The sequence below is a fragment of the Azospirillum sp. TSH100 genome (assembly GCF_004923295.1).
Lineage (GTDB): Bacteria > Pseudomonadota > Alphaproteobacteria > Azospirillales > Azospirillaceae > Azospirillum.
In genome coordinates, this window is sequence record NZ_CP039634.1 from 2,289,598 (window position 1) to 2,511,076 (window position 221,479).

Genomic DNA, 221,479 nt, shown 5'->3' on the forward strand with positions numbered 1-221,479 from the left:
CGGCACTCGCCCTTCTTCTCGCCGGTGCGGTCCTGTTCCGTCACGGTGCAGGTCACCTCCTCGCCCTTCACCATGTTTGCCAGCACGGCAGTGGCGATCTTGAAGCAGTCCAGTTCGTGCCCGTAGCGGTTCTTGCACTTCTGCCCCGGATCCGGCGCGTCGATGCCCATCAGCCGCACCGCCGTGCCGTTGACGGTCAGCAGGTCCCCCTCCACCGCCATGGCGGAACCCTTGATGGTCTGGTCCGGGGTATTGACGATCGGGCCGCGGCTCTTGGCGGACTGGTTGGTCTGCGCCAGGGCCGCGGCGGTCGGGGCGGCAAGGATGAGCGCCGCAAGGACTGGAACCACCCTCAGCTTGGTTTCAGAACAGGCTCGGCTGGTCATCGCCCCTGTCTTTCGCCTTGGTCGCCTCGATCTCCTGCGGCGGATCGAGGCAGGAACTGTCGTCGTTGCGGACGCTGTTTACCTTCGGCCCGACCGGAACCACGTCCAGCCACTCCTCCGGCGCGGAGCGGATCAGCCGCTCGACCACCGGCAGAGGGGGCGCCGGATCCAGCCACGTGTCCCAATCGGCGGGGTCGAGCACCACCGGCATGCGGTCATGCAGGAAGGAGAGCGTGGCGTTGGTCGCCGTCGTCACCACCGTCGCCGTCTCCAGCGGCGGGTCGAGCGGCGGCGCCCCCTTCGGCCCGCGCCAGCGCTCCCACAGTCCGGCCAGCGCGAACAGGCCGCGGTCGCGGCGGCGGATGACGTGGCCCTGCTTGCGCGGCTTCGCCCCCTCTCCGACACTGGTCCATTCATAGAAGCCGTCGAGCGGGATCAGGCAACGGCGCCTGCGGAAGGCATCGCGGAAGGCGGGCTTGTCGGCAACCGATTCACCGCGCGCGTTGATCATCCGTCCGCCGATCGCCGGATCGTCAGCCCAGGGCGGCACCAGCCCCCATCGGACCATCGCCAGATGGCGGCCGTCCTCCTCGCGGCGGATGACGGGGATCTCCTGGGTCGGCGCGACGTTCCACCGCGGCATCAGGTTCGGCCGCTCCCGAACGCCGAACGCGCGCTCGATCTCGTTGATCGGGGTGGTGAGAAGCATGCGTCCACACATGTCGTGCAATATGGTCCTTGCCGACCCCATGCGCCAGCCGCATTCCCCGACTTCGGTGCGTTCGGCCAACAATCCTTGCAGCGGACAACCGTCACCCATGCCACCCGTCGGGGTTTCCCTGACGCTTAAGCCGGCCTATCTTCGCCATGCACAACAATCGCATCGAACCGGAAGGCGGGAGTTAACCCATGAAGTTCGGCATCGGACAGGCGGTTCCGCGCACCGAAGACGCCCGGTTGCTGACCGGCGGCGGCCGCTACACCGACGACGTGTCTCTTCCCGGCCAGGCCTATGCGGCCTTCGTCCGCTCGCCCCACGCCTTCGCCGCCATCGGCGCCATCGATGCGTCGGACGCGCTGGCCCAGCCCGGCGTGCTGGCCGTCTACACCATCGCAGACCTCGACGCCGAGAGGATCGGCATGATTCCCTGCCAGGCGGCGCTGAAGCAGCGCGACGGCTCCAACTACGTCCAGACGCCGCGCCCGGCGCTGGCCCGCGGCTTCGCCCGCCATGTCGGCGATCCGGTCGCCATGGTGGTGGCGGAAACGCTGGAGGCCGCCCGCGAGGCGGCCGAACTGGTGATGGTCGATTACGAGGACCGCCAACCCGTCACCGGAACGCTGGAGGCGCTGGAGCCCGGCCGTCCGCTGGTGTGGGACGAGGCGCCGAACAACCTCTGTTTCGACTGGGACACCGGTGACGAGGCCGCGGTGGAGGCCGCGCTGGCAGGTGCCCATCGCGTCGTCGAACTGGAACTGGTCAACAACCGTGTCGTCGCCAACCCGATGGAAGGCCGCGCCTGCGTCGCCGGTGTGGAATCGGGTGCCGACGGCGGTCCCGGCCGACTTCTGATCTACGTCACCAGCCAGGGCGTTCACGGCCTGCAGAAGCAGTTCGCCAAGATCCTGAACGAACCGGACTCGCGCATCCGCGTGCTGACCACCGATGTCGGCGGCGGCTTCGGCATGAAGCTGTTCAACTATCCGGAATATGTCGCCTGCCTGTTTGCCGCCCGCCGGCTGAACCGCGCGGTGAAGTGGGCGGCCGATCGCATCGAGGGCTTCATCAGCGACGACCATGGCCGCGACCATGTCAGCAGGGCGCGGCTGGCGCTGGATGCCGACGGGCATTTCCTGGGCCTGCGGGTCGACACCGTCGCCAATCTTGGCGCGTACCTCTCCAACTACGGTCCCTTCATCCCGACCGATGCCGGGTCGGCGATGCTGGTCGGCTCCTACAGGACGCCTGCCGTCTATGTCCGGGTGAAGGGCGTCTTCACCAACACCCAGCCGGTGGACGCCTATCGCGGCGCCGGCCGGCCGGAAGCGGCCTATCTGCTGGAACGGCTGATCGACCATGCCGGCCGGGTGACCGGCCTCGGCCCGGCGGAGATCCGGCGGCGCAACTTCATCCCGGCCAGCGCCATGCCCTACGCCACGCCGATGGGGCAGGTCTATGACACCGGCGAATTCGTCCAGAATCTGGAGGACGGCCTGATTCTCGCCGACATGGCAGGACTGCCTGCCCGCAAGGCCGAGGCGAAGGCCCGCGGCAAGCTGCGTGGCGCCGGCCTCGCCACCTACATCGAGGCCTGCTCGGGCGGCGGGCCGGAGCAGGCGACCGTCCAGGTAAACGGTGACGGCAAGGTGGTGCTGATGATCGGTACCCAGACCAACGGCCAGGGCCACGAGACCGCCTACAAGCAGATCCTCGCCGACCGGCTGGGCGTTCCGCCTGAAGATGTCGAGGTGGTGCAGGGCGACACCGACCGCGTCAGTTGGGGCTCCGGCACCGGCGGTTCCCGCTCCGTCCCGGTCGGTGGTTCGGCATTGGCGGAGGGAGCAGCCAAGGTGGTGAAGGCAGCGACCAGCGTCGCCGCCGACCTGCTGGAGACAGCCGAGGTGGATGTCGAGTTCACCGATGGCCGCTTCACCATCGTCGGTACCGACCGCTCGGTGTCGCTGAAGGAGGTCGCTGCCAAGGCGGCGACGGACGGCGGCGTCGCCTTCTCCGAGATGGCGCGCTGGACCCCGCCGGCCAGCACCTTCCCCAACGGCTGCCATATCGCGGAGGTGGAGATAGACCCCGCCACCGGGATCGTCGAGGTGCTGCGCTACAGCGTCGTCGACGATTTCGGCACCGTTATCAACCCCATGCTTGTGATCGGCCAGATCCATGGCGGCGTCGCCCAGGGTCTGGGCCAAGCCTTGCAGGAGCGGGTCGTGTTCGATCCCGACAGCGGCCAGCTGCTGTCCGGCTCATTCATGGACTATCAGATGCCGCGCGCGGTCGACATGCCGCCGATCGAGGTGAAGCTGAACAGCGTGCCCAGCACCACCAACATGCTTGGCATGAAGGGTGCCGGCGAAGCCGGAGCGATCGGCGCACCACCAGCCATCATCAACGCGGTGGTCGATGCGCTGTCCGATCTCGGCATCACCCACATCGACATGCCGGCGACGCCGGAAGCGGTGTGGTTGGCGATTCGCAATGCCGAAACCCGGATGGCCGCGGAATAAGGGAAAGTCCTAGTCGGAAGGTGTGGCTCTTGCCACACCTCCGGCGGATGAAATCCATGGCAATATCGATTACCTAAAGGTGGAGCTTCTTGATCTGACGGGGGTATGGCGATGGCGTTTGGCGACGGTGGATGCGGCGGTCAATGTGCGGACCGTCTCGAACTGGACTTCACGATGGCATTCCAGCCGATCGTCGATGTCGCCAACGGCGGCGTCTGGGCGCATGAGGCCCTGGTGCGCGGGACGCAGGGCCAAGGAGCCGGCTGGGTTTTGGGTCAGGTTACCGACGCCACCCGCTATGCCTTCGACCAGTCCTGCCGCATCAAGGCCATCGAACTGGCTTCATCCCTGCCGATGAACGGCGCCCGCCTGTCGATCAACTTCCTGCCGAACGCCGTCTACAAGGCGGAGGCCTGCATCCGCGCGACGCTGGCCGCCGCCGGTCGCACCGGATTTCCCACCGACCGCATCATCTTCGAGGTGACGGAGAACGAGCGGGTGGTGGACCACGACCACCTGAAAAGCATCTTCAACGAGTACAAGCGCCAGGGCTTCCTGACCGCCATCGACGATTTCGGCTCCGGCTATTCCGGATTGAACCTGCTGGCCGAATTCCAGCCCGACATCATCAAGCTGGACATGGAACTGACCCGCAACATCGACACCGAGCGGGCACGGCGCAGCATCGTCAAGGCCATCCTGCTGGTTTGCGAGGATCTCGGCATCACTCCCATCGCCGAAGGGATCGAGACGGCCGAGGAAGCCAAGACTCTGCGCGATCTGGGTGTGAACCTGATGCAGGGCTACCTGTTCGCCAAGCCGGCCTTTGAAGCGGTGGTGACCAATCCGGAACTGACGATGCTGGCGGCCTGAGCCCGCACTGGCGCGGTCATGTAGCTCATCCCCCCGCCATAGCTCGCCAGCTTGGCCTCCAGCGCCGGCCCGCCGTCCAGATAGGGCGTGAAGCCGACCCGGTCCCAGTAGCTCCGCGCCGTCGGGGTCGAGGTCAGCGCCAGCCATCGCCAGCCCTCCCGCGCCGCCAGCCCATGCGCATAGCCCAGCACCGCAGTCCCAAGACCTGTGCCGCGGGAGTCCGGCAGCAGGGCGATGTCATGCAGATAGAGGCAGTCGGCATTGGCCGGCAGGCCGCCCAGCGGCGTGTCGAGCGGCGGCGGAACGCCCATCCTGCCCGGATGCATGACGCCGTAACCGATGACTTTGCCGCGGCATTCCGCCACACGGCAGCCGGCAGGGTAGAGCGCCAGCCTCTCCTCGAAAACACTGCGCTCCTCTGGGTAGGCCGGATGCACGATGTCCGCGATGGCAAGAATCCGGTTGAGATCGGCTGCGGTCATAGCACGCCATACGGCCGATGCGCCGCCGCCCTCCACCCGCTCACCCTCCGGCTGTAACCCGGCCGTCATCCGCCTTCTCCGTTCCGCACCCGTTCAAGAGCTTCCGGCCCGCCATCGGGCACGGTATGCTGACTCTTCATACCATAGGGAGAGCACCCCATGCCCGATGCCGCTGTGGCGAGCCTGCTGCCGACGGTCCGCACGATCGCCCACGAGGCCGGTCAGGTCATCCTGCGCTTCTACAACGACGGCATCGACGTCGCCACCAAAGTCGACGGCAGCCCGGTGACGCAGGCCGATCAGGCGGCGGAAGCGGTGATCGTCCCGGCGCTGCACCATCTGCTGCCCGGCGTCCCGGTGGTTGCGGAAGAGGCGATGGCCGCGGGCCACAAGCCCGATATCTCCGGCGGCCGCTTCTGGCTGGTCGATCCGCTCGACGGCACGAAGGAGTTCATCTCCCGCAACGGTGAATTCACGGTCAACATCGCACTGATCGAGAATGGTGCACCGGTGCTGGGCGTCGTCTATGCCCCCGCGACCGGCGACATGTACGCGGCGGCCGGTCCCGGCACCGCCGTCCATTGCGCGGAAGGGCGGCACGACCATCCCATCGCCGTCCGCAATCCGCCGGCCGACGGGCTGACCGTCGTCGCCAGCCGCTCCCACGGCAGCGGCTCGGTGCTGGAGGATTTCCTCGGCAGCTATGCGGTCAAGGACCGTGTGTCCTGCGGCAGTTCACTGAAGTTCTGCACGGTGGCGAGCGGCAAGGCCGACCTCTACCCGCGCTTTGGACCGACCAGCGAGTGGGACACCGCTGCCGGGCATGCCGTGCTGATCGGCGCCGGCGGCCGGGTGGAGCAGCCGGACGGCTCGCCGCTGGTCTATGGCAAGGACGACATCCTGAACCCCCACTTCGTCGCCTACGGCTGGAAATGACCGCGTCCGTATCGTGCCTGGGTGACGCGGCGACCGCGGTGCTGACCACCGCGGTGCCGCTGGAGAAAGTGCGCCTGACCCGCCTTCACGCCGCCGCGTGGCGCGACGGTCTTCTGTCGCCCGACGTGCCGAAACCCCCGCCCGACCGCCCTGCCCGTCCCGACCGGCCGGAACTGAAGCTGCCCCGCGACATGCCCAAGCGCGGGCGTGGCGGCAGCGCCCAGAACCGCATCGCCCTGCTGCATGCGCTGGCGCACATCGAACTGAACGCCATCGACCTCGCCTGGGACATCGTCGCCCGATTCGCGCCTCTCGGTCTTCCGAAGGGCTTCACCGATGACTGGATCCAGGTCGCCGATGACGAAGCGCGGCATTTCCAGATGCTGGAGACCCGGCTGAACGCTCTGGGCTCCAGCTACGGCGACCTGCCGGCCCATGATGGGCTGTGGCAGGCGGCGACGGAGACCGCTCACGACCTCGCCGCCCGGCTGGCGGTGGTGCCGATGGTGCTGGAGGCGCGCGGCCTGGACGTGACGCCGGAGACCGTGCGCCGTCTGCGTGATTTCGGCGACGGCGAGAGCGCCGACCTGCTCCAGATCATCCATGACGAGGAGATCGGCCACGTCGCCGCCGGCCGCCGCTGGTTCGTCCATCTCTGCGCCGAGCGCGGGGCTGAGCCGGTCACTCTCTGGCAGGATCTGGTGGGGCGTCATTTCCGCGGCGGGTTGAAGCGTCCCTTCAACACCGCCAGCCGGCAGCTGGCCGGCTTCGGCCCGGAATATTACGAGCCGATCACTCCCGAAATTGACCGCAGGCCGGAAACCCGGTAAGGCGCTGGACATCATGGCCGTATACACCGAAGTCACCGACGAGGATCTCAGCACCTTCGCCGCCCAGTACGATCTGGGCGCGGTGCTGTCGTGCAAGGGCATCGCGGAGGGGGTGGAGAATTCCAACTTCCTTTTGGTGACCGAACGCGGACCCTACATCCTGACGCTCTATGAGAAGCGCACGCGGAAGGAGGATCTGCCCTTCTTCCTTGGCCTGATGGAGCATCTGGCGGACAAGGGCATCGCCTGCCCGCTGCCGGTGGCGGGACGCGACGGCGTGGCCCTGCGCGAGCTGTGCGGCCGTCCGGCGGTGATCGTCACCTTCCTTGCCGGCATGTGGCCGCGCCGGATCATGCCGCAGCATTGCGCCCAGCTGGGCGAGGCTCTGGCCCGCCTGCATCTGGCGGTCGGCGACTTCCGCATGGAACGGCCGAACGCCCTGGCCCTGCCGGGCTGGAAGGACCTGTTCGCCAAATCCGCCGAGCGTGCCGATGAGGTGGCGCCCGGCCTGCGCGCGACGCTGGAAACGGAACTGGCGGCGTTGGAGGCCAACTGGCCGGTCGGCCTGCCGGCGGGCGTCATCCATGCCGACCTGTTCCCGGACAATGTGTTCTTCCGCGGCGACAGCCTGTCCGGCCTGATCGACTTCTATTTCGCCTGCAATGACTTCTTCATCTACGACGTGGCGATCTGCATCAACGCCTGGTGCTTCGAGATCGACGGCTCGTTCAATGCCACCAAGGCGCGGCTGCTGCTGTCGAACTACCGCAAGGTCCGGTCACTGTCCCGCGAAGAACTGGACGCCCTGCCCTGGCTCTGTCGCGGCAGCGCCGTGCGCTTCCTGCTTACCCGCCTGTATGACTGGCTGAACCATCCGCCGGGCGCCTTCGTGCGGCCGAAGGATCCGCTGGAATATCTGCGCAAGCTGCGTTTCCACCAGTCGGTCCGCGGCCTGGGCGACTATTTCCTTGACGATTCGGACCTCGACGACTCCAGGACGGGCGGGCAATGACCGACGAGCCCAGCCCGACCGATGCCGGCCGCAAGACCGTCGACATCTTCACCGACGGTGCCTGCAGCGGCAACCCAGGCCCCGGCGGCTGGGGCGCCATCCTGCGCTATGGCGAGGTGGAAAAGGAACTTTATGGCGGAGAGCCGGCGACCACCAACAACCGCATGGAGCTGATGGCCGCCATCATGGCGCTGGAGGCCCTGAAGAAGCCGGTGACCGTCCGCCTCTTCACCGACAGCGAATATGTCAAGAACGGTATCACCAAGTGGATCCATGGCTGGAAGGCCAAGGGCTGGGTGACCGCCGACCGGAAGCCGGTGAAGAATGTCGACCTGTGGCAGCGCCTGGAAGAGGCGAAGCGCCAGCACCAGATCGAGTTCCACTGGGTCCGCGGCCACGCCGGCCATCCCGAGAACGAACGCGCCGACGAACTGGCCCGGCGCGGTGTCGCCGACGTGCGGGCGCGGGGATGAAGGTTGCCCTCTCCCGGCTTGGGAGAGGGCAACGCACACTCAAAGCTTTTCCAGCACCGCTTCGGCCGAAGACACCTCGAACTTGCCGGGGGCTTCGACAGCGACGTGCGTGACCTTGCCGTCTTCCGCCACCAGGGCGAAACGCTGGCCGCGGGTGCCGAGGCCGTAGCCGGAACCGTCCATGGTCAGGCCAAGGGCAGTGGTGAAGGTGGCGTTGCCGTCCGGCAGCATCGCAACCTTGTCGCCGACAGCGCCCTTTTCACCCCAGGCGCGCATCACGAACGGATCGTTGACCGCCAGGCAGATGATGCAGTCGACGCCCTTCGCCTTCAGTGCGTCGGCCTGTTGGACGAAGCCCGGTAGATGCTTGGCGGAGCAGGTCGGGGTGAAGGCGCCGGGGACCGAGAACAGGACGACCTTCTTGCCCTTGAACAGCTCGTCCGTCGTGACTTCCTGCATGCCGTTGTCGGTCAGCCACTTCAGCGTGACGGACGGAATGGTATCGCCAACCTGGATGCTCATGGTCTCTAACCCTTCCGGTTTTTCGGTTTTGCCCGATTCTGGGTTTGGCCCGTTTTCGGGTCCGGCCGGACCCTCGTTGCGGAGTCCGGCCCTGCATCCCTTCTATCCCTCGCTGCGGGCAGCCGCAAGGCGTGGCTGACCGGACGGCACAACCGGAATCACGCCTTCTTGACGAATTCCGACTTGAGGTTCATCGCACCGATGCCGTCGATCTTGCAGGCGATGTTGTGCCCGTCGGCGCCATCGACCAGACGGATGTTCTTCACCTTGGTCCCGCCCTTGACCACAAGCGACGATCCCTTGACCTTCAGGTCCTTGATGACGGTGACGCTGTCGCCGTCGGCCAGCGGGTTGCCGTTGGCGTCGCGCACGCCCTGACCGGCTTCGGCATCGGTGGCGGCCGCTGCCGTGTCGGGGTTCCATTCATGCCCGCAGTCGGGGCAGTTCCACAGGCTGCCGTCATTGTAGGCGTTTTCGGAGTTGCACTGCGGGCAGTTGATCTGATCGTCCATCATCGTCCTCATGGCGCGGGAGAAACTCCCGGAAACGCCCTGTTACCGCAGAATAGCCGCAACAGCCATAGGCCTTTTCCGGAAACCCGGTCAGGACGCCTTGTCCGTTCCCTTGCCCGCCGCCTTTTCCAATGCCTCCAGCACAGCGCCTTCGCTCAGCAGTTCAGGCAGGGCGATGCCCTCCGGCGCGCCGGGACCGTAGACGATGTTGAAAGGAATGCCGTAGCGGCCGTGATCGGACAGGAATTTGGCGATCGCCGCGTCCGGCCGGGTCCAGTCGGCGCGCATTGCCACGATGTTCGGATCGTCCATCCGCTGGGCGGCCCCGCCGCGATTCAGCACCAGCTTCTTGTTCGCCTGACAGGTGATGCACCAATCGGCGGTGACATCGACGAAGACGGTCCGGCCGGATGCGACATGGTCACGGATCGCCGCTTCGGCGAAGGGAACCCAGCGCGCCTTGGATTCCCCAACCACCGGTGCCGCGCCGGCAGATGGACCGACCGCCGCCGGCATGGCGAAGGCGGCAACCGCCAGCACGCCCGCCAGCGCAGGCCCGGCGGTTCGTGCCGCGCCCCGCCCGCTGCGCCCCACCCACAGCGCCAGAACCAGCGCAGCCATCAGCAGCCCGACCGTGGCAGCGGCAACCTCGCCGATCTGCACGGTCAGCACCGACAGCAGCCAAAGCGCGGTCAGCATGAGCGCGAAACCCAGCACCATCTTCAGTGTCGCCATCCAGCGCCCCGGACGCGGCAGCCATCCGGCCACCTGCGGCCACGCCGCCACCGCCAGATAGGGCAGCGCCAGTCCGACGCCCAGCGTCGCGAAGATCGCATAGATCTCCACCGGTCCCTTGGACAGCGCGAATCCCACCGCCGTGCCCAGGAAGGGCGCCGAACAGGGGGTCGCCAGCAAGGTGGCGAACATGCCGGTGGCGAATGGCCCGGCCAGCCCGTTGCCGCCCAGCCGGTCGGCCAGGATGCGCGGTAGCGGCACCTCGAACAATCCCCACAGATTGGCGGAGAACAGGGTGACCAGCACGACCATGAAGACCAGGAACAGCGGCTGCTGGAACTGGATGCCCCAGCCGACCGCCCCGCCCGCCGCCTTGATGCCGACCAGCACCGACGCCATCAGCAGGAAGGAGGTGAGGATGCCGGCCGCACTCGCCAGGAAGCCGGCGCGCACAGCGGCCGGCGCCCGACCACCATGCTTGACCACAGACATCAGCTTCAGGGACAGCACCGGCAGCACGCAGGGCATCAGGTTCAGGATCAGCCCGCCCAGCAGCGCCGCCCCCAGCATCGCCACCAGCCCGGCGCCACCGGAAACCGACGCCGCGCCCCCGACCGCCGCCGTGGCAGGAGCCTCCACCGCCTTGTCGCCGTCGACCAGGGTCAACGTCAAAGCCCGCCCGGTCAGGTCGAGGCCCGGCGGCGGATCGGTTACCGCCAGGGTCATGCGGACATGGCGGTCATTGTCGGAGAAGACCGTCTTGGGGGCCGAGAAGGTCAGCGGCGGATCTGTTTCCACGAACAGGTCGGGGGAGACGAAGCCGTCGGCGGCGGTCGCCTCGACCTCCAGCGCCGCCCCGTTTCCGTGAACGGAGTCGATCCGCAGCAGGCCGTTCGGTCCCCTCGGAACCAACGCCAGCGCCCGCGCAACGTCGTTGGCAACCTCGCTGGGTCCGGCCGGTCCGGCCGGCAACGCCAGAGCGAGTTCCAGCGTCTGCGGCACACAGATCTCCGAACAGACCAGCAGTTCGGCGGTCAGTGCCAGATCAACCGGCTTGCCGAGCGTTGCCGGCCTGCCCTGGATCGGGAACAGAACGGCGGTGTCGTAGCCGGCCGTCTCGAATCCCAGCACGGAGAATCGGTGCGGCGCCGGATAGGACAGCGTCGCCTCGCCCAGGTTGGCCGACCGGCTCCAATCCAGGCGCGGCGCGAATCCGGCATCGCCGGGGGAGCGCCAATAGGTCTTCCACCCAGGCTCCAGCCGCAGTTCCAGCCCGAGCGGCAGCGCCGTCAGATCGCCGGTGCCGCGCACCGCCGACACCAGCCGCGCCTCCACCGGCCCCGCCTTCGACCAGGATCCAACCGCATCCTGGGCGAAAACGGGAGCAGCACCGCCGGCCAGCACAGCCAGAAGCAGCAGGAGGGTGAGGGCATGTCTTTTCATCGCGCGCACTGTTCTCTATCCCGGGAAGGGGCGCACACGCGTCCCCGACACCCTATATGATAGCCCATATAATGGTGACAAAGCTCGGCCGGTGCTGTCACACTCCGGTGAAAAGCGTCGCCAGAGCGCCAACCACAACCGACCGTACGGACGGAGGCGGTCTTCCGCACCGGACCGACGACAAGGATTATCGCCCATGCCGCGCCTGACCAAGTCTCCGGACTCCAAGACCACGGAATCGCTGACCGGCCAGCTGCTGATCGCCATGCCCGGAATGGAGGACCCACGTTTCCAGCGTACGGTCATCTATGTCTGCGCCCACAATGAGGATGGCGCAATGGGTCTGGTGGTGAACCGGCTGTTCGGGTCGATCACCTTCGAGGATCTGCTGGAACAGCTCGACATGGACATCGCACAGCCGATTCACAACCTGCCAGTGCATTACGGCGGCCCGGTCGAGTCGGGCCGCGGCTTCGTCCTGCATTCGACCGACTATGTCCGCGACGGCACGCTGGTGGTGAACGACGACGTGGCGCTGACCGCCACCATCGACATCCTGCGCGCCATCTCCGAAGATCGCGGACCGCGCCGCAACCTGCTGCTGCTGGGTTATGCCGGCTGGGGGCCGGGCCAGCTGGACGCCGAGTTCCAGGCCAATGGCTGGCTCAACGTACCCTGCGACGAGAAGTTGCTGTTCGACACCGACCTCGACGCGAAGTGGGAGCGCGCCATCGGCAAGCTGGGCGTCAGCGTCTCCATGCTGTCTGGCGAAGCCGGGCACGCCTGAACGCTCCCGACATCGCCCGACCTTTCACTCCGCCCAGCGCGCCGCCGCTGCGTCGTCGCTGTCCTTTGCCTCGACCCAGCGCTCTCCCTCCGGCGTGGCTTCGAGCTTCCAGAAGGGCGCCTTCGTCTTCAGCCAATCCATCAGGAAACGGCAGGAGTCGAAGGCCGCATCGCGATGGGCCGAGGCGGTGGCAACCATCACGATGCGGTCGCCCGGCTCCAGCCGGCCATGGCGGTGGATCACCAACACGTCATCCAGCGGCCAGCGGCGGCGCGCCTCATCTTCGATCGCTTCAAGCTGCTTTTCGGTCATGCCGGGGTAGTGTTCCAGGGTCATGGCGCTGACCGACGCACCACCGGCGATGTCACGCACCAACCCGACGAACATCGCCACCCCACCGACACTGGTGCGGCCGGCGGTGAAGGCGGCATATTCGGCGCCGACGTCGAAATCCCCGGCCTGGACGCGGATCGCCATGCCGTCAGCCCCCCGTAACCGGCGGGAACAGCGCCACCTCGTCCGTCGCGGAGATCGGGTGGTCGTAGGGCACATGCTCCTGGTTCACCGCGACCTTCACCACCTTGCTGTTGGCCAGGGCCTCCGCGTGGCGGGGGCTGCGGCTCTTCAGCCATTCGACGAGATCGCCGGCCGTGGTCACCTCCGCCGGCAGGTCCACCGTCTCGGTCGGCATCCCGATCTTGCTGCGCAGCCAGGCGAAATAGAGAATCTTCATCACGCGCCCTCTAAAGAAATTCCTTGAACGGCAGGAAATCGACGGTCATGCCGGGTTCGACCCGCGCCAGATCCTCCGGCAACTCGATCAACCCTTCGGATTCGACCAGCGACGACAGCACGCCGGCCCCGTCACGCAGGTATTTGGTCGCCACCAGCGCGCCATCCTCCGCACGGATCAGTGACCCGCGCAGAAACTCGCGCCGGCCGGGCTTTTTTTTGTGAGCGAATCCAGCGCGCACCGGAATCGGCCGCGGCGTCTCGTCCGACGCCCCCATCAGCCGCAGCAGGATCGGCCGGGCGATGCGCAGGAAGGTCACCACCACGGCGACCGGATTTCCGGGCAGTCCGACGAACACGGAATTGCGCACGCGGCCCAGCGCCACCGGCCGCCCCGGCTTGATCGCCAGCCGCCAGAAGTCGAGCCGCCCGTTCGCTTCCACCGCCGGCTTGACATGATCCTCTTCACCGGTGGACATGCCGCCGGAGGTGATCAGAGCATCATGGCTCATGGCGGCGTCCGCCAGGGCATCGCGGATGGTCTCGAACCGGTCTGGCAGGATGCCGAGATCGGTGACGGCACAGCCCAGCCGGGTCAGCAGCGCGATCAGGGCAAAGCGGTTGGCATCGTAGACGGCGCCGGGCTCCAGCGCTTGCCCCGGCTGCCGCAGTTCGTCACCGGTGGAAAAAACCGCCACTTTCAGCCTGCAGCGCACCTCAAATGCCGGAAAACCGAGCGAGGCGGCAAGCGCGATGTCCTCCGGCCGCAGGCGGCGCCCAGCCGCCAGCACCACGGAGCCTTCGCGCACATCCTCTCCCGCCAGCCGCCGGTTCACGCCACGGCGGATGCCCGCCGGCAGGGTTACGGAGGTTCCGTCACTGCGGCAATCCTCCTGCATGAAGACGGTGTCCATGCCTGCCGGCATCGGCGCGCCGGTGAAGATGCGCACCGCCTCCCCACGGACGGCCGGCCGGCCGAGCCACTGCCCGGCGGCAACCCGCGCCGTCACCGGCAGCACGGTCGGGGCATCAGCGGCGAGGTCGTCGAAGAACACGGCATAGCCGTCCACCGCGGCATTGTCGTGCGGCGGCACGTTGAAGGGCGCCACCAGATCGGCGGCGAGCACCCGGCCAAGCGCATCCGCAAGCGGCACGGCCTCGGTCGCCGTCACCGGCCACACCCGGCCAGCCAGCAGCGCCAGCGCCGGCTCCACCGCCATCATCGGCCCGCCGAAGGCGAAGCAATCATTGTCGAGTTGCACCATGGCCGCCACTCTAGTCCGTCGCGGCATCGGGTGCGAAGAGGGAAAAGGCGTGAATTCCGGGACGTGACACTCAGCCGCCGAACAGGCCAGGGATTTCCTCCACCCGCGTCAGCAGCCGGTCCGGCCGCGACGCCGCCAGGGCATCGCCACGTGTATAGCCCCAGGCAACGGCGGCGCAGTCCATGCCCACCTTCCGCGCCGCCTCGATGTCGCGCACCTCGTCACCGATGCCGACGGCATGTTCCGCCACAATCCCGGTCTTCCGCAGCATCTTGCGGAATTTGGCCGCCTTGCCGAACAGCGAGGCACCACAGCCATAATGGGCCACCAGTCCGGTGGTCTCCGCGCCCAGGATGCGGCGGATGTTCCCGACCGAGTTGGAACTGACGACGGCGACGGTCACGCCCCGGCCGTTCAACGTCCGCAACATGTCCGGGACACCGTCGAACAGCCGGATGCCGTCGATGTCGCGTGCCATCAGTTGGCGCATATGGTTGGCGATGAAGGGAAGCTTCCAGTTCGGCACCCGCAGGTGCCGCATGATCCGCCGCGCGTCATAGCCGCGAAGCTGTTCGACCTCGTCCGCCCGCACCCGATTGAAGCCATAGCGGTCGGCCACGCCGTTCAGAACATCGACGAACCAGGGGAAGGAGTCGGCCAGCGTGCCGTCGAAATCGAAGATGGCGAGACGGTAGCCGCTGCGATCGGGCGCCGGCGGCGTTGGGGAGGTTGCGATGTCCATGTCGTCTCTTGCGGCATTGGAGGGGCCAAGGCTTCGCCTCACCCCAACCCGCACCGCTCCACCACGAACGCCGCAACCGCTTCCGCGTCGTTCAGGTCCAGCACCGGCACCGGGCATCCAGGCACCGCGCCGTCGCTGGCGACCGCGACGATGGTGGGATCCTCCGGTGCGATCAGCGGCTTGTCCACATCGGCCCGCCAGATCTCGATCTTCTCGTGGCGATCCCGCTTGAAGCCCTCGATCAGCAACAGATCAACCGGACTAACCTTGCTGATCAGCTGGTCCAGCGTCAGTTCCGGCTCACCATCGCGCAACTCGTGCATCAGGGCCCAGCGGCGGGGAGAGCTGACCAGCACCTCGGTGGCCCCCGCCAGGCGATGGTTGTGGCTGTCCTTGCCGGGATGGTCGATGTCAAAGCCCTTGTGGGCATGCTTGACCGTGGAAACCCGCAAGCCCCGCCCGGTCAGCGCCGGGATCAGGCGCACCATCAGCGAGGTCTTGCCGCTGCCGCTCCAGCCGGTCAGCCCAAAGATCTTCATGTCGGAAACTCTCAACCGGCGCTGCGGGCGGAACGGGCGGCGGCGGACTTCGCCGGCTGCTCGGCCATCATGTGGGTAAGTCCGGCGCGCATGTAATCCCAGCCGGTGTAGAAAGTCAGCGCCGCGGCGATCCACAGACCAACCGTACCTATGAAGGTCACAGGCAGCTCCACCGGACCATAGTCACCGACGATCAGGAAGCCCAGCGCGATCATCTGGATCGTCGTCTTCCATTTCGCCAGCCAGGTCACCGGCACACCGACATGCAGGCCGGCCAGATACTCGCGCAGGCCCGACACCAGGACTTCGCGCAGCAGGATCACCACCGCCGGCAGGATCGACAGGCCGGTGAGCCGATGGAACCCCGCCAGCATGATCAGCGTAGCCGCGACCAGCAGCTTGTCGGCGATCGGGTCGAGGAATTTGCCGATGACGCTTTCCTGCGCCCAGGCGCGCGCCAGATAGCCATCGAACCAGTCGGTGATGCAGGCAGCGGCATAGAGCGAGCAGGCGGTATAGGCGGCCCACGCCTCCGGCACATAGAACAGCCCGACCACCAGCGGGATCACGGCAATGCGCGACAGGGTCAGCAGGTTGGGCAGGCTGGTCAGCATGACGGAAAACTCGAACCGCTGGAGGATGTCGCCGCACGGCACCCGTGGGAGGGCCGGCAGTTTGCAGATGCCCGCATTCTAACCATCGGGATGGAAGTGATCGTATATCTTTTTCGCAACAGTTCGATTGATCCCTTCCACCGCCTCCAAATCGGCAAGCCCGGCACGCGCCACCGCCGCACCGCTGCCGAAATGGTGCAGCAGAGCCTTCTTGCGGGCGGGTCCGATGCCGACGATCTCGTCGATGGGCGACTTGCCGATGGCCTTGGCCCGCTTGGCCCGATGGGTACCGATTGCGAAACGGTGAGCCTCGTCGCGAAGCCGTTGCAGGAAGTACAGCACCGGGTCGCGCGGCTCCATCTGGAAGGGCGGACGGTTCTCCATGAAGAAATGCTCGCGCCCGGCATCGCGGTCTGGCCCCTTGGCGATGCCGACCAGCGTCACATCGTCGATTCCCAGCTCGGCGAACACCTCCAGCGCGACGTTCACCTGCCCCAGGCCGCCGTCGATCAGCACCAGATCGGGCCAGCTTCCCAGGCTGCGTTCCGGATCCTCCTTGACCGCCCGGCCGAATCGGCGGGTCAGCACCTCGCGCATCATGGCGAAGTCGTCGCCCGCAGCCCCCTGCTCCCGGATGTTGAACTTGCGGTAGGCATTCTTGATGAAGCCCTCCGGACCGGCGACGATCATCGCGCCGATGGCGTGCGCGCCCTGGATGTGGGAGTTGTCGTAGACCTCCACCCGCTCCGGGGCCGAATCCATGCCGAAGGCGGCGGCAACCCCATCCAGCAACCGCGCCTGGCTGGAGCTTTCGGCCAGCCGACGCCCGTGCGCCTCCCGCGCGTTGGTCAGCGCATGCTCGACGAGGCGGCGCTTCTCGCCGCGCTTGGGCTCCACCAGCTCGACCTTGTGCCCGGCGCGGACGGCAAGCGCCTCGGTCAGCAGCTCGAGTTCCGGCAGGGGATGGCTGACCAGCACCAACGGCGGTGCCGCCTTGTTCTCATAGAACTGGGCGATGAAGGCAGCCAACACCTCCTCGGTTTCCGCCGCCTTGTCGTGGCTGGGGAAATAGGCGCGGTTGCCGTAGTTGCGCCCGCCGCGGAAGAAGAAGACCTGGATGCAGGTCACCCCACCCTCGGCATAGGCGGCGATGACGTCGGCATCCTCCACCACGCCTTCGACATTGATGTCCTGGTGGGCCTGGATCGCCGTCAGAGCGCGGATACGGTCGCGATAGCGCGCCGCCGTCTCGAAATCCATCGCGTCGGAGGCGGCCATCATCCGGTCCGCGAACTCCGTCTGGATGTCGCGGCTCTTGCCCGACAGGAAGGCGCGGGCCTGATCGACCTGGGCCTGATACTCCGCCGGGCTCACCCGCTCGACACAGGGCGCGGTGCAGCGCTTGATCTGATATTGCAGACAGGGCCGTGTGCGGGCGGCGAACACCGTGTCGGCGCAGTTGCGCAGCAGGAAGGCGCGCTGCAAGGCCGTGATGGTGCGGTTGACCGCTCCCGCCGAGGCGAAGGGACCGAAATAGTCGGCATCGCGCCCGCGGGCGCCACGATGCTTGGTCAGCTGCGGATAGTCATGGTCCTTGGTGATCATGATGTGCGGAAAGGTCTTGTCGTCCCGCAACAACACGTTGTATCGCGGCATCAGCTTCTTGATCAGGTTCGATTCGAGAAGCAGCGCCTCCACCTCTGTGTGGGTGTTGACGAACTCCATCGTCTCGGTCTCCGCGACCATGCGCTGGAGCCTGACGGGCAGCTTTCCGACCTGGGTGTAATTGGTCACCCGGCGCTTCAGATTGCGCGCCTTGCCGACATACAGCACGGCTCCATCGCCCGCCAGCATGCGATAGACGCCCGGCGTCTGCGGCAGGGTCTTCAGATGCTCACGAATGATCTCGACGCCCCGGTTGATGTCGGCCGGCCGCCGCTTTGGACGCGCGGCCGCAACGTCCCCAACCGGCCGGTCGACGGCAGCAGCGGTCAAGCTGTCTTCGGCAGCGTCGGCCGACAGGGAATCGGGAGTGTCTGAGGAATGCGTTTCGGACATGACCAGAATGTCGTCGAGCGGCCGTCGCGGGTCAACCGTTGGGCACATGGAGGGCGCATGTGGGGCGACTCACCCCTCCGGAAGAATATCCACGGAACCTGTGGATAAGTTTGTCGATAACGGAGTGAGTAGCCCGTCCGGAGCTAGGCGCCACAAGGGGTCGCATGCATCTGCCTGTTTTTTGAGCAAATTTTCCAAGTCATTGATTTCGTTAGGACAGGGCCAAGTCAAGGGCGGGAATTGACGCGTCGACACAAAATTGTCGCGGCGGTGCAGGCGCCTCTTGCGCGGGGTGGGACACCTGTGTAAAACGCGCGGTCATTTTCAGCGCCCCTGCCCCGCTCCATCCGACCCCGCCCTGTCGTCGGGTCATGGATTGGCATGTCTTCCCATGTTGCGGCGCTGTAATACGCTGTCATTCGCTGGGCACGAAGCCATGCGTGGGCTGCGCCCATCCCAGATGCTCCCCACCATCCAGTGCGATCATCTGGCCGGTCATCGCCGGGGCGGCGATCAGGAAACGGATCGCCGCGCAGATCTCATCCGGCGTGGTGCCGCGCTTCAAAGGCGTCGAGTCCCACTGATCGGAGAACTCCGCTTCCGTCTGGCGGTCGTTGCGCAGAGTGGGGCCGGGACCGATGCCGTTGACGCGGATGCGCGGCGCCAGCGCCAGCGCCATCGTCCGGGTCAGCGCCCACAGCCCCATCTTCGACAGCGTGTAGGAGACGAAATGCGGCGTTGGGTTCCAGACACGCTGATCGATGATGTTGACGATCAGCCCGCTCTCGTTCTCCGGCAACCGTGACGCGAAATCCTGCGACAGCACGAAGGGCGCCCGCAGGTTCGCCTCCATATGGGCGTCCCACGATCCGCGGGTGACGTCGGCGACCTCGTCGCGTTCAAAGCGCGAGGCATTGTTGACCAGCAGGGTCAGTGGACCGAGTTGCTCCGTCACCGCGGGCACCAGGGTCTTCATCTCCGCCTCCCGGTCCAGATCGGCGGCGAAGGCCATGGCACGGCCACCCGCCCGTTCGATCTCTGCGACGACGGCATCTGCCTCCGCGCGGGAACTGCGGTAATGGACGGCCACGTCCCACCCCTGCCCCGCCAGATCGAGCGCGATGGCCCGCCCGATGCGCTTGCCGGCCCCGGTTACCAGGGCCGTTTTCCTCTTGATCTCGACCATGTCGCCATAGGTACCTTGCCACCATCGCGGGTCAAGGGCTGAGAAGGCCGAAAGGTGAAGCGATAAGGGGATTTGGCCGACGATGTTGCGCGAAGCCTTCGAGTATCTCACCACGCCCTGCCCACCGCTGGCCCGGCGGTTCGGTTACCTGTCGGAAATGGTGGCGCTGGGCGCCCGCCATCGGCGGCAGAGACGGGCCTGGGCGCCGCATGTCGCCGCCTGCTACCGCTTCGTCGATCAGGCGATGGAATGGGCCGCACCCGGCGGACGGGCACTGGTCGCCGGATCGGGGCTGCTGATCGAAATCCCGCTGCAAAGGCTGGCCGCCCGCTTCGACGAGCTGGTGCTGGTCGACATTCTGCACAGCCGGACCGTCCGCCGCCGGGTGGCGGACATGCCGAATGTCCGCCTCGTGGAACTGGACGTCAGCGGCGCGCTGGCCCCGCTTGCCGCCGCGCTCGACGGTGGTCGGTCACTGCCCACCGACTTCAAAGCGCCGATTCCGGAGGACGGTCCTTTCCGCTTCGCCCTGTCCTGCAACCTGCTGTCCCAGCTGCCCCTGCTTCCGCTGGAGGCGGTTGAGCGCCGCGCCCCGGCAACCCCGGCCGCCGACCGGATGGCCTTTGCCCTGCGCATGGTCCACGGCCACCTGTGCTGGCTTTCCGCCATCGCCGAGCACGCGGCCCTGTTCACCGACATCGACGCCTCCTGGATCCATGGCGGCACGGTGACCGAGGTGGAGGATTCGACCTGGGGCCTCACCCTGCCCGCCCCCGACATGTCCTGGCTGTGGGACATCGCTCCGGCGCCGGAGCAGGACCGGCGGCACGATCTGCGCCACAGCGTCGGCGGCTGGTTCGATGTGCGGTCGGTGACGAGTGCGCTTCCGCCCTGTTGAGGACTCTGCGAAACCTCGACACAGCAAGTGGGAGAGTCTCCATGGCCGCCAATGACCGCAATCTCGACAGCCGCAAGACCGGCGACGCCACCGGTCCCGACGACAGCGGCGGCATCGACGAGCGGAAGTTGCCGCTGGATATTCCGCAAACGCGCGATCACGTGGATGTGGACGAGCAGATCGAGGGCTTCCAGCGCGTCATCGGCCCCGGGGCCGGCGGACCGACCGACCAGCCCGAAGAGGATTTCGGCATCCCCGGCAGCGAGGAGGCCGGCGGTCTCGGCACCGGTCCGCTGCCGCCGCGCCAGCCCGACCGTCCGCAGGGGCAGGCGGCAGAACAGGGCAACGACCGCATCGTCTCCGATCGCAACGTCGCGGTGGATGGCGCCCGGGACCGCAAGTGAACGGGACGGCGACCCGTTGCCTGACCGGTGACCGACCATATCCTGCGGCAATAGTTCGCACCTCTATTGATTGAGGAAGCTGATACGGAAAACGTCAGGCGGCATTGCGCGGACTGCGCTTCATGGGGCAGTGGCCCTGTCCTATCTTGAGCACGACACGGCGAACAGGCCGGCAATGAACGCAAGGGAGTGGACGTCTCTCACCTTCCGTGGAGATTCCCAGAGCCATGAACAAGCAATTCAACGAAGTCCGCGATCCCCGCAGCCACGACGAGATCATGCTGGCCGCCCGCCAGATGCGGGCCGAATATCTGCGCGAGCTGTTCGGCAAGCTGCGCGCCAGCCTGACCGGCGCCCGCTCCGGCCATGGCACCGCCCTGCCGAGCGCTCGCTGACGGCGAATTCAGAGGTCTGTAAAGAAACGGCACCGCGCTTGATCTTGCGGTGCCGTTTTACTGTCTGGTGAATCCGAAACCGTTCAGAGCCGGCTGAAACTGTCGAATCTGCGCCTCCAGTCCCTCCATCCGTTCAGCGCCCCGCAAGATGCCGCGATAGCAAGCATCGGGAACCCTGGATACCAATACCAGTGGCTGCCCTGCGGAAGTCCGGCATGGGCGAACGCCCAAAGGAATGCCAAAGTGACGGCCGCGCAGATGGTGCCACAAGCCGCTGCCAAACCGACTGGGCCGACCTTCTCGGCCCATGTCGGGTCCATACTGATCAGGAGATTGCCCAGCCTATAAGGTTTGCGCGCGATCGACATTCGGCCGCTCTCCACCACAATGATGGGTGGCAAGCTTGAACCCGTCCGGAAATGTCGTCAACCAACTCCCTCGCCGCGTTCCGACCCTGGCGCCCCGGTGCTCCACAGCAGGCCCAGCACCAGACCCTTGCAGCGCGGTAGCAGAAGCAGCGTCAACAGCAGCGTCAACAGCGGCCAGACCGTCAGATGCACCCAGGTCGGCGGCTCATAGGTCTGCTCGACCGACAGCAGGGCGGGAATGACGATGTGGCCGACGATCAGGATCGTCATCCAGGGCGGCGCATCGTCGGCACGCAAATGGCCGTAGGCCTCGCCGCAGGCCGAACAATGATCGACCGGCTTCAGGAAGTTCCGCAGCAGCCGGCCGCGCCCGCAATTGGGGCAGTTGCCGATCAGGCCGCGGAAGGAGGCGAGAAACTTCGACGGAGCCGTTCCGGTTCCTGCGATCATGGCCACTCCTTCCGTGTTGCCCACAATATAGGCTCTTCCCCGGTGGACCGCACCCCCGATTGCGGACAGGTTGGACATGCGGAGTCGGGATCGCAGCGGCCGGCCGGATTTCCGGGCTGTCCTTATCCCGTCCGCCGCCCCGTGCTATGAAGAGGGTGGCCTGTTTGCCGCCGCGTAAGGGATATGGGAGGGGACATGATGGATGATCGTACGCCGGATGAAACAATGGAACATCTCCCGGAATCCGTTTCATGGCGTTTCAAATGTTCAACTCCGGCCTCCCCGGCCTTGCTGCCGAGTTGACGGCGACGCCCGCCCGGTCTAGGGGAAGACCTCAGCATTGGGGAGATCCGCAAGCCATGTCCTTCACCCGTCTGTTGTGCGCCGCGGCGGCTCTCGCCGCCTTCGTCGGTCCGATCGCCGCGCCGGTTTCGGCCATGGCGCAGGGCAAGACCGTCGCCATCACCGCCATCGTCCAGCACCCGGCGCTCGACGCCACCCGCGACGGCGTCGTGGAGGCGCTGAAGGACGCCGGCTTCGTCCAGGGCCAGACCCTGAAGGTCGAATACCAGAGCGCGCAGGGCAACCCGGCCACCGCCGCCCAGATCGCCCGCCAGTTCGCAGGATCCCGCCCCGACGTGATCGTGCCGATCTCGACCCCCTCGGCCCAGGCGGTGGCGGCGGCGACCCGCGATATCCCGGTGGTCTTCACTGCGGTGACCGATCCGGTGTCGGCCCAGATGGTCAAGTCGATGGACAAGCCCGGCGCCAACATCACCGGTCTGTCCGACATGGCCCCGGTTGCCGAGCATGTCGCGCTGATCCGCGAAATCCTGCCGCAGGCCAAGCGCATCGGCGTGCTCTACAACCCGGGTGAGCCGAACTCCGTCGTTCTGGTCAAGGCGCTGAAGGACGAGGCAGCCAAGGCCGGGCTGAGTGTCGTCGAAGCCTCCGTTCCGAAATCGTCGGACGCCCAGCCGGCGGTGCGCAGCCTCGTCGGCAAGGCCGATGCCGTCTACATCCCGCTCGACAACACCGTTGTTTCGGCCCTGGAAAGCGTGATCGCCGTCGGCCAGCAGGCCAAGTTGCCGATCTTCTCCGCCGACACCGACAGCGTCGCCCGCGGCACGGTCGCCTCCATCGGCTTCGACTATTTCCAGGTCGGCAAGCAGACGGGTGCCATCGTCGCCCGCGTCCTGAAGGGCGAGAAGCCGGGCGACATCCCGGTGGCGCTCGCCAAGGGCACCGACCTGTTCGTCAACCCGAAGTCGGCTGCCGCCATGGGCGTCAGCCTGCCCGACGCGGTGGTGAAGCGCGCGACCAAGGTGGTCGGGCAGTAAGAGCCCGCACCCAGCAGAAGCACCGCAATGACCGAAATCGCCCTCTTCGGCGCCATCGAGATCGGCCTCGTCTATGCGCTGGTCGCCATCGGCGTCTATCTGTCCTTCCGCATCCTGGACTTCCCCGACCTGACGGTGGACGGAAGCTTTCCGCTGGGGGCGGCCGTCTGCGCTGTGCTGCTGATCGCCGGGGTCAATCCGTGGATCGCCAGCCTCGCCGCGGCGCTGGGGGGTGCTGGCGCCGGACTGGTGACGGCGACGCTGAACGTGCGCTTCAAGATCCTGCATCTGCTCGCCAGCATCCTGACGATGATCGCGCTGTTCTCGGTCAACCTGCGGGTCATGGGCCGGCCGAACGTCGCGCTGCTGATGCAGGATACGGTGCTGACACCCTTCTATGGCCTCGGCATCCCCGACCACATCGTCCGCCCGCTGGTGGTCGGTGTCATCGTCGCGGTGGTCGTGCTGCTGCTCGCCCGCTTCCTGGCCAGCGAGTTCGGGCTGGCGATGCGGGCGACCGGTGTGAATGCCCGCATGGCGCGGGCGCAGGGCGTCAACACCGATGCCCATGTCTATGCCGGCATTGCCCTGTCGAACGGCCTGACCGGTTTGGCCGGCGCGCTGTTCGCTCAGACCAATGGCTTCGCCGACGTCACCACCGGGATCGGCACCATCGTCGTCGGGCTTGCCGCCGTGATTGTCGGCGAGACGGTGCTGCCCGCCCGGGCGCTGGCTCTGGCGCTGGTCGGCTGTGTCGCCGGATCGATCCTCTATCGGCTGGCTGTGCAGTTGGCGCTGTCGGCCGACGCCATCGGTCTGCAGGCCTCCGACCTCAATCTGGTGACCGCGGTACTGGTCGCCGTCGCCCTGATCCTGCCCCGCCTGAAGGCGAAGGCCAGCCGCAGCACGAGAGCCGCCCGATGATCGTCGTCGAGGACATCCACGTCACCTTCGGTCGCGGCACGCCGCTGGAGAAGCACGCCCTGCGTGGTGTCGACCTGACCATTCCGGAAGGCGAGTTCGTTACCGTCATCGGTTCCAACGGTGCCGGCAAGTCGACCTTCCTCGGCTCGCTGGCCGGCGACGTGCTGGCAGAGCAGGGGCGCATCTCCATCGATGGTACCGACGTCACCCGCTGGGACACCCCGCGCCGCGCCGGCCTGGTCGCCCGCGTCTTCCAGGATCCGATGGCCGGCAGCTGCGCCGCTCTGACCATCGAGGAGAACATGGCGCTCGCCGCCGCCCGTGGACGCCGCCGCGGTCTGGGTCTGGCGCTGGGCGGCGACCGCCGCAAGGGTTTCCGCGATCACATCGCGGCGCTGGGTCTCGGTCTGGAGAACCGGCTGCACGACCGCATGGGCCTGCTGTCCGGCGGACAACGTCAGGCGGTCAGCCTGCTGATGGCGACGCTCGCAGGCTCCAAGATCCTGCTGCTGGACGAGCACACCGCCGCCCTCGACCCCGCCACCGCCGATTTCGTGCTGGAACTGACCCGTCGCATCGTCCGCGACAACGGGCTGACCACGCTGATGGTCACCCATTCGATGCGGCAGGCTCTGGACTATGGTGACCGCACGCTGATGCTGCACGAGGGCCGTGTTGTCCTAGATGTGGCGGGCAAGGAGCGCGCCGGGCTGGACGTACCGCATCTGCTCGCCCTGTTCGCCAGGCAGCGCGGCGGGGTGGAGATCAGCGACGACAGTTTGCTGATCGGTTAAGCCCTGGCGGTTCTCGGCTCCGCCTCTCCCTGCACGGCATCCTCCCGGTCCGCCTCGAACAGCGACAGAAGCTCCGCGGCGGCATCGCGGGAGGTTTGGATCAGCTTGGTCTCGTCATTGTGGACGGCGTGCTGGCGGATCAGGGTGCGCTCGTCATGGGCGCGGAAGGTGTCAAGCGTCCTTACCACCTCGCCTTCGGCCAGCCCCATCTGCCGCAGAACGTCGCCGGTCAGGCGGATGCTGCTGTCGAAGGTCTCGCGCACGATGTGGGTGACGCCACGGTCCATCAGATGATGGACATGGCGTCGGTTGCGGGCGCGGGCAAAGATGGTCAGGTTGGGGAAATGGCGGGTCGCCATCTCCACCACCCGCAGCGACTGCTCCATGTCGTCCAGCGCCACCACCAGCACCTTGGCCTTGTCCGCGCCGGCGGCACGCAGAAGCTCGACGCGGGTCGGGTCGCCGTAATAGGCCTTGCTTCCGAACTTGCGGACGAAATCGACCTGGGCCGCACTGCTCTCCAACGCGGTGAAGGCGATGCCGCGCATGCGCAGCACGCGGCCGACCACCTGCCCCACCCGGCCGAAACCGCAGATGATCACTGGCGGGTTCTCATCGGGCGGGGTGTCGAAGGGACGCTTGGGCTTGCCGGCCATCAGTCGTGGTGCGAACCAGCGCTCCTCCGCCGCAAACAGGAAGGGGGTCGCCAGCATCGACAGGGTGACGACAAGCATCGCCGCCGACGCCTGCTCGCCAGCCATCGCACCACCGCCAACCGCCAGCCCGAACAGCACGAAGCCGAACTCGCCGCCCTGGCTCAGCACCGTCGCCATGCGCGTCGCTCCGGCCCAGGGCACCCCGGCGACGCGGGCCAGGACCAGCATCACCAGCCCCTTCACCAGCAGCAGCGCCACGGCGAGACCAAGGAAACGGATCGGATGCGCCAGCAGGGTCGGCACATCCGCCCCCATCCCGACCGAGACGAAGAACAGACCGAGAAGCAACCCCTCGAACGGCTCGATATCAGCCTGGACCTCGTGCCGGTACTCCGAATCCGACAGCAGGACGCCGGCCATGAAGGCGCCGAGCGACATCGACAGCCCAGCCTCCTGGATCAGCACGGCGGTGCCGATGACGACCAGCAAGGTGGTGGCGGTGAAAATCTCCGGTGCGCCGGCACGGTCGACGGCATTGAAGATCGGGCGCAGCAGATAGCGCCCGCCGATCAGCACCAGGACCACTGCCACCACCGCCTTGGCGACGGCCAGCCACGCGCCGTCGGCCTGCGGAACGCTGCCATTGCCCAGCAACGGCAGCAGAGCCACCGCCGGAATAATAGCTAAGTCCTGGAACAGGAGGATGGAAAAGGCGTTGCGCCCCGACTGGTTGGCGAGCAGCCCGCGCTCCGCCATCATCGGCAGCGCCATGGCGGTGGAGGACAGCGCGAAGCCGAAGCCCAGCACCACCGAGGTCGGCCAGGGCAGCCCCAGCCCCAGGCCGCACAGCCCGGCGATCACCGCACCGGTGACGGCGACCTGCGCACCACCCAACCCCAGCACCGATTTCCGCATGACCCACAGGCGGGCGGGCCTCAGCTCCAACCCGATCAGGAACAGCAGCATAACGACGCCGAGTTCCGAGGCGTGGGCGATCGCCCCCACATTGGTGACAAGCCCAAGGCCCGCAGGCCCCACCGCCAGCCCGGCGGCAAGATAGCCGAGCGGGGCGCCGAACCCGAACCTCTTCGCCACCGGCACGGCGACCACCATCGCCGCCAGCAGCACAACCAATGTCACAAGCTCCGCCATAATGCCCCACCGCTCGACTGTCGCCGCGGCACTATGACGCGATTTCAACGGGTAAGGCCAGACGCTTGACCGTCAGCCCGGCCATACACCTTGATGCTATTGATTACTCGGCCGGCGACGCAACGCGCGAGCGGTTCGACGGCGGATTACCGGCCGCCCAGCGGGTCAGCAGCAGGATGCCGACGACCACCCCGACATAGGCGATCAGCTGCGCCTCGGTCGGACGGTCGGTATAGCCGACGAGAACATGCAGCGCCTGTCCGATCAGGCTGTTGTCGCGCAGAAGGCCCGAACTGTCCCACAGCACCGCACCGCCGACGTTCAGCACGCCGCCCTGCGCCAGGAAATTGACTGCGGTGGCGGCCATGCCGGCCGCCAGCAGCGTCAGCAGCCAGGTGGTGGTGGCGAACAGGTGGCGCGTCGGGATCTGTACAAGCCCGACATAGAGCAGCACGGAGACCAGCGCGCCCAGCGCCATGCCGCCCAGGCCGCCGGCAGCCACGGTGGCGATGCCGCCTTCCTCCGATGCAAGGATACCGGTCAGGAACAGCACGACCTCCGACCCTTCGCGGAGAACGGCAACGCCGATGACGACGGCCAGCGCCGCGAGAGACTTCTCGCCGCTCTGCACCGCATGGCCGACAGCCTTCATGTCACGCGCCAGTTCGCGGCCATGCTGCGCCATCCAGGCATTGTGCCAGGCCAGCATGGCGACGGCGATCAGCAGGACGGTTGCGTTGAACAGTTCCTGTCCGGTGTCGGCGAACAGCGAACTGATGCCGTCGGCGAAGGCGGCGACGACGCAGGAGCCGATGATACCGCCGATGATGCCGAACGCGATCCAGCGACCGCGCCCAACCACCCCCTGGGTGGCGGCCAGCACGATGCCAACGATGAGGCCCGCTTCGAGGACCTCGCGAAAGACGATGATCAGACTGGCGAGCATGGTCGTCTCCGGTACAGGGCGGTCCGTCTCAAGACTGCGTCATGCGATCTTGTGATGGTGTCACTCGGCGATCACGGCGCCCTGCGCCGTCGCTTCGTGGAATTCGCCGAAGAAGGGATAGCGCCCCGGTTTCAGCGGACCGACCATGACCTTGATCTGCTTGCGGCCGCCGACGATCTTCTCGACCTTCATCTCGCCGCTTTCAAACTCTTCCGACGTGGCGTCCTGGTTGTCGACCAGCAGGGTCACCCGCTTGTTGGCGGGCACCTTGACCTCGGCCGGCTCGAACTTGTGGTCCTTGATGACGATGGTGATCACATCGTCGGCGCGAACCGGTGCCGCCTGGAGAAAAGCGGCGCCGGAGAGGGCGATGGCGCAGGCGGCGGAAAGCAGGGAGACACGGCGCATTCGCGGAAAACCTCGGGGGCTGGTGGGCCTTTTGCTTGTGAAAATCATTCTCACCCTGATCCCCCAGGGTCAAATGAAAACACCCTCTCGGCCACCGCAATGCACCTGCGACGGAATCGCACACCCCAATCAACCGCCCGTTCCCGGCTACTCCTGCTCCGACGAGCCGGGAAATTGCTCCAACCCGTCGGCAATCTCATAGTAATCGGCCTTGTCGGCCACATAGCCATGGCACAGGGTCGTCAGACCCGTCGGCTGATCCAGGCTGCCCGCGGCGATCTCGATCTCGCTCTTGCCGTCGCCCTTCCAGAACAGCGACGACCCGCATCGCCCGCAGAAGCCGCGTTCCGCGAAATGCGATGAGCGGTACCAGGACAACGTGGTGTCCGCATCGAAGGTGACGGTATCGCGCGGAACGGTGATGTAGGCGCCAAAATGGCCATGGAAGCGGCGGCACTGGCTGCAATGGCAGGTCACCACCCCGTCCGGCCGTTCGGCCAGCAGGAAGCGCACACCACCGCACAGACAGCCTCCGGAAAGTGCCCTGTCCTGTTCGGTCATTCCACCACCTCCCCCATGCTGGTCCGACGCTCGACGCCATCGTCGCCGATGTCGTAATAGGCCCCCTTGTGGTCGACGAAGATGTGGCGGTCGACCCGCAACCCCGACGCATCGTCCAGGCTGCCGGCGGTCACGGTGATGCGCGGCCGATTCCCGGCATCGGACTGGTCCAGCGCCTCCCAGAACAGCCCGGCACCGCAACGTCTGCAGAAGCCGCGGCGGGCCCGGTCTGAGGCGGCATACCAGGTCAGCGTCTCATCGTTCAGCAGACGCAACGCCGACCGCGGCAGGCCAGTGTAGGCGCCGACATGGCTGTGCTGGCGCCTGCACTGGGAACAGTGGCAGAAGGAGATTGGCTCCGGATGCGTGTCGATGGCATAGCGCACGCCACTGCACAGGCAACCGCCGCTCCAGATCCGCTCCCCTTCCGACTTCGCGTCGGTCATCACTCACCCCCGCCAGAACGGCTTTTCGGCCTCATAGTCCGCGTCAGCGCGGGAGATACCGATATCCGACAGCAGATGATCGGGCAAAGCCTCCAGCGCGCGGCGCTGACGACGGCGCTCGTTCCAAGTGGCGAGCCGGTCGAACAGCGATACCACGCGCTCGCCCAAACCAGGGCCGGTCTGCACCGGCTTGCGGACGAACAGCTCTGCGGCGGAAAACTGCGACTGCGTTCCCTTTGCCATGATCCGGTTTCCTTCGCTGGATGGGGAGCGGGGCTTCCGCCTCGCCGCTCCGTTCAGTGCGTGATCTCATGTGGAACTGAGAATGGGGCAGAGGGCGCTTGCCGACAAACGACGCTTTCTCATAGAATCGATTAGCTTTGCTAATCCGAATCCAGCCACGGATCCCTCCTCCGTCATGTCCCGCCGCCTGCCCCCGCTGAACGCGCTGCGTGCCTTCGAGGCCGCCGCCCGCCATCTTTCCTTCACAAAGGCGGCCGACGAGCTGCATGTGACGCAGGCCGCCGTCAGCCACCAGATCAAGGCGCTGGAGGAATGGCTCGGATTACCGCTGTTTCGCCGAATGAATCGGGCGCTGGCGCTGACCGAGGCCGGGCAGAGCTATCTGCCGCCGGTGCGCGAGGCGATGGACACGCTGTCCCAGGCGACCGACCGGCTGATCCGCGCCGACAGCAGCGGCACGCTTACCATCTCCACCATGCCCAGCTTCGCTTCCAAATGGCTGGTGCCCCGGCTGGTCCGTTTCCAGAAGCGCCATCCCGAGATGGACGTCCGGGTGCACAGCACCGCGCAGGTGGTCGATTTCGCCCGCCACGACGTCGATCTGGCGATCCGCTTCGGCAACGGCCTGTGGCCGGATCTGCGGGTGGAGCGGCTGTTGACCGAGGACATCTTCCCGGTCGGTCATCCCTCTCTGCTGTCCGGCAAGCGTCCGCTGGTGAACCCGGAGGATCTGCGCCACCACACGCTGCTGCACGACGACTACAACATCTCGTGGGCGGTGTGGTGCCGGGCGGCGGGCATCGAGGGGGTGGACACCGAGCGCGGCCTGCGGTTCGACGATTCGTCCTTCACCCTTCAGGCGGCGATCAATGGCCACGGCATCGCGCTGGCCCGCGGCGTTCTGGTGGCCGACGACATCGCCGCCGGACGGCTGGTTCGCCTGTTCGAGGTGCGGCTGCCGGGGAGCCTCGCCTATTACGTCGTGGCGCCGCAGCATTACTTTTCCAGGCCCAAGGTGAAGGCCTTCCACGACTGGTTGTTCGAGGAGGCGGGAGCGGTGTGAAAACTGCCGTATAGAGCGGCTTGCGGGCGTAACGGACCGCTCCTATAGTCCGCGCCCATGAGCGCGAACCCGTCCCCCGACACGGTCTTCCCGCACCGCCATCTCCTCGGAATCGAGGGGCTGCGGGCCGGCGAGATCACCCAGATTCTCGACCTCGCCGATGGCTACGTCGAGCAGAACCGCCGACCCGTGAAGAAGTCCAACCTGTTGGACGGCCGCACGCAGGTGAACCTGTTCTTCGAGAACTCCACCCGCACCCGCACCAGCTTCGAGCTGGCCGGAAAGCGGCTGGGGGCCGACGTCATCAACATGTCGACCGACAGCAGTTCGGTGAAGAAGGGCGAGACCCTGATTGACACGGCGATGACGCTGAACGCCATGCACCTCGACGCGCTGGTGGTGCGCCACGCCGACTCGGGGGCCGTCAAACTGCTGGCCGACAAGGTCAACTGCTCCGTCATCAACGCCGGCGACGGCCATCATGAACATCCGACCCAGGCCCTGCTCGACGCTCTGGCGATCCGCCGCCGCCTCGGCCGGCTGGATGGGCTGATTGTGGCGATCTGCGGCGACATCCTGCACAGCCGCGTCGCGCGCTCCAACATCCACCTGTTGAACGCGATGGGCGCCCGGGTGCGCTGCGTTGCGCCGCCGACCCTGCTGCCGTCGCAGATCGAACGGCTGGGCGTCGAGGTCCATCATTCGATGAAGACCGGCCTGCGCGATGCCGACGTGGTGATGATGCTGCGCCTGCAGACCGAGCGGATGAGCGGCCAGTATGTCCCCTCGACCCGCGAGTATTTCTACTTCTACGGCCTCGATTACGAGAAGCTGGAGGTGGCGAAGCCCGACGCGGTCATCATGCATCCCGGCCCGATGAACCGGGGCGTCGAGATCGACTCCGAGGTCGCCGACGACCTCAAGCGCTCGATGATCCTCGATCAGGTGGAATTGGGCGTGGCCGTCCGCATGGCCGTGCTCGACCTGCTGACCCGTGAACGCCGCCAGTCCGACCTTGCGGGAGCCGTCTGATGAGTGCGCGTACCGTCTACCGCAACGCCCGCCTGCTTGATCCGGCGACGGGCCTCGACCAGCGCGGCGACCTGCTGATCGATGGCGAGACCATCGCCGACTTCGGTCCCGGCCTGTTCACCGACTCCACGCCCGAAGGCGCCGAGGTCATCGACCTCGCCGGCCAGTGCCTCGCCCCCGGCCTCGTCGACATGCGTGTGCTGATCGGCGAACCCGGCGAGGAGGAAAAGGACACGATCAAGAGCGCGTCCCGCGCGGCGGCGGCCGGCGGCATCACCGCCATGGCGTTGCTGCCCAACACCGATCCGGTGCTGGACGAGGTCGCCGGGCTGGAGTTCATCGCGCGGCGCGCCCGCGAGGTGAAGCTGGTCAAGGTCTTCGCCTACGGGTCCGCCACCCGCGGCACCGAGGGCAACGAGATCACCGAGATGGGCCTGCTGGGCCAGGCCGGTGCGGTCGCCTTCACCGACGGCACCAAGGCGATCGCCAGCGCCAAGACGATGCGCCGCGCTCTCAGTTACGCCAAGACCTTCGGCAAGCTGATCGTCCAGCATCCCGAAGAGCCGTCTCTGGCCTCGGGCGGCATGATGAACTCCGGCGAGATCGCCACCCGCCTCGGCCTCGTCGGCATCCCGCGCGAAGCCGAGATCATCATGATCGAGCGCGACCTGCGGCTGGCCGAATTGACCGGCGGTCGCCTGCATTTCGCCCACGTCACGACCGGCGAGTCCGTCGACCTGATCCGCCGTGCCAAGGCGCGCGGGCTGAAGGTGACCTGTGACACCGCCCCGCATTACTTCGCCCTGACCGAAACCGACGTTGGCGACTACCGCACCTATGCCAAGGTTTCGCCGCCGCTGCGCGGCGAGATGGACCGTCGCGCAATCGTCGAGGGGCTGGCTGACGGCACCATCGATGCCATAGCGTCCGACCATGTGCCGCAGGACCAGGACCAGAAGCGCCTGCCCTTCGCCCAGGCCGCCCCCGGGGTGATCGGGCTGGAGACACTGTTCCCGCTGACCCTGGAACTGGTGCACAAGGGCAAGATGCCGCTCCTGAAGGCGCTGGCCTGCGTCACCGCCAACCCGGCCGCAATCCTCGACTTGTCCCTCGGCCGGATCGTCAAGGGCGGGCCTGCCGATCTGGTCGTCTTCGACGCCGACATGCCGTGGCAGATCGACGTCAGCCGCTTCAAGTCAAAGTCGAAGAACTCGCCCTTCGAGAACCGCCCGGTCCAGGGCCGGCCGCTGCGCACCATTGTCGACGGCCGCACCGTCTGGCAGGCGGAGGGTTGATCCGGTGCTGACTCTCCTGCTTGCCGCCCTGCTGGGCTACCTGCTGGGCTCGATCCCTTTCGGACTGGTGCTGACCCGGATGGCTGGTCTGGGCGACATCCGCCAGATCGGCTCCGGCAACATCGGCGCCACCAACGTCCTGCGCACCGGCAACAAGCCGCTGGCGCTCGCCACCCTGCTGCTCGACAGCGGCAAGGGCGCCATCGCTGCATTGCTGGCCCTGTGGTGGGCCGGGCCGGAAGCGGCGGTGCTGGCCGCCGGCGGCGCCATGCTGGGCCACAGCTTCCCGGTCTGGCTGGGCTTCAAGGGTGGTAAGGGTGTGGCCACGGCGCTGGGCGTGCTGCTGGCGGTGTCCTGGCCAGTCGGGCTGCTGGCCTGCCTGACCTGGATCGTCATGGCGGCACTGTTCCGCATCTCCTCGCTGTCGGCCCTGACCGCCCTCGGCCTCAGCCCGCTGACCGGCTGGTATTTCGGCGGTCCCCTGGTCGGTGGCCTCTGCCTGTTCATCGCCGTGCTGGTCTTCATCCGGCACGAGGCGAACATCCGCCGCCTGCTGAAGGGCGAGGAACCGAAGATCGGATCGGGCAAGAAGAAGGCCGCTTGAGCGAGCGGACCGACAAGGCAGATCGAAGATGAGGCGGGGAGGAAACTTCCCGCCATTTCCTTGTGCATCATCTTGATTTCGTTGCCCTTGCCCCAGTCTGCCCCATCCGATTCCGCCCACCAGGACAAAGACAACCGGTGCGGCCATGCGCTATGCTGCACGGCAATCCGGGGCACGAACAAGCAACCCGGCAGGAGAGCCGGCGGCTGGCGCCGGCGGAAAACGAGACGCTGAGGGAACCGAGAATGGACATTCCGCTGTGGAGCCCGAGTGAGGAACGCATCGCGCAGGCCAACCTGACCGCCTTCCGCGAGGCGGCGAATGCGCGCTTCGGACTGCGGCTGGACGATTACGACGCGCTCTACAACTGGTCGATCGCGGAGAAGGAGCGGTTCTGGCGTTTCCTGTGGGAATGGGCTGGGCTGACCGGAGACCTCGGCGCCGTCGACCTGCTGGACGGCGAGAAGATGCCGGGTGCCCGCTGGTTCCCGGAGTCCCGCCTCAGCTATGCCGAAAACCTGCTGGCCGGCGCGCTGAACGACAACGCCGTCGTCTTCTGGGGCGAGGACAAGGTGAAGTACCGCTGGAGCGGGGCGGAACTGAAGGCCACCGTCTCCCGCCTGCAGCAGGCGTTGAAGGCCAAGGGCGTCGGCAAGGGCGACCGCGTTGCCGCCATCATGCCGAACATGCCGGAAACACTGGCGGCGATGATCGCCACCACCAGCCTTGGCGCGGTGTGGTCCTCCTGCTCGCCCGATTTCGGCATCCAGGGCATCACCGACCGCTTCGGCCAGATCGAGCCGAAAGTGGTCTTCGCTCCCGACGCCTACTGGTACAACGGGAAGAGCCACGACGTCCGCGCCAAGGTGGCCGAGGTTCTGAAGGACCTGCCGACCGTCGTCGCCACCGTCATCGTGCCCTATGTCGACAAGGCGCCCAATCTTTCGGCCATTCCCGGTGCCGTCGGCTTCCAGGACTTCATGGCGCCCTACCCGGCGGCCGAGCCGACCTTCGAGCGGGTCGCCTTCGACCATCCGCTGTTCATCCTCTATTCCTCCGGCACCACCGGAAAGCCGAAATGCATCGTCCACGGCACCGGCGGCACGCTGCTCCAGCATGTCAAGGAACACCGGCTGCACTGCGACCTGAAGCGCGGCGACCGGCTGTTCTACTTCACCACCTGCGGCTGGATGATGTGGAACTGGCTTGTGACCGGTCTCGCCAGCGGCACCACTCTGGTGCTCTATGACGGTTCGCCTTTCGCGCCGACCGGCCACATCCTGTTCGATTACGCCGATGCGGAGCAGGTGACCCTATTCGGCACCTCGGCCAAGTTCATCCAGTCGCTGGAGAAGTCGGGGTTGGAGCCGGTGAAGACCCATTCCCTCGCCAGCGTCCGCACCCTGACCTCCACCGGCTCGCCGCTGATGCCGGAGAATTTCGAGTTCGTCTATCGTTCGATCAAGCAGGATGTCCACCTCGCCTCGATCAGCGGCGGCACCGACATCATGTCCTGCTTCGTGCTGGGCAACCCGATCTCCCCGGTTTGGAAGGGCGAGATCCAGACGCGCGGCCTTGGTATGGCGGTGGAGGCCTTCGACGACAACGCCCACGCCGTCCGCGGCGAGAAGGGCGAGTTGGTATGCACCCGCCCCTTCCCCAGCATGCCGATCGGCTTCTGGGCCGATCCGGACGGCTCGAAATACCGCTCCGCCTATTTCGACCGCTTCCCCAACGTCTGGGTTCATGGCGACTTCATCGAGCAGACCGAACATGGCGGCTGGGTGATCTATGGCCGCTCCGACGCGGTGCTGAACCCTGGCGGCGTACGCATCGGCACTGCGGAGATCTACCGCCAGGTCGAACAGCTGCCGGAAATCATGGAAGCGGTCTGCATCGGCCAGGAATGGGACGGCGACGTGCGCGTCGTGCTGTTCGTCGTCCTGCGCGAGGGCATGACACTGGACGAGGCTCTGGCGGGAACGATCCGCAAGCGGATCAAGGACAACTGCTCCCCGCGCCATGTCCCGGCGAAGATCGTGCAGGTCACCGACATCCCGCGCACGCGCTCCGGCAAGATCACAGAACTGGCAGTGCGCGATGCGGTCCACGGCCGGCCGATCAAGAACACGGAGGCGCTGTCCAACCCGCAGGCTCTCGACGAGTTCCGCGAGCGGACGGAACTGAGCGGAGCCTGAGGTGCCGGCGAAGCTGTTCCTCGACCTTGACGGCGTGCTTGCCGATTTCGACCGCGGCGTCGTTGCAGTCACCGGCAAGCGGCCGGAACAGCTGCCAATGAAGGAGATGTGGCGGGCACTGTCCCGCCACAGCGATTTCTTCGGCACGCTGGAGTTCATGCACGACGCGCAGGAGCTTTGGGCCTTCTGCGCACCACACCGCCCGACCATCCTGACCGGTCTGCCGCTGGGCAGCTGGGCACCGGAGCAGAAAAAACGCTGGGTTGCCCGCATGCTGGGGGCCGACGTGCCGGTCATCACCTGCATGGCACGCGACAAGGCACGCTATGCCATACCCGGCGCCATTCTGGTCGACGACCGCGAGAAGGCCCGCGATCCGTGGGAAGCGGCTGGCGGCCGCTTCATCCTCCACCGCAGTGCCGGGCAAAGCATCGCTGAACTGGCGACGCTGGGTTTCTGAAACGGAAAAGGGGCGGCACCCTTTGCCGCCCCCTCCCTCTCAAAAAACCTGTTCACTCGGCAGCCGCCGTCTTGGTCTCCCGGCTGGTCTTCCACAGCGAGACCAGCACGCCGCCGCCGATCAGGGCGAAGGTGACGCCCAGCGCGATCAGGGGATCGGGCTTGCCGAAGACCTGCGTGTAGAAGATCTTGCCGCCGATGAACACCAGAACCAGGGCCAGGGCGTACTTCAGATAACGGAAGCGATGAACCATCGCCGCCAGGGCGAAATACAGCGCACGCAGGCCCAGGATGGCAAAGATGTTGCTGGTGTAGACGAGATACGGGTCGGTGGTGATGGCAAAGATCGCCGGCACGCTGTCGACAGCGAACACCAGATCAGCCAGTTCCACCATGATCAGCGCCAGCAGCAGCGGCGTGGCCGTCCAGCGCATGACGCCGCTGTCGCCCACCGGCTGCTTGACGATGAAGTGATGGCCATGGAACCGGTCGGTGACCCGGATATGGCGCTTCAGGAACCGCAACGCCGCATTGTCGCCGATGTTGGTCTCCTCATCCTTGGCGAACAGCATCTTGATGCCGGTCAGCAGCAGGAAGGCACCAAAGACGTAGAGGATCCAGTGAAACTCGGAAACCAGCGCCGCGCCGGCGCCGATCATCAGGCCGCGCAGAACGATGACGCCCAGGATGCCCCAGAACAACACCCGGTGCTGCAATTCACGCGGCACGGCGAAATAGCTGAAAATCAGCGATATGACGAAGACATTGTCAAGTGACAAGCTCTTTTCGACGAAGAAGCCCGTGTAATACTGCAAGCTGGCTTCCCCGCCCATCGACCACCAGACCCAACCGCCGAACAGCAGAGCGACCGCGATGTAGAAGGCCGAGAGTTTCAGGCTTTCGCCGACGCCGATGACATGGTCCTTGCGGTTGAGAACACCCAGATCGAGCACCAGAAGAGTCAGCACGATGCTGACAAAGATCAACCAAATCCAGACAGGTTTTCCCAAAAATTCGAGGAAAACCATAGAAAGCAAAACATCCATCGCAAAACCCACTTGATGACGCTGCGTTAGCGGAGAGATCAAGCGGTTCCGACATCACGACCGACGCCTCGATCGTCAGAGGGGCCCGGACCCGAACTTCCTGCCAGATGGTGTCGCCCAGGCCGGGGTCAAGATCGGGACAAACAGCGCATGCTTCTGCGGAAGCAAAAAAGTCGGTTTGCCCCTATCGCTGGCCTTTGCGAGTCGCAGGTGCAACAGCGCCACCGGGATGCCGAAGCCCTGGAAAACTGCGGTGATTCCAAACGAAATGCCATCGGGACTCGGCACTTGATGCAGCGACGCCACAGATGGCGAACGAATGACGCGCAAGAAAAACACCATCGGTTGCCCAATCTGTGTTCGCTCTTGTGCGGATGGTGCCGTTCTGCCAATAACTCCGAAAAACCGAAACCAAACCGAACAAATGGAGTTTTGCATGAACCAGGCCGAGCTGATCGAAACCGTCGCCACCAACGCCGGCATCAAGAAGGCCGACGCGGCCAAGGTCGTTCAGGCTGTGTTCGAGGGCATCTCCGGCGCGCTGGGCCGCGGCGAAGATGTGCGCCTGGCCGGTTTCGGCATCTTCGAGGTGGCCGAGCGCGCCGCCCGTGAAGGCCGCAACCCGCGCACCGGCGAAGTGGTGGCGATCGCCGCCTCCAAGGCTCCGAAGTTCAAGCCGGCCAAGCAGCTGCGCGATCTGGTGAACGGCTGAGCAGCCCGTAACCACGTCCTACGGGGAGCGCAGCCATGACCATCGATCAAACCGAACTGCAGTCTCTGACCGCCAAGGTCGTTGCCGCCTATGTCGGCAACAACTCGGTGCCTGTCCAGGATCTGCCCACGCTGATCAACAGCGTCCAGGTCGCCTTCCGCAGCCTGGGCGATGAGAAGCCGGCCCCGGCCAAGGCCGAACTGGTTCCGGCCGTCGCGATCAAGAAGTCGGTCACGCCGGAATACATCGTCTGCCTGGAGGACGGGAAGAAGCTGAAGATGCTGAAGCGGCATCTGAAGACCGTCTACGACATGACGCCGGACGAATACCGCGCCAAGTGGGGCCTGCCGCCGGAATACCCGATGGTTGCCCCGAATTACGCCAAGGCGCGTTCTGAAATGGCGACCAAGCTCGGGCTTGGCCGCAAGCGTGCGGCGGCCGAGTGAGAGCCTTCGCTTCGCTGATCGACAAGGCGCGTCCTTTGGGACGCGCCTTTTTCTTTATCCGACATCCGCATCTCGGCTCGCCGTCGCAATCCACCGCACTCCGCCCGGGGTACCCTGGCCCCCCTCAACGTCCTATGACCAATGTTCGAGTGGTGAAGCGGCTCGGCCTTCCCATCTAGGGTTCCGGTATGGTTGAGGGACCACGGGCGGTCCTATCACCTTCCTCGTCGCAGAGGCATAGTCGCCTCCCGCTATCCCGGTCGACCGGGGACTTGGCTGCCTCCGATCGGTTTCGCGGATGCGGCATAGCGATGTCGGCCGGTCGGAATCACGGCCGACCGATTGGGGAAGAACCGCTCGCCCGGAAGTCACCCGGCCGAAGGTCAGGGGTCATAGGAATGCCTCCTCCTCCGGACTGCCGGTGCGGGTGGAAGAAGAGCCTGGGTATACGCCGAAAAACACCCGGAACACGCCCTTTACAGGGTTGATCCGTCGCATTTCTGCGGCCACATTAGCATTGTCATAAGGACGCAGTTCCTTAAGGCGCCAGGCGAAATACCAACCCAATTACAAACCCATTACAAACCAAGACCAGCCAGAGCCGAAGAGACGGACGATATTCCTGCGTCCGCCAATGGATCATCGCCTCTAGGGCGATCCCCGCCATGGGCCCCGACCGGGCCGGCCTTTGAAATGAGGCTGCCCGGGAAGCGTTGGAGAGGAGGCAATCACGTGCTGAAGAAACTGCTGACCGGTGAAAACGCCAGCCTGACCCGCTACATTGAGGAGTCCAAGCGCTTCCCCATCCTCGCGCCGGATGTCGAGCGGGATCTCGCCATCGCCTGGCGGGAACGCGGGAACCCGCAGGCCCTGGAACAGCTCGTGGGCAGCCATCTCCGTCTCGTGATCAAGATCGCCCGTGGCTTCGGCGGCTATGGCCTGCCGCTGGTCGATCTCGTCGCCGAAGGCAATGTCGGCCTGATGCAGGCCGCCCAGAAATTCGATCCGCAGCGCGGCTTCCGTTTCGCCACTTACGCCACCTGGTGGATCCGCGCCGCGATCCAGGAATACATCCTGCACAGCTGGTCGCTCGTTAAGATGGGCACGACCGCCGCCCAGAAGAAGCTGTTCTTCAACCTGCGCCGCCTGAAAAGCCAGATGGCCGAACTGGAACAGGGCGACCTGTCGCCGGAGACGGTAGCGACCATCGCCGCCGAGCTGGACGTGCCCGAGACAGAGGTGGTCGAAATGAACCGCCGCCTCGCCGCCAACGACAGCTCGCTCGACGCAACGCTTTCGACCGATGGCGAAACCAACTGGCTGGAGCTGTTGGCCGACGACCGGCCAACCCAGGACACCATGCTTGCCGAGGCCGACGAACTTGCGCTGCGCCGCCGGTTGGTCGGGCAGGCGCTGGACCGGCTGGACGCCCGTGAACGCCGCATCCTGTTCGAACGCCGCTTGAAGGACGACCCTTCGACCCTGGAAGCGCTGAGCCAGCAATTCTCGGTGTCGCGCGAACGGGTACGCCAAATCGAGGTTCGGGCCTTCGAAAAGCTCCAGAAGGCGGTTCTGAGCGCCGCGCAGGCCCTGCGCCGCCCGGTGACACCAATGGTGGCCTGATCCACCCTGTTCTCCCGCTGGCGGCCATGGCAGCCGGCGGGACCTGTGCGGGACCGGCTTGGCCGTGCCCCGCATTGTTCCCACGGGCCGTTTGCCCGTCTGTTGCCTCCAGACCTGTCACCTCAATGCCGGCGGCGCCCATGGCTCCGCCGGCCTTTTGTTTCCCGGACTGTGCGGTATTCACTCCATACGACTTGCAAACTGTTCTTTTTATTGCTGATTTTTTATGCCGTGCGACAAAGTGACCGATGCAAAGATACAGATGCCTGCGCATGATGTGCGGCCCGCAGGAAATATTGCATTTTCGCCAATACTTAGTACGCTCGTTATAGTTCAAATGGGAGAGGGGCTCCATGTCGCACGCTGCCCAGACGCAATCGATCATCGACCGCATCACCTTCCTGCGCATTGACGAGGCGACGAAGGCAACATTGCGGGAGTTCCAACCCTATCTGGCGCAGCGGATCGATCAGATTCTGGAGGAGTTCTACGGCTACCTGCGCACGGTGCCTCAGGTGGCGCCAATGTTGGCCAACCCGGCGGTGACCGGCCGCGCCCGCGACCTGCAGAAGCAGCATTGGCTGCGCAACGTCTTCACCGGCACCTTCGACGAGGCCTATGTTAATCAAGTCCTGAAGATCGGCCAGACTCACCAGCGCATCGGGCTTGAGCCGCGCTGGTACACCGGCGCCTACTGCTTCACCCTGAACAAGCTGATCGACTTGGCAACCCAGGTCCACCGCAAGAAGCCGGAAAAGCTGTCGCAGCTTCTCCAGGCCATCAACAAGGCGGTGTTTCTGGATATGGACCTCGCCACCTCCGTCTATATCGACTTGAACACCGCCGCGATCATCGCACGGGAACTGGGCAGCACCGCCGACAGCTTCGAGCGCGAGGTCAAGGGCGTGGTGCAGGCGGTGGCGAGCGCCGCCGAGCAGCTTCAGGGAACCGCCCAGGCGATGAGCCGCACGGCGGAAGTCACCAGCGAACAATCGACCCAGGTCGCCGCCGCTGCGGAAGAGGCATCGGTCAACATCCAGACCGTTGCCGCGGCGGCGGAAGAACTGACTGCCTCCATCGGAGAGATCAGTCAGCAGGTGACCCAGTCGGCGTCGATCGCCAACGCCGCGATGACGGAAGCGGAGCGGACCAACGCCACCGTTCAGGGTCTCGCCGATGCGGCCAGCCGCATCGGACAGGTGGTGAAATTGATCCACGACATCGCAAGCCAGACCAACCTGCTGGCGCTGAACGCCACAATCGAAGCGGCGCGGGCCGGCGAAGCGGGCAAGGGCTTCGCCGTCGTCGCCAGCGAGGTGAAGAGCCTCGCCAATCAGACCGCTAAGGCGACGGAAGAGATCAATTCGCAGATCGGCGCCGTCCAGGGGGCGACCCAGGAGGCTGTCGGGGCCATCCGCTCCATCTCCGGCACCATTGCCCGTATCAACGAGATTTCCACCTCGATCGCCACCGCCATGGAAGAGCAAGGTGCCGCCACGACGGAGATCGCCCGCAATGTGCAGCAAGCCTCGATCGGCACCCGCGAGGTGAGCGAGACCATCACCGCGGTGAATGCATCGGCCGCCAATGCTGGCGAAGAGGCGCGGCAGGTTCTGGAGGCGACCAACGAGTTGTCGCGCCAGTCCGGTACCCTGAAAGCCGAAGTCGAACGCTTCCTGGCCCGCGTCCGCGCCGGCTGATCCGCCCAGCATCATCCTGAATCGGAAAGGGCGCGCTCCCTGGAACGCGCCCTTTCCGATTCAGGATCTGCCGTGATGCGACCGATTATGGCAGCGTGCGCACCACCAGATCACAGATCGGGATATTTTCCGCCTGAGCCGCAAGGCGAACATCATCGGCGCTACGCCAATGGCTGCGGCCACCGAGACTGGCCAGGACACCGCCGCGCATCGCCACGAAAAGCCCAGTACGTCCCAGATTGACGATTCTCATCATGATTTCACCCCGCCCCGTATAGTGCATTTTAGGGAAATTTATCTTATTCTTTCCAAAGATAGCCACGTGATCTCTTCGGGGAGACTTAGCAAAGACCATTCCCAGACGTCAACAAGACATCTGCCACTAAACCAAGCGCAGATTTCATGGAAAACTTCATCTTCGAGTGAATCTTCAATGCAAACACTCTGCCTTCCGAGATAATATTATTTATAGTAAAATTTTATTTTATGCCGAGAACGAGACAGGACCACCTGGCCGAAAGCCTTATCCCGACCGCGCCACGTGGGAACGTCCGCATACCGTGTAGGGTTGTCAATGGAGGCCGTCCCCCGATCGGCGGCATGTTGCGGGAAAGAACCTGCGAGGCATCGGCATCATGGCAACAGCGCGGCGCCGCGCCGACATTTATGGCACGCCCACAAACGACCGCTCCGGCTCGGAAGCGGCAGAAGGCGGCTATGGCGAAAATGGTGATTGCGCGACGCTCGCGCTGCCGCTGACCGTTCGTCAGGCACGACAGGAGGATCTGACGACGCTGGAATGGTACGGCCTGCACACCCCTCATCGCGAGATCATTGCCGGCGCCTTCCGCCTCCAGGAACGGGGGGACGGCGCCATGCTGCTGGCCGACGCGAATGGCTTCCCAGTCGGGCAGATCTGCATCGATTTTCTGCGCAAGCGGCCAAGCGGCCGCGCCACCCTATGGGCCTTGCGGGTGTTCCAGCCCTTTCGCGGGCTCGGCATCGGCGCCCGGCTGCTCCGGGCAGCCGAGCGGGTGGTGATCCAGCGCGGTGTTCCTTACGCTGAACTGGGCGTTGACCGCGACAATGCCGGCGTCCTGCCCTTCTATGAACGGCTGGGTTACCAGCATTGCGGACGGGAGCGCGGGCAATTTCTCTACCACACGCCGGAAGGCCGGCTGGTCCGCGTCGCCATCGACCAGTGGCTTCTGCACAAGCGACTGTCCAAAGACAACGACGCCACCGGCACGGCGTCAAACACCACCAGCCGGATGAATCTCGCCACCGACTGATCCTTATTCCGCCGCCATTGCCACATCGACCATGGCCACACCGCTTGCGGGAGAAACCAGTCGCGCCGCCCGGCGACGCGGCAGGAAGATACGGGCACCATCCAGGATCCCGCCCAATTCGCCCATGGCATCGGTCGCCATGCACAGCGCCACCGGCGGAAGCCAGCGGTCGAACAGTTGCGCTGCCACCTCCGCATCGCCACCCTGCACGGCGGCCAAGGAATCAAGCAAGGCGGCCTCATCGGCACTGATCCGGTTGCAGGCTGGGCATCGGATCTCCGGCCGGCGGGCTCCGGCCACCGCGAAGGTACCGAGCAGAGCGAACAGCGGCAGCAACGCGGTGTTCGGCACCCCCGCCACATTCAGCCCGATGCGCATCGACGCCATCGCCCCGGCAGTGCCGGCGCGAAACCACTGACGCACGCCGGTCAGCAGCGCCCGTTCGGCGGTTGTCAGATCCGCCACCGTCCAGGGCGAGGGCCGCCCCTCTTCCACCGTCCCGCACATGCCGATGCTCCTTCATCCGGTTGCAGAGACATCGTAGCGCCTATCGCTCCTAATTGCGAGTCATTCTTATTTGCGCCTGCGCTTGTGACAAAAAACGGTCGATCGTGACACTGAAAATCGTGGAAAGGTCGCGTTAACGAACCGCGGCAATCCTGAAGCGACTCGCAGTACAGGGGGGATCGCTGGGCATGGGGCGGACGATTCGGGGGATGGTTCTCGGACTGGTCGCGACGATCGGACTGGCTGTTGCCGGGGGCCTGACGGTCGCCCACCCGGCAACGGCACAGATCGTTCTGAAGTCCGCCTATGGCGAGGCATCGCTGGCCGGCCCGGCCAAGGCGCGCGGTGCCGTGGTGTGGAGCCATGGCCGCTCGGTGGACTCCGAAGATTCAGAGGCCCCCACCCCGCTCTACATGAAGGCCCTGCGCGACGCAGGCTGGGACGTCTACCGGCTGGACCGCATGCGGGTCAGCGACACTCTGCCCAACAGCTCCCGCGCGCTGGCCGGCTATTCGGAGACGCTGAAGGCCAAGGGCTATCGCCGGGTCGCCCTGACCGGTCAGTCCTTCGGCGCCTTCATCTCCCTGATCGCCGCCGGCCAGACCAATGCCATCGACGCCGTCGTCGCCACCGCGCCGGCCGCCTTCGGCAACTTCACCGAAGCCTTCGACAGCTACCGCGAGAACGCCGCGCAGCTCTGGCCGATCCTGCGCGAGGTGCGCCGGGCCCGGGTGATGATGTTCTTCTTTCATGGCGACGACTTTGATCCGGGCGGGCGCGCCGAACCGGCCCGCAGCATCCTGAGCCAGCGCGGGCTCGGCAGCCTGATCGTTGACCAGCCGTCGCTGCTGACCGGCCATGGCGCCGCCAACACAGGGCTGTTCGTCCGCCGCTTCGGCGCCTGCATCGTCCGCTTCGCCGAGGAACCGCCGACACCAAACGACCCACCCTGCGACGAATCCTGGGGCCGCAGCCCGAGTGCGGAGATGCTTCAGGCTGCCCTGCCCGGCAACGCCTCGGGCTCCGCCAAGGGCAACGACGCCACCACCGCGCTGCGCCCTTATATGGGCATGTGGTACGGCAGCTACATCAACGGGCGCGAGGTCGCCCTGTCGGTGGAGAAGGCGGAAGGTGACGCCGTCTACGCCGATTATGTGCTGGGTGCCGGCATGGAAGCCGACCAGCCCGCCGAACGGGTCCGCCGCAAGGGCCGGATCGAGAGTGGTGAGCTCGTCTTTGACGAGAAGGGCCGCAACATCCTGCGCTACCGTCTGCGCCCGGATGGCCGTGTCGCCGCCAGTTGGCTGGACAAGGACGGCCATGGCCGGCTGGACACGGTGCTGCGCCGGGTGAACTGATCCGCCCCCTTCGGAGGACGGTCAGCCCTCAGCCAGGAAGCTGCGGACGATGGAGATCTGTTCGTCCGTCATCAGCGACGGGGCGTGGCCGATGTTGGGGATTTCCACCACCCGCACCAAACCGGCCGCCCCCGGTCCCCGTTCCGCCATCCGTGCCGCCGTCTCGGCACTGAGAAGATCGGAATCCGCGCCGCGCAGCACCAGCACCGGGCAGTGCACACGGTCCCACAGCGCCCACAGATCGACATCACCGATCGGCGCGGTCTTGAAGGCATCGCCGATTGCCGGATCGTAAGCCAGTCGGAAGCGACCATCGGGCAGCGGCCGCGCACTGTGCTCCGCCATATGGCGCCAGCATTCGTCGCTGATCGTGCCGAATCCCATCAGGACGAAGCGCAGGTAGGATTCCAGCGCCGGCAGATCCTCGAACACCGGGTCCTTCCCGACATAATCGGCGATCCGCTGCAGGCCGGCCTGGGCGATGAAGGGGCCGACATCGTTGATGACCATGCGGCGGATCGGACTGTTGGCCTGCGCCGCCAGCGTCATGCCGATCAGTCCGCCCATCGAGGTGCCGACCCAGTCCACCGCATCCACCCCCATGCGGGCGATCAGCGCCACCATGTCGGAACAATATTGCGGATAGCCGTAGAGCGCCGGCACCGGAAGCCAGTCGCTGCGCCCGCGCCCGACGACGTCCGGGCAGGCGACGCGCCAGCGATCTGCCAGCCCCAAAGCCAGCCGGTCGAAATCACGGCCATTGCGCGTCAGTCCATGCACGCAGACCGCCGTCCGTGCGGCATCGTCCCGTCCCCACTGGGTATAGGCAATCTTGTGGAACCCGGCGGCGCTGAGGCCGAGGACGCTGCGTTCGGACATCGGCACGGGCGGGCACTCCTGTTGAGGCTGGATCAGACTATCCCTTTTTCGGCGATTTGCCGGCGCGAGGCAACTCCGCCTCGACAGCACCTTCCACCGCAGCACGAATGGCCGGCATCGCCGATGACGGCTCCGTCACCGACGCATCGAAGGGATGGCGGGTGTTGTCATAGATGCGGCGGATGATGCGGACGTAGTTGCGCGTCTCGTCATAGGGCGGCACGCCCTTGTAGCGGTCGACCGCCCCCTCCCCGGCATTGTAGCCGGCCAGCGCCAAGGTCACGTCACCCTGGAAATAGGCCAGAAGCCAACGCAGATACTTCACCCCGCCGGTAATGTTCTGCTTGGGATCAAAGACATCGCCGACGCTGAAGCGGTCGGCCGTGTCAGGGATCAACTGCATCAGGCCGGCGGCATCCTTTGGCGAGACCGCGTCGGTGCGGAAGGCGCTTTCCGCCTGGATCACAGCCAGCACCAACGCCGGATCGAGGCCGTATTTCGGCGCGATGGAATTGACCAACGCCACCACCTCGGACGGCGGTGGCCCGACTTCGCGCACCGGACCGCCGCCGGGACGGCACCAGGGACGGATGCGCCCCATGCGGCCGGGAACGTAATTGACCAGCCGCCGCGCCTCCGGATGCCCACGCGACGCGGCCGCGCGCAGCCAGGCGGTGCCGAGCCGCCGGTCCTTGCGAACACCCTTGCCGAACAGATAGCGACGGGCCAGCCGGAAGGCGGCATCGGCATCGCCCTGCTCGGCCAGTTCACAATCACCGGATTTGGCACCGGGTTTGATCTTCGGCGAGGGTGGCGGGAGTTCCGCCACCGCCTTCGGTTTCGCCGCGGATTGGGCGTCCGCCGTCTTGGCGATGGATGCCGATCCGCCACCGACGCCCCACAGCGCCAGCGCGATCAGCGGCACCATCACGACACGACGAAAAAACACCCCACACCCCTTTTTGCAATCCCGCGTCACGCTACGGGAAGCGGAAGTATGGTGATGCAACCTGACGACGACAAGGGGCGCAGGTCAGGGACCGCGGCGGCGACGGCCCTGCTTCTTCGGCGCCCCTTCAGGGATGCCGCGCCCCTGGCGGGCGCTGCTGATGCCGATGCTGCCGGGAGTTTCCAGCCCCAGATCCATCGCCTCCAGCCGGCGAAGTTCGTCGCGCAGGCGGGCGGCCTCCTCGAATTCCAGATCGGCGGCGGCGGCGCGCATGCGCTTTTCCAGATCGGCGATGACACTCTTCAGGTTATGCCCGACCAGCTCATTGGCGTTCAGGCCCGTCTTCACCGTCACGTGGTCGCCACGCTCGAACACGCTTTCCAGGATGTCGCCGATCGCCTTCTTTACCGACTCCGGCGTGATGCCGTGTTCCAGATTATAGGCCATCTGCTTTTCACGGCGGCGGGCCGTCTCATCGATGGCGTATTTCATGCTGTCGGTGATCTTGTCGGCGTAGAGGATCGCCCGTCCGTCGACGTTGCGCGCCGCACGGCCGATGGTCTGGATCAGCGAGGTTTTGCTGCGCAGATAGCCTTCCTTGTCGGCGTCCAGGATCGCCACCAGAGCGCATTCCGGGATGTCCAAACCCTCGCGCAGCAGGTTGATGCCGACCAGCACGTCGTAGGCGCCGAGCCGCAGGTCGCGGATGATCTCGATGCGCTCCAGCGTCTCCACGTCGGAGTGGATGTAGCGCACGCGCAGGCCCGCCTCGTGCATGTATTCGGTCAGCGCCTCCGCCATCTTCTTGGTCAGGGTGGTGACCAGCACCCGATAGCCCTTGGCGACCACCTCCTTGCACTCGCCGATCAGGTCGTCGACCTGGGTCTCGGTCGGGCGGATGATCACCGGCGGATCGATCAGGCCGGTCGGGCGGACCAGCTGTTCGGTGAAGACGCCGCCGGTGCGCTCCATTTCCCATGGGCCGGGGGTGGCGGATACGAAGACCGTCTGCGGCCGCATGCCCTCCCACTCCTCGAACTTCAGCGGGCGGTTGTCCTTGGCGCTGGGCAGGCGGAAGCCATAGTCGGACAGCGTTGACTTCCGCATCAGGTCGCCGCGGTACATACCGCCGATCTGCGGCACCATGACGTGGCTTTCGTCGACAATCAGCAGCGCGTCACCCGGCAGGTACTCGAACAGGGTCGGCGGCGGTTCGCCCGGCGCGCGGCCGGTCAGATAGCGGGAGTAATTCTCGATGCCGGCGCAGGAGCCGGTGGCCGCCATCATCTCGATGTCGAAGGTGGTGCGCTGTTCCAGCCGTTGTGCCTCCAGCAGCTTGCCCTCGGCGGCGAACTCCTCCAACCGGTCCTTCAGATCCTTCTTGATCTGGCTGATCGCCTGATTCAGCGTCGGCTTTGGCGTCACATAGTGGCTGTTCGGATAGACGCGCACCGCCTCCAGCGCCGCCAGCTTCTCCCCGGTCAGCGGATCGATCTCATGAATGCCCTCGATCTCGTCGCCGAACAGCGAGATGCGCCACGCCCGGTCTTCCATGTGGGCCGGAAACAGTTCCACCGTATCGCCGCGCACGCGGAACAGACCGCGGCCGAAGGCGGCGTCGTTGCGCTTGTATTGAAGCTCCGTCAGCTTGCGCAGAAGCTCCGGTTGGGCGATCACTTCGCCCTTGCGCAGATCGACGGTCATCTCCGAATAGGTCTCGACCGAACCAATGCCGTAGATGCAGGACACCGACGCCACGATGATGACGTCGTCACGCTCCAGCAGAGCCCGCGTCGCCGAGTGGCGCATACGATCGATCTGCTCGTTGATCGAGGATTCCTTCTCGATGTAGGTGTCGGTACGCGGAACGTAGGCCTCCGGCTGGTAATAGTCGTAGTAGGAGACGAAGTATTCCACCGCGTTGTTCGGGAAGAACGACTTCATCTCGCCATACAGCTGTGCCGCCAGGGTCTTGTTGGGCGCCAGGATCAACGTCGGCCGCTGCACCGTCTGGATGACGTGTGCCATCGTGAAGGTCTTGCCCGACCCGGTGACGCCCAGCAGCACCTGATCCTTCTCACCCTGGCGCAGGCCGGCGGTCAGTTCCGCGATCGCATTCGGCTGGTCGCCCGAAGGCGTGAACTCCGACGAGATGACGAACTGTTTTCCGGCTTCCAGCTTCGCGAGCGGCCTCGCAGGAATGGCGGACAGGACAGGGCTTGCCATGGGGCGGCGATCCGATCAGAGGAGGGGTACGGAACGGGAACCGATTATATGGCCGCAACGCCCCCGTCTGTCGAGCGTGGGCTGAGCGCTATTCACAATAGGAAACATCACCGGTACCGGGCTTCCGCTTGCCGAGCGCGTCCCCGTCACAACCGGATACGGGAGTATTGGGCCAAGAAAATCATCCAGAGATCGATGAAACATTCGCTTGGCACCTCTATCTTGAGCATCGCAATAGGTTATGGCACTATCCTATTTGGACCTATTTGGAGAATGAAGCTGATGCGCCTTGCGGAGCAGGTCCGGTCAACTCGACTGAAGATCAACTCCACTAGACACCGCGTCAATGCCTCGACCGACGATCTTTACGTGTATCCGGCGGAACCTTTCATGTCAGATAAGTTCTTCTCCGATATTTCGGAAACACTCTCTTCCGCCCGCTCAGTCGAGGACCTCACACGTCCCCTGCTGAGCCTGCTGGAGGCGGTGACGGAACTGGAGGCGACCTATCTGACCTGCGTCGATCCGGATTTGGGCGTACAGAAGGTTCTGTTCTCCTACAACACCAAAACGATGAGGATTCCCGAAGGGCTCGCCGTTCCCTGGGAAGGCACCCTCTGCAAGCGCGCATTGGATGAGGGGAAATTCTATACCGACGATGTGCCGACCCTGTGGGGCGACTGCGATGCCGCCAAAACGCTCGGCATCCAGACCTATGTCAGTACCCCGGTCAGACTGAATGACGGCACTCTCTTCGGAACGCTGTGCGCGGCCGGTTCAGAACGCAAGCCGCTGACCCCGAAAGGGGAGCAGGTTCTCCGCCTCTTCTCCTCGCTCATCGGTCTGCATGTCGAGCGGGAGCAGCTTCTGAAGAGCCTGCAATCGGTCAACAGCGCGCTGGAGGCACACTCCTTCACCGACGTGCTGACCGGATTGCCCAACCGCCGCTTCCTTCTGAAGGAGATGGATCGCCTGTTCGCCGACGCCGAGGCGACGGGGCAAACGGTTCTGATCGCCTTCGTCGATCTGGATGGCTTCAAGGCGATCAACGACCGTCACGGCCACGAGGTCGGCGACGCGTTTCTCATTGAGGTCGGCAAACGCTTGTCCACCGGTCTCCGGACAGGCGACATCCTTGGGCGCTTCGGTGGCGACGAATTCATCATCACCGGCCTGGGTCCTGCCGGGGAGGCCGAAAGCCAAGCGGCAGCTCGGGCGATGTGCAACCGTCTGGCACCGCTGCTGATCGGCAATTACCGGCTTCGAGGAATCACGTTGCATTATTCCGGAGCGAGCTTTGGCCCCACCGCCGCCGATCCGCGTGCTGTCAACGTCGACGCCGCGCTGCGAAAGGCCGATGCCGCCATGTATGAGGTTAAGCGCGGACGGAAGGCGCTCAGGGGCTGATCAGGGCGCCGGGCTACCTATCATACCCCCCGCCCTCAGCCTGCCTACCCCAGCGCTTTCGGGTTCGAGATCCCCAGCCGGGCCTTGACGATGGCATCCAGCGAATCCATCAGCACGTCCTGCCCTTCGGTGTCGAAATCGCCGGCGGCAATCTCGATGCACAGGCGGTGCTGCAAGGCCTCCACCCGCTTGCGAAGATCCTCGCCGGACAACCCGTCGTCGGCATCCTCGCCATAGAGCAAGGAAAGTGCGCCGAGCATCGAATGGCCGGCGGCATCCAGTCCCTTCAATTCACGCTCGGCGATCTCCAAGGCATTGGCGACCATCAGGGCGGCGAAGCGGGCTTCCGGCGCCACATGCGGAAGAACGTCGGCACGAAAGGTGGTGGCGGCAATCTCCAGCAGGCCGCGGGCATCGGGATTCGCGCGCATCAGGCCACCTTTTCCACGCTGCCCGACGCCATGCCACCGACTACCATACCGCTGATGGACCGCAGATGACGCAGCATGTCCATCTCGATTTCCGGCAGCATGCGTCCGGTTAGCGCCAGTTCCAGCGACCGCTCGGCGCCGGAGCTGTGGCGAAGCCCCTGCTCCACCGCAATCGCCGCCCAGCGCAGATAGGCCGCCGTTTCCCAATAGGCGACGCGTGCCGGATCGACGCGGCGGCCGGAGGTCTCCTCATAGCCGGCATAGAAATCCGCCCGGTCGGCGATGCCGCCCGCCTCGCGGTCCGGCCGGCGGAAGCGCCAGGAGCGGGCGCAGAACCACCCCAGATCCTCCATCGGGTCGCTGAATCCGGCGAACTCCCAATCCAGGATCGCGGTGAGCGCGCCGTCCTTGACCAGATAATTGCCCGTGCGGAAATCGCGGTGGCACAGCACCACCGCCCCCGGCAACGGCGCGTTGACATCCAGCCAGCGCAGCCCCCAGGCGATCACCGGATCACGGCGCCCAAGGTCGCCGAACCAGCGACGGTACTGTGCCAGCGTCTCCTGAGCCGGACATTCCGGCGCCTCGGCCAGCCGTTCCAACCCTTCGGTCTCAGGCGTGATCCGGTGCAGCAGCCCAAGCTGGCGGCCAAGCTCGCGCGCCAGTTCCGGCTGCGCCGCATCGGACCGCGTCACCGCATGCCCGGCCCCCAGCCCTTCGGCCCGCCGCATGATGTAGAAGTCATGGCCCAGCACTGCCGGATCGTCGCAACCAAACAGCGGCTCCGGCGCCATCACCCCGGCGGCGAAGGCGGCGCGCAGCACGACGAACTCCCGCAGCTTGCCGATGCTGGCCGAGATGCGCCCGCCGCCCTCGGCCCGCAGCACGCAGGCATGGCGCCCGGCCAGCGGCCCGCCGCAGATATCCAGTGTGACCGCCAAATTCAGGGAGATCGCACCACCGCCCAGACGTCCATCCTCCGTCACTGTGACCCGGGATGCGCCGGCCTGCAGGGCGAGCCAGTTTTCAAGACGGCCCCGGTTGTCGTCGGACAGCAGCGAAGGCGGGGACTGGTCGGACGCTTTCACGACGTGCATGGCGTTTTCCCTCCAGAGATGGCTCGGCGCGTTGGTCCGCGCGTCTCGTGCATATGAGGCATCGATGGTAGGCACGAAGCGCTGTTGCCGACAAGTTTCACCTTGGTGAGAAAAGCGTCTATACCCCCAAAAAAGTCGGCCCCTTCCCCGCCGTACGAGCGGAAAAGGGGCCGACTTTTGCATGCAACGCTGAGAGAGGCGCCGAGGCGTTACGCGGCGACCGGGTGGTTCGCCCCCTGCTCCTGGCCGGACTGATTGGCCTGCTGGGTGGCGGGAACCGGTGCCGGCTTGGTATCGCGGACCGGCAGCATGTCACCGATGCCGAAGGCGACGGCCATCAGGTTCGGCACCGCCATGGCGGCGAGAAGCACCGACCACAGTTCCAGAGACTGGGTGCCCAGCGGGTTGACCAGCGCGGCGGTGGCAGAGGCGGCGACCAGAGCGGCCGACAGCCAGGCTTCCGGCTTGGCGCAGAAGCGGCCGGCGGTGCGCTTGCCACCCTTGGCGGTCACCCGGAAAGCGTCGTGCTTGCGGACCAGACCGCGGACAACGGCCAGGGCGACGGTGGTGGACAGTGCCATGCCGATGGCGCAGGCACCCAGGCTTTCCTTCCAGCTGTTGCCCGAGGCATAGCGCGAGGCCAGCAGGCTGGAACCGGCACGCAGCACCAGGGCACCCAAAACAGCGGCGGTGGCGGCAACCGGTGGCAGGTGCAGCGGCAGAACCAGCGAGGCAAAGGTCCAGACCACGGCAGCAGCGGCGGCGAACAGACCGACGGCATCGGACCACCAGCGGATCCAGTTGATGACGTAGCCCAGCTTCTGCCGCGCGCTCAGTTCGGCCGCACCCGGCAGGAACTTCTTCCAGTGGGCGCGGACGATCTGCGTGGAGCCGAATACCCAGCGGTCACGCTGCTTGCGGAACTGCATGAAGTTGTCCGGGGCCAGACCGGCGCCCAGCCGTTCGTCGGTGTAGGCAGCGCGATAGCCGGCCGACAGGATGCGCAGCCCCAGTTCGGTGTCCTCGCAGATGCCGGCTTCCGACCAGCCACCGACCTGATCCATCGCCGAGCGGCGCAGCATGATCATCGTGCCGTGGCAGATGAAGGCCTGGGACGACACGCCTTCCTGCATGCCGACGTCGAAGAAGGGACGGTACTCGGCGGTCATCGCCGACTTCAGCGCCGTCTCATGGCCGTCACGGTGTTCCTGCGGGGCCTGGACGATGCCGACTGCGGGGTCGGCGAAGGTCGGGGCCAGCTTCGACAGCCAGTCGGGCGACACGGTGTAGTCGGCGTCCAGCACAGCGACGATCTCGGCCGACGGACCGGTGTGGCGCAGCGCGGCGTTCAGGGCGCCGGCCTTGAAGCCGGAGATCCTCCTGTACCAGTGGAACTTGAACTTCGGACCCAGCGCCCGGCACATCTCCTCCACCGGGCGGACCAGATGCTCCTCCTCGGTGTTGTTGATCAGGACGACGACCTCATAGTTCGGATAGTCGAGCCGCGACAGCGAGGCCAGCGTGGCGTTCAGCACGTCCGGCTGCTCACGGCAGGCGGCGACGTGGATGGAGACCATCGGCTTGTGGTCGTTGCCGGGCACGGCATGCGGCAGCAGGGCCGGGGCGCGGCCGGTCAGCAGCCGGCGGGCGACATCCACCAGATCGGCGAAGGCGACGCTCATCATCAGGGTGCCCAGCGCGAAGGCGGAGCCCCAGGTGGTGACCGCACCGAAGGTCAGGTACTCGGAGAAGGCGCCGGCGACGGCAGAACCGATGGCGAAGCCGATGATGTTGGCACCCAGCGAGGCGGCGAGCGCAAAGCCGGCATTGGTCCGGCGGCGGAACACGGCGAAGGCCGACAGGGCGAGGCCGACAGCGATGGCGACGCCCGCCCCCACCCGCTCGCCATAGGGGGCGGCGACGGCGCCGGTCATCGACCATTTCGGCTGACGATCTGCGTCCAGCACGCCCCAGGTCGGGCCGGGCGAGCCTTCGATGGTCGACTTCCAGATGCCGTCGAAGGCCTCGACGACGTTGTAATGCAGGCCGAGCGCATTCGCTTCCGCGGCGAAGCCACGAACCACGGCCGCCTGGGCCTCCGGCGTCGGGTAGGCGTCGTGGAAATTCTCGCCGCCCGACGGCCAGCCGACCTCGCCGACAAACAGCGGCTTGCCCGGATGGGCCTTGCGCACGGTATCGAGCCGGTCGCGGATCCAGGTCAGCGCGTCGGACACCGGCACGCCTTCCCAGTAGGGCAGAACATGCACGCCCATGAAGTCGGACGCCTTCACCGTGGCGTCGGCCTTGACCATCTCCGACCACACGTCGGCGGTGCCGACCTTGATGGTGGCCGGGACGGCGGCACGGACACGCTTGATGTAGGAGGCCAGTTCGGCGTCGGTCAAGTCCGCACGCAGCAGCGTCTCGTTGCCGACGACGATACGCTTGATGCCGCGGAATTCCTTGGCCAGCGCGATGCCGTGCAGCACCTCCCGCTCATTCCGGGACTTGTCCTTGCTCAGCCAGATGCCGAGCGTGACGTCCAGCCCCTTGGACACCGCGATCTCCGGCACCTCACCCTGCGAGCCGAGCGTCGAGTAGGTACGCACGCCATCGGCGAAGCCGGCGATGGCGGTCATGTCCCGCTCGATGTCCTTGCGCGGCACCACCGGCTGGTGGTTGGGGTCGTAATTGCGGCCCGAGGGCGAATAGGACACGGATTCGATGCGACCGGGCTCCGCTTCCACCGGCGTCGGCGCGTTGCGCCAGGACCAGAAGGACGCTTGGCCGGCGGTCACGGCCAGCACGGCGGCGGCCATGGCGGCGCGCCGGATCGAGGTCTTCGGGTTGCTCATGGGGAGTTCGCGTGCCCTGTTGCAGGGTGGCGGTTCGCCACCGGACATCCGCACAAACGGGCAAACCCACTTCCCTATTCCGCCGCTTCCAAAAAATTTTTGTGCAGTGCGGGGAGCGGAACCCCGGCCGGCAACTCCTGTTGGACAAGGTCCGGTTTCTCAATGCCCAAGCCAGAGGAGAACGACCCATGGCCATCCGCCACGAAGACAGCCCCGAGCACAAGAAGGCCCACGATCTGGCCGAGCAGGCCCTGGACAAGGCCGCCGATGGCGACGCCCGCAAGGCGCGCGACCTGATCGAGGAGGCCAAGAGCATCGATCCGAAGATCGGCGAGGAGATGGCCCGCGAGGCCGCCGAGGATCAGAAGAAGGCCGACAAGTGACAAAGAGAAACTCCCCCTCCCGTGTGGAGAGGGGGAGTTTCAGGTCCATCCTCACTCCGCCGCCAGAGCCTCCGCCGGAACCGGCGGGGTCCAGCGCAGGACAGGCTTGCGGGCGGCGGCCGTCTCGTCCAGGCGACGGCGCGGCGTCAGGCGCGGCGCGGCCTGGAAGTAGGCGACGTCGCCGGACTTCGCCCGCTCGGCCAGCGCACGCAGCGCATCGACGAACTGGTCCAGGCTGGCCTTGCTTTCCGTCTCGGTCGGCTCGATCAGCAGGGCACCATGGACGACCAGCGGGAAATACATGGTCATCGGGTGGAAGCCCTCGTCGATCAGCGCCTTCGCCATATCGAGCGTGGTGACCCCCGTCCCCTTCAGGAAACGGTCGTCGAACAGGCACTCGTGCATGCACGGTCCCTCGAAGGAGGCCGTCAACACATCCTCCAGCCGGGCCATGACGTAGTTGGCGTTCAGCACCGCGTCGCCCGACGCCTGCCACAGCCCGTCGGCGCCGTGGCTCAGCATGTAGGACAGGGCGCGGACGAACATGCCCATCTGGCCGTGGAAGGCTTTCATGCGGCCGAAGGCAGGCCCCTCGCCGGCATTCTCGACCAGCGCGAAGCCGCCCTTGCCGTGGGTGACGTAGGGCACCGGGATGTAGGGCGCCAGCGACTCCGCGAACACCACCGGGCCGGAGCCCGGACCGCCGCCCCCATGCGGGGTGGAGAAGGTCTTGTGCAGGTTGATGTGCATGACGTCGACGCCGAGATCGGCTGGACGCACCCGCCCGACGATGGCGTTGAAGTTGGCGCCGTCGCAGTAGAAATAGCCGCCCGCCGCATGCACCGCGTCGGCGATCTCGATGATGTCGCGTTCGAACAGGCCGCAGGTGTTGGGGTTGGTCAGCATCAGCCCGGCGACATCGGGGCCGAGCTTCGCCTTCAGCGCCTCCAGATCGACGCGGCCGTCGGCGGTCGCCGGAATGGCATCGACGCTGTAGCCGCAGGCGGCGGCCGTCGCCGGGTTGGTGCCGTGGGCGCTTTCCGGCACCAGGATCTTGGTGCGGCCGGTATCGCCCTTCGCCTCATGCGCCGAGCGGATCGCCATGATGCCGCACATCTCGCCATGGGCGCCGGCGGCGGGCGCCAGCGTCACGGCAGCCATGCCGGTCAGCGTCTTCAGCCAATAGGCCAACTGGTCCATCAGTTCCAAGGCACCCTGAACCGTGCTGACCGGCTGCATCGGGTGCACGTCGGAGAAGCCCGGCAGCCGCGCCATCTTCTCGTTCAGGCGCGGGTTGTGCTTCATCGTGCAGGAGCCCAGCGGATAGAATCCGCTGTCGATGGCGTAGTTCTTCTGCGACAGGCGGGTGTAGTGGCGGACCACCTGCGGCTCGGCGAGGCCGGGCAGCCCGACCTTGGCGCGCGGCTTCACCGCCCCCAGGCGCGAGGCCACCTGCGGCACGTCGGGCAGATCGACACCGGTGCGGCCGGCGCTGTCCTGCTCGAAGATCAGCGGCTCTTCGATCTGGAGGCCGCGGTTGCCGGTGACGGTGCCGGTCACGCCGTCGAACGAGGCGGCACCGGCCGGAATGGCCGACGGACGGCCCTGGTTGTTCATGCTCATGCCAGAACCTCACTCAGAGCGGCGGCGAAAGCGTCCATGTCGGCGTCGGTGTTGGTCTCGGTGACGGCGACCAGCAGCAGGTCTTCCATCTCGCCCGGATAGAGGCGCGACACCGGCACGCCGCCCAGGATGCGGCGCTTGGCCAGCTCCTCGACCACCGCGGCGGCCGGCTTCGGCAGCTTGACGGTGAATTCGTTGAAGAATCCGTCGTTCAGCAGCTCTACACCAGGAACCGCTGCCAGCTTGTCGGCCATCTGGACCGCCTTGGCATGGTTCAGCTGGGCCAGCTGCGTGATCCCCGCCTCGCCCAGCAGGCTGACATGGATCGAGAAGGCCAGCGCGCACAGGCCGGAATTGGTGCAGATGTTCGAGGTCGCCTTCTCGCGGCGGATGTGCTGCTCGCGGGTGGAGAGCGTCAGCACGAAGCCGCGCCGGCCATCTGCGTCCACCGTCTCGCCGCACAGGCGGCCCGGCATCTGGCGGACATATTTGTCCTTCACCGCGAACAGCCCGACATAAGGGCCGCCGAAATTCAGCGCGTTGCCGAAGGACTGGCCTTCCGCCGCGACGATGTCGGCGCCCATGTCGCCCGGCGGCGTCAGCAGCCCCAGCGACAGTGCCTCGGTCACCACGACGATCAGCAGCGCGCCCTTGGCCTGGCAAGCGGCGGCGAGGTCGGTGTAGTCGCGGACATGGCCGAACACGTCCGGATTCTGCACGACGACGCAAGCGGTCTTGTCGTCGACCAGCGCCAACAGATCCTCGCCGCCGGTCGGGGCGGCCGGCAGGGCCACCGCCTCGAAGCCGATGAAGCGGGCGTCGGTGGTGGTCACGTCGCGGTAATGCGGGTGCAGGCCACCGGACAGGATCGCCTTCTTCCGCCGGGTGACGCGGTTGGCCATCATCACCGCCTCGGCGCAGGAGGTGGCGCCGTCATACATCGAGGCGTTGGCCACATCCATGCCGGTCAGCAGCGCGACCTGGGTTTGGAACTCGAACAGAACCTGCAACGTGCCCTGGCTCACCTCCGGCTGGTACGGCGTGTAGGCGGTCAGGAACTCGCCGCGCTGGATCAGATGGTCGACGGTGGCCGGCACATGGTGACGGTAGGCACCGGCACCGAGGAAGCTGGGCACCGACCCGGCCGGGATGTTCTTCGCCGCCAGGGAGCCCAGCAGCCGTTCGACCTCAAGCTCGCCCATATGGTTGGGCAAGCCCCCGATCGGGCCGGCCAGACGGGCCGCCTTTGGAACGTCGCGGAACAGGTCTTCGACCGATGTTGCGCGGATGGCCTCCAGCATGGACTGCCGGTCGGCCTCGGTCAGGGGCAGATAGCGCATGTTAGTGGGATTCCTCCACGAAGGCCTTGTAGGCCGATTCGTCCATCAGGCCATCGAGTTCCGCGGCGTCCTTCAACTGGATCTTGAAGAACCAGCCCTCACCCTCGGCCGCGCTGTTGACCATCGACGGGTCATCGACCAGAGCCTGATTGGCCTCGACGACGGTGCCGGAGACCGGGGCGTAGACGTCGCTGGCGGCCTTCACCGATTCGACGACGGCGGCTTCCTTGCCCTGCTCCAGCACGCGGCCAGCCTCGGGCAGCTCGACGAACACCACGTCGCCGAGCTGGCTCTGGGCGAAGTCGGTGACGCCGACGGTGGCGACGTCGCCGTCGACCTGAACCCACTCGTGGTCCTTGGTGAATTTCTTGGTCATGTGAAGGGTTCCCTGTTTGAAACGTTGCTTGCGGTTGGGAGGACCGGAGCGTCAGCCCCGGTAATAGCGTTGCGGCACGAAGGGCGTGGCGGCGACACGGGCAGGCAGCGGCTTGCCGCGCACCACCAGCGTCAACGGCGTGCCGACTGCGGAATTCGCGATGTCGACATAGCCCATGGCGACCGGCGCCCCGGCGGTCGGGCCGAAGCCGCCGCTGGTGATCTCGCCGATGCGATTGCCGTTGGCATCCTGGATTTCGGTGTGCTCGCGGGCCGGCTGGCGGCCTTCCGGCTGGATGCCGACGCGGCGGCGCGCGGCGCCCTCGGTCAGTTGCCGGTGGATGATGTCGTAGCCGGGGAAACCGCCCTCGGCGCGGCGGCGCTTGGGCAGCGTCCATTCCAGGGCACCGTCCACCGGCGTGGTGGTGGTGTCGATGTCGTGGCCGTAGAGGCAGAGGCCGGCTTCCAGCCGCAGCGAGTCGCGGGCGCCCAGACCGATCGCCTCGACCTCCGATTCGGCCAGAAGCGCGCGGGCGATCATCTCGGCGTCGGCCTTGTCGCAGGAGATCTCGTAGCCGTCCTCGCCGGTATAGCCGGAACGGGTCAGGATCACCGGCACGCCCTTGAAGGTGGCGGACAGGTAGCTCATGAACTTCATGGTGGCGGCTTCCGGCACGAAGCGGGCCATCACCTCGGCCGCCATCGGCCCCTGGAGCGCCATCAGCGCCAGATCGTCCAGCAGTTCGACCTCGGCCTTGCCGGCCAGCTTCTCGCGCAGGTGAGCGACGTCCTGCTCCTTGCAGGCGGCATTGACCACCAGGAACAGGTGGTCGCCGGCGTTGGTCACCATCAGGTCGTCGAGGATGCCGCCCTGCTCGTTCAGGAACAGCGTGTAGCGCATGCGGCCCTGGGCCAGCCCCTTGATGTCGCCGGGCACCAGGGTTTCCAGGGCGGCGGCGGGATCGGCCCCGGTCAGGCGGACCTGCCCCATATGGGACACGTCGAACAGCCCGGCCTTCTCGCGGGTGTGCTGGTGCTCCTTCAGGATGCCCAGCGGATACTGCACCGGCATGTCATAGCCGGCGAAGGGCACCATGCGGGCGCCAAGCTCGACATGGAGCGCGTGCAACGGGGTGGTCTTGAGAGCGGTTGCGGCCTCGGTCACGCGGGTCCTCCGACAGGGTTACGGCACCCGCGCCGGGATCGGTGCGGGACGCTGCCCCCTCTGTCTTGGACCTGAGAGATTCACCGCCGTCCGGTCGAGCCGGGCACCCGGTTTACTCCTTCGGTGAGTCGCGGCGGGTAAGCGCCGAGGCTGCTTTCCAGAGTTGCCTTATCCCCTTGCGGTCCTTTTGCCTGAGAGTTTCCGGGGGCGGTTGCTCCTTCGGCGCCGCCTGCCAACCTGTCGATTTACGACAAGCCCGCAAGCGATCTCTCCCGCGAGGGATCATCGGCGTAATGGCGGCACACTGTCGCGATCAGACAGGTTTGTCAATCGGCGCTCTGGGCCACGAACCAGCCAATTCGTTGAAATATCGCAGTTTTGGAAATTTTCCTTTCTTGCGGTCAATATAGGTATAAAAACCTTTACACCGCGTCACGCCGAGCTGGCCAGCCGTTGTCCATCGCGGGACTCATCCCAATCGACAGAGTGGAGAGCGCGCAATGACCGTTCAGGCCTTCAACCCGTCCGACCTGTCCCAGTCCGCAGCCAACTGGGCGGTGTCCCAGCGCATCGTCGGCAACTTCGCCCCCCATGCCCAGCTCGTGCCGAACCTGACCCTGGCGCTCGATCCCGGCAACCTGCTGAACGGCACCACCCTGACCGAGGTGAACGCCCAGTCCATCGGCCCCTTCGCGCCGCCGGCCAGCGGTTTCCGCATCGACCGCGTGGTGGTGGACCGCAGCACCGGTGCGGCGGCCATCGTCACCGGCGCCGCCAACAGCCTGACCCCGCCGGCGATTCCGGCCGGAAAGCTGCCGGTGGCCCGTGTGATGCTGCTGCCGACCACCGATGCCATCACCAACGATGCGGTCGTGGACGAGCGATCCTTCATCGACCTTACGGCCTCGACGCAAAACTCTGTCGTTGTCCGGGCGCACCGCAACAACGTCGGCCAGAACGGCATCACCAACAACAGTTGGGCCAAGGTCCTGCTGACCACGGCCGACATCAATGTCGGCAACGCATTCAACGGCACGACCTCCCGCTTCCAGCCTTCCATCGCCGGCTACTATCTGCTTCACGCACAGGTGATGATGAATTGCGGCGCCAACGGGTCGATTTACGCGGGGCTCTACCTCAACGACGCCAATATTTCCCTGTGCCGATCCCTCACCCCCATGTCCACCCCGACCTATGCCGCCACGACGTCGGTGACATACATGAACGGGACGACGGATTACGTGGAGATGAAGGTGCTCAACACCATCATTACCGATGGCATTCTCGACGGTACGCCAACCGCAACCTTCTTCGCCGCAAGCCGACTTGCGTAATCTCTCTGCCCTGAGTTCGCAAAGTTGAAGGAGCGCCCACATTCCATGTGGGCGCTCCTTTCAAGCGATCAATCAACTGGAAACCCGAAAACGCCTACTTCTTGACCTGAGTCCGGTTGAAGTTCAGCTGCTCCGGCGTCAGCTGGAAGCCGAGATAGATCTTCCAGTCCTTGGCGTTGGCGTCCTTGGGCAACGGAATCTTCGGGGCCAGCTCCTCCTTGGTGCCGGCGCGCGGTTGGCCGGGGACGAAGGTCACATCGGTGTCGAAATAGGCCTTCGACACCAGCGTGTCGTCCGGCTTGGCGATGGCGACGAAATACTGGTACTTGGCGGTGGTGCCCTGAAGCGCCGGGCCGCGTTCGGCCACCAGATAGACATTGACGTTCACGGTGACGCCGGCGCTGGTGTAATCGCAGCTGCCGCTGAAATCGGTCAGGGCGGCGCGCGACTCCAGATCGGTCAGATCCTTGCCGCCGGGACGGAAGACCGTCACCTCCTGCAAATCGCGGACGATGTTGACCTTGGGGCAGGCCAGAGCCGCTTCGGCCGGATCCTTCGGCCCCAACCCCATGCCGGAGCAGCCGGAAAGCACCAGAACGGCCCCGGCCGCGAGCAGCGCAGGGCGGCCCATCCCAAAGAGGGACGCCATCGGGCTTTTCCGGGCGGGGGTTCCTATATTACGGTCGCGGCGGTCCATCGGTTCGGCCTGATCGGTTAACGGGCTGTTGGACCACGACTTTAGTGTCCCAGCTTGACCGGCACAAGACCGCGCGGCGGTTCTATCCCTTGTGACCGTTCGGCACAGGACCACCTAAGGGCGACCTTCTTCACGCAAGGGCGGTACAGTGCACATGACCACGACCAATTCCCTGACCATCCTCCTGGCGGCGCCGCGCGGTTTCTGCGCCGGGGTGGACCGGGCGATCCAGATTGTCGAGACGGCGCTGGAGCGCTTCGGGGCGCCGGTCTATGTGCGGCACGAGATCGTCCACAACCGATTCGTGGTCGAAAGCCTGGAAGCAAAGGGCGCCGTCTTCGTCGACGAACTGACCGAGGTGCCGGACGGCCGCCCGGTGGTCTTCTCCGCCCATGGCGTGCCGAAATCGGTGCCGCAGGCGGCCGAGGCGCGCGGCCTGTTCTATCTCGACGCCACCTGCCCGCTGGTCAGCAAGGTCCACCGCGAGGCCGAGCGGCATTTCGACGAAGGCAAACAGATCGTCCTCATCGGCCATGCCGGACATCCGGAGGTGATCGGCACCATGGGCCAGCTGCCGGAGGGCGCCGTGGTGCTGGTGGAGACGGTGGCCGATGTCGCGACACTGGCGGTGCGCGACCCGGAAAACCTCGCCTACGCCACCCAGACCACCCTGTCGGTCGACGAGACGACGGAGATCCTGGCCGCCCTACAGGCCCGCTTCCCCGCCATCGCCGGGCCGAAGAAGGAGGACATCTGCTATGCCACCACCAACCGTCAGGCGGCGGTGAAGGCCATCGCGCCGAAGGTGGACGCGCTGCTGGTGCTGGGCGCGCCGAACTCCTCCAATTCCAAGCGGCTGGTCGAGGTGGCGAAGACCCACGGCTGCCCGGCCGCCCAGCTGGTCCAGCGCGCCGCCGACATCGATTGGAACGCGCTCGCGGGCGTCGCCCGGCTCGGCATCACAGCCGGCGCCTCGGCCCCGGAAGTGCTGGTGGAGGAGGTCATCGAAGCCGCCCGCTCGCGCTTCGACGTGACGGTGGAGGAACTGCGCACGGCGACCGAAAACATCGTCTTCAAGCTGCCGCGCGCCTTATCGGTGGAGCGCGAGGAGGTTTGAGGGGGCGCGACGCCCCCCTTCACCCCTCCGCGACCGTCAGCAGACCGTCCATGTCCACCACGCTCTCCAGGCGGTCGGCGACCGCGTCGAGCGCCCGTTCCACCGCCGCGCCGTAGCCCAGTTCCGACCCGCCGCCGCCAAGCCCGCGCAGATAGGCCGCCCGGAAGCCGTCTGCCGTGAACAGGCCGTGCAGGTAGCATCCCGCCACCCGTCCGTCCGCCGACTCCGCGCCGTCGGTTCCGCCGGCCGATAGTTCCAGCATCGGCCGCGCCCGGTCGGCTCCCTCGGTACGGCCCATGTGCATCTCGTACCCCGCCACCGCCGCCCCGGTGCGCCGCTCGATTCCTCGAGCCTCCTCCAGCACCTTCGGCCCTTTCAGCACCGTCTCGACGTCAAGCAGGCCCAGCCCGGCGGCGTCGCCCGGCGGACCTTCGATGCCGTCGGGATCGGCGATGCGCCGGCCAAGCATCTGATAGCCCCCGCAGATGCCCAGCACCCTGCCACCGCGCCGCCAATGGGCCAGCAGGTCGATGTCCCAGCCCTGTTCCCGCAGGAAGGCGAGGTCGGCGATCGTCGTCTTGGTGCCGGGCAGGATCACCAGATCGGCATCGCCCGGCAGCGGCTGGCCGGGACGAACCATGGTCAGCGCCACGCCGGGCTCCTGCGCCAGCGGATCGAAATCGTCGAAGTTGGCGATGTGCGGCAACATCGGCACCGCGACGCGCAACGCTCCGTCACCGGCAGTTCGCGGGCGGTCGAGCGCCACCGCATCCTCCGCCGGCAGGGTCGACGCCTCGCGCAGCCAAGGCACGACGCCAAACCCGCGCCAGCCGGTGTGGCTTTCGATGATCCGCAGCCCTTCATCGAACAGACGAACATCGCCGCGGAACTTATTGATAAGAAATCCTTTAATCCGCTCCTGTTCAGATTTTGGTAGAAGTGCGTGAGTACCGACCAGACTGGCGATCACGCCGCCGCGGTCGATGTCGCCGACCAGCAGGACCGGCACGTCGGCGGCGGTGGCGAAGCCCATGTTGGCGATGTCGCCGGCCCGCAGATTGACCTCCGCCGGGCTGCCAGCCCCCTCCACCACCACGATGTTGGCCTCGGCCCGCAGCCGCTCGAAACTGTCCAGGACAGTGCCGAGCAGCTCGCGTTTGCGCGCCTGATAGTCGGCGGCGCGCGCGGTGCCGACGACCACGCCCCGCACCACCACCTGACTGCCGACATCCGACTGCGGTTTCAGCAGCACAGGGTTCATGTGGACGCTGGGCGCGACGCCGCAGGCCCGCGCCTGGAGCGCCTGGGCGCGGCCGATCTCGCCACCGTCGGCGGTCACAGCGGCGTTGTTCGACATGTTCTGCGGCTTGAACGGCCGGACGCTCAGCCCGCGCCGCACCAGAGCCCGGCACAATCCGGCCACCAGCAGCGACTTGCCGACATCGGAGCCGGTGCCCTGCAACATGATCGCCCGGGATCGGAGCGGCTGTGACGGCATGGCTTCAGAACTCGATGCCGGCCTGGGCCTTCACCCCGGCCTCGAACGGATGCTTGACCAGCGTCATCTCGGTGACGAGGTCGGCGGCGGCGATCAGTTCCGGCTTGGCGTTGCGGCCGGTGATGCAGACATGCAGATCCGGTCGCCGGGCGGCCAGCGTCGCCAGCACCTCGTCCAGCGGCAGATAATCCATGCGCAGCACGATGTTCAGCTCATCCAGCACGATCAGGCGATAGCGCGGGTCCGCCATCAGCTCCTTGGCCTTGGCCCAGGCGGCTTCGGCGGCGGCGACGTCGCGGGCACGGTCCTGGGTGTCCCAGGTGAAGCCTTCGCCCATGGTATAGAAGTCGACCAGATCCTCGAAGCGCTCCAGCGCCACCGTCTCACCGGTCGACCAGGCGCCCTTGACGAACTGGACCATGCCGACGCGCATGCCGTGGCCGACCGCGCGCATCATCAGTCCGAAGGCGGCGGTGGACTTGCCCTTGCCCTTGCCGGTGTGGACCATCAACAGGCCCTTCTCCACCGTCTTGGAGGCGAGCGCCCGCTCCTGCAATGCCTTGCGCCGCTTCATTTTTTCAGCGTGACGGCGGTTCAGCTCTTCGCTATCGGCCATATTGGGGGCGGTCATACGGGGGTTCCCTTCACGAAGATCGGCAGACCGGCGACGGTCAGCACGACGTGCGGCGCCACGGCCGCAATGGATTGGTGCAGGCGGCCTGCATGGTCGCGGAAGCGGCGGGCCAGCGCATTGTCGGGCACGATGCCGAGCCCGACCTCGTTGGAGACGAGGACCACCCGGCCCGGCAGTGTCGGCAGCATCTCCACCAATGCAGCGGTCTCGGCAGCGATGTCGGCGTCGGCCATCATCAGGTTGGTCAGCCACAGGGTCAGGCAGTCGACCAGAACGCCGGTGCCCTCGGCGGTGTGATGACGCAAAGCACCGATCAGGTCGCGCGGCTCCTCCACCGTGGTCCAGTCCGGGCCACGGTCGTCGCGGTGCTTCGCCACCCGCTCGGCCATCTCCGTGTCCCAGACCTGCGAGGTGGCGATGTAGACGCGTGGACCACCCAGCGCCGTCACCAGCCCTTCGGCATAGCGGCTCTTGCCCGACCGGGCACCGCCCAGGACCAGCGTCAGGTCACCGCTCATTCCCAGGGTGTTCCGTCGCGATGACGATAACCGCCGTCGCGCCAGACCATATCCTCGTCGGAATAGTTGGCTTCGTCGCCGGCACTGCGGTCGCCGACCTCCAGATAGCTGGCCGGCCTGTCGCTGCGGTTGATCAGCCGGTGGCCGTCGGCGACGCCATGCGGAAAGCCGGCGCACATGCCGGCGGTCAGCAGCGTCTCGCCGGCGTCGGTCACCAGCGTCAACTCGCCCTCGACCACATAGACGAACTCGTCCTGCCGGCTGTGCCAGTGGCGCAAGGCGGAGGAGGTGCCAGGCGCCAGCCGGGTCAGGTTGACCCCGAAATTGGTCAACCCCAGCGGATCGCCCAGCACCACCCGCTGCCGCCCGGCGACCTGTGCCCGAAAGGGCTGCGGATAGTCGGTGGCGCCGGCTTCGGCGGTCAGGGTGGCAGGATCGAGGACCGGCGGTTTCGGCATGGACACTCTCCGGTTCGGCATTGCGGGTCCGGACTGTCGCAAACCGCACCGGCGGCGTCAAACGGCTCAAGTCCCCTTACACAGCAGGGTTGCCGGGACCGTGGCTGGACAGGCGACACTTCGCCCGCCATTCTTGTTGCAATGCAAAACAACGTCCCCCGATCCGATGTCCCGCCTGGAAGTCATCAGCCGCCGCCCCTCCGGCACGCCCAAAGCACCGCCTCTTCTCTTTGTCCACGGCGCCTTCAGTGGTGCCTGGATCTGGGACGCCAAGTTCCTGCCCTGGTTCGCCGAGCGCGGGTGGGAGGCGCATGCCGTGTCGCTGCGCGGCCATGGCAACAGCGAGGGGGGCGACCGGCTGCATGATTTCGGCATCGCCGATTATGTCGACGACGTGCTGGAGGCGGCGAGCCGCTTGTCCGCCCCGCCGGTGCTGATCGGGCATTCAATGGGCGGGATGGTGGTTCAGCGCGCCCTGGCGAAGCGCCGATTCCCGGCCGGCGTGCTGATGGCGTCCGCTCCGCCCTATGGCCTGCTGTCCTCCACCATGGGGCTGGCCTGGCGCTCGCCCTTCGTGTTCCAGCAGATGTCGATGCTGATGGCCTTCGGCGAAAACGCGTTCGATCCGGAAGCGATTCGCCGCGCCATGTTCTCCGACAAGATGCCGCACGCCGAAGCCGCACAGTATGACAGCCGTATGCAGGAGGAATCACGCCGCGTCCTGCTGGACATCGGTGGCTGGATCCCCTTCCCCGTTCTGCCGCCACGTGACGTGCCGATTCTGGTGATGGGGGCGGAGGAGGATTTGCTGTTCCCCCGCGCCGAAGTGGTCGCCACCGCGATGGCACTGGGCACCCAGCCGGTGTTCATGCCGGGCATGGGCCATGCGATGATGCTGGAACAGGACTGGCAGTCCGCCGCCGAACGGGTGGAAAGCTGGATCGCAGCGACGGTGACCGCCAAGGCGGCGTAAGGGCTATTGGGTTTCCGCTACCCCTTCGGACGCTCCGACCGCGAGTAGTTGCTGAAGTGCCCCTCCTTCGCCGCCATCCGGCGGGCCGACTGGACGACGGCGCCGGATTTACCCTCCGGCGCGACGTTCGACATCTGCCGGCTCAGGTCGGCACTTCCGCAGGACGGACAGGCGGGCGTCTCACCAGAGCGGACCAGGGTCTCGAACCCATGGTCGCAGGCCTTGCAGCGATAGGAATAGAGCGGCATCGCACCCTCGCGGAACGGATCGCATCGTCCCGAGCATGCCGCAATACCCATAACAATAAAACGGTTTTATTGCGCCGCACCAAAATTCCGATGAGGCGGCAGGTTCAGGCCGCCGGTCCGCAGAAATCGAACCCCGCCGCCTCGACCGCCTGCTGAACCAATTCCACAGGAATGTCGCCGTCGACCAGCACGGTGCCGGTTGCGAGGTCGACCGTGACCACGGCATCGGGCGCCGCCTTGGTGATCGCGTTGGAAACGGAGCGGGCGCAGCCGCCGCAGGTCATCCCATCCACCTTGTACGCATCGGCCATCGTCGCGGGCTCCCCTTCGGTCGGATCAGCCGCCGGCATGATGCGTCCGCACCACCGCGCTGACCGGGACAAGAACGAAGCCACGCTTTTGCACATCCGGCAGCCAGGACGCCAGAGCCTCGATTGTCGCATCATGCGGATGGCCGATGGCGACGGCGTAACCCTGGCGCTTCGCAACCTGTTCCGTCTTCGCCAGCTGGGCCTTCACCGCGGCCACCGTCTCCTCGTTGTCGAGGAACACATCGCGCCCGATCCAGGGCATCTTCAGCTCCTGCGCCAGCCCGATCCCGGCGCTGTTCGGCGTCGTCCGGCTGTCGAGCCACAGCAGGCCACGGCGGTGCAGTTCCGTCAAAACCGGCGCCAGGGCGGCGCGATCGGCGGTGAAGCGGCTCCCCATATGGTTGTTCACCCCGACATAGCCGTCGAAGCTGTCCAGCGCCGCGCGGAACCGCTTGACGATCTCACCCTTGTCCAGCGAGACCAGCAGCGCGTTCGGACCGGGATCGGCCTTCACGCTCGGCTCCATCGGCATGTGCAGCATCAGCTCGTGCCCATTCGCGCGCGCCGCCTTCGACTGCGCCGACAACTCGCGGGCATAGGGCAGCCAGGACAGTGTCAGCGGACCATGGAGCCCCGCCATCCGCGTCGACCGCTTGCGGTCCAGCCCCATATCGTCGATGACGATGGCGATGATCGGCTTGCCCTGCGGCACCTCGGCCGGCAGCGCGTTCTTGCGCCACAGCGCGGCATTACCGCCCGGCGCCTGCACCGGCGGCTGTGCCGGAGGAGCCGGCGCCGGCAGCATCGCCACGGTGGTGACGGGTGGACGCGTTTCCGCTTGAGCTGGCTTTTCCGGCACCGCATGTTCCGGCCCCTCGGCCGCATGCTGGGCCGCCGCCGGCGCTTCCGCCTTCACCGCCGGCAGCGAGGGGAGCGCCGGCGGTACCACGGCCTGCTGGGTCGGCGCTTGTTGAACGGGAGCCTGCAGGGCACGCTCGGCGCCGGAGCGGCCGCCGGTGAGCGTTGCCACACCGATCGCCACCGCGAACACCACGGCGACGGCCGCCAGAGCCAGAAGGAAGGGGTTCGACAGAAAGGGCGGAAGCGAAATCTTGCGAGCCTTCGAAGGCGCCTTGCGGGCCATGGTGACGACGTCCATCCTGCGACCGGGGCGCCGCACAGTGGCACCCTGCCGCGGCGACCGCAATCGCTCAAACGACGCAAACGGCCGCCGGAACGGCCTTACCACCGATCCGGCCCGCCCATTCCCCGGAGACCGCCCGATGCGTCCGCTCTTTGTCACCGCCTGCCTGTCGCTGGCCGCCATTTCCTCGCCCACCCTGGCCGCCGGCCCGCAATGCCCGCCAACCATCACCGTCACGGCCCAGCCGGAGGCGCCCGGCGGCTGGGCGCCCTATGCCGGCCGCGACAGCCACGGCTTCGTCGGCATCACCCTGATTGAAGGCGACCGCGCCACACAGATGGCCAGCGCGTCCCGCTCCACCCTGGCGCCTGACAACGAGGCCAAACATGCCCGCAAGCTGGTTCAGGTTTGGGAGTTCGACGCCGCGCAACGGGGCAAGCTTTTCGTCCTCTGCCGCTACCGCGGCACCGAGGCGACGCTCGCCGCCGATCTGCCGCGCCAGACCCGCCGCTGCACTCTGACGCTGGAAACCGACATCCGCGGCGCAGTCCTGGACGAGCCCAAGACCCCGCCGCAGCTCGATTGCCGGTGAAGGCGCACCAGTCTGCGCGGAGGCTGGAAATCCGCCCCCTCAGCGGCTAGGGTGTCCATCGTTGGAACAGGGCCGGAACGGCCCAGACGATCCGGGCGAAGGTGGAAGGCGCATGCTGCTGCTCATCGACAATTACGACAGCTTTACCTACAACCTCGTCCATTACCTGGGCGAGCTTGGCGCCGACGTGCAGGTCCGCCGCAACGACGCCCTGACGGTGGACGATGCGATGGCGCTCCGCCCCGACGGCATCGTCCTGTCCCCCGGCCCCTGCGATCCTGACCGCGCCGGCATCTGCCTGCCCCTGATCGACGCCGCCGCCAAGGCCCGACTGCCCTTGATGGGGGTTTGCCTCGGCCACCAGTCGATCGGTCAGGCCTTCGGCGGCCGGGTGATCCGCGCACCGGTCCCGATGCATGGCAAGGTCGACAACATCCTGCACCAGGGGCGTGGCGTCCTCGCCGGCCTGCCCAGCCCGTTCCGGGCCACCCGTTACCACTCGCTGATCGTCGAGCGCGACACGCTGCCGGCCTGCCTGGAGGTGACCGGTGAGACCGCCGACGGCCTGATCATGGCGCTGGCCCACCGCGACCTGCCGATCCACGGCGTGCAGTTCCATCCCGAGAGCATCGAGAGCGAGCACGGCCACAAGATCCTGCAGAACTTCCTGGACCTGACCCGCTCCCCTTTGAAGAACTCGGGCCTGGAGCACGCGGCATGAGCGGCGATCTGACCGACATGAAGGCGATCCTGGGCAAGGTCGCCACCGGTGCCTCCCTGACCGAGGCCGAGGCCGGCTTCGCTTTCGACATCATCATGTCCGGCAATGCCACCCCGTCGCAGATGGGCGGCTTCCTGATGGCGCTGCGTGTGCGCGGCGAGACGGTGGACGAGATTACCGGTGCCGCCCGCGTCATGCGCGCCAAGGCAATCCCGGTCGAGGCCCCTCCCGGCACCATCGACACCTGCGGCACCGGCGGCGATGGGGCCGGCACCTACAACATCTCCACCGCCGCGGCGCTGGTGGTGTCGTCCTGCGGCGTGCCGGTCGCAAAGCATGGCAACCGCGCCATTTCGTCGAAGTCAGGCGCCGCCGACGTGCTCGGCTCGCTGGGCGTCAACCTCGACTGCGACTTCGCGCTGGTACGCAAGGCTCTGTGGGACGCCCAGATCGCCTTCCTGATGGCGCCGCGCCACCACATCGCCATGCGCAACGTCGGCCCGACCCGGGTCGAGCTCGGCACCCGCACCGTCTTCAACCTGCTGGGTCCGCTGGCCAACCCGGCGACCGCCAAGCGGCAGGTGCTGGGCGTCTTCTCCAGGCAGTGGGTCGAGCCGCTGGCGCAGGTGCTGAAGCGGCTGGGGTCCGAGGCCGCCTGGGTCGTCCATGGCTCCGACGGGCTGGACGAGATCACCACCACCGGCCCCACCACCGTCGCCCAGTTGAAGGACGGCGAGGTGACGGTGTTCGAGGTGACGCCGGAGGATGCCGGCCTGCCCCGCGCCCGCATCGAGGATCTGAAGGGCGGCGACGCCCAGGTCAACGCCGCGGCGATCCATGCCCTGTTCGACGGTGTGCGCAGCCCCTATCGCGATATCGTCCTGCTGAACGCCGCCGCCGCCCTGCTGGTGTCCGGCAAGGCCGTGACGCTGAAGGAGGGTGTCGCCATGGCTACCGACGCCATCGACAGCGGCGGCGCCCGCGACCGCCTGCGCCGGCTGGTCGCCATCACCAACGAGGCAATGGCCTGATGAGCGACGTTCTGACCCGCATCAACGACGACAAGCGCGCGCTGGTCGCCTCCCGAAAGGCCGCCCGGCCGCTGTCGGCGGTCGAGGAGTCCGCCAGGGCCGCCAACGAGACCAACCCGCCGCGTGGCTTCATCCGGGCGTTGAGCGCCGCGGTGGAGGCCGGCCGCTACGGCCTGATCGCCGAGATCAAGAAGGCCAGCCCATCCAAGGGCCTGATCCGTCCGGACTTCGATCCGCCGGCCCTTGCCCGCGCCTACAGCGAAGGGGGGGCGACCTGCCTGTCGGTGCTGACAGACGAGCCCTATTTCCAGGGCAAGGACGAGTATCTGGTGGCCGCCCGCGCCGCGGTGGATCTGCCGGTGCTGCGCAAGGACTTCATGGTCGATCCCTATCAGATCGTCGAGGCCCGCGCACTGGGCGCCGACTGCATCCTGATCATCATGGCCTCGCTGTCCGACGCGCAGGCGGCCGAGATCGAGGATGCCGCGATCGCCCAGGGGCTGGACGTACTGGTCGAGGTGCATGACCGCGCCGAGCTGGACCGCGCGCTTTTGCTGAAGACGCCGCTGTTGGGCGTCAACAACCGCAACCTGAAGACGCTGGCCGTCGACATCGCGACGACGGAGGAACTGGCGGCCAATGTGCCGGCGGACCGCATGCTGGTGGCTGAGAGCGGCCTATACACCCCGGCCGATCTGGCCCGGATGGCGAAGGTCGGGGCGCGCTGCTTCCTGGTCGGCGAATCGCTGATGCGGCAGAACGACGTGACCGCCGCCACCCGCGCCCTGCTGGCCCCGGTCTGATCCGATGGCTGATGTGGTGATCGCCGCAGAAAGCCCGCGCCAGGATGCGGTGATCGCGCTGGTGGCGGCGCTCGACCGCTATCTGCTGGACCTCTATCCGGCGGACACCTGCCATCTGCTCGACATCGCAGAGCTGGAGGCGCCGGGCGTGCGCTTCTTCGTCGCCCGCAAGGACGGCGTGCCGGTCGGCTGTGCCGCGCTTCGCGTCGATCCTACCGGATATGGCGAGGTCAAGCGCATGTATGTCGATCCCGCCGCCCGCGGCCACCGTATCGGCGACCGCCTGCTTGCCCGGCTGGAGGAGCAGGCGCGGACGGAGGGGCTGTCCGCCCTGCTGCTCGAATCCGGCATCCACCAGCACGAGGCGCTGGCGCTGTACCGCAAGGCCGGCTTCGCCGACCGTGGCCCCTATGCCTGTTACAAGGACAACGGCGTCAGTGTTTTCATGGAGAAACCCTTGCGAGAGACCGTCCGATGACCGGCTTCACCCATTTCGATGCCGAAGGCAAGGCGGTGATGGTCGATGTCTCCGACAAGGCCGACACCGAACGCATCGCCACCGCCGCGGCAACCGTGCTGATGCAGCCGGAAACCCTGGCGCTCATCATGCAGGGCGGGATGAAAAAGGGTGACGTGCTGTCGGTCGCCCGGCTGGCAGGCATCATGGGAGCCAAGCGCACGCCGGACCTGATCCCGCTGTGCCACCCGCTGATGCTGACCTCGGTCAAGGTCGACCTGTCCTGCGACCCCGCCCGCAACGCGGTGGATGTTACCGCCACCTGCAAGCTGAAGGGCCAGACCGGCGTCGAGATGGAGGCGCTGACCGCCGTCACCGTCGCAGCATTGACCGTTTACGACATGTGCAAGGCGGTGGATCGCGGCATGACCATCACCGACGTCCGCCTGCTGCACAAGGCCGGCGGCAAGAGCGGCGAGTGGGGCGCCGCCGCCACTCCGCAAGCCGGAGCCTGAAGCCATGATCTCCGTCGCCGAGGCACGCGCCCGCATCCTGTCGGCCTTCGCCCCTCTGCCGGCGGAGACCGTCGCCCTGGCCGACGCGCTGGGCCGTGTGCTGGCCGAACCGGTGGTCGCCCGACTGACCCAGCCGCCCTTCCACGCTGCCGCGATGGATGGCTGGGCGGTGCGCGCCGCCGACATCGTGGCTGCGACCGGCGAATCTCCGGTTCTCCTGCGCCGCATCGGTGAATCCGCCGCCGGCCATGCCTTCACCGGCAGCGTCGGCCCCGGCGAGGCGGTGCGGATCTTCACCGGCGCTCCCTTGCCCGATGGTGCCGACGCCGTGGTGATGCAGGAGGATTGCAGCGCCGACGACGCCACGGTCCGGATCGGGCGCGCCGTCGCCTCTGGCCGGTTCGTCCGTGAAGCCGGCTTCGATTTCTCCCTGGGTCAGCAGTTGCTGCCGAAGGACCGCCGCCTGACCGCCCGCGACATCGCGCTGGCCGCCGGCGGCAATGTGCCCTGGCTGTCGGTGCATCGCCGGCCGCGCATCGCCATTCTCGCCACCGGCGACGAGATCGCCCTGCCCGGCGACCCGCTGGGGCCGAGTCAGATCGTCAGCACCAACGCACTAGGCCTCTGCGCCCTCGTCACCGCCCAGGGCGGCCTCGCTCACAATCTCGGCGTCGCCAAGGACACGCCGGAGAGTGTCGCCGCGCTGGCGAAGGGGGCGGCAGGCTGCGATCTTCTGGTCACCACCGGCGGAGCGGCCCATGGTGATTACGACCTGGTTCGTGACGTTCTGGCCGAACAGGGCCTGGCGCTGGAGGTGCAGACCGTGGCGATGCGGCCGGGCAAGGCGCTGATGTTCGGCCGGGCCGGATCGGTGCCGCTGCTGGGCCTGCCCGGCAACCCGGTGTCCACCGGCGTCACCGCCATCCTGTTCCTGCGCCCGATCCTGCGGCTGCTTCAGGGCCTGCCGCCGGAGGACGACCGTCCGCCGCTGCGTGCCCGCCTGACCGCCGCGCTGAAGGCCAACGACCGGCGCGAGGAGTATCTGCGCGCCACCCTCGCCGCCGGCCCTGACGGGGTGCTGACCGTCACCCCCTTCTCCCGCCAGGACAGCGCCATCACCACGCTCTACGCCCAGGCCGACTGCCTGATCCCACGCCCGCCCCATGCCGATCCGGAGCCTGCCGGCGCCATGGTGAGCGTGCTCCCTTTGACGGATGGTGTATTCAGCATCTAGACTTGAACGGAGCGCCAGGACGGCGGATTGAACAGTTGAACATCACCCGGAAAACTGTTTCACGGCGTTCCAGATGTTCCATTCAAGTTCTAAAACAAGCCGATGGGGGGCTTGACGGGCAGCAGGAACCAAACTAGAACATGGAGCAACGTTTAGTTTTTGTTCCATCTTCAGTCTGGCGACGGCCGGGAGGCATCCATGCTCACGCGCAAGCAGCACGAATTGCTGCTGTTCATCCACGAACGGCTCGGCCAGGGCGGTGTCTCGCCGTCGTTCGACGAGATGAAGGACGCCCTGGGCCTGAAGTCCAAGTCGGGCATCCATCGCCTCATCACCGGGCTTGAGGAGCGTGGTTTCATCCGCCGCCTGCCCCATAGGGCCCGCGCGCTTGAGGTTCTCCGCCTCCCCGAGGGTCTCGACGCCGCCCGCTCGCGCACCGCGCCCAAGCCGAAGTTCCAGCCCAACGTCATCAAGGGCGATTTCGCCTTCGCCGGCCGCGACACCGCCCCCCCCGCTCCGACCCCGGCCGCCGGGAACGAGACCGTTCAGCTTCCGCTCTATGGCCGCATCGCCGCCGGCACGCCGATCGAGGCCCTGCGCGACAACAGCGCCTTCGTCGACATCCCCGCCTCGATGCTGACCAGCGGCGACCATTACGCGCTGGAGGTTTCCGGCGACTCGATGATCGAAGCCGGCATCCTCGACCACGACACCATCATCATCCAGCGCTGCGATTCGGCTGAGAACGGCACCATCGTCGTCGCCCTGGTCGATGAAGGCGAAGTGACGCTGAAGCGCCTGCGCCGCAAGGGCAACACGGTCGCCCTGGAACCTGCCAACGCCGCCTATGAGACCCGCATCTTCGGTGCCGACCGCGTCCGCGTGCAGGGCAAGCTGATCGGTCTGGTGCGGAAGTACTGAGACGCTGCACAGGGGGAAGGGGCGCGGTTGAGCGATCGCTGCGACATCACCTTCCCCCGGTCCACGGCCGGTCTCCCCTGACACCCCGCACCGTCTCCAGTCTAATTCCGTCTGTCGTCACCGTCAGCGCATGCGCGCCCTCATGCCGCAGCGCCCAGCGGTCGGCGACAAATTCCGCCCGGCACCGCCGCGCCACCGCCGCCGTCACCACGGCATCAACCGCGCCGCAATCCTCATCCAGCGCATCCGACAAGCGCGGCAGCGCCACGGTCTTCCCTCCGACCCGGTACAAACACCCCAGCGCATCGCAGCTCAGCGATCGCTCTCCCTCACTCCATCCGCCCGCCGCCGGCCAGGGATCCGCCGCCGACCGTTCGCCGTCGCGCTCCCGCCAGGTCTCGGCCACCCGCCCGCCGCCCTTCACCGACGCACTCAACCGCCCATCCGGCAGCCGAACCGCCGTTACCGACCCATCGCCCGCCACCAGCACATCCGGCCGCACCGCCAGCATCGGCGAGGCCAGCCCCGCCAGGATCGGCAGCATCCCCAGCCACCGCCACCGCTGCCGCCAGATGCACAGCCAGATGCCGCCCAGCACCAGAACCGCAAAGCCCTCCGCCGGCATTGCCGTTACCGTCAGCGACGCCCAGGGCAATCGGCCGAAGAACTCCGCTGTCCAGATCACCGCCCGGTCGCCCCAGTTCATGGCGATCAGCGCCGGTGCCTCCAATCCGAAGGGGAGCAGCGCATAAGCGATCAGGCTCCACGGCATGACCCAGAAGGATGTGATGGGAATCGCGATCAGGTTCGACAGCACGCCATAGAAGGCGATCTGCTGAAAATGGAAGAGCGAGAAGGGCAAGGTCGCCAGCGTCGCCACCACACTGGTCAGCAGAATGCCGCCGACATAGAACAGGCCGCGCACCAGCCACCCGGCATCCCGCCGCCATTCCGCCAGCCGGACGCTGCCGCGCTCGAAGGCGGCGATCAGCGCCACCACCGCGGCGAAGGACATCTGGAAGCTCGGCCCCAGCATCCCCTCTGGATCCATGGCCACGGTTACCAGCCCAGCGAAGGCGACCAGACGCATGCTCAACGGGTGGCGGTCCAGCATGATCGCCCCCATCGCCATGCCCGTCATCAGCACCGACCGCACAGTCGGCAGCGGCGCCCCCACCAGCATTGTGTAAGCGAGCGCCGAGAGAATGCCGAACAGCGCCGCGATCTTCTTGATCGGCCACCGCAGCGCGACATAGGGCACCGCCGCCAGCAGCGCCCGCACCACATAGAACAGGATGCCGGCGGCGATGCCGACATGCAGCCCGGAGATCGACAGCAGATGCGCCAGCCCGCTGTTGCGGAAGTCGTCCATCGTTGCCTCGGGTATGCCGAACTCCTCGCCATTCAGCAGCGCGGTGGTGACGCTCGCCTCGACCGGATCACCGATCGCCGCCGCCACCCGCTCTGCAATGGCGCCGCGCGCCCGTTCAAAGGCGATGGCGACCGTGCTCCACCCGGTCACCGGCGGCGCCTCGACAAGCTCCGGCGCTCCGGTAGCGAACCCGGTGCCACCCAACCCCATGAACCAGGCACGCCGCTGGAAATCGAAGGCGCCGGGTTCGGCCGGCGCCATTGGCGGCAGGAGGGTCGCCCGCAGCCGCACCACCGATCCGGGCGCCGGTGCCGGATAGCGGTCCGACAAGCGGATACGCAGGGCCGCCGGCATCTGCTCCGATGCCAGACGGCTGACCGACACCTCCCGCAAGGTGATCCGCGTCGCCCTCGGCCGCCGTTCAACCGCCATCACCCGGCCGGTGACGGTGGCGCCCGCGATGCTTCGGTTCAGAACCGGTGCCGCCATATGGACCGTGTGCAACTGCGCCACCAGGAAGCCGGAGGCCAGCATCAGCAGCGCCATCGCTGCACCGGCCACCGCGAACCATCGCCGCACCGCCAGCACCAGCAGCAGGCAGCCGCCCACCGCCACCGCGCCGATCCACCGCTCAGGCTCCTGCCGCAGCCCGAAATACAGCGAGACCCCGGCCCCGAACGCCACCGGCAGCCACAGTACCCACCGCTCTCCCTCGGCCTCCGCCAGTGCCGCGAGTCGCCTGCCGACAGCTGCCAACAGACGACGCCAGCGTCCGCCGAGCGCCGGCGGATCGTCGGTCTCCTCCTCAGGCCAACCGGCGGCCGTCACCGGTAACGGATTCCGGACGTAGCGATGCCGCCCCCGAGCCCCTCAACGACCGTCCATGCGCGCATCGCATTGCCTCCAAGCCGGGTGGCTGTGTTAAACCACGGTGTCGAACCACCGGCGCATCATACCAGCGCCGAACCGGAAATTGAGAGACCGATGACCGTCGTCACCCGCTTCGCTCCGTCGCCGACCGGCTTTCTGCACATCGGCGGTGGCCGCACCGCCCTGTTCAACTGGCTGTACGCCCGCAACACCGGCGGCAAGTTCCTGCTGCGGATCGAAGACACTGACCGGCAACGGTCTACCGACGCGGCTGTAGACGCCATCCTCGATGGTCTGAAGTGGCTGGGCCTGGATTGGGACGGCGACGCCGTCAGCCAGTTCGAGCGCAAGGACCGTCACGCCGAGGTCGCGCACCAGATGCTGGCCGCCGGCAAGGCCTATCGCTGCTATTGCAGCCCGGAAGAGCTGGAGGAGATGCGCGCCGCCCAGAAGGCCGCCGGCCAGCCGATGCGCTATGACGGCCGCTGGCGCGACCGTCCAGAGTCCGATGCCCCTCCGGGCGTCGCTCCGGTGATCCGGCTGAAGGCGCCGCAGGAGGGTCAGACCGTCCTGAACGACCTCGTCCAAGGCGAGGTGACGGTGCAGAACGCCCAGCTTGACGACCTGATTCTGCTGCGCGCCGACGGCACGCCGACCTATCTGCTGGCCGTGGTGGTGGATGACCACGACATGGGCGTCACCCACGTCATCCGCGGCGACGACCATCTGACCAACACCTTCCGCCAGATCCAGATCTTCAATTCCATGGGCTGGGACCTGCCGCGCTTCGGCCATATCCCGCTGATCCATGGCCCGGACGGCGCCAAGCTGTCCAAGCGCCATGGCGCGCTGGGCGTCGATGCCTACCGCGACATGGGCTACCTGCCGGAGGCGATCCGCAATTATCTGCTGCGGCTCGGCTGGTCGCACGGCGACGACGAGATCATCTCGACCGAACAGGCGATCGAATGGTTCAACCTGGAGAGCATCGGCCGTTCGGCCTCCCGCTTTGATTTCGCCAAGCTGGAGAATCTGAACGCCCACTACATGCGGCTGGCCGACGATACCCGGCTGCTCGGCCTGATCGCCCCGCGGCTGGAAGCGGATCTCGGCCGCAGCCTGACCGAGGCCGAACGCGACCTTCTGACGCGGGCGATGACCGGGCTGAAGCAGCGTGCCCGCACCGTCGTCGATCTTGCGCAGAGCGCGCGCTTCTATGTCGCGCCGCAGCCGCTCAGCTATGACGAAAAAGCGACCGCCCTGCTGGACGAAAAGGGCCGCACCCTGTTGAAGGAACTGGCCACCGCCTTCGCTGCCGAGCCGGACTTCACCGCCGCCGCGCTGGAATCGCAGGTCCGCGCCTTCGCCGAGGCACGTGGCGAGAAGCTGGGCAAGGTGGCGCAACCGCTGCGCGCCGCGCTGACCGGCTCGACGGTATCTCCGCCGATCTTCGAGGTCGCCGAATTGCTGGGCCGGGAAGCGACGCTTTCTCGCATCCGCGATGCAGCGGGTGCAGCATAATGGTCATTTCCGTGCGTTGCCATCGGGCAGCCTTGGAACTATGCTGCGCCGACGAAAAAAGGGCACCAAGCCCGACCCTCAACGATAAGGACGTGCCGAGATGACCCAGACTGAGGACGGCAAGGACACCGTTACCCTCATCGACAATAAGACGGGCAAGCAGGTCACGATGCCGATCCTGCACGGCAGCGTCGGGCCGAGCGTGATCGACATCCGCAAGCTCTACGCCGCGACCGGCTATTTCACCTATGATCCGGGCTTCACCTCGACGGGCAGCTGCGAATCGGGCATCACCTACATCGACGGCGACGAAGGTGTTCTGCTGCACCGCGGCTATGCCATCGATGAACTGGCCGAGCATTCGACCTTCCCGGAAGTCTGCTTCCTGCTGCTCAACAACCACCTGCCGACCGCGGCCGAACGCACGGAGTTCGAGAACATCCTGCGCCGCCACTCGATGGTGCACGAGCAGCTGACCAAGTTCTACAGCGGCTTCCGTCGTGACGCCCACCCGATGGCGATCATGTGCGGTGTCGTCGGCGCCCTGTCGGCCTTCTACCACGACTCTCTGGACATCAACGATCCGCAGGCGCGCAAGATTGCGGCGCACCGCCTGATCGCCAAGATGCCGACGATCGCTGCGATGGCCTACAAGTACTCGACCGGCCAGCCCTTCATGTATCCGCGCAACGACCTGTCCTATGCGGAGAACTTCCTCTACATGACCTTTGGCACGCCGTGCGAGCCGTACAAGGTCAATCCGATCCTGTCCAAGGCGATGGACAAGATCTTCATCCTGCACGCCGACCACGAGCAGAATGCCTCGACCTCTACCGTCCGTCTGGCCGGTTCGTCGGGCGCCAATCCGTTCGCCTGCATCGCCGCCGGCATCGCCTCGCTGTGGGGTCCGGCCCATGGCGGCGCGAACGAAGCCGTTCTGAAGATGCTGGAAGAGATCGGCTCGGTGGAACGCATCCCCGAGTTCGTCCGCCGCGCCAAGGACAAGAACGACAACTTCCGCCTGATGGGCTTCGGCCACCGGGTCTACAAGAACTACGACCCGCGCGCTCAGGTCATGCGCCAGACCTGCCACGAGGTTCTGGGCGAGCTCGGCATCAAGGACGAGCCGCTGCTGGACATCGCGATGGAGCTGGAGAAGATTGCCCTGTCGGACGAGTACTTCATCGAGAAGAAGCTCTATCCGAACGTCGATTTCTATTCGGGCATCATTCTGAAGGCGATGGGCTTCCCGACCAGCATGTTCACGGTGCTGTTCGCGCTGGCCCGCACCGTCGGCTGGATCAGCCAGTGGAAGGAGATGATCGAGGACCCGGTGCAGAAGATCGGCCGTCCGCGTCAGCTCTACACCGGCGACACCAAGCGGCCGTTCGTGCCGCTGGCCGAGCGTGGCTAACCGGCCCACAGCGCATATGGGGATGGGCGGCTCCAATGGAGCCGCCCAGGACCCGACTGCGTACATCGTTCCGGCCCGGCGGGTTCGTCTGCGCCCGCCGGCCAACGACAACCGGGCGCCGCTTGGATGGCGTGTCCGCCGGTTGATCGTCTATCTGCTGATCCTGGCGCTGATTGCCGGGATCGTGTTCATCTGAGGCGGCGCTTCAGCTTTCGCCTTCCAACGCGAAGCCTTCGTCGATCCAGCCTGTCACGCCGCCGATCATAAGCTTGACCGGCCGCCTGAGCCGTGCCAGCCGCAGGGCTGCGCGATCCGCCCCGTTGCAATGGGGGCCGGCACAATAGACGACGAACAGCGTGCCCTCCGGCCACTCCGCCATCCGCCGCTCGGTCATCTTGCCGTGCGGCAGGCTCAGCGCACCCGGCACATGCCCCCGCGCATAAGCGGCCGGACCGCGGACGTCGAACAGGACGAAGTCCGGTGCTCCGGATTTCAGCGACTCATGCACATCCCAGCAGTCGGTCTCCAACGACAGCCGCCTGGCGAAATGGGCGGCCGCATCCTCTGACTGGGCGGCGGGAGTTTCGGTGACGAGACTGGTCATGGCGTCCTCTTCAATCGTCTGAACCGGTGTGACGGCCACATCATCCCTTTCAAGGCTGCCGCTGGAAAGTGGCGTGATTGCCAGCTATCGTGCAGATCATGCCAAAAGCAACGTCCCCGCTTGCGGTCGCCCTCGCCTATGACGGCCTCTGCACCTTCGAGTTCGGCGTCGCGGTCGAAGTGTTCGGCTTGCCACGGCCGGAACTTGGACCGGACTGGTATCGCTTTGCCGTCGCTGCTCTCGATCCTGGCCCATTGCGCGCCATGGGCGGCATCCGCGTCGAGGCCGATGGCGGTCTCGACCTGCTCGACCAAGCCGACATCATCGTCATTCCCGGCTGGCGCGGCGCGACTGAGCCCGTCCCCGATGCCCTGATCGCCGCACTTCGGCAGGCCGCCAGCCGGGGCGCGTGCCTGCTGTCGATCTGTTCCGGCGCTTTCGTCCTTGCGGCTGCCGGCCTTTTGAATGGGCGACAGGCAACAACCCACTGGCGATACGCAACGATGCTCGCCGATCTCTATCCGGACATCCAGGTGGTGCCGGATGTGCTGTATGTGGATGAGGGCAACATCATGACGTCTGCCGGCAGCGCTGCCGGCATTGACCTCTGCCTGCATCTGGTCCGTCGCGATTTCGGGCCGGAGGCGGCGAACAGCGTGGCCCGACGCCTGGTGGTCCAGCCTCACCGCGAGGGCGGACAAGCCCAATTCATCGAAGCGCCGGTGCCGATTGCCCGCGAAGGTGCCCGCCTTGCCCCTTTGCTCGATCATCTGCGGGACTCCCTGGCAGAGGACCACAGCCTGTCCAGCATGGCGTCAAAGGCGGGCATGAGCCTGCGCACGTTTCTGCGCCGCTTCCAGGCGATGACCGGCACCACGCCCGGCGAGTGGCTGTTGACCGAACGGCTGTCGCGGGTCCGCGAGCTACTGGAATGCAGCAGCCTGCCGGTGGAGGAGGTGGCGACCCTCACCGGCTTCGGCTCCGCCGCCACCCTGCGGCACCATTTCCGACAAAGGCTCGGCCTCAGTCCTGCCAGCTACCGGGCACGTTTCCGCCGCACGTCCTTACCCGAACAGGCCACAGCGAAAAAGGGCGCGGTCGTCGCCGACCACGCCCAAATTTCAGAGCGGTGACTGCGGAGCGGTCACTTCCGTTCGATCAGTTCAACCTTGTAGCCGTCCGGATCCTCGATAAAGGCGATCACGGTGGTGCCGTGCTTCATCGGACCCGGCGGACGCGGGATCTTGACGCCTTCGGCAGCCAGCTTTTCGCAGGTGGCATAGATGTCCGGCACGCCGAGCGCGATGTGGCCATAGGCGGTGCCGATCTCATACGGTTCCTTCTGATCCCAATTGTGGGTCAGTTCCAGAACGGCGGTGTCGGACTCCTCGCCATAGCCAACGAAGGCCAGGGTGAAACGGCCGCCTTCAAAGTCGTTGCGGCGCAACAACTTCATGCCGAGCAACCGGGTATAGAAGTCCAACGACTTCTCCAGATCCAGCACCCGCAGCATCGTGTGCAGCAGACGGAACTCGCTCATGATCTCTGTACTCCCGTTCAGGGTTTGCCCGCTTGGGGGCTGTTCGGGCGACGCTCTGCCACGACGTCAAGAATGGCACGGGCGGCCCGTTCGCTGGGCGGGGTATCTCCCTGCCCCAGCCAACGGGCAACCTCTGCGACGCCATCGATCTGCACCTGCCGTGCAGTCGGGTCGTCCAGCAGGCGACCAAGTTCACTGGCCAGCTTATCCGGCCGGCAGTCCTGTTGCAGCAGTTCCGGAACCAGCATCCGATCGAGCATCAGGTTTACGAGGTTCACATACTTGACTCGGATCAGCCGCCGATAGAGCGCGACCGTCACCGGGTTCAGCCGATAAGCGATGACCGTCGGCAGACGGGCAAGCGCCAACTCAAGCGCAACAGTGCCGGAAGCAGCAAGTGCCACCTCCGCCGCTGCAAAAGCATCATATTTTTCAGCATCGCCCTCGACCAGCAGGGTACGGATCGGCCAGTCGGCGATGGCGGCGGCGACGCGGTCGCGCACCGTGGCGACTGTCGGCACCACCGCCACCAGATTGGGATGGGAGGGACGCAGCAACTCCAGGGTCGCGCGGAAATCCGGCAGCAAGCGCGACACTTCACCTCTGCGGCTGCCGGGAAGCACGGCGACGACCCGGTCTGTCGCGGCGATTGCATGGCGCTGATGGAATGCCAGGCTGTCGCCCTTCCCTGCTCCCCCCTCGACCACCGAATGGCCGACGAAAGTGCAAGCCAGCCCTTCCTTCTCGAAATAGGGAGGCTCGAAGGGAAGCACGGCCAGCAGATGGTCATAGATGGCGGCATATTTTGCCGCACGCTTCGGCTTCCAAGCCCAGACCGTGGGCGCCACATAGTGGATCAGCGGTATTGTCGACTCAGCCGCACGCACCTTCTTCGCGACACGCACGGTAAAGCCAGGCGAGTCGATACCAATTACAACGTCCGGCCGCAGGCGCAGGATCTCCGCGACCGTCTGGTCGATGCGACGGATCAGGTTCGGCAGATGCGGCAGCAACTCGAAGATGCCGAACAGCGTCAATTCAGCCATCGGAAACAGGCTGACAAGCCCTTCCGCCGTCATCCGCTCGCCGCCAATGCCGACGAAGCGGACCTTTCCATCGGTCAATCGCTTCGCCGCCGCCATCAGCCGAGCCCCCAACGCATCGCCGGACGGCTCCCCAGCGATCAGAAACAGCGTGAGGCTATCGTCAGCACTATCGCGGGCAGTCATTGCGGGATCTCGATGCCGACCACGAACAGCCCGAGCCGGTCAGCCGCTTCTGCAACCGCAGCACGATCGACAAGTAGGCTGCCCCCGGCCTCGACCGCGATACCGCGCAAGCCGGCAGCGGCAGCCCGCTCCACCGTGGTAACCCCCATGGTAGGCAGATCGATGCGGCGGTCCTGCTTGGGCTTCTTCACCTTGACCAACACACCACCGGCTCCGGGACGGGCCAATGCAGCGCAGCGTCCAAGCATGGCGTCGGTCCCCTCGATTGCCTCCACCGCCAGAACGATGCCCTGCTGGACCACAGCACCCTGCCCGACATCGAGCGCCCCCAGGGCACGGGCAACCTCGATGGCACGGGCGATGTCCCGCGCCGCCTCTGAATCGGGAAGCAGCCGCCCCACCGGACCGGCGACGGTCAGGAGATCCTTGAGCAACTCGTGCAAGCCAACCACGCGAAACCCATCCTCCTCCACCTCCCTCACGACGGCGCGCAACAGCCCGTCATCGCCTAAGGCGCGGGTACCGACGCGGGCAAGAAAGCGGGCGGTGCGCCAATCCGGCATCAACTCGGTAAAGGAAGGGCGCTTCACCGGCCCGGCAAGCACGACGTCCCCGACCCGTTCCTCGTGAAGGCGGCGCAGGATGGTACCGGCGGCACCGAAGCGGCTCCAGAGATGAGGAAGCCCGGCGACCGTTTGCGGATCGGTGTGACCGTCGAAGGCGACGATGAAAACCTCACGGCCCTGACCGCGCACCGCTTCCGCGATGCGGGCGGGAAGCGTTCCGCCGCCGGCCAGGATAGCCAGCTTCGGTCCAGCCGCCGGCGATCCCGCCTCCTGTCCGGTATCGGCCATCGGCCGGTCGCCTCAGCTCTCGCGCGGCTGACAGAGAGACCGGGCTTCCTTGGCCCGGATGAAGGACAGCACGTCGGAAATCAGCGCACGCTCACCGAAATCGCGGCCGACCTCGTCCACCCGCTCGGCGAAGGTGCCCTCCGGACCGAACAGCATCCGATAGGCGGCGCGCAGGGCGTGGATGTCGTCCTTCTTGAAGCCGCGCCGCTCCAGCCCGACCAGATTCAAGCCAGCAAGACGAGCCCGGTCGCCCATCACCAGACCGAAGGGAATCACGTCATTCTCGACGCCGGACATGCCGCCGATCATCGCGTGGGAACCGATACGAACGAACTGGCGCACTGCCGACAGGCCGCCAATGATGACATAGTCGCCCAGCGTCACATGGCCACCGAGGGTGGCGTTGTTCGCCATGATGACATGGTCGCCGACGATGCAGTCGTGCGCCACATGCGAGCCCATCATGAACAGCCCGTCATCGCCGACGCGGGTGATCATCCCACCACCCTCGGTGCCGGGATTCATGGTGACATGCTCGCGGATCTGGTTGCGGGCACCGATGACAAGCTCCGACGGCTCGCCATGGAACTTCAGATCCTGCGGGCGATGGCCGATCGACGCAAACGGGTAGATGACGGTATCGGCACCGATGCTGGTGCGCCCGTCCACCGCCACGTGCGAAACCAGCCGAACGCCATCGCCCAGCGTGACGTCGGGACCGACGACGCAGAAGGGGCCGATGTTGACCCCTTCCCCCAGCTTGGCCGCGGGATCGACGATGGCGGACGGATGGATGGTGACGGTCATTTTTCGTCCAGGATCATGGCGGAATAGACGGCTTCAGCGACGAGGACGCCGTTGACCTTGGCCTCGCCCTTGAACTTCCACACGTTGGCGCGCTGGCGCTGCTTGGTCACGTGGATGTGGATGGTGTCGCCGGGAGTTACCGGGCGGCGGAACCGCGCCTCGTCGACGGTCATGAAATAGACCAGCTTGCCTTCCGCATCGGGGCCCAGAGTCGCCACCACCAGCACGGCGGAGGTCTGCGCCATCGCCTCGATGATCAGCACGCCGGGCATCACAGGACGCGACGGGAAATGCCCCTGGAAGAAGGGCTCGTTGATCGTGACGTTCTTCACGCCGGTGGCACCTTCACCCAGCGTCACATCGATCACCCGGTCGATCATCAGGATCGGGTAGCGATGTGGGATCATCTGCATGATCCGCGTGATGTCGATGTCGTCGATCTTGTTGCTTTGCGCGTTGTTGTCCGCCGTCACGTCCATTGCCCGGCCGCCCGCCTTTCCACCAACCGATAGGGTTCAGCATTCCCCTTTCCGGGGAACGGACACCGCTGCCCCGATGGGGAGCACCGGCGCCTTCTTGTTTGCTCCGCTTTCTTGCCCCATTTCCGCGACGACCGCAACGCCGAACCCGGAAAGGGAAAAAGCCGGAAACGGAACGGGGCCGCCGCCCCCCTTTGGAGAGCGGCGGCCCCGGTCAGTTCAGCATCACTGCTTCGGAACGTTCAGGGCAACCTGCGGCAGTTTCTTGTTCACACGCTCCATCACCAGATCGGTGACGTCAAGCTGGGTGTCGACAAGAACGAACTGCTGACGGGCGAGAACGAGGTTGGCGCCCCGCTCGCGGGAAACGTCAGCCACCACCTCGACCATCGTCTTGTGAACGACGGCCATCGCTTCGTTCAGGCTCGTCTCCAGGGCGCGCTTGCGGGCCTGCACGGTCTTCTGGACGTCGGCGACCTGCTTCTCAAAGTCGCGGCGCTTGTTGGCGAGGGCTTCCGGCGACAGAACGGTCTGCTGCTTGCGCAGCTCATCCTCGTTCTTGCGGAGCTTGTCCTCAAGCGCAGAGATTTCCTTCTGGTAGGAATCGCGCAGCGATTCGAAGGACTTGGTGATGCCCTTCGACGCGTTGGAATCCTGCATGATCTTCTGGACGTCGATCACGGCAATGATCGGCGCCTTCAGCTCCGCACCCGGTGCCGGAGCATCGGCTTTGGGGGCTTCAGCCGCCTTGGGAGCCTCGGCCTTGGGCGCCGACTGCGCCTGAGCAGCGCCTGCGGCGAAAACGAGACCGGCAGCCGTTACGGCCGACAGGACGGCGACGCGAAACGGCGTCTTCGACTTGGTGAATTGCATCTTAGAACCTGGTTCCGAAGCTGAAGCGGACGAGCTCTTTCTTGTCGTAGCCTTCCTTGCGGATCGGCAGCGCGACGTCGAGCCGGATTGGACCGAACGGCGACTTCCACGACACACCAGTGCCGATGGAAACGCGGATGCTCTCGTCATCCTTCACGTTCGGATCTTTGATGTCGACCTTGCCAAGCGTGCCGATATCGGTGAAGGCATGGCCGAGCAGACCGAACTCCTCCGGCAGGCCGAAGGGGAAGCTCATTTCCACCGAGGCGCGGGCGTAGCGCGTGCCGCCCAGCGCATCGCCGGTCGAGACGTCTCGCGGGCCGATACCGGCAGTGTTGAAGCCGCGCAGGGTGTCGCCGCCGATGAAGAAGCGGTCACCCAGATCCACCTTCTTGCCGAGACCGTGGATATATCCGATCTCGCCGGTCGTGCTGAGGACCCACTGGTCCTCACCGAGCGGCAGATAGTACCCACCGGCCAGCTTGTTCCGCAGGAAGCGGACCGAGCCGCCGAGACCGGCGATGTCGTTGGTCAGCCGGATGAAGTAGCCTTCTGTCGGCGTCAGCTTGCTGTTGCGGACGTCGTAGGTAAGCTCCTGACCGATCAGCGAGGTCAGACGTTCACCCCGCTGTTCTTGGATGTACTTAGACGCAGTCGACGGCACTTCCTCGATCAGCGTGTCCTGGAGCTGGTAGTAGACACGCTGGCGCAGACGTTCGGTCAGCGGATAGCCGAGACGCAGAGCGAAGCCGGTGTTCTTCTCGTTGAACGAGCTTTCGTCCTGATAGTTGTAACGAGTCCTGAAGATGTCGACACCTGCCGACAGGTCGCGGTCCATGAAGTACGGCTCCGTGAAGGAGATATCGTACAGCTGGCGCCGGCCAGAGAGCGTCGCGCCCAGGCGCAGATCCTGACCACGGCCAAGGAGGTTGCGCTCACGGATCGAGAAGTCGCCCAGCGGACCGTCGGAAGTCGAGAAACCGGCACCGATGGAGATTTCGCCGGTGGACTGCTCGGCCACGTCGACATTGACCACGGTGCGGTCGGGCGCGCTGCTCTCGGCGGTCGTGATGTTCACGCGCTCGAAGAAGCCCAGATCCTTGATGCGCTGTTCGGAGCGCTTCAACTTCGAGGCGCTGAAGGGGTCGCCTTCCGACAGCAGCATCTCGCGACGGATAACCTTGTCGAGCGTACGGACGTTGCCCGAGATGTCGATTCGGTCGACGAAAGTGCGCGGCCCCTCGTTGATCTCATAGGTGATGTCGATCGTGTGGGTTTCGCGGTTGCGCGAAATCCGCGGCCGGACATCGACGAAGGCATACTGGAGATCGCCGACGGCGTTCGTCAGCTTGGTGATGGTGTCTTCCACCTTCTGGGCGTTGTACCAATCGCCTTCGGTGGTGGTCACGCTGTTCTGCAGAACGGCCGGATCGAGCTGCTTCAGCGAGGTGTTGATGTCGACCTTGCCGAACTTGTAGCGCTCGCCTTCCTCAATGGTGAAGGTGATGAAGAAATCGGACTTGTCCGGCGTCAACTCGGCGACGGCAGACACCACGCGGAAATCCGCATAGCCTTCCTTCAGATAGAAGCGGCGCAGCAGATCACGGTCGTAGGCCAGGCGGTCCGGATCGTAGTTGTCATCCGACGTCAGGAAACGCCACCAGGCCGATTCCTTCGTCTGGACGTTCTCACGCAGGGTGCCGTCCGAGAAATGCTCGTTGCCAATGAAGGTGATGCCGCGAACGCCGGTGCGGACCCCCTCATTGATCTCGAACACCAGATCGACGCGATTCTGGTCGAGCTGAATGATCTTCGGCTCGACCGTCGCGCCGAAACGGCCCTGGCGACGGTAGATTTCCTGGATGCGCTGGACGTCCGACTGCACCCGGGTGCGCGTGTAGACGACGCGGGGACGCAGTTGAATTTCCTTGTCCAGCGTCTCCTTGTCGATGCGCCGGTTCCCCTCGAACGCAATGCGGTTGATGATCGGGTTCTCGGCGACCGTCACCACCAGCACGTCGCCATCGCGCTTCAGCACGACGTCGGCGAACAAGCCGGTGTTGAACAGCGACTTCAGCGACTGGTCGATCCGGTCAGGATCGAACGGATCGCCCGGTTGGATCGACAGGTAGGAGCGGACCGTGGAGGCTTCGATTCGCTGGATGCCTTCGACCCGGATGTCGCGCACCGTACCGCCACTGAACACCTGGGCGACCATTGACCCCGTGGCACCCGTCGCCCGTCCGGGCGAGGTTGCGGTTTGGGCGTGGGCGACAGACACCGTCGTCATGGCGCAGCCGGCCAGCAGGCCCGCCACCAGAACTTTGCTCGACACCGGCAAATCACGCTCCCTGGCAAGGGGCTGGTTTTAGGAAACCAGTCCCCGGAAGAAATCGACCACGCGCAATTGAACAAGGTCGTTCCACGTGGCGAAGACCATGAGCGTTAATACCAAGGCCAATCCAATTCGGAAACCGTATTCTTGCGCTCGCGCTCCCAAGGGCCGGCCGAGCAGCTTTTCGATCCCGTAAAAAAGCAGGTGCCCGCCATCCAGCATCGGTACCGGAAACAGGTTGATCAGCCCCAGATTGACCGACAGGAAGGTCATGAACCAAACCAGCGGATACCAGCCGGACTGCGCCACCTCGCCCGACATCTGGGCGATGCGCAGCGGACCACCCAGTTCTTCCGTGCCCCGCGACCCCTGGACCATCTGACCGAGCGCCGTGAAGGTGCCGGTGATCATGCCTGCGACTTCTCGTCCCGCCTGCCACACGGCCGTCAGGGGATCGTGGCGCATCATGCCGACGCTGCCGCGGCTGATGCCCAGCAGGCCGATCTGGTGAGCGTTGCCGAGTCGGTCGGTGACAGCCTGCGAATCCGGCGTCGCGGTCAGGGTCATCACTCGGCCGTCGCGCTTCAACTCAATCGCCAACGGCTCACCGGGGCGGATCGAGACGATCTGGCGGATTTCCTCGAATCGCTGAACGCCGGTACCGTCGACCGACAGGATCAGATCGCCCGGCTTGATGCCGGCGCGCTCCGCGGCACTGCCGGGCTGGATGCCGCCGACATCCGGCGGGGTGAAGGACTGGCCGGCCGTCATGAACAGCAGGGCCAGCACCACGATGGAAAACACGAAATTGGCGATCGGACCGGCCGCGACGATGGCTGCGCGCTGCCCCACCCGCTTGTGGTGGAAGGAAACCGCGCGCTCCTCCGCCGACATGGCGGTCAGATGGGCGCCTGGCGTGCTTGCCGGATCAGCATCGCCGAACATCTTGACGTAGCCGCCGAGGGGAAGCGCGCTGAACTTCCAGCGCGTGCCGGTGCGGTCGGTGACGCCAAACAGTTCCGGCCCGAAGCCGATGGAAAAAGTCTCGATCCTTACGCCGTTACGGCGCGCGACCAGATAATGACCAAGCTCGTGCACGAAGACGAGCACGGTGAGGACCAGCAGGAAGGCCAGCACCGAGGTCCAAAAACCGCCGATTACGTCCATATCAACCCTTGCGCCTTCCAGCGCCTCGAACGCGGATCATCGGCTGCCAACCGCCATCGCACCGATGGCCGCAACGCGGCCGGCGGCATCCCGCCTTGCGTCCGCGTCGGCCTCCCGCACGGCGGCGAGATCGCGCAGCGGGCGGTGGGGCAACGCCGTCAACGTCTCCTCGACGATCCGTTCGATGTCGAGAAAGCCGATCCGGCGGTCGAGAAACGCCTGAACGGCCACCTCGTTGGCGGCACTGAGTATAGTAGGAGCGCCCCCACCGCTTTGCAAGGCGGCCCGGGCCAGCCGAAGTGCCGGGAATCGCACGGGATCCGGCGCCTCGAAAGTCAGCGTCGCTGCCTTGACCAGATCCAGCCGCTCTGCCGGAGTGGCGATGCGGGCAGGCCAGCCGAGCGCATAGGCGATGGGTGTACGCATGTCCGGAGTGCCGAGCTGCGCCAGGACAGAGCCGTCGACATATTCGACCAGCGAATGGATAACCGACTGCGGGTGGACCAGCACGTCGATGCGCTCTTCCGGAATGCCGAACAGAAAATGGGCCTCGATCAGCTCCAGTCCCTTGTTCATCATGGTGGCGCTGTCGACCGAGATCTTGGCGCCCATGTCCCAGGTCGGGTGCGCCACGGCCTGCTCCCGAGTGGCCGTCGCCATAAAGGCGCGGTCCCTGGTGCGGAACGGGCCGCCCGATGCCGTGAGGATCAGGCGCGCGACGCTGTCGGTGCGCTCGAAATCGAAGACCTGATAGATGGCGGAATGTTCGCTGTCGACCGGCAGCAGCGTCGCACCATGGGCCTTGACCTCCTCCATCATGAGGGCGCCGGCACAGACCAGCACCTCCTTGTTGGCGAAGGCAACGATGGCGCCGCGGCGAATGGCGGCAAGCGTCGGCTCCAGACCGGCGGCGCCGACGATGGCCGCCATCACCCAGTCGGCCGGACGTTCGGCGGCGGCGGCAACCGCGTCGGAACCGGCGGCAACCTCGATCCCGGTGCCGGACAGAAGCTCCTTCAACTCGGCATAGGCGCAGGGATCGGCGACCACGGCCATGCGCGCCTTCAACTGGCGGGCCTGCCGGGCCAGCAGAGACACGTTGCGGTTCGCGGTCAGCGCCTCGACAGGAAAACGCTCCGGATTGCGGGAGACGAGGTCAACGGTCTGCGTGCCGACCGAGCCCGTGGACCCGAGAATCGTCACGCTGCGCGGCGCATCCGCCGTCGCTCCCGCTTTCACCACCATGACAGAACCGATCCAACGGCCGCGTGGAACAGGGCCAGCACCGGGGCGGCGGCCAGAAGCCCGTCGATGCGGTCGAGGATGCCGCCATGCCCGGGAATGAGCTGGCCGCTGTCCTTCACATTATAGCGTCGCTTGATCGCCGATTCGAACAGGTCGCCAGCCTGCCCGACCACGGCAACGGCCGCTCCGACCGCAAGGGCAATGTCCGGACGCGCCGCCCCGAAGGCAAGAGCCACCAGCCAGCCGAACAGAGCGGACGACAGCATGCCGCCGATCAGCCCGGCCCAGGTCTTCTTGGGGCTGATGCGTGGCGCCAGCTTCGGCCCGCCGATGCTGCGGCCGGCGGCATAGGCGCCGATGTCAGTCGCCCAGACCGCAAAAAGGACGAACAGGAAGAGGGACAACCCGGCATCGGGCAGGTCGCGCAGCCACAACAGGCCGGCCATGCCGATCGCCACATAGAGCACACCGAAACCGAGCAGGCCACGGTCGGAACCACCGCCGACGATGGCCGTCAAAGCGGCAAAGGCGGCAGCCGCGCCGAATGCCGCGGCGGGGCCGGCGGCAATCTGCACCATCAGCGCGACGAGGATGCCGATGGCCGCCATCAGGCGGGCCGGCAGGCGGCGGGCGCTGGGAACGATGCTGGTCCATTCGGAAACGGCAATCACCGACCCGAAGGCGATCAAGGCATGGAAGACCCAACCGCCGGCCCACACGGCGCCCAGCACGACCGGCGCCATGACCAGGGCCGACAGCACGCGGACCTTGAGATCGCCCGCCTTGGATGACTTCGCAGGCGCGGAAACCGAACCCGGCGTGTCAGCGGGACCCGGCGGTGGTGGCGCCGAAGCGGCGTTCCCGTCGGTGGAACTCTTCAATCGCCGCCTCCAGATCGCGCTTGGTGAAATCGGGCCAGAGCGTATCGACGAAGACCAACTCGGCATAGGCCGCCTGCCACAGCAGGAAGTTGCTGATCCGCTTCTCGCCGCTGGTGCGGATGATCAGGTCGGGGTCGGGAATGTCGGCGGTGTAGAGCCGGGCCGACAGCGCATCCTCGTCGATGGCGCCGGGCGACAGGCGGCCAGCCGCCACCTCTTCCGCCAGCCGTCGCGCGGCGTGGACGATCTCGAGCCGTGAGCCGTAACTGAGCGCGACGACCAGGGTCATCACCCGGTTGTCGCGGGTCAGTGCCTCGGCATTGTCGATCAGCCGGTTGATATCCTCGGAAAGCCGGGTCCGGTCTCCGATCACCCGCAATCGGATGCCCGCCCGGTGCAGTTCGGCAACCTCGCTGCGCAGATAGAAGCGCAGCAGACCCATCAGGTCGCTGATCTCCTCCTCCGGCCGGCGCCAGTTCTCCGAAGAGAAGCTGAAGATCGTCAGAGTGCCGATGCCTAGTTCGCGCGCCGCTTCCACGGTGCGGCGGACGGCGTCCACGCCCTTTTTGTGACCGGCGGTGCGCGGCAGGCCGCGCGCCTTGGCCCAGCGCCCGTTGCCATCCATGATGATGGCGACGTGCCCGGGGGCCGTGTTGGACCGGTTGTCGTCCGCGTCGCGCATTCCGGATCAGACCTGCATGATTTCCTTTTCTTTTTGCGCAAGCGTATCGTCGACCAGCTTGATGTGCTGATCGGTCAGCACCTGCACCCTGTCCGCCTGGACCTTGTGCTCGTCCTGAGTGATCTCGCTGGCCTTCTCGGCCTTCTTCAGACCGTCCATGCCGTCGCGACGGATGTTGCGGACGGCGATACGGCACTGCTCGGCGTACTTGTGAGCGACCTTCGCCAGTTCGGCACGGCGCTCCTGCGTCAGGTCGGGCAGCGGAACGCGGATGACCTGGCCCTCGGCCTGCGGGTTCAGACCCAAGCCGCTGTCGCGGATGGCCTTCTCGACCGCCTTGGTCATGCCGCGGTCCCACACCTGGACCGAGATCAGGCGCGGTTCCGGAACGGAGACCGTCGCGACCTCGCGCAGGTGCATGCGGCTGCCGTAGGCCTCCACCATCACCGGTTCGAGCAGATTGGACGAGGCGCGACCGGTACGCAGACCGCCCAGTTCCTTGCGAAACGACTCAAGCGCGCCTTCCATGCGGCGCTTCAGATCCGATAGGTCGGGCGCAGCCACGGGCCTACTCCCTTTCTTCCGTTATGATGGTGTGCTTGCCACGGCCCTGCATCACTTCAGCGAAGGCGCCGGGCGTGTGAATCGAGAAGACCAGAATGGGGATGTGATTCTCGCGCGACAGCGCGATCGCCGAAGCATCCATCACCTGCAGCTCCTTGGTAAGGACATCCATGTAGGTGAGGCGTTCGTAATGCTGGGCCGAGGGATCCTTCTTCGGATCGGCGGTATAGACGCCATCGACCTGCGTGCCCTTCAGCAGACCGTCACAGCCCATTTCTGAGGCGCGCAGCGCCGCGGCGGTGTCGGTGGTGAAGAAGGGGTTGCCGGTGCCGGCGGCGAAGATCACCACCCGCCCCTTTTCCATGTGACGGACCGCGCGGCGCCGGATATAGGGCTCGCAGACCGTCGACATGGGAATGGCCGACTGCACCCGCGTGCTGACGCCCATCCGTTCGAGCGCGCTCTGCATCGAGAGCGCGTTCATCACGGTGGCGAGCATGCCGATATAGTCGGCCGAGGCACGCTCCATGCCGCTCGCCGCACCCTTCACACCCCGGAAGATGTTCCCCCCGCCGATGACCAGACAGACCTGGACGCCGAGCGCGATGACCGCCTTCACCTCGCTGGCGATGCGGTTCACCATCTCCGGGTCCAGACCATAGTCGCGCTGACCCATCAGCGCCTCGCCCGACACCTTGAGGAGGACGCGCTTGTAGCGGACGCCCTCGGCCGGCGCGGTGGTCCCGGTGGTTTCGACCATGGGGGGAACGCTCCCTTGCTGTTTCAGACTGCGGCGTATGGACCTTCAGCGTTGGACCTTACCGGTCTCAGCCCTGACCACCTGCGGCGGCGGCGACTTCGGCGGCGAAGTCCGACTGGGCCTTCTCGATGCCCTCGCCCAGCGCGAAGCGGGTGAAGGCGGTCACCTTGACCGGAGCGCCGATGTCCTTGGCGGCGTTCTCCACCACCTTGCGGACCTTGGTCTCGCCATCGATCACGTAGGTCTGCTCCAGCAGGCAGACTTCCTCGTAGTATTTGCGGACGCGGCCTTCGACCATCTTCTCGATGATGTTCTCCGGCTTGCCCGAAGCGCGGGCCTGCTCGGCCAGCACGTTGCGCTCACGCTCCAGCGACGAGCTGTCGACATCGGCGATGTCCAGCGCGTCCGGACGGGCGGCGGCGATGTGCATGGCGATCTGCTTGCCGAGATCGGCCAGCTTGCCGGCGTCGCCGGTCGACTCCAGAGCGACCAGAACGCCGATCTTGCCCAGGCCCGGCGCGATGGCCGAGTGGACGTAGCTGACGACCACGCCGGCCGAAACCGACAGGGTGACGCTGCGGCGCAGGTTCATGTTCTCGCCGACGGTGGCGATCAGGCTGGTCAGCTCGTCCTGGGCGGTGTGCGAGGTGCCCGGATAGGCGGCGGCCTTCAGGGCCTCGACGTCGCCACCGGTTGCCAGGGCCAGCTCGGCAGCCTTGGCGGCGAAAGCCTGGAACTTGTCGTTGCGGGCGACGAAGTCGGTCTCGGCGTTCACCTCGACCACGGCACCCTTGGTGCCGGCGGTGGCGACGGCGACCAGACCCTCGGCGGCGATGCGGCCCGACTTCTTGGCGGCGGCGGCGAGGCCCTTCTTGCGCAGCCAGTCGACGGCGCCCTCGAGGTCGCCCTGCGTCTCGTTCAGCGCCTTCTTGCAATCCATCATGCCCGCGCCGGTCTTCTCGCGCAGTTCCTTGACGAGCGAGGCGGTAATCTCGGCCATGTTGCGCCCTCTTCCTTCCAAGCGATCCGGCTGGCGGATCGGATTGAGTCACAAAGTCAAAACGGGTGGCAACCCATCAAAAAGGCAGCCCATAAAAAAGGCAGCCGGGCCATAGGTCATAAGGCCCGGCTGCCCTTGAACCGTCAGGGTCAGGCCTGGGCGGTCTCGGCGGTCTCTTCCTCCGGCAGCTGCTCGGCCGGGGCGTCCTCAGCGGCGCCGACGTCGATGCCGGCGGCGCTCATCTCGGCCTGCAGGCCGTCAAGCACGGCGCCGACCGTCAGGTCGCAGTACAGCTCGATGGCGCGCAGCGCGTCGTCGTTGCCGGGGATCGGGAAGGCCACGCCATCCGGATCGGAGTTGCTGTCGAGGACCGCGATGACCGGGATGCCCAGCTTGTTGGCTTCCTTGACCGCGATCGACTCCTTGTTGGTGTCGATGATGAAGATGACGTCCGGCAGGCCGCCCATCTCCTTGATGCCGCCCAGCGCACGCTCCAGCTTGTCGCGCTCGCGGGTCAGCTCCAGGATTTCGCGCTTGGTCAGGCCCGAAGTGTCGCCACCCAGGCGCTCTTCCATCTCGCGCAGGCGCTTGATCGACTGGGAGATGGTCTTCCAGTTGGTCAGCATGCCGCCGAGCCAGCGGTGGTTGACATAGTACTGGCCACACTTGGCGGCAGCCTCGGCGATGCGCTCCTGGGCCTGGCGCTTGGTGCCGACGAACAGGACGCGACCACCGCCGGCGACGACGTCACGCACGGCCTGGAGGGCGCGGTGCAGCATCGGGACGGTCTGCTCGAGGTCGATGACGTGCACGCCATTGCGGACGCCGAAGATGTACTGGTTCATCTTCGGGTTCCAGCGGCGGGTGTGGTGACCGAAGTGGACACCGGCTTCCAGCAGCTGGCGCATGGTGAAGGTGGGCATGGTCATGTGGAAAAAATCCCTTTTTCCGGTTGCTCCGCCGCGGGCATTGTCGACAGCACATGAAGTCCATGGCCGAAGACACCGGATCGGGCCATCGGAGTAAAGCCGAGGGTCCGCCAGCCCGCGTGAGGTTTTGACGACGGCGCTTACATAGCCCCGCACGCGCATGTTGACAAGGAAAAAGGCCACCCGGACCTGCGTCCGGATGGCCTTTTCACCAATTCGCAAAACAGCGGCAGCGAGGCCGTTACGCCTGCGGCGCGGACGGGGCCGCGACCTTCGGCTTGGGCAGGTCGAGCTTCAGGTGCAGTTCCCGCAGGCGGGCGGTGTCGACCGGCGCCGGGGCCTGCATCAGCAGGTCTTCGGCCCGCTGGTTGAGCGGGAAGGCGATGACTTCGCGGATGTTCGGCTCATCGGCCAGGAGCATGACGATGCGGTCGATGCCAGGAGCCGAGCCGCCGTGAGGCGGGGCGCCCAGCTTGAAGGCGCTCAGCATGCCGCCGAATCGGGCTTCCAGTTCCTCCGGCGGATAGCCGGCGATCTCGAAGGCCTTGTACATCACCTCCGGCAAATGGTTGCGGATGGCGCCGGACGACAGCTCCACGCCATTGCAGACGATGTCGTACTGGTAAGCCTTGATGTCGAGCGGGTTCATCGTCTCCAGAGCCTTCAGGCCGCCCTGGGGCATCGAGAACGGGTTGTGGCTGAAGATGACCTTGTTGGTCTCCTCATCCAGCTCGTACATCGGGAAGTCGACGATCCAGCAGAAGCGGAAGGCGTTCTTCTCGATCAGGTCCAGTTCCTCGCCGATGCGGGTGCGGGCGAGGCCGGCCAGCTTGGCCGCCGGGCCGGGCTGGTCGCAGACGAAGAAGATCGCGTCGCCGTCTTCGAGACCGGCCAACTCACGCAGGGCGGTTTGCGCCGCCTCCGGCACGAACTTGGCGATCGGGCCCTTGCCGCCGCCGGCCTCCATGACGATGTAGCCGAGGCCGGGAGCACCGAGACCGCGGGCCCAGTCGTTCAGCTTGTCGAAGAAGCTGCGCGGACGGTCGGAGACCTTCGGGGCGCGGATGGCGCGGACGACGCCGCCCTTCTCAAGCGTCTGCTTGAAGGCGCGGAACTCCACGTCGTCGCGCTTGAACACCTCGGTCACGTCAGTGATGACCAGCGGGTTGCGCAGGTCCGGCTTGTCGTTGCCGTACTTCAGCATCGACTCGGCGTAGGAGATGCGGCGGAACGGCAGCCCGTCGATGGCCGGCTTCGAGTCGCGGCGGAAGCCGCCGAACTCGTCGAAGATTCCGTGCAGAACCGGCTCGATGGCGGCGAAGACGTCTTCCTGGGTGACGAAGGACATCTCGAAATCGAGCTGGTAGAACTCGCCAGGGCTGCGGTCGGCGCGGGCATCCTCGTCGCGGAAGCAGGGGGCGATCTGGAAGTAGCGGTCGAAGCCGGCGACCATCAGCAGCTGCTTGAACTGCTGCGGCGCCTGCGGCAGGGCGTAGAACTTGCCGGGATGATTGCGGCTGGGCACCAGATAGTCACGGGCACCCTCCGGCGAGGAGGCGGTGAGGATCGGCGTCTGGAATTCGGTAAAGCCCTGGTCGATCATGCGGCGGCGCGCCGAGGCGATCACGCGCGAGCGCAGCATGATGTTCTCGTGGATGCGCTCGCGGCGCAGGTCGAGGAAGCGGTAGCGCAGGCGTACGTCCTCGCCGGCATCGGTATCCTGGTTGACCTGCAGCGGGATCTGCTCCGCCTCGCCTTCGACGGTCAGCTCGGCGATCTGGAGTTCGATGCGGCCGGTGGGCAGCTTGTCGTTGATGGTCTCGGCCGTGCGCTTCACCACCTTGCCGGTGACGGTGATGACCGATTCCAGCTTCAGCCGGTTCGCGACCTCGAAGGCCGGGTTGGAGGTATCGACCACGCACTGCGTCAGGCCGTAATGGTCGCGCAGGTCGATGAACAGCAGCTGTCCATGATCGCGCTTCCGGTTCATCCAGCCCGACAGGCGGACGGTCTCACCGGCATTTTCTTCACGAAGCTGGCCGCAGGTGTGCGTGCGGTAGGGGTGCATGGGTCGAAACACCTTGAAAAGGGCAGATTCCGGCGGAAAAAGCGGTCCGACACACCACACCGGTCGCGCGCGAAAGTCAAGCCGCGATAGGGAGAAGCCTTCGCCCGGCCGGGCCGGGATTGAACATTTGGAACGCCATGAAACATCCGGCGCCACCCTGTTCACCTGTTCCATCCGCCGCATACCGGCCATCTTGCGGGAGTTTAACACCGTCGGGAGCGCCGGATAATGCGGACCGGGAAAATCGGGATGCCAGCTCCATCGACCAGCCCAATTTGAACGCGTGTCCGCTCCGCGCGTCGCCGGACTTTCAAGCACCCGTTCGGTCGTGTATGAAGCAACCATGACGCTCATCACGACAACCGACGCCCTTCAGGCCTTCTGTCAGTCGCTGGCAGGGGCCGAGTACATCACGGTCGACACCGAGTTCCTGCGGGAAAAGACCTATTGGCCGCAACTGTGCCTCGTCCAGGTCGGCGGGCCCGACGGCGCGGTCGCCATCGACCCGCTCGCCGAGGGCATCGACCTGGCGCCACTGTTCGCGCTGATGAGCGACCCGTCGGTGCTGAAGGTTTTCCACGCCGCCCGCCAGGACGTGGAGATCTTCTGGCACCTGTCCGGCCAGATCCCGCATCCGCTCTTCGACACCCAGGTCGCGGCGATGGTCTGCGGCTTCGGCGAGAGCGTCGGCTATGAGACGCTGGTCACCAAGCTGGCCGGCGCCCGCATCGACAAGTCCAGCCGCTTCACCGACTGGTCACACCGGCCGCTGACCGAGCGGCAGCTGACCTACGCCCTGTCCGACGTGATCCACCTGCGCCCGGCCTACGAGAAGCTGAAGCGCCGCCTCGCCCGGTCCGGCCGCTCGCACTGGCTGGAGGAGGAGATGGCGATCCTGACCGATCCGGCCACATATCAGGTCGATCCGGAAAGCTCCTACCTGCGGCTGAAGGTGCGGACCAACAAGCCGCGCTTCATGGCGGTCCTGAAGGAGCTGGCGGCTTGGCGCGAGCGCGAGGCCCAGCGCCGGGACCAGCCGCGGTCGCGCATCCTGCGGGACGAGGCTCTGCTGGAAATCGCCGCCCACGCCCCGACCACCGTCGACGACCTTGCCCGCACCCGCGGGCTCGGCCGCGGCTTTGCCGAAGGACGCCAAGGCGCCGACGTGCTGGCCGCGGTGCGGGGCGGGCTCGATCTGCCGGACAGCGCCCTGCCCCGCGTCGAACCGCGCGAAGAACCTCCGCCGGGACTCCAACCGATCGTCGAGTTGCTGCGCGTTCTGCTGAAGATGAAGTGCGACGAAAACAATGTCGCGGCGAAGCTGGTGGCGTCCTCCGCCGAGCTGGAAGCTCTGGCGGCCGATGACGGCGCAGACATTCCGGCGATGCAGGGATGGCGGCGCGAGCTGTTCGGCAATGATGCACTTGCGTTGAAGCACGGAAAGATCGGTCTCGCGGTCATAGACCGCCGCGTCCGCATCGTTCCCGCCGGCGAACCCCGCCCGTCCGCCGACTCCACCGAATCCGAAACTTGACCTTTTCGGATGGCGTCGCTTCGATGACTAGGGTGCCTTTTGCAACAGTCCGGGCGCATGTTGCACCCGGACTTAGCCTTAAGGGCTTTTTAAAGAAAGTTACGGTTAAGATCGGTTAGATTCCGCAGCATCGGATGGATCGAGCGCGCCCGGCCGGTCTGCCAGCCGGAAAAATGCTGCCCGGCCACGGATGCCGGAATGCAGGGTTAAAGGCCGCCGAACAACGAGCGGCCGATCATACGGGTGGTTGGCAGGCGCGACGCTTGTTGTGGGAGTGAGCAAGGTATGAGCAGGTTTGGCGGCAGACCACCCATTGGACGGGACCGTGTCCGGCTTTCCACCACGGAAAAGCAGGCCGCCGTTGCCGCCGCCAAGGACCAGAAGCCGGAATTCGACAACGACAAGCTTTTGAACCTGCTGCGGTCGGCCAAGAACGAACTGCAGGGCATGCGGCTGATCCACATGCACCTGTCGCTTTTGAAGGACCGCGATCCGACCAGCCAGATGATGGTGCGATCCATCATCCAGGAACTGGCCAGCAAAGCCTCCTACCTTCAGTCCTTCAACATCTCCAACGGCGACGTCATCATCCTCTACAAGGGGCTGAAGCTGACCGGCGTTACCGACGTCTGTCAGACGGTGGAGCAGGTCTTCCTGTCGAAGACGACGCTGACGGGGCCGAACCCCTACAAGGAATACTCGCTCTATTCGATCATGGAATTGGCGTTGAACTTCATCAACGTCATCCGTTTCATAGAAGAGTTGCAGGCAAGCGAGACCGGCAGCCACGTCACCGAAACAAAGCCGCCGATCACACTGGAAGAACTCGGCAAGCTCGAACGCTCCATGCAGATGTTCGATCTGTCCCCCTTTCTGTTCAACCAGGGTATCGCCAATATTGGCACTGGCGACGCGGAGATGGAGTATTTCGAACTCTACATCTCCATCAAGCTGCTGCAGGAGCGGCTTTGCCCTGATTACGACATCACCGCCAACAAGTGGCTGTTCAACTACTTCACCGCCAATCTCGACCAGTCGGTTCTGCGGGCCTTGAACCACGGGCTGAGCTTCATGCGCGGGCGGCGGATTGGCATCAACATCAACCTGTCCACCGTGATCTCGACCGGCTTCGTGAAGTTCGACGAGCGGCTGCCGATCGATTTCCGCGGGCAGGTGGTGCTTGAAGTCTCGAAGGGCGACCTGATCGAAAACCTGTCGCTGTTCAACGAGGTGGTGGAGTTCGCGCAGGACCGCCGGTACCAGATCGCGGTCGATGGGCTGAATCCGTTCTGGGTGACGAATTTCGACCTGGAATATCTGAACGCGGATTACGCCAAGATCTTCTGGTCGAACGACATGCTGGAGATGGACCCGTCGTTCGAGAAGTATTTCCGCGACCGCATCGCCGAACAGGACCGCTGCAAGTTCATCCTGGCCCGCTGCGACAGCGTGACCAGTCTCGTCTACGCCCATAAGATGGGGATCAATCTGGTCCAGGGCCGCGCGGTCGACAACATCATGCGCAAGGGCGTCAGCGTCCGCGAGGCCATCGCGCACGCCAAGGTCGATTGAAGGCTAAGGCTTGCGCGGCGCCTGCCGCAGCAGGCCATCGGTCCAGGCTGGAGGAAGCAGGGCCAGCAGCCAGACGGCGGCCATCATCGGCCAGGGGAAGGCGATTCGCGCGGCATTGCGCTCCAGTCCACGGCGGATGACGCGGGCCGCGGCAGGGGTTTCCATCAGAAACGGCATGGGGAAGCGGTTGACCGCCGTCATCCGGCTCTTGACGAAGCCGGGGCAGATCACCGAGACACCGATCCCCTCGCCGGCCAGATCGCCGCGCAACGCCTCGCCATAGACCCGGACCATCGCCTTGCTGGCGCAATAGGCCGGCGCGCCGGGAAGGCCGCGGAAGCCGGCCAGCGAGGCCATGATGGCGATCTGTCCGCGCCGCCGCGCCCGCATTGCCGGAAGCAGCGGATGGATGCTGTTGAGAACGCCGTCGATGTTCACCGCGAGGATGCGGCGGGCCTGTTCCTCCGACTCAAAGCCGTCGCCGGTACCGGCGGACATGCCGGCATTGGCGATCAGCAGATCGACCGGCGTCGCGGCTTCTATCTGCGCGAGCCACTCCGCCATCGCCGCACGGTCGGCCACGTCGATCACCGCCGTCTCGACCCCGGCGCCGGCGGTGCGGCAGCGCTGCGCCACCGCCTCCAGCCTCGCGGAGTCGCGACCGGTCAAAGCGAGCGCCATTCCGGGCGCGGCATAGAGCATGGCCAGAGCCTCGCCGATGCCGCTGGAGGCGCCGGTGATGACGATGGAACACGGTTGTTTCATGAGGGTCCCGCCCTGTCCGTCGACCGCCATATGGCGCCGAAGCTTGTTGTGGGGTGAGGTCGCGTTTATAAGCACGACATCAATCGACACCGATTTTCAAAAGAGGCCGCCTTTGCCAGCCCATCGCCCCGTCATTGCCAGCATGACCGGTTTCGCACGCGTCGACGGGCATGGTGACGGCTATTCCTGGACCTTCGAGGCCAAGAGCGTCAATGGCCGCAGCCTGGATCTGCGTTGCCGCCTGCCGTCCGGCTTCGACAGCGTCGAGGCGGCGGCCCGCGCCGATGTGCCGAAGCGGCTGGCCCGCGGCAATGTCAATCTCACGCTGACCGTGAACCGGGCGCAGGCGGTTTCCCAGCTGCGCATCAACCGCGAGCTTCTGGCCCAGGTGCTGGAAATCGCGCGCGAGATCGAAGGCGCCGGCGCTGCTGCACCGAGGCTGGATTCGCTGCTGGCGGTCCGCGGCATCATCGAGCCGGTGGAAGAGGACGAGACCGAGGCGCGTGAGCGCGTCGAATCGGCGTTGAAGGGTGATCTAGCCAAACTGATCGACCAGCTCGTCGTCAACCGGCTGGCGGAGGGTGCCCGCATCGCCGAGGTGCTGAACGGCCATCTCGACGAGATTGCCCGGCTGGTTGAGGCGGCTTCGGCCTGTGCTTCCACCCAGCCGGAGGCGTTGCGCGAGAAGCTGCGCGCCCAGGTCGCCGCGATCCTCGGTTCCTTCCCTGCCTTGTCGGAAGAGCGGCTGGCCCAGGAGGCGGCGATCCTGATCGGCAAGGCCGATGTCCGCGAAGAGCTGGACCGCCTGCGCGCCCACATCCAGGCGGCGCGCGACATGATGGCGGAGGGCGGGGCGATCGGCCGCCGCTTCGACTTCCTGTGCCAGGAGTTCAACCGCGAGGCCAATACGCTCTGCTCCAAATCCGCGGACGTCGAGTTGACCCGCATCGGCCTGTCGCTGAAAGCCTCGATCGAGCAGCTGCGCGAGCAGGTCCAGAACATCGAATAACGACCGTTACCCAATGACCGGCAATTGCGAGTGACCGCCATGGCTGCGACCAACACCTCCCTGATCCACCGGCGCGGCCTGATGCTGGTGCTGTCCTCCCCGTCGGGCGCCGGCAAGACCACCATCGCCCGCGGACTGCTGGAGCGCGATTCCGGCATCACCATGTCGGTGTCGGTGACCACGCGGGCGATGCGCCCCGGCGAGGTCGAAGGGCTGGATTATTATTTCATCGATCAGCAGCGTTTCGACCGCATGGCGGAGACCGGTGACCTGCTGGAACATGCCCGCGTCTTCGGCAACTGCTATGGCACGCCGCGGGTGGCCGTTGAGGACGCTCTCGGTGCCGGCCGCGACGTGCTGTTCGCCATCGACTGGCAGGGCGCCCAGCAGCTGGCGCAGAACGCCCGCGACGATCTGGTCAGCGTCTTCGTCCTGCCGCCGTCGGTCAGCGAACTGGAACGCCGTCTGCGCGGTCGCGGCCAGGATTCGGAGGAAGTCATCGCCAACCGCATGGCGAAGGCGTCCAACGAGATCAGCCATTGGCCGGAATATGATTACGTCATCGTCAACAGCGACGTCGACGACAGCATCGCAGCGGTCGAGTCGATCCTGCATGCGGAACGGCTGCGCCGTCGCCGTCAGGTCGGCCTTCCCGAGTTCGTGCGCAGCATCCAGGACACGCTGTAACCACTCCCCGGATCGCTATTTGTTCGGAAACGGCTTCGCCCGCACCTTGATTTCGTGGTCGGGCGGGCCGTCTCCACCGTCCGGCTGCTTGCCGCGATAATAGCCCTTCTGCCAGCGTTCCTGTGCCGCTGTGCTGCCGGGCGTCTGAAGATCGCTGTTGAACTGGCTGCGCGAGGTCGCCCAGGCGCGGTACTGCGCCGCCGTCTCCGGATCGCTGTCGAGGTCGCGGATTTCCGGCGTCAGGCTTTCCACCAGTCCGCGCTGGATCGGCATCAGATGGGCGAAGGGCTCCCCCTTCTCCCAGGTCACAGGCCTGCCGGCTGCCGTGAACTTCCAATTCATGGTGAAGGGATAGGGCGACCAGTCGGTCTCGATGATCCCTGACAGACCCATGATGCCGTGCTTGGGGTGGTTCAGCGGGCCGGTTACCATCAGGTTGACACCGGGCGGTGTGCGGAACAGCGCCGCGACATGGAAAGTCAGCACGCCGCTGCCGAAATGGCTTGCCGGCGACAGCGGATGCAACTCATCGGCCGTGACGGTAATGGCCTCCACCCCGGTGCTGCCGTCCCACACCGCCGTGACCCGCACCGGAGAGCAGACCTCCCACCCATGCATGCTGGCAATGTTCAGTGGCAGGCAGCGGTAGCCATACTGCTCCGGCAGCGCATCGATCCAGTCGCGGGTCGGGCGGGCCGGGCGGATATCGGGCATCACACCCGAGAGCGGGTAAGCGATCAGCGTCATGGCGTCGTATACTGGCAGACTTCGCCATCATGCGTAACCCTGGCGCACCAGCGGTCACAACCGTTCAAGCCGCCATTGGGATTACCCCTGCCCCATACGTTAAGCATTGCGTCAACGATCAATACTCCAGTATGACAGGCGCGCTACATTAGCGTCGGTTTAATTAGAGGGCTGTAACATCCGGTGCCGTCAGGTACCGGAAACGGCTTCGTACGCATGGGATGGAACTGGGCAATGATCGGCAAACTTCAGAGCATCAAGGCAAAGCTCCTGATTCTTCAGGGGCTGTTCCTCGCCACCATCCTGGTGGCCGGCATCTGGTCCGCGACGTCGAAGCGCGAGACCATGGTTGAGGGATATCGCCACTCCATCGAGGCCGTGGTGCAGACGTCGCTGTCGATCATGAAGTCCTATGACACCCGGGCCGCCAAAGGTGAATTCAGCCGGCAGGAGGCGCAGGAGAGAGCCAAGGGTGCGTTGCGCGCCCTGCGCTTCTTCGGAAACGAGTATATGTTCGGCTACGAGTTCGACGGCACCAACGTTTTTCACGGTGTGCGCCCGGACCTGGAAGGCACGCGCAAGCTTGCCGATTTCAAGGACAGCAACGGCGTGCTGGTGATCCGCGGCCTGATCGAGTCGGCGCGCAGCGGCGACGGCACCCTGATCTACAACTTCCCCAAGGCCGGCGGGACCGAACCCTTTCCCAAGCTGGCCTATGCCGCGATCTACGAGCCGTGGGGTTGGATGATCGGGACCGGTGTCTACATCGACGATGTCGATGCCGCCTTCCGCCGCACGCTGATCGAAACGTTGGTCGTGACGCTGGTCGCGGCCCTGCTGCTGGGGCTGTTCGGCTTCCGTCTGGTGTCGCGAATCGGCAAGGGGCTGGACGGCATCGCCACCGCCACCGACCGAATCGCCAAAGGCGACCTGGCCGCCCAGGTCGCCGGCACCGACCGCGCCGACGAGGTCGGGGCGCTGGCGCGCTCGGTCGAAACCCTGCGCCTCAGCGCCATCGAGGCCGAGGATCTGCGCCGCCGCCATGCCGCTCTGGAACGGGAAGCCGAGGAGACCCGCCGAGCCACCATGAGGCGGCTGGCCGACGAGTTCGAGAACTCGGTCGGCGCGCTGGTCCAGTCGGTCGCCGAGTCGGCCGGACAGCTGACCCAGACCTCCGGCGCCATGAGCAGCGGGGCGGAGCAGACCACCCGCCTGATGAACGGAGCCGCCCACGCCGCCGAGACGACCTCCGGCAATGTCCAGGCGGTGGCCGGGGCGACCGAGGAACTGGCCGCCTCGATCCGGGAGATCGCCCAGCAGATCGCCGAGTCGACGACCGGCTCCGCCCGCGCGGTTGAGGATGTCCGCCGTACCTACGCCCTGATCGAACAGCTGGACAGCGTCGCCCGCCGCACGGTGGAGGTGGTCGACCTGATCCGCTCGATCGCCGAGCAGACCAACCTGCTGGCGCTGAACGCCACCATCGAGGCCGCGCGCGCCGGTGAGGCCGGCAAGGGATTCGCCGTGGTCGCCAGCGAGGTGAAGAACCTCGCCAACCAGACGGCAAAGGCGACCGACGACGTGCAGGCGCAGATCGCGGCGATGACCGATGCGACTTCTTCCGTTGTCGAGGCGATGCGCGGGGTCGGCGGCGCCATCGAAACGGTGAACAGCGTCGCCTCCAGCATCTCCGCCGCCATCGAGGAGCAGGGGGCGGCAACCCGCGACATCAGCCAGAATGTCAACGAGGCGGCGCAGGGCGTCAGCTCGGTGTCCGACAGCCTGAATTTGGTGTGCAGCCACGCCACCGCCACCGGTCAGGCCTCCGCCGAGGTGGCCGCCGCGGCCCGCGCGGTGGGCCAGCGGGCCGACCGCATGCTGAGCGAGGTGTCGGCCTTCGTCGCCCGCATCCGCCAGGGCTGACCATCAGCCGCGGTGGGGAGGAGAATTCTACCGGATGCATTCGGTAAAATTCCGCGCTATGGATGGGGCCAGCGAACTGTCGGACAGGACCCCATGACCGCCCCCTCCCCCACCGCCAACACCCTCACCGCTACCCGCCGGGGCTGGCTCGACGAGGCTCTGCGCCGGATCGAGGCGGACGTGAACCGATCCGCCGACACCCACCTGCTGCGGCTGCCGATCGCGGCGGCATCGGGAATCACGCTGTACCTGAAGGATGAATCGACCCACCCCACCGGTAGCCTGAAGCACCGGCTGGCGCGGTCGCTGTTCCTCTATGCCATCTGCAATGGCTGGGTGCGCGAGGGCACGACGGTGATCGAAGCGTCGTCGGGCTCCACCGCGGTGTCTGAGGCCTATTTCGCCCAGCTGCTGGAGCTGCCCTTCGTCGCCGTGGTACCGCGCAACACCTCGCCGGCCAAGATCGCGCAGATCGAGTTCTATGGCGGCCGTTGCCATATGGTGGAACGCGCGTCGGAAGTCTGCGCCGAGGCGCAGCAGCTGGCCCGCGACTGCGACGGTCATTTCATGGACCAGTTCACCTATGCCGAGCGCGCCACCGACTGGCGCGGCAACAACAACATCGCCCAGTCGATCTTCGAGCAGCTGGCGCAGGAACCGCATCCGGTGCCGGACTGGATCGTCTGCGGCGCCGGCACCGGCGGCACCTCGGCCACCTTCGGGCGCTATGTCCGCTATCGCCGTCTGCCGACGCGGGTGTGCGTGGCCGATCCCGAGCATTCGGCCTTCTTCACCGGTTTCCGTGACAATGATCCGAAGGCCAGCGTCGGCCGCGGGTCCAACATCGAGGGAATCGGACGGCCGACGGTGGAGCCGTCCTTCCAGCCGACGGTGATCGACCGGATGATCCGCGTGCCTGACGCCGCCAGCGTCGCCGCCATCTGGGTGCTGCGCGAGCGGCTGGGCCGCGCCTGCGGTGGTTCGACCGGCACCAATCTGGTGGGCGCCATCGAACTGATCGCCGGCATGATGCGCGAGGGGCGTCGGGGCAGTGTCGCCACGCTGATCTGCGATCCCGGCGACCGCTATATGGGAACCTACTTCAACCGCGACTGGCTGGCGTCGAACGGGATGGACATTGACCCGTGGTGTGAACGGATCGACGGCTTCTTCCGCACCGGCGCCTGGAGCGGCGACGGGCTGGAATCGGCCGAACGCTGAGCCGGGGAGGCCGCGGCCATGACCCGCATGCGGATCCGCATCGATTTTGAAAGCGGCGGTTCGATCGGGCCGGGCAAGATCGCTCTGCTGGAGCGGATTCGCGACACCGGCTCCATCTCCGCCGCCGGGCGGGCGCTGGGCATGTCCTACCGGCGGGCGTGGCTGCTGGTGGACGACCTGAACCGCATCTTCCGCGAGCCGGTGGTGAGTGCGGCGGTCGGCGGCAAGCATGGCGGCGGCACGGTGCTGACCGCCTTCGGCGAACAGGTCATCGACCATTACCGCGCGGTCGAACGCGAGGCCCATGTGGCGACCGCCCACCGGCTTTCCGCGCTGATGGCGGGGACGAACCCCGACTATGGCGCGAACAAACAGGTCGACGACGGGAGTTTCGCCAACGACCCGACGGTGGGGCCGGGCTGCGGACCGGAAAGATAACCGGGGCACGCGACAAAGAAAAAGGCCGGGCAAATCGCCCGGCCTTTTCATTCCCGCACAGCCAGCGTGGTTATGCGAATGCCTTATACGCGATCAGCGTGAAGGTGTCGCGCACACCTGCAAGCGTCTGCACATGCTCCGTCACGAAGCGACCGATGTCGTCGTCCTGCTTCAGGTAGCACTTCATCAACAGGTCGTATTGGCCGGAGATGGAATGCACCTCCGACACCTGTTCGATGAGCTGCACAGCCTGATCGGCGACCTCATAGGCACGTCCGAGATCGCATTTGACCATGACGAAGATGGTCTGCACGGGCTCAGCCCTCCTGCGACGGGTCGGTCAAGGTCTCGGTGGACGGACGCGGACGGGCCGAGCGCAGCATGAAGGCCGGCATATGATCGCCGAAACCGATCACCTGCACGTCATCGTCATCGTCGTCACGGCGTCGACGGCGGTCGCCACGGTCACGATCACGACGCGGCTCGCTGTTGCGACGGGACTCGGCGGCGGCCAGCGATTCGCGGGGCTGGCGCTCCTCACGCACCGGACGCTCATCGCGCACGGGACGCTCGTCACGGGCAGGACGGTCAGCGGCGCGCTCTTCGCGGGGCGTTGCCTCCTCGCGCGGTGCGCGCTCCTCACGGCCGCCACGGGGCGGACGGGACTCCGAACGGCTGTCCGACTTGGCTCCGCGACCACCACGGCCGCGGCCACGCCCACGGGAGCTGCTGCTGTCTTCCTCGCCGAACTCGGCCGTCTCCAGGCCGTCGATGGCGATCATGGGAATCTCCCGCTTGATGAGGCGCGTGATTGCACCGACCAGTTTCGTGTCGTCCGGCGTCGCCAGCATGAAGGCCCGGCCCTGCTTGCCGGCGCGACCGGTGCGGCCGATCCGGTGGACATAGTCATCTGGGGTCAGCGGCACGTCGAAATTGAAGACGTGGCTCAGGCCCTGGACATCGATTCCGCGGGCGGCGACGTCGGAGCAGACCAGCAGCGTGATCTCACCCTGCTTGAACCGCTCCAGCGTCTCGGTGCGCTTGGACTGCACCATGTCGCCATGCAGCGCGCCGACATTGAAGCCGTGGCGTTCAAGAGACTTCTGCAGTACGGCGATGTCGCGCTTGCGGTTGCAGAAGATGAAGGCGTTCTTCACGTCCTCGGTCTGCAGCAGATGGCGCAGAGCCTTCCGCTTGTCCATCTCGTGGACCAGCGCCAGCGCCTGAGTCACCGTCTCGGCCGGCGAGGCCGGCGGCGCCACGGTGATTTCCAGCGGTTCGGTCAGGAAGGCGTCGGCCAGACGGCGGATTTCCGGCGGCATGGTCGCCGAGAAGAACAGCGTCTGGCGGGTCTTCGGCAGTTTGCTGACGATGCGCTCGATATCGGGGATGAAGCCCATGTCGAGCATGCGGTCGGCCTCGTCGATGACGAAGACCTTGATGTCGTTCAGCATGATGTTGCCGCGCTCGAACAGGTCGATGAGACGACCCGGAGTCGCGATCAGCACATCCACGCCGCGGTCGAGCTTCTTCACCTGTTCGGTGAAGGTCTCGCCGCCGATCAGCAGCGCCATGCTGAGCTTGTGGTACTTGCCGTAGGTCTCGAAGCTTTCCGCCACCTGGGCGGCCAGCTCGCGCGTCGGCTCCAGGATCAGCGACCGCGGCATGCGCGCACGGGCACGGCCCGACGCCAGGATGCTGATCATGGGCAAGGTGAAGCTCGCCGTCTTGCCGGTGCCCGTCTGCGCGCAGCCCAGCACGTCGCGGCGTTGCAGGACACAGGGAATTGCCTGTTCCTGAATGGGCGTCGGTTGGGTGTAACCCTTGTCCTCGATGGCGCGCAGGACGTCAGGGCCAAGCCCAAGTTCCGAAAAAAGCATCCAACCTGTTTCTGTTCTGGAGTGCGCAAATCGGGCGTTCAACACCCGATGCCTGGATGAGGCCGAAGAATAGGAAGTCAAAGCTGCATGTCAATAGATCCGATGTTCCAAACCCGAAAATTGGCGCGAAAACACGCCGCGTTGGCGAAATCCGCGCCCTGCGCTAGGCTGTCGTCCGGCAATACCGCGAGTCGCGGCGCTTGCCGACGCCCTGAAACCGGGCGGTCCGCTTCAAATGGAACGGTCGAGAGCATTTGATGATTCTTCGTGCCCAGGAATCGGTGCTGGTGGTGGTGGATGTGCAGGAACGGCTGCTGCCGGCCATCCACGACTCCGAGCGCGTCGTCCGCAACACCGGAATGCTGCTGAAAGGGGCCGCTGCCCTGTCGGTGCCGGTGCTGGTGACCGAACAATATCCGCGGGGCCTGGGGCCGACGGTGGAAGCGGTGCGCGCCCATCTGCCGGCAGGCACCCCGGTGATCGAGAAGATCACCTTCGGCTCGACCGGCGAACCGGCCTTCAATGCGGCGATCGAGGACCTGAAGCGCCCGCAGATCGTGCTGTGCGGAACGGAAGCGCACGTCTGCGTGATGCAGACCGCGCTTGGGCTGCGCCAGCAGGGCCATGCGGTCTATCTGGTGGCCGATGCCGTGTCGTCGCGCACACCAGCCAACCGCACCATGGCGCTGGAGCGGATGCGCGCCGCCGGCGTGACCATCGTAACCACCGAAATGGCGCTGTTCGAGTGGATGGAGCGGGCCGGAACGCCCGTCTTCAAGGTCGTCAGCGCGCTGGTGAAGTGAGCGCGGGAGAAACCCCATGTCCTCGATCTCAACCGGCCGTCCGACCCTGATCCTGCTGCCAGGCATGCCGCTGGACGCGGCGCTTTGGGACCATCAGGTCCGGCATCTCGATGAGGTGGCCGACCCGCGGGTGATGGAGCTTGCCGACTGCGACAGCATCGCGGCGATGGCCGACAAGGTGCTGGCCCAGGCACCGGATCGTTTCGCCGTCGCCGGCCTGTCGATGGGCGGATACGTCGCGCTGGAACTGTTGCGAAGGGCACCGGAACGGGTTGAGCGGCTGGCCCTGCTCGACACCAACGCCCGCCCCGACACGGCGGAGGCGACGGCCGCACGGCGGGAAGCGGTGGCACTCGCCCGCCAGGGCCGCTACGGGCAGGTGATCCGCGCCGCCCTGCCCCGGCTGATCCATCCCGACCGGCTCGCCGACGACAGCTTTGTCCGTTCCGTTCTGGCGCAGATGGAGCGGGTCGGCGTCGATGGCTATGCACGGGAGCAGCAGGCGATCATCAACCGGGTGGACAGCCGGCCGGGACTTGCCGCCATCCGCTGTCCGACACTGGTGATCTGCGGACGCCAGGACATCCTGACGCCGCCGGCCCTGCATGAGGAAATGGCGGACGCCCTCCCGGCGGCCCGACTGGTTCTGATCGAGGATTGCGGTCACCTGTCGGCGATGGAGCAGCCACAGGCGGTCACCGCACTGATGCGGGACTGGCTGTTGCGGGGCTGACCTTCATCAGCAATCGGGTTGGTTGCAGAACAGCTCCGACCGTTGACTGGGAAACAGCGAAAAGGTCATGTCGCTGATCAGGCTGCGGAAATCGGGATCGTCCGGCCCCTGTGGCCGGTCGAGCCAGCCTGTGGCGGAGGTCAGTGCGCCACCCGACCGGCAGAACGCTCCCTGCACGACGATGGGACCACTCGGCGGAGAGGTGGGGATCGGCCCGTCGGTGCAGAGGGCCGAGTTGAGCATGTTTTCAGCGACGTTGAAGGCAAGCACGACCTTGTAATCACGCCGCGCCGTGTCGTTTGGCGTGGTGGTGAGGGTGGTCTTCACGCCCAGGACGCGGTTCTGCATAAGGGGCAGAACCTTTTCGGCGAAACGGTCCGGGGGAAGGCCGAACGGATTGCCGTGCAGAACCACGCGAAGGTCGCGGTCGTTGGCCGCATAGGCGACCTCGCTGCGCGTGTAGGCTGGGGTCGGCTCGCTGGCCACCACCCGCTCGTTGGTGCAGGCGGCGAGAGCGGAGGCCCCCAGCAGAAGGGCGGCGAGCAGCGGGAACAGGCGCATGATCGGTTCGTCCGTGGGTGTCGCTTGGCCGGATATGGGGAGCGGTTGCCCGAAGGGCGAGCGTTCTCCCGCACGACTCCATAGCTCCATGCCCCCGATCCGTCACAAATCCTTCAGCCATTTGGCGGCAGCACGGGCAATCAGGTCCGGATAGTCCGAACGCTCCGGGCCGATCAGGGGAAGGTCGAATTCCGCGACGATGCGGGCGACCGTCTCTTCCGTCAACTCCAGTCCCAGCGCGCGGGCGCGTCTGGCGATGGCGAGTTCCTGCCCCCAGACATAGACCCGGGCGGCACGGGTGTTGCGCGCCATGATCCGCGACTGCGCCATCCGTTCATCGCCGTTGATCGGTAGCCAGATGTCGGTCATCAGCGTGTCGGCCGGCTCGTCGCCGCAGTAGGCCAAAGCATCGCCGTTGACGATGTCAATCTTCGCCACGATCTCGGCGGGAAGCTGGTCGAACAGGCCGATGCGGCGGTTCACCTCGATGACATCCGGGTCGAGTTCGAGCAGCGTGACCTTCGTCACCTCCGGCCGCAACGCCGCATTCACAGTCGCCCATCCCATGCCCATGCCCATCACCACCGTATGGCCGGTGGCGGCGCGCACACCGATCTCCTGGCTTTCTATCTCCATGGGCGTCATCGACATCCAGCAACGATACTCGCCGTCCGCCTCGCGCCGGAGCAGGGCCGCGGTGTCCGTCGTCATCAGCGCCGGGCTCCAGTAGCCCGCACTCACCAGGAGCGGCGCCATTCTCAAGCGCCAGCGCCCGACCTCGCAGGACTGATAGCGCGGAACGAACAGATCGGTGACGAAAGGGGTGAGCGACGACAGTGCCTGGGCGACGAGTTCAGGCGGGACGGCATCGGCCGGAATCTCGGAACCGGAAAAAGCCAGGGGATGCATGCGCCTCCTGCGGGTCGGGGCTGGTATCCGCGAGACGGTCTCCCGGAACGACAGCGATCGGGATGATAGCCCGGGAAACGCACCCCCCAAAACAGAGAAATGGGTGTTGGTTTTTCTACCTTCCGATCGGATTTGATTGCCATCCGGCAGATTACACGTCGATGTCGTCGGCCTTCACGAACTTTGCGTTGTCCTGGATGAACTTGAAGCGCAGCTCCGGCCGCTTGCCCATCAGATCCTCCACCAGCGACCGCGTGCGCTCGCACTCCGGCTTTTCCTCCGGATCGGCGGCATTGGGCACGACCACGCGCAGCAGCGAGCGCTTGGACGGGTCCATCGTCGTGTCGCGCAGCTGGGCCGGCATCATCTCGCCCAGGCCCTTGAAGCGGCTGATGTCGGGCTTCTTGCCCTTGAACATCTTCGACAGCAACTCGTCCTTGTGGGCGTCGTCGCGGGCGTAGACCTGCTTGTTGCCATGGCTGAGGCGGTAGAGCGGCGGCAGGGCGAGGTACAGGTGCCCCTCCTGGATCAGGCCGGGCATCTCGCGGTAGAAGAAGGTCATCAGCAGCGAGGCGATGTGGGCACCGTCGACATCGGCGTCGGTCATGATGATGACCCGCTCGTAGCGCAGCTTGTCGGTCGAGAAGTCCTTGCCAACACCGCAGCCCAGAGCCTGGACCAGATCGTTCAGCTCCTGGTTGGCCTTCATCTTGTCGACCGACGCGCTGGCGACGTTCAGGATCTTGCCGCGCAACGGCAGAATTGCCTGGGTCTCGCGCTGGCGCGCCTGCTTGGCGGAGCCGCCTGCCGAATCGCCCTCCACCAGGAACAGCTCGGTACCTTCCGGGGAGTTGCGCGAGCAGTCGGCCAGCTTGCCGGGCAGGCGCAGGCGGCGGGTGGCCGACTTGCGCGTCATCTCCTTAGACTGCTTGCGGCGCGCCCGCTCCTCCGCCTTTTCGATAAGGCGTTCGAGCAGACCGTTGGCGCTCTGCGGGTCGCCCGACAGCCAATGGTCGAAATGGTCCTTCACCGCGGTCTCGACGAGGCGCTGTGCCTCCGCCGTCACCAGCTTTTCCTTGGTCTGGCCCTGGAAATGCGGTTCGCGGATGAAGACCGACAGCAGGACGCAGGCGTCGCCCATCACGTCGTCGGCGGTGACCTGACCGGCGCGCTTGTTGCTGGTCAGCTCGCCATAGGCCTTCAGGCCGCGGGTCAGCGCGGTGCGCAGGCCGGCCTCGTGCGTGCCGCCCTGCGGGGTCGGCACGGTGTTGCAGTAGGTGTGCGAGAAGCCCTCGTCATCGTCGGGCCAAGCCACCGCCCATTCCACCCGGCCCTGGCCGTTGGGGAAGTCGAGCGCGCCGGCGAAGGGCGACGGCGTCAGCGTCTTGCGCTCCTTCAGCGCGGCGTTCAGATAGTCCTGGAGCCCGCCGGGGAAGTGCAGGGTCTCCGAGGCCGGCGTGGTGGCGTCGACCGACAGCAGCGATGGATCGCAGCTCCAGCGGATTTCGACGCCGCGGTAAAGATAGGCCTTGGAGCGCGCCAACCTGTAGAGCCGGTGCGGCTCGAAATGAGCGGTCTCGCCGAAGATTTCCGGATCGGCGTGGAAGCGGATGGTGGTGCCGCGCCGGTTGACATTGCCGCGATGGGCAAGCGGCCCCTGCGGCAGGCCACGGCTGTACTCCTGCACATAGAGCTGCTTTTCGCGGGCGATCTCCACGGTCAGCCGGTCCGACAAGGCGTTCACCACCGACAGGCCGACGCCGTGCAGGCCGCCCGAGGTCTGGTAGACCTTGTTGGAGAACTTACCGCCGGAGTGCAGCGTGGTCATGATGACCTCCAGCGCCGACTTGCCCGGATATTTCGGGTGGTCGTCGATGGGAATGCCGCGACCATTGTCGCGCACCATCACCGTATAGTCGGCGGCCAGCTCCAGATCGATTCGGCTGGCATGGCCGGCCACCGCCTCGTCCATGGCGTTGTCCAGCACCTCGGCCACCAGATGGTGCAGTGCACGGTCGTCGGTGCCGCCGATATACATGCCCGGTCGACGCCGGACAGGCTCCAGCCCCTCCAGAACCTCGATGTCCTGGGCGGAATAGCTGTCGGCCTTGGGGGCCGTGTTCTCGAAAAGATCGCTCATGACGGGATGATAGGAATTTCGTCAGGGGTGCGCAAGCGCGTCCTGGGCCGCTTATACTGCGTCGCCACATGGTTTTGTGGACGAAATTTTTCTGACGCCGGAGGAAGCATGAGCGCAGCGGACGGATACGACTTCGACAACGGCCCGGCTCTGCGGGCCATCGCGATGCCGGCGGACACCAACCCGAATGGCGATATCTTCGGCGGCTGGCTGCTGGCACAGATGGATCTGGCCGGCGGGACGGTGGCGGTGCGGCGCAGCCATGGCCGCGTCGCCACCGTCGGGATCGAGGCGATGACCTTCCACAAGCCGGTCTTCGTCGGCGACGAGGTCAGCTGCTTCGCCCGGATCGAGAAGGTCGGCCGCACGTCGCTGCGTGTCCGCATCGAGACCTGGGTGCGGCGCGAGCGCTCCGGCTCCGACCCGATCAAGGTGACGGAAGGCGTGTTCACCTACGTCGCCATCGGCGAGGACCGCAAGCCGCGCGAAGTCCCGCCGGAGTGATGAGTCTTCTCAGGCCGCCGGTGCCTTGACGAAATGCTGGTGACCGTGGTCGCACTGGCCGCGGGCGTGCTTGTCGTCGCAGCTTTCGCCGGAGGTCAGGCCGATCCAGCCATGCAGCGTCGTGGGATCGAAGCCGGCCTCGCGGCGGTCGCCGACCTGGATCAGCGGCCGGCGGATCAACTCGCGGTCGGCCAGCATCGCTGCCAGCGCGGCGGTCTCGTCGAGAGCCTCGGGCTTGACGGCGCCGGATTTGACAGCGGCGGCACGGCGGTTAAACCAGCCATCGACCTCCCTCTCACCGAAGAAGGCGCGGAGATCGGCGGCGGTCAGGTCGGCGGTGGCGAGGTCGCGTTCGACCAGCGTGTGGCCGGCGGCGGCCAACTGCTGCTTCTGCTTGGCGTTCGCCGGGCAACCGGCCAGTCCGTAGAAAATCACCTCGGCCATGGGACACTCCGCTGCTGGATGGACGATCCTGATCCGGGGAGCAATCAGGACCGATTTCGTCCAGTCTAACGGCGGTGCAGCATGAAAAAGGGCGCGACAGAATGCCGCGCCCACATTTTTTCTGTGGGTATTCAGGAGTGGGCGGCGAGGCTCACTTCTGGAGGCGCTTCAGCGCATCCTCGACATACTGGTTGGTGTAGGTCTTGGACAGGTCGATGCTGGCCGACGCCACCGCCGGGTCGAAGGCCTTCAGCACCTTCAGCGCGGCATCGGCGCCGTCCTGGGTGAAGCGGCCATCCGGCGAATAGGTCGGCTTGGAATGCTCGAAGGCCTGGGCGTAGAGCGACTTGTTGCCCAGGAAATACTCCTCCGGCAGAACCTTCAGCACGTCGTCGGTGCTGGCCTTGTTCAGCCACAGCATGGTGCGGACGAAGACGTCGGCCAGCGCCTGGGTGGTCTTCGGATTCTCCTTGATGAAGTCCGGCTTCATGTAGAGCACGGCGGCGGGATAGGGACCGCCATAGACGTCGATCGTGCCCTTTTCCGTCCGGGTGTCGGCCAGGATGGTGATGTCGCCATCGGCCTGGGCCTGACTGATCACCGGGTCCAGGTTGACGATGGCGTCGATCTCGCCGCGCTTGATGGCGGCGATGGCGCTGGGCCCGCCGCCGACGCCGATGACCGAGGCATCCTCCGGCTTCATGCCGAGCGAGGTCAGGACATAGTTCAGCATGAAGTTGGTCGAGGAACCGGGAGCGGTGACGCCGACCTTCTTGCCCTTCAGATCCTTCACCGACTTGACGGTGCCGGACTTGTTGACCGAGGCCAGGACGATGCCGGGATAGCGGCCGAGCTGCGTCACCGCGACGATCGGCTGGCCCTTCGCCTGCATCTGGATGGTGTGGTCGTAGGCGCCGGTGACCACGTCGGCGGAGCCGCCGACCAAGGCCTGGAGGCTCTTGGCGCCACCGCCGAAGTCGCTGATCTCGACGGTCAGCCCGGCTTCCTTGAAGTAGCCCAGCCGCTCGGCCAGCGTCAGCGGCAGGTAATAGAGCAGCGGCTTGCCGCCGACGGCGATCTTGATGTCGGTCTTCTCAAGTTTCTGCTGGGCTGCGGCCAGACCGGCCGTCCCGAGAGTAAGGGCGACCGCGGCAGCCGCGATCAGCGATTTGAGTTTCATTGGTTGCCTCCCCAATTGGATTTCCCTACTGGATTTCAGTGCTGCCCGGCCTGGTTGTCCTGCGGGCGCCAATGCAGAAGCCGCTTCTCGATCACCGTCACGGCGGCGTCGATCAGGACGACGAAGATCGTCAGCACCAGCATGCCGGAAAAGACGCCGACGGTGTCGAACACCCCCTCCGCCTGATGGATGCGGTAGCCGAGCCCGGCGGCGGAGCCCAGATACTCGCCCACCACCGCACCGACCATGGCGAAGCCGACGGCGGTGTGCAGCGAGGAGAAGACCCAGGACAGGGCCGAGGGCAGATAGACATGGCGGAACAGGTCGCGGGAACTGGCGCCCAGCATGCGGGCATTGGCCAGCACCACGGGGCTGACCTCCTTCACGCCCTGGTAGACGTTGAAGAAGACGATGAAGAAGACCAGCGTCACCCCCAGCGCCACCTTCGACCAGATGCCGAGCCCGAGCCACAGCGCGAAGATCGGCGCCAGCACCACGCGGGGCAGCGCGTTGACCGCCTTGATGTAAGGGTCGAAGACGACGGAGACCAACGGCGCGCGGGCGAACCAGAAGCCGAAGGCGATGCCGGCCACCGTGCCGATGATGAAGGCCAGCGCGGTCTCCAGCAGCGTGATGCCGAGATGATACCAGATGACGCCAGAGGCGAAATCAGCCCAGGTGCGGGCCAGCACCGCCCCTGGCGTGCCGAAGAAGAAGGGGCTGAGAATCTTCGTGTCGGTCAGGACATGCCAGATCAGGAAGAAGGCGATCAGGACTCCCAACTGAAGCAGCAGGATGACGGGACGGCTGGGCAGGCGTTTGGCGTGGGATCTCATGATGTCGTCACCGCAGCTTGGTCTGGGCGTAGCCCTTCAGCACCTCGTCGCGCAGCTGCGCCCAGATCTCCTGGTGCAGGGCAAGGAACTGCGGGGTCATGCGGATTTCCGCCACGTCGCGCGGACGGTCGAGATCGATGCGGTATTCGCCGATCAGCCGCGATCCCGGACCGGCGGACAGCACCAGCACCCGGTCGGACATCGCGATGGCCTCCTCCAGGTCATGGGTGATGAAGACCACCGACTTGCGGTCCGCCGCCCACAGGTCGAGCAGCTCGTTCTCCATCATCTGGCGGGTCTGGACGTCGAGCGCCGAGAAGGGCTCGTCCATCAGGATGATCTTCGGATCGACGATCAGCGTCTGGGCCAGCGCAACGCGCTTGCGCATGCCGCCGGAAAGCTGGTGCGGGAAACGGTCGCCGAACCCCTCCAGCCCGACGCGCGACAGCCAAGGCAGCGCGCGCTCCCGCGCCTCCGCTTTCGACACGCCCCGGAACTCAAGCCCGGCGGCGACATTGTCGAGCGCCGACTTCCAGGGCATCAGCGCCTCGGCCTGGAACATGTAGCCGGCCTTGGGATTGATGCCGGTCACCGGCTGGCCGAAGGAGAGCGCGCGGCCCTCGCTGGGCTTCAGCAGGCCGGCGGCGACGTTCAGCATCGTCGATTTGCCGCTGCCTGTCGGGCCGACGATCGACACGAACTCCCCATCGGCCACGGTGAAGCTGGCGCCCTGGACGGCGGTGTAGGAACGTCCCCGGCCGTCGGGCGAGGGAAAGGTGCAGGTCACGCCCTCCAGCTGAAGGGCGGGCGCCGCGGCGGCGGCCTCGGCCATATCGGTGTGGTCCTTATATTTTGGCGATGAACTTTGGCGGGCGGTGTCTTTGGTTGGAGGACCATACTGTCCGAAGAGAATCCTATCGGCAACCGTTTGAGATCTCCGTGGATTCCAAAGGGAGCCATTCCGGAAATGCACCGCTTACGGTGTCAAAGAAGGGACGCGGGCCCTTATCGGTTGCCGGGGCGCCCTGCCCTCCAGCATCAATGATGTCATCTATGGCATAGATCGAAAGCCAGCCCCTTTCCCTTCGCGGAGCCGACATGCCCACGCTGCCGAAACGCCCGTTGATCGCGCTTGCCGTCCTGGCCGCCCTGCTTGCCGCGTGGCTCGGCTTTGCCGCCTGGTACGATCACCACCAGCGGGCGGAGGAACGGCCGGCCACCTACAGCGCGCTGATCGAGCAGGCCGTGCGGGGCGAGCTCAGCTCCATCACCTTCGCCACCGGCACCGGTTCCGGTCACGCGGTCGGCACCGACGGCAGCCGCTATCGCGTGATCATGCCGGTGACCGACGACCTGCTGAAGGAGATGCGCGCCCACAAGGTCGCCATCGCCTTCGACGAGGCTCCGGGCGGATTGGTGGCGCAGACGGTGGGCGTGCTGGACCGTGCCGCGCCCTTTTTGGTGGTGGCCCTGCTCATCGGCGGCCTGTTCCTGAGCGGCGGGCAGTTCTTCGGCATGGGCCGCGCCACCCGCGTGCGGCCCGAGGACACCAACACGGTGTTTGCCGACGTGGCCGGTGTGGATGAGGCGAAGGAGGAACTGCGCGAGACAGTGCAGTTCCTGAAGGACCCACGCCGCTTCGCCATGGCCGGCGCCCGCGTGCCGAAGGGCATCCTGCTGGTCGGCCCGCCCGGCACCGGCAAGACCATGCTGGCCAAGGCGGCGGCGGGCGAGGCCGGCGTGCCGTTCTTCGCCTCGTCGGGATCGGATTTCGTCGAGATGTTCGTCGGGCTGGGTGCCGCCCGCGTCCGCAGCCTGTTCAAGACCGCCCGTGCCAACGCCCCCTGCATCCTGTTCATCGATGAGATCGACGCGCTGGCCGGCAAGCGCGGCGAGTCGACCAGCCATTCCGAACGCGAGCAGACGCTGAACCAGCTGCTGGTGGAGATGGACGGCATCGTCGAGGGCGGCGAGGTGGTGGTGATCGCGGCCACCAACCGGTCGGAAATGCTCGATCCCGCCGTGCTGCGCCCCGGCCGTTTCGATCGCCACATCCATGTCAGTCTGCCCGACGTCGCCGGGCGCGAGGCCATCCTGGACGTCCATGCCGGTCGCCTGACGTTGGCCCCCGACGTCTGCACCCGGACGGTGGCGCGAGGCACGCCGGGCTTCTCCGGTGCGGAACTCGCCAACCTGACCAACGAGGCGGCGCTGTCGGCGGCACGCCAGGGCCGCGTCGTCGTCACCATGGCTGATTACGAAGCCGCCAAGGACCGCGTGCTGATGGGCACCGAGCGCCGCAGCCTCGCCCTGACGGCGCATGAACGCCGGCTGATCGCCGTCCATGAGGCCGGCCACGCCCTGGTTTCGCTGCGCTGCCCGCAAGCCGACCCGATCCACAAGGCAACCATCATCCCGCGCGGCGGCGCGCTGGGCATGGTGGTGCGGCTGCCGGAGGGCGACCGCGTGTCGGTCTCCCGCGCCAAGCTGATGGCCGACATCGCCGTCGCCATGGCCGGTCGCGCGGCGGAGGAGATCGCCTTCGGCGCCGATCAGGTCACCACCGGAGCCGAGGCCGATTTCCGCGCCGCCACCGATCTGGCGCGGCGGATGGTCACCGCCTGGGGGATGAGCGAGGAGATCGGCTTCGTCGCCCATGCGGCGGCTCAGCCGGGAGCGCGGTCGGAACGCACCGCCTGGCGCATCGACGAGGAGGTCCGCCGCATCACCGACGAAGGCATGGACCATGCCCGCCGTCTGCTGCGCAGCGACCGCGCCGCGCTGGACGGCATAGCCCAAGCCCTGCTGGACCGCGAGACACTGAGCGGCGATGAGATCGCCGCCCTGGCCGACAGCCAGACAGAACGCGCAACCGAGGCTGCTTGAAGGAGAGGCCGGTGTCGAGACTGTGCGATCGACCGCTAAGGAAATGTCCCGCATTGCGGCACGGGTGCATACGGGGGTAGACTGATCCTAATCATTTCGAAGTAACACGAGAGGGGCGCGATGACGGGGCCGCTATCCCGCCGTACGGTTTTGAGAGCCGCGTTGCCCCTCCTCTGCGCCGTTCCCTTTCTGCCGGCGCGCCCTGCCCCGACTTATGCCACTCCGGTCAATGCGAGCGCGGCGGTGGTCAGGGTCGGCGCCTATGAGTTTCCGCCCTATGTCGATGAAACGGGTGGTGGGGTCACCCGTGACCTGCTGGACCTGCTGAACGGCGCGCAGAGCGAATTCCGGTTCGAGATGGTCAGGACCGCCCCGCAGCGCCGTTACGATGATCTGGAACAGGGGCGGTTCGACATGATCGCCTTCGAGTCTCGCAATTGGGGCTGGCAGGACCTCCCGATCGAAGCCACCCGCCCCTTCCTGCGCGATGCAGAGGTTTTCATCGCCAGGGCGGCGCCAGGGATCGACCAGCATTATTTCGACGACCTGAGCGGAAAGACGATCCTCGGCCGGCTGGGCTATCACTACGCCTTCGCCGATTTCGATGCCGACCCCAAGCGGTTGGAGCAACGCTTTCGTACCCGCGTCACCGTGACGCATGAGGGCAATGTCCGCAGCGTGGTCGCCGGCCGGGCCGACCTCGCCATCGTCACCCGATCCTTCCTCACCCGCTTCCTTCAGCGTGAACCGGAACTGGCACGCCAGATCCTGGTCTCCGACCGGACCGACCAGATTTACGAGCACACCATCCTGACCCGGCGCGGCGCGGCGATCACCGCCAGCTGGCTCGAGTCGCTGCTCGACCGGCTGGAGGCGGACGGACAGCTGGAAGCGTTGTGGCGGCGCAGCGGAATCCTGTCGTGAAGCGGCGATCCTCGCTGCTGGCGCGGGTGGCCGGTGCCATCCTGCTGACGACGGCCAGCATCGGCACCGCTGCAATGCTGCTGTCGGAGCATATCGTGGAGGGACAGCGCCACCAGGATCTGCTGCGGCGGGCCGAACTGGTCGCCGCCACCCAGGCCGACGCGCTGAGTGGTCCGGTGTGGGAGCTGGACAACCGCAGCGCCCAACGGATGATCGAGGCGCTGACCGGCCGCGACACTGCCATCCGCTCCATCGCCATTTTCGAGAGCGATCGCGAGGAGCCGCTGGCGCGGACCACCGCCGGAAAGACCGGGGACGATGCCGATGTGGTGACGGTCGAACGCCCCATCCTGCTGCATGGACGCGAAGGTCGGGTGCAGACGGTCGGCCATCTGCGCATCGTCTATTCGACGGCCGAGGTCCGGCAAGCCACGTTGGACGCGCTGATCCCGGTGGCCGGGCTGCTGCTGCTGTCGCTGCTGGGTGCGGTGGTGGCGCTCGGCCTGACGCTGAACCGCATGGTGCTGCGTCCGTTGCGCCGGCTGACCCAGCTGGCCAGCGCCATGGCGCGCGGCGATTACGGCGCCCGGATGGATGCCGGGCGAATCGACGAGATCGGTGTGCTGGCGGACGGCTTCAACCGGATGGCGGCGACGGTGCAGGACCACACCAGCACTCTGGAAAGCCGGGTGCGCGAGCGGACGGAGGCACTGGCCGCCACCAACCGCGCCATCATGGACAGCATCAACTACGCCCAGTTGATCCAATCCGCCATCCTGCCGTCCGCCGACGCGCTGTCGGCCGGACTGACTGAGCATTTCGTGTTGTGGCGGCCGCGCGATGTGGTCAGCGGCGACTTCTATCTCTGCCGCGAGGTGGCGGATGGCTTCGTCGTTGCGGTGGCCGACTGCACCGGCCACGGCGTGCCCGGCGCCTTCATGACGATGACCGCCAGTGCCATTCTGAACAATGTTCTGGACCAGCTGGGCGCCGAAGATCCGGCCGCAGTGCTGGCCGCCGTCGATCGCAAGGTGCGCGCCGCCCTGCATCAGGAGGAGGGGGCGCGCAGCGGAACCGACTGTTTCGACAACGGGCTGGATCTCGGGCTGTGTCACATCCGCCCGGCCAAGGGAAAACTGGTCTTCGCCGGCGCCCGCATCCCGCTGCTGATCGTCACCGACGGTGGCGTGACGGAGTTGCGGGGCGACCGCCGCAGCCTGGGTTATCGCCCCATTGCGCTGGACTCCGCCGGAAATGGCGCCGAGCCATCTTTCACCAATCATCTCGTCGCTCTGCGGGCCGATCAGACCTTCCTGATGGGCACCGATGGGCTGGTGGACCAGAATGGCGGGGAACGCGGGCGCAGTTTCGGCCGGATCAGATTGCGTGACTTGCTGAGCCGGGGCGGCGACGGTCCGCTCGACCGGCTGAGGACCGCTCTGGAACACTCGCTGGACCAGTTCCAGGGCGGTCGGGAACAGCGTGACGACATCACGTTGTTCGGCTTCCGCGTGCGGCTGACGGACGCAGTCGCCATCCCCGATGCAGGGTCCGGCCGCCGCGCCGCGTAAAATCCCTGGACCGCAACGCGAATCTGTTACAGAGATGTCACTTATTGTGACGGGTTGTGACGCAGGGGTATCCTGGGTTCTGGTTACTACTCAAGTTTGATTTAAAATTTACACATTCTGGGGTATGTTGCACCCGCTGGAGTGGTGATAGGGAGAGCACGGCATGGCCGGTCCGACGATCGTCGTGGTCGAAGATGAGAATTCCTTGCGGACCGACATGGTCGAGTATCTGTCGAGCTGCGGATTCGATGCCATCGGTGCACGCGACGGGACGGAACTGGACGGGCTTCTGCAAACCCGCACCGCCGCCATCGTGATTCTGGACGTCAACCTGCCGGACGAGGATGGGTTCAAGATCGCGGCGAGGCTGCGCGACGGCCATGGCGCAGGCATCATCATGGTCACCGCCCGCAGTTCCACCGTCGATCGCGTCGTCGGGTTGGAGATCGGTGCCGATGCCTATCTGGTGAAACCGGTCGAGCTGCGTGAACTGGAAGCGCAGGTGAAGTCGCTGCTGCGCCGCCTGAGCGAACGCGCCGCCGAATCGGCCGCCCAGTCCGCCAACGGTCACGCGCCCATCGATGCCGCCGGAGATGGGATGGACGAGGCCCGCTGGTCGCTGGACCCCACGGAATGGAGCCTGACCAATCCCGCCGGCATCCGCATCAACCTGACAAGCATGGAAATGAAGCTGACCAGCCTGCTGGCCGCACAGGCCCGCAAGCCGGCAACCCGCGACCAGATTTCCCAGGCGCTGTACAATCGCCGCTGGAACCCGGAAGACCGCTCCATCGACACGGTCGTCGGGCGCCTGCGCCACAAGGTTGAAGGCGCCATCGGCGGTCCTGCACCGCTGAAGTCGGTGCATGGCGTCGGCTATGTCTTCTCCGCCCCGATCCGGGTGGTCGGCGCCACCCACGGGTGAACCGGTCCCATGGCGCCACGTCCTATATCGCCAGGTCCTCGACCGACAGCTCGCGGTCTGGCGTGCGGCGCGGGAAAAGCAGGGTGAAGCAGGTGCCTCGTTCCGGCGCACTGTCCACGGTGATCGAGCCCGTCAGTGCGCCCACCACCAGATTGTGGACGATGTGCAGCCCAAGCCCGCTGCCGCCACGCCCTCGCCGCGTGGTGAAGAAGGGCTCGAACACCCGGGCTCGGTGCTCCTCGCTCATGCCGAGACCATTGTCGGTGAAGCGCAGGCGGACGGTGTCGGCATCAGGGCAATCGACGGTGATCGCCATGTCCCCTGCCCTGCCGTCCGCGAACGCATGCGTCAGAGCGTTCATCACCAGATTCGACAGGATCTGCGACAGCACGCCGGGATAGCTGTCCAGCTCCAGATCGGCGGGGCAGTTGACCGCCACCGCATGGCCGGAAGGGCGCAGCTTCGGTTGCAGGCTGACCAGCGTGTCCTGAATGTATGCGGCAAGATTGACGGTGCGCCGCACGGCGCTGGCACGGTCGACCGCCACCTGCTTGAAGCCGGCGATCAGTTGCGCCGCCCGCTCGCAATTGCCGAGGATCAGGTCGGTGGTGTCGACCGCGGTGGTCAGATAGCGTGCGAACTCCGCCTTGCTCAGTTCCCCGCCAGCGGCGCGGCGGCGCATCGCCTGGGTGGCGTCAGCCAGATGCGAGGCGCAGGAAACGGCGATGCCGACCGGCGTGTTGATTTCGTGGGCGACACCGGCGACCAGCCCACCGAGAGAGGCCAGCTTTTCCGACTGTACCATCGCCTCCTGCGCCTCGCGCAGCCGGTCCAACGCCGCCTCCGCCTCGCTGCGCCGGCGTTCCAGCTCATGGTTCGCATCGCTCAGTTGAGCCTGCAACCGGTCGCTGACCCGCACAAGGCGCTGCTGTTCCCGTGTGCTGAGTTCAAAGGCGGCGATCAGTTCGCGGAATTCTTCCAGGCAATCCGGCGCAAGCGCGCCAAGCCTCTTCTCCAGCGCGCGGGCCTTGGCAAGAGCCTCTTCCTCCGCGGCGAAGAGGTTGAAGCTCATGGGGCGCCGTCGGCGGGCATCTCCCGCATCCGGAAGACGACATGACGCAGATCCTCCGCGAAGTCATCGCCCAGTTCGCGCATGGAGTCGTCGTTCTCCTCGACACACCAGGTCAGCGTCACGGGCCGACCGCCCCTCGCCACCGTCTCCAGCATCTGGAAGATGTTCATCAGGGCCTTGGCGCTGGAGCTGTTGAAGTAGAGAAGTTCCATATCGAAACGAATCGGCCCGCCATCGGGACGGTCGAGGAAAGCGCGCAGCGCCTCGAACACCGGACCGAAGAAACCGGCGACGTCGTCGGGATAGGATTCGCCGGTCATGCGTAAATGGCCGCCGGCGAAGTCGAACGACACGCCCGGCGTGCGTCCGGTGGCGGGAATGATCAGGCTGTCCATGGCGTATCGCTCGGTTCGGCCGCTCATACGCGGACCTTCAGACAGAAGAAGCTGCGGTCGGCGTCCATCGCGTTGAAATCGTAATCGATGGGATCGCTGGCCCGCCGGGCGATCTCGATCAGCCCCAGGGTCGCGCCGCGGCTGCCGTCGTCGGGATCCTCCCGAAGCTGCTCACGGTAGTAGGTCTTGATGCCGTCGCGATCCAGGCTCTTCAGATGGTCCAACCGCTCCTTCAGGCGGGGGACCTCGCTGTTGCGCACGGTGTTGCCGCAGACGATGAAGACCTTGCCGCGCTCCATGCCGATGGTGACCATGCCAGCGCTGAGTTCCACCGCACGGCCGGCGGTGCCCGACATCTTTTCCGCCGAATAGCGGATGATGTTCTGCATCTGCTCGACAAAAACCGAAAAGACGCGGCGGATGGTGGGGCCGTCGGCCGCTTCCAAGGCCATCTTTTCGCGCAGAGCCTCGCCCAGGGAATAAAGTATCCCTTCCGACAAGTATCCGCTGAATGAGAACACGATCCCCTTTTCGTCGAGATCGCGCTTAATCGACGCATACTGCTGGGCAAGCATGATTGCGGCCTGACGTTCCACCGATACCCGAGTTGCGCCGACTATGTCACTTCCTATGCCAAAGGGCCATAGACTTTCAGGCAGGAGGCTTCCGGGCGGCCGCGTCATTGCGCTGCATCATACCGGCAGCACGACCCGGAAGGTCGATCCCCGGCCAAGCGTGCTGTCGACAGCCACGGCGCCGCCATGCAGCAGGACGATCTGCTGAACGGTGTGCAGCCCGATTCCCGTCCCCGGCACGCCGGAAGCGCCCGATCCGCGGAAGAAGCGGTCGAACAGGCGCGGAAGCTCCGATTCGGGAATGCCACGGCCGTGGTCGGTGACCTCGATCACCGCCATGGCGCCGTCGGTGTGGCCATCCAGGGCGATCGGACCGCCCGGTCCGGAATATTTGACGGCATTGTTGACCAGATTGCTGATCACCAGCCCGATCAGGTTCGCGTCGATTTCCGCCCGCTGCGGCAGCCCGTCCAGAGTCAGGCGGAATTCACGGTCGGGATAGGCGACGCGGAACGGCTGTACGACGCTGCGGATCATCTCCGGCAGATCGATCTCGGCCCGTTCAAGGACGAGGGCATTGCTCTGCAACCGCTCGTCAGTGAGATGGGAATCAATCAGGCCGGTCAGGCGCTGCACGCTGCCGCGGATAACCGCCAGCCGTTCCAGCATCTCGGGCTCGACCTGCCCCGCCCGCATCGCCAAAAGCTGCGCCGCGCTGTCGATGATGGCGAGCGGCGTGCGGAACTCGTGGCTGACCATGCCGAGGAACTGGCGCTGCTGGTCACGCGCCAGAAGCTCGCTCTCCAATGCCCGTTCGACCCGCTCCTTTGCCAGGATCAGCGCCTTCTGGTTGGCGGCCAACTCGACCGTGCGGTCCTCCACCCGCTGTTCAAGCGAGCGGTTCAGCGCCATCAGCTCCTCATAGAGGCAGACATTGTCGAAGCCGATGGCGACACGGTTGCAGAACAGTTCCAACAGGCGCTGCTCGTCGGCCGCATAGGGCTCCGCCCGCTCAAGCCGGAAAATGGTGACGCCATGTTCGCGTGTGCGGAAAACCAGCACACAGCGGTCGTCATGGTAAAGATTGCGCTGGGTGGCCAGGGCATCGACCACCTCAGCAACCGCCGTGGCGGGCAGCACGTCGCCGACCGGCAAGCCGATGCTGCGGGCGAACGGACCCAGCCCGGCGACGAGTTCGACGGAGACACCGCCATCGGCCCGGGCGACCGGCCGGCAGGCCAGCACCGCCGGCGCACCGCCATGATCGACGACCTGGGCGATCTGCTCAGCCAGCCGTTCGACGAAGCTGCGCATCGGCCGCATCTCGAACAGCGGGGCCGACGCGCTGAGAATCCGCTCCAGCCCCTGCCTGTTGCGTTCGATGGTCACGATGTCGCGCCAAGCCCTCAGCGCGCTGACCAGAGTGGTGAACAGGCGCTGGGCGGTCAGCTCGCTCTTGGCCTTGTAGTCGTTGATGTCGTAGCCGACGATGACGTCCCGTTCCGGCGCCTGCCCGGGCTGGCCGGTGCGCAGGATGATGCGCATGCGGTGGTTGCCCAAGTCCTCCCGGATATGGCGGACCAGCTTCAGGCCCGCATCCTCAGTCTCCATCACCACGTCGAGCAGAGCCACCGGCAGGTCCGCCCGCCGCGCGAGGACCGCCTTGGCCTCCTCGGCCGACAGGGCGCTCACCACTTCGAACGGTCGTCCGTCAAAGTCGAAATCACGCAGAAGCACCGCGGTCATGGCATGGACCTGGGGATCGTCGTCCACCACCAGGACAGGCCAGGGCGTTCCCGACGGCCTGCCGGGCATTGGCGCGATCACCGTGCCGTCCTCCGGGCCGAACAGAAGTTCGTCGTCCAGCCCCCCGTCCATCCCCATCATCCGCCGCCCCCGTAACCTGCGCCCGAACGCCTACCCCATTCCACGATGGAACCACCTTACGGTGCAGGTTCCAAGACCCATCGGCCGAATAGGCAGCATTCGTTTCAATTTGTCGCATATGACCGAAGAGCGCTGTGGCGTATCGTCAATGTTGCTCAAGAGTTCGTTATGCTGGCTCATAACGGAAGCAGTGAAACAGATGGGTTGGTGACGGCGACAACCATGGGCCGGATACCAGCTGGGTTTTCCGATGTCCGGTTCCCTTTCGCTCGCCGACGAGATTCTGGGCTGGCCGAAACGGATCGGGTCGTCAAGTCCCCCCCATCAGCGCAACCGGCACCGGGTCCGACCTGGCGCAGGACACCCCACCATATGGTGAAGCGGAGCGGCGGTTTATCCCCACATAGTTGTCGGATGACGGAGAGCGGCGGTTGAGCTATTCTCCGCTTCCGCCCATCCTTTCCATGAACGGACCACCTCGCCACGATGACCCCTGCCGGCTTCGAACAGGATACACATGCCTCGGAAAGCCGGAACACTGGGCGGGGCGGACGCAAGGCGGCGTCGCTGGCGGTCGCTGCGCTGTTGGCGGTGGCTTTGGGCCTCACCGCAGCCCTGCTCGTGTTCTCGGGCTATCAGTACCGGGCCCAGGTGATTGCCGAGGCGGAGAACCGCAGCATCGCCATTGCCCGCGTCCTGGAAGAACATGCGGCCAAGACTCTGGGGATCCATGCCGCCACCCTGTCGCACATGGAATGGATGGTGGACGATTTGGGCTGGGAGCGGATCGACGACTCCCCCCTTCTGTACGAGCGGTTGAAAGCAATGGCGTCACAGACGCCGGAGGTTCAGTCCTACTGGATCACCGACGAGACCGGACGGGTGCGCGCCAGCAGTTACGAGTGGCCGATGCGTCCGCTGAACGCTGCCGACCGCGAGTATTTCCGCGCCCATCTGAATCCAGACGCCACGATCCATATCGGCCCGAGGCTGAGCGGAAAGATCGTGTCCGATCTTTTCTTCACCCTCAGCCGCCGGATGGAACTGCCCGACCGGCGGTTCCAGGGAGTTGCGCAGATCTCCCTGCTTCCCAGCTATTTCGCCGACTTCTATCGTTCGGTCCTGCATGGGTCGCAGGATGTGATCCTGCTGATGCGTGAGGATGGCGAGGTTCTGGTCCGCAATCCGCTGAACGCGCCGGATGATCACGCCGACATCGGTCGCTTTCCGGAATTGATCTCCACACCCGACAAGGGCGGCGTCTTCCACGCGGTGACACCGTTCGACGGCGTCGAGCGTGTGCTGGCCCGGCGCAAGGTGCCGGACCTGCCGGTCTATGTCGTCTACGGCACGGACGTCGCTTCAATCGAGACCGCTTGGCGCGACCGGGTGCTGCCTTATGTCCTGACCGCGGTTCCGGCGCTGGGCCTGCTCTGCCTGCTGGGCGGCATCGCGCTGCGCCGGTCGCGGCAGGCGGCAGACGCGCAGGATGCATTGCGCCGCGCCAACGAGGAGTTGGAGGACCGCATCGCCGACCGCACACGCCACCTCGACCAGGCGCTCGCCGACAAGGAAGTGCTGCTGCGCGACATCCATCACCGGGTGAAGAACAACCTGCAGGTCATCCTCAGCCTTCTGGAACTGCAGGCACAGCGCGCGCCGGAGCTGGAAGCGCCGTTCAGCGAGGCGCTGACCCGCATCAACACCATGGGGCTGATCCACGAGCAGATTTACCGCTCCACCGGCGTGTCGGCGGTCCGGCTGGACAATTTCGTCGAGGCGCTGGCCGGACACCTCAACAGCTTCCACAGCCGCCCCGGACGGACAATCGCGATCAGGCACAGCGTTGAACCGCTCAGCCTCGACCTGAACCGGGTGGTACCCTTCGCGCTGATCCTCAACGAGGTGGTGTCGAACGCCTACAAGCATGCTTTCACGGGCCGCTGTACGGGCACCATCGACATCGCGCTGAAGGCGGAGAACAGCTCCCTGCACCTGACCATCCAGGATGACGGAACCGGTGCCCCGGAACCGGAGCATGCCTGCACGCCGGGTCGGCGGTCGATGGGCATGGACCTGATACGGGCCTTTGCCCGGCAGATCCGCGGCGAGTATCACTTCACCAGGGCTGCGGGCACGCGGTTCGACCTTGTCTTCCCGCAGGAGGGAGACGGAATCTAGGCTGTCGCCACCGTGTGTGATTGAGGAAGCGAGCGTTTCCGCTTTGAGCGTTCACACCCTAACGCTTGCAGCGCTTGTCGGGGTTTGGTCTGACCTGAACCGGCTTCGCAGGGCTGGCGGCGACGCCGTTGATGAGGTCGTCGGATTTCGGCAGCTTCTCGGCGATGCCATAGGCAAGTTCCCGCCGCCGGAGTTCCGCCAGGACTTCATCAGGGGCGATTTCCAGATCGGCCAGCAGGACCACCAGATTGTAAAGGAGGTCGGCCGCTTCCATCACCAGCGCGCCGCGGTTGCCTCGCATCGCCTCTATGGCGACCTCGATCGCCTCCTCTCCCACCTTGCGCGCCATGCGGACACGCCCTTGAGCCAGCAACTTTCCCGTGCGGGAGGCTTCGGGAACAGCGGATGGCTCGCGCCGCATCGATTGGACGGCGTCGTACAGGCTGCGGAGGGGATCGGGACCGATATATTGGACCATGAACCTGAAGTCGTTTTTTATGAGAGCACTGTCAAGATGTTGGTTGGACGACCAATCACTTTACGCGCGCGGACGACGCAATCCGGAACTGTCCGCCACGCGGATATAGTTTGTAGAACTGATTGATTTCCACAGAGACTATTCGATGAGGAAAATCTCTGTGTAGCTGTAATTTTTGTAGCATCCAGCAATGCAGAGCAAGCGTATTTGGCATTGGGTATACCAGTGTATAGTCTCCTCAACAGCCCGATGGAGACGATCATGACCACCACCACTTTCCAGCCCGGCACCGACAACCACGCTTCGACCGATGCCCTGCACGCCGTCGCCGAATTCCCGGTGGCATGGCTCGAAGCCACTCCGGCTTATCTGGTCCTGCGTCCCGTCGGCGCCTTTCTGCGCGAATGGGTCGCCGCCACGCCCGTCGGCATCATGTTCGGCCTGCTGAACCGCTGACAGCCGGCCTGCCTCAACAATCGATATCCAATACAAAGGAGACGATCATGAGCATCCTCAGCCTTCACCACGGCGACCACCATGTCCATGGCGAGACCCCGTCGCTGCATCCGGTTCGCGATTTCGCCGCCGACTGGCTGGAAGCCACCCCCGCCGCAATCCTGCTGCGTCCGGTCGGCGCGTTCCTGACGGAATGGGTCAAGGCCACGCCGGTGGGCATCCTGCTCCAGTCCCGGCACCGCTGACCACGACCATAAAAAAAGTCTTGAGGGTTTGAAAGGCGACCGCGGCACGGCCCGATCCTTCGGGCGGCCGCGGCCTTTTCGTTCTAGGGGTCCGCTTTCTTGGGGCACGCTCAGGCGCCGCCGCGGACATCCTCTACCAGCATTTCCAACCGCGACAGGTCGCGCACCACCAGCGCATCGGGACGGCGCTCCAGCATTCCGTCACGGGTCAGATCGCTCAACACACGGGCGACGGTTTCGCGGGTGGTGCTGACACGGGCGGCGATGTCGGAATGGACGGGGATCGGCGCGATGACCGCGGACGCCCCCTGCCGTGATCCGCGTTTGGCGAGGCGCAGTAGTTCGGCATGAACCCGGTTGTTGGCGCCCAGGGTCGATAGCTCCATGATGCGGTCCGTCGCGCCGCGCAACTTGTCACACAGGCGCAGCATCATCGCCATCGCCACATCCGGGTGGGCGGTCACCAGGGACTGGAAGGGTTTCCCCGGCAGGAAGGCGATCAGCGCCCCCTCCCCCAACGCCACCACCGACGCGGAGCGCGGACGTCCGTCCAGCGCCGACATTTCCCCAACCAGCTCCCCTGCCTCGACATCGCTGAAGCTGATCTCGCGCCCGCCAGCCGAGTGGCTGAGCACCCGCACCCGTCCCTCGACCACGAAGGCGACGTCGCGTGTATCGGCCCAATGGTCGATCAGCTGCTCTTCGGGAGAGAAACGGCGCCAGCGGCATTGACGTGCGACTGCGGCACGCTGATCGGCGGATAGCGGGCGCAGCAGTTCGATACGGTCGAGGCCCGCTGCCGGCGCATCGGCCAGCATGGCGGCAACCGCGTCGGCCGGGCTGTCGGATTTTGTCATGCGGGTTTCGTCATGTCGGCCTTCGGCGCGGAAAGTTCCGGCTTCGCCCCGGACTGTATGTTGCGCCAAAGGATAGCGCGACCTGCGCAAAGGTGGAAGGCGCTGTGACCTATGGCCGGTGTCAACCCTCCGTTAACGCCGAACGCGCAGAAGGGAACAACGCCTCGCCGATCTTCCCATCCGCACCATCCACCGCTGCCGGAGCGCCGACCATGCCGAGCCTGTTTCCCGTGCCCACCGCCCACCGCATCGACCGGCAACGGCTGCTGTCGGTCGCGCTGATTCCCTTTGCCGCGGCCATCGCCATGGCGAGCACGGTCGCCGCCACCGGCTTCACCGCCAGCCCGCTGGGCGAGGCGAGCAGCACGCTGGGCTTTCTGCTGGATTTCGTGAAGTTCTGCTATCTCGCCGTCGCCATGGCCCATCTGTCGGGCGCCATCGCCGACCACACCTGCGGCAGCCTCGCCGCCGGCCTGTCGATGGACGAATACGACGCGCCGGAGCCGATCTCGCGGGATGAGTTCTGGCGTGCCTTCCCCAACCATGTCGACGGTGCCGCCATCGCCGGGGCAGCAGCACTGCTGTGCGTGATCGCCGGCTCGCTGGTCAGCTGAAGCGGTTCCCCATACGCGGCAGTTGAGAGCGGACGGCGCTTGCCCCACTATGGCGCGGTTTGACGATCGGCGGATGGGCAGGCGTGAGCGGAAATCAGACTGAACCGAAGGGTCAGCCGGCGGAACCGGGACGGCACCGCCGGGAAGGCATCGGGTTGATGGGGCGCCTGCGGGCCTATTTCCTGGCCGGCATCCTGGTGACGGCCCCCATCGCCATCACCGTCTATATCGCCTGGTGGTTCGTCTCGCTGATCGACGGCTATATCCGGCCGCTGATCCCCAGCGCCTACAACCCTGAAAACTACCTGCCCTTCTCGATCCCGGGCATCGGCGTGCTGGTGGTCATCATCGCCGTGACGCTGATCGGCGCCTTCGCCGCCGGCTATGTCGGCCGGTTGGTGCTTGGCGTCGGCGAGGGGGTGGTCGGACGCATGCCGGTCGTCCGCTCCGTCTATGGCGGGGTGAAGCAGATCTTCGAGACGGTGCTGGCCAAGAAGTCGAACGCCTTCCGCGAGGTGGTGGCGATCCAGTATCCGCGCCCCGGCGTGTGGTCGCTGGGCTTCATCACCGGCAGCGCCCATCCGGAAGTACAGGTGAAGCTGGCCGGCGAAGCTGACGACATCGTCAACGTCTTCATCCCCTGCGCGCCGCCCACAGCGGGCTATCTGGCGATGGTGCCGCGGCGCGACGTGACCGTGCTGAACATGTCCGTCGAGGATGGGCTGAAGCTGGTTATGTCCGGCGGCATCGTCGTTCCGCCCGACCGCCGCCCGCCCCTTGTCGAAACGCCAATGGTGGCGGCACCGGCCGATCGGGCCGACGATAGCGATCAGCCCGACCGCAAGGTCTTGGCCGCCGCGTCGCGTTCGAAGAGATAGAGCAGAGTCCGCAGCGCCTGCCCGCGCGGACTGGCGAGGTCGGGATCCCGGTCGACGATCAGCCGGGCGTCGTCGCGAGCCACCGCCAGCAGATCGCCGTGCACGGCGATATCAGCCAGCCGAAATCCGGGCAGGCCGGACTGACGGGTGCCGAGAACCTCGCCAGCGCCGCGCAGACGCAAATCCTCCTCGGCGATCACGAAGCCGTCCTCGGTGTCGCGCAACGTCTTCAGCCGCGCCCGCGCCGTCTCGGTCAGGTTGGAGTCGAACATCAGCAAGCAGCTCGACGGCTTGTCGCCGCGACCGACCCGGCCGCGCAGCTGGTGAAGCTGGGCGAGGCCAAAGCGTTCGGCATGCTCGATTACCATCACGGTCGCTTCAGGCACATTCACGCCGACCTCGATCACCGTGGTGGCGACCAGCACGTCCAGGCTGCCCTCGGCGAAAGCAGCCATCACCGCATCCTTGTCCGGCCCGCGCATCTTGCCGTGGACCAGTCCGACGCGGTCGCCGAAGGTGGCGCGAAGGAAGGCATGGCGCTCCGTCGCGGCGGCGAGGTCGCTCTGCTCCGATTCGTCGACCAGGGGACAGACCCAATAGACCCTGGCACCCTCCGCCACCTTGCGCTGGATGCCGTGGACCACCTCCTCCAGCCGGTCGAGGGCGATGGTGACAGTCTGCACCGGCTTGCGGCCGGCCGGCTTCTCGGTCAGGCGCGACACGTCCATGTCGCCATAGGCCGTCAGGGTCAGCGTGCGTGGGATCGGCGTGGCGGTCATCACCAGCACGTCGACCGCCCGGCCCTTGGCAGACAGTTGCAGGCGCTGGTGGACGCCGAAGCGATGCTGTTCGTCGATCACCGCCAGCGCCAGATCCTTGAAGGCGACATCCTCCTGGAACAGGGCATGTGTGCCGACCAGCAGCGGCAGTTCGCCGGACGCCAGCCGGTCGAGCACCGCCTGCCGCGCCTTGCCCTTGTCGCGCCCGGTCAGCAGGCCGATCTCCACCCCGGCCGCCTTGCACAGCGGCGCCAGGCTCTCGGCATGCTGGCGGGCGAGGATCTCGGTGGGGGCCATCAGGGCAGCCTGGGCGCCGGTCTCCACCGCGTTCAGCATCGCCATCAGCGCGACCACGGTCTTCCCGCTGCCGACATCGCCCTGGAGAAGCCGCAACATGCGCCGTTCGGCCGCCATGTCGGCATAGATGTCCTCCAGCGCCCCGGCCTGCGAGCCGGTCAGGGAGAAGGGAAGTGCCGCCAGCGCGGCGCGGCGCAGGCCGCCGTCGCCCTGGGTGGCGCGCCCGGCCAGTCGGCGCTGGCTCGCCCGCACCAGCATCAGCGCCAGCTGGTTCGCCAGCAGCTCGTCATAGGCGAGGCGGCAGCGGATGGGGGCGGTGGCGGCGAGGTCGCCCTCGTCCTCCGGCGAGTGGGCGCGCTTCAGCGCCTCGTCCCAGCGCGGCCATTGCCGGCGGGCGAGCCACGCCGGATCCTGCCATTCGTCGAGCGACGGGACATCGTTGAGAGCGGCCCGCACCGCCTTGCGCAGGGTCTTGGCCGGCAAACCGGCGGTCATCGGATAGACCGGTTCCACCAACTCCAGATCATCCTTGGCGTCGACCGGGACGACGGCGTCGGGATGGGTGATCTGGGCGGTGTCGTTGAACCACTCTACCTTGCCGGAAATCACCATGGTGGTGCCGGCGGGGATCTGCTTCGACAGCCAGTCGCCACGGACATGGAAATAGACCAACTCCAGCACGCCGGTCTCGTCGGTGCAGCGAATCTTGTAAGGATGGCGCGGGTTCACCGCCGGTGCATGCGAATCGATGCGCACGGTCAAGGTGGCGATGCGCCCGTGCGGCGCCTGCGCGATCTTCGGCGAGAAGCGGCGATCGACGACGCCGCAGGGCAGATGCCACAGCAGATCGACCACATGGGCACCGGCAAGCTTCTCCACCAGCTTGCCCAGACGGGGGCCGAGCCCAGGAAGTGCAGTGACCGGTTTGAACAGCGGGAACAGGATGGCGGGACGCACGGGCGGGACGCTACCGGGAAAGCCTTCGACGGACATCAGAAAGCCGGGTGGATCCAGCGACGTCAAGGCCGCTGAACGGCATCGACGAAAAGGGAGAGCGGGGGAAAAGGAGGGAAGAGAAGGAACGGCGGAGCGCACCCAAGGCCAGGGGCCTGTGGTGGGGGGCAACGTCGGCCAGGAAATTGGCTTGGACGCGCTCCGCCGATAGGTACCGTCCGGAGGCAAACGGGAGAACCGGACGGCCAAGTCCGATGGCAGGGAACCATCGGGAAGAGACACCAGATAAGAAGACGCTCACTCGTGACGGGCCGGTGTTTCAGGGGGGCTGGCCCGACCGCGTCACAAGAAGGACATTAGCCCGGCCGCCCTGTCCCCAACCTGACTCAACCATGAATTTCCCTTCATGAACTGGCATGGTTGAAGGCGTCGGTCAGGCCGGTGCATCGGCCTCCCGCCGCTGGGCGGCGGCGGCGAGACGGCAGAGTTCGTCACCATCGAGAATGATGACGATGCGGCCGTCGTTCAGAAGGGAAACGCCACCGACACCAGGCACTTCGGCAAGGCCGGGATGGCTTTCACGGACGAACAGGTCGCCACGGCGCAGGAGCTTGTCGATCTCAAGCCCAATGCGGCGGCTGCCCTGGCGCAGCACGACGACGAGGCACTGGCCGGGGCCGGTCGGCGGCCAATCCCCGTCGGCGGGAAAGCCCAGTGCGTCGGCAAGGCGGACCACCGGCAGCACCCGCTTGCGCCGCATGACGGTCCAACAGCCGGAGACGCGGTGGAAATCGTCAGCGGTGAAGCCGCAGACCTCCTCAACGAAGCGGTCGGGAATGGCAAGAACCTGATCATCGACCTGAACCAGCAGTGTGCGCAGGATCGCCGCCGACAGCGGCAGGTCGATGGCGAAGGCGGTACCAGCCCCTTCCCGCGTGCGGATTGCGATGCTGCCACCCAACCGGGTGATGGCGTTGCGCACCACATCCATGCCGACCCCGCGGCCGGAGGTCTCGGTTACCGTGTCGGCGGTGGAGAAACCGGGGGCAAAGATGAATTCGCGAACGGCATCGGGAGACAGGCGCAGACTGTCCTCCTCACCGATCAGTCCCTGACGCACCGCCTTGACGCGCACCCCCTCCGTCACAATGCCGCGGCCGTCGTCGGTGATCTCCACCACGACGCGGCTGTTGCGCTGGACGGCACGCAGGGACAGCGTCGCCTGGGGCGGCTTGCCGGCGGCCTCGCGGTCGGCGGGCGGCTCAATGCCGTGGTCGATGGCGTTGCGTACCATGTGCATCAGCGGGTCGTAGAGCATCTCCACCATGCTCTTGTCGATGCGAACCTCGCCGCCCTCGGTGGCAAAGCGCACCGACTTCCCCTGCACCCGCGCCAGCTCGCGCACCACGCGGGGAAACTGGTTGAACAGGGTTTCGATGGGGACCACGCGCAAATCCAGTGCAGCCTCGCGCAGGCGATCTACGGAGCGGCTGAGCTGGGTGTCGAGATCCAGCAGGTCGCGGCGGTGATGCTCCACCGCCTCGCGCAGGGCACGCAGGTCGGGATCGCCGGCCCCGAGCCGTTCGGTCAGGGAGGCGAGCGCGCTTTCCAGCCGCAGATCGTTGGCGGTGGCGTTCAGGTCGCCGGACAGCAGGACCATGCCGTCGATGCGGGCCATGAAGCGGTCGATCACCTCGCCGGGCACGCGCAGCACGCCGCCGGCGGTGGACAGTGCGGGACGGGAAGGCGGGGCGGCAGGCGGATTGGCGAGTGGAGAAACGGCGGTCGGAGCGCCGGTGGACTGCACCGCGGGCAAGCCGGGCGCTTCGGGGAGAGGAGCGTTTTCCGACGCGACCGCCTCTTCGCAGATATCGGCCTCGTCGATAGAAGGGGCGCAGGCGCGGATGCGCAGAAAGCCGCCGCCAGGATCGATTCCGGCCAGGGCGTCGGCCAGCGCCGACAGCTTCTGCGGGGAAGCGATCAGCACGCGCAGCCAGGTCTTGCCGTCGATGAATTCCGGCCAGTTGGTGATGGCGCGCACCTTGCTGCCCATCCATTGGACGAAGCCGGATGCCACCTCCGGCGAGGTTTCCAGGAAGGCGGTGACCTCGTAGAGCCGCATCTCCGGATCGGCACTGGCGGCGCGCAGGTCGGCGGTGCTGTCCGGCGACAGGAAACGCAGCAGGCCGGGGTCGAGGCCCAGGACCGTCAGTTCCTCGACGGTCAGCGGCCGGCGCGCCTCTCCGGTCTCCCGCTCCGCGGACACCGCATCGACGAAGGCGCGCAGGCGTCCTTCCAGCGCGCCGTCGGCGTCGAGATCCTCGGCCGGTTCACGCGCCGCCCGCAGCGCCAGATCGCCGAGCGCGGTGCGTGCATCGGCCAGCAGAACCGGCCAGTCTGGATGGCCGGTCGCATGGCCGGAGGGGGCGGCCCGGCGCATCACGTCGGCGAGCACCCGCAGCAGGGCGGAGCCGCGCGGCAGCCGGACGATGTCCAGGGTCGCCGCCATCCGCTCGAGCAGCCCGGCCAGTCCGGCAGCAGCGGCTGTGTCGGCAAGCCCGGCCGGATCGGCCAGCATCGCATCGGCGCGGGCGCTGCCCTGGGCCAGGATCTGGGCGTTGTGGTCGGCCAGCAGGGTCGCCAGAATCGCCGCCCCCGCATCCTTGCCGGTCAGCCTGCCAATGCGGGCGCTGGCGGTGGCGACCCCCTGAAGCTCGCGCAGGATGCCGTCGGCGTCGCGGGCGGCCAGTGCCGCGCGGAAGCGGCGCAGGGTGTCGGCGAAGGGCAGGAAGTTCAGCCGCTCACAAGCCAGCTCCAGCCGGTCGGCGGTGTCGTCGACGCTGCGGGTTCCGTCCTCGTCCAGGCTGTCGAGGTCGAGCGCGCGGGTCAGTGCCGCCATACCGTCATGCAGCAGCCCGACGAACAGGCCGAGCATCCGCTCGTTCTCATGCAGGCGCACCGGCGGGGGCGGCGGGGGAGCGGGAGCGGCCTTGGCGGCGGGGGCTTCACCGCCCAAGACATCGAGCCGGGTCAGCAGCTCGGCCGGCGCCTGTCCGTCGCGGCGGTCGCGCAGGCCGGCTTCGGCAAGGCCGCGCAACGCGTCCAAAGCCTCCAGCAGCGGTGCGGTGATCTCCTCTGTCAGGGCCAGTGCGCCGGTGCGCACGCGACCGAGGATGGTCTCCGCCCGGTGCGCCACCGCCTCCATGGCGAAGAGGTCCATGGCGCGGGCGGCGCCCTTCAGCGAATGGAAGGAGCGGAAGAGCGCGGCGATCCGCTCCGCCTCAGGCCCGTCGCCGGGAGAGGTGGACAGCAGCTTTTCCAGCAGGTCGAAATGCTCGCCGGCCTCGACGCCGAACTGCCGCCACAGGGTCTCGATCAGTTCGCTGCTCATGGATCACCGTTCAGGGGGCACCGCTCACGGATGGGGCCACGCCGGAGGATCAGGGCTTGGCGGGCGGCGGCAGACCGGCGGCGCGGCGGATGGCGGCGACGATGTCGTGGCCCTTCTTGTGGGCGAGGTCGAGGCTCATGGTGCCGGACGGCTTGGCGATGATCTCCACCGCACCCAGCGCCCGGGCCTCGTTCGCTTCGGGCGAGCCGACCTGGGCGACGGAGGAGATGATGATGACCTTGGCGCGCGACATCAGCGACAGATGCTCCATCACCTCCAGCCCCGACATCTCCGGCATCTCGATGTCGAGGAGGACGATGTCGGGCTTCAGGCTCTTGACCATTTCCAGAGCCACCTTGCCGTTTTCGGCCGCGCCGACGAGGGACAGCTCGTCGTCCGCGCGCACGATGTCGCCGATGATGGTGCGCATCAGCACCGAATCATCGACCAGCAGGATCGTCGGCTTCGCCATTGGTGAAAGGTTCCTATCTTTGCAGCGCCTGTCGGCTATCGGTTTCTGCGTGACTATCAGGAGAGTGTGAAGAGGGCGTTCAGCTTGCGGGCGATTGACGCAACCGGCAACACCTCCGTGGCGGTGCCGGCACGGATTGCCGCTCTTGGCATGCCGTCGACCGCACAGGTTGTCGGATCCTGGACCAGGACGGGAAAGCGGCGCTCCGCGAAGGCAGCAGAGCCGGCGCTGCCATCATCGCCCATGCCGGTCAGGATCACGGCGACCGGCGACTCCGCGGTCTCGGCGGCGCTGCGGAAGAGGCGGTCGGCCGACGGGTGGTAGATGGCACCGGCGGGATCGGCAGCATGAAGGGTGAAGCGCCCGGAGGCGCTGCGGCGCACCGTCCAGTCGCTGCCGCCACGCAAAATGGCGACCGCTGCCGGGTCAAGCATTTCCCCATCGGCCCCCTCGCCCACCAGCCGGTTGAGGGAACGGGCGAGCGAGGCGGCGAAGCCTGCGGTGAAGCTTGCCGGCATATGCTGCGCCACAACCAGTGGACAGGGCAACGGCCCCAGCGTGCCGAGGAGTTCAACCAGCGCCACCGGCCCGCCGGTCGAAACGCCGATGACCACAAGGTCCGGGCGCTGGCCACGCAGGGTCGAGCGCGGCGGCGGAAGCGGGTCGGGCATCGGTGCGGCAGCAGGAACCGGATCGACGGCGCGCTCTCCGGTCAGAGCCATTCGCCAGCGCCCCCAGTGGCGCACCTTCTCGGTCAGCTGTCGTTCGATCGACGCCATATCGAAGGTGATGAAGGAACTGTTCTTGCAGACGAAATCCACCGCCCCGGTTTCCAGCGCGCGTATGGTGGCGGCCGCTCCCTCCGAGGTTTCGTTGGAGACCATGATGCAGGGCGGTCCCTTTTCCGCAGCGATGGCCTGAACCGATTCGATGCCGTCCATGATCGGCATGTTCAGGTCCATGGCAACCACATGCGGCTTCAGCTTGCGCGACAGGCGCAGCGCCTCGGCGCCGTTGCGCGCCTCGCCGACGATCTCTATGTCCGCGGCCGGCTCCAGCATCTTGCGGAGCGCGATGCGGACGAAATTGCTGTCGTCCACCACGAGCAGACGGATGCGCGGATCGGTCATGGTGCGGCAATCCCTGCCGGCCGCAGTCCTGCGGGCAGAGCCCTTGTACCGTCGGCTGCGGCGGCGGTCAGCCCTTCCGGCCGCAGCACCGGAATCAGGGCATGGTCCAGACGGATGACGGCGGTCGTCAGGCGGTCCGATAGAGGATCGACATCCTCGGTGGCGATCTTGCGGATGCGCTGTACCTCATCGGCAATCACCGCCACGGTGCCGCCGTCGATCTCCACCAGGATGGCGATGCCGGGCGTGGCGGGGGTGGCGCCAATGGGCCCACGCGACAGCAAACGGCGCAGATCGAGAACAGGCAGGATGCGACCGTCCACGTCAGTCAAACCGTCGAAGCTCTCCGCCCCTTTCGGCAGACGCAGCCGGTCGCCGACCTCGACCACACGGCGGACCTTTTCGAACTCCAGCGCATAGACGCGGGCCTCCACCACGAGGGTGAGGAAGCGGCGGTAGAAACGGCGCGGCAGGCGGCTTTCCGCCAGATCGTCGTCGGGGTCGCCGCCATCCGGCACGAAGCGGCCGATATCGTCGAGTTGATCGCCCAGCATGCGCGCCACACTCCTCACGTCGAGCCAAGTGCAATCATAATCCACGATCCTGGGCGGGGCCCCCGCCTCGCCGGCGCGCAGGCGGTCCAGCGGTACGCGCACCACCCCGCGCACGCCGTCCACGCGCACGCCGACCGGTCCCCGGCGCGTCCGCAGGACGACGGCATAGCCGCCCGGCCGGTCTCCCGCGCCGAGAGGGTCGGTAACCAGGATCGACCGCTTCTGCACCCGCGCCACGCCACGGACCAGTGATGGCGCATGGGGCAACTGCCGCAGATCGCCGACCGGGAAGACCAGCAGCAGATCAGCCATCTCCAACGCCTCGGGCCGGCCGGCGACCTCCACCATCAGCAGACGGACGCTGGCCCGCTCGCGCGACGGATCCGGCGGATCGGCAGCGCCGCCGGTCAGCGCGCCGGCATCCATCAGTCCCGTCAATCCCGGAGTGGCAAGCGCGGCACCGCGCCCGAGTTGCATCAGATCGGGATCGAGCAGGCGCAGGAACCGCTCGCCATGGCGCAAACGGCCTGCCACCGGTGTGCCGCCATCCTCAGGTTCCGCCGCGGCGAGGGTCACCCGCTCCGCCGTCAGGGTACCGCCGATCCGCCCGGCGCGGAGTGCCAGCAACCCGGTTCCGGCGCGCAGAACGATCAGCAGGCCGCCACGCCGCCCGCCCGCCCAGGCAAGCCGCAGAGAGGAATAGGCGGTGATGTCCAGCACCGGCAAAATCCGGCCGGCGACATTCGCCAGCCCCTCCACCTGCGGCGGCGAGAACGGCAGACGGGTGGTTCCGGTCGGTTCCGCCACCTCTTCCACCCGGTCGGCGGCGACGGCGAATGGCGTGCCGGCTATGTCGAAGGTCAGATATCCGCAGGGGCTCATGCCACCCCTCCCCGCCGGTAAGCGATCGCGCGGTCGCCGCGGTGGCGGACGAAGCCATGGCGGTCCTCAAGCCGGTCGGTGGTGCCGAGCACCAGCCAGCCATCGGGCGCCACCGCCGAGGTCAACAGCGAGAGCGCCCGTTCACGGCTGTCGTCATCGAAATAGATCATGACGTTGCGACAGGACACGAGGTCGAAACCGCCGGCCGGTGCAGTGTCCGGCAGAGCCCCATCCATCAGATTGTGACGGGCGAAGCGTACGACCCGTCGGGCCTCGTCACGCACCCGGCGATGCAATGGCGCCTCCGGGCCGAGCGGCATGAACCAGCTCTCATAGTCGGCCGGCATTTCGCGAAAGGGGCCGAGTCCTTCGCCGCCGTAGCAGGCGTTGGAGGCCTGCCGCACGGCAATCCGGCTGAGGTCGGTACCGAGAACTTCGACGGTCCAGTCGGTTTCGAGCCCATAGGCGGTGCGTCGCGCCTGCCCGGCATCGGCCAGTGCCTCCAGCGTCACGATGGCGAGACCATAGGCCTCCTCCCCGGTGGCGCACCCGGCGCTCCACAGCCGCAGCGTACGCATGGCGCTGCGCTCGGCAATCAGCCGGGGCAGCAAATGGCGGCGGAGATGGGCGTGATGCGGCAGATCGCGAAAAAAATAGGTTTCGTGGATCGTCAGATTCTCGATCAGGCTCAGCCAGTCCGGGCTGTCGGCCGGCGCCCCTTCGATCTGCGCCACCCACTCCTCCAGCATGCTCAGCGGCATCGCCGCCAGGATGCGCGCCAGCTTGCGCTCGAGCGGACGGTCATGACGGATGCCGGCCTTGCGCCGGACGTCGTCCAGTAACCGCCGCACCAAATCGTACAGCGGGCCATCCGACCCTGTGGATGGAGGAGCAGCGCCGCCGGTCACGACGCCCGGAAGCGTTCAGCCAGACGCCGCGTGTCGTCGGCCAGCCGGGAGAGGTGAACCATGGTTGCCGTGATCTCCTCCGACGCCGCAGCGTTCTTGGAGGCGACCGTGCGGATGTTCCCGACGTTCGATTCGATCTCGACAATGTGATCCTGCTGGTTCGCCATCGCGGCGGCAACCGACTGGACCATGCGGTCGATCTGGGTCACCCGCTCGGCGATACCGTCCATCATCTGCACCACCTCGGCCGTGGCGGCCATTCCCTCCTCCGCCATCGTCGCGGCGGCCTCGACGATCTCGGCGATCTGTCGGGCGCTTTCCACCGCGTTGTCGGCGAGTTTGCCGACCTCCTCGGCCACCACCTCGAAGCCCTTGCCCTGCTCGCCGGCGCGGGCGGCTTCGATGGAAGCGTTGACCGACAGGATGTTGGTCTTCACTGCGATCTGGGTGATGGCCTCGGTGATGCGGCCGATGCGGCGGCTGTTGTCACCGATGGTCTGCGAGACTCGAACCAGTCGCGCCATTTCCGCCTTACCACGGTCGGCGAAGCCGGCGGTGACCCGCACCATGTCGGAGGCGGCGCGGGTGCTGTCGGTGACATCGGCGATGGCACGGACGGATCGGCCGACCGCGTCCACCACCCGGTCGAGATCCTCGGTCTGGATGGCGGCGCCATCGGCGACCTGCGACACCGCAGTACTGGCCTGCCCGGCGGCGACGGCGACCTGGGCCGCCTGCTGGCCGATACGCCGGAAGGAAGCGCTGGCATCTTCGACCAGCGCCACCATGTCACCATAGCGGCCGGGGAGAGATGCGGCACCCGGCGCATCTCTCTGCGCCTCGCCCTCTCCTTCCTGGGTCAGGCGGCGCAGGGTGGCGTGGAGCCGATCCTGTGTCTGGGCGATGCGAACCAGGGATGCGACGACGCCACCTGCCTCGTCACCACGGAGAGGCGGTATTGACAGCTCATCCGCCATGCCGTCGGCCAGCCGGCCGGCGGCCATCTGCAGCCGCCCCATCGCGTCGGAGAGATCGAGCGCCAGGATGCAGCCGATCAGCAGCCCCAGGGCGAGCATGCCACCCGTGACGATCCAGACGGTCTGTTTTCCGATGTCGGGAACAGCGTGCGGCAGCAGAAGGGGAATGAGTGCCGCGACCGTTGGCAGAACAAGGGCGAGTCCAAAACGGGGAAGGATCCGCAAGCTGGCCGGAAGGGACATCGCAGTACAGGCTCCTCACGAACGACCAGCGGCACCCCGCGATACCCTGCGGAGACCGCATGCCACCCTTATGACTTGCCGGATGCACCCCAACCGAAGCAAGGTGATTCCGGTACATAGTGCTCGATGCCGCCGTTCGCGTGCGGCATTCGCCGTCCGCCCATCCGCTCAACCCGGCGCCGCCTTCGCGGCGGCCTTGATTGGACCTTCGCCGGCATGTCGATCGCCACCCGCATCGCCCTGGGATTCGCCGCCGTGCTGCTGCTGACGCTCGCCGTCGCCGTCGTCGGTTGGAGCGGGCTGAACACCTACGCCTCGCAGGTGGAGATTGCTGCCCAGACCGCCCGGCTGGACACGCTGCTGTATAGCGCCCGGCAGGAAGAGGCCCGCTATCTGCTGGACGTCGACCCCTCCGCCAGCCGGCGGGTGCGCCAGTTGACCGACCAGATGAGGAGCGAGGCTGAAGCGCTGCTGGCCCTGCCCAACCATGCCGTGCCGCCCGACACGCTGCGGGAAGCGCTGGAGAAGCTGGCGGCCTACCGGAAATCCTTCGACGAGGTGGTGGGGCTGGAGGTCGACCGTTTCGCCAGCCTGGCGAAGCTGCGCAAACAGACAGCCGCCCTGCTGGTGATCGCCCAGACCCTGACACAGGATCAGACGGCGCGCTATGCCGACGCACTGGCCCGGGTGAAGGCCGATCCGAGCGACCGGGCCGCGGTGACCACGTTGGAATCCTCGGCCCTGCTGGCGACCATCGCCGGGCGGCTGATCCAGGAGACCCGCGGCGCGCTGCTGGATGTACAGCAATTCCTGATCGACCACGGCGGTGCCGGGCGCAATTCGCTCAACGGCAGCATCGATCGGCTGCTGACCATCGTCGGCGATGTGCGAAAGGCTGCCAATGACGGCGACGCTCTGCGCGAATCGGAGAAGCTGACCGCCTCTGTCATGGGGGTGGAAACGGAATTCCTGCTGGTCGCCGACATCGTCGCCCGACGCAATGCCGCCCGCGACGCCATGCGCGACGCCGCCAGGACCGTGAACGATCAGGTGACACAACTGGTCGCCGCCCAGACGGCGGAGCGGGAGGCCGGACGGTCGCGCGCCGTGCTGCTGCTGTGGAGCGGCGCGCTCGGCGCACTGGCCGTCGGCACGGTTTTGTCGATCCTGATCGCCCGCAGCCTGACCGGCCCCATCGCCGCCACCACCAGAGCGGTACAGCACCTGTCGGAAGGCGATCTGACGGTCGCGGTGCCGGGAACCGGCCGGCAGGACGAGTTGGGATCCATCGGCCGTGCCGTCGCCACCGTCATCCAGGTGCTGCACGGGCTGCATGGCGAGATGCACAGACTGTCTGGAAAGAGTGTGGAGGCCGTGGAGATGGAAAAGGGTCCGGCCTTCCATGGAGCCTATGGCGAGATGGTGGCTCTGTTGCAGCAGACCGGTGCGGCCTTCCGCACCATCGGCGAACAGGCGACTCAGGTCGCCGTCGCCGCAGGGCAAGCCAGCACCGCCATCTCCCACGTGTCGGACGGCGCATCTGAACAGACCGACGATCTGGATCAGGTGGCGACGGCGGTCGGCCAGTCGGCCCGCGCCATCGCCCATGTCACCGACAGCACGCGTGATGCCTCCGACATGGTGAAGGATGCCGCCGACTTCGCCGATGGCGGACGGGCGGACATGGCACGGCTTCTGCGCGTATCACAGACCATCGCCGAGAACAGCCGTCGCATCGGCCGCATCACCGAGGCCATCACCCAGATCGCAGTGAAGACCAACATCCTGTCGGTCAACGCCTCCATCGAAGCCGCCCGCGCCGGCGAGCAGGGCAAGGGCTTCGAGGTGGTGGCCGAGGAGGTCGGCAAACTCGCCGACAACGCGGTGGAAAGTGCCCGGCAGATCGCCGAGATCATCGAAGCCGCCGCGGCGCTGGCCGAAGAGGGCAAGACGGTGACCGAACAAGCCCGGCGCCGGATGGACGGGCTCGCGGAGCGGGTCGACCGCATCGATGGCGCCTTCCAATCGGTCGCGGTTGCCATGGAGGAGCAGCAGGCCTCAGTCCGTGAGATCGAACGGTCGATCGAAAGCGTGCGCACAGTCGCCTCCAAGAACGCCGCCGCGTCAGAGGAAATCGCCGCAACCATGGTGCATCTCTCCCGGCTGGCGGACGAGACGCGGCGTCAGGTGTCACGGTTCCAAGCCGGCTGAAACTTGGCCGTTCGCTGAAGTTCCTTGATCTGTGTCGGAACTGCAGGCTCATCAGTCCCGCTGACGGCAACCAACCGGCGTTACACAAAATATCCGAAGTGGTAATTCTTAATCCCCCAACGGGATTATTTTGCATTTAAAGTTCTTTTAACCCTATTTCACGCCTAATCGGCCTGCGGGAACGCTTGATCCCGATAAGATGCTCCACTGAACATTATCAGCCCCACCCGACACCGAGGGAGTCCCCCATGCCCGCACAGAAGGTCGCCGATGAAGTCCGACTGGCCAGCCGCATTCACGCGCGTCTGCTGGATGCCTTCATCGATTTGACAGAGCGGGAATTGGCCGGTCTGGCGCCGGGCTTTGCCGAAGAAAGCCTGATAGAAGCCCTGGAAGCCCTGCGCGCAGCCCGCAAATCCTATGGGAAGACCGCCGGGGTGATGGTTGTCTCCAACCTACAGCTGCCGCAGGCCTCGAATGCCGCCTGACCCCGGGGCCCTTCCGCTCCCGATCAGGTGGTGGTCGTCTTGCGGGTCCGAGGCTTGCGCGCCTTCGGCGGCTCTTCAGATGCCGCGTTCGTATCTGCGGTCTTCACGACGCCACGTGGCTTGGCGTTGGTGGTCTTACGCGGCGCCTTGACGACGGCCACGACCGGCGAATGGTCTGGAACGGCCACGGCTTCGGCCAAGATCGCGCGCTCGGCCTGGAGCCAGTGGTCGGCATCGCGGCCGTGAGGTCGGCCCTCTTCCAGCCAGATCGCATAGGCGCGGTCACGGATGCGCTGTTCGACATCCACGCTCATCACATCTCCCCGGGAAATGGTGGTTGGGTTTGCTGCAATGCAAAGACTGCCGAATTCCCGAGATGCGCGCAACCAATCGGATCGTTATCGGACCTACGCCCGACCGATCGGCCGTCACTCCGATGAGGTTTCGCCACGCTCGGGTTGCCGGTTCTGCTGGACCTCGCGCCATTTGGTGACATTGCGGTTATGGTCCGCCAGCGACTTGGCGAAGACATGGCCGCCGGTGCCATCGGCAACGAAATACAGGAACTCGTGCCGTTCCGGCTTCATGACCGCATGAATCGACGCCTTGCCCGGGTTGGCGATGGGCCCCGGTGGCAGGCCGGTCGCGACATAGGTGTTGTAGGACGACTCGACCTTCCAGTCGTTGCGGTTCAGCGCCCGTCCCAACTCGCCGCTGCCGTCGGTCAGCGCGTAGATCACCGTCGGGTCGGACTGGAGCTTCATGCCCGCTTCCAACCGATTGACGAAGACACCCGCCACCCGCGGGCGCTCCGCGGCGATGCCGGTTTCCTTCTCGACAATGGAGGCAAGTGTCAGCGCCTGCTGCGGCGTCTCGAACGGCAGGTTCTGATCGCGGTTCTTCCAGGCCTCGGCCAGCGCCTGGGTCATCGCCGTCTGCATCCGCTCGATCAGGGCGGCGCGGCTGTCACCATAGGCAAAATGGTAGGTCTCCGGCAGCAGGGAGCCTTCCTTGGGCGGCTTCGGAACCTCACCGGTCAGGCCGGTTTCCCGAGCAAGCAGCGCCACGACCTGCGCCGAGGTCAGTCCTTCCGGCACGGTGAAGCGGTGAACGACGGTACGGCCCTGGCGCATCTGCTCCAGAACACCTTCGATGCTGATTCCTGCGGGGAACTGGTATTCGCCAGCCTTCAGTTCACGGAAGATACCGCTCAGCTTTGCTGCGGCGACGAAGACCAGCGGCGAAGCGATCACGTTGGAGTCGCCCAGCGTGATGGCAATAGCCTCCAGACCGCTGCCGCGCGGGATGACGACCGTCTCTGATTGCTCCAGCGGTCCGGGCGCCGAATAGCGCTGGTAACCCCAGACGCCGATTCCTCCCGCCGCACCGATCGCGAGGGCCAGCGTCCCCGCGAAAATTCGGAGACCCCAGCCCATCGCTCACCTCTTGAAAACGACTGACCGCAACGCAGGTGCGGCGCTTCGCTTACGCGAATTCCTTGAACACCAGCGAAGCGTTGGTGCCGCCAAACCCGAAGGAGTTCGACAGTGCTGCACGCACGCGGCGCTCCTGGGCCACCTTCGGCACCAGATTGACGCCCATGCAGCTCTCGGACGGATTGTCGAGATTCAACGTGGGCGGCACGATGCCGTGGTTGATCGCCTTGATCGAGTAGATCGCCTCGACCGCACCGGCGGCTCCCAGCAAATGACCGATAGCAGACTTGGTGGAGGACATCGCCAGGGTGTCCATGGACTCGCCGAACAGGCGCTTCACCGCACCAAGTTCGATCTCGTCACCAAGCGGCGTGGAGGTACCGTGGGCGTTGACGTAGTCGATGTCCGACGGGTCCATCCCGGCACGCTTCAGCGCACCCCGCATGGCACGGAAACCGCCGTTGCCGTCTTCCGCCGGGGCCGAAATGTGGTAGGCGTCGCCCGACAGGCCGTAACCGACGACTTCGGCGTAGATGGTGGCGCCGCGCTTCTTGGCGTGCTCCAGCTCCTCCAGCACAACGACACCGGCGCCCTCTCCAATAACGAAACCGTCGCGGTCCTTGTCATAGGGACGCGAGGCCTTCTCGGGCGTATCGTTGAAGTTGGTGGACAGAGCGCGCATGGCGGCGAAGCCTCCAACGCCGAGACGGCTCACTGCCGCCTCCGTGCCGCCGGCGACCATGACGTCCGCATCGTCCCACATGATCAGACGGGCAGCGTCGCCGATGGCGTGCGCGCCGGTCGAACAGGCGGTGACGACCGCATGGTTGGGGCCCTTGAAGCCGTGCTGGATCGAAATATGACCGGAGGCCAGATTGATCAGGCAGGCGGGAATGAAGAAGGGAGACAGACGGCGCGGACCCTTTTCGTGCAGGGTCACGGCACCATCGGCGATGCCCGGAAGGCCGCCAATGCCCGAACCGACCATGACGCCGGTCCGCTCGCGCTCTTCATCGGTCTGGGGAGCCCAACCCGAATCCTTGATTGCTTCCTGCGCCGCGGCGATGGCGAAGATGATGAAATCATCCATCTTACGCTGGTCTTTCGGCGAAACGAAGGCGTCGGCGTTGAATTCGCCCTCACCCGTTCCGCGCGGGAGCTGCCCGGCGACTTTGGAGGCCAGGTCCGAAGCGTCGAACCCCGTGATGCCGCGGATTCCCGACGTTCCGGAAATCAGCCGCTCCCAGTTCAGCGTGTGGCCGACGCCAAGCGGCGTGACCATACCGAGTCCGGTGACGACGACACGTCTCATGAGGCTGTTCCTTGACCTTTCCTCGAAAATAATGTCGACGAACTGGTCGTCGACGGCCAGGCCCCGCGCTGCTGGTGTCGCAAATGCGGTTCGCCTGGCCCTCGGGGGCTCAATGCCCGCGGCCCGATCAGGCGGCGGCGTTGGCCTTGATGAAGTCGATGGCGTCCTTCACCGACAGGATCTTCTCAGCGGCGTCGTCCGGGATCTCGACACCGAACTCTTCCTCGAAGGCCATGACCAGCTCGACGGTGTCGAGGCTGTCGGCGCCCAGATCGTCGATGAAGGAGGCGTTCTCCACCACCTTCGACTCCTCGACACCCAGGTGGTCCACAACGATCTTCTTCACGCGCTCGGCGATGTCGCTCATCTTTTAAGACCTTCCAATCCTTGAAACCGCTCGGGATAATCCGGTCGGAGCAACACGCGAAGAACGTGCCGTCCTGCCGCGAAAAGCCCCGTCCGATAACACATTTCAGCAGCCTTGACCAGCACCCGCGAGGGAGGCCGGCTGGTGCCGTTCTTCACACGTGGCGATGCCGCCCCGTCCGATCCTCATCAGATCATAGCCATGCCGCCGTTGATGTGCAGCGTCTGGCCGGTGACGTAGGCGGCCTCCTCGCTCGCGAGGTACACGACCCCGGCGGCGATCTCGTCCGGCTGACCCATGCGGCCGGCCGGAATGGCGGGGAGCAGTTTCTGCTTCTGCTCGTCGTTCAGGGCGTCGGTCATGGCCGTGGCGATAAAGCCCGGCGCGACGCAGTTGACGGTGATGTTGCGCGAGGCCAATTCGGCCGCCAACGACTTGGACATGCCGATCAGACCGGCCTTCGACGCGGCGTAGTTGGCCTGCCCCGGATTGCCGGTGACGCCAACGACCGACGTGATGTTGACGATGCGGCCCCAGCGGCGCTTCATCATGCCGCGCATGGCGGCCCGCGACAGTCGGAAAGCCGCCGTCAGGTTCACGTCGATGACCGACTGCCAATCCTCGTCCTTCAGGCGCATCGCGATCTGGTCGCGGGTCAGCCCGGCATTGTTGACGAGGATGTCGATCTTGCCCAGCGCCGCTTCGGCGTCCTTGAACAGCTGTTCGGTCGCCGCAGCCTCCGACAAGTTTCCGGGGACGACAAAGGCGCGCTCGCCGAGTTCGGCGGCCAAGGCCTCCAGCGGGGCGACGCGGGTGCCGGAAAGCGCGACGGCGGCGCCCTGGGCGTACAGCGCACGGGCGATCGATGCACCGATACCGCCGGACGCGCCGGTGACGAGAGCCGACTTGCCGGTCAGGTCAAACATGGATGGCCTCACGGGACTGATGTGTTCACAGGGTCTTCAGGAACGACTCGACATCGGCCGGCGTGCCGACCGACACCGCCGCCAGATCCTTGTCGATTCGCTTGGTCAGCCCGGCCAGCACCTTGCCCGATCCGACCTCGACCAGCCGTTCGACGCCCTGCTCCTTCATGTAGAGGACGCATTCGCGCCAGCGGACCATGCCAGTCACCTGTTCGACCAGCAGACGGCGGATGGCGTTGGGATCCGAAACCGCCGAGGCGGTGACGTTGGCCACCACCGGAACCACCGGCGCAGAGATGGTGACGTTCGCCAGAGCTTCCGCCATCGCGTCGGCCGCCGGCTGCATCAGCGAGCAATGGAAGGGAGCGGACACCGGCAGGCGCACAGAGCGCTTCAGTCCGCGTTCCGCCGCCAGCACGATGGCGCGGTCAATGGCGTCGGCGCTGCCGGAGATCACCACCTGACCGACCGAATTGTCGTTGGCGATGCTGCACACCTCTCCCTGGGCGGCGTCGGCGGCGATCGCCTGCGCCTGGTCCAGGTCGGCGCCCAGCAGGGCCGCCATAGCGCCCTTGCCGACGGGAACCGCCTTCTGCATCGCCTGACCGCGCAGCTTCAGCAGGCGCGCAGTGTCCCCCAACGAGAAGGCGCCGGCGGCGCACAGGGCGGAATACTCACCCAGCGAATGGCCGGCGACGAAGGTGGCATGCTTGGACAGGTCGGCCCCGCCCTCGCTTGCCAGCACCCGCATCACCGCGACACTGACCGCCATCAGGGCCGGCTGGGCGTTCTCGGTCAGGGTCAGGTCGGCCTCGGGTCCTTCGACCATCAGGCGCGACAGCCGCTGGTTCAGCGCGTCGTCCACCTCTTCAAAGGTGTGACGAGCGACTTCGAACGCCTCGGCGAGTTCGCGGCCCATGCCGACGGCCTGGCTGCCCTGCCCCGGAAAGACGAACGCCCTGGTCATGCTTCGGTGAAACCCTGGATGAATGCGCCCCGCCCCTGCGGCGGCACCATGGATTGGGCGACAGTCATACCCTCACTTTTTAGCAAGTCAAGCGACGCGCGATGACCAAAGCGACAATGATGCGATAAAACGCCACGTAATGAGGCACAAGGCCCACGAAAAACCGCCGTTCCGAAGGGGTTGTTCGTGGGCTCTCACAGAGGTGCCGCGCACCGGGTCTTGCGCCGTCTGCTGCGGTGCAAATCAAAGGCCTGCGTTCAGGCCTTGCCCACCAGCGCCACCCTGGTCCAGGGCCTCATCTGCGCCAGCGTCTCCAGCACCATCGGGCCGATCAGGCCGGAGAGCAGGGCCATCCAGAAAATCACGCCATCCGGCGCATCCATCAGGTGCAGGACCACCCGCGCACCGGCGGCGAACAGGGCATGATGCAGATAGATGGCGTAAGAAGACGCGCCGACGGTGCGGAAAACCCGACTGGACGGCATGATGTGCAGCAGAGTTACCGCTCCGCCCATGCCACACAGCAGGGCGACACTGCTGTTCCAGCCAAAATGCGGAAGATATCCCCACAGCGATGCCTGATGGAGAGCGACGCCGACGGCGAGCGCAGTGCCGGCTGCCGAGAGCATCGCCTGCGGCCGCCCCAGCGCGCGAAACCGGGTGACGCCCACACCGAACAGGAAATGCGGCAGCAGGAAGCAGGCCTCGTTGATCGACAGGACGTTCGAGTCGGCATGGACCGTCAGGCAGGCGGCCACCGCGGCCGCCATGGCAAGCACGAAGCCACCCGGCCGGTCCATGGCATGGAACGCATCGAGCAGAGCTGCCAGACCGAAGATCAGGAACAGAGCCTGCAGATACCAGAAATGTGCGTATGGAAAGACGTAGATCCGCCACATCGACTCGGGAACGAAGCTCCCGTTCGCTCCAGGCGCGTGGGTCTGGAGAAAATAGAAAAGGGCCGACACCACCACAAAGGGGAAGCCCAATCGGCGCAGCTTCTTGATGAAGAAGATCTTAAACCGGTCGGCGCGCACCGGGTTCAGGGCATAGACCAGCCCTGAGATGAAGGTGAAGAGTGGCATGCGGATCAGTTCAAAGCTGTCGGTGGCATAGCGATAGATCGAGCCTTCCGCCACCTGCATGCCGGATCCGGGAATGCCAACCACGTGGTAGGCGACCAGCAGGATGCAGGCCAGCCCCCTCAATTCAACGACATGGTACGGCAACATGTTCTTGCGCATGGCTACTCCAGGCCCCGGGCTGTCATCGCCGCCGGCGGTTTATGCGGCACCGGGTCGACCCGCAGCTCCGCCATGAACGGCAGGCGGAACATGGCGGCTGGCACAGTGGATTGCACTTCGGTCAAATGCGCATAACCGTATTCCGCGCGATACCCACCCTTGCACCGTCCCTACCCGGCCAACGCATGAGGACGCGCAGCGGTGTTCATCCAGGCAGCACCCCCGTCCAACCGGGCAGCACCTTAAGGCCGGTATGGATTTTCCCAAAGGCGGGGATCGGGCGAACCTGATTTTCGCTTGCCACCACCGCCGCCCTGTGCATACTGCGCCGCTTCATAACTCCTTGCCGGCGGTCCGCCGTCGGCTAGGCCCGGGCGGCTGATCCGATCCATGAGGGATGGGGCGCAGCGCCGGACCATGAACAGCCATGGGGAGTGCAATGGCACTTTACGAGTGCGTGCTGATCGCGCGCCAGGACATTTCGGCCGCCCAGGCCGAGCAGCTCTCTGAGCAGTTCGCCCAGATCGTTCGCGACAACGGCGGCACGATCGCCAAGAGCGAATACTGGGGTCTGAAGACCCTCACCTACAAGATCAAGAAGAACCGCAAGGGTCACTACACCCTCTTCAACATCGACGCGCCGGCCGCCGCCATCGCCGAGATGGAGCGGAACATGAGCATCAGCGAAGACGTGCTGCGCTTCATGACCGTGCGTGTAGACGCCCTTGATGCCAACCCGTCGGCGATGATGCAGAGCCGCAACGAGCGTGGTGAGCGCGGCGAGCGTGGCGACCGTGGTCCGCGTCGCTTCGACGACCGTGGTCCGCGTCCGCCGCGTCGTCAGGAAAACGTTGCCGCTGCCGAAGGGGAGACCGCGTAAATGTCCGACAAGCAGACCACGGGCGCTCCGGCCCGCACCGGCGGAGCCCGCCGCCCGTTCTTCCGTCGCCGCAAGACCTGCCCGTTCTCGGGCGCGAATGCTCCGGCGATCGACTACAAGGACGTCAAGCTGCTGTCCCGCTTCATCTCCGAGCGCGGGAAGATCGTCCCGAGCCGCATCACCGCGGTCTCGACGAAGAAGCAGCGCGAACTGGCCCGCGCCATCAAGCGCGCCCGTTTCCTGGCCCTTCTCCCCTACGTGGTGAAGTAAGCCCGGCAACGGCCGATCTGTTTCGGTGAAGGTTCTGCAAGGGGTTTCCATGGCCTTGGGTCCGGCCGTACCGCTGGTGATCGCCGTCAGCGGCGGTCTGGCAAGCGCATTTTTCTACCTGTCGGTCACATTCGGCGGGATGGGTGCGCTGATCCTGGGCTACCTGGCCCCCCTGCCCCTGTTCCTGACGGGACTGTGGCTGGGGGCTCCGGCGGTGACGTTGGCCGGTCTGGCCGGCGCCGGCGCGGTGATGTTGGGCACCTCCGGCAGCTTGCTGGTGGCGCTGTCCTACCTGATGACCGGGGCCGCTCCCGCGATCCTGGTCGTGCGGCAGTCGCTGCTGGCGCGGTCGCGGGAGGATGGAACCCTGGAATGGTATCCGCCCGGACGGGTCCTGATGGGCCTGACCGGGATGGGCGTGGCGGCGCTGCTCGCTGCGGTGATCCTGACGCTCGGAGAGCCCGGTGGGCTCGACGGGCTGATGCGGCAGACCCTGGCCCGAGTCGTCGAGCCGGCGTTCCGCTCGCAGGGCCAGCCAGCCCCGGATCCCGAGGCATTCTGGGTGGTGGCCGTCCTGCCGGGGCTGGTTGCGATCTCATGGCTTGTCATGACGATCGTCAACGCGGTGCTGGCGCAGGGGGCGCTGATGCGGTTCGGCCGCAACCGGCGCCCTGCCATGCGTCTGGCCGAGCTGGAATTGCCGAACTGGCTGGCGCCGCTGTTCGCGGTGTCGGTCGCTGCGGCCTCTGCCGTACCGGGGACCGTGGGGTTCCTGGCGGTCAATCTGGCTCTGATCCTGGCGGTCCCGTTCGCCTTCGCCGGGCTTTCGGTGGTTCATGTATTCGCCAGCAGCAAATCGGCGCGCACGCTGATCCTGGTTGGCTTCTACATGATGCTGTTTCTCTTCGGGTGGCCGATCCTGCTTTTGGTCGGCCTGGGCATGATCGAGCAATGGATCGGGCTGCGCCGCCGGTTTTCCCCCGCGGCCCCCGGTCAGGAGGACGAGTGATGGAAGTTATTCTGCTGGAGCGGGTCGAGAAGCTCGGCCAGATGGGCCAGGTCGTCAATGTGCGTCCCGGCTTCGCCCGCAACTATCTGCTGCCGCAGCGGAAGGCCATGCGCGCCACCAAGGCGAACCTGGCCGTCTTCGAGAAGCAGAAGGCCCACCTTGAGGCCGTGAACCTGGAGCGCCGCAAGGACGCCGAGCAGGTCGCGACCAAGATGGACAATGTGACGGTCGTCGTAATCCGTCAGGCCGCCGAGACCGGCGTCCTGTACGGTTCCGTGACCACCCGCGACGTCTCCGACGCGCTGACCGCCGCCGGCTACAAGACCGACCGCAAGCAGGTCCAGATCGACACCCCGATCAAGACCCTGGGTCTGTTCAAGCTGCGCGTCGTGCTGCACCCGGAAGTGTCGATCACGGTCACGGTCAACGTCGCCCGTTCGGCCGAAGAGGCCGAGCTGCAGGCCCAGCGCGGTGGCATGATCACCGCCGCCGACCTGCGGGACGATGACGAGGAAGAAGAGACCTACGTCGAAGAGACCGCGACCGAGGAAGAGGAGGGCTGATCGCCTTCCTGCCGCAAAAGTTCCGGAGATGCCTTCGGGATTTTTGCGGCACCGTCGTACCGCTTGTCCGAAAGCCGCCCGCCCCACCCGGGGCCGGGCGGTTTTCGCGTTCGGGGTCCGGCAGAGACATGGGATACATGACCCTGCGCATAAGTCGGCAATGCCAAATTGGGTAGCAGTTCTGACCGATTGACGGATTGCCGCACCTCGCCTTGCGCGCGATGCTTGGACGGCACCGCGGAAGGAGTTCGGCATGCTGCTGGTTCGTCTGCTTGCCGCCGCCAAGGGCGACGGAACCCTTAACCTCGTTACGGTCAACGGGAAGCATCATCGGATCGGGTCAGGTCCGCCCCATCTGACGCTTCGTCTGCATGACCGCAAGGTTGAGCGCGATCTGCTGATCAACCCACGTCTGCGGTTCGGCGAAGCCTTTATGGACGGCCGCTTTTCGATCGAAGGCGGCACCATCTACGACCTTCTGTCGATGTTGATGAGCGGCGCCGAAGTGCAGGGCGCGCTGGGCCGCGCGCTGGAATCGCTGTCGCCGCTGCTGCGCCGTCTGCAGCAATACAACCCGATGCAGCGGTCCCGGCAAAATGTGGAACACCACTACAACCTGTCACGCCGGTTCTATCAGCTCTTCCTCGACCGCGACATGCAGTATTCCTGCGCCTATTTCCCGGACCCGGGGATGTCGCTGGACGAAGCGCAGGAGGCCAAGAAGCGGCACATCGCGGCAAAGCTGCTGATCGTTCCGGGCATGCGGGTGCTGGATATCGGCTGCGGCTGGGGCGGCATGGCGCTCTATCTGGCGCGGCACACCGGTGCGCGGGTGACCGGCATCACCTTGTCGTCGGAGCAGCTGGCGGTGGCCCGCCAGCGGGCGGAAGAGGCGGGTCTGGGCGACCGGATCACCTTCGAGTTGCGCGACTATCGGGAGTTCGCATCCACTCACCGGGGGCCTTCGATCGCATCGTCTCGGTCGGCATGTTCGAGCATGTCGGCGTGCCGCATTACCATGACTATTTCACGGCGGTGCGAGAGATGCTGAACGACGAGGGCGTGGCGCTGATCCATTCCATCGGGCGGCTCGACGGCCCGGCCAGCACCAATCCCTGGATCCGCAAATACATCTTCCCCGGAGGCTACTCCCCAGCCCTGTCGGAGGTGCTGCCGGTCATCGAGCGCTCGGGCCTGCTCGCCACCGACCTGGAGGTACTGCGCCTGCATTATGCCGAGACGCTGCGCCATTGGCGCGCCCGCTTCCTCGCCCGCTGGGATGAGGCCAAGGTGCTGTATGACGAGCGGTTCTGCCGGATGTGGGAGTTCTATCTGGCTGGGGCTGAATTGGCTTTCCGCCTGCAAGGCCACATGGTGTTCCAGGTGCAGCTGGCAAGGTCTCTGGGCGCAGTGCCACTGACCCGTGATTATATGCCCAATGCGGAACGGGACCTTGCTTCCGCGTCGGATGGCCAACCGGCGGAGTTTCGGAACTCTCGCACACCGGAGTCGGCCGCCTGATCGCTTTCGGGGCCGGATTTGCGGCGTCCGCTCGGCATTCCGACGCGCGAGAAGCCCAATCCGGCCAACCGGTAATACCAATTGACCATCATGGCCGGGCGCTGGGCCGTGTTGCAAGCGGAATCGTGCGACATCGACGCCTGAACCACCGCCGTACCTTCCTTTCCGTCACGGGGCGATGCTATATAACCGCGATTGATTTCCGCCCGGGGTACCGGGGAGCCACCCATGCGGCATGCTCCCCGGCAACAAGCGCCCGCTGGACGACGCGCCCGGCTCCCAAGGAATGACAACGCCCTTACCCGTTCGGGGAGATCTCGCACCCATGACCAAGATCAAGGTAGCCAATCCGGTCGTCGAACTCGACGGCGACGAGATGACGCGCATCATCTGGCAGTTCATCAAAGACAAGCTGATCCTGCCCTACCTCGACATTGACCTGAAGTACTATGACCTCGGCATCGAGAACCGCGACAAGACCGATGACAAGGTCACCGTCGAGTCCGCAAATGCCATCAAGCAGTATGGCGTCGGCGTCAAGTGCGCGACCATCACCCCCGATGAAGCGCGGGTGAAGGAGTTCAACCTCAAGAAGATGTGGAAGTCGCCAAACGGCACGATCCGCAACATCCTGGGCGGCACCGTCTTCCGCGAACCGATCGTCTGCTCGAACGTTCCGCGTTACGTCCCCGGCTGGACCAAGCCGATCATCATCGGCCGTCACGCCTTCGGCGACCAGTACAAGGCCACCGACTTCGTCGTTCCCGGTCCGGGCAAGATGACGATCAAGTGGGAAGCGGCCGACGGCAGCCAGCAGATCGAGCATGAGGTGTTCGACTACCCCAGCGCCGGTGTGGCGATGGGCATGTACAACCTCGACGACTCGATTGAAGGCTTCGCCCACTCCAGCTTCATGTACGGGCTGGAGCGTGGCTACTCGGTCTATCTGTCGACGAAGAACACGATCCTGAAGGCCTATGACGGTCGCTTCAAGGACATCTTCCAGAAGGTCTTCGACGAGGCCTACGCAGACCAGTTCAAAGCCAAGGGTCTGGTCTACGAACACCGCCTGATCGACGACATGGTCGCTTCGGCCCTGAAGTGGGAAGGCGGTTTCGTGTGGGCCTGCAAGAACTACGACGGCGACGTGGAGTCGGACGTCGTGGCGCAGGGCTTCGGCTCGCTGGGCCTGATGACCTCGGTCCTGGTCACGCCGGATGGCAAGACCGTCGAGGCCGAGGCCGCGCATGGCACGGTGACCCGCCACTACCGCGAGCACCAGAAGGGCAAGGAAACCTCGACCAACCCGATCGCCTCGATCTATGCCTGGACCCAGGGTCTGGCCTATCGCGGCAAGTTCGACAACACGCCGGACGTCATCAAGTTCGCCCAGACGCTGGAGCGCGTCTGCGTCGAGACCGTCGAGTCCGGCTTCATGACCAAGGATCTCGCCATCCTGATCGGCCCGCAGCAGCCGTGGCTGACCACCAAGCAGTTCCTGGACAAGCTGTCGGACAACCTGGAAAAGAAGATGGCCGCTTGGTCGTAAGGCCGGCTGTTTCCTTGATGGGTGCGACGCCGCGTCCGGGTCAAACCGAAACGCGGCTCGGCTAGGGTTCAAGCGGGGGGTTTCGGCTCCCCGCTTTTTTCTTGTCCGCATCTGAAAGGGAGCGAACCCGATGCCCAACGATCTGTTCCGCGTCGCCGTCGTCGGCGCCGGCGAGACCGGAACGCCCCTGCTGCGTAAATTGCTGGCTGCCCCCTTCGTCGAACTGCTGGGTGTGGCGGACCTCGACTCTGAAGCGCCGGGCATGTTGCTTGCCAGCCACCGCGGCGTGAAGACCACCACCAACTTCCGTGATCTGGCGGGATTGGGCGAGCAGTTGGACGTGCTCATCGATGTCACCGGCGTGCCCGCGGTGCGCGAATCACTGCGCAAGGCGATGCAGGAGACCGGCAACCATCATACGGTGATCGTCCATGAAATGGTGGTGCAGCTGATGCTGTCGCTGCTGAATGGCGAACGGGTGATGCTGAAGCACGATACCCAGGACTATTGAGGCTGACTGTCGAGGCTGCGCCGGGATTTGCAGTCCCCCGAAATTGTCTCATGATGGAGCGAGGGCGTCCATGGCGACGCCCGCCATGTCAGGAGCGGCCACCGATGGAACTCGGTATTCTGGTTATCGCGGCGTTCGTGCTGGTCGTCATTCTGGCGATCACCAGCGTCCGTACCGTCCCCCAGGGCTTCAACTACATCGTCGAGCGGTTGGGCCGCTATCAGGAGACGCTGCTTCCCGGCTTCAATGTCATCATTCCGGTCATCAGTTCGGTCCGCGCCAAGGTGGACATGCGCGAGACCGTGGTCGACGTGCCGTCGCAGAGCGTGATCACCAAGGACAACGCCGCTGTGACCGCCGACGGCGTGCTGTATTTCCAGGTGCTCGATCCGATGAAGGCGACCTATGAGGTCAACGACCTGCAGCGGGCGATCCAGACGCTGGCGATGACCACCACCCGCACGGTGATGGGCTCCATGGACCTTGACGAACTGCTGAGCCAGCGCGAAGCGATCAACGCCAGTCTGCTGCGTGCCGTGGATGAGGCCACCGCTTCCTGGGGCGTCCGGGTGACCCGCATCGAGCTGCGCGACATCACCCCGCCCGATGACATCGTCGAGGCGATGGGCCGGCAGTTGAAGGCAGAGCGCCTGCGCCGCGCCCAGATCCTTGAGGCCGACGCCGAGAAGGAAAGCCAAATCCGAATTGCCCAGGGCAAGCTGGAGGCTGCCAAGCTGGAGGCCGAAGCCCGCGAACGGCTGGCAGAGGCGGAAGCCAAGGCGACACGGCTGGTGTCGGAAGCAGTGGCGCAGGGATCGAACCAAGCTCTGGGCTATTTCCTCGGCCAGAAATACATGGAGGCGCTGAAGGCCTTCGCCGCCTCGCCCAACCAGAAGACAATGATCCTGCCGGTGGAGCTTGCCGGCGTCGCCGGTGCCCTGGCGGGGCTGGGCGAGTTGGTACGCGACGCCACGCCGCCCAGGATGCCGGAGCCTCCAGCCCATACTGCGCGCAATCCCTGGTCGGTGCCGCCGACCGTGGCCTCCGCCGACGAGGAGTGAGGGATGTCACCTCTGCTTTGGGGTGCACTGGGCGCCGTGCTGATCGCGGCGGAACTGGTGATCCCCGGCCTGTTCCTGATCTGGTTCGGCGGGGCGGCAATGCTGACCGGGCTGGTCACCGCGCTATGGCATGAGTGGGGTCTGGTCAACGAGGCCGGCTTCTTCACCATCGCCGCCGGGGCGGCAGTCGCTGTCGCAATGGTCCATGCCCGGCGCCGCCATGCGTCGGCGGAAAGCGATGCCACCCAGATCAATGATCGTGCCGGCCAACTGGTCGGCCGTGCAGTGACGCTGAGCGAGCCGATCGTCAACGGCCAGGGCCGGGTGTTCGTCGGCGACACGCTGTGGGCGGTCGAGGGGCCTGACCGGCCGGCTGGCACCGCGATGCTGGTCGCCAGCCACAAGGGAATGGTGCTGGTTCTGCAAGATGCCGTGCAGGGGCGGTAGGCAACAAAAAAGCCCGCCCCCCTTCGGGAGCGGGCTTTTTTGGGTGTCGTATCGACTGGTCAGGCGGCGCCGACGTTGCGATCTTCCTCACGCTTCTTGCTGCCCGAGGCCGGCTGGTAGGCCAGGGCGGCGTGCTCCGCGCAATAGGGCATGCCCGGCAGAGCGGTCTTGCCGCAGAAGTGGAAATCCTGGTGCTTGGGGTCGCCGACCGGCCATTTGCACATCCGCTCGGTCAGAGCCAGGATGGTGGCGCCGCGCGTCGGCTTCTTCTTGATGGGCGACGGCCGACCGGACAAACCCAGGCGATGGGCCTTGCCGATGACCGCGTTGCGGGTGATGTCTCCCAGAATGTCGGCGATCTCGCTCGCGCTCAAACCCTGGGACCAGAGATCCTTGAGCTGTTGAATCCGCTCGTCCGTCCAACTCATCCCCGAGTACTCCCGATCCGGTGTCCGGTTATGCTGTGGCAAACAGGTCACGGTCTAGTGCCGTTTTCCATAAGCCGCAACATTTTGTGCCAGCCGGTGAAGAAGCTACCAGATGACGGCCGGAGACGATAGGGGGGCGCGGCAACATTCCTGTTGATAAGTCCGTGGGTAGACTCACGAATTCAGCGCGCCATACACCTCCTCGGCAACGCCGGACAGAGTATCCCGATCGGTCTCTCCGGCGACGGCAAGTGCTAACCCATTGTCCTGCCAATATAAAGCGCGGACCCCTCCATCTTGCGCGAAACGAAATGCCGAACCGGAGGTGTTGGGGGAGGGACGGATATACAACGTGATGCGACGCCCAGCCGCATCCTCGTACATGTACATTGCAACAGGTCCAGCGGAATCGGCCAAAAGCCGCCCGCCGATCAGCTGGTAGCCCCCTCTTGTGACTTTCGGGCAACGCATGTTCTTGCCCAGTCGTTTGGACAGCCAGTTGACCAGATGGGCCTCTTCGTCGACACCGATCTCGACCGGATGGCGGACTTCAACGGAGAAGACGCGGTGGGCGGCGACGGCGTCGGCGATGAAGGCGGCGGTCAGCGGTTCGGCCCGCACGCCGACGCGGTCGCGCAGCAACCAACCGCTGGCCCCACCAGCGACGAACATCAGCAGGGAAGCGGCGACGGCCATTCCCCACCAGGCGCCCCGGCCACGGACGGGAAGCAGCTTTTCCGAAGGGTCGCGCGCAATGAAGGGGGGCGTCAGGCGCTCGGGCAGCGGCTGGTCGATCAGCGGACCGAAGCTCTGGCCCATCAGGGAGCGTTGGGCGCGGTAGCGCTCGAAACGCTGAGCGACCTCCGGATTGTCGGCGAGGTGGCGCTCAATGTCGGCCAGCCGTTCCTCCGGCAATTCGCCGTCGAGCCAAGCATGCAGCTCGGCCTCGGTCACGGGATTGCGGGTGCCGCTCATCACTTGATCCTCCTGACGACCTGCTGGGTTCCACCGTCCAGCAGGACTCTCAACCGTTCGCGCGCCCGGGCCAGCCGTGACATCACCGTCCCGATCGGTAATTCCAAGACCTCCGCCACCTCGCGGTAGGACAATCCCTCCATTCCCGTCAGCAGCAGGATGGTGCGGTGTTCATCGGTCAACAGAGCGAAGGCGCGAACGAAGTCGCGGACGGCGCCCCGGTCGGCCGGCGGGGCGCTGAGCGCCAGATCGTCGGCCAGGTCCTCCACCGGCACCTCGGCCCCGCGCCGCCGCCGGCCGCGCTGGCTGGAAATATGCAGGTTGTGCAGGATCGTCATCAGCCAGCCGCCGAGCTTCGACGGGTCGCGCAGGGCATGGCGGTTGGCCAGTGCCTTCTCCACGCAATCCTGCACCAGATCGTCGGCGTCCGCCCGGTTGCCGACCAGCGCTGTGGCATAGCGCCGGAGCCGCGGCACATGCGCGGCGATGGCGCGGTCGTCGATGTCGGGCGGGCTCATGTCGGGTCCGGGTATGGCGTCGTCACCAGTCATGACGCCCTGCCCTGCCGATTTATTCCAACACTGCCGGTCACATCAAAGCCCCGGCGAGGAGAAGCCGGCCTTGCCGTCGAAATTGCTGAGATTCTCGGTCTGGGTGAAGTCGACCCCCGCCGCCGCCAGCCTGCCCAGCAGTTCGACGATGGCGCCATGCTGTACCGGACCGTGCTGCGACAGGAAACGGCAGCGCCAGTGGTCGGTGCAGAAGACGTCGGCATTGCCGTCCGGCCAGACCCGCTGCGAGCGGTTGGAGATGCTGGTCAGCTTCAGCGCGTCGGTCGACAGCGGCAGCACCAGCTCCGCCAGATCGTCGGGCAGGCCGCCGGACCATTGCAGGAAGACGTCCACGCCGACCAGTTCCTTCACCGCACGCACGCGCGGGGCCAGCCGGTTGAGGCCGTCATAGGTCGGCCGCGCGGTGGAATAGCCGACCGGCGGCATGGTGACCGGGGTCTGGCCCAGCCGCTCCACCACCGCCCCGGCGAATGCCGCGGTGCCGGCCCGCACGCGGCCGAGGCCTCGAGCATAGATGTCGGCGGTGTGGATGCCGTCCTCGATGGTCTTCAGCCACGCATTGTGGATGCGGGCAGCGATGTCGCCCTGGCCGATATGGACCAGCATCATCACGGCGGCCATCAGCAGGCCCGAGGGATTGGCGATGCCCTGCCCGGCGATCATCGGGGCCGAGCCGTGGATCGCCTCGAACATGGCACAGGTCTCGCCGATGTTGGCGGAGCCGGCCAGCCCGACCGAGCCGGTCAGCTGGGCGGCGATGTCAGACACGATGTCGCCATAGAGATTCAGGGTGACGATGACGTCGAAGCGCTCCGGCTGGTCGGCAAGTCGGGCGGCGCCGATGTCGACGATCATGTGGTCGGCCTTGATCTCCGGATAATCGGCGGCGATCTCGTAGAAGATCTTCAGGAACAGCCCGTCCGTCATCTTCATGACGTTGTCCTTGACGAAGGCCGTCACCTTTTGCCGGTGGTTGGAGCGGGCGAAGTCGAAGGCGTAGCGGACGATTCGCTCCGACCCCGGCCGCGAGATCAGCTTGACCGACTGGATCACGTCGTCGGTCTGGCGATGCTCAATGCCGGCGTAGAGGTCCTCCTCGTTCTCGCGGATGATGACCACGTCCATGCGCGGGTGCCGGGTCCGCACATAGGGGTGGTAGGAGACGCAGGGACGGACATTGGCGAACAGGCCCAGCGTGGTGCGGGCAACCACGTTCAGCGACTTGTTGCCGTATCCCTGGGGCATGGTGATCGGGCCCTTCAGGAAGACCCGCGTCCGGCGGATCGACCCCCAGCCGGCGGCATCGAGCCCGCCGGGATGGCCCCGCTTGTAGACGGCCTCGCCGGCCGGAACCTCTTCCACCTTCAGACGCGCGCCGGCCGCATTCATCACATAAAGCACGGCATCCATGATCTCCGAGCCGATGCCGTCGCCGCGTGCGACCGTGACGGGGGTGATATCGCGCATGCACTCACTCCAAGGGGACGCGCGACCGTAGACGCAAACAGGGGCCCTTTTCAATGGTTGGAGGCAGCGACGGATCGCAGCATCCGGTGGGGCCTCCCCCTGCCCCCGGCGTTGCGGGAGCAGGGGAGAGTGCGCTTTTCCGGTCAGTGATGCGCCCCGGCGACGCCGCCGCGGCCATCGGGCACGCCGATGCTGACATTCTGCATCATGCCCTGGTCCTCATGATCGAGGATGTGGCAGTGCAGAACGAACTCGCCGATGAAGCGTTCGTAGCGGGTGCGGACGGTGACCTTATAGACTCCCTTCGGGGGTTCGGTGGAGGTGAGCGCGCTGCTGTTGTCGCTCTTCACCCAGATGGTGTCCTTCCACACGCCCTTCATGCCGGCATAGTCGGGATCGCCCGAGCCGGGCTCGCTGACGTCACGCCCGTCCGGACCGATGATCGAGATGATCTCGAACGGGTTGACGTGGATGTGGAAGGGATGGCTGACGAAGTAGGATTCCAGCTCCCACTGCTGGGCGGTGCCGAGGATGACCGGCCGGTTGACGACGGCCGGCTGGTAGGCGGCGGCCCCCTTCGGGCCATAGGTGCCGTCGGGATTCTCCACGACCTCGAAGCTGTTGGCGACCTGGAACAGCGGGTTGGTGCGCTTGCCGCCCTGCGGCGGCAGGTTGATGTAGAAGGTCAGTTCCTGCTTGGGCTGATGCATCACCTCATGCTCGGTGATCGGCCGGTGGGCGGTGAACTTGCTGAAGCGTGGGCAATAGGGGGTGTCGACCATCGTCTTGCCGAAGCAGCGGGCGGTCAGGCCGTCGATAACCTCCTTGGCAACGGACGGCGCGTATTTGGTGGCGTTGACCGTCAGGCGGCGGATGGTCTCCTTCACCGGGTCCTTGACCACGCGGTCGCCCTTCACCCGGACGAAGCCGAGCACCCCGGTCGAGGTGGCGGTCTGGTCCGGGCTGGCGTTGGCGGCCGCCGGCTTGTTGACGACGCAATAGATGCCGGGTTCGGGGAAGTTGACCAGCAGGTCGTCACGATAGCCCGGCTGCATCGGCACGCTGGTGCGCACCTGCCCCTCGTTCATGGTCAGGCCGTCGGAGGCCGCCAGGATGTAGGGCACCGGCTGCCCGACGCAGCGGTCCTTGGCGAAGCGGTCCTGGTCGGCGGCCGACAGGGTCTTCTCGCTCTGGAAGAAGCCGGCAGGGTCCATCTTGCGGAACTCCACCGTGATGGGGGAGCGGACGCCGCCATGGATCAGGCGCCAGCGTTCGGGCTCGCCGGTCCTGGCGTTGGCGAACATCGGACGGACGCGGCCATTCACCGTGGTGAAGCGGCCGGACTGTTCCCAGGTGCCCGGCCCGAACTGCTGGTAGGACACCACCTCGCCCACCTCGCCGGGCGCGCAGCTCCAGTCGATGGAACCGTCCGACTTGGTCTTCAGCTTGCCGTCCTTGGTGCAGGCATAGGGGATCTGCTCGAACAGCAGGACCCGCTCGGTCATCGCGACACCCTTCGGGCTGGTCAGCAGGCTGTCGAGATCGCCGTTGGCGTCGCGCGTCGGCGGACGGTCGCCGCGGATGATCAGCGCGCCGGCCATGCCGCTGCCGACCTGAAGGGCGGTGGAGCCGTGGCGGTGCGGGTGGTACCAGAAGGTGCCGGCGGGATGGTCGGCCGGGATGTTGTATTCATATTCGAAATCGACGCCGGGATTGATCGACACCAGGACGTTGTCGCTGTTGCCGGTCGGGCTGACCCAGACGCCGTGGCTGTGCAGGTTGGTGCCGTTGAAGCAATGCGGCGTGTTGATGTCCGCCGCCGCCTGGTTGGTGCAGTTCGGATCGTCCGGCAGCTGATTGTGCAGCTTGATGCGGACCGTGTCGCCCGGCGTCGCTTCGATGGTCGGCGCGACATAGGGGTGGGCGGGATCGACGTTGGTGCCGCGATAGCTGCGCAGCCGCACCGCGTCCGGACGGCCCTGGGCCGGGTTGCGGATGTAACCGTCGGTGAAGGAGACGAACAGGTCGTAATTGCGCGCCTGTCCGGTGTGCGGACGGGCCGTCGCCTGCGGCTGGCGCATCAGCAGCGAGCCGACGCGCGGCGATTCGGAATTGGTCAGCACCGGCGGGTTGCCGAACGCCTCGCCGGCCGGATCGGCAGACTCCTTGGCCGTTGCGGTGGCCGCCATGGCGCCCGATGTGGCGCCCAGTGCCAGAGGCAGCAGCAGGCCGAACAAATATGTATGCTTCATGAAATAATCCCTCCAAACGGACCTATGGCGAGAAATATGATTCTTGATAATTGATATTTGCAACGACGATACACGTTTTACCATATGTGGTCCCGCCAGCCGGGGCGGCGGAGGCCCCGGACTCCCGATGGCGGTCGGCGCAATGCTGGGTGGCGTAACACAATTCATCACCGCTTATTGCTTGCTTGGATCAGCAAATTTCCGCTCACTGCCGCGCCTGCGACGGCCGCGTGCCGCCGTAACAGAGGCCCATTCCCAGCATCCGGACCAGACGCGACATCATGAACGACGCCTCCGATCGGAATCGGTCCGCCCGCCTTCCCACCGGTCGCGGCCGAACCCTGGCCGCATCGGCGATGATCGGGCTCATCGCGGGCATCGACAATCTGGGCAACGGGCTGGCGATCGCGGCGCTGCTGTTCACCGGGCCGCTGGCGGCCGGGCTGGGGGCCGGGGTCGGCGTGGTGCTGCTGAGCGCCGCCATCCTCGCCCTGCTGGTGGCGCTGCGCAGCACGCAGCCGAACTCCGTGGCCCTGGTGCAGGAGACGGGGGTCGCCATCCTCGCCTCCACCGTCGCGACCATGGCGGCGGGGCTGGAGGAGGCGCCGGACGGAGTGAGGGTCGCCACCGCCTTCGCCATCCTGGGCGGCAGCACGCTGGTGACCGGGCTGCTGTTCTGGGCGGTGGGGCGGCTGCGGCTGGGTCGCCTGGTGCGCTTCTTTCCGTATCCGGTGGTGGCCGGGTTCCTGGCGGGCTCCGGCTGGCTGCTGGTGGAGGGGGCGCTGGCGATGGTCAGCGGGCGGCATGGGATGAGTGCCGGCCTCGCGGAACTGGCCGATCCGATGACGGCGGTCACCGCGGCGGAGGCGGTCGCGCTGGCCGTGGTGCTGATGGTGGTGATGCGGCGCAACGACAGCCCGTTCGCCATGCCGATCATGCTGCTGGCGGCGGCGCTGGCCTTTCATGCCGGGCTGCCCCTGCTGGGGGTGACGGCGGAGCAGGCGCGCGGCTGGGGCTGGCTGCCGGCGGCGGCCGCAACAGGCGGGTTCAGCCTGCCGGTGCCGACGGAGGTGCTGGCGCTGGCCGACTGGAGCCGGGTGGCGGCGGCGCTGCCGGCGATGATCTCGGTCGCGGTACTGGGCATGCTGGGCCTTCTGCTGAATGTCAGCGGGATCGAGTTGGCCCAGGGGGAACTGGCCCAGGGCCATGACATCGACGCCGACGCCGAATTGCGCTGCACCGGGGCGGCCAACCTGCTGGCCGGCGCGCTGGGCGGGCCGTCCGGCTATGTCGGGCTGGGCATGACCCTGCTGGCCGGGCGGCTGGGCGCCACCGGGCGCGGCGCCGGGCTGGCGACGGCGGCGGTGATCCTGGGCGGGCTGTCCGTCGCGGGGTGGCTGGTGTCGGTGACGCCGGTGTTTCTCACCGCCGGGCTGGTCCTGTTCCTGGGCATCGAGCTGTTGCAGGACTGGCTGGTCGAGGCCCGCCGCCGGCTGCCGCGGACGGAGTGGCTGATCGTGCTGGCCGTGGTGCTGGCGATCGCCGGCATCGGTTTCATGGAGGGGCTGGCGCTGGGATTGGCGGTGTCGCTGGCGATGTTCGTCTACAGCTATTCCCGGCTGCCGGTGATCCGCGGCCGGCACAGCGGGGCGGAACTGCGCAGCCGCGTCGACCGCAGCCCGGCGGCCAGCCGGCATCTGGCCGGCACCGGGGCGGCGATCGAGGCGATGCAGCTGCAGGGCTATCTGTTCTTCGGCACCGCCGAGCAGATCGTCGGGCCGATCCGCGACCGGCTGGGACGCGGTGACACACGGCCGCTGCGCTTCCTGATCATCGACTTCCGCCACATCAAGGGCATGGATTCGGCGGCGGCCGGAGTGTTCCGCCGCATCCGCAACCTGATGGAGGCGGCCGGCGCGACGCTGGTGCTGAGCGCCCTGCCCGCCACGGTGGAGGACGCCTTCCGGACCTGCGGCCTGGACCCCGACCGCGACCCGGTGCTGCGCCGGGCGCCCGATCTCGATCATGCGCTGGAAGCCTGCGAGGAGGCTCTGCTGGCCGAGAGCGGCGGGGGGACCGGGGCGGCGGGGGCGGACACGCCGCTGCTGCGCCATCTGGAGGCGATGACCGGTCCGCACCCCCGGCTGGCCGATGCGGTGGCGGCGCTGGACACCCTGCATCTGGAGCCCGACGAGCTGCTGATCCGCGCCGGCGAGGCGGCGAGCGACGTCTTCATCATCGGGCGCGGCCGGGTGAAGGTGCAGATCGCCCTGCCCGACGGCCGGACGCTGCGGCTGCGCACCATGACCGCCGGGGCGGTGGTGGGCGAGATCGCCCTGCTGCTGGGCCAGACCCGCGGCGCCGACGTGGTGGTGGAAACCCCCGCCACCATCCACCGCCTGACCGCCGCGACGCTCGCCCGGCTGGAGCGCGAGGATCCGGAACTGGCGCTGGTCCTGCACCGCATCCTGGCGACGACGCTGGCGCAGAAGGTGACGCTGGCGAACCGGCTGATCGAGCAGGCGGTGGGCTGAGGCGGCCGGCCGGCGACGTGGGGCGGTGCCGATGGAACGTTTGAAACGCCGTGAACTGGTTTTCCGCGGGCGTTCCATCGTCGCATCCGCTCAGCGGCGGCGGGGGAAAACGCCCTTTCCGCCCTGACGCTCCAGGGCCGAGCCGAGATTGGGATAGGGATCGTCGGGGTTGACGGTCCAGGGATAGACGCCCTTCGGCCCCTCCGCCTCCGGCCGGGCGAGAATGGCGGCGATCACCTTCGGGTCGGGCGGCGTGTGCTCGCGGATCGCGCCGGGGACGCTGTCGTCGTCGAGGCCGGGGAGCGGGGCGGCGGGTGCCGTGGGTTCGGCGGGGTTTGCGGGCTCTGCGGAGACGGCATCGCCGGGCGCCGGTTGGTCCGGCGAGGGGGTGGCGTGGTTGCGGCCCTGGTCGTCGAAGTCCCTGAACAGGCCGAGCCGCTCGGCCAGCCAGCGCACGGTGGAGGGATCGCCGGCGGAGACCAGCCGCTCGATCTGCTCGGTCACCAGGGCACGGAGCGAGCCGAGCCGAAGTTCCGACTCCCGGTTCAGCGCCTGCCGCTCCCACCAGACGCGGTGGCGGAACGCCTGCGACCCGTAATAGGCCCGCCACAGCGTGGTGCGGCTGCACCCCATGGCACGGGCGACCTGCTGGAACGAAGCGCCGCGCGCCAGCATGCCGGCGGCCATCACCCATTGCTCCTCGTGGAACCGCGAACCGGGGACGAGGGAGCCTTCGGGCGGAACCGGCGGCTCCTCGGCCCAGCGGGGGAAGTGGTCGGCGGGGTGGGCGGCGGGGGACAGGCAGTCGGGCATGGGGCGTCTCCGGGAGGGGGTGGGTGGACGCTCCTATTTCAGCGAGAATTTCGGGATCTTGGTAGGATAATTTTCATATTTGCGAGTTATAGAGACTAGTGACCATGACCCTGCCGCCGGAAGGCTTCGAGGTGCGGCAATGAGGCAGTACCGCATGTCTCTTTGCTTTTGACGCTGGAAGACACCACCTGTAGGAATGAATGCAGTTTGTCGGAGAACGGCCATGGGCACCCAACGCAAACCGTTGGAACATCTTGGCGAGAAGAAGGTCGGCACTGTTCGCGTTACTCGCGATGGCGTAACTGGCCGTTTCGCGGTGTCTACACGCCCGGACGCTGAACCGTCTTATATGCCTGAGTCGGTTGATCGCGTGAAGGCGCTGTCGGAAGCCCCGGCTTCTGGAGAGGCGATGAACGGCAAAGACTACCTCCGCTGGTTAAACGGCTGACACCCTCATGGCACCGCCCTCTGGACCCGTCGTTGCACGCTTTGAACCAATTGACGAATTCCAGAAGCTCTACCGGCGCTACAGGGATGACCATCCAGGCATCGTCGAGGCATTATACTGACCTAACTGCATCGGGACACTCCATCGCAGCAATACTTCCCATAAAAGCAACCCAAAATGGAGATGGGACAAATAATATAGAAATCAGGTTTCAATGCGTAGAAATTGGAAGAATGGAAAAATCCAAGCAATAGAAATCACCTCCCCAACTCCCGCATAGCCCCGTCCAGCCCCTCCAGCGTCAGCGGGAACATCCGCCCGCCCATCAGGCGCTGGAGCAGGCGGGTGCTTTCCGTGTAGTCCCAATATTGCGGCGGGGTCGGGTTCAGCCACACCGCTTTGCTATAGACCGACAGCAGGCGCTGCATCCACACCTGCCCGGCTTCCTCGTTCCAGTGCTCGACGCTGCCGCCGGGATAGACGATCTCGTAGGGGCTCATGGCGGCGTCGCCGACGAAGACCAGCTTGTAGTCGGCGGGATAGGTGTGCAGCACGTCCCAGGTGGACAGGCGCTCGGTGTGGCGCCGCGCGTTGTCGCGCCAGACGCCCTCATAGACGCAGTTGTGGAAGTAGAAGTGCTCCAGATGCTTGAATTCGCTGCGGGCGGCTGAGAACAGCTCCTCCACGAGGCGGATGTGGTCGTCCATCGAACCGCCGATGTCGAGGAACAGCAGCACCTTGATCGTGTTGTGCCGCTCCGGAACCATCTTCAGGTCGAGCCAGCCGGCGTTGTTGGCGGTGGCGCGGATGGTGCCGGGAAGGTCCAGTTCGCTGGCCGCCCCGCTGCGAGCGAATTTGCGCAGGCGCCGCAACGCCACCTTGATGTTGCGGGTGCCGATCTCCACGCGGTCGTCCAGGTTCCTGAACTCGCGGCGGTCCCACACCTTGAAGGCGCGGCGGTGGCGGCTCTCGTGCTGGCCGATGCGCACGCCCTCCGGGTTGTAGCCATAGGCGCCGAACGGTGACGTGCCGGCGGTGCCGATCCATTTCGAGCCGCCCTGGTGCCGGCCCTTCTGCTCGGCCAGACGCTGGGCCAGCGTCTCCATCAGCTTGTCCCAGCCGCCGAGCGCCTGGACCTGCGCCTTCTCCTCGTCGGTCAGGAAGCGTTCGGCCAGCTTGCGCAGCCACTCCTCCGGCAGGTCGGTGACGGCGACCTCCTCGCCGGCCGGCATCTCCTCGGTCAGGCCCTTGAAGGTGGCGCCGAAGACGCGGTCGAAGCGGTCGAGGTTGCGTTCGTCCTTAACCAAGCATGCACGACTGAGATAATAGAAATCCTCGACGCGGAAGGACGCGGCGCCCTGCTTCATGGCCTCCATGAGCGTCAGGTACTCCGTCAGCGAGACGGGGACGCCGGCCTTGCGCAGATCGAAGAAGAATGACGTGAACATGGGCGCGGTCCTTCGCACAGGAATCCCCAAAGGCGGGTGTCCCCGGGGCGGAGAATAATGCAATGCCCCAGCCGAGAGAACAGCATGACCTTGCCGAACGCTTCCTTGTCGGGCGCTCCCCTCCTCGATTTCGCGCGGGCGCTGGATTTCGCCGCGCACAAGCACATCGACCAGCGCCGCAAGGGCGTGCGCGCCGAACCCTATGTCAACCACCTGTCGGAGGTGGCCCTGCTGGTGGCGCAGGCGACGGCGGGCAAGGACCCGGTGGTGGTGATCGCGGCCCTGCTGCACGACACGCTGGAGGACACCGACGCCAGCTATGAGGAGATCGAGCAGCTGTTCGGCACCGAGGTGGTGCAGGTCGTCGCCGAGACCACCGACGACAAGCGCATGTCGAAGGCCGAGCGCAAACAGCACCAGATCGACGCCGCCCCCCACGCCTCGACACGGGCGAAGCTGGTGAAGCTGGCAGACAAGGTGTCGAACCTGCGCTCCATGGCGCACAGTCCGCCCGCCGACTGGCCGCTGTCGCGCAAGGTCGAGTATTTCGACTGGGCGTACGCGGTGGTCGCCGGCCTGCGCGGGGTCGACGCCCGGCTGGAGGCGCTGTTCGACCGCGCCTATCACGACGGGCTGGCGGAGCTGCGCGGGCAGACGGTATAGACAGCCGGATATATCGACACGCGGAGTGGCTTTACCCCGCCGGTCCGAGGAGAAGAGCAGGTCATGACGATCCACCGGCAGACGCCTCTCGCCGAATCGCTGAGCCTTTCCAGACAGTTCGGAAAGGACATCCATCTGAAGATGGAGGCCGCCCAGCCGACCGGATCGTTCAAGGCACGTGGTGTCGGACACGCCTGCACCGAACACAGGAACCGCGGGGCGCGGCGCTTCGTCTCCTCCTCGGGCGGCAATGCCGGCCTGGCCGTCGCCTATGCGGGACGCAGGCTTGGCGTGCCGGTGGTCGTGGTCGTGCCGAACACCACCTCGGAACGCGCCAAGGCGATGATCGGCCTGGAGCAGGCCGAGGTCGTCGTCCATGGCTCCTCCTGGGCGGAGGCGAACGAGCGGGCGCTGTCGATGCTCTCGCCGACCGATGCCTTCATCCATCCCTTCGACGATCCCCTGCTGTGGACCGGCCACGCCACCCTGGTCGACGAGTTGGCCGAGCAGGGCGGGAAGCCGGATGCCGTCATCCTCTCCGTCGGCGGCGGCGGGCTGCTCTGCGGTGTCGCCGAAGGTCTGGACCGCAACGGCTGGGGTGACGTTCCGATCGTCGCGGTGGAAACCCGCGGCGCCGAGTCCTTCGCACGCGCGGTCGCGGCCGATCATCCCGTGACGCTTGCCGGCATCGACAGCATCGCGACCTCGCTCGGGGCCAAGACGGTCTGCGTCCGCGCGCTGGAGGTGGCACGGTCACGCCGGATCGAGTCCGTCGTCGTCTCCGACGCCGAAGCGGTCGAGGCCTGCCTGCGGTTGATGGATGATCATCGGGTGGTGGTCGAACCGGCGTGTGGCGCTTCGCTGGCCGCACTGGGCAGGTCACGCATCGTCTCGGAAAGCAGCGGACGGATCGTCGTCGTCGTGTGCGGCGGCGTCGGTGCCAGCGCCGAGGACCTGTTCCGCTGGCGGGCCGGCTTCGCCTGATGGCAACCGGCTTTCAGCGACCCGCTTGCGGCAATCGGCCTTCCGATTGACATCGCGCAATGCGGCTTCATGACGGAAGTCTTATGGAGAAGGGACGACGCTGACGCCACCCGTGCCGCTGACGGCCGAGGAAAGATGCCATGTCCCTTCCGCAAGAAGACACCACCCTCACCCGCCGCCCCGCCCCGGCAGCCAAAGCCGCCGCTCCGCCGCAAGGCGACCAGCATGAGGAGCCGGGACGCCACTGGTTCATCAACCGGCCCAAGGTCTATGCCGCTGACGTCAAGGGCCGCTTCCGCCAGCTGAAATGGGCGGCGCTGATCGTCCTGCTGGCGATCTACTACATCACGCCGTGGATTCGTTGGGAACGCGGGCCGGGCATTCCCGATCAGGCGGTGCTGATCGACATGGTCGGGCGCCGCGCCTATTTCCTGTGGATCGAGATCTGGCCGCAGGAGGTCTATTACCTGACCGGCCTGCTGATCCTGGGCGCCTTCGGCATCTTCTTCGCCACCACGCTGGCCGGCCGCGTCTGGTGCGGCTATGCCTGCCCGCAGACGGTGTGGACCGACCTGTTCATGTGGGTCGAGCGCAAGATCGAAGGACCGCGCACCACCCGCATCCGGCTGGACAAGGCGCCGATGACCGGGGCCAAGCTGGCGCGCAAGACCGCCAAGCATGCGGCGTGGGTCGCCATCTCGCTGCTGACCGGCGGCGCCTGGGTGTTCTATTTCAACGACGCGCCGACACTGATGAACGAGCTGCTGCACGGCGAGATCACCAGCGGGGTGGCGACCTTCATCGCGCTGTTCAGCTTCACCACCTATTTCTTCGCCGGCTGGGCGCGCGAGCAGATCTGCATCTATGTCTGCCCGTGGCGCAGCTTCCAGTCGGCGATGGTGGACGAGGATACCTTCCTGGTCACCTATGAGGACTGGCGCGGCGAAGGCCGCGCGCCGCTGCGCAAGTCGCAGAGCTGGGACGACCGGCAGGCGGCGGGGCTGGGCGACTGCATCGACTGTAAGCAGTGCGTCCATGTCTGCCCGACCGGCACCGACATCCGCGAGGGACAGCAGATCTCCTGCATCGGCTGCGGCCTGTGCGTCGACGCCTGCAACGACGTGATGCGGCAGATCGGCCGGCCGATCGACCTCGTGCGCTTCGACACCCAGTCGAACCAGATCGCCAAGATCGACGGCAAGCCGGAACGGGTGAAGCTGGTCCGGCCGCGCACGGTGATCTATTCGCTGATCATGCTGATCGTGCTCTGCGCCATGGGCATCGCCCTGCTGCTGCGGCCGACGCTGGACGTCAGCGTGCTGCGCGACCGGGCGCCGCTGTTCGTGACGCTGTCCGACGGGTCGGTGCAGAACGCCTATACGATCAAGGTGCTGAACAAGACGCACATCGCCCGCAGCTATCTGGTGAGCTTCGAGGGTCTGGGCAACGCGCATCTGTCGGTCGCGGGGGATGAGGCGGCCGGCAGCGGCAGCAGCCTGACGCTGAAGGCGGAGGCGGACTCGGTGGCGACCTTCCGGGTGTTCGTGAAGGTGCCGCCGGCGGCGGTCAAGTCGGGCTCGACGGACGTCGCGGTGATCGCCAAGGATCAGGCGAGCGGCGAGGCCGGCAAACACGCCAGCGTGTTCATGGCGCCGTGAGGGAAGAGTACCCTCTCCCACCCCGGGAGAGGGTATCCGAGGGGGGAGAGGCTTATTCTTCTACGCCCCCGTCACCTTCGTCCGGGTCCGCTTGACCGTCGCCGGGGGCGGGGCTTCGCTGGCGGGGTCGTCGAGCGCGCTCAACAGGCGTTCCTTGATCTTCGCCAGCTTGCCCTCATGCGTCACCTTCAGGCCGAAGACGTCCTTCACATAGAAGACGTCGATGGCCTTCTCGCCGAAGGTGGAGACCTTGGCCGAGCTGATCTGAAGCGTCAGGTTCGACAGGGCGCGGGTCAGGTCGTAGAGCAGGCCGGGACGGTCGCGGCCGTTGACCTCGATCACCGTGTGGGTGGTCGAGGCGTTGTTGTCGATCAGCACGCGCGGCGGCACATGGAAGACGCGGGTGCGGCTGGCCTGGGTGGTGCGGCGGGTCGACAGGTCGTTCAGCGGCTTCAACTGGCCGGACAGCACCTTCTCGATCATCACCGACAGCTTGGCGAGCTTGTCGCCGCTCTCGAACGCCCCGCCGCCGGCGGCGTCCTGCACCGAGAAGACGTCGAGCGCCATGCCGTTGGTCATGGTGAAGATGCGGGCATCGACGATGTCGGCCCCGCAGGCGGCCAGCGCCCCGGCGAGGCGGGAGAACAGGCCGCTGTGGTCGGTGGCGTAGATCGTCACCTCGGTCACAGCACGGCCGCGGTCGACGCGGGTCTCCACCGTCAGCGGGCGCTGCTCGCGCTCCGCCTCGCGGACGATGCGGGCCTGATGGGCCAGCGTGTCGGTGTCGAAGGCCAGCCAGTAGCCGGGATAGCCCAGGCCCCTGTGATGCTCGAACGCCTCGTCGTCGAAGTCGGTCAGCTCGGCGCGCAGCGCCGCCTGGGCGGCCTGGATGCGCCGGCCCCTGCCCTCCACCGTCATGCCGCCGGACATCAGTTCTTCGGACCGGTTGTAGAGTTCGCGGAGAAGCGTGGCCTTCCAGTTGTTCCAGCGCTGCGGCCCGACGGCGCGGATGTCGGCGACGGTCAGAACCAGCAGCAGGCGCAGGCGTTCGGGCGACTGGACCAGGGCCACGAAGTCGCGGACGGTCTTGTCGTCCTCCAGGTCGCGCTTGAAGGCGGTGTGCGACATGGCGAGGTGCCAGCGCACCAGCCACGCCACGGTTTCCGCCTCTTCCGCCGTCAGGCCGAGGCGGGGGCAGAGCTTCTCGGCGACGCGGGCGCCCAGCACGGAATGGTCGCCGCCGCGGCCCTTGGCGATGTCGTGCAGCAGGACGGCGACGTAGAGCGCACGCTTGGAGACGACCTTGTGGATCACCTCGGTGGAGAGCGGCAGCTCGTCGGCATGCTCGCGCGACGCGATCTTGTGCAGGATGCCGAGCGCGAACAGCGTGTGCTCGTCCACCGTGTAGACATGGTACATGTCATACTGCATCTGCGCGACGACCCGGCCGAAGTCCGGGATGAAGCGGGCCATCACCCCGGCCTCGTTCATGCGGCGCAGCGTGATCTCCGGATCCTTCGGCCCGGTCAGGATGTCGAGGAAGAGGCGGTTGGCCTCGGGGTCGTTGCGCAGCTTCGGGCCGATGGCCGACAGCGAGCGGGTGATGGAGCGCAGCGCCGCCGGATGGATGTCGATGTCGTTCATCTGCGCGGTGTGGAACAGGCGGATCATGTCGATCGGCTGTTCCTTGAACTGCTTGTCGCTGCGGGCGTTCAGCCGCTCGCCGTCGACGATGAAGCCGTCCACGTCCTTGCGGCGGGCGACCGAGGCCAGGCGCAGCAGGTTGAATTTCGGCGGACGCTTCGATTCCGCTTCCAGCGCCGCGCAGAAGATGCGCGTCAGGTCGCCGACATCCTTGGCGACCAGGAAGTAGTGCTTCATGAAGCGCTCGACGCCCTTGGTGCCGGCATGGTCGGTGTAGCCCATGGCGGCACCGATGCTGGTCTGGACATCGAAGGTCAGGCGGTCTTCCAGCCGGCCGGTCAGGTAATGCAGGTGGCAGCGCGCGGTCCACAGGAAGTTCTGCGCCTTGGCGAAGCGCTGCGCCTCCTCTGGCGTCAGCACATGCTTGCCGACCAGCTCGTCGACGCCCTCGACCCGGTAGAGATACTTGGCGATCCAGAACAGGGTCTGGAGATCGCGCAAGCCCCCCTTGCCGTCCTTCAGGTTGGGTTCCAGCACATAGCGGCTGTCGCCCATCTTCAGGTGGCGGTTGTCGCGCTCGGCCAGCTTGGCCTCGACGAATTCGGGACCGGTGCCGGCGACGACCTCCTTGTCGTAGCGCTTGCGCAGCTCGGCGAACAGCTTGCCCGGCCCCCAGAGATAGCGGGATTCGAGGATCGCCGTGCGGATGGTGACGTCGGCCTTGGACTGGCGGATGCACTCGTCGACGCTGCGCACGGCATGGCCGACCTTCAGCCCCAGATCCCACAGGATGTAGAGCATGTATTCGACCACCTGCTCCACCCGCGGCGTGCGCTTGTAGGGCAGCAGGAACAGGAGGTCGATGTCGGAGAAGGGCGCCAGCTCGCCACGGCCGTAGCCGCCGGTGGCCGCCACGTCGAACACCTCCCCCGAGGTCGGGTTGGCGGTGGGGAAGATGAAGCGGACGGTGAAGTCGGCCAGCGTGCCGACCACCCGGTCGGCGAGATAGCAGTTCTCCCGCACGCACTGCTCGCCCGACCCGCCGGCGTCGAAGCGCTGCCGCACCTCCGCCCTGCCCTCGGCCAGCGCCTTGCGCAGGCAGGCGATCAGCGCCGGCCGCAGCTTGTCGCCGGTGCCATGCTCGGCGACCAGATCCTCAAGCTCCCCCGACAGCTTGCGGCGGGAGATGATGGCGCGCTTGTTCGGGATGGCGGGCGCGGGCGATTCCGGCGGGGACGGCACCTTGGAACGGGACAGCATCGGTCGGGGGAAACCTTCGCTTTTGGATCGGCTTTTGAGACGGCGATTGGGCGATCGTGATATGGCCGCAACGGCCGCACTATAGCGGTAAAGCCTTCAGGTAGCACGTCCGCACTGGAAAACCAGAGGCCGGCCCCTGCTTATGCCTGCGGTTGTGACCGCCGTCACAGCGGCACCAGTATTGCGTGGTCAAACTGATCCTGTTTGGAGCGTAATACGGGAGACGGGTCATGACCGGCCGGACGATCGCGGAGCGCACGGCGAAGGAGTCATCCTTGAAGGGACGGCGGGAACTGGCGGCGCTGAACGACGCGCTGACGCTGGCCGAACGCGGGCTGGGACGGCAGACGACGGCGGCGCTGATGGCGCGGCTGTTGCGGATTGCCGCGATGTATCCGCGGTCGGTGGACGACACGCTGATGTGGCAGGTGACCGACCTCGTCACCGGCGACGATCTGTCGGACGCGGTGAAGCTGACGCTGATCCGCATGGGATGGGCGTCGATCGTCCAGGCGCAGTACAAGGTGCAGGGATTGCGGATGGTCGCCGCCCCAAGGCGTCGACAAGCCGCCGCGGCCTGAGTGATGGGGCCTGGGGTGATGGGGCCTGGGGTGATGGGGCCTGGGGTGATAGTGACAGGCTTCACGTCATAGGGACCGGCAGGATCGAACCGGCAGAAGCTGCCCGGCGGCAGAATTCGCCGCCTTCGATTGATGCCTCAAGCTTTGGAAGCCGAAGGGTTTGGCATTCGGCGTTGAATTTGCATCGGGGTTGGCGCCCAGGCACCTGCCGTCGGGCGAAGGCGCACCCAACAGCGGGATCACCGCGATGCAGGTCAACGGATACACCGGCTATTCGGCCAACCTCTACGGTCAGACACAGGCGGCGACCACCCGGAAAGGCTGGGGCAGCAGCACCGGTCCGACCACCGACACCGACGCGGTGAACGCCTTCCTGACGGAGTCGAAGAAGACCCCGGCCGAACGGATCCGCGACGACTGGCTCGCCCGCCACAAGATGACGGAGGACGAGTTGAAGGCGATGCCGGCGGACAAGCGGGAGGCGGTCGAAAAGGAAATCGCCGAGGAACTGAAACGGAAGCTGACGGGGCAGGATGCCAAGCGCGGCGTTGTGATGAACATGACCGCCTGACACCCTGTCCGCCTGGCGCCCTGCCCGCCTCTCCCTACGGTTCCGTCACCCCTCGCGCACGCTCACATGCACGTTGCCGCCGCCCTCGCGCTCCAGCAGGGCGGACGCTTGCGCCTCCTGCTCCGGCGAGGAGACGCGCACCCACAGGATGATGCCGCCGGCCTCCAGGGCGCGGGTGAATTCGTCGGGCTTGGGGTGGCTGGTCAGTTCGTCCAGATAGTCCTTGATCGCCACGCCGCCGACACCGGCGGCGACCAGGGCCGCCAGCGCCGCCTCGATCGGGCCGCCGACGATGGCGATCAGCCCGGCGGTGGTCAGGGGGAAGGCGTATTTCAGCTCGCCCACCAGACCGGTCAGCGCCTCGTCGCGCGGGCGGTATTTCGGGTCGGCTGCCTCAAGCGAGGTGTGGCTGGCCAGGACCGACAGATCGGCGCGGTCGAAATCGGCCGCGAGCACGGCCTCCACCGCGCGGTCGAACGCGGCGCGGGTGGCGAAAAGGGCAACGACCTCCCGCACCTCAGCGGGTACGGTGGCGGGTACGGTCTGCCCGGTCGATTGCGTCATGATGGCCGTCTCCCTATTTTTAAGCTTTCCCTATTGTAGCGACCGGTTGTGAGCGCCCGTCAACCGCAACAGGGACGCAGGGCCGAGTCGTTCGTGCGCGTCCTGTTGTCCCACGCTCTGCTATCCGGCCTATCCCGCGGCTGCATATCCCGTGATAGGGTGCGCGCCTGAAACACCCCACCCAAGGCTTCGTGGTTCCCGTGTCCGACATCGCAGAAATCGTCATTCCGCCCGACGCAACGCCGATGATGGCGCAGTATCTGGAGATCAAGCAGGCGCATCCCGACTGCCTGCTGTTCTACCGGATGGGCGACTTCTACGAGATGTTCTTCGAGGATGCGGTCAATGCCGCGGCGGCGCTGGACATCGCGCTGACCAAGCGCGGCCAGCATCTGGGCGAAGACATCCCGATGTGCGGCGTGCCGGTGCATTCCCACGAGAATTACCTGCAACGCCTGATCCGCCAGGGATTCCGCGTCGCCATCTGCGAACAGATGGAAGACCCGGCGGAGGCGAAGAAGCGCGGGTCGAAATCGGTGGTGAAGCGCGGCGTCATCCGCATCGTCACCCCCGGCACCCTGACCGAGGACAGCCTGCTCGACGCCCGTTCCTCCAACTGGCTGGCGGCGGTGGCGGAGACGGCGGGCGGGCTGGGGCTGGCCTGGCTGGAGATGTCGACCGGCGAGCTGGTGGTGCAGCCGGTGGAGCGGACCGGGCTGGGGGCGGCGCTGGGGCGGCTCGATCCGCAGGAGGTGCTGATCTCGGAGAAGCTGAGCCAGACGCCGGAACTGTTCGAGCTGTGGGGCGAATGGAAGTCGCGGCTGACCGTGCAGCCCACCCCGCGCTTCGACAGCGAGAACGGCAGGCAGCGGCTGTTGACGCAGTATGGCGTCGGCACGCTGGACGCCTTCGGCAGCTTCACGCGGGCGGAGGTCGCGGCGGCCGGCGCGCTGGTCGGCTATGTCGAGCTGACGCAGAAGGGGCGCGTGCCCCGGCTGTCGCCACCGCGCCGGCTGGGGCCGGGGGCGGTGATGGAGATCGACGCCTCCACCGCACGCAACCTGGAACTGACGCGGACGCTGAGCGGGGAGCGGCGCGGCAGCCTGCTCGCCACCATCGACCGCACGGTGACGGGGGCAGGCGCCCGGCTGCTCTGCGCCCATCTGACCGCGCCGCTGACCGACCCGGCCGCCATCGGCCGCCGGCTGGACATGGTGGAATTCGCGCTGACCGAGGAACGGCTGCGCGGCGAACTGCGGCAGGCGTTGCGCAGCTGTCCCGATCTGGAGAGGGCGCTGTCGCGGCTGACGCTGGGGCGCGGCGGACCGCGCGATCTGGCGGCGATCCGCGACGGGCTGCGGCAGGCCGGGCTGATCCGCGAACTGCTGGCCGGCGTCCTGCCGCTGCCGGACGGGCTGGCGGCGCTGGACAAGCGGCTGGGGGCGCATTCGGAACTGGTCGACCAACTGACCCAGGCGCTGGCGCCGGAGCTGCCGCTGCTGGCGCGCGACGGCGGCTTCATCGCGCGCGACTACAGCTATGCGCTCGACGAGCTGGTGACGCTGCGCGACGAGAGCCGGCGGCTGATCGCCGGGTTGCAGACGAAATACGCCGAGATCGCCGGGGTGCCGTCGCTGAAGGTCAAGCACAACAACGTGCTGGGCTATCACATCGAGGTCACCGCCGCCCATGCCGACAAGCTGATGTCGGACAAGGGCCGCGAAGTGTTCATGCACCGCCAGACCATGGCGAACGCCGTGCGGTTCGGCACGGTGGAGCTGTCGGACCTGGAGCGCCGCATTTCGGAGGCCGCCGACAGGGCGCTGGCTGTGGAGCTTGAGCTGTTCGCCGGGCTGGTCGAGGTGGTCGCCGGCAAGGCCGACGCCATCGCGCAAGCCGCCCATGCGCTGGCGGCGCTGGACGTCGCCACTTCGCTGGCCGAACTGGCGGAGGAGCGGCGCTACAGCAGGCCGCTGGTGGACGAAAGCCTGGGCTTCACCATCAAGGGCGGGCGGCATCCGGTGGTGGAGGCGATGCTGGACACCGCCCATGGCGGGCCGTTCGTGGCGAATGACTGCGATCTGGCACCCGACAACCGGCTGTGGCTGCTGACCGGCCCGAACATGGCCGGTAAATCGACCTTCCTGCGGCAGAACGCGCTGATCGCGATCCTTGCGCAGATGGGCGGCTTCGTGCCGGCGGAGCGGGCGCATATCGGGGTGGTGGACCGGCTCTACAGCCGTGTCGGCGCCGCCGACGATCTGGCGCGCGGGCGCTCCACCTTCATGGTCGAGATGGTGGAGACGGCGGCGATCCTGAACCAGTCGGGCGCGCGGGCTCTGGTGATCCTCGACGAGATCGGGCGCGGCACGGCGACCTTCGACGGCCTGTCGATCGCCTGGGCCTGCGTCGAGCATCTGCACGACGTGAACCGCTGCCGGGCGCTGTTCGCCACCCACTATCATGAACTGACGATGCTGGCGTCGAAGCTGCCGGCGCTGTCCTGCCACACCATGCGCATCAAGGAATGGCAGGGCGACGTGGTGTTCCTGCACGAGGTGACGGCGGGAGCGGCGGACCGCAGCTATGGCATCCACGTCGCCAAGCTGGCCGGGCTGCCGCCGGCGGTGGTCGGGCGGGCCGACGAGGTGCTGAAGCTGCTGGAATCGGGCGACCAGAACGCGACGATCCACCGGCTGGCCGAGGATCTGCCGCTGTTCAGCGCGGCGCTGAAGCGGCCGGCCAAGGTGGTGGCGGAGGTGGAGGCGGCGCCCGCGGGGCCGTCGGCGGTGGAAGTGGCGCTGGCCGGGATCGACCCGGACAGTCTGACGCCGCGGCAGGCGCTGGAGGAGTTGTACCGGCTGCGCGGGATGGTGGGCTGATTTCTTGGAGATCCCTTCTCCCCCCCGCTCACGCGCAAACTTCGTTTGCGCGTGAGCGGGGGGGAGAAGGGGATTTGGCAGGTGAGTTGTTACTGCCCCAGCACCAGTTCGCCATGGCGCTCGCAGCCGGCCTCGGCCAATTCGACGAAGCGCTCGGTCACGTCGTCGGGCTGGGCGACCTTCGTCGGATCCTCGCCGGGGAAGGCCTGGGTGCGCAGCTTGCTGGCGACCACGCCGGGGTCGAGCAGGTTGACGCGCAGGGTCGAGCCGGCGACCTCCAGCGCGTAGGTCTTCACGATCATCTCCAGCGCCGCCTTGCTGGCGCCGTAGGGCATCCAGTAATGGTGCGGCGCCTTGGCGGCGGCCGATGTCACGAAGATGGCGCGGCCGGTGCCGGACGCGCGCAGCAGCGGATCCATCGAGCGGATCAGGCGGTAGTTGGCCGTCACGTTCAGGTCCATCACCCGCGACCACAGCTTCGGATCGTACTGGGCGACCGGACCCAGCGCCTCCAGCGCGCCGGCATTGCCGACGACCACGTCCAGCTTGCCGAAGCGCTGGTAGAGCGCATGGCCGAGCTGGTCGATCTTGTCGTAGTCGCGCATGTCCATCGGCACCAGGGTCGCCGACTGGCCGGAGATCTTCTGGATGGCGTCGTCGGTCTCCTCCAGCCCGCCGACGGTGCGGGCGACCAGAACCAGATGGGCGCCTTCGGCGGCGAACCGCTTGGCGACGGCGGCGCCGATGCCGCGCGAGGCGCCGGTGACGAGAGCGATGCGGCCGGAGAGACGGGACATGGGGACGACTCGTTTCCTGGGATTATTGTTCGTTCACATATGAAAATCCCTCCCCCGTGCTCTCGGGGGAGGGATGATGGTCAGGCGCGGACCGGGACGTTCGCCTCGGCTGGCGGATGTTCCAGCGCGTCGGTCAGCGGGATCGGGTAATCGCCGGTGAAGCAGGCGTCGCAGTAGCCGAGCTTGGCCGGGTCGCGCTTCTCCTCGCCCATGGCGCGGTAGAGGCCGTCGAGCGAGATGAAGGCGAGGCTGTCGGCCTGGATGAAGTCGCGCATCTGCTCCACCGTCATGCGGTGGGCCAGCAGCTTGCCCTGCTCCGGCGTGTCGATGCCGTAGAAGCAGGGGTGCGAGGTCGGCGGGCTGGAGATGCGCATGTGCACCTCCTTGGCCCCGGCGGCGCGCACCATCTCGACGATCTTCTTGGACGTGGTGCCGCGGACGATCGAATCGTCCACCAGCACGACGCGCTTGCCCTCGATCATCGCGCGGTTGGCGTTGTGCTTCAGCTTCACGCCGAGATGGCGGATCTGGTCGGTCGGCTCGATGAAGGTGCGGCCGACATAATGGTTGCGGATGATGCCGAGGTCGAAGGGCACGCCGGCCTCCTGGGCGTAGCCCAGCGCCGCGGGCACGCCGCTGTCGGGAACCGGAACGATCACGTCGGCGGGAACGCCGGCCTCGCGGGCCAGCTCACGGCCGATGCGCTGGCGCGCCTGGTAGACGGAGGTACCCTCCATCACGCTGTCGGGACGGGCGAAGTAGATGTATTCAAAGATGCACAGGCGGCGCTGCTGCGGCTGGAACGGGCGCAGGCTGTGGACGCCGTCGCCGTCGATGACGATCATCTCGCCCGGCTCGACGTCGCGGACATAGTCGGCGCCGACGATGTCGAAGGCGCAGGTCTCGCTGGCCAGGAGGTAGGTGTCGCCCAGCTTGCCCAGCACCAGCGGACGGACGCCGAGCGCGTCGCGCACACCGATGACCTTGTTGGAGGTCAGCGCCACCAGGGAGAAGGCGCCCTCGACCTGCCGAACCGCCTCGATCAGGCGATCGACCGGCGAGCCGCCCCGGGCGGTCGCCATCAGATGGACGATCACCTCGGTGTCGGTGGAGGACTGGAACAGGCAGCCGCGGCGGACCAGCTGGCGGCGCAGCACCTGCGCGTTGGTCAGGTTGCCGTTGTGGGCCAGCGCGAAGCCGCCGAACTCGAAGTCGGCGTAGAGCGGCTGGACGTTGCGGATCGAGGTGTCGCCGGTGGTGGCGTAGCGCACATGGCCGATGGCGCTGCCGCCCTTCAGCTTGGCGATGATCGCCTCGGAGCTGAAATGGTCGCCGACCAGGCCCAGCGTGTGCTGGAGGTGGAAGCGGCCGCCGTCGAAGCTGACGATGCCCGCCGCCTCCTGCCCGCGGTGCTGCAGGGCATGCAGGCCCAGCGCCGTGATGGCGCCCGCCTGCGGGTTGCCGTAGATGCCGAACACGCCGCACTCTTCGCGCAGCTTGTCGTCGTCGAACGGATGCGTCGTCAGCATCACCAGAAGTCCTTCGTCCAAGAGGCGCCGTCGGCGCGCGTCAGCACATGCAACGAAAAAACAGCCCACAAACGTCGATAGCGCCGAAACCGAGCGGTCAAGCTCAGCGGGCGTTGTTCTGCATCAGCCTTTCAAGATCGGCGCGATCGCGGTCCTTATAACCGGTATCGGGCGCCTGCGCACCCCCGGTCTTCGCGGGGCTGGGCACCGGCGTCGACAGGCGGTCGAGCGCCTGCTTGGCCTCCATCGCCTGTTTCGCCCGCTCGCGCGCCATGTCCATCTGGCCGAGACCTTCCTTGCGCAGATTTTCCGGCACGAAGGCATAGAGCGTCTCCGCCCCCATCGCCAGGAAGGGCCGGGTCTTCGCCTGTTGCAGCCACACCGGCTGTTCGGCCTGGTTCGGCACCAGCCACAGGAAGAACAGGTAGGCGATGGAAACCAGGATGCCACCCTTCACCAGCCCGAAGGCGAAGCCGAGCGTGCGGTCGAGCGCCGACAGGGCGGATGCCTGCACCCCGCGCGACAGGCTGCGGCCCAGGAGCGACAGCACGATCAGGGCGACGATGAAGACGCCCACCGCCGAGGCGGCGTAGGCCAGCATCTCGAAGCGGATGTAGATCTGCGCGTAGGGCAGGACATGGGGCAGCGCGTAGAGCGTGATGATCGCGGCGCCGGCCCAGGCGGCGACCGACACCAGTTCGGCGACGAGGCCCCGGCTGAAAGCGAGCAGTGCGGCGAGAAGCAGCACGGCGATGACGACGGCGTCCACCGGATTGACGGGAAGGTTGTCCATGACCCTGTGCCGATTGCTGTACCGATTGATGGGATGCGGTCAGATATATTCGTCATCGCGCCAACGGCGCGTGTCGTTGTCGTCATGAGGACGCCGCGACGGCGGCCGGCCGGAGGAGCCCTGCGCCTGGAACAGCGGCATCAGCTCGCCCAGTTGCTGGAGTTCGACCGTCTTCAGCCCCCCCGTCCTTGACCAGCTGTCGCCGCGGCTGCCCTTCCTGCCGGTGCGCCGCGCCGGGAAGATGGCGGAGGAGAAGCCGAGCTTCGCCGCCTCCTTCAGCCTCGTGTCGCTCTGGCCGACGGCGCGGACCTCGCCCGACAGGCCGATCTCGCCGAACACCACCGCGTCGGCCGGCACCGGCTCCCCGGTCAGGGAGGAGACCAGCGCGGCGGCGACGGCGAGGTCGGCGGCGGGTTCGGTGATACGCAGGCCGCCGGCCACATTCAGATAGACGTCGTTGGCACCGATCTGCACGCCGCAACGCGCCTCCAGAACCGCCAACACCATGGCGAGGCGGGCGGAGTCCCAGCCGACCACGGCACGGCGCGGCGTGCCGAGCGGCGACGGGGCGACCAGCGCCTGGACCTCGACCAGCACGGGGCGGGTGCCCTCCATCCCGGCGAAGACGGCCGCACCCGACACGTCGCCGCGCCGTTCGGCCAGGAACAGGGCGGACGGGTTGGCAACCTCGCCAAGGCCGGCGTCGCCCATCTCGAACACGCCGATCTCGTCGGTCGGGCCGAAACGGTTCTTCACCGCACGCAGGATGCGGAACTGGTGGCCGCGCTCGCCTTCGAAATAGAGGACGGTGTCCACCATGTGCTCCAGCACGCGGGGGCCGGCGATCATGCCTTCCTTGGTGACATGGCCGACCAGAAGCAGCACGACGCCGCGCCGCTTGGCGACGCGGATCAGCTCCTGCGCGCTGGCGCGGACCTGGGCGACGGTGCCGGGGGCGCTGTCCAGATTGTCCATATACATGGTCTGGATCGAATCGATGACGATCACCTCCGGACCCTTGGCGTCGTCGAGCGAGGCGACGATGTCGCGCACGCTGGTGGCAGAGGCGAGGTCAACCGGGGCGGTGGCGCAGCCCAGCCGCTGGGCGCGCAGGCGGACCTGGTCGACCGCCTCCTCGCCCGAGACATAGGCGCAGCGATGGTCCTGCGACAGCCGGGCCATCGCCTGGAGCAGAAGGGTCGATTTGCCGATGCCGGGGTCGCCGCCGATCAGGATGGCCGAACCGGGAACCAGTCCGCCGCCGCAGACGCGGTCGAATTCGGCGATGCCGGTCATCCGGCGCGGCGGCGCCTCGCTGGAGCCATGCAGGCCGACGAAGTCGATGCGGCGGCCACGGGCGGCGCCCAGCCCCTTCGGCGCGCTGTCCGGCGCCGCCTCCTCGACGAGGCTGTTCCATTCGCCGCAGGCGTCGCACTTGCCCGCCCATTTCGGGAAGGAGGCGCCGCAGGCCTGACAGACATATCGGGTGGTGGGCTTCGCCAAAGGTCTGGTAGTCCGATGGGGGTAAGGCCCGCCACATATAGCAAGCCGTTCCGCCGAATCCTATGCTTGCAGGGGTGGAATGCAGGGGCTTTTTTCAGACCCTCGGCGTGATAGGTTGCTGGCGGTTTGCGAACCGACGAGACGATCTTGAGGAAGAGTCCCCTCTCCCCCCGGGGAGAGGGTTAGGGTGAGGGGGTCGCGCGGCGGCCCTCCGACAAGAATTCAGCATGTGCATCCCCCTCACCCCGCCCCTCTCCCCGGGGGGAAGAGGGGGAGGATTACTTGAAAAGAGGATTTACGTGACGGATGACGGTTTGATGGACAAGGAAGGCAAGCGGATCGTGCTGCACGGTCCGGAGGAGTTCGCGGCGCTGCGCAAGTCCTGCCGGCTGGCGGCCGAGACGCTGGATTACATCACGCCCTTCGTGGTGCCGGGCGTCAGCACCGGCCGACTCGACAAGCTGATCGAGGAGTTCCAGCGCGACCGCGGCGGCATTCCGGCGACGCTGGGCTATCACGGCTATCCGGCGTGCAGCTGCATCTCGCCCAACCACGTCGTCAACCACGGCATCCCCAGCGACGACAAGAAGCTGATCGAGGGCGACATCGTCAACATCGACGTCACCGTGATCCTCGACGGCTGGTACGGCGACAGCAGCCGCATGTATTTCGTCGGCGAGAAGGTCGGGGTGAAGGCGCGCAAGCTGGTCGACCTGACCTGGCGCTGCATGATGGCCGGCATCGCCCAGGCGAAGCCCGGCAACCATCTGGGCGACATCGGCCACGCCATCCAGACGATGGCGGAGGCGGCGCGCTGCTCGGTCGTCCGCGACTTCGGCGGGCACGGCATCGGCAAGGTCTTCCACGACGCGCCCCATGTCGACCATTTCGGCAAGCCCGGCACCGGCGTGGAACTGCGCCCCGGCATGGTCTTCACGGTGGAGCCGATGATCAACGCCGGCCGCCACGAGGTGAAGATCCTGTCCGACGGCTGGACCACGGTCACCCGCGACCGCTCGTTGTCGGCCCAGTTCGAGCACCAGATCGGCATCACCGAGGACGGCTGCGAGATCTTCACCCTCTCGCCCGCCGGCTACACCCAACCTCCTTACGGGAACGCCGCATGAGCGACGAACAAAAGCCTTGGGAGGTGCTGGGCAGCCGCGATCTGCTCGACGCCAGCCCCTATCTGAAGGTGCGGGCGGAGACGGTGCGGCTGCCCGACGGACGGACGGTGGAGAATTTCTACCAGCTCGACCAGCCCGACTATGCGCTGATGTATGTCGAGACCGGGGACGGCAAGGTGGTGATGCTGCGTACCTACAAGCACGGGCCGCGCCGCGTCAGCCTGACCTTCCCCGCCGGTGCCATTGAGCCCGGCGAGGAGCCGCTGGCCGCTGCAAAGCGCGAGCTGCTGGAGGAAACCGGCTATGCCGCCGACGACTGGACGGCGCTGGGCGGCTTCGTCGTCGGGGCGAACGCCAAGGGCAGCACCTGCCACATGTTCCACGCCAAGGGCGCCCGCAAGGTGGCGGAGCCCGACAATGGTGATCTGGAGGACATGCGGATCGAGCTGCACAGCGCCCGCGAGCTGATCGACGCGGCGGCACGCGGCGACTATGCGGTGCTGCCGGTGATCGCCATGCTGGGGGCGATGCTGCTGCCGGACCTGCGCGAGGGGCTGGGCATGGCGGCGCGGACGCGGTCGGTGTAAAAAGGCGGAGCGACCTTTCACCGACCGGGAGGACGGCCATGGCCCTGCGCAAACAGCGCCGGATGACGCTGGACGAATTCCTCGACTGGGAGGAGCGGCAGGACGTCCGCCACGAGTTCCTCCAGGGCGAGATCGTTGCCATGGTCGGCGGGACGGTTGCCCACAACCAGATCGCCGGCAACGTCTACGCCGCCCTGCGCGGCGAACTGCGGGGGTCGCCCTGCCGGGTGTTCCAGGAGACGATGCGCATCCGGGCCGACGAGTCGGTGTTCTATCCGGACGTCTTTGTCACCTGCGCCATGCTGGACGATCGCGACCGGATGGCAACGGAACCGACGCTGATCGTCGAGGTGCTGTCGGACAGCACGTCGAGCTACGACCACACCACCAAGAGCGCCGCCTACCGTACCCTGCCCTCGCTGACCCAATATGTGCTGATCCACCAGCGGGTGGCGGTGGTGGAGAGCTTCCGCCGGGCCGGCGACGGCTGGACGCACGAGCTGCTGTCGGGCCGAGACGGCGTGCTGGCGATCCCGGCGCTGGAGGTGGGGCTGCCGCTGGCCACCATTTATGAGGACACGCGGGTGTCCTTCGACCTGACCATCCTGACGGGCGAGAGCGACGATGCCTGAACACGCCCCAACCGCCGAAGCCGAGCATCTGATCGAACTGCTGGGGTTGCAGCCGCATCCGGAGGGTGGCTGTTACGCCGAGACCTACCGCGCGCCGGGGGATGGCGGGCGTGGGGCGGTGACGGCGATCTATTTCCTGCTGCGGGCGGGGGAGCGGTCGCACTGGCACACCGTCGATGCCGTGGAAATCTGGCTCTGGCACGGCGGGGCGCCGCTGGAGCTGTCGATTTACGAGGATGGCGGGACGGTCGAGCGCCACCGGCTGGGGATGGACATCGCGGGCGGCGAGCGGCCGCAGGCGGTGGTGCCGGTCGGGGCGTGGCAGGCGGCGCGGACCCTGGCCGAAGGGCCGGACGGCTGGTCGCTGGTGAGCTGTACCGTGGCGCCGGCCTTCGAGTTCGCCGGATTCAAGATGGCGCCGGAGGGGTGGGAGCCGGAGTTGAGGTAACACTGGTTTGCCGAAGCGCGCCGCCAAGGGGCATGCTGCCCCTTGGCAATCCCCTGGTACAGGCTTATCGCCCGTTCTACCCCCTCACCCTGCCCCTTTCCCCGGAGGGGAGAGGGACTCAAAGGGGAAGAAGGGATATCAGGATCAATCCTCGGCGTACGGATTCTTGCCCTTGCGCAGAAGCAGGCGCACCGGCACGCCGGGCATGTCGAAGCTGTCGCGCAGATGCGTGGTCAGATAGCGCTGGTAGCTTTCCGGCAAATCCAACGGCTTGTTCACGAACAGGGCAAAGGTCGGCGGGCGGGTCTTCACCTGGGTGACATAGCGGATCTTCACCCGGCGGCCTTCGACCAGGGGCGGCGGATGATGCTCCAGAACGCCCTCGATCCAACGGTTCAGCTGGGCGGTCGGGATGCGGCGGTTCCAGACGGTGTAGGTCTCCAGCACGCCGTCCAGCAGCGTGTCGAGCTTGTGGCCCTTCAGCGCCGAGATGGTGACGACCTTCACGCCCTTGATATAGCCGAGTGCCGCCTGGAGCTTGTCCTCGACCTGACGCAGCGCCATTGCGCGGTCGTCGACGGTGTCCCACTTGTTGACGGCGATCACCAGGGCGCGGCCCTCGGAGATCACCAGCCGGGCGATGGTCAGATCCTGCTTGTCGAGGATGGCGGCGGCATCGACCACCAGCACCACGACATTCGCCATGCGGATGACGCGCAGGCTGTCGGCGACCGCCAGCTTCTCCACCTTCTCGTCGACGCGGGCGCGGCGGCGCATGCCGGCGGTGTCGACCAGCTTGAAGCGGCGGTCGCGCCACTCCCAATCGACCGTGATGGCGTCGCGGGTCATGCCGGCTTCGGGGCCGGTCAGCACGCGCTCCTCACCCAGCAGGCTGTTCAACAGGGTCGACTTGCCGACATTGGGGCGGCCGACGATGGCGATCTGGATCGGCTTGCTGCGGTCCTCCTCCGGCTCCGGCTGGTCACCGACCGGGATGGAGGGATCGAAAGTGTCGTCCTTCTCCTCGACCTCGCCGGCATCTTCCGGGGGGGCGTAGGGCAGCAGCGCCTCGACCAGATCGGCCATGCCCTCGCCATGTTCGGCGGACAGCGGGATCGGGTCGCCCAGGCCGAGTTCATAGGACTCGAACATGCCGGGCGTGCCGGCCTTGCCTTCGGTCTTGTTGGCGACCAGCAGGACCGGGGTCTTGCCCCGGCGCAGCAGGTTGGCGAAATGGCGGTCCAGCGGCGTGATGCCGGCGCGGGCGTCGATGATGAACAGCGCCACGTCGGCACGGGCGAGCGCCTGCTCGGTCTGGCGGCGCATCCGCGCCTCCAGGCTGTCGTCGGTCACGTCCTCAAGACCGGCGGTATCGACCACCGTGAAGGACAGGCCGCCGACATGGGCCGGGGCCGAGCGCCAGTCACGGGTGACGCCCGGCGTATCGTCCACCAGGGCCAGCTTCTTGCCGGCCAGACGGTTGAAGAGAGTCGATTTGCCGACATTCGGCCGACCGACGAGGACCACGGTGAACGACATGGGGCCAAAGGCCTTTCACAACAGACGGAGGAAATCCGCGATCAGCGGAACGCGACCAGCGTTCCGTTGTCGCACAGCACATAGAGAGTGTTGTTGGCAACGACCGGAGACAAGTAGGAACCGGTGGGCAGCGAGCGGGTCACCTCGACCTTCCCGTCGGACGGTGACAGGCCGAGCAGCTGGCCGTTGGAGCCGGTGACCCACAGGCGGCTGCCCGCCATCACCGGGCCGGACCAGACGATGGGGCCGGACTTGTCCTCCGGATCGGTGAAGCGGGCGAGCGGCGCCACCCAGCGGACCTTGCCGTTCTGGCGGGCCACCGCGACCACTTCCTGGTCGTTGGTGACGGTGAACAGGTAATCGCCGGCCAGCCAGGGGGTCTGGACGCCGCCGATCTCCGTTTCCCAGATGCGGGCGCCGATTCGCTCGTCGATCGCAACCATGCGGCCGGAATGGCCGATGGCATAGACGGCGCCGCGATCGACCACCGACAGGCCGCGGATGTCGGCCAGATTGCTCAAGGCGCCGGTGCGGCGGATGTTGGCGAGGCTGTCCTGCCAGGCGACGCGGCCGTTTTCCGGACGCAGGCCGAACAGTTCGCCGGAGGAATAGGGCGAGACGACCAGCGTGCCGGTGGCGGCCGGGCTGGCGGCGCCGAGCAGGCCGGCGGTCTCCAGGATGCCCTGCTGCGACCACTGCACCGCGCCGTCGTCGGTGGACAGGGCGATGGTCTGGTTGTCCAGGGTGATCACCAGCACGCGGCCGCCGGAAACCGTCGGGGCGCCGCGAACCGGGCCGGCGATGCGCTTGCGCCACAGGATCTTGCCGCTGCCGGCATCGAGCGACAGCACCTCGGCGAAGCCGGTGGCGGCATAGACACGGCCGTCGGCATAGGCGACGCCGCCGCCGGTGGCGCCGCCGCGCTCGTTCTCCGGACGGGTGTCGATGCGCCACAGCGACTGGCCGCTGCGCTCGTTGAGCGCGGTGACGTGCGAGTCGGCATCCATGGCGAAGATGCGGCCGTCGGCGATCACCGGCGTGCCGAGCAGCGCGCGCGAGCTGCTGGACCCGGCGCCGATGTCGGCGCGCCACGCGTCGGACGGGCTGGCCGACAAGGCGAGGTTGCCCAGCACATGCTCCGGCGTGCCGCCCGGCTGCGCCCACGTCGCGTTGGCGACGGCCGGCGGCACGGTGACGGCGGTGGCGGCGAGCTGGGCATCCGGCTCCACCTTGCGCTCGCGCTGGAGGACGGCGACGCGCTTGCCCGGCAGGGGCGGTTCGGGCGTCTTGCCGAACCAGCCGTCGATGGTGTCGCAGCCGGCGAGCAGGACAGCCAGCAGCGATGCGGACAGCAGCGCCGCGCGGCGGATCGAACCGGTCATCGCGGTCTTCCCGTTCTTGTTCGTCATGACCCTGGGTCAGCCCTTGCCGTAGAGGGAAGCGAGATCGGCGGCGCGGCCGCGCACGCCCGACGGCGCTTGCTGGTCATCCGCCAGTTGCTTGTAGAGCGTGCGCGCCTTCTCGGTATCGCCGACGCGGGCAGCCAGCATCGCCGTCAGCTCGCGCGCCGAAAAGCGCCAGGGGCTGGTGTCGGCGGTCAGCGGCTGCAGCTTCGCGGTCAGCTGGGCCGGGTCGCCGCCTTCGGCGCGCTGCATCACCGCCAGCAGGGTGGCGAGGTCGCGGTATTGGGCAGGGACCGAGGCGTTGCCGGCGATGCCGTCATAGACGGTCGCGGCATCAGCAGCCTTGCCCTGCTGGGTCATCAGCGCCGCGGCGTTGAACTGGGCGATCGCGGCGAGGCTGGGATCGGCGGAGCCGGCGAAGGCGGCCAGCGCATCGATTCCCTTCTCGGGACCCTGGGCGCTCTGCGAGATGGCGGTGACGAGGGCGGCGGTCTGCGCTTGCGTCTTCTGCGCCTGCCAATGGCGCCAGAAGCTGTAGCCGCCGGTGCCGGCAACGACCAGGACGGCCGCGGCGATCATGGCGCCGCCATACTTCTTGAACAGGTGCTCCGCGCGGTCCCGGCGCAGATCCTCGTCGACTTCGCGGAAAATATCGCTCATGGCGCTGCGGTGGCGTCCCTGCGGTGGCGGCTTCGCGCACGGCCCGGATGGCGGCGCGGGTCAGGCGGAACCCTGCCGGCCGGAAAGCCGGACGGATGATTCCACAAGATCAAGAGGGGCGGATAGCATCGGGCAACCCGCGCGGTCAAGAGGCTGGCTGTTTTTGGGGGTGCAAGCCCCCCTCTCCCGCCCCGGGAGAGGGCTTTCGCTCGCCCCGAAAAGAAAATGGGCCGCGGAGGCGATCCCCTGCGGCCCAGTTCCGCGATCCGACGTGCCCCGGATCGAGTCTTCTGTATCGTTACGCCGACATGGCGGCGGCGGCGATGACCGCCTGGGTGCGGTTCTTCACGCCCAGCGACTTGAAGATGGCGGTGACGTGGATCTTCACCGTGCCTTCCGACAGGCCCAGTTCATAGGCGATCTGCTTGTTCGACTTGCCCAGCCGCAGGCATTCAAGAACCTCGCGCTGACGCTGGGTCAGCCCGTAGCCGGCGTTGCGGTCGGAGATGTCGACGGTGCGGCGGCGGGGGGCGGCGTCCATGCTGGCGGTCAGGGCACCCGGCGGCAGGTAGATGCCGCCCGAGAACACGAGGTTCAGGGCGCCCATCATCACCTTCACGCTGCTCGACTTCGGGATGTAGCCGGTGGCGCCATGGTCGAGCGCGCCGCGGATGTCGCCCAGCGCTTCCGACGCGGAGATCACCACCACCGGCACGCCCGGCTGCAGGGCCTGGATCTCGCGCAGGCCGTCGAAGCCCGGCCAGTTCGGCATATGCAGATCCATCAGGATGATGTCGAAGGTGCCGCCGGCACGGCACTGGTCGAGCACCTCGTCGAAGGTTCCGGCCTCGACGAAGCCGGCGTCGCCCTGCAACTGTTCAAGCAGACGCCGCAGGCCTTCGCGGAACAGCAGATGGTCGTCCCCGATCAGAATCTTCATGGTCCCCGTCATCCTTGCTCGCCGGCCCTTGGCGGTGCCGTCCGCTTTGCGGACGACCACCCGTCAGGGCTGTTGTCGATCTTGCCCGGTGCGCCCCCGCGGCACCCGGATCACCGATTTCCCGCCGCCTGGGCGGCTTTATACTGAGGCCGCCCGAGCGGCCTGCTGGCCTATTGGTCTGGCTGGCCCACCCTGCATCGGCCGGAAGGCTGTCTGCCGTTGTGGGCCTGTCCTTCTCTCCTGTTGAGTATCTGATACCACGATCGGAAGGGGCCCTGTATCCCGACAAGGGCCATAGGTCATTCGAAGCCGGCTTCTCCCTTCGAGGCACCGTTCGTCATGCCACCGGCAAGAAACGCCTCCGCCTAAGGTCATAGATTCTTCTGCGTCCGCGAATAGAGTGATCGCGCGGACCAATCGGATTGCTTGGAACCGAACGGGTTCATTCAAAAAGAGACCGGTTGTCTCCATTAGCGACAGGAATTTTTCTGGAACCTTGCCATCTTTGCGGCGTTCGTCAGGAAGAAAGGCGGCCAATCCCGATTCGGGCGCGAAAGAGAGAGGGAGAAAGCCGTTTCGAGACCGAAAGGATAGTCCTGAAGGATGCCTGTACCAACGCGCATTCCCGTGTGACCCGGCCAGCACACATCATTCCATAGGTGTTACCGTTTCGAAACCTGAGGCGACCAACAAGGAGACGGAAAGCGATCTTGGCTGATCATCCATCGCCTGATTTACGCCGGGCGCCGATCATTTCTAAATCACGCGGTGCGAGCAGGACTCCCCCATCCCCTGACCGGGAGGGAGGCTGCGGTCCACAGGGCAATATTTCCCATCCCCGCGATATTCACCAACGACGTGCCCCAATCCATGACGTGCCTGGGCCAACCGGCCGGTTCCTCCTCAACCCCCAGACGCAGGCGGCGATGCCCCCAGCCGGGCCGGCCGTGGATGCCTCCTCCAGACAGAGCTGACCCATGCACACACACCATGAGTACGCCCATGAGAAAGCATCTCACCAGACCCGCAACGCGGTGACTCCCATGCATGTCTGCCTGATCCTCGACAACAACGCGCTGACCGAGAACGTGGTGCAGCAGCTCGACCGCGGCGGCCGCCACCGGGTCACGGTTCTGCACGACATCGGGGAACTGACGCAGAGCGCGCTGACGCCGGATGCGATCCTGATCGGGCTGCAACAGTTCACCGCCCTGCGCGAGAACGAACCGATGGTCTATCTGCGGCTGTCGCGCCGCTCGCGGATCGTCGTCGTGCTGTCGTCGCGCGAGCTGCTGGACGCCGCCCATATCCTGGCCTTCGCCGACGCCTGGGTGTTCGAGGACCTGAACGTCGACCGCATCAACGAGCTGCTCGACCTGGGGCTGGAAGGCCATTGCCTGATGCCCAAGCAATTCCTGTCGCGGCTGGGCGTCGACGAAATCCGGCTGACGCTGCTGCCGCGCCTGTCGGACCCGGAGTTCGAGACGCTGCGCCTGCTGGGCGAAGGCATGAACAACCGGACCATCGCCAACGCGCTGGACCTGTCGGAAGCGGTCATCAAGTCGATGGTGCGCAGCGTGCTGTCCAAGCTGCATTTCCGCAACCGCACGGAGGCCGGCGTCTTCGCCGCCCGGCAGCAGGGCGCCCTGGAACCGGCGCGGACCGGCATGACCCCGCCGCATGTCCATGCCGCCGTCCGCCGGGCCGGGGCCTGACCCGGCCGAACGGGAACCGGATCAGGCCGTCAGGCGGCGACCGGCCATCGCCTCTTCAAAACGGTCGAAGCGGGCGTCGAAGGCCGGCCGGTCGATCTCGGCCAGCCGGAAGCGGACGCGCACCACCCCCTCCTCTCGGTTCAAAAGCTCGAAGGGCAAGGCGACGCCCAGGCCGTCGAACAGGAGGGTGCCGCGGGCGCCGACCCTGTCGGCCTCGCCCAGCGCCGCGCCGTGGCGCGATATGTCCAGCAGCCGCACCGTCACGCGGCCCTCCGGCCCCTCCACCGTACAGGGCGCCTCGACGCGGTAGCGCGGCACGCTGCGGCGGTCGACGTCCTCGGTCGCCGTGCGCACGGCGCGGACCAGCACATGCATCAGCTCGTCGATGCTGTGGGTCACCTCCGACGCGCCGGCGCGCAGCTCGTCGGCCCGCTCCTCCGTCACCTGGGCCTCGCGCGACACCTCGTCGATGCGGGTCGACACGTCGGTGGCCGCACCGGCGGTCTGGGCGACGTTGCGCGAGATCTCCTGGGTCGCCGACGCCTGCTGCTCCACCGCGGCGGCGACCGTGCCGGAAATGGCGTCGATCTCGCCGATGGTGCGGCTGATGTCGCGCACCTCCGCCACGCTGCGGGCGGTGACGGTCTGGATCTCCGCGATCAGGCGCGAAATCTCCTCGGTCGAGCGCGAGGTCTGGTTGGCAAGGTTCTTCACCTCCCCCGCCACCACGGCGAAGCCCTTGCCGGCCTCCCCTGCCCGCGCCGCTTCGATGGTGGCGTTCAACGCCAGCAGGTTGGTTTGCGCTGCGATGCCCTGGATCAGCTCGGCCACGTCGCCGATGCGGCTGACCGCCGAGGACAGCGATTCGATGGTGCTCTCGGTCCGGTTGCTGGCGGCGACGGCGGCGCGGGTGACGCCAGCGGCATGGCCGACCTGATTGCCGATCTCCTCGATGGAGGCGGAAAGCTGCTCGGCGGCCGAGGCCACCGCCTGGGCATTGCTGAGCGCCTGGGCCGCGGCGGCGGCGACGTTCTGGGCGTTGGAGCCGACCAGCCCGGCCGATTTCGCCATGGCGCCGGCGTTGCGGTCCATGTCCTGCGTGCGGGCGGCCACCCGTTCGACGGCGCCCCGGCTTTCCTGCTCCACGGTGTCGGCCATCGATTGCAGGGCCTTGCGCTTCTGCGCCTCGCCCTGGATGCGCTGATGCTCCTGCTCGGCGCGCAGGCGCTCCGCCTCGGCCATGCCATCGCGGAAGACCAGCACGGAGCGCGACATGGCGCCGATCTCGTCGAGCCGGTTGGCGCCCGCCACGTTGGCGGTCAGGTCGCCCGACGACAGCGCGGTCATCACATGGCTGAGCTGGCCCAGCGGACGCAGCAGCCGGCGCGACACCAGATAGCCGGGAACGGCAAGCACGACGGCGCACAGCACCACCAGCATGGTGGCGAAGCGCATGCTGTCGTCGAAGGTCTTGAACACCTCCGCCTTCTTGATGCCGACATAGAGGATGCCGATGGTGTTGCCCGACGCATCCTTGATCGGGTCATAGGCTGCGTAATAGGGCTCGCCCAGGATCTCGACCATGCCGCGGAAGGGGGTGCCGCGGCGCAGCACCGAGTCATAGGCCGGTCCCTGCGCCAGCGTGGTGCCGACCGCACGGCTGCCGTCTGCGGTGGTGACGTTGGTGGCGATGCGGCGGTCGCCCAGGAACAGGGTGGCGGTGCCCCCGGTGATGCGCTTGATCTTGTCGACCACCAGATTGTTGTCGTTCATCACGACGCCGTCCAGCAACAGCTTCCCATCGGCGACGGAGAAGCGGCCGCCGCGCTCCTGCAGCGACGACCAGGCGATGTCCATGCTGAGACGCTGCATCTCGATCGCCTGCCGTTCCAGATCGCGGACGATCACCTGACCGATCGCGAAGAGGATCGCGGTGCTGAGAACCAGCATGCCGAAGAGGTTCAACAGGGTGACCTTCGTGGAAATCGAAAGCCGGCCGACGAAGGAGCGCAGGGCGTCCATGGGTGCCATCCACCAGAGAAACATGTTGCAGATGCGAGATCACTGTCGCGCCGCACTATGCCATCCTGGTTTAGACTGCATTCATTTAAAATACTCACGACCCCTGCGGCAACTTGTCGCCTTACGATCGCCGCATCATTCAACCCTGAAGGGATGTTTTTGAATGACTTTATGATGGCAAGTTCGTTTGATTCTTTCACATCGACTTGTCAGAAAAGACGCGCCCCATCCGGCACGGCCTGATCCGGCCCGACCAGCACCACGGCGCCCTCGGCGTCGGGCAGCCCCAGGCACAGAACCTCGCTGGTGAAGGGACCGATGCGCTTGGGCGGGAAGTTCACCACCGCCAGCACCTGACGGCCGACCAGCGCGTCGGCGGCATAGTGGCCGGTGATCTGGGCGGAGCTGCGCTTTGTGCCGATCTCGCCACCGAAATCGATGGTCAGCTTGTAGGCCGGCTTGCGCGCTTCCGGGAAGGCTTCGACGGCGCGGATGGTGCCGACGCGGATGTCGACCTTGGCGAAATCGTCGTAGGAGATGGTCATGACCGATCCGATGCGGTTCTTGCGGGCGGCGCCAGGGTAGCGCGGCGGAGCGGGCATCGGAACCGGGAAGAGCGGCCGGTCACCGCAAACGGAAAAAGGGGCCGCCGGATGGCGACCCCTCTCTTCAACTCTTCCGGCGGACCGGAGAGGATCAGGCCTTCGCCTTGGCGATGGCGGCCTTGACCTCGTCCAGGCTGTCCGACACGCGCTTGGTCAGGATCTCGGCGGCCTCGGTGTTCGACTTGGCGATCATCTCGCTCAGCTCGCGGATGTTCGACAGCGACTTCTCGAAGGCGGCCTTGACCAGATCGGCCTGCTTGGCGGCCTTCTCTTCCGGGGTGCCGGCGGCCGTCAGTTCACCGACGGCGCGGTTCACGTCCTCGGCGACGGTGCGCAGCACCTCGGCCTGACGGCGGACGATGGCCTGGAAGCCCTCGAAGGCGAGCTGGTTGGCGGCGGTCACCGCCTCGATGTTGCGACGCTGGCTGGCGATGATGGACTCGACGTCCACACCCGGAACCTTCAGGTCGCCCATCAGCTTGGACGGATCGAATTCGAGGAAGGGGTTACCGCTGATCTTGGCCATGTTTCTCATCCCAGCATCGGTGTTTGCTGCCCGCATCGAAATCCGGGCATGTTGCGTCGCAACATTACAGAAGCCGACTATGCAGAGTGCCGAAAAGTTAGTCAATCCGGTTTTTTGCGCCGCAGCATAACCTTGACGGGAAAAACCGCCGGCCGCGGAACGCCTGCACGTCGCTAAATGCCTGATGCCATGGACTCTGTTCCCGACGACCTGCCGAGCGGACCGCGCCGCCGGGTCCAGCGGCAGAAGGTCGCGCCCCAGCGCTCCGCCCCGCGCAACGCGTTGTCCAGCGCCGCCATGGTGCGTGACAGATCCTCGGTGTCGTCGTTCAGGAACACCCGCATCACCCGGGCATGCACGGCGCCGAGGCCGGCGACCAGAGCCGCGCCGCCGCGCTGGTCGGGATCGATGCCGGCGGCGCGCAGCATCCAGGCCATGGAGCGGCCGAAGGCGCAGGAAAAGCCCAGCGCACCGGCCGGATCAGCCGGCAGATCGCGCACCACCGACCGCAGGCCGTCGCGGAAGGGGCGCAGCGCATCGAAGCGGCGCATCATCACGTCGAACAGCCGGTCGCGCGCCGATTCGCTGGGGTCGATGGGCGTGCTGCCGGCCAGGACGGTGGCGTCGGCGACGCGCGATACCGCCGCCAGCAGCCCGGCGCGCCCGCGATAGCGGTGATGGAAACGCGACAGCGGAATGCCGGCCCGCTGCGCGACCTCCAGCAGACCGACATTGCGCCAGCCCTTCTCGGCCGCCAGCCCCATCGCCGCCGCCGCGACGGCGCGGTCGAGGGAGTCGGGGTCCGCCGGATCAACTGTTGGGTCGGAGCGGAAGCTGTTGTCTTCAGGCTTGTCGGACGACATGTCGGACATTGCACCACCTCCAGGCGACAGGGATCGCCTGATAAGGTGGTGTGCGCAGTGGCGAACGTCACCCGTCCAACCGTGCAATCATCCCTTGCGGACGGTCTCCACCCGGCCGCCGGTCATGCTGACCAGATCGGCGGGGGTGAGGCGGAAGACGGCATTGGGGGTGCCGGCGGCGGCCCAGATGGTCTCCAGCCGCAGCAGGTCGTCGTCGATCAGCACCAGAGGCGGGACGGCGTGGCCGATGGGCGGGACACCGCCGATGGCAAAGCCGGTCGCATCGCGAACGAACTCCGGGTCGGCCCGCTCGATCTTCTCGCCGATCAGACGGCCGACCGCCTTCTCGTCCACCCGATTGGCGCCGCTGGCGACGACCAGCACCGGGCGGCCGCTCTCCCTGGTGCGGAAGATCAGCGACTTGGCGATCTGCGCCACGTCGCAGCCGATGGCGGTGGCGGCATCCTCCGACGTGCGGGTGCTGCCTTCATGCTCCACCACGCGGTGGCCGAGGCCGATGTCGTCCAGCAGGGCCTGGACGCGGGCGGCGGAGGGGCTGAGCGCCGTCATGCTGCGCGTCCCGCCCCCGTCAGCCGGCCAACTCGCGCGAGCGCCGGGCGGCGGCGGCGATGGCGGCGGTCATCACCGGCTGCATGCCCTCCGGCGCCATCAGCACCTCAAGCGCCGCCTGGGTGGTGCCGTTGGGGCTGGTCACCGCCTTGCGCAGGTCGGCGGCCTGCTGCTGCGGCGAGGCGTCGAGGAGCGCGCCGGCACCGGACACGGTGGCGCGGGCCAGCCGCATCGCCAGATCGGCGGGCAGGCCGGCGGCCTCGCCAGCCTTGGCCATCGCCTCCACCAGGAAGAACACGTAAGCCGGGCCGCTGCCCGACACGGCGGTGACGGGATCGAGCAGCCCCTCGTCCTCCACCCAGGCGACGTCGCCGACGGCGCGCAGCAGGCGGTCGGACAGGTCGCGCTGGCCGGCGCTGACGCGGGCGTTGGGCACGGCGACGGTCATGCCGCGGCCGATGGCGGCCGGGGTGTTTGGCATCGAGCGCACGACGACCGCCCCCTCGCCCAGCAGCCGCTCGAAATAGGCGATGGTCTTGCCGGCGGCGATCGACAGGAAGACGGTGCCGGGACGGACCAGGGCGCGGTAGGACGGCAGCGCCTCCTCCATCACCTGGGGCTTCACCGCCAGCACGATCACGTCGGGGACAAAGCCGTCCGGCAGGGCGTCGGCACCGGAGGCCAGCGTGACGCGGGCGTCGCTCGCCACCGATTGCGGCAGGCCGGCGCGGTCGACCACCACGACGCGGGACGCGATCCCGGCGGCGAGCCAGCCGTCCAGCATCGCCCCGCCCATCTTCCCGCAACCGACCAGCAGCAGCGACGCACCCGATTCCACCGTCATGACCGTGACCTTCCCCACTATCCTGGCCCCTTCGCCCTGGCTTCTTGTGTCTTACGCTTCGCCCATGGTGTCGAGAATGGCGGCGGACACCGCCTCCGACGCCGACTTGCCGCCCCAGATCACGAACTGGAAGGCGGGATAGAAGCGTTCGCACTCCGACAGGGCGATCTCCACCAGATCCTCCAACTGCTCCACCGCGGCGCCGCGCGAGCCGCGCAGCAGCATGGTCTGGCGGAACATCGGCGTATGCTCTTCCGAACAGACATCGAAATGGCCGAGCCACATGCGGCCGTTGACCTCGGCCAGCAGCTCGGCGACGGCGGTGCGGCGGGCGGCCTGGACCTTCATGTCGAACTGGCAGGAGAACTGCATCGCGCTGACATCCGGCTGCCAGACGAAATAGAGCCGGTAATCGCACCAACGCCCGCCGATCTCGACGACCAGCTCGTCCTCGGTGGCGCGGTCGAAGGGCCATTCGTTGGCGGTGACGATCTCCTCGACCACGTCGAGCGGATTGTGGGCGGAAGTGGTGGTCTCTACGGCAACTGCCGACATGTCCGCGTCCTCCTGGAAGGCGCTATGGGCGGTACCGTTCCCCCGGACCGAAGAGACGCGCCGGTGACAGCACGCGGTCCGGGCCAATACCCCAAGATGATGAAAAAACGGGCTGAACTGTGGGCGGGCCTGCCGCCGACGCACACCCGTCCGGCCGGGGAGAGCGGCATGGACGGGTACGACGGGAGGGAACGTCGGGTGTGTGCGGCGGCGCCGAAGCTCAAGCGGCTGGGCTCAGGCAGCCGGGTTGGCCGTGTCTTCCGGCTTGCCGGGGCCGGTTTCGGCCACCGCCGGGACGCCGGCGGGCTCGACCACGACCGGCAGCGGCGCCTTGGCGGCGCTCAGCGATGCGACGGTCGCCTCCAGTGCGGCCAGCCGCTCGGCCATCACCTCCTGCTCCTCGCGGGCCTTGGCGGCCATGGCGCGGACAGCCTCGTATTCCTCGCGGCTGACGACGTCCATCCGCGACAGAATACGTTCGAGCTGGGCACGGAGCTGACCTTCGGCCTCTTCGCGCAAGGACGAGAAGGCGCCGAGCGCGCCACCCGCCACACGGGCGAGATCGTCCAAAATCCTGTTGTCCACCTGCATCGCTCTGACTTCCGGTTACCGTTCGTTCATTATGGACGCCGCGCGCGGCGACTTCAACGCCCTTGGCCGTGTGGACAGGGCGTCATTTCGCAGGTGCGGCGGTGAAGCGGTCGCGCAGGGCCTTCAGGTCCAGCGTCTGGGTCGGGGCGGCCCAGGGGCCGGCCATGCGCAGGGTCAGCGGCGGCAGGTCGCCGTCGGCCTTCACCTTCAGGGTCAAGGCCAGATCAACCTGCTCGTCGGCCAGCGAGACGCTGCCGGCCAGTGTGCCGTCGGCCGGCGCCGTGGTGAGGCGGGCGTCCTCGGTGCGAATCACCCCGTTGTCGATGGCGAAGCGGGCGTCGAGCCGGTCCAGCTTCGTCTCCCCGCCCTGGAGGGCGCCGGCGACGGCGGCCAGCACCTCCTGCGTGCGCTCCACCCCGGCGAGGCGGCCGCGCAGAGCGGCAAGGTCGATACCGCGCAGCACGCCGCCGGACGCCACCGCCCGGCCGCGGCCGGTCAGGCTGCGCAGCAGGGCATCGCCATGGCCGCTGCCCGACAGGGTCACGTCGAGGTCGAGGCTGCCGCCGCCAAGGCCGAGGCCGGAGAGGCCGGACAGGGCGTTGCCCATGTCGGCCTTGATGACGGTGAGATCGGCGTCGAGCCTCGGGGCCTGCCCAGCCCCCTGCCCCGGTGCAGTGGCGAGACGGCCGCTGAGCCCGATCTGGCCGCCCTGCCATTCGCCGTCCAGCTGCTCCAGCGTCGCGACGCCCTTGGACAGGGTGGCGCGGAGCGCCGGCTGGGCGATGCGCTGCCCCCCGACCGTCAGCGAGGTGGAGGTCAGGCCGAGCCGGCCATCCAGCGACTGCATCCAGGCGAGATCCGACAGCGGGTCGGCCGGCGCCGCGGCGGCGGGGTCCGCGGCGGTCGCGCCGGGGCGGGCGGCGCCGTCGCCGACCAACGGGGCATTGCGCAGACGGTCGAGGTCGAGGTCGCCGGTCTGGATGTCGGCCTGGAAGGCCGGGCGTTCCGCCTTGCGGTCCAGCACCAGCTTGCCGCGCAGGGGGATTCCGGCGACCAGGCCCTGGAGGTTGTTCAGGGCGGGCGACGCGGCATTGCCGGACAACTCGCCATAAAGGTCGAGCGGACCATAGGCGCGGGCCAGCCCGGTGTCGGTGAACAGGGCGGCGAGGCGCCCCATCTCCGGATGGGTGACGCGCAGCTTCAGGTCGGCGCTGGGCGTGCGGTCCAGCCCGATCAGGGCGCCGCCGGCCTCCAACGTGCCGCCGAGCATGGCGGCCGAGGCCTCGACCGCCAGCCGCTCGCCGTCGCCGGCCAGCCGCGCCTTGGCGCTGACCGCACCCAGCCGTTCCGGCACCGGCAGTCCGCGCGGCCAGGAAACGGCGCTGGGCAGACCGCCGAGCGACTTGGCTTCGGCCGTCAGGGCGAGGTTGACGCCGCGCAGCGGGATCAGGCCGGCGATCTGGCCGTCGATGCGGGCCTGGAGGCCGGCGACATCGTCGACCTTGGCCTCGCGCACCGTCAGCGCCCCGGAGGCGACGGTGGCGTCGAGGTGAAGCCCCTGCACCGGCAGCCCGCCCACCGTCAGCTGACCGACCCGCAGGTCGAGATTGGCGTCGGCAAGGCCGAGCATGCGCTGCGGCGCCGGGGCGGCGTCGGCGGAGCCGGAGCCATTGCGCGGCCCGATGGCGCGGGTCGCCGGCTGGGGAGCGGGCTGGGCCGCAGATTGGGGAGCCGCTTGGGCTGGAGCGGCTTCGGCCGGCAGGTAGCCGTCCAGATTCAGGCGGTCGAGTTCCAGCCGGGCGCCAAAGGCGGGACGGCCCCGGTCGACATAGGCGACGGCGCCGCTGAGACGGCTGCTGTCGAAGCGGAAATCCAACCCGGACAGTTCAAAACGGTCGGCGTGGCCCTGAAGACGGCCGGACAGCGAGGCGCGGCGCAGCCGGTCGGCGGGGATGCCGCGCAGATCCAGCTTCGCCCAGTCCAGCAGAGCGCGCAGGTTGTCGGCGTTCGCCTCCATCCGCACGTCCAGCGTCGGCTGGCCGCCCGGCGTCGTCACCTCGCCCGCCGCCACGAAGTCGGAGCCGCCGGGCAGCAGCGCGCTGACCCGGTCGATGTTCAGCCGGCCACCGGACAGGCTGGCCTCGATCCGGCCCTGACGCACCACGCCGCGGTTGTAGGCGATGGCGTCGACGGCGACGTCCAGCTTCGCCTCCACCCCGGTCGGCAACACGAAGGACGGGCCGGAAGCCTTGCCGCCGCCGGCGGCGACCGCGTCACCCGCCGGTCCGGCGGAAGCCGCATTGCCAGCGGCGGCGGCGGTCCGCGCACCCTGGGCCATCCAGGCGTCGAGGTCGAGGCGGTTGACGGCGAGGGTCAGTTCGGTGCGCGGCTCCTCGCGCTTGGCCGGGTCGCCGGCGCGCAGCGTGGCGTTGCCGGTGGCGCGGGTGTCGCCCAGCTGCGCTTCCAGGCCGGTGAAGGTGGCGAGGCTGGTGCCCGCCTCCACCGTCGAGCGCAGGCTGAAGGGCTGGGCGAGCGCCGCCGGAGCCCAGGAGAATTTGGAGGCGTCGACCAGCTTGGCAAAATCGCCGCCCTCGGCGCGCAGGTCGCCCTGGACCTTCGATCCGCTCCCGCTGCCGCCGCCCCCGGTCAGGATGCCTGCGAAACGCAGGGTGGCATCGGTGTGGGGCATCGACAGGGTGGCGCGCACCGGCACCGCCGCCCCCTCGGTGAAGCGGCCGGCCGTCGCCTCGCCATGCAGGGACAGGCCGCGCAGGCGGAAGTCGCCCTGGATCTGGAAGGGGCCGTTCAGGCTGCCGGCGGCGATGCGGGCGCCCAGCCCCTCCACCGTCTCGGTCCGGCCGTTGCGGTCGTCGCGGTAGATGACGGTGCCGTTGTCGATCAGCACCTGATCGAAGCTGACGGCGGAGACCAGCCCTTCGGCCGCCCCCAGCCCGTCGCCGCCGCGGGTGCCGGCGGTGGACAGGTCCCAGTTGATGCGGCCGTCCTTCAGCACCTCCACCACGAAGGTCGGCTCGACCAGCGCGATGCTCTCCACCTGGATGCGGCCGCCCAGCAGCGGGCCGAGCGCCACGCGGGCGTCCAGCTTCTTCAGCCGCACCATGTCGGGTTCGGCCGCCCCCGCGGCATTGGCGAGCCGGGCGTCGCGCACCGTCAGCGCCGGCGACGGCAGCAGGGTGAAGCCGACGTCGCCCCGCAACTCCACCTGCCGGCCGGTCGCCTGCGACACCCGCTCGGCGATGGCGCCCTTGTAGGCGTTCCAGTCGATGAGGCTCGGCGCCGCCAACAGCAGGCCGGCCGATACCGCCAGTCCGGCCAGTGCAGCGATCAGGATCTTCTTCACCGGGTTTCCGCCTTCCCTGCGACCGGCCCCGTCGTCGGCCGCGCCCCTTTGCCACGTCTAAACAAAGACTCGTTCCCCCACCCGCCGCACCGTCCGCTTCCGGTGCGCACCGTCCTTCGGTAAGCTAGCGCCCGCAGAAGAAACAAGCAATTTGGGCAATCCCACGGCCAAGTCGGAGCCAGCCCGATTTTTTCGTGATTTTTTTCCGTCCCGCCACCGGCCGGAATCGGCCGCGCGGCGCCCGAACCCCCTGAAATCAGCCATCGGAGACCGTGCCATGGGCGACGTGGTCAACCTCAACCGTTTCCGCAAGACCCGCGACAAGGCGGAGCGCGCCAGGGAAGCGGAGGCGAATCGGGCCCGATTCGGCCGCACCAAGGCGGAGAAGGAACGCGACCGCAAGGAGGCGGAGCGGAAAACTCAGACTTTGGACGGGCACAGGCTGGACGGGGAGGACTGACCGGCTGGGCCGAAGGGACGGCAAAGACCAAGCTGGCAGCTGGGAATAACCTCTGCGTTTTTGTTACTATTGGATATGCCGATAGTTCCCTATTGCGACTATCGGCGCGACTGTGGGACAGTGCCGGTCATGGGCGCCGGCGGGCGCTTTCCTTGGCTGATGGGGAGGGCCGTCATCATGGTCGACATGACGTCGTTTCGCGGTTCGGTGCAGACGCCTCAGACGCAAACCCCCAACTGGCTGCCGGCAATCCGCACGGTCGAGATGGACCGTCCCTGGGTCTGGCTCGCCTCGGCCTGGCAGGATATGATGGCGGCGCCCGGCATCAGCTTCGCCTATGGCGCGCTGGCGGTGATCTCCAGCTTCACCCTGCTGGTCGGGCTGGCGATGCTGGACATGGAATATCTGCTGCTGCCGATGGCGGCGGGCTTCATGCTGGTCGGTCCGCTGTTCGCCGTCGGGCTGTATGAGACGAGCCGCCTGCTGGAGCTGGGGGAACGGCCGACCTTCGGCAAGGTGGTCGCCGCCTACCGCCGCAACGGCGTGCAGATCGCGGGAATCGGCATGGTGCTGATGCTGGCGCTGCTGGCCTGGATCCGCGTCGCCTTCCTGATCTTCGCCCTGTTCTTCTCCGGCGAGCCGCCCGCGCTGGACCAGCTGGTCGACCGCATCTTCTTCTCGGCGGAGACCATTCCGTTCCTGCTGACCGGGACGGTGTTCGGCGGCATCATCGCGACGGCGGTGTTCTCCATCGCCGCGGTGTCGGTGCCGATGCTGCTGGACCGCGAGACCGACGTCTTCACCGCCATGGCGACCAGCATCGCGGTGGTGCGCGCCAACATCAAGCCGATGATCGCCTGGGGTTTCCTGATCGCCCTGTTCATGAGCGCCGGGATGGTCACCGGCTTCCTCGGTCTGGCGATCGCCCTGCCGGTGGTCGGTCATGCCTCCTGGCACTGCTACCGCGATCTGGTCGGGCGGTGAGTTGGGACAGGCGCCCTCTCCACAAGCGAACGAAGCCCCTCTCCCCCTGCGGAAGAGGGGCTTCTTTTTTCACCCCTTCTTGAAGAAGGCCTCGGCCGCCGATTTCTGCGCCTGCTTGGCGGCGATGGCGGCACGGGCGCGGGTGATTTCCGCCTCCAGCGTGGCGATGTAGGCCTCGATCTCGGCCACGCCCATCACGGTGAGATCCTTGGGCGCCGGCTTGGCCTTGCGCGGCTCCAGATCCTCGAAACGATCGTCGATGGCCATTGTCCGGTTCCCTCCCCTGCCGTGTCTTCGGCTTCTGGTCCGGCTTGTCAGGCCGGTCGGGCAAATCTACCTTTCGGGCCGGACATTGCCAAACAGACAAAACCGAAGGGACGACCGCCATGGGCCTGAGCCTGCCCGACAGCATGCGTTGCGTCGAGATCACCCAGCCCGGAGGGCCGGAGGTGCTGCGCCCGACAAACCGCCCGGTCCCGGTGCCCGGCCCCGGCGAGATTCTGGTCAAGGTCGCCGCCGCCGGGGTGAACCGCCCCGACACGCTGCAACGCCAGGGCCGCTACGACCCGCCGCCGGGCGCGTCGGACCTGCCGGGGCTGGAACTGTCCGGCACGGTGGTCGCCATCGGCGAGGGCGTGGAGAACCGGGCCAGCGGCGACAGGGTCTGCGCCCTGGTGGCCGGCGGCGGCTATGCCGACTATTGCGTGGTGCCGGCGGTGCAGGCCCTGCCCGTCCCCGCCCCGCTGTCGATGGTCGAGGCGGCGGCGGTGCCGGAGACCTTCTTCACCGTCTGGACCAACGTGTTCGAGCGCGGCGCCCTGAAGCGCGGCGAGACCCTGCTGATCCATGGCGGGTCGAGCGGCATCGGCACCACGGCGATCCAGCTGGCCAAGGCCTTCGGCGCCACGGTGTTCACCACCGCCGGCAGCGACGACAAGTGCCGCGCCTGCGAGGATCTCGGCGCCGACCGCGCCATCAATTACCGGACCGAGGATTTCGTCGCGGTGATCCGCGAGGCGACCGGCGGGCGCGGCGTCGACGTGGTGCTGGACATGGTCGGCGGCGATTACATCGCCCGCGACATCGACATCATGGCGGTCGACGGCCGCCACGTCTCGATCGCCTTCCTCCAGGGGGCGAAGGTATCGCTGAACATGGCGCCGGTGATGACCAAGCGGCTGACCCTGACCGGATCGACGCTGCGCGCCCGGCCGGTGGCGGAGAAGGGCCGCATCGCCACCGCGCTGCGCGAGCATGTGTGGCCGCTGCTGGAGTCCGGCGGCATCAAGCCGCAGATCCACAGCTGCTTCCCGCTGGAACAGGCGGACGAGGCGCACCGGCTGATGGAAAGCAGCGCGCATATCGGCAAGATCGTGCTGACGGTCGGGCCGGATGCGGCCTGATTTTGCGCTTTTCTTCGTCGAATCGGTGCCGTCGGGCTTGCCATAAGCAGGCAAGACAGGTTAGCAGAGGCGAGCGGGCGGCCGGGATTTCCCGGTGCGCCTGCGCAAGCATGCTTACGCGGACCGGTATTCGCCCTATATCGTGGTGACGAGAAAGGGGCGGCCGCCACGGGGATCTCCCTGGGGCCGCGAAGCCGCCCCCGCGCCGCATAACAGTTAGAACGGCCGGCCGCACCACCCGCCAGCGGGTGCGGCCGGTGAAGAGTTTGTCAGGAGGGATGATGGCACTGCCCTTGATGCCGAAAGCGACAGCCGTCTGGCTGGTCGAGAACACGTCCTTGTCCTTCGAGCAGATCGCCGCCTTCTGCGGCATGCATTCGCTGGAAGTCCAGGCCATCGCCGACGGCGAGGTCGCGGTCGGCATGGTGGGGCTGGACCCCATCGCCAACGGCCAGCTGACCAAGCAGGAAATCGAGCGCTGCGAGAAGAACCAGGATCTGCGCCTGAAGCTTCTGGTCGCCGACCTGCCGCAGGTGGCCTCCCGCTCCAAGGGTCCGCGCTACACCCCGATCACCAAGCGCGGCGACAAGCCCGACGCCATCGCCTGGCTGCTGAAGCACCATCCGGAGCTGTCGGACGCCCAGGTCTGCCGCCTGATCGGCACCACCAAGCCGACCATCGCCGCGGTGCGCGACCGCACCCACTGGAACGTCGCCAACATCAAGCCGCGCAGCCCGGTGATGCTGGGTCTGTGCTCCCAGCGCGAACTGGAAGAGGCCCTGGCGCTCGCCATCCGCCGCGGCGGCGTGCCGCGCGCACCGGAGGATGCGGCCGAGGACTTCTACGGCGAAGGCCGCGAGGACGACCGCTATTCCGAACAGGAAGACGCGCACTGAGGGGGAGAGTCCCTCTCCCGTCCCGGGAGAGGGAAGGGTGAGGGGTAGCGCAAGGAACCATGCGCTACCCGATTCTTGGATCACCCCTCACCCTCCCCGCGCCTTCGGCGCGGGTCCCCTCCCTCTCCCGGGGCGGGAGAGGGCATCATGAGGGCACAGACGATTCCATGACCGATCCCACCACACCTCCGTCCCGGCTTGTCGTCGGCATCAGCGGCGCGTCGGGGGTGATCTATGGCATCCGCATGCTGCAGACGCTGCGGCGGATCGGCGTCGAATCGCATCTGGTGGTCAGCCGGTCGGCCGAGGTCACGCTGGCCCATGAAACCAGCATGAAGGTGGCGGAGCTGCGGGCGCTGGCCGACGTCAGCTATGCCGCCGCCGACATCGGGGCGGCGGTGTCGAGCGGCAGCTTCCGCACGCTGGGCATGGTGGTCGCCCCCTGCTCCGTCCGGACGATGAGCGAAATCGCCAGCGGCGTCACCTCCACCCTGCTGACGCGGGCGGCCGACGTGGCGCTGAAGGAACGGCGGCGGCTGGTGCTGATGGTGCGGGAGACGCCGCTGCATCTGGGCCATCTGCGCACGATGACCGCGCTGGCCGAAATGGGCGCGGTCATCGCGCCGCCGGTCCCGGCCTTCTACGCCAAGCCCCAGAGCATCGACGATCTGGTCGACCATTCGGTCGGCCGGGTGCTCGACCTGTTCGGGCTGGACGCCGGCAACCTGCGGCGGTGGGGCGAGCGTCCGGGCGAGGCCTGATCCGCGGTCGCCCGACATCCGCCCCTTGCTTCTCCCTTATTCGCAATGCAACAGGCGGCTTGGTCCGCGGCCGCAATGCCGTTATACCGCTGACGATGGATTATGACGCGGAACCGGCGCCCCAGCCGGCCGGCAGAAACGGGAACCAGCCGACCATGCCCTTCAGCAGCAAACCGAGCGAGCCCATCCGCCAGCTTCTGGCAGGCATCAAGGCCTTCCGCGCCCGCTATTACGAGCGCCGTCCCGACAGCATGCGGCTGCTGGCGACCGAAGGGCAGCATCCGGAGGTTCTGCTGATCGGCTGCTCGGACAGCCGTGTCGATCCCGCCCTGCTGACGATGGCCGAGCCCGGCGAACTGTTCGTGGTGCGCAACGTCGCCAACCTCGTCCCGCCCTATCAGCCCGACGGTGCCTATCACGGCACCTCGGCCGCCATCGAATATGCGGTCAAGGCGCTGAAGGTGTCGGAGATCATCGTGCTGGGCCACGCCCAGTGCGGCGGCATCCAGGGCCTGATCCGGCTGCGCGCCGGCCAGAAGGCGGAGGATGATTTCGTTTCCCCCTGGGTGTCGATCGCCGGTTCGGCGCTCGACCCCTATGTCGGGCCCGAAGGTTCCGAACAGGAGCGCGCCGACGCGGAGAGGCTGCAGAACACCCCGGCGGTGATCGAGCGGGCCGCCGTCCGCGCCTCGGTCGACAATCTGCTGACCTTCCCCTTCGTCCGCGAAGGCCTGGAAGCCGGCACGCTGAACATCCATGGCTGGTGGTTCGACATCGAAACGGGCGAGATGTGGGCGATCAACCCGGTCACCCGCCTGTTCCAGCCGGTCGAGTGAGCCCGGCTCCCGCATTTTACAGGACCAGAAAGCATTAACCCGCGCGCCGGCACGGGACTGGCGGGCACCCTGCCCTGTTGAGGGCGAAGGAAGACACTTTCTTCGCAACCCTCACCAGGGAAAGGGACTGCCATGAAGACCGCTCTTCGTTTCGTGATCGCCGCCGCCGTGCCGCTGGCGCTCGCCGCCTGCAACCAGACCAGCAGCAACAGCGGTGGCGGCGGCCTGTTCGGCGGCGGCAACGGCGGGTTGTTCGGGTCGGGAAGCTCCGACTCCTACGTCCGCAACGGCCGCTGCGACGACCCGCGCTACAACACCTCCAACGGCGGCCATGCCGAGGCCGGGACCGACGATTACGACTGCTCGCGCTACGGCAACGGCCTGAAACGCTGAGCCAGCGATGCCAGTTCGGCGGCCATGCGCCCGGCGACGGCAGGCCAGTCGCCGGGCGCCGGCTGCCGGAACAGGCGGGCGGTCGGATACCAGGGGCTGTCGTCGCGGCCGGTCAGCCAGCGCCAGTCCGGCGAGAAGGGCAGCGCCACCCACAGCGGCACCCCCAGCGCACCCGCCAGATGGGCCGGCCCGGTGCAGGACGACACCACGAGGTCGAGGTTCGCCATGATCGCCGCTGTGTCGGCGAAGTCGGCGATCCCGCCCCCCAGATCGGTGAAGCTGTCCGGCAGGATCGTGCCGGCGAGGTCGGCCCGTCCCGGTCCCATCTGCAAGCCATAGAAGCGGCAGCCCGGCACGTCGAACAGGCCGCGCAGCCCGGCGAGCCTGGGCGACCGTTCCGCGTCGGCGGGAAAGCGCGGGTTGCCGGCCCAGACGACGCCGATGCGCAGCGCGTCCCGCCGGCCCAGCCGGTCGTGCCAGCGGGCGACGCGCGCCGGATCGGGGCGCAGGTAGGGCGTGTGTGCGGGCACGCTGTCCAGGCCGGTGGCGAAGGCACGCGGCAGGCTCATCAGCGGGCATTCGAGATCGAAGGGCGGCAGCGGATCGCCGCGGGAGATGATTTCAACGGATCCATGCTGGCCCGCCCCTTCCACCGCCGACTCCAGCAACGGCAGCAGAGGGCGCTGCACCTCCAGCACCACCCGGCCGCCGCGCGCCGCCACCAGCGGGACATAGCGCAGGAACTGGAGCGTATCGCCCAGCCCCTGTTCGGCATAGAGCAGGATGGTCCGGCCGTTCAGCGGCTCGCCCCGCCATGCCGGCTGGGGGAAGCGGCGCCAGGGCGGCTCGGCGCGGTCGTCATGGCGGCGCCAGTCGAACTCCGGCCAGCCGCGTTCGTAGTCGCCGGCAAGCAGATGGGCGAAGCCGAGGTTCCAGTGCAGGCCGGCATCCTGCGGCCGGTCGGCCAGGGCGCGAGCGAAGTCGGCCGCGGCCTCCGCCGGGCGGGCCATCACGATCAGGGCGGTGCCGCGCGCCGCGTACAGCGACGGGCCGGGGCGCAGCCGCTCCGCCATGGTGAAGGCATCCAACGAGTCGGGGAAGCGGGCGAGCTTGGCGAGGACCGAGCCCAGCACCTCCCATGCCTCGGCGGTGGAGCGGTCGATGGCCAGCGAGTCGCGGGCGGCACACTCGGCCTCCTCCCAGCGGCGCTGCGCGGCCAGGGCGGCGGCCAGCGTCGCGTGGGCGACGGCGGAGCGGGGGTTCAGGTGCCGCGAGCGGCGGGCGCAGCGCTCGGCGGACGGTGCATCGCCGCAGGACAGCAGGGCGGCGGCCCGGTTCGCCAGCGCGTCGGCATGATCGGGCGCCAGGGCGAGCGCCGGCGCGGTGGCCGACAGGGCCGCCTGTGTCTGCCCCAGCCGGCGCAGGGCTCCGGCACGGCTGGCATGGGCGTCGGCAAGGTCCGGCATCAGGCGCAGCGCCCGGCCGTAGAGCCGCAGCGCGAGGGGGAAGGCGCCGGCAGATTGCTCGACACCGGCGAGGTTGGACAGTCCGCCGGCCCCGTCGGGACGCAGCGCCACCGCAAGGCGCAACTGCCGGGCGGCCTCGGCCAGCCGGCCGGTCTGGGCGGCGAGCACGCCCAGCAACTCCATCGCGTCGGCATATTCGGGATCGGCGCCCAGGATGCGGCGATAGATGTCCTCCGCCTCCGCCAGCCGGCCCGCCTGATGGTGGTCGAGCGCGATCAGCAGGGCCTGCGACAAGGTAACCATCTGAACTCTGGCGGGATGGCGGACAGGCCGCCGGGATCCGGATCATGCCCCGACCGATCCCCGCCGGTCCAGCCGGGCGCGGTGGGAAATCGTCGCAAACGGTCACAGGATCAGGATTTTCCCTGGATTGTCACGACGCTGACCGATCGCTATTGTCCGCGCCGATAGTCGAGGAGCAATTCATGATTACCCGCCCATTCCGGGCACTCTGCCATTCCGGCATCCGCCAGGTGATTCCCGCCGCCCTGACGCTTGGTTGCCTGACACTTGGTTGCCTGACACTTGGTTGCCTGACAGTCGGTTTCGGGGTCACCGCCGCGCAGGCCAACGAAGGCGCCAAGTCGAACGGCTGCCCGTGGGCACAGGATGTGACGCTTGAGATCAACGGCAAGACGCTGACGCTGAAGCAGGACGTCTTCACCACCACCAGCGCCGAACCGATCGAGATCGAGACGTTCAAGGTCGTCCCGCTGGTCGACCAGCTCAAACTGCGCATCATCGGCCCGAAGGGGCGCGAATGGGAAGCGGCGCTGACACGGCTGGTCAGCGGCAAACGGTGCAGCGCCTTCTATGCCGGCAAGCCGGAACTGGTTTCAAACACCGTGCGCGATCCGAACGAGCTGATCCTGAACAGGTAGGGGGACTCCCTCATCGCGCCGCCAGCAGGCCCGCCAGTTCCGCCAGCGCCGGATCGCCGCCCGGCACCAGCAGCGCCATGTTGGCAAGTGCAAGCTCGGAACTGCCGCCGGCACGCGGGGTGAGAGCGCCGGCGGCGAACAGGCGATCCTGCTGCACGCGCTCCGCCTCCAGCTCGGCCGCCTTCATGCGGCGGTAGAAGGCGTCGTCCTCCGCCTTCGCCCGGCGACGCAGGACGCGCAAAGGCCGCACCACCTCCTCGCGCCAGCCGGCGACCGAGCCGTCGATGCGGGCAAGCTCCTCATCCGACAGGCGGATGCCGCAATCCAGCCCGGCCCAGGCGGCGAAGAGCAGCAGGTTCACGTCCACCCCGCGCCGGTCCTGAAGGGCGAGACAGCAGGCGGGCACCCCCGGCCGCCCGTAAACGGCCAGGGAAAAGTCCCAGAAGGGATTCGCCGACATCGCGCGCCCGCCATCGTCCGGATCAGTCGCCGAAGCTGATGTTCAGGCCGCGCGCGGTCTTCACCAGCGCGCCGTCCAGCTCGACGCAGGAGTAATGCTCGATCGCCTCGGTGATCGGCACATCGATGACGCCGCGGTTGGACCAGGCGACCATGCGGTTGAACCTGCCCTCCGCGATCAGGTCGACGGCATGGACGCCGAAGGCCGAGGCGATCAGGCGGTCGCGCGGGCTGGGCATGCTGCCGCGCTGGACATGGCCCAGCACGGTGACGCGCGTCTCGGCCCCGGTGGCGTCGGCGATCTTCTCGCCGATGTAATCGCCGATGCCGCCATAGCGCTTCTCGCCGCCCTGGAGGATCTTCTTGACGCCGGTGCCTTCCAGCGTCTTCACCGCCTCCGACACCACCACGAGGGCGAAGTTGCGGCCGGAGTCGCGGACACTCTGGATCTTGGCGGCGATGCTTTCGATGGAATAGGGGATCTCGGGGATCAGGATCACGTCGGCCCCGCCGGCGATACCGGCCGCCAGCGCGATGTGGCCGGCGTCGCGGCCCATCACCTCCAGCACCATCACGCGGTGGTGGCTGGCGGCGGTCGGCTGGAGACGGTCCAGCGCCTCCACCGCCACGGCGACGGCGGTGTCGTAGCCGACCGACACCTCGGTCTTGCCCAGGTCGTTGTCGATGGTCTTGGGCACGCCCACCATCGGGAAGCCGCCCTTCTGCGCCAGCTTGTGCAGGATGGCGAAGCTGCCGTCGCCGCCGATGCCGATCAGCGCGTCCAGCCCAAGCTCGCGGTAGCCGCCGATGATCTCGTCGGAGCGGTCCTTCAGCGTGCCGTCGGGCATCGGGTAGGCGAAGGGATCGCCGCGGTTGGTGGTGCCGAGGATGGTGCCGCCCTGGCGCATCATGTGGCCGTCGACGGAGCCGAGATCGAGCGTCTGGTACTGCACCGGGCGCTGGAGCAGCCCCTGGGTGCCTTCCTTGATGCCCAGCACCTGCCAGCCATAACCGGTGGCGCGGTGGACCACCGCGCGGATGACCGCGTTCAGCCCGGCGCAGTCGCCGCCGCTGGTCAGGATGCCGATGCGCTTGCCGGCTTTATTAGGGGCAGTCATTGAGGGTTTCCCGTCCCGTTCGCCTGTTCATTGAAATGGACCACCATGTTACCGGAACAGGAGTTTCCCGCAATCGTTGCCCGCATCCGCAAAGGGGGGATTCCGCCGCAAGCCGCCGGCCGCCGCGAGGGCGGGGATGACCAAAGGGCCGAACCGGCGGTTTGGCGGTGCCGTAACGCGGGAAATCTGGTATAGTCCGGCCCGCCCAGCCAAAGGGTCACCCGCAAGAGCACCCCCGATCCACCCGGGGCAACGGCCATTCCTAACGGGCGCGATGAACGAGCAAGAGATTTTGAAGGAAAAGCTGGCGAGCTTGCGCAGCGAGCACCGCGACCTGGACGACGTCATCGCCCGGCTGGCCGAACGTGCGCCCTATGACCAGTTGCAGATGCAGCGGCTGAAAAAGCGCAAGCTGATGCTGAAGGACCAGATCATGGTCCTGGAGAGCCGGCTGCTGCCGGACATCATCGCCTGACCGCCCGATGGTTCCCTCTCCCCCGGGGAAAGGGAGGCCAAGTCCCCTCACCCCTTCTTGGGCACGGTGAAGAACTGGATGCCCATCTGGAAGCTGCGGGCGATGTTTTCGGCCTTGCCGATCAGGAATTCCGCGCCCTCCGCCGGCAGGATTTCGTGGGCGGTTTCGCGGAACAGGCCGAGCCAGCGCTGGAAATGCGGCGGCTCCAGGCCCAGCGAAATGTGAACCGGCATCGGCCGGCCGTCGTAGCGCTGGGTCAGCAGGGCGATGGACGACCAGAAATCCATCATCTTGCGCAGATGCGGCTCCCAATCGGTGATGGCGCGGCCGAAGATAGGCCCCAGTTCCTCGTCCTTCATGATCTTGCCGTAGAAGGTGCGCACCAGCGTCTCGATCGACGCCTCGTCGATGCCGACGGCGGCCATCCGCTCCTCCGCCATCGCGGCGCGGATGTCGCGGTGCTCTTTGCGCTGATCTTCGGTGGGAACGGCGTCGGTCATGCGATGGGTCCGGTTCAAGGAATGCGCAGGGTCTATCCAGTCCATATAAGGCAGCACCATAGGTGGAACCATGTTCCGCCGGAAGGGCCGGAATGTCGCAGCCGCAGAGTAGGATTCGTGGCCGACCGGAGCGCGGACGCGGCGCCGCCTCTGGACAGCCGCCCGACTCTTCCTATAATGCGCCGCTTTCCGGACCTTGAGGAAAGCGCCAGGCCGTGACCGCCGATCACTCCCCCAAAAGCTCCGCTTCGGCTGCCGGCGTCCAGCCGCTGGTCGGCATCATCATGGGCAGCCAGTCCGACTGGACGACGATGAAGCACGCCGCCGACACGCTGAAGGCGCTGGGCGTCCCGCACGAGGTCCGCATCGTTTCCGCCCACCGTACCCCGCACCGGCTGGTGGACTACGCCACCACCGCCAAGGCGCGCGGCCTGAAGGTGGTGATCGCCGGTGCCGGCGGCGCCGCCCATCTGCCGGGCATGGCCGCGTCGATGACGCCGCTGCCGGTGTTCGGCGTTCCGGTCGAAAGCCACGCCCTGAAGGGCATGGACAGCCTGCTGTCTATCGTGCAGATGCCGGGCGGCGTCCCGGTCGGCACGCTGGCCATCGGCAAGGCCGGCGCCATCAACGCAGCATTGCTGGCCGGCTCGATCATCGCCCTGATGGACCCGGCGGTGGCCGAGGCGCTGGACGGCTGGCGCGCCCGCCAGACCGCCGCGGTGGCCGAGGCCCCGGTCGACGATCCCGCCTGACGCGATCCCGCCTGATACAGAGAAAGCCCGACCGTCATGACCGGCACCGCAACCGGCACTCCGCCCGGCGTTCCCCTGCCCCGCCTCGCCCCCGGTTCCACCATCGGCATGCTGGGTGCCGGACAGCTCGGCCGGATGACGGCCCTGGCCGCGGCACGGCTGGGCTACAAGACCCATGTCTATGCCCCCGACGCGGCGGACAGCCCGGCCGCCCAGGTCAGCGCCGCGGCGACCGTCGCCGACTGGGACGACCTGGAGGCGCTGGAGCGCTTCGCCCGCTCGGTCGACGTGGTGACGCTGGAGTGGGAGAATGTTCCGGTCGCGACGGCCGAGCATCTGCGCCGCTTCACCAACCTGAACCCCGGTCCGAACGTGCTGTCGGTGGCGCAGGACCGCATCGCCGAGAAGAGCTTCGTCAACAAGCTCGGCATCGCCACCGCTCCCTGGCGCGCCGCCAGCAGCGCCGAGGAGGTCGCCCGTGCGGTGGCCGAAATCGGGCCGCGCTGCGTGCTGAAATCGACGCGGCTCGGCTATGACGGCAAGGGGCAGGCGCGGCTCGACGCCGGCAGCGATCCGGCGGCGGCCTGGGCCAGCATCGGCGGCGGCAAGCCCGGGGTGGAGGGCATCGTCGAGGGCTTCGTCACCTTCGCCTGCGAGGTGTCGGTGATCGTCGCCCGCGGCGCCGACGGCGCGATGGTCGCCTATCCGGCGGTGGAGAACCGCCACAAGGACGGCATCCTCGACGTCACCATCGCACCGGCCGCGCCGGAGAAGGTGTCGGCAGAGACCGCGGCGGAGGCCGACCGCATCGCGCGCCGCATCGCCGAGGCGCTGGATCTGGTCGGCGTGCTGGCGGTGGAGATGTTCGTCACCGCCGACGGCGGGGTGCTGGTCAACGAGATGGCGCCGCGCCCGCACAATTCCGGCCACTGGACGATGGACGCCTGCGCCAGCTGCCAGTTCGAGCAGCTGGTGCGGGCGGTCTGCGGCCTGCCGCTGGGATCGGTGGAGCGGGTGGCGGATGCCGAGATGACCAACCTGATCGGCGACGACGTGCTGCGCTGGCCGGAGCTGCTGGCCGAACCGCGCGCCCGCCTGCACCTGTACGGCAAGGCCGAAGCCCGGCCCGGCCGCAAGATGGGCCACGTCAACCGGCTGTTCCCGCGCCGCTGACAGTTGCATTCATCCCACAAAGCCGGCCACCAAGCCGTCCCATATGTCAGGCGATGAGGCCCCGCGACCGTCAGGTCCGCGGGGCTTTTTATTTCCGCCATCCATTCGTGACGTCCGAACAGTCCGGCGATATTTCCGCCGGTGATAACCACAATCGACCGACCGCTCCGGAAAGGCATTACCGGGGTACGTCACATTCGTGAATTAGACATCCCAAATTGTCGCGCCGGCCCAGACGAAGGTCATCGGCCACCGATAGGCTTTTAACTTATGTCAATATTGGTTACCCTCTGTTGCATTCAGCCAGAAACTCTCTAAACTTTGTTGCAATTTGTAGACACATGACGATGCCCTTGCAGCAGGAAAGCGCAGGTCGTTCCCCTCCCGTGATCGGACCGGTCGTCAGCCCGGCGTCCGACACGGCCGGGCCACGCCGTCCGCAATCCAGCCGCGACCGCGACCGCTTCGTCGGCTTCGCCTTTGCCGCCGCCGACCTGCTGATCGAAACGGATGCGCAGGGCAACGTCCTGTTTTCCGCCGGCGCCCGCTGCCGCCTGACCAAGGGCGAGGTCGGCGGGCTGGTGGGCACCAACCTGATGGAGGTGGTGGCCCCCGGCGACCGCAAATACGTCCATGTCCTGTTCGACCGCATCCGGGAAAAGGCTCGGATCAAGCCGTCGCGCGTGCTGTTCCAATCCTTTGACGGCCAGCAGTTTCCGGCCCTGCTCGGCGGCTGCCGGCTCGATTCCTGTCCGGGATCGCTGTTCCTCACCGTCCTGCTGACTCCACCGGGCCGCAGCAGCAATGGCGGCAGCGCCCCGGCGCAGGGCGAACTGCGCGACCAGAGCGGATTCGCCGGTATCCTGGAGGAGCGGATCCATGCCGCCCGCGAGAAGGGGCTCGACCAGGGGCTGACCCTGCTGCTGGTCGAAGGGTTGCAGGCCATGGTGGAGGCGATGCCGGAGGGAGCGGCGGCGGAGGTGCGCGAGGGCATCGACGCCTATCTGCGCGGCATCTCGGCCGACGGCGACAGCGCCGGGCAGCTGACCGGCGACCGCTATGGCATCGTCCATGCCGCCGACATCGACGGGCGCGAGGTGCAGGGCCACATTGCCCAGATCATCGAGGCGGCGGGCGGCGCCCTGCCCGGCGGCATCCGGTCCTGGACGCTGGACATGACCGATGACCGGCTGGACGCGGCGGATGCGGCCCGCGCGCTGGTCTATACCGTGCAGGCCTTCGCCTCCGAACAGGGGGGCGAGTTCACCATCTCCAGCCTGGAGGATGGCGCCAACCGGCTGATGGCGGGTGCGGTGGAGCGGATCGGCCAGATGCGCGCCACCATCGACAACCGCAACTTCTTCGTCGTCTACCAGCCCATCGTCGACATCGCCAACGGGGCCGTCCACCATCTGGAAGCGCTGACCCGTGTCGACGGGATGGGGTCGCCGGCCGACTTCATCACCTTCGCCGAAGATGTCGGGCTGATCTACGACTTCGACCTGCTGCTGACCCGGACGGTCCTGGACACCTTGGCCGAGTTCCGCAAGGAGCCGAAGCTGCCCGACGTGGCGATCAACCTGTCGGCCAAGACGCTGATGAGCCCGATCTTCCTCAAGCAGTTCCAGTCGGTCGTCGCCCCCTATGGCGATCTGGCGGCCAAGCTGCTGATCGAGGTGACGGAAACGGTGGTCGTCACCGACATCGCCAAGCTGAACGACGTGTTGCAGAAGCTGCGCGAAAGCGGGTTCCGCATCTGCCTGGACGATGTCGGCGCCGGATCGACGAGCTTCCAGTCGCTGTACGGCATCCAGGCCGACTATGCCAAGATCGACGGCAAGTTCGTCCGTGGCGCCGTGAACAGCCCGCGCGACATGGCGATGCTGCGCAGCATGGTCGACGTCTGCCGCCAGCTCGGGCTGGAACTGATCGGTGAGCAGGTGGAGGAAACGGTGCACGCCGACCTGCTGACCGGGCTGGGCGTGGCGCTGGCCCAGGGTTTCCTGTTCAGCCGGCCGTCGCGCGACTTCGCCTATTTCGCCAAGGATTGGTCGAGAGTGCGCAGCGGCGGCAAGGTTCTGCTGAAGGGGTGAGGCGGCGGGATTGCCCGGAAGTCCGATGCCGATTCAGAGGCCGATAGCAGGGCCGATCCAGCGTCGCGTCAGGCCAGCGCCGCCGAGCGGCAGAAGCCGGGAAACATACCGGTTTCCTCGATGCTGTGGGCCTGTTCAAGCCGGTGGCGGGCGGCGTCCAGAAGCTCCCGGTTGCGGGCCAGCGTATCACGGCCGGCATAGCCGTCGCGCAGGTGGACCCGGTTAAGCAGAGCCTCCGCCTGATCGAGAGCTTCCATGATGGTCAAAGCAGTATCGGCGTCCATTGTCGCCCTCTTGTTCTCCGCGCCGCGCCGACAAGCCGTCGTGCGATCCTCGATGCACCGACCTTAGCCACTGCAACTCACCGTCAGGTAGAGGATATTTGGTCGCATGCGCAGAAAACGTGTGGGATTTTACTT

At 66.7% G+C, this 221,479-nt stretch carries 219 protein-coding genes, 1 pseudogene and 1 riboswitch (1 of these 221 cut by a window edge); of the genes and pseudogenes, 97 read left to right on the forward strand and 123 right to left on the reverse strand.

The genetic code is table 11. The features are described from left to right. Both E6C72_RS10820 and E6C72_RS10825 read right to left on the reverse strand, forming a co-directional pair. Positions 1-386: the 5' portion of a thermonuclease family protein gene (locus E6C72_RS10820; protein WP_109085493.1), read on the reverse strand. It extends 187 nt beyond the left edge of the window; the window shows 386 of its 573 coding nt (coding positions 1-386); its start codon is at positions 384-386; its stop codon lies beyond the left edge, outside the window. Further along, positions 364-1,095, reverse strand: coding sequence for an SOS response-associated peptidase (locus E6C72_RS10825; RefSeq protein WP_247875664.1), 732 nt, complete (start codon positions 1,093-1,095; stop codon positions 364-366). The genes E6C72_RS10820 and E6C72_RS10825 overlap by 23 nt, the downstream gene beginning before the upstream one ends. A 200-nt stretch (positions 1,096-1,295) precedes the next feature. On the opposite strand from E6C72_RS10825, the gene E6C72_RS10830 reads away from it, so the two are divergent. Together E6C72_RS10830 and E6C72_RS10835 are read left to right on the forward strand one after the other, a co-directional pair. Further along, positions 1,296-3,626 carry a xanthine dehydrogenase family protein molybdopterin-binding subunit gene (locus E6C72_RS10830; protein WP_109085495.1) on the forward strand — a complete coding sequence of 777 codons (2,331 nt, stop codon included), beginning with the start codon at positions 1,296-1,298 and terminating at the stop codon, positions 3,624-3,626. 174 nt (positions 3,627-3,800) lie between these two features. Next, complete coding sequence (locus E6C72_RS10835; RefSeq protein ID WP_247875665.1) at positions 3,801-4,499, forward strand: EAL domain-containing protein; 699 nt, start codon at positions 3,801-3,803, stop codon at positions 4,497-4,499. On the opposite strand, the gene E6C72_RS10840 is transcribed toward E6C72_RS10835, so the two are convergent. Beyond that, positions 4,430-5,050, reverse strand: a complete 621-nt coding sequence (locus tag E6C72_RS10840) for a GNAT family N-acetyltransferase (protein WP_109085497.1) — start codon at positions 5,048-5,050, stop codon at positions 4,430-4,432. The genes E6C72_RS10835 and E6C72_RS10840 overlap by 70 nt on opposite strands. Before the next feature lie 90 nt (positions 5,051-5,140). Between E6C72_RS10840 and cysQ the strand changes: the two genes are divergently transcribed. Genes cysQ through rnhA form a run of 4 tightly spaced genes read left to right on the forward strand, consistent with a single transcriptional unit; the run spans position 5,141 to position 8,232 of the window. Further along, on the forward strand, positions 5,141-5,917 hold the full coding sequence (gene cysQ / locus E6C72_RS10845; protein ID WP_109085498.1) for a 3'(2'),5'-bisphosphate nucleotidase CysQ: 777 nt from the start codon (positions 5,141-5,143) through the stop codon (positions 5,915-5,917). Continuing rightward, a complete protein-coding gene (locus E6C72_RS10850) occupies positions 5,914-6,747 on the forward strand; it encodes a ferritin-like domain-containing protein (RefSeq protein WP_109085499.1) in 834 nt (277 codons plus the stop codon). Before cysQ ends, E6C72_RS10850 begins: the two co-directional genes overlap by 4 nt. 13 nt (positions 6,748-6,760) lie before the next feature. After that, complete coding sequence (locus E6C72_RS10855) at positions 6,761-7,759, forward strand: homoserine kinase (RefSeq protein ID WP_109085500.1); 999 nt, start codon at positions 6,761-6,763, stop codon at positions 7,757-7,759. Next, the gene (gene rnhA / locus E6C72_RS10860; protein WP_109085501.1) at positions 7,756-8,232 is read left to right on the forward strand and encodes a ribonuclease HI; all 477 of its coding nucleotides are present in this window, start codon (positions 7,756-7,758) and stop codon (positions 8,230-8,232) included. The genes E6C72_RS10855 and rnhA overlap by 4 nt, the downstream gene beginning before the upstream one ends. A 39-nt stretch (positions 8,233-8,271) precedes the next feature. On the opposite strand, the gene E6C72_RS10865 is transcribed toward rnhA, so the two are convergent. The 3 genes from E6C72_RS10865 to E6C72_RS10875 all read right to left on the reverse strand — a co-directional run bounded on the left by E6C72_RS10865 (position 8,272) and on the right by E6C72_RS10875 (position 11,444). Next, complete coding sequence (locus E6C72_RS10865) at positions 8,272-8,754, reverse strand: peroxiredoxin (protein ID WP_109085502.1); 483 nt, start codon at positions 8,752-8,754, stop codon at positions 8,272-8,274. Positions 8,755-8,912: 158 nt separating this feature from the next. Then, positions 8,913-9,266 (reverse strand): zinc ribbon domain-containing protein YjdM, encoded by a 354-nt coding sequence (locus E6C72_RS10870; RefSeq protein WP_109085619.1) that lies wholly within the window; start codon positions 9,264-9,266, stop codon positions 8,913-8,915. 90 nt (positions 9,267-9,356) lie between these two features. Beyond that, positions 9,357-11,444 (reverse strand): protein-disulfide reductase DsbD, encoded by a 2,088-nt coding sequence (locus tag E6C72_RS10875; RefSeq protein ID WP_109085503.1) that lies wholly within the window; start codon positions 11,442-11,444, stop codon positions 9,357-9,359. Between the two features lie 196 nt (positions 11,445-11,640). On the opposite strand from E6C72_RS10875, the gene E6C72_RS10880 reads away from it, so the two are divergent. Beyond that, entirely contained in the window at positions 11,641-12,231 is a 591-nt protein-coding gene (locus E6C72_RS10880) for a YqgE/AlgH family protein (protein WP_109085504.1), read from the forward strand. A gap of 24 nt (positions 12,232-12,255) precedes the next feature. On the opposite strand, the gene moaE is transcribed toward E6C72_RS10880, so the two are convergent. From moaE to E6C72_RS10920, 8 genes are all read right to left on the reverse strand, one after another. Then, entirely contained in the window at positions 12,256-12,708 is a 453-nt protein-coding gene (gene moaE, locus E6C72_RS10885) for a molybdopterin synthase catalytic subunit MoaE (RefSeq protein ID WP_109085505.1), read from the reverse strand. Between the two features lie 4 nt (positions 12,709-12,712). Continuing rightward, complete coding sequence (gene moaD, locus E6C72_RS10890) at positions 12,713-12,964, reverse strand: molybdopterin converting factor subunit 1 (protein ID WP_109085506.1); 252 nt, start codon at positions 12,962-12,964, stop codon at positions 12,713-12,715. Positions 12,965-12,974: 10 nt separating this feature from the next. Beyond that, positions 12,975-14,228, reverse strand: coding sequence for a gephyrin-like molybdotransferase Glp (glp, locus tag E6C72_RS10895; protein WP_109085507.1), 1,254 nt, complete (start codon positions 14,226-14,228; stop codon positions 12,975-12,977). A 70-nt stretch (positions 14,229-14,298) separates the two neighbouring features. Next, on the reverse strand, positions 14,299-14,970 hold the full coding sequence (locus E6C72_RS10900) for an HAD hydrolase-like protein (RefSeq protein ID WP_109085508.1): 672 nt from the start codon (positions 14,968-14,970) through the stop codon (positions 14,299-14,301). Between the two features lie 38 nt (positions 14,971-15,008). After that, positions 15,009-15,509, reverse strand: a complete 501-nt coding sequence (gene mobB / locus E6C72_RS10905; RefSeq protein ID WP_109085509.1) for a molybdopterin-guanine dinucleotide biosynthesis protein B — start codon at positions 15,507-15,509, stop codon at positions 15,009-15,011. Positions 15,510-15,520: 11 nt separating this feature from the next. Then, the gene (gene pgsA, locus E6C72_RS10910; protein ID WP_109085620.1) at positions 15,521-16,123 is read right to left on the reverse strand and encodes a CDP-diacylglycerol--glycerol-3-phosphate 3-phosphatidyltransferase; all 603 of its coding nucleotides are present in this window, start codon (positions 16,121-16,123) and stop codon (positions 15,521-15,523) included. 78 nt (positions 16,124-16,201) lie between these two features. Beyond that, positions 16,202-18,181: an excinuclease ABC subunit UvrC gene (gene uvrC, locus E6C72_RS10915; protein WP_247875666.1), complete on the reverse strand. Its 1,980-nt coding sequence runs from the start codon at positions 18,179-18,181 to the stop codon at positions 16,202-16,204. A 415-nt stretch (positions 18,182-18,596) separates the two neighbouring features. After that, a complete protein-coding gene (locus tag E6C72_RS10920; RefSeq protein WP_109085510.1) occupies positions 18,597-19,367 on the reverse strand; it encodes an SDR family oxidoreductase in 771 nt (256 codons plus the stop codon). 82 nt (positions 19,368-19,449) lie between these two features. Between E6C72_RS10920 and E6C72_RS10925 the strand changes: the two genes are divergently transcribed. The 3 genes from E6C72_RS10925 (at position 19,450) to E6C72_RS31740 (ending at position 21,064) form a co-directional block, all read left to right on the forward strand. Further along, a complete protein-coding gene (locus tag E6C72_RS10925) occupies positions 19,450-20,265 on the forward strand; it encodes a hypothetical protein (protein ID WP_109085511.1) in 816 nt (271 codons plus the stop codon). Between the two features lie 41 nt (positions 20,266-20,306). Then, positions 20,307-20,669, forward strand: a complete 363-nt coding sequence (locus E6C72_RS10930) for a hypothetical protein (RefSeq protein ID WP_109085512.1) — start codon at positions 20,307-20,309, stop codon at positions 20,667-20,669. A gap of 227 nt (positions 20,670-20,896) precedes the next feature. After that, complete coding sequence (locus tag E6C72_RS31740; RefSeq protein WP_158280153.1) at positions 20,897-21,064, forward strand: RSP_7527 family protein; 168 nt, start codon at positions 20,897-20,899, stop codon at positions 21,062-21,064. 425 nt (positions 21,065-21,489) lie between these two features. Here the strand turns inward: E6C72_RS31740 and E6C72_RS10935 are convergent, their stop codons facing one another. Next, the gene (locus tag E6C72_RS10935) at positions 21,490-21,882 is read right to left on the reverse strand and encodes a DUF983 domain-containing protein (RefSeq protein WP_109085513.1); all 393 of its coding nucleotides are present in this window, start codon (positions 21,880-21,882) and stop codon (positions 21,490-21,492) included. Between the two features lie 359 nt (positions 21,883-22,241). Between E6C72_RS10935 and E6C72_RS10940 the strand changes: the two genes are divergently transcribed. The 3 genes from E6C72_RS10940 to E6C72_RS10950 are packed head-to-tail and all read left to right on the forward strand — an operon-like array spanning position 22,242 to position 24,940. After that, positions 22,242-23,222, forward strand: a complete 981-nt coding sequence (locus tag E6C72_RS10940; RefSeq protein WP_109085514.1) for an ABC transporter substrate-binding protein — start codon at positions 22,242-22,244, stop codon at positions 23,220-23,222. Positions 23,223-23,249: 27 nt separating this feature from the next. Continuing rightward, on the forward strand, positions 23,250-24,146 hold the full coding sequence (locus E6C72_RS10945) for an ABC transporter permease (RefSeq protein WP_109085515.1): 897 nt from the start codon (positions 23,250-23,252) through the stop codon (positions 24,144-24,146). Continuing rightward, positions 24,143-24,940: an ABC transporter ATP-binding protein gene (locus tag E6C72_RS10950; RefSeq protein WP_109085516.1), complete on the forward strand. Its 798-nt coding sequence runs from the start codon at positions 24,143-24,145 to the stop codon at positions 24,938-24,940. Before E6C72_RS10945 ends, E6C72_RS10950 begins: the two co-directional genes overlap by 4 nt. On the opposite strand, the gene E6C72_RS10955 is transcribed toward E6C72_RS10950, so the two are convergent. The 6 genes from E6C72_RS10955 to E6C72_RS10980 all read right to left on the reverse strand — a co-directional run bounded on the left by E6C72_RS10955 (position 24,937) and on the right by E6C72_RS10980 (position 29,352). Then, positions 24,937-26,748 (reverse strand): monovalent cation:proton antiporter-2 (CPA2) family protein, encoded by a 1,812-nt coding sequence (locus E6C72_RS10955; RefSeq protein WP_109085517.1) that lies wholly within the window; start codon positions 26,746-26,748, stop codon positions 24,937-24,939. The two genes, E6C72_RS10950 and E6C72_RS10955, sit on opposite strands and share 4 nt — an antisense overlap. Positions 26,749-26,851: 103 nt before the next feature. After that, the gene (locus E6C72_RS10960; protein ID WP_109085518.1) at positions 26,852-27,694 is read right to left on the reverse strand and encodes an FTR1 family protein; all 843 of its coding nucleotides are present in this window, start codon (positions 27,692-27,694) and stop codon (positions 26,852-26,854) included. A gap of 60 nt (positions 27,695-27,754) precedes the next feature. After that, on the reverse strand, positions 27,755-28,102 hold the full coding sequence (locus E6C72_RS10965; RefSeq protein WP_109085519.1) for a cupredoxin domain-containing protein: 348 nt from the start codon (positions 28,100-28,102) through the stop codon (positions 27,755-27,757). A gap of 147 nt (positions 28,103-28,249) precedes the next feature. Continuing rightward, entirely contained in the window at positions 28,250-28,663 is a 414-nt protein-coding gene (locus tag E6C72_RS10970) for a GFA family protein (RefSeq protein ID WP_109085520.1), read from the reverse strand. Further along, positions 28,660-29,109 carry a GFA family protein gene (locus tag E6C72_RS10975; RefSeq protein ID WP_109085521.1) on the reverse strand — a complete coding sequence of 150 codons (450 nt, stop codon included), beginning with the start codon at positions 29,107-29,109 and terminating at the stop codon, positions 28,660-28,662. The genes E6C72_RS10970 and E6C72_RS10975 overlap by 4 nt, the downstream gene beginning before the upstream one ends. 3 nt (positions 29,110-29,112) lie before the next feature. Continuing rightward, positions 29,113-29,352 carry a DUF1127 domain-containing protein gene (locus E6C72_RS10980; protein ID WP_109085522.1) on the reverse strand — a complete coding sequence of 80 codons (240 nt, stop codon included), beginning with the start codon at positions 29,350-29,352 and terminating at the stop codon, positions 29,113-29,115. 175 nt (positions 29,353-29,527) lie between these two features. Between E6C72_RS10980 and E6C72_RS10985 the strand changes: the two genes are divergently transcribed. The 6 genes from E6C72_RS10985 (at position 29,528) to E6C72_RS11010 (ending at position 36,004) form a co-directional block, all read left to right on the forward strand. Next, positions 29,528-30,415 carry a transcriptional regulator GcvA gene (locus E6C72_RS10985; protein WP_109085523.1) on the forward strand — a complete coding sequence of 296 codons (888 nt, stop codon included), beginning with the start codon at positions 29,528-29,530 and terminating at the stop codon, positions 30,413-30,415. A 57-nt stretch (positions 30,416-30,472) separates the two neighbouring features. Then, positions 30,473-31,447, forward strand: coding sequence for an aspartate carbamoyltransferase catalytic subunit (locus E6C72_RS10990; protein WP_085089487.1), 975 nt, complete (start codon positions 30,473-30,475; stop codon positions 31,445-31,447). Further along, complete coding sequence (locus E6C72_RS10995) at positions 31,447-32,742, forward strand: dihydroorotase family protein (RefSeq protein ID WP_109085524.1); 1,296 nt, start codon at positions 31,447-31,449, stop codon at positions 32,740-32,742. The genes E6C72_RS10990 and E6C72_RS10995 overlap by 1 nt, the downstream gene beginning before the upstream one ends. A 4-nt stretch (positions 32,743-32,746) precedes the next feature. Next, positions 32,747-33,346, forward strand: a complete 600-nt coding sequence (gene plsY / locus E6C72_RS11000; protein WP_109085525.1) for a glycerol-3-phosphate 1-O-acyltransferase PlsY — start codon at positions 32,747-32,749, stop codon at positions 33,344-33,346. Positions 33,347-33,591: 245 nt separating this feature from the next. Beyond that, entirely contained in the window at positions 33,592-35,544 is a 1,953-nt protein-coding gene (locus E6C72_RS11005; RefSeq protein ID WP_109085526.1) for an acetoacetate--CoA ligase, read from the forward strand. A gap of 1 nt (position 35,545) precedes the next feature. After that, a complete protein-coding gene (locus E6C72_RS11010) occupies positions 35,546-36,004 on the forward strand; it encodes a hypothetical protein (protein ID WP_109085527.1) in 459 nt (152 codons plus the stop codon). A 52-nt stretch (positions 36,005-36,056) separates the two neighbouring features. On the opposite strand, the gene E6C72_RS11015 is transcribed toward E6C72_RS11010, so the two are convergent. After that, positions 36,057-37,049 (reverse strand): TerC family protein, encoded by a 993-nt coding sequence (locus E6C72_RS11015; protein WP_109085528.1) that lies wholly within the window; start codon positions 37,047-37,049, stop codon positions 36,057-36,059. Between the two features lie 436 nt (positions 37,050-37,485). Between E6C72_RS11015 and E6C72_RS11020 the strand changes: the two genes are divergently transcribed. The 4 genes from E6C72_RS11020 to E6C72_RS11035 all read left to right on the forward strand — a co-directional run bounded on the left by E6C72_RS11020 (position 37,486) and on the right by E6C72_RS11035 (position 41,530). Next, a complete protein-coding gene (locus tag E6C72_RS11020; protein ID WP_012974184.1) occupies positions 37,486-37,761 on the forward strand; it encodes an HU family DNA-binding protein in 276 nt (91 codons plus the stop codon). Positions 37,762-37,796: 35 nt separating this feature from the next. Beyond that, positions 37,797-38,207, forward strand: coding sequence for a MucR family transcriptional regulator (locus tag E6C72_RS11025; RefSeq protein ID WP_109085529.1), 411 nt, complete (start codon positions 37,797-37,799; stop codon positions 38,205-38,207). A gap of 732 nt (positions 38,208-38,939) precedes the next feature. Next, a complete protein-coding gene (gene rpoH / locus E6C72_RS11030) occupies positions 38,940-39,830 on the forward strand; it encodes an RNA polymerase sigma factor RpoH (protein WP_109085530.1) in 891 nt (296 codons plus the stop codon). A gap of 353 nt (positions 39,831-40,183) precedes the next feature. Then, complete coding sequence (locus E6C72_RS11035) at positions 40,184-41,530, forward strand: globin-coupled sensor protein (protein WP_109085531.1); 1,347 nt, start codon at positions 40,184-40,186, stop codon at positions 41,528-41,530. 85 nt (positions 41,531-41,615) lie between these two features. Here E6C72_RS11035 and E6C72_RS11040 read toward each other — a convergent pair whose 3' ends face one another. Further along, complete coding sequence (locus tag E6C72_RS11040; protein WP_136700724.1) at positions 41,616-41,852, reverse strand: hypothetical protein; 237 nt, start codon at positions 41,850-41,852, stop codon at positions 41,616-41,618. 313 nt (positions 41,853-42,165) lie between these two features. On the opposite strand from E6C72_RS11040, the gene E6C72_RS11045 reads away from it, so the two are divergent. Then, positions 42,166-42,822: a GNAT family N-acetyltransferase gene (locus E6C72_RS11045; RefSeq protein ID WP_109085533.1), complete on the forward strand. Its 657-nt coding sequence runs from the start codon at positions 42,166-42,168 to the stop codon at positions 42,820-42,822. Between the two features lie 3 nt (positions 42,823-42,825). Here E6C72_RS11045 and E6C72_RS11050 read toward each other — a convergent pair whose 3' ends face one another. Then, positions 42,826-43,329, reverse strand: coding sequence for a hypothetical protein (locus E6C72_RS11050; RefSeq protein ID WP_109085534.1), 504 nt, complete (start codon positions 43,327-43,329; stop codon positions 42,826-42,828). 209 nt (positions 43,330-43,538) lie between these two features. Here E6C72_RS11050 and E6C72_RS11055 point away from each other — a divergent pair, with 209 nt between their 5' ends. Next, positions 43,539-44,687, forward strand: a complete 1,149-nt coding sequence (locus tag E6C72_RS11055; protein ID WP_247875667.1) for an alpha/beta hydrolase — start codon at positions 43,539-43,541, stop codon at positions 44,685-44,687. A 21-nt stretch (positions 44,688-44,708) separates the two neighbouring features. Here E6C72_RS11055 and E6C72_RS11060 read toward each other — a convergent pair whose 3' ends face one another. From E6C72_RS11060 to uvrB, 3 genes are all read right to left on the reverse strand, one after another. After that, complete coding sequence (locus E6C72_RS11060) at positions 44,709-45,566, reverse strand: alpha/beta fold hydrolase (protein WP_169055196.1); 858 nt, start codon at positions 45,564-45,566, stop codon at positions 44,709-44,711. A 37-nt stretch (positions 45,567-45,603) separates the two neighbouring features. Further along, a complete protein-coding gene (locus tag E6C72_RS11065) occupies positions 45,604-46,515 on the reverse strand; it encodes a lytic transglycosylase domain-containing protein (RefSeq protein ID WP_247875668.1) in 912 nt (303 codons plus the stop codon). Positions 46,516-46,599: 84 nt separating this feature from the next. Further along, the gene (gene uvrB, locus E6C72_RS11070) at positions 46,600-48,741 is read right to left on the reverse strand and encodes an excinuclease ABC subunit UvrB (protein ID WP_109085538.1); all 2,142 of its coding nucleotides are present in this window, start codon (positions 48,739-48,741) and stop codon (positions 46,600-46,602) included. Between the two features lie 273 nt (positions 48,742-49,014). On the opposite strand from uvrB, the gene E6C72_RS11075 reads away from it, so the two are divergent. Beyond that, positions 49,015-50,148, forward strand: a complete 1,134-nt coding sequence (locus tag E6C72_RS11075) for a sensor domain-containing diguanylate cyclase (protein WP_247875669.1) — start codon at positions 49,015-49,017, stop codon at positions 50,146-50,148. 44 nt (positions 50,149-50,192) lie between these two features. Here the strand turns inward: E6C72_RS11075 and E6C72_RS11080 are convergent, their stop codons facing one another. The 3 genes from E6C72_RS11080 to E6C72_RS11090 form a co-directional block, all read right to left on the reverse strand. After that, a complete protein-coding gene (locus E6C72_RS11080; protein WP_109085540.1) occupies positions 50,193-50,579 on the reverse strand; it encodes a DUF6285 domain-containing protein in 387 nt (128 codons plus the stop codon). Continuing rightward, entirely contained in the window at positions 50,579-51,676 is a 1,098-nt protein-coding gene (locus tag E6C72_RS11085) for a phosphotransferase family protein (RefSeq protein WP_109085541.1), read from the reverse strand. The genes E6C72_RS11080 and E6C72_RS11085 overlap by 1 nt, the downstream gene beginning before the upstream one ends. A gap of 209 nt (positions 51,677-51,885) precedes the next feature. Then, positions 51,886-54,531 (reverse strand): glycosyltransferase, encoded by a 2,646-nt coding sequence (locus E6C72_RS11090; protein ID WP_109085542.1) that lies wholly within the window; start codon positions 54,529-54,531, stop codon positions 51,886-51,888. A 188-nt stretch (positions 54,532-54,719) separates the two neighbouring features. On the opposite strand from E6C72_RS11090, the gene E6C72_RS11095 reads away from it, so the two are divergent. After that, entirely contained in the window at positions 54,720-54,914 is a 195-nt protein-coding gene (locus E6C72_RS11095; protein ID WP_109085543.1) for a hypothetical protein, read from the forward strand. A gap of 51 nt (positions 54,915-54,965) precedes the next feature. Here E6C72_RS11095 and gcvPB read toward each other — a convergent pair whose 3' ends face one another. Genes gcvPB through gcvT form a run of 4 tightly spaced genes read right to left on the reverse strand, consistent with a single transcriptional unit; the run spans position 54,966 to position 59,417 of the window. After that, positions 54,966-56,537 carry an aminomethyl-transferring glycine dehydrogenase subunit GcvPB gene (gene gcvPB, locus E6C72_RS11100; RefSeq protein WP_109085544.1) on the reverse strand — a complete coding sequence of 524 codons (1,572 nt, stop codon included), beginning with the start codon at positions 56,535-56,537 and terminating at the stop codon, positions 54,966-54,968. Continuing rightward, a complete protein-coding gene (gene gcvPA, locus E6C72_RS11105; RefSeq protein WP_109085545.1) occupies positions 56,534-57,877 on the reverse strand; it encodes an aminomethyl-transferring glycine dehydrogenase subunit GcvPA in 1,344 nt (447 codons plus the stop codon). Before gcvPA ends, gcvPB begins: the two co-directional genes overlap by 4 nt. A gap of 1 nt (position 57,878) precedes the next feature. Further along, positions 57,879-58,253 carry a glycine cleavage system protein GcvH gene (gene gcvH / locus E6C72_RS11110; RefSeq protein ID WP_109085546.1) on the reverse strand — a complete coding sequence of 125 codons (375 nt, stop codon included), beginning with the start codon at positions 58,251-58,253 and terminating at the stop codon, positions 57,879-57,881. A gap of 51 nt (positions 58,254-58,304) precedes the next feature. Continuing rightward, entirely contained in the window at positions 58,305-59,417 is a 1,113-nt protein-coding gene (gene gcvT / locus E6C72_RS11115; RefSeq protein WP_109085547.1) for a glycine cleavage system aminomethyltransferase GcvT, read from the reverse strand. Between the two features lie 169 nt (positions 59,418-59,586). Further along, positions 59,587-59,702: riboswitch (glycine riboswitch) on the reverse strand. Between the two features lie 215 nt (positions 59,703-59,917). Between gcvT and E6C72_RS11120 the strand changes: the two genes are divergently transcribed. Then, positions 59,918-60,751, forward strand: a complete 834-nt coding sequence (locus tag E6C72_RS11120) for a hypothetical protein (protein ID WP_109085548.1) — start codon at positions 59,918-59,920, stop codon at positions 60,749-60,751. 94 nt (positions 60,752-60,845) lie between these two features. On the opposite strand, the gene E6C72_RS11125 is transcribed toward E6C72_RS11120, so the two are convergent. Continuing rightward, the gene (locus E6C72_RS11125) at positions 60,846-61,400 is read right to left on the reverse strand and encodes a hypothetical protein (protein WP_247875670.1); all 555 of its coding nucleotides are present in this window, start codon (positions 61,398-61,400) and stop codon (positions 60,846-60,848) included. A 202-nt stretch (positions 61,401-61,602) separates the two neighbouring features. On the opposite strand from E6C72_RS11125, the gene ispH reads away from it, so the two are divergent. Beyond that, a complete protein-coding gene (gene ispH / locus E6C72_RS11130) occupies positions 61,603-62,565 on the forward strand; it encodes a 4-hydroxy-3-methylbut-2-enyl diphosphate reductase (RefSeq protein ID WP_109085550.1) in 963 nt (320 codons plus the stop codon). A gap of 19 nt (positions 62,566-62,584) precedes the next feature. On the opposite strand, the gene E6C72_RS11135 is transcribed toward ispH, so the two are convergent. The 4 genes from E6C72_RS11135 to E6C72_RS11150 are packed head-to-tail and all read right to left on the reverse strand — an operon-like array spanning position 62,585 to position 65,673. Beyond that, the gene (locus tag E6C72_RS11135) at positions 62,585-64,030 is read right to left on the reverse strand and encodes a cobyric acid synthase (RefSeq protein ID WP_348981151.1); all 1,446 of its coding nucleotides are present in this window, start codon (positions 64,028-64,030) and stop codon (positions 62,585-62,587) included. Between the two features lie 37 nt (positions 64,031-64,067). Then, positions 64,068-64,679: a cob(I)yrinic acid a,c-diamide adenosyltransferase gene (gene cobO, locus E6C72_RS11140; protein WP_109085622.1), complete on the reverse strand. Its 612-nt coding sequence runs from the start codon at positions 64,677-64,679 to the stop codon at positions 64,068-64,070. A gap of 11 nt (positions 64,680-64,690) precedes the next feature. Then, positions 64,691-65,215 (reverse strand): bifunctional adenosylcobinamide kinase/adenosylcobinamide-phosphate guanylyltransferase, encoded by a 525-nt coding sequence (gene cobU, locus E6C72_RS11145; protein WP_109085552.1) that lies wholly within the window; start codon positions 65,213-65,215, stop codon positions 64,691-64,693. Further along, positions 65,212-65,673 (reverse strand): cupin domain-containing protein, encoded by a 462-nt coding sequence (locus E6C72_RS11150; RefSeq protein WP_109085553.1) that lies wholly within the window; start codon positions 65,671-65,673, stop codon positions 65,212-65,214. The genes cobU and E6C72_RS11150 overlap by 4 nt, the downstream gene beginning before the upstream one ends. 166 nt (positions 65,674-65,839) lie before the next feature. Between E6C72_RS11150 and E6C72_RS11155 the strand changes: the two genes are divergently transcribed. Beyond that, positions 65,840-66,646 (forward strand): alpha/beta hydrolase, encoded by an 807-nt coding sequence (locus tag E6C72_RS11155; RefSeq protein WP_109085554.1) that lies wholly within the window; start codon positions 65,840-65,842, stop codon positions 66,644-66,646. A 17-nt stretch (positions 66,647-66,663) separates the two neighbouring features. On the opposite strand, the gene E6C72_RS11160 is transcribed toward E6C72_RS11155, so the two are convergent. From E6C72_RS11160 to E6C72_RS11170, 3 genes are all read right to left on the reverse strand, one after another. Next, positions 66,664-66,894, reverse strand: coding sequence for a zinc ribbon domain-containing protein (locus E6C72_RS11160; protein WP_109085555.1), 231 nt, complete (start codon positions 66,892-66,894; stop codon positions 66,664-66,666). A 104-nt stretch (positions 66,895-66,998) separates the two neighbouring features. After that, entirely contained in the window at positions 66,999-67,205 is a 207-nt protein-coding gene (locus tag E6C72_RS11165) for a heavy-metal-associated domain-containing protein (RefSeq protein WP_109085623.1), read from the reverse strand. Between the two features lie 25 nt (positions 67,206-67,230). Further along, a complete protein-coding gene (locus E6C72_RS11170; protein WP_247875671.1) occupies positions 67,231-68,364 on the reverse strand; it encodes a divergent polysaccharide deacetylase family protein in 1,134 nt (377 codons plus the stop codon). 124 nt (positions 68,365-68,488) lie between these two features. On the opposite strand from E6C72_RS11170, the gene E6C72_RS11175 reads away from it, so the two are divergent. The 8 genes from E6C72_RS11175 to lexA all read left to right on the forward strand — a co-directional run bounded on the left by E6C72_RS11175 (position 68,489) and on the right by lexA (position 74,623). After that, a complete protein-coding gene (locus tag E6C72_RS11175; RefSeq protein WP_109085557.1) occupies positions 68,489-68,941 on the forward strand; it encodes an STY0301 family protein in 453 nt (150 codons plus the stop codon). A gap of 112 nt (positions 68,942-69,053) precedes the next feature. Next, positions 69,054-69,662, forward strand: a complete 609-nt coding sequence (locus E6C72_RS11180; protein ID WP_109085558.1) for an aminodeoxychorismate/anthranilate synthase component II — start codon at positions 69,054-69,056, stop codon at positions 69,660-69,662. After that, complete coding sequence (gene trpD / locus E6C72_RS11185; RefSeq protein ID WP_109085559.1) at positions 69,659-70,693, forward strand: anthranilate phosphoribosyltransferase; 1,035 nt, start codon at positions 69,659-69,661, stop codon at positions 70,691-70,693. The genes E6C72_RS11180 and trpD overlap by 4 nt, the downstream gene beginning before the upstream one ends. Then, positions 70,693-71,496 carry an indole-3-glycerol phosphate synthase TrpC gene (gene trpC / locus E6C72_RS11190; RefSeq protein ID WP_109085560.1) on the forward strand — a complete coding sequence of 268 codons (804 nt, stop codon included), beginning with the start codon at positions 70,693-70,695 and terminating at the stop codon, positions 71,494-71,496. Before trpD ends, trpC begins: the two co-directional genes overlap by 1 nt. Before the next feature lie 4 nt (positions 71,497-71,500). Next, positions 71,501-71,974, forward strand: coding sequence for a GNAT family N-acetyltransferase (locus tag E6C72_RS11195; RefSeq protein ID WP_109085561.1), 474 nt, complete (start codon positions 71,501-71,503; stop codon positions 71,972-71,974). After that, positions 71,971-72,468, forward strand: a complete 498-nt coding sequence (moaC, locus tag E6C72_RS11200; protein ID WP_109085562.1) for a cyclic pyranopterin monophosphate synthase MoaC — start codon at positions 71,971-71,973, stop codon at positions 72,466-72,468. The genes E6C72_RS11195 and moaC overlap by 4 nt, the downstream gene beginning before the upstream one ends. 4 nt (positions 72,469-72,472) lie before the next feature. Next, positions 72,473-73,702 (forward strand): gephyrin-like molybdotransferase Glp, encoded by a 1,230-nt coding sequence (gene glp, locus E6C72_RS11205; RefSeq protein WP_109085563.1) that lies wholly within the window; start codon positions 72,473-72,475, stop codon positions 73,700-73,702. Positions 73,703-73,900: 198 nt separating this feature from the next. Beyond that, positions 73,901-74,623 carry a transcriptional repressor LexA gene (gene lexA / locus E6C72_RS11210; protein WP_109085624.1) on the forward strand — a complete coding sequence of 241 codons (723 nt, stop codon included), beginning with the start codon at positions 73,901-73,903 and terminating at the stop codon, positions 74,621-74,623. 46 nt (positions 74,624-74,669) lie between these two features. Here the strand turns inward: lexA and E6C72_RS11215 are convergent, their stop codons facing one another. Further along, positions 74,670-76,823 carry a ComEC/Rec2 family competence protein gene (locus E6C72_RS11215; RefSeq protein WP_109085564.1) on the reverse strand — a complete coding sequence of 718 codons (2,154 nt, stop codon included), beginning with the start codon at positions 76,821-76,823 and terminating at the stop codon, positions 74,670-74,672. 156 nt (positions 76,824-76,979) lie between these two features. Here E6C72_RS11215 and gltX point away from each other — a divergent pair, with 156 nt between their 5' ends. From gltX to E6C72_RS31745, 3 genes are all read left to right on the forward strand, one after another. Further along, the gene (gene gltX / locus E6C72_RS11220) at positions 76,980-78,386 is read left to right on the forward strand and encodes a glutamate--tRNA ligase (protein WP_109085565.1); all 1,407 of its coding nucleotides are present in this window, start codon (positions 76,980-76,982) and stop codon (positions 78,384-78,386) included. Positions 78,387-78,486: 100 nt separating this feature from the next. Beyond that, positions 78,487-79,800, forward strand: coding sequence for a citrate synthase (gltA, locus tag E6C72_RS11225; protein WP_109085566.1), 1,314 nt, complete (start codon positions 78,487-78,489; stop codon positions 79,798-79,800). Positions 79,801-79,822: 22 nt separating this feature from the next. Continuing rightward, complete coding sequence (locus E6C72_RS31745) at positions 79,823-79,996, forward strand: hypothetical protein (protein ID WP_158280154.1); 174 nt, start codon at positions 79,823-79,825, stop codon at positions 79,994-79,996. Between the two features lie 9 nt (positions 79,997-80,005). On the opposite strand, the gene E6C72_RS11230 is transcribed toward E6C72_RS31745, so the two are convergent. Beyond that, the gene (locus E6C72_RS11230; protein ID WP_109085568.1) at positions 80,006-80,404 is read right to left on the reverse strand and encodes a rhodanese-like domain-containing protein; all 399 of its coding nucleotides are present in this window, start codon (positions 80,402-80,404) and stop codon (positions 80,006-80,008) included. Positions 80,405-80,502: 98 nt separating this feature from the next. Between E6C72_RS11230 and ftrA the strand changes: the two genes are divergently transcribed. Continuing rightward, complete coding sequence (gene ftrA / locus E6C72_RS11235; RefSeq protein ID WP_109085625.1) at positions 80,503-81,537, forward strand: transcriptional regulator FtrA; 1,035 nt, start codon at positions 80,503-80,505, stop codon at positions 81,535-81,537. Positions 81,538-81,548: 11 nt separating this feature from the next. On the opposite strand, the gene gloA is transcribed toward ftrA, so the two are convergent. The 16 genes from gloA to aspS all read right to left on the reverse strand — a co-directional run bounded on the left by gloA (position 81,549) and on the right by aspS (position 97,817). Continuing rightward, on the reverse strand, positions 81,549-81,944 hold the full coding sequence (gene gloA / locus E6C72_RS11240; RefSeq protein WP_109085569.1) for a lactoylglutathione lyase: 396 nt from the start codon (positions 81,942-81,944) through the stop codon (positions 81,549-81,551). Between the two features lie 17 nt (positions 81,945-81,961). Beyond that, the gene (lpxB, locus tag E6C72_RS11245; RefSeq protein ID WP_109085570.1) at positions 81,962-83,173 is read right to left on the reverse strand and encodes a lipid-A-disaccharide synthase; all 1,212 of its coding nucleotides are present in this window, start codon (positions 83,171-83,173) and stop codon (positions 81,962-81,964) included. Beyond that, positions 83,170-84,027 carry an LpxI family protein gene (locus tag E6C72_RS11250; protein ID WP_109085571.1) on the reverse strand — a complete coding sequence of 286 codons (858 nt, stop codon included), beginning with the start codon at positions 84,025-84,027 and terminating at the stop codon, positions 83,170-83,172. Before E6C72_RS11250 ends, lpxB begins: the two co-directional genes overlap by 4 nt. Positions 84,028-84,039: 12 nt before the next feature. Continuing rightward, entirely contained in the window at positions 84,040-84,834 is a 795-nt protein-coding gene (gene lpxA, locus E6C72_RS11255) for an acyl-ACP--UDP-N-acetylglucosamine O-acyltransferase (RefSeq protein WP_109085572.1), read from the reverse strand. After that, on the reverse strand, positions 84,831-85,313 hold the full coding sequence (fabZ, locus tag E6C72_RS11260; protein ID WP_109085573.1) for a 3-hydroxyacyl-ACP dehydratase FabZ: 483 nt from the start codon (positions 85,311-85,313) through the stop codon (positions 84,831-84,833). Before fabZ ends, lpxA begins: the two co-directional genes overlap by 4 nt. A gap of 225 nt (positions 85,314-85,538) precedes the next feature. Next, the gene (locus E6C72_RS11265; protein WP_109085574.1) at positions 85,539-86,186 is read right to left on the reverse strand and encodes an OmpH family outer membrane protein; all 648 of its coding nucleotides are present in this window, start codon (positions 86,184-86,186) and stop codon (positions 85,539-85,541) included. Between the two features lies 1 nt (position 86,187). Next, positions 86,188-88,476, reverse strand: a complete 2,289-nt coding sequence (gene bamA, locus E6C72_RS11270) for an outer membrane protein assembly factor BamA (protein WP_371298439.1) — start codon at positions 88,474-88,476, stop codon at positions 86,188-86,190. A 78-nt stretch (positions 88,477-88,554) separates the two neighbouring features. Next, positions 88,555-89,688 (reverse strand): RIP metalloprotease RseP, encoded by a 1,134-nt coding sequence (rseP, locus tag E6C72_RS11275; RefSeq protein ID WP_109085576.1) that lies wholly within the window; start codon positions 89,686-89,688, stop codon positions 88,555-88,557. 36 nt (positions 89,689-89,724) lie between these two features. Continuing rightward, the gene (locus E6C72_RS11280) at positions 89,725-90,933 is read right to left on the reverse strand and encodes a 1-deoxy-D-xylulose-5-phosphate reductoisomerase (protein ID WP_109085577.1); all 1,209 of its coding nucleotides are present in this window, start codon (positions 90,931-90,933) and stop codon (positions 89,725-89,727) included. Next, complete coding sequence (locus E6C72_RS11285; RefSeq protein ID WP_109085578.1) at positions 90,924-91,814, reverse strand: phosphatidate cytidylyltransferase; 891 nt, start codon at positions 91,812-91,814, stop codon at positions 90,924-90,926. Before E6C72_RS11285 ends, E6C72_RS11280 begins: the two co-directional genes overlap by 10 nt. Further along, a complete protein-coding gene (locus E6C72_RS11290; RefSeq protein ID WP_109085579.1) occupies positions 91,756-92,496 on the reverse strand; it encodes an isoprenyl transferase in 741 nt (246 codons plus the stop codon). The genes E6C72_RS11285 and E6C72_RS11290 overlap by 59 nt, the downstream gene beginning before the upstream one ends. A gap of 6 nt (positions 92,497-92,502) precedes the next feature. Further along, on the reverse strand, positions 92,503-93,060 hold the full coding sequence (gene frr, locus E6C72_RS11295; RefSeq protein ID WP_109085580.1) for a ribosome recycling factor: 558 nt from the start codon (positions 93,058-93,060) through the stop codon (positions 92,503-92,505). Positions 93,061-93,064: 4 nt separating this feature from the next. Then, positions 93,065-93,820, reverse strand: a complete 756-nt coding sequence (gene pyrH / locus E6C72_RS11300; RefSeq protein WP_109085581.1) for a UMP kinase — start codon at positions 93,818-93,820, stop codon at positions 93,065-93,067. Between the two features lie 67 nt (positions 93,821-93,887). Continuing rightward, a complete protein-coding gene (gene tsf / locus E6C72_RS11305; protein ID WP_109085582.1) occupies positions 93,888-94,820 on the reverse strand; it encodes a translation elongation factor Ts in 933 nt (310 codons plus the stop codon). 149 nt (positions 94,821-94,969) lie between these two features. Next, the gene (rpsB, locus tag E6C72_RS11310; RefSeq protein ID WP_109085583.1) at positions 94,970-95,749 is read right to left on the reverse strand and encodes a 30S ribosomal protein S2; all 780 of its coding nucleotides are present in this window, start codon (positions 95,747-95,749) and stop codon (positions 94,970-94,972) included. A gap of 241 nt (positions 95,750-95,990) precedes the next feature. Then, a complete protein-coding gene (aspS, locus tag E6C72_RS11315; protein ID WP_109085584.1) occupies positions 95,991-97,817 on the reverse strand; it encodes an aspartate--tRNA ligase in 1,827 nt (608 codons plus the stop codon). 343 nt (positions 97,818-98,160) lie between these two features. On the opposite strand from aspS, the gene rnd reads away from it, so the two are divergent. Both rnd and E6C72_RS11325 read left to right on the forward strand, forming a co-directional pair. After that, entirely contained in the window at positions 98,161-99,351 is a 1,191-nt protein-coding gene (gene rnd / locus E6C72_RS11320; protein ID WP_109085626.1) for a ribonuclease D, read from the forward strand. A 285-nt stretch (positions 99,352-99,636) separates the two neighbouring features. Continuing rightward, positions 99,637-100,923, forward strand: a complete 1,287-nt coding sequence (locus E6C72_RS11325) for a hypothetical protein (RefSeq protein ID WP_109085585.1) — start codon at positions 99,637-99,639, stop codon at positions 100,921-100,923. 3 nt (positions 100,924-100,926) lie between these two features. Here E6C72_RS11325 and E6C72_RS11330 read toward each other — a convergent pair whose 3' ends face one another. Then, the gene (locus E6C72_RS11330) at positions 100,927-101,688 is read right to left on the reverse strand and encodes an SDR family oxidoreductase (RefSeq protein WP_109085586.1); all 762 of its coding nucleotides are present in this window, start codon (positions 101,686-101,688) and stop codon (positions 100,927-100,929) included. Between the two features lie 142 nt (positions 101,689-101,830). Between E6C72_RS11330 and E6C72_RS11335 the strand changes: the two genes are divergently transcribed. Both E6C72_RS11335 and gmk read left to right on the forward strand, forming a co-directional pair. Further along, positions 101,831-102,697, forward strand: a complete 867-nt coding sequence (locus tag E6C72_RS11335; RefSeq protein WP_109085627.1) for a YicC/YloC family endoribonuclease — start codon at positions 101,831-101,833, stop codon at positions 102,695-102,697. Positions 102,698-102,736: 39 nt separating this feature from the next. Next, positions 102,737-103,384 (forward strand): guanylate kinase, encoded by a 648-nt coding sequence (gene gmk / locus E6C72_RS11340; RefSeq protein ID WP_109085628.1) that lies wholly within the window; start codon positions 102,737-102,739, stop codon positions 103,382-103,384. A gap of 15 nt (positions 103,385-103,399) precedes the next feature. Here the strand turns inward: gmk and E6C72_RS11345 are convergent, their stop codons facing one another. Beyond that, positions 103,400-104,131: a DUF6065 family protein gene (locus tag E6C72_RS11345; RefSeq protein ID WP_109085587.1), complete on the reverse strand. Its 732-nt coding sequence runs from the start codon at positions 104,129-104,131 to the stop codon at positions 103,400-103,402. A 234-nt stretch (positions 104,132-104,365) separates the two neighbouring features. On the opposite strand from E6C72_RS11345, the gene E6C72_RS11350 reads away from it, so the two are divergent. From E6C72_RS11350 to E6C72_RS11360, 3 genes are all read left to right on the forward strand, one after another. Then, positions 104,366-106,054, forward strand: a complete 1,689-nt coding sequence (locus tag E6C72_RS11350; protein WP_158280155.1) for a methyl-accepting chemotaxis protein — start codon at positions 104,366-104,368, stop codon at positions 106,052-106,054. A 93-nt stretch (positions 106,055-106,147) separates the two neighbouring features. Beyond that, positions 106,148-107,275: a PLP-dependent cysteine synthase family protein gene (locus E6C72_RS11355; RefSeq protein ID WP_109085589.1), complete on the forward strand. Its 1,128-nt coding sequence runs from the start codon at positions 106,148-106,150 to the stop codon at positions 107,273-107,275. Positions 107,276-107,293: 18 nt separating this feature from the next. Then, positions 107,294-107,713: a winged helix-turn-helix domain-containing protein gene (locus E6C72_RS11360; RefSeq protein ID WP_109085590.1), complete on the forward strand. Its 420-nt coding sequence runs from the start codon at positions 107,294-107,296 to the stop codon at positions 107,711-107,713. Positions 107,714-107,783: 70 nt separating this feature from the next. Here the strand turns inward: E6C72_RS11360 and E6C72_RS11365 are convergent, their stop codons facing one another. Then, positions 107,784-108,026: an Lrp/AsnC ligand binding domain-containing protein gene (locus E6C72_RS11365; RefSeq protein ID WP_042694936.1), complete on the reverse strand. Its 243-nt coding sequence runs from the start codon at positions 108,024-108,026 to the stop codon at positions 107,784-107,786. 4 nt (positions 108,027-108,030) lie between these two features. Continuing rightward, a complete protein-coding gene (locus E6C72_RS11370) occupies positions 108,031-109,593 on the reverse strand; it encodes a DEAD/DEAH box helicase (RefSeq protein WP_109085591.1) in 1,563 nt (520 codons plus the stop codon). A 257-nt stretch (positions 109,594-109,850) separates the two neighbouring features. Between E6C72_RS11370 and E6C72_RS11375 the strand changes: the two genes are divergently transcribed. Together E6C72_RS11375 and E6C72_RS11380 are read left to right on the forward strand one after the other, a co-directional pair. Then, positions 109,851-110,396 (forward strand): hydrolase, encoded by a 546-nt coding sequence (locus E6C72_RS11375; protein ID WP_109085592.1) that lies wholly within the window; start codon positions 109,851-109,853, stop codon positions 110,394-110,396. A gap of 16 nt (positions 110,397-110,412) precedes the next feature. Beyond that, complete coding sequence (locus E6C72_RS11380; protein WP_109085593.1) at positions 110,413-111,129, forward strand: alpha/beta fold hydrolase; 717 nt, start codon at positions 110,413-110,415, stop codon at positions 111,127-111,129. Between the two features lie 6 nt (positions 111,130-111,135). On the opposite strand, the gene E6C72_RS11385 is transcribed toward E6C72_RS11380, so the two are convergent. The 3 genes from E6C72_RS11385 to parE form a co-directional block, all read right to left on the reverse strand. After that, complete coding sequence (locus E6C72_RS11385) at positions 111,136-111,690, reverse strand: hypothetical protein (RefSeq protein WP_109085594.1); 555 nt, start codon at positions 111,688-111,690, stop codon at positions 111,136-111,138. Positions 111,691-111,792: 102 nt separating this feature from the next. After that, on the reverse strand, positions 111,793-112,599 hold the full coding sequence (locus E6C72_RS11390; RefSeq protein ID WP_247875673.1) for a hypothetical protein: 807 nt from the start codon (positions 112,597-112,599) through the stop codon (positions 111,793-111,795). Positions 112,600-112,750: 151 nt separating this feature from the next. After that, a complete protein-coding gene (gene parE / locus E6C72_RS11395; RefSeq protein ID WP_109085595.1) occupies positions 112,751-114,739 on the reverse strand; it encodes a DNA topoisomerase IV subunit B in 1,989 nt (662 codons plus the stop codon). Positions 114,740-114,847: 108 nt separating this feature from the next. On the opposite strand from parE, the gene E6C72_RS11400 reads away from it, so the two are divergent. After that, positions 114,848-115,243 carry an acyl-CoA thioesterase gene (locus tag E6C72_RS11400; protein WP_109085596.1) on the forward strand — a complete coding sequence of 132 codons (396 nt, stop codon included), beginning with the start codon at positions 114,848-114,850 and terminating at the stop codon, positions 115,241-115,243. Between the two features lie 9 nt (positions 115,244-115,252). Here E6C72_RS11400 and E6C72_RS11405 read toward each other — a convergent pair whose 3' ends face one another. The 4 genes from E6C72_RS11405 to E6C72_RS11420 all read right to left on the reverse strand — a co-directional run bounded on the left by E6C72_RS11405 (position 115,253) and on the right by E6C72_RS11420 (position 118,535). Continuing rightward, positions 115,253-115,687 (reverse strand): ArsC/Spx/MgsR family protein, encoded by a 435-nt coding sequence (locus E6C72_RS11405; protein ID WP_109085597.1) that lies wholly within the window; start codon positions 115,685-115,687, stop codon positions 115,253-115,255. Between the two features lie 151 nt (positions 115,688-115,838). Further along, positions 115,839-116,867: an ABC transporter substrate-binding protein gene (locus tag E6C72_RS11410; protein ID WP_109085598.1), complete on the reverse strand. Its 1,029-nt coding sequence runs from the start codon at positions 116,865-116,867 to the stop codon at positions 115,839-115,841. A 35-nt stretch (positions 116,868-116,902) separates the two neighbouring features. Next, on the reverse strand, positions 116,903-117,703 hold the full coding sequence (locus E6C72_RS11415) for an ABC transporter permease (protein WP_109085599.1): 801 nt from the start codon (positions 117,701-117,703) through the stop codon (positions 116,903-116,905). A 7-nt stretch (positions 117,704-117,710) separates the two neighbouring features. Further along, complete coding sequence (locus tag E6C72_RS11420) at positions 117,711-118,535, reverse strand: ABC transporter ATP-binding protein (RefSeq protein WP_109085600.1); 825 nt, start codon at positions 118,533-118,535, stop codon at positions 117,711-117,713. Between the two features lie 266 nt (positions 118,536-118,801). Here E6C72_RS11420 and ftsH point away from each other — a divergent pair, with 266 nt between their 5' ends. The 4 genes from ftsH to E6C72_RS11440 all read left to right on the forward strand — a co-directional run bounded on the left by ftsH (position 118,802) and on the right by E6C72_RS11440 (position 124,009). Continuing rightward, complete coding sequence (gene ftsH / locus E6C72_RS11425) at positions 118,802-120,589, forward strand: ATP-dependent zinc metalloprotease FtsH (RefSeq protein WP_109085601.1); 1,788 nt, start codon at positions 118,802-118,804, stop codon at positions 120,587-120,589. Positions 120,590-120,751: 162 nt separating this feature from the next. Beyond that, the gene (locus E6C72_RS11430) at positions 120,752-121,513 is read left to right on the forward strand and encodes an ABC transporter substrate-binding protein (RefSeq protein ID WP_247875674.1); all 762 of its coding nucleotides are present in this window, start codon (positions 120,752-120,754) and stop codon (positions 121,511-121,513) included. After that, complete coding sequence (locus tag E6C72_RS11435) at positions 121,510-123,084, forward strand: SpoIIE family protein phosphatase (protein WP_109085603.1); 1,575 nt, start codon at positions 121,510-121,512, stop codon at positions 123,082-123,084. Before E6C72_RS11430 ends, E6C72_RS11435 begins: the two co-directional genes overlap by 4 nt. A gap of 163 nt (positions 123,085-123,247) precedes the next feature. Beyond that, positions 123,248-124,009: a response regulator transcription factor gene (locus E6C72_RS11440; RefSeq protein WP_109085604.1), complete on the forward strand. Its 762-nt coding sequence runs from the start codon at positions 123,248-123,250 to the stop codon at positions 124,007-124,009. Between the two features lie 22 nt (positions 124,010-124,031). Here the strand turns inward: E6C72_RS11440 and E6C72_RS11445 are convergent, their stop codons facing one another. From E6C72_RS11445 to E6C72_RS11460, 4 genes are read right to left on the reverse strand one after another with little or no spacing between them, the layout of a single operon-like run. Continuing rightward, positions 124,032-125,081 (reverse strand): sensor histidine kinase, encoded by a 1,050-nt coding sequence (locus tag E6C72_RS11445; RefSeq protein ID WP_109085605.1) that lies wholly within the window; start codon positions 125,079-125,081, stop codon positions 124,032-124,034. After that, a complete protein-coding gene (locus E6C72_RS11450) occupies positions 125,078-125,503 on the reverse strand; it encodes a DUF1987 domain-containing protein (RefSeq protein ID WP_348981153.1) in 426 nt (141 codons plus the stop codon). Before E6C72_RS11450 ends, E6C72_RS11445 begins: the two co-directional genes overlap by 4 nt. Further along, positions 125,500-126,159 (reverse strand): SiaB family protein kinase, encoded by a 660-nt coding sequence (locus E6C72_RS11455; RefSeq protein ID WP_247875675.1) that lies wholly within the window; start codon positions 126,157-126,159, stop codon positions 125,500-125,502. Before E6C72_RS11455 ends, E6C72_RS11450 begins: the two co-directional genes overlap by 4 nt. Before the next feature lie 9 nt (positions 126,160-126,168). Next, on the reverse strand, positions 126,169-127,929 hold the full coding sequence (locus E6C72_RS11460) for a DUF3369 domain-containing protein (RefSeq protein WP_247882052.1): 1,761 nt from the start codon (positions 127,927-127,929) through the stop codon (positions 126,169-126,171). Between the two features lie 495 nt (positions 127,930-128,424). On the opposite strand from E6C72_RS11460, the gene E6C72_RS11465 reads away from it, so the two are divergent. Then, the gene (locus E6C72_RS11465; protein ID WP_109085608.1) at positions 128,425-130,119 is read left to right on the forward strand and encodes a sensor histidine kinase; all 1,695 of its coding nucleotides are present in this window, start codon (positions 128,425-128,427) and stop codon (positions 130,117-130,119) included. A gap of 58 nt (positions 130,120-130,177) precedes the next feature. On the opposite strand, the gene hisE is transcribed toward E6C72_RS11465, so the two are convergent. Continuing rightward, the gene (gene hisE, locus E6C72_RS11470) at positions 130,178-130,597 is read right to left on the reverse strand and encodes a phosphoribosyl-ATP diphosphatase (RefSeq protein ID WP_109085609.1); all 420 of its coding nucleotides are present in this window, start codon (positions 130,595-130,597) and stop codon (positions 130,178-130,180) included. A gap of 261 nt (positions 130,598-130,858) precedes the next feature. On the opposite strand from hisE, the gene E6C72_RS11475 reads away from it, so the two are divergent. Together E6C72_RS11475 and E6C72_RS11480 are read left to right on the forward strand one after the other, a co-directional pair. Further along, positions 130,859-131,053: a hypothetical protein gene (locus E6C72_RS11475; protein ID WP_109085631.1), complete on the forward strand. Its 195-nt coding sequence runs from the start codon at positions 130,859-130,861 to the stop codon at positions 131,051-131,053. Between the two features lie 47 nt (positions 131,054-131,100). Further along, the gene (locus E6C72_RS11480) at positions 131,101-131,298 is read left to right on the forward strand and encodes a hypothetical protein (RefSeq protein ID WP_109085610.1); all 198 of its coding nucleotides are present in this window, start codon (positions 131,101-131,103) and stop codon (positions 131,296-131,298) included. Between the two features lie 110 nt (positions 131,299-131,408). On the opposite strand, the gene E6C72_RS11485 is transcribed toward E6C72_RS11480, so the two are convergent. Beyond that, the gene (locus E6C72_RS11485; RefSeq protein ID WP_247875676.1) at positions 131,409-132,155 is read right to left on the reverse strand and encodes a Crp/Fnr family transcriptional regulator; all 747 of its coding nucleotides are present in this window, start codon (positions 132,153-132,155) and stop codon (positions 131,409-131,411) included. Positions 132,156-132,367: 212 nt separating this feature from the next. Between E6C72_RS11485 and E6C72_RS11490 the strand changes: the two genes are divergently transcribed. Continuing rightward, complete coding sequence (locus tag E6C72_RS11490) at positions 132,368-132,769, forward strand: hypothetical protein (RefSeq protein ID WP_109085611.1); 402 nt, start codon at positions 132,368-132,370, stop codon at positions 132,767-132,769. 158 nt (positions 132,770-132,927) lie between these two features. Then, positions 132,928-133,647, forward strand: a complete 720-nt coding sequence (locus E6C72_RS11495; RefSeq protein WP_371298440.1) for a DUF502 domain-containing protein — start codon at positions 132,928-132,930, stop codon at positions 133,645-133,647. Here E6C72_RS11495 and recG read toward each other — a convergent pair. The 7 genes from recG to E6C72_RS11530 form a co-directional block, all read right to left on the reverse strand. Next, positions 133,599-135,680, reverse strand: coding sequence for an ATP-dependent DNA helicase RecG (recG, locus tag E6C72_RS11500; RefSeq protein ID WP_109085633.1), 2,082 nt, complete (start codon positions 135,678-135,680; stop codon positions 133,599-133,601). The genes E6C72_RS11495 and recG overlap by 49 nt on opposite strands. Positions 135,681-136,110: 430 nt before the next feature. Next, positions 136,111-139,068 (reverse strand): ATP-binding protein, encoded by a 2,958-nt coding sequence (locus E6C72_RS11505; RefSeq protein ID WP_109085613.1) that lies wholly within the window; start codon positions 139,066-139,068, stop codon positions 136,111-136,113. Between the two features lie 49 nt (positions 139,069-139,117). Further along, entirely contained in the window at positions 139,118-139,540 is a 423-nt protein-coding gene (locus E6C72_RS11510; RefSeq protein WP_109049771.1) for a response regulator, read from the reverse strand. Between the two features lie 56 nt (positions 139,541-139,596). Continuing rightward, the gene (gene cheB / locus E6C72_RS11515; RefSeq protein WP_109085614.1) at positions 139,597-140,670 is read right to left on the reverse strand and encodes a chemotaxis-specific protein-glutamate methyltransferase CheB; all 1,074 of its coding nucleotides are present in this window, start codon (positions 140,668-140,670) and stop codon (positions 139,597-139,599) included. Continuing rightward, on the reverse strand, positions 140,667-142,106 hold the full coding sequence (locus tag E6C72_RS11520; RefSeq protein ID WP_109085615.1) for a chemotaxis protein CheW: 1,440 nt from the start codon (positions 142,104-142,106) through the stop codon (positions 140,667-140,669). Before E6C72_RS11520 ends, cheB begins: the two co-directional genes overlap by 4 nt. Then, positions 142,103-142,957 (reverse strand): protein-glutamate O-methyltransferase CheR, encoded by an 855-nt coding sequence (locus E6C72_RS11525; protein WP_247875677.1) that lies wholly within the window; start codon positions 142,955-142,957, stop codon positions 142,103-142,105. Before E6C72_RS11525 ends, E6C72_RS11520 begins: the two co-directional genes overlap by 4 nt. A 53-nt stretch (positions 142,958-143,010) precedes the next feature. After that, positions 143,011-144,234: a methyl-accepting chemotaxis protein gene (locus E6C72_RS11530; protein WP_136700726.1), complete on the reverse strand. Its 1,224-nt coding sequence runs from the start codon at positions 144,232-144,234 to the stop codon at positions 143,011-143,013. Between the two features lie 216 nt (positions 144,235-144,450). On the opposite strand from E6C72_RS11530, the gene E6C72_RS11535 reads away from it, so the two are divergent. Further along, entirely contained in the window at positions 144,451-146,445 is a 1,995-nt protein-coding gene (locus E6C72_RS11535; protein ID WP_136700728.1) for a methyl-accepting chemotaxis protein, read from the forward strand. A gap of 248 nt (positions 146,446-146,693) precedes the next feature. Then, positions 146,694-146,933: a hypothetical protein gene (locus E6C72_RS11540; protein WP_109442605.1), complete on the forward strand. Its 240-nt coding sequence runs from the start codon at positions 146,694-146,696 to the stop codon at positions 146,931-146,933. A gap of 23 nt (positions 146,934-146,956) precedes the next feature. Here the strand turns inward: E6C72_RS11540 and E6C72_RS11545 are convergent, their stop codons facing one another. The 7 genes from E6C72_RS11545 to E6C72_RS11575 form a co-directional block, all read right to left on the reverse strand. Continuing rightward, on the reverse strand, positions 146,957-147,247 hold the full coding sequence (locus tag E6C72_RS11545) for a DUF2934 domain-containing protein (RefSeq protein ID WP_169055154.1): 291 nt from the start codon (positions 147,245-147,247) through the stop codon (positions 146,957-146,959). 114 nt (positions 147,248-147,361) lie between these two features. Next, a complete protein-coding gene (gene mltG, locus E6C72_RS11550; RefSeq protein ID WP_109442607.1) occupies positions 147,362-148,369 on the reverse strand; it encodes an endolytic transglycosylase MltG in 1,008 nt (335 codons plus the stop codon). Positions 148,370-148,418: 49 nt separating this feature from the next. Then, on the reverse strand, positions 148,419-149,681 hold the full coding sequence (gene fabF / locus E6C72_RS11555; protein ID WP_109442608.1) for a beta-ketoacyl-ACP synthase II: 1,263 nt from the start codon (positions 149,679-149,681) through the stop codon (positions 148,419-148,421). Between the two features lie 127 nt (positions 149,682-149,808). Continuing rightward, positions 149,809-150,048 carry an acyl carrier protein gene (locus tag E6C72_RS11560; RefSeq protein WP_014247969.1) on the reverse strand — a complete coding sequence of 80 codons (240 nt, stop codon included), beginning with the start codon at positions 150,046-150,048 and terminating at the stop codon, positions 149,809-149,811. A 188-nt stretch (positions 150,049-150,236) separates the two neighbouring features. After that, positions 150,237-150,974, reverse strand: a complete 738-nt coding sequence (gene fabG, locus E6C72_RS11565) for a 3-oxoacyl-[acyl-carrier-protein] reductase (protein ID WP_109442609.1) — start codon at positions 150,972-150,974, stop codon at positions 150,237-150,239. A 25-nt stretch (positions 150,975-150,999) separates the two neighbouring features. Then, on the reverse strand, positions 151,000-151,941 hold the full coding sequence (fabD, locus tag E6C72_RS11570; RefSeq protein WP_109442610.1) for an ACP S-malonyltransferase: 942 nt from the start codon (positions 151,939-151,941) through the stop codon (positions 151,000-151,002). Positions 151,942-152,198: 257 nt separating this feature from the next. Then, positions 152,199-153,185, reverse strand: a complete 987-nt coding sequence (locus E6C72_RS11575) for an acyltransferase (RefSeq protein ID WP_109442611.1) — start codon at positions 153,183-153,185, stop codon at positions 152,199-152,201. A gap of 439 nt (positions 153,186-153,624) precedes the next feature. Between E6C72_RS11575 and rpsF the strand changes: the two genes are divergently transcribed. The 9 genes and pseudogenes from rpsF (at position 153,625) to E6C72_RS11620 (ending at position 160,996) form a co-directional block, all read left to right on the forward strand. Continuing rightward, positions 153,625-154,065, forward strand: coding sequence for a 30S ribosomal protein S6 (gene rpsF / locus E6C72_RS11580; protein WP_109442612.1), 441 nt, complete (start codon positions 153,625-153,627; stop codon positions 154,063-154,065). Next, on the forward strand, positions 154,066-154,335 hold the full coding sequence (rpsR, locus tag E6C72_RS11585) for a 30S ribosomal protein S18 (RefSeq protein WP_012974291.1): 270 nt from the start codon (positions 154,066-154,068) through the stop codon (positions 154,333-154,335). Positions 154,336-154,384: 49 nt separating this feature from the next. After that, on the forward strand, positions 154,385-155,344 hold the full coding sequence (locus tag E6C72_RS11590) for a DUF2232 domain-containing protein (RefSeq protein WP_109442613.1): 960 nt from the start codon (positions 154,385-154,387) through the stop codon (positions 155,342-155,344). After that, the gene (gene rplI, locus E6C72_RS11595) at positions 155,344-155,907 is read left to right on the forward strand and encodes a 50S ribosomal protein L9 (protein ID WP_109442614.1); all 564 of its coding nucleotides are present in this window, start codon (positions 155,344-155,346) and stop codon (positions 155,905-155,907) included. Before E6C72_RS11590 ends, rplI begins: the two co-directional genes overlap by 1 nt. A 253-nt stretch (positions 155,908-156,160) precedes the next feature. Continuing rightward, positions 156,161-157,428, forward strand: a pseudogene (locus E6C72_RS11600) (class I SAM-dependent methyltransferase). 325 nt (positions 157,429-157,753) lie between these two features. Continuing rightward, on the forward strand, positions 157,754-158,977 hold the full coding sequence (locus tag E6C72_RS11605) for an NADP-dependent isocitrate dehydrogenase (protein WP_109442616.1): 1,224 nt from the start codon (positions 157,754-157,756) through the stop codon (positions 158,975-158,977). Between the two features lie 130 nt (positions 158,978-159,107). Beyond that, positions 159,108-159,488 (forward strand): oxidoreductase, encoded by a 381-nt coding sequence (locus E6C72_RS11610; protein ID WP_109442617.1) that lies wholly within the window; start codon positions 159,108-159,110, stop codon positions 159,486-159,488. A gap of 104 nt (positions 159,489-159,592) precedes the next feature. Then, positions 159,593-160,549 (forward strand): SPFH domain-containing protein, encoded by a 957-nt coding sequence (locus tag E6C72_RS11615; protein WP_109442618.1) that lies wholly within the window; start codon positions 159,593-159,595, stop codon positions 160,547-160,549. Positions 160,550-160,552: 3 nt separating this feature from the next. Further along, a complete protein-coding gene (locus E6C72_RS11620; protein WP_109442619.1) occupies positions 160,553-160,996 on the forward strand; it encodes an NfeD family protein in 444 nt (147 codons plus the stop codon). Positions 160,997-161,055: 59 nt separating this feature from the next. On the opposite strand, the gene E6C72_RS11625 is transcribed toward E6C72_RS11620, so the two are convergent. From E6C72_RS11625 to E6C72_RS11645, 5 genes are all read right to left on the reverse strand, one after another. Further along, positions 161,056-161,424, reverse strand: a complete 369-nt coding sequence (locus tag E6C72_RS11625) for a GcrA family cell cycle regulator (RefSeq protein ID WP_109047672.1) — start codon at positions 161,422-161,424, stop codon at positions 161,056-161,058. Between the two features lie 174 nt (positions 161,425-161,598). Beyond that, positions 161,599-162,399 (reverse strand): anti-sigma factor, encoded by an 801-nt coding sequence (locus E6C72_RS11630; RefSeq protein ID WP_109442620.1) that lies wholly within the window; start codon positions 162,397-162,399, stop codon positions 161,599-161,601. Continuing rightward, positions 162,399-162,950, reverse strand: a complete 552-nt coding sequence (locus E6C72_RS11635) for an RNA polymerase sigma factor (RefSeq protein WP_109442621.1) — start codon at positions 162,948-162,950, stop codon at positions 162,399-162,401. The genes E6C72_RS11630 and E6C72_RS11635 overlap by 1 nt, the downstream gene beginning before the upstream one ends. A gap of 42 nt (positions 162,951-162,992) precedes the next feature. After that, positions 162,993-164,438 (reverse strand): NADP-dependent isocitrate dehydrogenase, encoded by a 1,446-nt coding sequence (locus E6C72_RS11640; protein ID WP_109442622.1) that lies wholly within the window; start codon positions 164,436-164,438, stop codon positions 162,993-162,995. A 143-nt stretch (positions 164,439-164,581) separates the two neighbouring features. Then, positions 164,582-166,690 carry a multicopper oxidase family protein gene (locus tag E6C72_RS11645; protein WP_109442623.1) on the reverse strand — a complete coding sequence of 703 codons (2,109 nt, stop codon included), beginning with the start codon at positions 166,688-166,690 and terminating at the stop codon, positions 164,582-164,584. A gap of 281 nt (positions 166,691-166,971) precedes the next feature. On the opposite strand from E6C72_RS11645, the gene E6C72_RS11650 reads away from it, so the two are divergent. Further along, on the forward strand, positions 166,972-169,224 hold the full coding sequence (locus E6C72_RS11650) for an SLC26A/SulP transporter family protein (RefSeq protein ID WP_199228835.1): 2,253 nt from the start codon (positions 166,972-166,974) through the stop codon (positions 169,222-169,224). 90 nt (positions 169,225-169,314) lie between these two features. Here the strand turns inward: E6C72_RS11650 and E6C72_RS11655 are convergent, their stop codons facing one another. Then, positions 169,315-170,037, reverse strand: coding sequence for a hypothetical protein (locus tag E6C72_RS11655; protein ID WP_109442624.1), 723 nt, complete (start codon positions 170,035-170,037; stop codon positions 169,315-169,317). Between the two features lie 223 nt (positions 170,038-170,260). Between E6C72_RS11655 and E6C72_RS11660 the strand changes: the two genes are divergently transcribed. Then, positions 170,261-170,485 (forward strand): hypothetical protein, encoded by a 225-nt coding sequence (locus E6C72_RS11660; RefSeq protein ID WP_136700730.1) that lies wholly within the window; start codon positions 170,261-170,263, stop codon positions 170,483-170,485. 257 nt (positions 170,486-170,742) lie between these two features. On the opposite strand, the gene E6C72_RS11665 is transcribed toward E6C72_RS11660, so the two are convergent. Beyond that, positions 170,743-171,933: a VWA domain-containing protein gene (locus E6C72_RS11665; RefSeq protein ID WP_109442625.1), complete on the reverse strand. Its 1,191-nt coding sequence runs from the start codon at positions 171,931-171,933 to the stop codon at positions 170,743-170,745. A gap of 84 nt (positions 171,934-172,017) precedes the next feature. Here E6C72_RS11665 and E6C72_RS11670 point away from each other — a divergent pair, with 84 nt between their 5' ends. From E6C72_RS11670 to ccoG, 3 genes are all read left to right on the forward strand, one after another. Further along, the gene (locus tag E6C72_RS11670) at positions 172,018-172,596 is read left to right on the forward strand and encodes an HD domain-containing protein (RefSeq protein ID WP_109442626.1); all 579 of its coding nucleotides are present in this window, start codon (positions 172,018-172,020) and stop codon (positions 172,594-172,596) included. A gap of 63 nt (positions 172,597-172,659) precedes the next feature. Beyond that, complete coding sequence (locus E6C72_RS11675) at positions 172,660-173,580, forward strand: pyridoxal-phosphate dependent enzyme (protein ID WP_109442627.1); 921 nt, start codon at positions 172,660-172,662, stop codon at positions 173,578-173,580. Between the two features lie 140 nt (positions 173,581-173,720). Continuing rightward, complete coding sequence (gene ccoG / locus E6C72_RS11680) at positions 173,721-175,238, forward strand: cytochrome c oxidase accessory protein CcoG (RefSeq protein ID WP_109442628.1); 1,518 nt, start codon at positions 173,721-173,723, stop codon at positions 175,236-175,238. A 60-nt stretch (positions 175,239-175,298) separates the two neighbouring features. Here the strand turns inward: ccoG and E6C72_RS11685 are convergent, their stop codons facing one another. Beyond that, positions 175,299-178,142, reverse strand: coding sequence for a [protein-PII] uridylyltransferase (locus E6C72_RS11685; protein ID WP_109442629.1), 2,844 nt, complete (start codon positions 178,140-178,142; stop codon positions 175,299-175,301). A gap of 230 nt (positions 178,143-178,372) precedes the next feature. Here E6C72_RS11685 and E6C72_RS11690 point away from each other — a divergent pair, with 230 nt between their 5' ends. Continuing rightward, positions 178,373-178,723, forward strand: a complete 351-nt coding sequence (locus E6C72_RS11690) for a hypothetical protein (protein ID WP_109442630.1) — start codon at positions 178,373-178,375, stop codon at positions 178,721-178,723. Between the two features lie 247 nt (positions 178,724-178,970). After that, the gene (locus E6C72_RS11695; RefSeq protein WP_109442631.1) at positions 178,971-179,294 is read left to right on the forward strand and encodes a hypothetical protein; all 324 of its coding nucleotides are present in this window, start codon (positions 178,971-178,973) and stop codon (positions 179,292-179,294) included. A gap of 45 nt (positions 179,295-179,339) precedes the next feature. Here E6C72_RS11695 and E6C72_RS11700 read toward each other — a convergent pair whose 3' ends face one another. Then, positions 179,340-179,858, reverse strand: a complete 519-nt coding sequence (locus tag E6C72_RS11700) for a hypothetical protein (RefSeq protein ID WP_109442632.1) — start codon at positions 179,856-179,858, stop codon at positions 179,340-179,342. A gap of 245 nt (positions 179,859-180,103) precedes the next feature. Here E6C72_RS11700 and mutS point away from each other — a divergent pair, with 245 nt between their 5' ends. After that, on the forward strand, positions 180,104-182,740 hold the full coding sequence (gene mutS, locus E6C72_RS11705) for a DNA mismatch repair protein MutS (RefSeq protein ID WP_109442697.1): 2,637 nt from the start codon (positions 180,104-180,106) through the stop codon (positions 182,738-182,740). An 89-nt stretch (positions 182,741-182,829) separates the two neighbouring features. Here mutS and E6C72_RS11710 read toward each other — a convergent pair whose 3' ends face one another. From E6C72_RS11710 to radA, 4 genes are all read right to left on the reverse strand, one after another. Further along, the gene (locus tag E6C72_RS11710; protein WP_109442633.1) at positions 182,830-183,537 is read right to left on the reverse strand and encodes an SDR family NAD(P)-dependent oxidoreductase; all 708 of its coding nucleotides are present in this window, start codon (positions 183,535-183,537) and stop codon (positions 182,830-182,832) included. An 80-nt stretch (positions 183,538-183,617) separates the two neighbouring features. After that, on the reverse strand, positions 183,618-185,066 hold the full coding sequence (purF, locus tag E6C72_RS11715) for an amidophosphoribosyltransferase (RefSeq protein ID WP_109442634.1): 1,449 nt from the start codon (positions 185,064-185,066) through the stop codon (positions 183,618-183,620). Positions 185,067-185,169: 103 nt separating this feature from the next. Further along, positions 185,170-185,859: a CvpA family protein gene (locus tag E6C72_RS11720; RefSeq protein WP_109442635.1), complete on the reverse strand. Its 690-nt coding sequence runs from the start codon at positions 185,857-185,859 to the stop codon at positions 185,170-185,172. Between the two features lie 39 nt (positions 185,860-185,898). Continuing rightward, positions 185,899-187,362: a DNA repair protein RadA gene (gene radA / locus E6C72_RS11725; protein ID WP_109442636.1), complete on the reverse strand. Its 1,464-nt coding sequence runs from the start codon at positions 187,360-187,362 to the stop codon at positions 185,899-185,901. A 317-nt stretch (positions 187,363-187,679) separates the two neighbouring features. Here radA and map point away from each other — a divergent pair, with 317 nt between their 5' ends. The 4 genes from map to E6C72_RS11750 are packed head-to-tail and all read left to right on the forward strand — an operon-like array spanning position 187,680 to position 190,156. Beyond that, entirely contained in the window at positions 187,680-188,489 is an 810-nt protein-coding gene (map, locus tag E6C72_RS11735; RefSeq protein ID WP_109442637.1) for a type I methionyl aminopeptidase, read from the forward strand. Further along, on the forward strand, positions 188,486-189,076 hold the full coding sequence (locus E6C72_RS11740; RefSeq protein ID WP_109442638.1) for an NUDIX hydrolase: 591 nt from the start codon (positions 188,486-188,488) through the stop codon (positions 189,074-189,076). The genes map and E6C72_RS11740 overlap by 4 nt, the downstream gene beginning before the upstream one ends. Positions 189,077-189,114: 38 nt before the next feature. Then, positions 189,115-189,708 (forward strand): Uma2 family endonuclease, encoded by a 594-nt coding sequence (locus E6C72_RS11745; RefSeq protein ID WP_109442639.1) that lies wholly within the window; start codon positions 189,115-189,117, stop codon positions 189,706-189,708. Beyond that, positions 189,701-190,156, forward strand: coding sequence for a cupin domain-containing protein (locus tag E6C72_RS11750; RefSeq protein ID WP_109442640.1), 456 nt, complete (start codon positions 189,701-189,703; stop codon positions 190,154-190,156). Before E6C72_RS11745 ends, E6C72_RS11750 begins: the two co-directional genes overlap by 8 nt. A gap of 144 nt (positions 190,157-190,300) precedes the next feature. Here E6C72_RS11750 and der read toward each other — a convergent pair whose 3' ends face one another. The 4 genes from der to E6C72_RS11770 form a co-directional block, all read right to left on the reverse strand. After that, positions 190,301-191,695, reverse strand: a complete 1,395-nt coding sequence (gene der / locus E6C72_RS11755; RefSeq protein ID WP_109442641.1) for a ribosome biogenesis GTPase Der — start codon at positions 191,693-191,695, stop codon at positions 190,301-190,303. A 41-nt stretch (positions 191,696-191,736) separates the two neighbouring features. Beyond that, the gene (locus E6C72_RS11760; protein ID WP_109442642.1) at positions 191,737-193,104 is read right to left on the reverse strand and encodes a PQQ-binding-like beta-propeller repeat protein; all 1,368 of its coding nucleotides are present in this window, start codon (positions 193,102-193,104) and stop codon (positions 191,737-191,739) included. Positions 193,105-193,113: 9 nt separating this feature from the next. Beyond that, positions 193,114-193,758 (reverse strand): tetratricopeptide repeat protein, encoded by a 645-nt coding sequence (locus E6C72_RS11765; protein WP_109442643.1) that lies wholly within the window; start codon positions 193,756-193,758, stop codon positions 193,114-193,116. A gap of 298 nt (positions 193,759-194,056) precedes the next feature. Next, the gene (locus E6C72_RS11770) at positions 194,057-194,698 is read right to left on the reverse strand and encodes a response regulator transcription factor (protein WP_109442644.1); all 642 of its coding nucleotides are present in this window, start codon (positions 194,696-194,698) and stop codon (positions 194,057-194,059) included. 977 nt (positions 194,699-195,675) lie between these two features. Between E6C72_RS11770 and E6C72_RS11775 the strand changes: the two genes are divergently transcribed. Continuing rightward, a complete protein-coding gene (locus E6C72_RS11775) occupies positions 195,676-196,413 on the forward strand; it encodes a LuxR C-terminal-related transcriptional regulator (RefSeq protein ID WP_247875896.1) in 738 nt (245 codons plus the stop codon). A gap of 21 nt (positions 196,414-196,434) precedes the next feature. Here the strand turns inward: E6C72_RS11775 and E6C72_RS11780 are convergent, their stop codons facing one another. From E6C72_RS11780 to E6C72_RS11820, 9 genes are all read right to left on the reverse strand, one after another. Then, positions 196,435-198,435, reverse strand: coding sequence for a methyl-accepting chemotaxis protein (locus tag E6C72_RS11780; protein ID WP_109442646.1), 2,001 nt, complete (start codon positions 198,433-198,435; stop codon positions 196,435-196,437). Between the two features lie 209 nt (positions 198,436-198,644). Beyond that, positions 198,645-198,980 carry a tRNA-binding protein gene (locus E6C72_RS11785; RefSeq protein ID WP_109442698.1) on the reverse strand — a complete coding sequence of 112 codons (336 nt, stop codon included), beginning with the start codon at positions 198,978-198,980 and terminating at the stop codon, positions 198,645-198,647. Between the two features lie 151 nt (positions 198,981-199,131). Beyond that, positions 199,132-199,566: a phasin family protein gene (locus E6C72_RS11790; protein ID WP_109096805.1), complete on the reverse strand. Its 435-nt coding sequence runs from the start codon at positions 199,564-199,566 to the stop codon at positions 199,132-199,134. A 173-nt stretch (positions 199,567-199,739) separates the two neighbouring features. Beyond that, positions 199,740-200,438 (reverse strand): TetR family transcriptional regulator, encoded by a 699-nt coding sequence (locus E6C72_RS11795; RefSeq protein WP_109442647.1) that lies wholly within the window; start codon positions 200,436-200,438, stop codon positions 199,740-199,742. 78 nt (positions 200,439-200,516) lie between these two features. Beyond that, a complete protein-coding gene (locus E6C72_RS11800) occupies positions 200,517-200,999 on the reverse strand; it encodes a YbaK/EbsC family protein (RefSeq protein ID WP_109442648.1) in 483 nt (160 codons plus the stop codon). 19 nt (positions 201,000-201,018) lie between these two features. Further along, positions 201,019-201,843 (reverse strand): pyrroline-5-carboxylate reductase, encoded by an 825-nt coding sequence (proC, locus tag E6C72_RS11805; RefSeq protein ID WP_109442649.1) that lies wholly within the window; start codon positions 201,841-201,843, stop codon positions 201,019-201,021. A gap of 51 nt (positions 201,844-201,894) precedes the next feature. Further along, positions 201,895-202,398 carry a YbjN domain-containing protein gene (locus tag E6C72_RS11810; protein WP_085089634.1) on the reverse strand — a complete coding sequence of 168 codons (504 nt, stop codon included), beginning with the start codon at positions 202,396-202,398 and terminating at the stop codon, positions 201,895-201,897. Positions 202,399-202,632: 234 nt separating this feature from the next. Beyond that, positions 202,633-202,989: an accessory factor UbiK family protein gene (locus E6C72_RS11815; protein ID WP_109442650.1), complete on the reverse strand. Its 357-nt coding sequence runs from the start codon at positions 202,987-202,989 to the stop codon at positions 202,633-202,635. Between the two features lie 82 nt (positions 202,990-203,071). Further along, a complete protein-coding gene (locus E6C72_RS11820; protein WP_109442651.1) occupies positions 203,072-206,350 on the reverse strand; it encodes an AsmA family protein in 3,279 nt (1,092 codons plus the stop codon). 277 nt (positions 206,351-206,627) lie between these two features. Between E6C72_RS11820 and E6C72_RS11825 the strand changes: the two genes are divergently transcribed. Further along, complete coding sequence (locus tag E6C72_RS11825; RefSeq protein ID WP_109442652.1) at positions 206,628-206,810, forward strand: DUF4169 family protein; 183 nt, start codon at positions 206,628-206,630, stop codon at positions 206,808-206,810. Between the two features lie 177 nt (positions 206,811-206,987). Beyond that, on the forward strand, positions 206,988-207,794 hold the full coding sequence (locus E6C72_RS11830) for a DUF2189 domain-containing protein (RefSeq protein WP_109442699.1): 807 nt from the start codon (positions 206,988-206,990) through the stop codon (positions 207,792-207,794). A gap of 69 nt (positions 207,795-207,863) precedes the next feature. On the opposite strand, the gene E6C72_RS11835 is transcribed toward E6C72_RS11830, so the two are convergent. Then, positions 207,864-208,061: a DUF1192 family protein gene (locus tag E6C72_RS11835; protein ID WP_109442653.1), complete on the reverse strand. Its 198-nt coding sequence runs from the start codon at positions 208,059-208,061 to the stop codon at positions 207,864-207,866. A gap of 119 nt (positions 208,062-208,180) precedes the next feature. On the opposite strand from E6C72_RS11835, the gene E6C72_RS11840 reads away from it, so the two are divergent. From E6C72_RS11840 to E6C72_RS11860, 5 genes are all read left to right on the forward strand, one after another. After that, the gene (locus E6C72_RS11840) at positions 208,181-209,197 is read left to right on the forward strand and encodes an NAD(P)H-quinone oxidoreductase (RefSeq protein ID WP_109442654.1); all 1,017 of its coding nucleotides are present in this window, start codon (positions 208,181-208,183) and stop codon (positions 209,195-209,197) included. A 281-nt stretch (positions 209,198-209,478) separates the two neighbouring features. Then, positions 209,479-210,093 (forward strand): DUF1013 domain-containing protein, encoded by a 615-nt coding sequence (locus E6C72_RS11845; protein ID WP_109442700.1) that lies wholly within the window; start codon positions 209,479-209,481, stop codon positions 210,091-210,093. Positions 210,094-210,260: 167 nt separating this feature from the next. Next, positions 210,261-210,854 carry a UbiX family flavin prenyltransferase gene (locus E6C72_RS11850; protein WP_109442655.1) on the forward strand — a complete coding sequence of 198 codons (594 nt, stop codon included), beginning with the start codon at positions 210,261-210,263 and terminating at the stop codon, positions 210,852-210,854. A 155-nt stretch (positions 210,855-211,009) separates the two neighbouring features. Then, positions 211,010-211,690, forward strand: a complete 681-nt coding sequence (locus E6C72_RS11855; protein WP_109442701.1) for a carbonic anhydrase — start codon at positions 211,010-211,012, stop codon at positions 211,688-211,690. Positions 211,691-211,822: 132 nt separating this feature from the next. Beyond that, positions 211,823-212,083: a hypothetical protein gene (locus tag E6C72_RS11860; RefSeq protein WP_109442656.1), complete on the forward strand. Its 261-nt coding sequence runs from the start codon at positions 211,823-211,825 to the stop codon at positions 212,081-212,083. Here E6C72_RS11860 and E6C72_RS11865 read toward each other — a convergent pair. Next, complete coding sequence (locus E6C72_RS11865; protein ID WP_109442657.1) at positions 212,059-213,852, reverse strand: tetratricopeptide repeat protein; 1,794 nt, start codon at positions 213,850-213,852, stop codon at positions 212,059-212,061. The genes E6C72_RS11860 and E6C72_RS11865 overlap by 25 nt on opposite strands. Positions 213,853-214,034: 182 nt before the next feature. Between E6C72_RS11865 and E6C72_RS11870 the strand changes: the two genes are divergently transcribed. Then, positions 214,035-214,490, forward strand: a complete 456-nt coding sequence (locus tag E6C72_RS11870) for a hypothetical protein (RefSeq protein ID WP_109442658.1) — start codon at positions 214,035-214,037, stop codon at positions 214,488-214,490. A 10-nt stretch (positions 214,491-214,500) separates the two neighbouring features. Here the strand turns inward: E6C72_RS11870 and E6C72_RS11875 are convergent, their stop codons facing one another. Further along, positions 214,501-214,950, reverse strand: coding sequence for a TIGR02444 family protein (locus tag E6C72_RS11875; protein WP_109442659.1), 450 nt, complete (start codon positions 214,948-214,950; stop codon positions 214,501-214,503). 22 nt (positions 214,951-214,972) lie between these two features. Continuing rightward, on the reverse strand, positions 214,973-216,067 hold the full coding sequence (locus E6C72_RS11880) for an ATP-dependent 6-phosphofructokinase (RefSeq protein ID WP_109442660.1): 1,095 nt from the start codon (positions 216,065-216,067) through the stop codon (positions 214,973-214,975). 274 nt (positions 216,068-216,341) lie between these two features. Between E6C72_RS11880 and E6C72_RS11885 the strand changes: the two genes are divergently transcribed. Beyond that, the gene (locus E6C72_RS11885; protein ID WP_012974357.1) at positions 216,342-216,542 is read left to right on the forward strand and encodes a YdcH family protein; all 201 of its coding nucleotides are present in this window, start codon (positions 216,342-216,344) and stop codon (positions 216,540-216,542) included. Between the two features lie 47 nt (positions 216,543-216,589). Here the strand turns inward: E6C72_RS11885 and E6C72_RS11890 are convergent, their stop codons facing one another. Continuing rightward, entirely contained in the window at positions 216,590-217,042 is a 453-nt protein-coding gene (locus E6C72_RS11890; protein ID WP_199228836.1) for a group III truncated hemoglobin, read from the reverse strand. A gap of 215 nt (positions 217,043-217,257) precedes the next feature. Between E6C72_RS11890 and purE the strand changes: the two genes are divergently transcribed. From purE to E6C72_RS11905, 3 genes are all read left to right on the forward strand, one after another. Then, positions 217,258-217,794, forward strand: a complete 537-nt coding sequence (gene purE / locus E6C72_RS11895; RefSeq protein WP_109442661.1) for a 5-(carboxyamino)imidazole ribonucleotide mutase — start codon at positions 217,258-217,260, stop codon at positions 217,792-217,794. Positions 217,795-217,830: 36 nt separating this feature from the next. Continuing rightward, on the forward strand, positions 217,831-218,967 hold the full coding sequence (locus E6C72_RS11900) for a 5-(carboxyamino)imidazole ribonucleotide synthase (RefSeq protein WP_109442662.1): 1,137 nt from the start codon (positions 217,831-217,833) through the stop codon (positions 218,965-218,967). 386 nt (positions 218,968-219,353) lie between these two features. Continuing rightward, positions 219,354-221,060 (forward strand): EAL domain-containing protein, encoded by a 1,707-nt coding sequence (locus E6C72_RS11905; protein WP_247875897.1) that lies wholly within the window; start codon positions 219,354-219,356, stop codon positions 221,058-221,060. A 68-nt stretch (positions 221,061-221,128) separates the two neighbouring features. On the opposite strand, the gene E6C72_RS11910 is transcribed toward E6C72_RS11905, so the two are convergent. Beyond that, complete coding sequence (locus E6C72_RS11910; protein ID WP_109442664.1) at positions 221,129-221,344, reverse strand: hypothetical protein; 216 nt, start codon at positions 221,342-221,344, stop codon at positions 221,129-221,131. Positions 221,345-221,479 lie beyond the last annotated feature (135 nt).

What these genes read in the sequence shown, in the direction of transcription:
- E6C72_RS11860 (WP_109442656.1), top strand. Translation starts at nt 211,823, where the DNA reads ATGAAGACCGCTCTTCGTTTCGTGATCGCCGCCGCCGTGCCGCTGGCG.
- E6C72_RS11545 (WP_169055154.1), bottom strand. Translation starts at nt 147,247, where the DNA reads ATGAGCGTGGATGTCGAACAGCGCATCCGTGACCGCGCCTATGCGATC.
- rplI (WP_109442614.1), top strand. Translation starts at nt 155,344, where the DNA reads ATGGAAGTTATTCTGCTGGAGCGGGTCGAGAAGCTCGGCCAGATGGGC.
- E6C72_RS10920 (WP_109085510.1), bottom strand. Translation starts at nt 19,367, where the DNA reads ATGGTCGAGATCAAGAGGAAAACGGCCCTGGTAACCGGGGCCGGCAAG.
- E6C72_RS11740 (WP_109442638.1), top strand. Translation starts at nt 188,486, where the DNA reads ATGAGCGACGAACAAAAGCCTTGGGAGGTGCTGGGCAGCCGCGATCTG.
- E6C72_RS31745 (WP_158280154.1), top strand. Translation starts at nt 79,823, where the DNA reads ATGGGCGGCTCCAATGGAGCCGCCCAGGACCCGACTGCGTACATCGTT.
- E6C72_RS11625 (WP_109047672.1), bottom strand. Translation starts at nt 161,424, where the DNA reads ATGAGTTGGACGGACGAGCGGATTCAACAGCTCAAGGATCTCTGGTCC.
- E6C72_RS11085 (WP_109085541.1), bottom strand. Translation starts at nt 51,676, where the DNA reads ATGCACGTCGTGAAAGCGTCCGACCAGTCCCCGCCTTCGCTGCTGTCC.
- E6C72_RS11520 (WP_109085615.1), bottom strand. Translation starts at nt 142,106, where the DNA reads ATGAGCCCCTGCGGATATCTGACCTTCGACATAGCCGGCACGCCATTC.
- E6C72_RS11635 (WP_109442621.1), bottom strand. Translation starts at nt 162,950, where the DNA reads ATGACTGGTGACGACGCCATACCCGGACCCGACATGAGCCCGCCCGAC.
- E6C72_RS10925 (WP_109085511.1), top strand. Translation starts at nt 19,450, where the DNA reads ATGTTGCGCGAAGCCTTCGAGTATCTCACCACGCCCTGCCCACCGCTG.
- E6C72_RS11265 (WP_109085574.1), bottom strand. Translation starts at nt 86,186, where the DNA reads ATGCAATTCACCAAGTCGAAGACGCCGTTTCGCGTCGCCGTCCTGTCG.
- E6C72_RS11865 (WP_109442657.1), bottom strand. Translation starts at nt 213,852, where the DNA reads ATGGTTACCTTGTCGCAGGCCCTGCTGATCGCGCTCGACCACCATCAG.
- E6C72_RS11560 (WP_014247969.1), bottom strand. Translation starts at nt 150,048, where the DNA reads ATGAGCGACATCGCCGAGCGCGTGAAGAAGATCGTTGTGGACCACCTG.
- E6C72_RS11770 (WP_109442644.1), bottom strand. Translation starts at nt 194,698, where the DNA reads ATGAAGATTCTGATCGGGGACGACCATCTGCTGTTCCGCGAAGGCCTG.
- E6C72_RS11195 (WP_109085561.1), top strand. Translation starts at nt 71,501, where the DNA reads ATGGCTGATGTGGTGATCGCCGCAGAAAGCCCGCGCCAGGATGCGGTG.
- E6C72_RS11155 (WP_109085554.1), top strand. Translation starts at nt 65,840, where the DNA reads ATGTCCCGCCTGGAAGTCATCAGCCGCCGCCCCTCCGGCACGCCCAAA.
- glp (WP_109085507.1), bottom strand. Translation starts at nt 14,228, where the DNA reads ATGGTGCAACTCGACAATGATTGCTTCGCCTTCGGCGGGCCGATGATG.
- E6C72_RS31740 (WP_158280153.1), top strand. Translation starts at nt 20,897, where the DNA reads ATGAACAAGCAATTCAACGAAGTCCGCGATCCCCGCAGCCACGACGAG.
- E6C72_RS10960 (WP_109085518.1), bottom strand. Translation starts at nt 27,694, where the DNA reads ATGCTCGCCAGTCTGATCATCGTCTTTCGCGAGGTCCTCGAAGCGGGC.
- gmk (WP_109085628.1), top strand. Translation starts at nt 102,737, where the DNA reads ATGGCTGCGACCAACACCTCCCTGATCCACCGGCGCGGCCTGATGCTG.
- E6C72_RS11530 (WP_136700726.1), bottom strand. Translation starts at nt 144,234, where the DNA reads ATGTCCCTTCCGGCCAGCTTGCGGATCCTTCCCCGTTTTGGACTCGCC.
- E6C72_RS10945 (WP_109085515.1), top strand. Translation starts at nt 23,250, where the DNA reads ATGACCGAAATCGCCCTCTTCGGCGCCATCGAGATCGGCCTCGTCTAT.
- purF (WP_109442634.1), bottom strand. Translation starts at nt 185,066, where the DNA reads ATGCTGACGACGCATCCGTTCGACGACGACAAGCTGCGCGAAGAGTGC.
- E6C72_RS11350 (WP_158280155.1), top strand. Translation starts at nt 104,366, where the DNA reads ATGATCGGCAAACTTCAGAGCATCAAGGCAAAGCTCCTGATTCTTCAG.
- cobO (WP_109085622.1), bottom strand. Translation starts at nt 64,679, where the DNA reads ATGGCCGATAGCGAAGAGCTGAACCGCCGTCACGCTGAAAAAATGAAG.
- E6C72_RS11150 (WP_109085553.1), bottom strand. Translation starts at nt 65,673, where the DNA reads ATGCCGAAACCGCCGGTCCTCGATCCTGCCACCCTGACCGCCGAAGCC.
- rpsF (WP_109442612.1), top strand. Translation starts at nt 153,625, where the DNA reads ATGGCACTTTACGAGTGCGTGCTGATCGCGCGCCAGGACATTTCGGCC.
- E6C72_RS11795 (WP_109442647.1), bottom strand. Translation starts at nt 200,438, where the DNA reads ATGTCCGACATGTCGTCCGACAAGCCTGAAGACAACAGCTTCCGCTCC.
- E6C72_RS11765 (WP_109442643.1), bottom strand. Translation starts at nt 193,758, where the DNA reads ATGAGCGATATTTTCCGCGAAGTCGACGAGGATCTGCGCCGGGACCGC.
- E6C72_RS10975 (WP_109085521.1), bottom strand. Translation starts at nt 29,109, where the DNA reads ATGACCGACGCGAAGTCGGAAGGGGAGCGGATCTGGAGCGGCGGTTGC.
- E6C72_RS11485 (WP_247875676.1), bottom strand. Translation starts at nt 132,155, where the DNA reads ATGACAAAATCCGACAGCCCGGCCGACGCGGTTGCCGCCATGCTGGCC.
- glp (WP_109085563.1), top strand. Translation starts at nt 72,473, where the DNA reads ATGATCTCCGTCGCCGAGGCACGCGCCCGCATCCTGTCGGCCTTCGCC.
- trpD (WP_109085559.1), top strand. Translation starts at nt 69,659, where the DNA reads ATGAGCGGCGATCTGACCGACATGAAGGCGATCCTGGGCAAGGTCGCC.
- E6C72_RS11835 (WP_109442653.1), bottom strand. Translation starts at nt 208,061, where the DNA reads ATGGCCATCGACGATCGTTTCGAGGATCTGGAGCCGCGCAAGGCCAAG.
- E6C72_RS11055 (WP_247875667.1), top strand. Translation starts at nt 43,539, where the DNA reads ATGGTTCTCGGACTGGTCGCGACGATCGGACTGGCTGTTGCCGGGGGC.
- bamA (WP_371298439.1), bottom strand. Translation starts at nt 88,476, where the DNA reads ATGACGACGGTGTCTGTCGCCCACGCCCAAACCGCAACCTCGCCCGGA.
- tsf (WP_109085582.1), bottom strand. Translation starts at nt 94,820, where the DNA reads ATGGCCGAGATTACCGCCTCGCTCGTCAAGGAACTGCGCGAGAAGACC.
- E6C72_RS11280 (WP_109085577.1), bottom strand. Translation starts at nt 90,933, where the DNA reads ATGGTGGTGAAAGCGGGAGCGACGGCGGATGCGCCGCGCAGCGTGACG.
- rpsR (WP_012974291.1), top strand. Translation starts at nt 154,066, where the DNA reads ATGTCCGACAAGCAGACCACGGGCGCTCCGGCCCGCACCGGCGGAGCC.
- E6C72_RS11345 (WP_109085587.1), bottom strand. Translation starts at nt 104,131, where the DNA reads ATGACGCTGATCGCTTACCCGCTCTCGGGTGTGATGCCCGATATCCGC.
- fabF (WP_109442608.1), bottom strand. Translation starts at nt 149,681, where the DNA reads ATGAGACGTGTCGTCGTCACCGGACTCGGTATGGTCACGCCGCTTGGC.
- E6C72_RS10935 (WP_109085513.1), bottom strand. Translation starts at nt 21,882, where the DNA reads ATGATCGCAGGAACCGGAACGGCTCCGTCGAAGTTTCTCGCCTCCTTC.
- E6C72_RS11455 (WP_247875675.1), bottom strand. Translation starts at nt 126,159, where the DNA reads ATGACGCGGCCGCCCGGAAGCCTCCTGCCTGAAAGTCTATGGCCCTTT.
- gcvPB (WP_109085544.1), bottom strand. Translation starts at nt 56,537, where the DNA reads ATGAGCATGAACAACCAGGGCCGTCCGTCGGCCATTCCGGCCGGTGCC.
- E6C72_RS11330 (WP_109085586.1), bottom strand. Translation starts at nt 101,688, where the DNA reads ATGAAACAACCGTGTTCCATCGTCATCACCGGCGCCTCCAGCGGCATC.
- E6C72_RS11650 (WP_199228835.1), top strand. Translation starts at nt 166,972, where the DNA reads ATGAACGACGCCTCCGATCGGAATCGGTCCGCCCGCCTTCCCACCGGT.
- E6C72_RS10980 (WP_109085522.1), bottom strand. Translation starts at nt 29,352, where the DNA reads ATGGCAAAGGGAACGCAGTCGCAGTTTTCCGCCGCAGAGCTGTTCGTC.
- E6C72_RS10995 (WP_109085524.1), top strand. Translation starts at nt 31,447, where the DNA reads ATGAGTGCGCGTACCGTCTACCGCAACGCCCGCCTGCTTGATCCGGCG.
- lpxA (WP_109085572.1), bottom strand. Translation starts at nt 84,834, where the DNA reads ATGACCGTCACCATCCATCCGTCCGCCATCGTCGATCCCGCGGCCAAG.
- E6C72_RS11540 (WP_109442605.1), top strand. Translation starts at nt 146,694, where the DNA reads ATGCCCGCACAGAAGGTCGCCGATGAAGTCCGACTGGCCAGCCGCATT.
- E6C72_RS11830 (WP_109442699.1), top strand. Translation starts at nt 206,988, where the DNA reads ATGGTCGACATGACGTCGTTTCGCGGTTCGGTGCAGACGCCTCAGACG.
- E6C72_RS10855 (WP_109085500.1), top strand. Translation starts at nt 6,761, where the DNA reads ATGGCCGTATACACCGAAGTCACCGACGAGGATCTCAGCACCTTCGCC.
- E6C72_RS11400 (WP_109085596.1), top strand. Translation starts at nt 114,848, where the DNA reads ATGAGCGCAGCGGACGGATACGACTTCGACAACGGCCCGGCTCTGCGG.
- E6C72_RS11170 (WP_247875671.1), bottom strand. Translation starts at nt 68,364, where the DNA reads ATGGACGTCGTCACCATGGCCCGCAAGGCGCCTTCGAAGGCTCGCAAG.
- E6C72_RS11690 (WP_109442630.1), top strand. Translation starts at nt 178,373, where the DNA reads ATGACCGGCCGGACGATCGCGGAGCGCACGGCGAAGGAGTCATCCTTG.
- rnhA (WP_109085501.1), top strand. Translation starts at nt 7,756, where the DNA reads ATGACCGACGAGCCCAGCCCGACCGATGCCGGCCGCAAGACCGTCGAC.
- E6C72_RS11720 (WP_109442635.1), bottom strand. Translation starts at nt 185,859, where the DNA reads ATGGACAACCTTCCCGTCAATCCGGTGGACGCCGTCGTCATCGCCGTG.
- E6C72_RS11075 (WP_247875669.1), top strand. Translation starts at nt 49,015, where the DNA reads ATGAAGCTGATGCGCCTTGCGGAGCAGGTCCGGTCAACTCGACTGAAG.
- E6C72_RS10880 (WP_109085504.1), top strand. Translation starts at nt 11,641, where the DNA reads ATGCCGCGCCTGACCAAGTCTCCGGACTCCAAGACCACGGAATCGCTG.
- E6C72_RS11855 (WP_109442701.1), top strand. Translation starts at nt 211,010, where the DNA reads ATGCCCTTCAGCAGCAAACCGAGCGAGCCCATCCGCCAGCTTCTGGCA.
- E6C72_RS11790 (WP_109096805.1), bottom strand. Translation starts at nt 199,566, where the DNA reads ATGGCCAAGATCAGCGGTAACCCCTTCCTCGAATTCGATCCGTCCAAG.
- E6C72_RS11125 (WP_247875670.1), bottom strand. Translation starts at nt 61,400, where the DNA reads ATGGCGTCCCTCTTTGGGATGGGCCGCCCTGCGCTGCTCGCGGCCGGG.
- E6C72_RS10940 (WP_109085514.1), top strand. Translation starts at nt 22,242, where the DNA reads ATGTCCTTCACCCGTCTGTTGTGCGCCGCGGCGGCTCTCGCCGCCTTC.
- E6C72_RS11325 (WP_109085585.1), top strand. Translation starts at nt 99,637, where the DNA reads ATGAGCAGGTTTGGCGGCAGACCACCCATTGGACGGGACCGTGTCCGG.
- parE (WP_109085595.1), bottom strand. Translation starts at nt 114,739, where the DNA reads ATGAGCGATCTTTTCGAGAACACGGCCCCCAAGGCCGACAGCTATTCC.
- E6C72_RS11710 (WP_109442633.1), bottom strand. Translation starts at nt 183,537, where the DNA reads ATGTCCCGTCTCTCCGGCCGCATCGCTCTCGTCACCGGCGCCTCGCGC.
- E6C72_RS11005 (WP_109085526.1), top strand. Translation starts at nt 33,592, where the DNA reads ATGGACATTCCGCTGTGGAGCCCGAGTGAGGAACGCATCGCGCAGGCC.
- gcvH (WP_109085546.1), bottom strand. Translation starts at nt 58,253, where the DNA reads ATGACCAAGAAATTCACCAAGGACCACGAGTGGGTTCAGGTCGACGGC.
- E6C72_RS10950 (WP_109085516.1), top strand. Translation starts at nt 24,143, where the DNA reads ATGATCGTCGTCGAGGACATCCACGTCACCTTCGGTCGCGGCACGCCG.
- E6C72_RS10900 (WP_109085508.1), bottom strand. Translation starts at nt 14,970, where the DNA reads ATGGACATCGCAACCTCCCCAACGCCGCCGGCGCCCGATCGCAGCGGC.
- E6C72_RS11250 (WP_109085571.1), bottom strand. Translation starts at nt 84,027, where the DNA reads ATGGCCGATACCGGACAGGAGGCGGGATCGCCGGCGGCTGGACCGAAG.
- E6C72_RS11230 (WP_109085568.1), bottom strand. Translation starts at nt 80,404, where the DNA reads ATGACCAGTCTCGTCACCGAAACTCCCGCCGCCCAGTCAGAGGATGCG.
- pyrH (WP_109085581.1), bottom strand. Translation starts at nt 93,820, where the DNA reads ATGGTCGAAACCACCGGGACCACCGCGCCGGCCGAGGGCGTCCGCTAC.
- E6C72_RS11630 (WP_109442620.1), bottom strand. Translation starts at nt 162,399, where the DNA reads ATGAGCGGCACCCGCAATCCCGTGACCGAGGCCGAGCTGCATGCTTGG.
- moaD (WP_109085506.1), bottom strand. Translation starts at nt 12,964, where the DNA reads ATGAAGATTCTCTATTTCGCCTGGCTGCGCAGCAAGATCGGGATGCCG.
- pgsA (WP_109085620.1), bottom strand. Translation starts at nt 16,123, where the DNA reads ATGCTGACCAGCCTGCCCAACCTGCTGACCCTGTCGCGCATTGCCGTG.
- E6C72_RS10990 (WP_085089487.1), top strand. Translation starts at nt 30,473, where the DNA reads ATGAGCGCGAACCCGTCCCCCGACACGGTCTTCCCGCACCGCCATCTC.
- lexA (WP_109085624.1), top strand. Translation starts at nt 73,901, where the DNA reads ATGCTCACGCGCAAGCAGCACGAATTGCTGCTGTTCATCCACGAACGG.
- E6C72_RS11535 (WP_136700728.1), top strand. Translation starts at nt 144,451, where the DNA reads ATGTCGATCGCCACCCGCATCGCCCTGGGATTCGCCGCCGTGCTGCTG.
- E6C72_RS11745 (WP_109442639.1), top strand. Translation starts at nt 189,115, where the DNA reads ATGGCCCTGCGCAAACAGCGCCGGATGACGCTGGACGAATTCCTCGAC.
- E6C72_RS11610 (WP_109442617.1), top strand. Translation starts at nt 159,108, where the DNA reads ATGCCCAACGATCTGTTCCGCGTCGCCGTCGTCGGCGCCGGCGAGACC.
- der (WP_109442641.1), bottom strand. Translation starts at nt 191,695, where the DNA reads ATGTCGTTCACCGTGGTCCTCGTCGGTCGGCCGAATGTCGGCAAATCG.
- E6C72_RS11750 (WP_109442640.1), top strand. Translation starts at nt 189,701, where the DNA reads ATGCCTGAACACGCCCCAACCGCCGAAGCCGAGCATCTGATCGAACTG.
- rseP (WP_109085576.1), bottom strand. Translation starts at nt 89,688, where the DNA reads ATGGACGTAATCGGCGGTTTTTGGACCTCGGTGCTGGCCTTCCTGCTG.
- E6C72_RS11900 (WP_109442662.1), top strand. Translation starts at nt 217,831, where the DNA reads ATGACCGGCACCGCAACCGGCACTCCGCCCGGCGTTCCCCTGCCCCGC.
- trpC (WP_109085560.1), top strand. Translation starts at nt 70,693, where the DNA reads ATGAGCGACGTTCTGACCCGCATCAACGACGACAAGCGCGCGCTGGTC.
- E6C72_RS11165 (WP_109085623.1), bottom strand. Translation starts at nt 67,205, where the DNA reads ATGGCCGATGCGTACAAGGTGGATGGGATGACCTGCGGCGGCTGCGCC.
- E6C72_RS11060 (WP_169055196.1), bottom strand. Translation starts at nt 45,566, where the DNA reads ATGTCCGAACGCAGCGTCCTCGGCCTCAGCGCCGCCGGGTTCCACAAG.
- mltG (WP_109442607.1), bottom strand. Translation starts at nt 148,369, where the DNA reads ATGGGCTGGGGTCTCCGAATTTTCGCGGGGACGCTGGCCCTCGCGATC.
- E6C72_RS11640 (WP_109442622.1), bottom strand. Translation starts at nt 164,438, where the DNA reads ATGCGCGATATCACCCCCGTCACGGTCGCACGCGGCGACGGCATCGGC.
- moaE (WP_109085505.1), bottom strand. Translation starts at nt 12,708, where the DNA reads ATGGCGATCCGCGTCCAGGCCGGGGATTTCGACGTCGGCGCCGAATAT.
- ccoG (WP_109442628.1), top strand. Translation starts at nt 173,721, where the DNA reads ATGTCCCTTCCGCAAGAAGACACCACCCTCACCCGCCGCCCCGCCCCG.
- E6C72_RS11775 (WP_247875896.1), top strand. Translation starts at nt 195,676, where the DNA reads ATGCACACACACCATGAGTACGCCCATGAGAAAGCATCTCACCAGACC.
- mutS (WP_109442697.1), top strand. Translation starts at nt 180,104, where the DNA reads ATGATGGCGCAGTATCTGGAGATCAAGCAGGCGCATCCCGACTGCCTG.
- E6C72_RS10970 (WP_109085520.1), bottom strand. Translation starts at nt 28,663, where the DNA reads ATGACCGAACAGGACAGGGCACTTTCCGGAGGCTGTCTGTGCGGTGGT.
- E6C72_RS11665 (WP_109442625.1), bottom strand. Translation starts at nt 171,933, where the DNA reads ATGTTCACGTCATTCTTCTTCGATCTGCGCAAGGCCGGCGTCCCCGTC.
- E6C72_RS11760 (WP_109442642.1), bottom strand. Translation starts at nt 193,104, where the DNA reads ATGACGAACAAGAACGGGAAGACCGCGATGACCGGTTCGATCCGCCGC.
- rpsB (WP_109085583.1), bottom strand. Translation starts at nt 95,749, where the DNA reads ATGACCATGCCCACCTTCACCATGCGCCAGCTGCTGGAAGCCGGTGTC.
- E6C72_RS11445 (WP_109085605.1), bottom strand. Translation starts at nt 125,081, where the DNA reads ATGAGCTTCAACCTCTTCGCCGCGGAGGAAGAGGCTCTTGCCAAGGCC.
- E6C72_RS11575 (WP_109442611.1), bottom strand. Translation starts at nt 153,185, where the DNA reads ATGCGCAAGAACATGTTGCCGTACCATGTCGTTGAATTGAGGGGGCTG.
- E6C72_RS11780 (WP_109442646.1), bottom strand. Translation starts at nt 198,435, where the DNA reads ATGGACGCCCTGCGCTCCTTCGTCGGCCGGCTTTCGATTTCCACGAAG.
- E6C72_RS11120 (WP_109085548.1), top strand. Translation starts at nt 59,918, where the DNA reads ATGACCGTTCAGGCCTTCAACCCGTCCGACCTGTCCCAGTCCGCAGCC.
- E6C72_RS11180 (WP_109085558.1), top strand. Translation starts at nt 69,054, where the DNA reads ATGCTGCTGCTCATCGACAATTACGACAGCTTTACCTACAACCTCGTC.
- E6C72_RS11655 (WP_109442624.1), bottom strand. Translation starts at nt 170,037, where the DNA reads ATGCCCGACTGCCTGTCCCCCGCCGCCCACCCCGCCGACCACTTCCCC.
- E6C72_RS10955 (WP_109085517.1), bottom strand. Translation starts at nt 26,748, where the DNA reads ATGGCGGAGCTTGTGACATTGGTTGTGCTGCTGGCGGCGATGGTGGTC.
- E6C72_RS11020 (WP_012974184.1), top strand. Translation starts at nt 37,486, where the DNA reads ATGAACCAGGCCGAGCTGATCGAAACCGTCGCCACCAACGCCGGCATC.
- E6C72_RS11605 (WP_109442616.1), top strand. Translation starts at nt 157,754, where the DNA reads ATGACCAAGATCAAGGTAGCCAATCCGGTCGTCGAACTCGACGGCGAC.
- E6C72_RS11375 (WP_109085592.1), top strand. Translation starts at nt 109,851, where the DNA reads ATGATTCTTCGTGCCCAGGAATCGGTGCTGGTGGTGGTGGATGTGCAG.
- E6C72_RS11645 (WP_109442623.1), bottom strand. Translation starts at nt 166,690, where the DNA reads ATGAAGCATACATATTTGTTCGGCCTGCTGCTGCCTCTGGCACTGGGC.
- E6C72_RS11160 (WP_109085555.1), bottom strand. Translation starts at nt 66,894, where the DNA reads ATGCCGCTCTATTCCTATCGCTGCAAGGCCTGCGACCATGGGTTCGAG.
- uvrB (WP_109085538.1), bottom strand. Translation starts at nt 48,741, where the DNA reads ATGGCAAGCCCTGTCCTGTCCGCCATTCCTGCGAGGCCGCTCGCGAAG.
- E6C72_RS10870 (WP_109085619.1), bottom strand. Translation starts at nt 9,266, where the DNA reads ATGGACGATCAGATCAACTGCCCGCAGTGCAACTCCGAAAACGCCTAC.
- gltX (WP_109085565.1), top strand. Translation starts at nt 76,980, where the DNA reads ATGACCGTCGTCACCCGCTTCGCTCCGTCGCCGACCGGCTTTCTGCAC.
- E6C72_RS11440 (WP_109085604.1), top strand. Translation starts at nt 123,248, where the DNA reads ATGGCCGGTCCGACGATCGTCGTGGTCGAAGATGAGAATTCCTTGCGG.
- gcvPA (WP_109085545.1), bottom strand. Translation starts at nt 57,877, where the DNA reads ATGCGCTATCTGCCCCTGACCGAGGCCGACCGGCAGTCCATGCTGGAG.
- E6C72_RS11810 (WP_085089634.1), bottom strand. Translation starts at nt 202,398, where the DNA reads ATGTCGGCAGTTGCCGTAGAGACCACCACTTCCGCCCACAATCCGCTC.
- hisE (WP_109085609.1), bottom strand. Translation starts at nt 130,597, where the DNA reads ATGGTCCAATATATCGGTCCCGATCCCCTCCGCAGCCTGTACGACGCC.
- E6C72_RS11335 (WP_109085627.1), top strand. Translation starts at nt 101,831, where the DNA reads ATGACCGGTTTCGCACGCGTCGACGGGCATGGTGACGGCTATTCCTGG.
- E6C72_RS11675 (WP_109442627.1), top strand. Translation starts at nt 172,660, where the DNA reads ATGACGATCCACCGGCAGACGCCTCTCGCCGAATCGCTGAGCCTTTCC.
- uvrC (WP_247875666.1), bottom strand. Translation starts at nt 18,181, where the DNA reads ATGTCCGAAACGCATTCCTCAGACACTCCCGATTCCCTGTCGGCCGAC.
- E6C72_RS10930 (WP_109085512.1), top strand. Translation starts at nt 20,307, where the DNA reads ATGGCCGCCAATGACCGCAATCTCGACAGCCGCAAGACCGGCGACGCC.
- E6C72_RS11460 (WP_247882052.1), bottom strand. Translation starts at nt 127,929, where the DNA reads ATGGACGGGGGGCTGGACGACGAACTTCTGTTCGGCCCGGAGGACGGC.
- E6C72_RS11095 (WP_109085543.1), top strand. Translation starts at nt 54,720, where the DNA reads ATGGCCATCCGCCACGAAGACAGCCCCGAGCACAAGAAGGCCCACGAT.
- E6C72_RS11450 (WP_348981153.1), bottom strand. Translation starts at nt 125,503, where the DNA reads ATGAGCGGCCGAACCGAGCGATACGCCATGGACAGCCTGATCATTCCC.
- cheB (WP_109085614.1), bottom strand. Translation starts at nt 140,670, where the DNA reads ATGACCGATCCGCGCATCCGTCTGCTCGTGGTGGACGACAGCAATTTC.
- E6C72_RS10965 (WP_109085519.1), bottom strand. Translation starts at nt 28,102, where the DNA reads ATGCGCCGTGTCTCCCTGCTTTCCGCCGCCTGCGCCATCGCCCTCTCC.
- E6C72_RS10985 (WP_109085523.1), top strand. Translation starts at nt 29,528, where the DNA reads ATGTCCCGCCGCCTGCCCCCGCTGAACGCGCTGCGTGCCTTCGAGGCC.
- ftrA (WP_109085625.1), top strand. Translation starts at nt 80,503, where the DNA reads ATGCCAAAAGCAACGTCCCCGCTTGCGGTCGCCCTCGCCTATGACGGC.
- E6C72_RS11660 (WP_136700730.1), top strand. Translation starts at nt 170,261, where the DNA reads ATGGGCACCCAACGCAAACCGTTGGAACATCTTGGCGAGAAGAAGGTC.
- E6C72_RS11385 (WP_109085594.1), bottom strand. Translation starts at nt 111,690, where the DNA reads ATGCGCCTGTTCCCGCTGCTCGCCGCCCTTCTGCTGGGGGCCTCCGCT.
- E6C72_RS11800 (WP_109442648.1), bottom strand. Translation starts at nt 200,999, where the DNA reads ATGACGGCGCTCAGCCCCTCCGCCGCCCGCGTCCAGGCCCTGCTGGAC.
- E6C72_RS11490 (WP_109085611.1), top strand. Translation starts at nt 132,368, where the DNA reads ATGCCGAGCCTGTTTCCCGTGCCCACCGCCCACCGCATCGACCGGCAA.
- mobB (WP_109085509.1), bottom strand. Translation starts at nt 15,509, where the DNA reads ATGAAGATCTTTGGGCTGACCGGCTGGAGCGGCAGCGGCAAGACCTCG.
- moaC (WP_109085562.1), top strand. Translation starts at nt 71,971, where the DNA reads ATGACCGGCTTCACCCATTTCGATGCCGAAGGCAAGGCGGTGATGGTC.
- fabG (WP_109442609.1), bottom strand. Translation starts at nt 150,974, where the DNA reads ATGTTTGACCTGACCGGCAAGTCGGCTCTCGTCACCGGCGCGTCCGGC.
- ispH (WP_109085550.1), top strand. Translation starts at nt 61,603, where the DNA reads ATGACCACGACCAATTCCCTGACCATCCTCCTGGCGGCGCCGCGCGGT.
- E6C72_RS11785 (WP_109442698.1), bottom strand. Translation starts at nt 198,980, where the DNA reads ATGACCATCTCCTACGACGATTTCGCCAAGGTCGACATCCGCGTCGGC.
- fabZ (WP_109085573.1), bottom strand. Translation starts at nt 85,313, where the DNA reads ATGGACGTGACGGCGGACAACAACGCGCAAAGCAACAAGATCGACGAC.
- E6C72_RS11420 (WP_109085600.1), bottom strand. Translation starts at nt 118,535, where the DNA reads ATGGCCGAGGCCGCCGCCGCGGCGCCCGCCCTTCAGCTGGAGGGCGTG.
- E6C72_RS11510 (WP_109049771.1), bottom strand. Translation starts at nt 139,540, where the DNA reads ATGGCGAAGCCGACGATCCTGCTGGTCGATGATTCGGTGCTGATGCGC.
- E6C72_RS11875 (WP_109442659.1), bottom strand. Translation starts at nt 214,950, where the DNA reads ATGTCGGCGAATCCCTTCTGGGACTTTTCCCTGGCCGTTTACGGGCGG.
- E6C72_RS11175 (WP_109085557.1), top strand. Translation starts at nt 68,489, where the DNA reads ATGCGTCCGCTCTTTGTCACCGCCTGCCTGTCGCTGGCCGCCATTTCC.
- lpxB (WP_109085570.1), bottom strand. Translation starts at nt 83,173, where the DNA reads ATGACTGCCCGCGATAGTGCTGACGATAGCCTCACGCTGTTTCTGATC.
- E6C72_RS11615 (WP_109442618.1), top strand. Translation starts at nt 159,593, where the DNA reads ATGGAACTCGGTATTCTGGTTATCGCGGCGTTCGTGCTGGTCGTCATT.
- gltA (WP_109085566.1), top strand. Translation starts at nt 78,487, where the DNA reads ATGACCCAGACTGAGGACGGCAAGGACACCGTTACCCTCATCGACAAT.
- E6C72_RS11050 (WP_109085534.1), bottom strand. Translation starts at nt 43,329, where the DNA reads ATGTGCGGGACGGTGGAAGAGGGGCGGCCCTCGCCCTGGACGGTGGCG.
- E6C72_RS10825 (WP_247875664.1), bottom strand. Translation starts at nt 1,095, where the DNA reads ATGCTTCTCACCACCCCGATCAACGAGATCGAGCGCGCGTTCGGCGTT.
- ftsH (WP_109085601.1), top strand. Translation starts at nt 118,802, where the DNA reads ATGCCCACGCTGCCGAAACGCCCGTTGATCGCGCTTGCCGTCCTGGCC.
- E6C72_RS10830 (WP_109085495.1), top strand. Translation starts at nt 1,296, where the DNA reads ATGAAGTTCGGCATCGGACAGGCGGTTCCGCGCACCGAAGACGCCCGG.
- E6C72_RS11475 (WP_109085631.1), top strand. Translation starts at nt 130,859, where the DNA reads ATGACCACCACCACTTTCCAGCCCGGCACCGACAACCACGCTTCGACC.
- E6C72_RS11880 (WP_109442660.1), bottom strand. Translation starts at nt 216,067, where the DNA reads ATGACTGCCCCTAATAAAGCCGGCAAGCGCATCGGCATCCTGACCAGC.
- E6C72_RS11670 (WP_109442626.1), top strand. Translation starts at nt 172,018, where the DNA reads ATGACCTTGCCGAACGCTTCCTTGTCGGGCGCTCCCCTCCTCGATTTC.
- E6C72_RS11360 (WP_109085590.1), top strand. Translation starts at nt 107,294, where the DNA reads ATGACCCGCATGCGGATCCGCATCGATTTTGAAAGCGGCGGTTCGATC.
- E6C72_RS11405 (WP_109085597.1), bottom strand. Translation starts at nt 115,687, where the DNA reads ATGGCCGAGGTGATTTTCTACGGACTGGCCGGTTGCCCGGCGAACGCC.
- E6C72_RS11390 (WP_247875673.1), bottom strand. Translation starts at nt 112,599, where the DNA reads ATGCATCCCCTGGCTTTTTCCGGTTCCGAGATTCCGGCCGATGCCGTC.
- E6C72_RS11620 (WP_109442619.1), top strand. Translation starts at nt 160,553, where the DNA reads ATGTCACCTCTGCTTTGGGGTGCACTGGGCGCCGTGCTGATCGCGGCG.
- E6C72_RS11135 (WP_348981151.1), bottom strand. Translation starts at nt 64,030, where the DNA reads ATGTTGCAGGGCACCGGCTCCGATGTCGGCAAGTCGCTGCTGGTGGCC.
- fabD (WP_109442610.1), bottom strand. Translation starts at nt 151,941, where the DNA reads ATGACCAGGGCGTTCGTCTTTCCGGGGCAGGGCAGCCAGGCCGTCGGC.
- E6C72_RS11695 (WP_109442631.1), top strand. Translation starts at nt 178,971, where the DNA reads ATGCAGGTCAACGGATACACCGGCTATTCGGCCAACCTCTACGGTCAG.
- E6C72_RS11845 (WP_109442700.1), top strand. Translation starts at nt 209,479, where the DNA reads ATGGCACTGCCCTTGATGCCGAAAGCGACAGCCGTCTGGCTGGTCGAG.
- E6C72_RS11480 (WP_109085610.1), top strand. Translation starts at nt 131,101, where the DNA reads ATGAGCATCCTCAGCCTTCACCACGGCGACCACCATGTCCATGGCGAG.
- E6C72_RS11590 (WP_109442613.1), top strand. Translation starts at nt 154,385, where the DNA reads ATGGCCTTGGGTCCGGCCGTACCGCTGGTGATCGCCGTCAGCGGCGGT.
- E6C72_RS11015 (WP_109085528.1), bottom strand. Translation starts at nt 37,049, where the DNA reads ATGGATGTTTTGCTTTCTATGGTTTTCCTCGAATTTTTGGGAAAACCT.
- E6C72_RS11045 (WP_109085533.1), top strand. Translation starts at nt 42,166, where the DNA reads ATGGCAACAGCGCGGCGCCGCGCCGACATTTATGGCACGCCCACAAAC.
- E6C72_RS11505 (WP_109085613.1), bottom strand. Translation starts at nt 139,068, where the DNA reads ATGAGCAGCGAACTGATCGAGACCCTGTGGCGGCAGTTCGGCGTCGAG.
- E6C72_RS11025 (WP_109085529.1), top strand. Translation starts at nt 37,797, where the DNA reads ATGACCATCGATCAAACCGAACTGCAGTCTCTGACCGCCAAGGTCGTT.
- E6C72_RS11415 (WP_109085599.1), bottom strand. Translation starts at nt 117,703, where the DNA reads ATGAGATCCCACGCCAAACGCCTGCCCAGCCGTCCCGTCATCCTGCTG.
- E6C72_RS10875 (WP_109085503.1), bottom strand. Translation starts at nt 11,444, where the DNA reads ATGAAAAGACATGCCCTCACCCTCCTGCTGCTTCTGGCTGTGCTGGCC.
- cysQ (WP_109085498.1), top strand. Translation starts at nt 5,141, where the DNA reads ATGCCCGATGCCGCTGTGGCGAGCCTGCTGCCGACGGTCCGCACGATC.
- E6C72_RS11035 (WP_109085531.1), top strand. Translation starts at nt 40,184, where the DNA reads ATGTCGCACGCTGCCCAGACGCAATCGATCATCGACCGCATCACCTTC.
- rnd (WP_109085626.1), top strand. Translation starts at nt 98,161, where the DNA reads ATGACGCTCATCACGACAACCGACGCCCTTCAGGCCTTCTGTCAGTCG.
- E6C72_RS11850 (WP_109442655.1), top strand. Translation starts at nt 210,261, where the DNA reads ATGACCGATCCCACCACACCTCCGTCCCGGCTTGTCGTCGGCATCAGC.
- E6C72_RS11870 (WP_109442658.1), top strand. Translation starts at nt 214,035, where the DNA reads ATGATTACCCGCCCATTCCGGGCACTCTGCCATTCCGGCATCCGCCAG.
- E6C72_RS10840 (WP_109085497.1), bottom strand. Translation starts at nt 5,050, where the DNA reads ATGACGGCCGGGTTACAGCCGGAGGGTGAGCGGGTGGAGGGCGGCGGC.
- E6C72_RS11840 (WP_109442654.1), top strand. Translation starts at nt 208,181, where the DNA reads ATGGGCCTGAGCCTGCCCGACAGCATGCGTTGCGTCGAGATCACCCAG.
- E6C72_RS11090 (WP_109085542.1), bottom strand. Translation starts at nt 54,531, where the DNA reads ATGAGCAACCCGAAGACCTCGATCCGGCGCGCCGCCATGGCCGCCGCC.
- proC (WP_109442649.1), bottom strand. Translation starts at nt 201,843, where the DNA reads ATGACGGTGGAATCGGGTGCGTCGCTGCTGCTGGTCGGTTGCGGGAAG.
- E6C72_RS10865 (WP_109085502.1), bottom strand. Translation starts at nt 8,754, where the DNA reads ATGAGCATCCAGGTTGGCGATACCATTCCGTCCGTCACGCTGAAGTGG.
- E6C72_RS11890 (WP_199228836.1), bottom strand. Translation starts at nt 217,042, where the DNA reads ATGACCGACGCCGTTCCCACCGAAGATCAGCGCAAAGAGCACCGCGAC.
- E6C72_RS11355 (WP_109085589.1), top strand. Translation starts at nt 106,148, where the DNA reads ATGACCGCCCCCTCCCCCACCGCCAACACCCTCACCGCTACCCGCCGG.
- E6C72_RS11700 (WP_109442632.1), bottom strand. Translation starts at nt 179,858, where the DNA reads ATGACGCAATCGACCGGGCAGACCGTACCCGCCACCGTACCCGCTGAG.
- E6C72_RS11465 (WP_109085608.1), top strand. Translation starts at nt 128,425, where the DNA reads ATGACCCCTGCCGGCTTCGAACAGGATACACATGCCTCGGAAAGCCGG.
- cobU (WP_109085552.1), bottom strand. Translation starts at nt 65,215, where the DNA reads ATGAGCGGTGACCTGACGCTGGTCCTGGGCGGTGCCCGGTCGGGCAAG.
- map (WP_109442637.1), top strand. Translation starts at nt 187,680, where the DNA reads ATGGACAAGGAAGGCAAGCGGATCGTGCTGCACGGTCCGGAGGAGTTC.
- E6C72_RS10850 (WP_109085499.1), top strand. Translation starts at nt 5,914, where the DNA reads ATGACCGCGTCCGTATCGTGCCTGGGTGACGCGGCGACCGCGGTGCTG.
- E6C72_RS11495 (WP_371298440.1), top strand. Translation starts at nt 132,928, where the DNA reads ATGGGGCGCCTGCGGGCCTATTTCCTGGCCGGCATCCTGGTGACGGCC.
- E6C72_RS11815 (WP_109442650.1), bottom strand. Translation starts at nt 202,989, where the DNA reads ATGCAGGTGGACAACAGGATTTTGGACGATCTCGCCCGTGTGGCGGGT.
- E6C72_RS11685 (WP_109442629.1), bottom strand. Translation starts at nt 178,142, where the DNA reads ATGCTGTCCCGTTCCAAGGTGCCGTCCCCGCCGGAATCGCCCGCGCCC.
- E6C72_RS11825 (WP_109442652.1), top strand. Translation starts at nt 206,628, where the DNA reads ATGGGCGACGTGGTCAACCTCAACCGTTTCCGCAAGACCCGCGACAAG.
- E6C72_RS11910 (WP_109442664.1), bottom strand. Translation starts at nt 221,344, where the DNA reads ATGGACGCCGATACTGCTTTGACCATCATGGAAGCTCTCGATCAGGCG.
- E6C72_RS11885 (WP_012974357.1), top strand. Translation starts at nt 216,342, where the DNA reads ATGAACGAGCAAGAGATTTTGAAGGAAAAGCTGGCGAGCTTGCGCAGC.
- E6C72_RS11410 (WP_109085598.1), bottom strand. Translation starts at nt 116,867, where the DNA reads ATGAAACTCAAATCGCTGATCGCGGCTGCCGCGGTCGCCCTTACTCTC.
- gloA (WP_109085569.1), bottom strand. Translation starts at nt 81,944, where the DNA reads ATGAGCGAGTTCCGTCTGCTGCACACGATGCTGCGGGTGCTGGATCTG.
- E6C72_RS11380 (WP_109085593.1), top strand. Translation starts at nt 110,413, where the DNA reads ATGTCCTCGATCTCAACCGGCCGTCCGACCCTGATCCTGCTGCCAGGC.
- E6C72_RS11370 (WP_109085591.1), bottom strand. Translation starts at nt 109,593, where the DNA reads ATGCTTTTTTCGGAACTTGGGCTTGGCCCTGACGTCCTGCGCGCCATC.
- E6C72_RS10835 (WP_247875665.1), top strand. Translation starts at nt 3,801, where the DNA reads ATGGCATTCCAGCCGATCGTCGATGTCGCCAACGGCGGCGTCTGGGCG.
- E6C72_RS11290 (WP_109085579.1), bottom strand. Translation starts at nt 92,496, where the DNA reads ATGCGCGACGCGGACGACAACCGGTCCAACACGGCCCCCGGGCACGTC.
- E6C72_RS11080 (WP_109085540.1), bottom strand. Translation starts at nt 50,579, where the DNA reads ATGCGCGCGAATCCCGATGCCCGCGGCCTGCTGGAGATTGCCGCCACC.
- aspS (WP_109085584.1), bottom strand. Translation starts at nt 97,817, where the DNA reads ATGCACCCCTACCGCACGCACACCTGCGGCCAGCTTCGTGAAGAAAAT.